The organism is Variovorax sp. PDC80 (assembly GCF_900115375.1).
In the GTDB taxonomy this organism is placed as follows: domain Bacteria; phylum Pseudomonadota; class Gammaproteobacteria; order Burkholderiales; family Burkholderiaceae_C; genus Variovorax.
In genome coordinates this window covers 1-224418 of the sequence record NZ_FOWG01000008.1, presented here as the reverse complement: position 1 = coordinate 224418, position 224418 = coordinate 1, and the positions used below count along the sequence as shown (strand labels likewise).

Genomic DNA, 224418 nt, shown 5'->3' with positions numbered 1-224418 from the left:
ACCTTCGAGATCGCGGCCAAGCGGCTGTCGGCCGACGTCATCAACCTCGACATCGCGCGCTCCTCGGCGAGCAAGGGCGAGTCGCTGCTCGACACCATCGCCAACCTGAGCGCGATGGCGGCCGACCTGTTCGTGGTGCGCCACAGCGAGTCGGGCGCGCCCTACCTGATCGCGCAGCACGTCGCGCCGCACGTGCACGTGGTGAACGCCGGCGACGGCCGCCACGCGCACCCGACGCAGGGGCTGCTCGACATGTACACCATCCGCCACTACAAGAAGGACTTCGCCAACCTCACGGTGGCGATCGTCGGCGACGTGGTGCATTCGCGCGTGGCGCGCTCCGACATCCACGCGCTCACCACGCTGGGCTGCGCCGAGGTGCGCGTGGTCGGCCCCAAGACCCTGGTGCCCGGCGACATGGCCGGCATGGGCGTGCGCGTGTGCCACACGCTCGAGGAGGGCATCAAGGACTGCGACGTGGTCATCATGCTGCGGCTGCAGAACGAGCGCATGAGCGGCGCGATGCTGCCCTCGTCGCAGGAGTTCTTCAAGACCTACGGCCTCACGCCCGAGAAGCTGCAGCTCGCCAAGCCCGACGCCATCGTGATGCACCCGGGCCCGATCAACCGCGGCGTCGAGATCGACTCGGCCGTGGTCGACGGCCGGCAGAGCGTCATCCTCCCGCAGGTCACCTTCGGCATCGCCGTGCGGATGGCGGTAATGAGCATCGTCGCAGGTAACGAAGCATAGACATGTTGCTCGCCCCCAGTCTTCGCGCACTTCGTGTCGCTTCGCCAACCCCCTGCCGGGGGCAACACCAGTGGCCCGGCGAAGCCGGTTCCACGGTGTTTCCCGACCAGGCCATGACCGTCACCGGACGTACAGACGCATGAACATCCACATCACCAACGGCCGCGCGGTCGATCCCGCATCGGGCACCGACGAGAAGGCCGACATCGCCGTCGCCGACGGAAAGATCGCCGGCATCGGCAACAGCATCCCCGCCGGCTTCAAGGCCGAGCGCACCCTCGACGCCACCGGTTGCATCGTTGCGCCCGGCCTGGTCGACCTCGCCGCGCGGCTGCGCGAACCGGGCTACGAGCACGAGGGCATGCTCGAGAGCGAGATGGCCGCGGCCGTGGCCGGCGGCGTCACCAGCCTGGTGTGCCCGCCCGACACCGACCCCGTGCTCGACGAGCCCGGCCTGGTCGAGATGCTGACCTTCCGCGCCGGCAAGCTGCCGGGCGCGCGCCTGTTCCCGCTCGGCGCGCTCACGCGCGGCCTGGCCGGCGGCGTGCTGACCGAGATGGCCGAGCTCACCGAGCGCGGCTGCGTCGGCTTCAGCCAGGCCGACGTGCCGCTGGCCGATACGCAGGTGCTGCAGCGCGCGATGCTCTATGCGAGCACCTTCGGCTACACCGTGTGGCTGCGCCCGCAGGACCGCGACCTCGGCAAGGGCGTGGCCGCCAGCGGCGCGCTCGCCACCCGGCTCGGCCTCGCCGGCGTGCCGGTGGCGGCCGAGACCATCGCCATCTTCACCATCGTCGAGCTGATGCGCAGCACCAAGGCGCGCGTGCACCTGTGCCGGCTCTCGAGCGCCGCGGGACTCGCGCTGGTGCGCGCCGCCAAGGCCGAGGGCCTGCCGCTGAGCTGCGACGTCAGCATCAACTCGCTGCACCTGGCCGACACCGACATCGGCTACTTCGACAGCCGCGCGCGCCTGAGCCCGCCGCTGCGCCAGCAGGGCGACCGCGACGCGCTCTCGGCCGCGCTGGCCGACGGCACCATCGACGCGCTGGTGTCCGACCACACGCCGGTCGAGGCCGATGCCAAGAACCTGCCGTTCGCCGAGAGCGAGCCCGGCGCCACCGGCCTCGAGCTGCTGCTGCCGCTGGCGCTGCAATGGGGCGAGCGCAGCGGCGCGGGCCTCGTGCGCGCGCTCGAGGCGATCACGAGCGCGCCCGCGCGGCTGTTGCCCGCGACCGAAGCCTGCGCCGGCATCGGCCGTCTCGCCGTCGGCGGGCCGGCCGACCTGTGCGTCTTCGATCCGTCCCTCGAATGGCAGGTCACGCCCGAGGCGCTGCGCAGCCAGGGCAAGTACACGCCGTTCGGCGGCTACGCCATGCAGGGCCGCGCGCGCCACACCCTCGTGGCCGGGCGCGTGGTGCACGGCTGAGCCGCGTTCCGGCGCGCGACGACGACAACAACAACAGGAAGAAGGCGGTCGGGCCGATGCTGCATTCACTCAAGGCACTGCGCCGGCTGCTGCATGCGATCGCGCATGCGGTCGCCGGCTGGTGGACCATCCGCTTCACCTTCCCGGGCCTCGACCAGGCCGAGCGCAACGCGCGCGTGCAGGCCTGGGCCGCGCGCATGCTCGAGATCATGGGCATCACCTTGCGCGTGCAGGGCACGCCGCCCGCGCACGGGCCGGTGCTGCTGATCTGCAACCACCTCTCGTGGCTCGACATCACGGTGATCCACGCGGCGCGCCACGTGCGCTTCGTGTCGAAATCCGACGTCAAGCACTGGCCGCTGATCGGCACGCTCTCGAGCGGCGCGGGCACGCTCTACATCGAGCGCGAACGCCGCCGCGACGCGCTGCGCGTGGTGCACCACATGACCGACGCGCTGCGCAACGGCGACATGATCGCGGTGTTCCCCGAGGGCACCACCAGCGACGGCCGCGGCCTGCTGCCGTTCCACGCCAACCTGCTGCAGGCCGCGATCTCCTCGGGCGTGCCCGTGGTGCCGGCCGCGCTGCGCTTCGCCGATGCCGCCACCGGCGAGACCAGCCAGGCACCGCGCTACATCGACGACGACAACCTCGCCACCTCGCTGTGGAACACGCTACGCGCGCCGCCGCTCCTGGCCATCGTGCGCTTCGGCGAGCCGCAGTCCTCGTACAGCCGCGAGCGCCGCACCTGGGCGCAGACGCTGCACGAGGACGTGCAGCAACTGCGTCGCGACACGCACTGAGCGGGTCTTCAGCGAGCCGGCTGCAGCGTCCGCGGCATGACGGCCGACGGGCTGTAGCCGCGCCGATCGGTGGGCACCACCAGCACGTCGCCCGTGGCCCAGCACAGCACGCGCTGCGCGACGCTGCCGAAGAAGAAATCGGCGAGCGGATGGGCGCGCCGCTTGCCCACCACGAGCAGCTCGGCGCGCGCGTGCTGCTGCTGCACCGTGGCCTGCCGCGCCGGGTCGCCGCGGCCGATGGTCGACAGCACGCGGTTGCGCCGCGCGCTCGATGAATCGGTCAGCGAGAACAGCCGCTCGCGCGCCTGCCGCTGGCAGTCGTGGCGGTAGGTCCTGATGGCGTGGTCCGAGACCTCGGCATAGCGCAGCTTGCTTTCGTGCATGGTGTTGAGCGCATGGAACAGCTCGAGCGCGGCGTTGGCGTCGAGGCCATGGGCCAGGCTCACGAGTTCGTGCGATGCGGGCGTGAAGTCCACCGCCACCAGGATGCGGCCATAGCGCGGCCGCGCGGCCAGCCGCGTCACGAGCACCGGGCAGCGCAGCTGCCGCAGCAGGCGCTCCACCGGCTGGCCCGTGAAGAAGGCGCCGGGCGAACGGTCGCGCTCGTGCCGCAGCACCACGAGGTCGGCGTGACGCGCTTCATCCACGATCTGCGCGAGGCCGCCGCTCGAGATCGCGACCTGCTTGACCAGCACATCGAAGCGCGCGGCCATGGCGCGGGCCAGGGCCGCGAGCGCGGTGGCCGCTTCGGCGTGCGCGAGCGGTGCGAGGCTCGAGGGCGCGTACATGAGCTTGAGCAGCGCGCCATGGTCCGCCGCGAGTCGGGCGGCCCGTTCGACCGAGGGCTGGCTGCGTGCCGACAGATCGGTGAGGGCGAGGATGGATTGAAAGCAAGGCGTGCCGGATGCGGCGTTGCCGTCGGGACGCACGTGCTCCCGCTGAACCTGGGGGTGATGCATGACGCACTCCATTCGAACGCGCCCCTGATGACGGGGGCGCAGTCACGCAGGGCGAGGGCCCGGCGGTCGATGGTCTGCGTTGAAGGTGAAGGGAAGGAGGTGGACCGCCGGGCTCAGGAATGTGCGGGCGTTGGCCGAGCCGCCGCCGTCATCCACGCACGCGCCAGCGTGCAGCCGCCGAAGCGGGACGCCAGGGTGTGGAACAGCGAGTGAGCGTGCATGCGGCGGAGTCTAGGCCGGATGCGGCCGGCACCCGCTCAGTACCCGCACGGCCTTTGCCAGATTGGCGGAGGCGGCGTGCACCCTCCCAAAAAAAGCGCGCCCCGAGGGACGCGCATCGGTGCACGAGGCACCGGAGGAGTAGAGGAAGAGCAAACGTAAAGTGACGAGCGCGGGTCAGAGAATCCCGAAGATCTTGAGACCGATGATCACGGTGATCGGCACGCCGCAGGCCCAGAGGATGAGGCTTTTCATGAAGGTTCTCCTGTGTTGTGAGTGGCTTGCAGATTCACACGCGGCGAGGGCCGCGCATTGCAAGAGAACCGAGGCACCGTGCGTGGGCAGGTGCCTACATCTTCAGCCGCGCGCGGCAGGCGCTTCGGGCGGCACGTAGCCGAGCCGGCGCGAGATCTCGAGCGCGCAGGCGCGCAGCGGCACCGCCACGCGGCCTTCCCAGTCGCTGTCGAAGGTGGCCTCGGGGCCCATCGCGGTGATGCCCAGCACGATGTTGTGGGTCGAGTCGAACACCGGCGCGCAGAAGGCGTCGATGCCCGGGATCGGCTGGCCCAAGGTGCGCGACATGCCGTGCATGCGCGTCTCCACCAGCAGCGCCTCGAGCTGCGACTGCGACAGCTCCTCGGTGCCGCGGCCGCCGGCCGGGCCGCGCAGGCGCGCGAGGTCGTCCACCATCATCTTCTCGACCACCTTGGGCGGCAGGTAGGCCGCGAACAACCGGCCCGTGGCCGTGTAGGCCAGCGACATCACGGTGCCGGTGCGCAGGTTCACGTGCAGCGGATGGATCGGTTCCTCGAGCCGCACCACGGTCGGCCCGAAGTTGCCCCAGACCGCGACCGCGATGCTCTGCTCGGTTTCCGAGGCCAGCGCCTCGATCAGCGGCGAGGCCTCCTTGATCGGATCGAGCCGCTGCAGCTTGGCCAGCCCGAGCTGCAGCGCCAGCGGGCCCAGCTCGTAGCGGCCCGCGCTGTCCTGCACCACGAAGCCGACCTTGAGAAAGCTCACCAGGTACGGATGGGCCTTGCCCACCGGCACGCCGGCGGCCTTGCCGAGGTCGCGCAAGGCCATGGGCGCGACATGCCGCCCGAGGGCGACGAGCAGCTGCGTTCCTATTTCGACGGATTGGATGCCACGTCTCGGCTTTTCCATGGGGCGCCCGGCGTGGGGGTTGAGAGTGGGGGCGAGTATAGCCATCAGGGTTTCTACTGATATTGTCGTGTTCAATCGACGATGACTGATCATCTGATAGTAACTAAACGACTTGACCATATCAATGTCGCTGCCTAAACTTCGCGGCAACTTAAGTCCTACAGAAACAAGGCAGACAGGCAGAGATGGAACAGAACACGTTGGAATGCGATGTGCTCGTCGTCGGCAGCGGCGCCTCGGGCATGGCGACCGCGATCACGGCGGCGTCGCAGGGTTTGAAGGTGCTGGTGGTCGAGAAGGAACCGCGCTTCGGCGGCACCACCGCGCGTTCGGGCGGCTGGCTGTGGATCCCGGGCACGCGCCTGGCCACGGAGCAGGGCATCCACGAGCCGGCCGGCGCCGCGCTCGACTACATGAAGCACGAGACCACCACCCACTTCGACGCGGCGCGCGTGAGCGCCTTCCTCGAGATGGGCCCGAAGGCGATCGACTTCTTCACGCGCAACACCTGCGTGCAGTTCGACATGCCGCCGGTGTTCCCCGACTACCACGCCGAGGCGCCCGGTGGCCAGCCCGGCGGGCGCTCGATGGTCACGCGCCCCTTCGACGGCCGCGAGCTCGGTCCGCGCATCAAGCAGCTCGCGCCGCCGCTGCCCGAGCTCACGGTGTTCGGGATGATGTTGGGCTCGGGCCCCGAGATCAAACACTTCATGCGGGCCTTCAAGTCGCCGACCTCGTTCTGGTACGTGACCAAGCGGCTGAGCCGGCACTTCCTCGACGTGCTGCGCCATGGCCGCGGCATGACGCTGACCAACGGCAACGCGCTCGCGGGCCGGCTCGCCAAGGCCGCGATGGACCAGAACATTCCCGTGTGGCTCTCCTCGCCCGTGAAGAAGCTCGTGGTCGAGTACGACGGCGTCTCGGGCGCGGTGGTGCAGCACGAGGGCAAAAGCGTGCGCGTGGTGGCCAAGCGCGGTGTGGTGCTGGCCTGCGGTGGTTTTCCTTATGACGTGGAGCGCCGCAAGCAACTGTTTCCGCATGCGCCCACCGGCAAGGAGCACTACTCGCCATCGCCTTCCACCAACACCGGCGACGGCCTGCGGCTGGCCGAGGCGGTCGGCGGCCGCGTCGACGGCACCATCCCGCATGCCGCGGCCTGGGTGCCGGCCTCGGTCACCACGCGGCCCGATGGCACCAAGGGGGTGATGCCGCACTTCATCGACCGCGCCAAGCCCGGCGTGATCGCGGTCACGCCCAAGGGCCGGCGCTTCGCCAACGAAGGCAACTCGTACCACGACTTCGTGCAGGCCATGGTCAAGGCCTGCGCCGGCGAGCCCGAGGTCACGGCCTGGCTGCTGTGCGACCACAAGGCACTGCGCGACTACGGCCTGGGCTGCGTGGCACCGGCGCCGCTGCCGATCGGCCGGCACCTGAAGAGCGGCTACCTCAAGCAGGGCGCCAGCATCGGCGAGCTCGCGAAGCAGATCGGCATCGCGCCCGCGGTGCTCGAGGCCACGGTGAAGGAGTTCAACGACAGCGCGCGCACCGGAGATGACCCGCTGTTCGGCAAGGGCAGCAAGGCCTACAACCGCTACCAGGGCGACGCCAACGTCACGCCCAACCCCTGCGTCGCGCCGCTGGAGCACGGCCCCTACTACGCGATCAAGCTCGTGGTCGGCGACATCGGCACCTTCGCCGGCCTGGTGGTCGACGAGAAGACCCGCGTGCTCGACGTCAACCGCCAGCCGATCAAGGGCCTCTACGCGGTCGGCAACGACGCGGCCAGCGTGATGGGCGGCAACTACCCGGGCGCCGGCATCACGCTCGGCCCGGCACTGACCTTCGGCTACGTCGCGGGCCTGCAGGTGGCGCAGGGCGCCACGGCGGCCGCCACGCTGCAGGTGGAGCAGCGCGAGGCCGTGCCCGTGCGCCGCACCGCCTGAGACCTCTTCCCTTCAACCACCCACATTCATCAGAAGGAACCTTTCCGATGGCCTTTCCTCCCCACGTCGCGCCGCGCCTGCTCGAAGGCCGCCTCGCGCTGATCACCGGCGCCGGCCAGGGCAACGGCCGTGCGCTCGCGCTGGGCCTGGCGCAGGCCGGCGCGCGCGTCGTTGTCACCGACATGAACGAGGCCACCGTGGGCGAGACCGCGCAGCTGGTGCGCGACGAAGGCGGCCAGGCCTGGTCCTTCGTGCTCGACGTGACCTCGCCCGAGGCCTGCCATGCGCTGGCGGTGCGCGTGGGCGACGAGATCGGCGCCATCGACCTGCTGGTGAACAACGCCGGCATCATCATCCGCGAGGGCACGGCCAGCCCCAATGCCGCGGCCAACTGGAAGAAGACGCTCGACGTCAACGTGCACGGCACCTTCAACGTCACCCACGCCTGGCTCGGCGCGATCAAGGCCACGAAGGGCGCGGTGATCAACATCGCCTCGATCGCCGCCTACGCGGGGCAGGGCGCGAGCCTCGGCTACTCGCCCTCGAAGGGCGCGATCAAGATGTTCACCCAGTCGCTCGCGCAGGAGCTCGCGCCCTTCGGCGTGCGCGTCAACGCGCTCGCGCCCGGCGTGATCGAGACGCCGATGACCGCCGCCACGCGCGAGAACCCGCAGCGCCTCGAATCCTTCATGACGCGCATCCCGATGGGCCGCGTCGGCCAGACCGAGGACCTCGTGGGCCCGGTGATCTTCCTCGCGAGCGACATGTCGCGCTACGTCACCGGCATCACGCTGCCGGTGGACGGCGGCTTCCTCGCGGTCTGAGCCTTCCGCCGCTTTTTCGCTTTCCCGACCGTCAATCCTCCAGGAGACAAAGAATGAAGACCTTCCGTCTGTACAAGACCTTGCTCGCGAGCGCCGCCTTCTGCGCGTTCGCCGCCGGTGCCTCGGCGCAGGACATCAAGCTCGGCTACAACGGCGACCTCTCGGCCTCGCCCTCGGCGCAGAGCGGCCAGGCCGCGGTGCTCGGCATGGAAGCCGCGATCGCCGACCTCAACGCCGCCGGCGGCGTGCTCGGCCGCAAGTTCACGCTGGTCACGCGCGACGACGTGTCGGCGCCACCCAAGTCGATCCAGAACATGAGCGACCTGATCGACAACGAGAAGGTGGTGGCGGTGTTCGGCCCCACCAACTCGGGCAACGCCATGGCCTGGAAGCACATCGCCAACCAGAAGAAGATCCCGGTGCTGGGCAACGTGGGCTCGGGCACCGACATCACCAAGCCGATGAGCGCGGGCGCCGACAACTACATGTTCCGCGTCTCGATGGTCGACCGCGAGCAGGTCGCGGCGCTGATGGCCTACGTGAAGAAGAACACCGCCGCCTCGAAGGTGGTGGGCCTGATGGCCGAGACCACCGGCTACGGCCAGGGCGGCCTCAAGGACATGGAGGAGATCGCCAAGCTGCAGGACATCAAGATCGCGGCCACCGAGCGCTTCGGCGTCGGCGACACCGACATGACCTCGCAGCTCAGCAAGATGAAGGCCGCCAACGTCGACACCGTGGTGGTGTGGGCGCAGGGCACGCCGATCGCGCAGCTGGTGCGCAGCATGGAGAAGATCAACTACTTCCCGCTGACGCTGACCTCCTGGGCCGCCGACAACATCACCTTCTACGACGCGGCCGGCAAGGCGCTGGCCGAGAAACCGATCTTCATGCGCACCGTGAGCGAGACCCGCACGCCCGCGCAGCAGAAGCTCTTCGACCGCATCGGCAGCAAGCTCAAGGCGCCGGGTTCGTTCTCGTTCGCGCTGCACGGCTACGACTCGGTGCTGCTGCTCGCGCAGGCGATGAAGCAGGCCAACGGCACCGACGGCGCCGCCGTGCGCGCCGCGCTGGAAGACCTCAAGACCCCGGTGCAGGGCGTGCTCAAGACCTACGAGAAGCCCTTCAGCAAGACCAACCACGAGGCGCTGACCGCCAAGGACCTGGTCTGGATCCGCTGGAAGGACGGCAAGCTGCTGCCCTACAGCGACGCGCTGATCCAGGGCCTGAACCCGGCCGACTTCAAGCAGTAAGAGCAAAAAGGAAGCGAGGCCGGCGCGCCCGCGCGGTGCCCGGCCTCGCCTCGCAACGGAGATACACACATGGTTGAAGCGCTCCTGCAGGCGCTCATCAGCGGGCTCGCCGTCGGCGGTGCCTATGCGCTGGTGGCACTGGGATTCAGCATCACGTTCACCACCACCAAGACGCTGAACTTCTCGCACGGCGAGTTCGTCTCGGCCGGCGCCTTCATCGGCATGAGCGCCCTGTTCCTGGTCCTGGGCAAGCCGCTGGCCTCCACCACCTTCGGCGATGCCGTGCCCGGTGCCGGCGCGCAGCTGTTCGCGCTGCTGGCGGCGCTCGGCGTGATGGGCCTCTTGGGCTGGCTGCTCTACGTGCTCGGCGTGCGGCCGTTCGCGGGCCGTCCCGGCATGGCCTGGGTGATGAGCACGCTGGGCTTCGGCGTGATCCTGCAGAGCGTGGGGCTCGCGATCTGGGGCCCGAAGCCGGTGGTGGTGCCCGCGCCCGTGGGCGACACCGTGATCCGCATGTTCGGCGTCGGCGTGCGGCCGCAGGAACTGCTGACCCTGGGCGTGGCCGTGGTCGTGATGTTCGGCTTCGACCGCGTGATGAACCGCACCATGGTCGGCAAGGCCATGCGCGCGGTGGCGCAGAACGGCAACGTGGCCAGCCTCATGGGCATCAACACCAACGCCATGATGATCGGCGCCTTCGTCGTCAGCTCGGCGCTGGCGGGCCTGTCGGGCTTCCTGCTCGCGCCGATCGCGCAGGCCTCGCTGTTCATGGGGCTCACCGTCGGCCTCAAGGGCTTCTCGGGCGCGATGATCGGCGGCCTCAGCAACCCGCGCGGCTGCGTCATCGGCGGCTTCCTGCTCGGCGTGCTCGAGTCGATGGTCAATCTCTGGCAGGCGCAGTGGCGCGAGGTGGCGGTGTTCGCGCTCGTGATCCTGGTGCTGGCCTTCCGGCCCACGGGCCTGTTCGGCAGCCGCGCGGTGGAGAAGGTATGAAGCGCCTGGTCCATCCCCTGGCCGTGGTGGCGGTCGCCGCGGCGCTGATCGGCATCGTCTCGCTGCTCGGCAACGACTACTACCTGCGCATCGCCTTCATGATGTGCGTCTACTACCTGTGCGCTGCCGGCATGAACGTGCTGGTCGGCTACGCGGGACAGAAGTCGCTGGGCCAGGCCGGCCTGTTCGCGGCCGGCGCCTACGGCGTCGCGCTGCTGACCTCGCGCACCGACATGGACCCCTGGCTCGCGCTGCTGCTCGCGGCCGTGATCTCGGGCCTGTGCGGCGTGCTGATCGCGCTGCCCTCGCTGCGCGTGAAGGGCCCCTACCTCGCGATGGTCACGCTGGCCTTCGGCATCGTGGTCGAGAAGCTGGTCGGCGAATGGACCGATGTCTTCGGCGGCGCGCAGGGCATCTACGGCATCCGCCCGCTGACCTGGAAGGGCGCGCCGCTCGACACCACGCAATGGGTGGTGCTGGGCATCGTGCTGAGCGCGGCGCTGCACCTGCTCTTGCGCAACCTGCTGCAGGGCCGCTTCGGCCGCGCGCTGCTGTCGCTGCAGGCCGACGAGATCGCGTCGTCGTCGGTGGGCGTGCGTGTCTATCGCGCCAAGGTCATGGCCTTCGTGGTCGCGGCCGTCACCTGCGGCATCGCGGGCGCGCTGGTGGCGCAGCAGAACCAGTACATCAACTCCGACTTCATCACCTTCCACCTGTCGATCTTCATCCTGCTGCTGGTGCTGTTCGGCGGCGCGGGCTCGATGTACGGACCGATCGTGGGCGCGGTGCTGCTCACGCTGACCGACGCGCTGCTCGCGCGCTGGCCCTCGGCGCAGCATTTCCTCTACGGCTTCCTGCTGCTGTTCGCGCTCTACGTGATGCCCGGCGGCGTGGTGGGGCTGGTCGACAAGTGGGTCAGCCGCTCGCGCCACCGCGGCGAGGGCGCCGGCGGCCAGGGCGTGCCGGGGCAGATCGGTCCAGGCGGCGAGGGCGAGCTGCTGGTGGTGCAGGGCGTGACCAAGTCCTACGGCGGCGTGAAGCCCGCGCAGGACGTGTCGTTCAGCCTGCAGCGCGGCCACATCCATGCGCTGATCGGACCCAACGGCGCGGGCAAGAGCACCATGATCAACATGCTCACGGGCGTGATCCAGCCCGATGCCGGCGCGATCCGCTTCCTCGGCGAGAACATCGTGGGCCGGCCCGCGCACACCATCTGCTGCCTCGGCATGGGCCGCACCTTCCAGAACCTGCGGCTGTTCGCCGAACTCTCGGTGCTCGACAACGTGATGCTGGGCCGGCACAGCCGCATGAGCAACGGCTTCCTGTCCTCGCTGCTGGCCTGGCCCACGGCCGGCAAGCAGGAACGCGAGACGCGCGAGCGCGCGCTGCAACTGCTCGACCTGGTCGGCCTCGGTCACCTCGCGCACTGGCCCGCGGGCAGCCTGCCCTACGGCCTGCAGCGGCGCGTGGAGCTGGCGCGCGCGCTGGCCACCGAGCCGCAATTGCTGCTGCTCGACGAACCCGCCGCCGGCCTCAACCCGCAGGAGACCGCCGAGCTCGGCGAGCTGCTGCTGCGCATCGGCAAGTGCGGCGTCTCGATCCTGATGGTCGAGCACCACATGGACCTGGTGATGTCGATCTCGGACCACGTCATCGTGCTCGACTACGGCATCAAGATCGCCGAGGGCCGGCCGGCCGAGGTGCAGGCCAATCCGCGCGTGGTCGAGGCCTACCTGGGCGTCGACGACGAGGCCGATCACGCGCCGCACGGCCTGCAGCCGCAGCCCGCCTGAGCGAAAGGACCCCCACCATCATGTTGAAGATCGAATCGGTGAAGGTCTCGTACGGCGCCATCGAGGCCGTCAAGGGCGTGAGCCTCGAAGTGCGCGCGGGCGAGGTCGTCACCATCATCGGCGCCAACGGCGCCGGCAAGAGCACCCTGCTCAAGAGCATCGTCGGCCTCGAGCCCGTGGCCCAGGGCCGCGTGCTGATCGACGGCAAGGACTGCACGCAGGTGCCGCCGCACCAGCGCGTGGGCCTGGGCGTGGCGCTGTCGCCCGAGGGCCGCGGCGTGTTCCCCGACCAGACCGTGCGCGAGAACCTGATGCTCGGCGCCTACTCGCGCCGCGCCGACAAGGCCTTCGTCGACAACGCCATCGAGCGCGAGTTCGCGCGCTTCCCGCGCCTGAAGGAACGCCAGCACCAGCCCGCGGGCACGCTGTCGGGTGGCGAGCAGCAGATGCTCGCGATCGCGCGCGCGCTCATGAGCGATCCGCGGCTGCTGCTGCTCGACGAGCCCTCGCTGGGCCTCGCGCCGCTGATCATCAAGGACATCTTCGATGCCATCCGCCAGCTGCGCAGCTCGGGCCTCACCATCCTGCTGGTGGAGCAGATGGCCAAGCAGGCGCTCGGCGTGGCCGACCGCGCCTACGTGCTCGAGACCGGCTGCATCACGCTCGAGGGCTCCGGCCGCGAGCTGCTCGACAACCCCAAGGTGAAGTCGGCCTACCTCGGCACGCACTGACCCCAACGCCCAACCCTTCGCAAGGAAACCCAATGACCGCACCCGTTACCAAGAAATTCGCCAGCCAGGCCGACCTCGAGGAGAAGAAGGTCTCGTTCACGCGCCTCTCGGAGAACGCCTACGCCTACACGGCCGAGGGCGACCCGAACACCGGCATCTTCATCGGCGACGAGGCCGTGATGGTGGTCGACACCCAGGCCACGCCCGCGATGGCGCAGGACGTGATCCGCCGCATCCGCGAGGTCACGCCGCTGCCGATCAAGTACGTGCTGCTGTCGCACTACCACGCGGTGCGCGTGCTCGGCGCCTCGGCCTATTTCAAGGAAGGCGCCGAGCAGATCATCGCCAGCCGCGACACCTACGACCTGATCGTCGAGCGCGGCGAGCAGGACAAGGCCAGCGAGATCGGCCGCTTCCCGCGCCTCTTCCGCAACGTCGAGTCGGTGCCGCCGGGCCTGACCTGGCCCACCATGACCTTCGACGGCACCATGAGCGTGTGGCTCGGCAAGAAGCTCGAGGTGAAGATCGCGCAGGTCGGCCGCGGCCACACCAAGGGCGACACCATCGCCTACCTCGAGGACCAGAAGATCTGCTTCGCGGGCGACCTGGTCGAATACCAGAGCACCGCCTACGCGGGCGACTGCTACTTCCGCGACTGGCCCACCACGCTCGACCGCCTGGCCGGCTTCGGCTTCGAGAAGCTGGTGCCGGGCCGCGGCGCCGCGCTCGAGAACGCCGCCGACGTGCGCAAGGCCATCGCCTCCACGCGCGCCTTCATCTCCGACGTCTACACGCTGGTCAACAACGGCGTGGCGCAGGGCAAGACGCTCAACGTGATCTACAAGGAGACTGTGGCCGCGCTGCGCCCGACCTACGGCCACTGGGTGATCTTCGACCACTGCATGCCCTTCGACGTGACGCGCGCCTACGACGAGGCCACCGGCCACGTGCATCCGCGCATCTGGACCGCGGAGCGCGACATCGAGATGTGGAACGCGCTGGAAAGCTGAGGTGAAGCGCAGCGCGGCCGCGCCGGTCGCCACGCCGGCCTCGGTGCAGGGCTGGATGCTGCTGGCCATGGTGCTGTGGGGCGTCAACGTCTCGGCCGTGAAGGCGCTCACCGCCTCCTTCGAGGCGCTGCCGCTGGCGGCGCTGCGCATGGCGGTGGCCTGCGTCGCGCTCAGCGCCGTCGTGCTGTGGCGGCGCGGCGGGCTGCCGTTGCTCGGCGCGCGCCAGCTGGCCGCGATGGCCGGCTGCGCCTTCCTCATGGTGTATGCCAACCAGATCCTGTTCGCGCACGGCCTGCAGCGCTCCACCGCCACCAACGGCGCGCTGATCATGGCGCTGAGCCCGCTGGTGTCGGCGCTGATGGCCGCGCTGGTGTTCCGCGAGCCGCTCACGCCGCGCCGCCTGCTCGGCGTGGCGCTGGGCTTCGCGGGCGTGGCGGCCGTGGTGCTGAGCCATCCGGGCGCCACGCTCTCGCATGCCGGCCTCGGCGACCTGATGCTCGCGCTGTCGGTGATCAGCTTCGCGGTCGGCGGCGTCGGCGTGCAGCGGCTCGCGCGGCAGCTCGATCCGCTGTCGATGAGCTGGGTGATCTACCTGATCGGCACCGCGATGCTGATCGTGCATGCCGCGCTCGGGCCTTCGCCGCTGGGCGCGGCCCAGCTCTTTCCGGGTGCGTGGCCCTGGGTGCTGGTGCTGTTCTCGGGCGTGGCCGCCACCGCGGCCGGCAACCTGATCTGGAACCGGTCGATCTCCGTCATCGGCATCGCGCGCACCGCCGTGTTCCTCTACTGGGTGCCGGTGTTCGGCGTCGGCTTCGCGGCGCTGCTGCTCGGCGAGACGCTGACCGTCTGGCACCTGTTCGGCTTCGCCGCCGTGATGGGCGGCACCTGGCTCGGCACGCGGCCGGCCAGGCCTTCTTCCTGAGTCACCCATGTCCGATCCGCTTCCCCTGCTGTTCCAGCCGCTGCGCCTGCGCGGGCTCGAGCTTTCCAACCGCGTCGTGATCTCGCCCATGTGCCAGCACGCGGCCGAGCGCGGCCATGCCACGCCCTGGCACCTGGTGCACCTGGGCAAGTTCGCGCTCGGCGGCGCCGCGCTGATCCTCACCGAGAGCACCGCGGTCGATCCGCGCGGGCGCATCGGCACCGCCGACCTCGGCCTGTGGAAGGACAGCCAGGTCGCGCCGCTGAAGGCCGTGGTCGATTTCGTGCACGCGCAGGGCGGCGCCATCGGCGTGCAGCTCGCGCACGCCGGCCGCAAGTCGGGCAGCGAGCCGCTGTGGGAAGGTGGCGCGGCATTGAATGCGCAGACCATGGCGGCCGACGAGGAGCCCTGGGAGCGCCTGGGTCCGAGCCCGCTCGCCGCCGGCCCGGGCTGGTCGGCGCCGCGCGCGCTCGGCCTCGACGAGATCGAGGCCGTGGTGCAGCGCTTCGTCGATGCCGCGCGGCGCGCCGACGAAGCGGGCTTCGACGTGGTCGAGCTGCACTTCGGCCATGGCTACCTGGTCGCGAGCTTTCTCTCGCCCAATGCCAACCGGCGCGACGATGCCTACGGCGGCAGCCGCGAGAAGCGCATGGCGCTCGCGCTCGAGATCGCGCGCCGCGTGCGCGCCGCCTGGCCGGAGCACAAGCCGCTGTTCTGCCGGCTGTCGGCGGTCGACGGCACGCTCGACGGCTGGAACCTCGACGACTCGGTGGTGCTCGCACGCGCGCTCGAGGACTGCGGCGTCGACGTCATCGACTGCTCGTCGGGCGGCCTCACCGAGGAGACGCGGGCCTTGCCCGTGCCGCGCGGCCTGGGCTTCCAGGTGCCGTTCTCGGCGCGCATCCGGCGCGAGGCCGGCGTGACCACGCAGGCCGTGGGAATGATCGTCGACGCGCACCAGGCCGAGGCCGTGCTCGCCGCCGGCGATGCCGACCTGATCGCGCTGGGCCGCGAGGCGCTGTTCGATCCCTACTGGGCCCACCACGCCGCCGCCGAGCTCGGCGCCGACCCCGCCTACCGGCGCTGGCCCGTGCGCCACGGCGTGTGGCTCGCCAAGCGCGCGCCGGGCCTCGCACGCGCGCGGGCCGAGGCGGCCGCCGCATCCAACGACAAGGAGACACCCCCACCATGACCGACGCCACGATTCCTTTGCGCATGGGCCTGATCCGCAAGAAGCACGACTGGACCGACGCGGCCTTCCGCCACCACTGGCGCCACAGCCACGGCCCGCTGGTCGCGCAACTGCCCACCCTGCGCGGCTATCGCCAGAACCTCGTGACCGACCGGCTGCAGCGCGGCATCGATTTCGCGCGCGGCCCGTGGGATTTCGACGGCTTCTCGCAACTCGGCTTCGACGCGGCGGCGCAGGCGAATGCCGCCTTCACCGACGGCGAGCTCGCCGCGCGCATCCGCGAGGACGAGCGCCATTTCCTCGGTGGCCTGCACATCGTGGGCGTCGCGCAGAGCACCGTCATCGCGCCGCCGGCCGAACCGCATCGCCTGCTCAAGCGCATCTCCACCCTGCGCCGCCGCACCGACATCTCGGAGGACGACTTCCGCCGCGAGTGGAAGGTGCATGCCGACCACGTGCGCCGGATGCCCGGCGTGGGCGGCTACCGCCAGAACGTCGTGACCGCGCGCGAGTTCGACAAGGGCACGCCCTGCGTCTACGAGACGCTGCCGATCGACGGCATCGTCGAACTGTGGTTCGAGAGCACCGACACGCTGGACGCCGCCTTCGGCTCGGCGCAGGGGCAGCGCACGATGGCGCATGCGAAGAGCTTCCTCGCGGAGATCACGGCGTTCGTGGTGGAGGAGCACCGGGTGGTGTGAGGCCGTCGCGGCCGAGGGCCGACAGGCGCGGATCCGCGGGATCGAAACCCCAGTCGCGCAAGGCCTCGTCACCGCCGCCGCGTGCATCGGCCGGCGCGCGGCCCGCGACGCTCGCGGTGCGCGAGAAGCGCGGCGCCGGCGCGGGTTGCTGCACGCCACCGACCGGCACGAAGCTCTCGCGCGCCACGTGGTGCGCATGGCCCGCCACTTCGCCGAGCGACAGCACGGGCGTCACGCAGGCCTCGGTGCCGTCGAAGACCGCGCACCACGCATCGCGCGTGCGCGTGGCGAAGAGGGCGGCGAACCGGCGCCGCGTTTCGGGCCACGCAGCGCGGTCGTGCTGCGGCGGCAGCGCATCGGGCGCCAGGCCCAGCCCCGCGAGCAGCGCCGCGTAGAACGCAGGCTCGATGGCGCCGACCGCCACGTGCCGGCGGTCGCTCGTCTCGTACACGCCGTAGAACGGGGCGCCGCCGTCGAGCAGGTTGGCCTCGCGCCGGTCCAGCCATTCGCCCGTGGCCACGCGCCCCAGGATCGGCGCCATCAGCAGCAGCGAACCGTCGACCATCGCCGCGTCGACGACCTGTCCCTGGCCGCTGCCGCGCGCCTCCAGCACGGCGGCCATGACACCGAGCGCCAGCAGCATCGCACCGCCGCCGAAGTCGCCGACGAGGTTGAGCGGAGGCACCGGCTTGTCGGCCGTGCCGGTGGCATGCAGCGCACCCGTGAGGCCGATGTAGTTGATGTCGTGACCCACGGCCCGCGCGAGCGGCCCGTGCTGGCCCCAGCCCGTCATGCGTGCGTAGACCAGCGCGGGCGATGCCGCGAGGCAGGCCTCGGGCCCGAGGCCCAGCCGCTCCATCACGCCGGGGCGGTGGCCTTCGAGCAGCACGTGCGCGTTGCGCGCCAGCGCGAGCACGGCATCGCGCGCGGCCGGGTCCTTGAGGTCGGCCGTCACGCCGCGCCGGCCGCGCAGCACCGTCTCGTGCCGCGCGTCGCGCGCGATGCCCATGCCGGCCGGCGCGGGCCGTGCGATGCGCAGCACGTCGGCGCCCATGTCCGCGAGCATCATCGCGGCCCAGGGCACGGGGCCGATGGCGTCGAACTCCAGCACGCGAAGGCCGTGCAGCGGTCCCATGGCCGAAGTCCTTCAGCGCGAGAAATCGACGAGCACGCGGCCCGAGCTCGCGCCATCGAGCTGCCGTGCGCTGTGCTCCATCAACGCGCCCAGCGCGATGTGCTGCACATGCGGCAGCACGGCCGCCATGTCGGGTTTCCATTCGACCGCGAGCTTCGTCCACAGTCGCTTGCGCTGCTCGACCGGCGCATTCGCCACGATGCCGAACAGCTGAGCGCGCCGCATGATGAAGGGCAGCACGCTGCCCTCGTAGCTGTTGCCGGCTGCATTCCCCACCGATGCCACGGCGCCGCCGTCGGCCATCGAGCGCAGCAGCCACGACAGCATCGGCCCGCCGACGTTGTCGATGGCGGCGGCGAAGCGCGGCTTCTCGAGCGGGCGTTGCGCCGCGTCGAGCACGGCGGCATCGATCACCTCGTGGGCGCCGATGGCGCGCAGCCGCTCTTCCTGCGCCATGCGGCGTGTGATGGCCGCCACGCGATAGCCGGCGCGCGCGAGGATGGCCGTGCCCAGCAGGCCGACCGCACCGCCCGCGCCGCTCATCGCCACGCTGCCCGTGCCGGGGGCGATGCCGAGCTCGATGAAGCGCTCGAGCGCCATCGCGGCCGTGAAGCCGGGCACGCCGATGACGGCCGCCTCGTGCGGCGTGAGCCCCTGTGGCACGGCCTGCACGTGCGCGGCGGGCACGCGCACGCAGGCGGAGAAGCCGCCGTCGAACGCGATGCCGGTCTGGAAGCCGTGCACGAGCACGGCCTGGCCGGGCTCGAAGGACGCCACCGATGACGCGAGCACCTCGCCGACCAGCTCGATGCCCGCCACGCGCGGGTACGACGCGATGATCTTCGCGCGGCCGTGCAGCGAGAGGCAGTCCTTGTAGTTCACGCCCGCATAGCGAGTGCGCACCACGACCTCGCCGGCCGACAGGTCGTCGAGCCGCAGGGTCTCCAGCCGGCTCTGGACCTGGCCTTCGGCGGTCTGGTGCGTGCGAAGGGCTTCGAATGTCTGGGGAATGGGCATGGGGCCATCTGACCAGCCCCGGACCGCATCCGCAAGCCGGTGTTTCGCCTGTCGAAACACGGCTCGACCGCGCGTGCCGCGCGGCGCCACCATGCCTGCCCTCAACAGGAGACCCACTCGATGACCACAGGCACCCGCGCCACCCGACTGTTCGGCGACCACTTTCTCGAACGCCTGCAGCCCGACGAGCAGGCCACCGTTCAACAGGTGCGCGACCTGTGCCGCGACACGCTCGGGCCGCAGGCCGACGCCGTCTCGCGCGAGGACCTGTTCGCCTGGGACACCTTCCGAACGCTCGCGCGCGAAGGCGTGATCGCCACCGCGTTCCCGCGCGAGTACGGCGGCACCGATGCGCGCCAGGCCCTGCGCATCCGCCTCATCGAGGAACTGGGCCGCGTGTGCAGCACCTCGGCCTCGATGATCACGGGCACCGACCTGTCGAGCCGCGCCATCGTCGCGGGAGCGAGCGAGGCACTGCGCCGCGAGATCGTGCCGCGGCTGTGCACCGGCGAGCTGCAGGCAGCCTTCGCGCTGACCGAGCCCGGCGCGGGCTCCGACGTGCGTGGCCTCTCGACCACGATCCGCCGCGAGGGCGGGCGCTACCTCGTCACGGGCCGCAAGAAGTTCATCACGCGCGCGAGCACGGCCGACTGGTTCGCGGTGGTGGGCCGCGCCGAGGACGATCCCTCGGTGTTCATCGCGGTGCTGATGCCGCGCGATGCCAAGGGCTTCCACATCGGCGCGGAGGTCGGCAAGCTCGGCTGGTTCGGCGTGCCGATCTCTTCGCTCGAGTTCGACGCGGTCGAGGTGCCCGCCTCGCACCGCCTCGGCGCGGAGGGCGATGGTTTCTCGCTCGCGCAGGACGCGCTGCTGCGCGCGCGCATCGGGCATGCCGCGATGGCGCTGGGCCGTGCCATCGGCGCGGTCGAGATCGCGAGCCGCTATGCGAGCGACCGCACCGTGTTCGGCAAGCGCGAAGGCGAGCACCAGGGCGTGCAGTGGATGCTGGCCGACATGGTCACGCAGATCGAGGCCAGTCGTGCCCTGCTCGCGCTCACGGCCGACAAGTACGACGCCGGCGCGAGCGACGTGTCGATCTTCGCGTCCATGGCCAAGCTGCAGGCCACCGACCTGTGCATGAAGGTCGTGACCGATGCGCTGCAGCTCACGGGCGGGCGCGGCTACCTGCGCGACTTTCCGCTCGAGCGCTTCTTCCGAGATGCCAAGCTCAACCAGATCGGGGAGGGTGCGAGCGAGGTGCACAAGACCGTCATCGGCCGCGACCTGATGCGCCGCGCGCCGCTGGCCGAGCGCAACCCGTGCCTGCGCGACGGACCGCTCACCGACTACTGAAGGCTCAGATCACCTTCTGCGCGCGCAGCGCGGCCAGCGCCGCGGCGTCGAGGCCGAACTCGCCATAGACCTCGGCGTTGTGCTCGCCGGTGTCGGGCCCCGTGCGCGGGATCGGCAGTTCGCGGCCCGGCACGCGCGGCACCACGCAGGGCGCGGGCAAGCTGCCGTAGTCGGGGTCGGGCAGCCGGATGATCGCCTCGCGCGCGCGGTAGTGCGGGTCCTGCTCGATGTCGGCGATGGTGAAGATCTTGCTGAAGGGAATGCCGGCGTCCTCGAGCCGGCGTTCGATGGTGTCGTAGTCGTGCGCGGCGAACCATGCGCCGAGCCCTTCGTCGAGCGCCACGAGGTTCAGCACGCGCGCGGGGTTGCTGGCAAAGCGCGGGTCGCTCGCCCACTCGGGTTTGTCGACGGCCGCGCACAGCCGCTGGAAGATCGGGTCCGACGACGCGACCACCGAGACATAAATGCCGTCGCGGCTGCGGTACATGTTCGAAGGCGCGGTGTAGCTCGCGCAGTTGCCCGCGGGCATGCGGACCGTGCCGAGCTGCTCATGCTCCACGGGCAGCGGGTCGAGCAGGCGGAACAGCGCCTCGGTGGCGGCCAGGTCCACCTCGCAGCCCAGCGCCTGCGGGTCACCGCGCAGCCGCGCCATTTCCGAGGCGATGGAGAAGGCGCAGAACAGCCCCGCCACCGCATCGCCCACCGGGAAATTGCTGTGCAGCGGCGAGCCACCCGCTTCGCCCGTGAGGTTGGTGAAGCCGCTCATGGCCTCGAAGATGCGCGCGAAGCCCGGCCGCGACTTGTAGGGCCCGGTCTGGCCGAAGCCCGTGAGCCGCACCACCACGAGCCGCGGGTTGGCGCGATGCAGCGTGGCCAGGTCCAGTCCCCAGCGGTCGAGCGTGCCGGTGCGGAAGTTCTCCACCAGCACGTCGAACTGCGTCACCAGCCGAAGCAGCAGCGCGCGGCCTGCAGGCTGGCGCACATCGAGCGTGATGCCGCGCTTGCCGCGGTTGGCGATCTTCCACCACAGCGCCTTGCCGTCCTTCACGGGCTGCAGGCCACGCAGTGCGTCGCCGCCGCCGGGCAGCTCGAGCTTCACCACCTCGGCGCCCTGGTCGGCGCACAGCGTGGCGCCCAGGGGCGCGGCCAGCACGGTGGCCATGTCGAGGATGCGCACGCCCGAAAGGGCGCCGCGCGCGGGTCGTCGTGGGGTGTCGTCGGGGGAATGCAAGCGTGGCTCCAAGCCGGGGCGAAGGGCTCCGGGTACGAGCCGGTTTTGCCAGACGGCGCGCGGGCCAACAATCGCTGTTTCGCACAGCGAAACACCCTCCGCGTTTCATTGACGCCCCATTTCGAACGGCCAATCATGCCCACACCACCGCGCTCCTCCTCCCGCATGACAAGCATCGCGCTCCCGGGTCTCGTCGATCCGCACGACCTCACCGCCGACCGCCAGTTCTCGATGAACCTGGCGCGCGGCATGGAAGTGCTGCGCGTGTTCACCAGCGCCGACCCGGTGCTCGGCAACCGCGAGATCTCGGACCGCAGCGGCCTGCCCAAGCCCACGGTCTCGCGCATCACCTACACGCTCACCTTGCTGGGCTACCTGAGCCGCGACGGCGCCACGCAGAAATACAGGCTCGGGCCCGGCGTGCTGTCGCTGGGCTACCCGCTGCTGGCCAGCATGCAGGTGCGCCAGATCGCGCGGCCCATCATGGAAAGGCTGGCGCGCGAGACGGGCTGCTCGGTGAACCTGGGCATGCGCGACCGCTCCGACGTGGTGTACGTCGACACCATCCGCACCGACAACACCAACACCCACATGCCCGACATCGGCAGCACGCGCCCGCTGCTGGCCGCGGCGATCGGCCGCGCGCTGATGCTGGCCTGCACCGCGCCGGAACGCTCGGCCATCCTCAACCGGCTGCGGCTGCAGGACGCGGCCCTGTTCCAGCAATTGCGCCCCGCGTGGGAAGCCGACCAGAAGCTCTTTGCCGCGCGCGGCTTCTGCCACTCGCGCGGCGACTGGAAGAAGGACATCCACGCCGTCGCCGTGCCCGTGCGCGTGCCGCCGCGCGAAACGCCGCTGGCGATGAACTGCACGCTCTCCACCTACCGCTCGCCCGGCGAGCGCATGGAGCGCAAGGTCGCGCCGCTGCTGCTCGATGCCGTGCGCCAGCTCGAAACCGCGCAAGGCCTGCGCTGAACCAGAAACCGGAACCCCGAACCCATGATCCGCAGCCCCGACAAGTTCAACGCCCTGCTCGCCGAAGTCCGCGACTTCATCCGCAACGAATGCATGCCCATCGAGGCCGAGGTCGACCGCGACGACCTCATCCCCGAGCCCGTGGTCGAGCGCATGCGCGCGCTGGGGCTGTTCGGCCACAGCATTCCTGAGCAGTACGGCGGCGCGGGGCTCACGAGCGAAGAGCTGTCGCTGGTGAACATGGAGGTCTCGCAGGCCGCCACCACCTTCCGCGCGCGCTTCGGCGGCAACACGGGCATCGCGTCCGAGTCGCTGGTGGTCGACGGCACGCCCGAGCAGAAGCAGCGCTGGCTGCCCGAGCTGGCCAGCGGCCGCCTCACGGGCTGCTTCGCGCTCACCGAGCCCGAGGCCGGTTCCGACGCCACCGCGCAGCAGACCGTGGCCGTGCGCGACGGCGACCACTACCGCATCACGGGCCGCAAGTGCTTCATCACCAATGCGCCCATTGCCGGCCTGTTCACCGTGTTCGCGCGCACCGACCCGCAGGCCAGGGGCGCGGCCGGCATCACGGCCTTCCTGGTCGAGCGCGACACGCCCGGCCTCTCGGCGCCCGCGGGCTATCGCAAGATGGGCCAGCACGGCTCGCCGGTCGGCGAGGTGATCCTCGAAGGCTGCCGCGTGCACGCATCGGCCATCGTCGGTGGCGTGCCGGGCCTGGGCTTCAAGACGGCGATGAAGGCGCTGAACAAGCAGCGCATCAACCTCGCGGGGCTGTGCATCGGGCCGGCCATCCGGCTGGTCGACGAGATGGTGGCACGCGCCGCATCGCGCCGGCAGTTCGGCCAGGCCATCGGCGAGTTCCAGCTGGTGCAGCAGATGATCGCCGAGAGCAACACCGAAGTGCACGCCGCCCGCGCGCTGCTGCTGGAGACGGCGCGCAAGCGCGACGACGGCGCCGACGTGACCATGGAGGCCTCGATGTGCAAGCTGTTCGCCTCCGAGATGTGCGGCCGCGTGGCCGACCGCGCGGTGCAGGTCTTCGGCGGCGGCGGCTACATCAACGACAACGTGGCCGAGCGCTTCTACCGCGACGTGCGGCTGTTCCGCCTCTACGAAGGCACGAGCCAGATCCACCTCACCAACATCGCGCGCCGCACCATGGCACGAGCCGGGCACCAGACCTGAGCCGGCGGCGCGCGCCAGCCATCATCAACGGAGACAACCCATGACCCTCAAAGGCACCCTGCTGGCCGTGCTCTTCGCCGTCCAGTCCCTCGCAATGACCGCGCCCGCATTCGCGCAGGGCAACTACCCGAGCAAGCCGATCCGCATCATCGTGCCGTTCACCGCCGGGGGCGTGGTCGACTCGATCGCGCGGCTGGTGGGCGAGCGGCTGTCGGCCAAGTACGGCCAGCCCGTCATCGTCGAGAACAGGACCGGTGCCGGCGGCTCGATCGGCACCGACTACGTGGCCAAGGCCGCGCCCGACGGCTACACGCTGCTGTGCGTGAGTCCCGGCCACGCAGTCACGCCGAGCCTGATCAAGGGCGTGGCGTGGAATCCCGTGCGCGACTTCCGCGCCATCGAGGGCTTCGGCGTGATCCCCAACGTGTTCGTGGTGCCGACCGAGGTGCCGGCCAAGACCATGGCGGAGCTGGTCGCGATGGCGAAGAAGGCCAATCCGCCGCTGACCTATGCGACGGCCGGCGTGGGCACCTCGAACCATCTGTCGGGCGAGCTGCTGGCGCAGAGCGCGGAGATCAAGCTCACGCACGTGCCCTATCGCGGCCAGCCCGATGCGCTCGGCGATCTGCTCGCGGGCCGCGTGACGATGATGCCGCTCACCGTCGCGCTGGCCGTGCCGCACATCAAGGCCGGCAAGCTGCGGCCGCTGGCCGTGACCACGAGCAAGCGCTCCAGCGCCTTGCCCGACACGCCCACCGTGGCGGAGGCTGCGGGCCTGAAGGGCTACGACGTGGGCACGTGGTTCGGCTTCGTCGCGCCGGTGAAGACGCCCGATGCCATCGTCGCCAAGCTGTCGGCCGACGTGGCCGAGATCCTGGCCGATCCGGCGATGAAGCCCAAGCTCGACGTGCTCGGGCTCGAGGTGGCGCCGCAGGGCCCCAAGCAGTTCGACGCCTTCATCGCGAGCGAATACGACAAGTGGAGCAAGGTCATCAAGACGGCGGGCATCGAGGCGCAATGAACATCGCAAGCGAATCGCCCGTGCGGCCGCCGTTGTGCGACCGGCTGGGCATCCGTCATCCGATCTTCGGCTTCTCGCACTCGGTGGACGTCTGCGCGGCCATTGCGCGGGCGGGCGGCTTTCCGGTGCTGGGACTCGCGCGCGAGCTGCCGCACGAAATTCCGCACATCCTGGCCGAGGCGAGCGAACGCATGGCGGGCCTGCCGTACGGCATCGACCTGATGCTGCCCTCGCAGGTGCCCGACGAGGCCGCGAGCATCGAGAGCGTGCGCGCGCAACTGCCTGCGCCGCACGTGGCCTTCGTCGACGGCCTGCGCGACCGCTTCCAGGTGAAGCCGCCGCAGCGGCCCAGCTTCTTCACGAGCCAGGTGCGCACCCGGGCGCTGTTCGACGCGCAGATCGAGGCCGTGCTCGACTCCGACGCGCGCGGCGTGGCCACGGCCATCGGCCTGCGCGCCGACCTCATCGAGCGCGCGAAGGCGCGCGGCAAGCTCACCTTCTCGCTGGTCGGCTCCGTGCGGCATGCGCGCAAGGCGCTCGACATGGGCGTGGAGGTGCTGGTGGCGCAGGGCTACGACGCGGGTGGCCACACCGGCACGGTCGGCACGCTCTCGCTGCTGCCGCAGGTCATCGCCGAAGCGGGCGAGGTGCCGGTGTTGGCGGCCGGCGGCATCGCCACCGGCGCGCAGGTGCTGGGCGTGCTGGGCATGGGCGCGCAGGGCGCGTGGCTCGGCACCTTGTGGATGGGCGCGAAGGAGAACCACACGCCGCCCGCGCTGCTGCAACGGCTCATCGCCAGCGGCAGCGAGGACACCCTGATCACGCGGGCCCACAGCGGCAAGCCCTGCCGCGTGGTGCGCAGCGACTGGATCGACGCCTGGAACGAGCCTGGCGCGCCCGCGCCGCTGGGCATGCCGCTGCAGCAGGCGCTCACGGGCGACGTGTTCGCCTCGATGCACGAGTTCGACGACGCGCGGCTGATCTACGAGGCGGCCGGCCAGAGCGTGTTCGGCATCGAGCGGGAGACCACGGTGGGCGAGCAGATGGATGCGCTGGTTGACGGCATGCGGGGGGCGTGGGAGCGCATGCGGGGCTGGGAGGCTCACTAGAGGCGAAGACCCCGATACAGCCACACGACCTCGCGCGGCTGCGGGAAGGCAAGCTATTGACTGAACATGTAGCTGAACATGTCGCCGAAGTCCTCATAGACCGGATTGTTGCCCGTCCCCGATTCGTGGATCACGATCATGTTGTTTGCCTTCAGCATGAAGTCGTTGTACTTCGCATTGGTCGATCCGGTGAGCGAGTAGTAGTGCGGCGTTCCACCCTGCGTGTACGCGAATTGCGAAGTCTTGCCGTGCGTCTTCTTGTTGCGGTGAACTTTGGCGCCAGGCAACGGGCTGTAGTCATCGCCGTCATCGTCGTCGTCCATGACGACAAACTTGACGTTCGATGTGGATGAACTCGATAGATCGAGGCCATGCTGCAGCGCCATCTCATGGATGTCGGTCATGAGCGCGGAACCCAGCTCCGACCACGCGTTGTTGTGGAAGCGGAGGTAGGCCTGATCCATCTTGACGTACGGGGCCGTGACATTGGCGCCCGTATTGATGGTCTGCATGATCTTGGCCATGGGATTGGCGGTGGTCGACCAGACGTTGGTTCCGTAGTACGGATAGAAGTAGGCAGAGATTCCGCTCGAGTCCTCGGCATAGTTCAAGCCGCCCGAGGCGGTGTGCAGGCTCTGCATGGTCGCCCGGAACGCGGCCGGGCTCGTGTCCTGCGCATGGGGCCACAGCGCGCTGTCGAAGTATTTCTTGTAAGCCCCGTAGAGACCATCGTTCTGGCTGACGATCACGCCCGCCTGGTGCCAGTTGTTGCCGCTGACCGGGCCATAGGCGCGCCACTCGTCGAAGTTTGCGGTGGCGGTGTAGACGACGCTGCTTTGATCGCTCGTTCCGCTGCGAATCTTGTTGATCAGCATGAACTTGTTGTGCATCTGTTCGTCGGACCCGGTGCCCCAGCCCACGAAACGGTAGGAGAGGTTGGGGCCGCCGTTGGCATCGAGATAGGCCTTGACCTGCGCGATGGAGGCGTCGCTCGCCAGGTGAATGATCATTTGTACCTTCACCCCGGCCTGTGCCGCCTTGCAGTACGAATAGATCAGTTTCTCGGAATCGCTTCCCGCGAAGTCCGAATCGGAAACGTTGAGGTAGGTCGATGCATTGCCCGGGTTGAATCCGACATAGGCATCGAGCGCCATCTTGTAGGTAGCGGAGCGGATTTCCACCGTTTCCGTGGGATGGGCGGTCTTGTAGGCAATGGCGTTCTGGATCAGGTCGGAAAACTTCGCGACCACATGGCCGGGTCCGCCCACCGTGCTCCCGCTTTCGGCCATGTGGCGTTGCTCGATGACTTGGACCTTGGCGGTCCCCTTGGTGCGGACCGGGTAGATCACTGCATGCGCGACATTGGAAAGAAGGATCGCCGCCAGGCCGATCCATACGCTCCTGCAAAGGAGGGAGGTCGATTTTTTCATCGGTAGAAGCTCGTTGGAATGGGTGAGGGAAACCTCGCCGTTCGATTCGTTCGGCGAGCGGGCTGCTTGTCTCCGGGTACTACAGCGTCATGAAATGCCTGGCGCATCGAAGCGATGTTTTTCTCCCTTCGCTGCTTTCCTCGGTGCGCCGCAAGGTGCATCCCCCGACCGGCGCAGTGTCGAGTTGGCATCGGGTGCCGTCCAATCGCATTTCCGAGGTCGGGGTGGTCGAAAACCGATGGGTCGGCGGTGCGGCAATCCGCGTCTTCCTCGGGTTCCATTCGAGGCATTGATCCGTCATGCGCGCGGCGAACTCGTTCATCGCCCCGCAGCGGGCAGTCTGGCTGGGAACCAATGAATGCAGGCCCATCGGCCAGCCACGGGGGAAAGCGCGCATGCGCGCCCCAGGCCGATGTGAGAGCCTTCGCGGCTCGCTGTCATCGAGCCTTGATGCCTCGTCCCATGTTTCACCAGTATTACAAGTGGATCCGATGCTTTCATGCTGTCGCCAGGACAGGCGGCTTCACCGCGGCGGCGCATTACCTGCGCATCGGCCAGCCCACGGTGACCGATCAGGTCAAGGCACTGGAGATTCGCTTCAATGTCGAACTCTTCCTGCGCGGAAGTCGTACCGTGAGGTTGACCCCGACGGGCGAGCGGCTCTATGGCATCACCCAGGGCCTGTTCGGCCAGGAAGAAGAAGCGATCACTTTTTTGCAGAATGCACAGAAGCTCGGAGCCGGATCGATCCGCATCGGAACGGTCTCTCCTCCCATCGCGCTGGAACTGGTCCGACGGTTCAAGAGCACCCATCCGTCGCTCGAGGTGACGGTCTCCATCGGATCGGAAGAATCGACCTTGCGCGGTTTGCACGATTTCGACATCGACGTCGGCCTGCTGGTGGAGCCGCCGCCCACCGAGGGCTTGCACAGCGCAGCATTTCGTAGCGAGCGAATCGTCGCGGTGGTTCCCGTCGACCACCCCTGGACGCATCGCACGTCGATCGTGACGCGGGATATCGAAGGCGAAGCGGTCATCCTTCGGGAGGCCGGGTCGAAGACGCGACAGCGTGTCGAGCGCGCGTGCCGGCAAAGGAACGTGCGCCTGAACTGCGTCATGGAGATCAACAGCCGTGAAGCCATCCTGCACGCCGTTGCCTGCGGCATGGGAATCGGTTTCGTCGCGCAGGTGGAGTTCATCCCCCTGCAGGGACTGTGCGCCATCGCGATCGAGGACGAGGAGCTGTCGATCAGCTATTCGCTGTGCTGCCTGTCGGTGCGCCGGGATCGCGCGCTCATTGGCGCGTTGTTCGAAGCGACCACGCCCTGAGCAGGGGCCGAACCGCCGACCTGCCCAGTTCCGCGGAATCGCTTGTTCCGCGACGCGGCTTCGGGCGCTGGAGACACGGAACCGTGTCATTGGTGCCTTCGACAGGAATCGAACCTGTATCTGAGTCTTAGGAGGACCCCGTTCTATCCATTGAACTACGAAGACGGTGGGCGGCTGGACTTTACCAGTTCGTCCGGTCTTTCCTGCGACAGCGCGCCCGCGCTCAGCGCAGCCCGACGCGCGAGGCGTGCCAGCGCAGGGCGGCGGCGCGGGCCGGGTCGGTGGCCTCGATGCGGTCGGCGCGGCGTTGCAGGGCGCGCATCTGCTCGACCTCGGCGATGACCTTGTTGGGGCTCAGCAGGGTGCCCAGCAGCATGTCGGCCTCGAAGGCCAGCCTCTTGAGGACGACCGTGGCGCGACGCAGCAGCTTCGCGGGGGCGGACGATCGGTCGAGGCTGGGCATGGCGGGAAGCTCCTGGGCATGGAAAGTGGACGGGGGCGTCGATTTTATAGGGTTAACCCGAATCCCCTGAGGAGGCGGGGTCGGGCCTGCGAAAGCGCCTCTCGCCAGCGCGCCGAACGCATCGCGCGAGCGGTCCGCGATGCGTTGCGCAGGGCCCGCGCGCGCATCGCCGCGACCGATCGCGGGGTGGGCTTACCCCGATACGGAATCTTCAAAAAATTGACCGCGATCAAGCCGGCGCGTTTCGCGCACGCGCACCATCTGCGCTGTTCGGATCCGGCTCAGACTCACGAAAAAAAAGAGCGCACCCTCTACAGCAGGAGACAACAGATGAAGCATTTCATTCCGCGCCTCGGCGCGTGTCGCGCACGAGTCCTGGTCGCCACCGCCGCCGCCGCGGTGATGGCAGCCGCCACCCCCGCATGGGCCTGGGAACCCGCCAAGCCCGTCGAGTTCGTGATCCCCGCCGGCACCGGCGGCGGCGCCGACCAGATGGGCCGGTTGCTGCAAGGCATCGTCATCAAGTACAAGCTGATGAAGGAGCCGCTGATCGTCGTCAACAAGTCGGGCGGCGCGGGTGCCGAAGGCTTTCTCTCGGTGAAGGAAGCCAAGGGCGATCCGCACAAGATCATCATCTCGCTGTCGAACCTCTTCACCACGCCGATGGCCACGGGCGTGCCCTTCAACTGGAAGGACATGACGCCGGTGGCGATGCTGGCGCTCGACCAGTTCGTGCTGTGGACCAACGCCGAGCAGCCGTACAAGACCGCGGGCGAGTACGTGGCCGCGGTGAAGGCGGCGGGCCCGAACAAGTTCAAGATGGCCGGCACCGGCTCGAAGCAGGAAGACCAGATCATCACGGTCGCGCTCGAGAAGGCCACGGGCACCAAGTTCATCTACGTGCCCTTCAAGGGCGGCGGCGAGGTCGCGGTGCAGCTGGTGGGCGGCCACGTGAACTCCACCGTGAACAACCCGATCGAGGCGGTGGCGCAGTGGCGCGCGGGCAAGCTGCGCGCGTTGTGCGTGTTCGACGACGAGCGCATGCCGTTCAAGGCCAAGGTCACCGACACGCAGTCGTGGAACGACGTGCCCACCTGCAAGGAAGCGGGCGTGCCGGCCAAGTACACGATGCTGCGCGGCATCTTCATGGCACCGGGCGTCAAGCCCGAACAGCTGGCCTTCTACAAGGACCTGCTGACCAAGGTGATCGCCACGCCCGAGTGGAAGGAATACATGGAGAAGGGCGCCTTCAACCCGACCTTCATGACCGGCCCCGATTTCGAGAAGTGGCTCGCCAGCGCGGAAATCACGCACAAGACGCTGATGACCGAAGCCGGCTTCCTGGCCGCCAGCAAGTAACAGGCAAGAAGGCTCCGGCGGCCGGGCGCGCCGCCGCGATGCATCGGACGACGTGAGCATGCGCCCGCGCGGGCGCGTGGCGTCGCGCCCGGTTTTCTCTCTCGACAACAACACGATGGGGGCTCCATGGAGCACGACGACAACGTATCCGACCCGGCCGCGCGCACGGGCGTGGCCACGAACAAGGTCGAGGCGGTGGTGGCACTGCTGCTGCTGGCGATCGGCCTGGTGGTGATCTTCGAAAGCCGCCGGCTCGGCGCGGGCTGGACCAGCGACGGCCCGGGCGCGGGCTACTTCCCGTTCTTCATCGGCCTGATCATCACGATCTCGGGCATCGGCATCCTCTACCAGTCGCTGCTGGGCAAGAACCGCAACACCGAGGTCTTCGTCGACCGCGAGCAGCTCAAGCGCGTGCTCTCGGTGCTGCTGCCGGCGGTGGTCTACGTGCTGGGCATCGCGCTGCTCGGCCTGTATGTGGCCTCGGCGGTCTACATCGCGCTGTTCATGGTGATCCTGGGCAAGTACTCCTGGGTCAAGGCCGCGATCGCGGCGCTGGCCGTGAACACGCTGTTCTTCTTCATGTTCGAGGTCTGGTTCAAGGTGCCGCTGTTCAAGGGCGCCCTGGATCCGCTCTCGTTCCTCGGCTACTGACACCTCACGGAGCACAAGCGAAATGGAAGAAATCGGTGCCCTGATGCAGGGCTTTTCGGTGATCCTGACACCGACCAACATCGGCCTGATGTTCGTCGGGATCATCCTGGGCGTGCTGATCGGCGTGCTGCCCGGACTGGGCGGCGCCAACGGCGTCGCGATCCTGCTGCCGCTCACGTTCACGATGTCGCCGACCTCGGCGATCATCATGCTGTCGTGCATCTACTGGGGGGCGCTGTTCGGCGGCGCCATCACCTCGGTGCTGTTCAACATCCCGGGTGAGCCCTGGTCGGTGGCCACCACCTTCGACGGCTACCCGATGGCGCAGCAGGGCCGCGCGGGCGCGGCGCTCACCACGGCCTTCACTTCGTCGTTCGTGGGCGCCTTCCTCGCGGTGGTGATGATCACCTTCCTCGCGCCGCTGGTCGCCAAGTTCGCGCTGAAGTTCGGCTCGCCCGAATTCTTCGCGGTCTACCTGCTGACCTTCTGCAGCTTCGTTGGCATGGGCAAGGGCTCGCCGTTCAAGATCCTGGCCTCGATGGCGCTGGGCTTCGCGCTCGCCAGCGTGGGCATGGACACGGTCACGGGCCAGCTGCGCCTGACCTTCGGCCAGCCCGAGCTGATGCGCGGCTTCGACTTCCTGATCGCGGTGATCGGCCTGTTCGGCATCGGCGAGATCCTGCTGTCGATGGAAGAAGGGCTGAAGTTCTCGGGCAAGAGCGCGAAGATCGATCCGAAGGTGGTGCTGCAGACCTGGAAGCAGCTGCCGCAGTACTGGATGACCTCGCTGCGCAGCTCGCTGATCGGCATCTGGATGGGCATCACCCCGGGCGGCGCCACGCCGGCCTCGTTCATGGCCTACGGCCTGGCCAAGAAGATGTCCAAGCGCGGCTCGAAGTTCGGCACCGGCGAGGCCGAGGGCGTGGTCGCGCCCGAGACCGCGGCGCACGCGGCCGGCACCAGCGCGCTGCTGCCGATGCTGGCGCTCGGCATCCCGGGCTCGCCGACCGCGGCGGTGCTGCTGGGCGGCCTGCTGATCTGGGGCCTGCAGCCCGGGCCGCTGCTGTTCGTCGAGCAGAAGGACTTCGTCTGGGGCCTGATCGCCAGCATGTACCTGGGCAACATCGTCGGCCTGATCGTGGTGCTGAGCACGGTGCCGCTGTTCGCCTCGATCCTGCGCATCCCGTTCTCGATCATCGCGCCGGTGATCATCGTGATCTGCGCCATCGGTGCCTACACCGTGCACAACGCGATGCTCGACATCTGGTTCATGCTGGGCTTCGGCGTCATCGGCTACCTGTTCAAGAAGCTCGACTTCCCGCTCGCGCCGCTGGTGCTGGCGCTGGTGCTCGGCGACAAGGCCGAGGACTCGTTCCGCCAGGCCATGCTGGTGTCGCAGGGCGACGTGATGATCATGTTCTCGAACCCGCTGGTCGGCGGCATCACCACCCTGGCGCTCACGCTGCTGTTCTGGCCGCTGATCTCCAAGCTGCTGGCGCTCTTCAAGCCGAAGAAGCCCGACGAGTTCGCCGTCGAGCGGCCGGTCGATTGAACCCGGAGGTCACGCCATGCCCGTCATCGCACTGACCCAGGAAATGGGATCGCTCGCCAAGGACGTGTCGGTTCAGCTCGCCGAGGAGATGGGGCTGGAATCGATGCGCCACGAGGTCATCGAGCGCGTCGCCGACCGCATGCAGGTCTCGACCAGCCTGATCGGCCGCCTGCGCGGCGGCAAGGCCGGTTTCGTCGAGCGGCTCACGACCGACCGGCGCAGCCTCGCGCTCTACACGGCCGAGGAGCTGTTCGCGCTGGCCGACCGCGGCAACGTGGTGCTGCGCGGCTGGGGCGCCACCTGCCTGCTGCGGCCGGTGCCGCACGTGGTGTGCGTGCGCATCACGCGCTCGCTGAAGAAGCGCATCGACTGGCTGATGACGCACCTGGAGACCGACGACGCCGAGTTCGCCGAGGCCGAGATCCGGCGCAGCGACGAGGCGCATGCGGCGCGCATGCATGCGCAGTTCGGCGTGAGCTGGGGCGACCCGGTGCTCTACGACCTGGTGCTCAACACCGACCGGCTCACGGTCGACAGTTGCGTGGCGCAGATCCGTGCGCTGGCGGCGCGGCCCGAGTTCGCCGAGACCGCGCGCTCGCGCGCGCTGCTGGCCAACATGGCGCTGGCGGCACGCGTGAAGGCGGCGCTCAAGGACGCAGCGGCCACGGCCGACATCCGCGTCACGGTGGAGGCCGACCACGGCCGCGTGAGCTTGCGCGGCATCGTGCTCGACGCGGACGAGCGCGCGCAGACCGAGGCCGTCACGGCCGCGGTGGAAGGCGTGGGCGCGGTGGACAACCAGCTGCGGCTGATGGCGACGACCCGGCGCTTCGCGTCAGCGAAACAGACCTAGGGGGTCTTGGGCGGCCTCAGATCTTCCCGCGCTTGCGCAGCCGACTCAGGGTTTCTGCGGAGAGATTGAGGTAGGACGCGAGCTCCTTGCTCGGGATGCGGTCCACGAGCTCGGGGTGCTTGCGCAGGAAACGGTGCACCCGGCCCGGCGCGTCCAGCAGGTGCAGCGTGATGGTGTGCGCCATGATCTCGCTCATGCCGCGCATCACGAGGAACTCGAACAGTTCCTTGGTCTGGGGATGGCTCGCCAGGAAGGCGGTCCATTCCTTCAGCGGCAGGCTCGCCACGCGGGCCTTGGTGACGCAGACGATGCCGTAGGGCGTGGGCGTGCCCAGGCGCATGGCCGCGTAGCTGGTCTCCATGTCGTTCTCGTCGGCGAAGCGCAGGATCATCTCCTTGCCCTCCGGGTTGCTCACCACCCGCTTGAGGATGCCGTCGAGGATGAAGTACTGCTCCATCTCCCGCACCCCCTGGTGCAGCAGGAAATCGCCCTTGTTGCCGTCGACGATCACCAGGTGAGCCTCGAGCTCGGCGCGCTCGCCCTCGTTCAGGTCCTTGAGCAGGATGTTCTGCCGGAGCTGGGCGCGAATGATGTTCTTCTCCGGGTGGTTTTCCAACAACGTCATGGTCACCGTCTTGCTCGATTTCGTCGCCTGCGGCGCCGCTTCATCGGGGGTCGGCGCCGTTTTCGGGAAAGTTGACCGAGGTCAACGGCCGAAAGGATGGCCCGAATCATAGTCGCGGCTCGGGCCTCGGCCATTCACCCCAGCAGAAGGAGAGACATGTCTTCAGTTAGCACAGCCAAAGAGGCGGCCACGACGCTCGATGAGGCGATCAAGCCCAAGAGTCGGCCAGCCAACGGCGCCGCCGACGATCAGCAACTCGTCGCGCGCGCCCTCCAGCAGATGACGCAGGAAGCGCCGGAAGCGGAAACCACCGATGGTTTCCACCTGGTGATCGATGCGCTGAAGCTGAACGACATCGACACCATCTTCGCGCTGCCGGGCATCCCGATCACCGACCTGACCCGCATGGCGCAGGCCGAGGGCATGCGCGTGATCTCGTTCCGCCACGAGCAGCACGCCGGCAATGCCGCCGCTGCCGCCGGCTTCCTCACGCAGAAGCCCGGCATCTGCCTCACGGTGTCGGCGCCCGGCTTCCTCAACGGCCTGACCGCGCTGGCCAACGCCACCACCAACTGCTTCCCGATGATCCTGATCAGCGGCTCCAGCGAGCGCGAGATCGTCGACCTGCAGCAGGGCGACTACGAGGAGATGGACCAGCTGGCGATCGCCAAGCCGCTGTGCAAGGCCGCGTTCCGCGTGCTGCACGCCGAGGACATCGGCGTGGGTATCGCGCGCGCCATCCGCTCGGCCGTCTCGGGCCGCCCCGGCGGCGTGTACCTCGACCTGCCGGCCAAGCTGTTCGCGCAGACGATGGACGCCATCAAGGGCAAGAACTCGCTGATCAAGGTCATCGACCCCGCGCCGCGCCAGATCCCGGCCGCCGACGCCGTGCAGCGCGCGCTCGACCTGCTCAAGGGCGCGAAGCGCCCGCTGATCCTGCTGGGCAAGGGCGCCGCCTACGCCCAGGCCGATGCCGACATCCGCGCGCTGGTCGAGAAGACCGGCATCCCCTACCTGCCGATGTCGATGGCCAAGGGCCTCTTGCCCGACACGCATGCGCAATCGGCCGCCGCCGCGCGCTCCTACGTGCTGCAGGAAGCCGACGTGGTGCTGCTGGTGGGCGCGCGCCTGAACTGGCTGCTCTCGCACGGCAAGGGCAAGACCTGGGCGCAGGAGAAGGGCGCCAAGCAGTTCATCCAGATCGACATCGCGCCGACCGAGATCGACAGCAACGTGGCGATCGCCGCGCCGGTGATCGGCGACATCGGCTCCTGCGTGGCCGCGCTGCTCGCGGGCATCGACGCCAAGTGGGCCAAGCCGCCGACCGAGTGGACCGGCGCGATCGCCGAGCGCAAGGACAAGAACCTGTCGAAGATGGCCGCCACGCTCGCCGCGCGTCCCTCGCCGATGAACTTCCAGAGCGCGCTCAGCGTGATCCGCGACCAGGTCAAGGCCCGGCCCGATGCGATCGTCGTCAACGAAGGCGCCAACACGCTGGACTTCGCGCGCAGCATCGTCGACATGTACGAGCCGCGCAAGCGCCTCGACGTGGGCACCTGGGGGATCATGGGCATCGGCATGGGCTTCGCGGTGGCCGCGGCCGTGGTCACGGGCAAGCCGGTGATCGCGATCGAGGGCGACAGCGCCTTCGGCTTCAGCGGCATGGAGGTCGAGACCATCTGCCGCTACAACCTGCCGATCTGCGTGATCGTGTTCAACAACAACGGTGTCTACCGCGGCACCGACGTGAACCCCAGCGGCACGCCCGACGTGGCGCCCACCGTGTTCGTGAAGAACGCGCGCTACGACAAGCTGATGGAAGCCTTCGGCGGCGTGGGCGTGCATGCGACCACCGCCGACGAGCTGCAGGCGGCCCTGACCGAGGCCGTCGCCACGGGCCGCCCGACCCTGATCAATGCCGTCATCGACGAGACCGCGGGCACCGAGAGCGGCCGCATCACCAGTCTCAACCCGGCCACGGCGAAGAAGAAGTGATTCCTTTCATTCCAGGAGATTCGACATGAGCAACAAACCTCTCAACGGCATCAAGATCATCGACTTCACGCACGTGCAAGCCGGTCCGGCCTGCACCCAGCTGCTGGCCTGGTTCGGCGCCGACGTGATCAAGGTCGAGCGCCCCGGCGCCGGCGACGTCACGCGTTCGCAGCTGCGCGACATCCCCGACGTGGACGCGCTGTACTTCACCATGCTCAACAGCAACAAGCGTTCGCTGACGCTGGACACCAAGCAGCCCGAGGGCAAGGTGGTGCTCGAGAAGCTGATCAAGGAATCGGACGTGCTGGTCGAGAACTTCGGCCCCGGTGCGCTCGACCGCATGGGCTTCAGCTGGGAACGCATCCAGGAACTGAACCCGAAGATGATCGTCGCCTCGGTCAAGGGCTTCAGCGACGGCCACCACTACGACGACCTGAAGGTCTACGAGAACGTTGCGCAGTGCGCGGGCGGCGCCGCCTCCACCACCGGCTTCTGGGACGGCCCGCCGACCGTGAGCGCCGCGGCGCTGGGCGACAGCAACACCGGCATGCACTTGGCGATCGGTATCCTCACGGCCATCATCGGCCGCGAGCAGACCGGCAAGGGCCAGCGCGTGGCCTGCTCGATGCAGGACGCCGTGCTCAACCTGTGCCGCGTGAAGATGCGCGACCAGCAGCGCCTCGATCGCCTGGGCTACCTCGAGGAATACCCGCAGTACCCGCACGGCACCTTCAGCGACGTGGTGCCGCGCGGCGGCAATGCCGGCGGCGGCGGCCAGCCGGGCTGGGTGCTCAAGTGCAAGGGCTGGGAGACCGACCCGAACGCCTACATCTACTTCACCGTGCAGGGCCATGCCTGGGCACCGATCTGCGACGCCATCGGCAAGCCCGAGTGGAAGACCGATCCCGACTACATGACCGCCAAGGCGCGCCAGCCGCACATCACCGACATCTTCGCGACCATCGAGGGCTGGCTGGCCGACAAGACCAAGTTCGAGGCGGTCGACATCCTGCGCAAGTTCGACATCCCCTGCGCGCCGGTGCTGACGATGAAGGAACTGCTCAACGACGAATCGCTGCGCAAGAGCGGCTCGATCGTGGAAGTGCCGCACAAGGAGCGCGGCACCTACTTCACCGTGGGCAGCCCGATCAAGTTCTCGGACCTCAAGCCCGAGATCACCGGTTCGCCGCTGCTGGGCGAACACACCGACGACGTGCTGGCCGAACTCGGCTACAGCCAACAGCAGATCGCCGCGCTGCACGAAGCGAAGGCAGTCTGACCCAGGCGTTCCCCCGGGGCTTTTCCAGTCCACGAAGCGCCGGGGGGCGCGGTATTTCGGATGCGTCGAGGCGGGAGGCCAGCATGCAAGCTTCAGTGGATTTCAGGCAGCTCGTCGAAGGGGCGGGCGATGCCATCATGGTGTGCGATGCGGCCGGGGCCATCGTGCTGTGGAACCCCGCGGCCGAACGCATCTTCGGCTTCACCGAGGCCGAGGCGCTGGGTCGCTCGCTCGACCTCATCATTCCCGAGCGCCAGCGGCAGCGCCACTGGGACGGCTACCACAAGACCATGGACACCGGCATCACCAAGTACGGTGCCGATCTGCTGCGCGTGCCGGCCCTGCACAAGGACGGCCGCACCTTGTCGATCGCCTTCACGGTGTCGATGCTGTTTTCGCCACAACGCCAGGTCTCGGGCATCGTCGCCATCGTCCGCGACGAGACAGCCCGATTCGCGGAAGAGCGCAAACTGCGCGCTCGTCTGCTAGAAGCGGAAACCACGATCAAAGAAGGAGACAGTCGATGAGTCAAGCGCTGGAGGGTGTCCGCATCCTCGATTTCACCCACGTGCAATCCGGCCCCACCTGCACGCAGCTGCTGGCCTGGTTCGGCGCCGACGTCATCAAGGTCGAGCGCGCCGGCGAAGGCGATGCCACGCGCGGCCAGCTGCGCGACATCCCCGGTGTGGACAGCCTCTACTTCACGATGCTGAACCACAACAAGCGCTCGATCACGCTCGACACCAAGAACCCCAAGGGGCGCCAGGTGCTCGACGAGCTGATCAAGACCTGCGACGTGCTGGTCGAGAACTTCGCGCCCGGCGCGCTCGACCGCATGGGCATCACCTGGGAACACATCCAGAAGCTCAACCCGCGCATGATCGTGGCCTCGGTCAAGGGCTTCGGCCCCGGCAAGTACGCCGACTGCAAGGTCTACGAGAACGTGGCGCAGTGCGCCGGCGGCGCGGCGTCGACCACCGGCTTCGAGGATGGTCCGCCGATGGTGACCGGCGCCCAGATCGGCGACAGCGGCACCGGCCTGCACCTCGCGCTCGGCATCCTGGCGGCGCTGTTCCAGCGCAACAGCACCGGCCGCGGCCAGAAGGTGCTGGCGCCGATGCAGGACGCGGTGCTCAACCTGTGCCGCGTGAAGATGCGCGACCAGCAGCGGCTGGAACGCACGGGCACCATGCACGAATACCCGCAGTACCCCGACGGCAAGTTCGGCGACGCGGTGCCGCGCGCGGGCAATGCCTCGGGCGGCGGCCAGCCCGGCTCGATCCTCAAGTGCAAGGGCTGGGAGACCGACCCCAACGCCTACATCTACTTCATCACGCAGGCGGCCGTGTGGCCGGCGGTGTGCAAGGTGATCGGCGAGGAAGGCTGGATCACCGACGAGGCCTATGCCACGCCGGCCGCGCGCCTGCTGCACCTGAAGCCGATCTTCGCGCGCATCGAGCAATGGACCATGACCAAGGACAAGTTCGAGGCCATGGAGATCCTGAACCAGTACGACATTCCGTGCGGGCCGATCCTCTCGATGAAGGAGATCGCCGCCGACGAATCGCTGCGCGAGACCGGGACCATCGTCGAGGTCGACCATCCCACGCGCGGCAAGTACCTGACGGTGGGCAATCCGATCAAGCTGTCGGACAGCCCCACCGAGGTGAAGCGCTCGCCGCTCCTGGGCGAGCACACCGAGGAAGTGCTGATGCAGCTGGGCTACGGCCTGGAAGACGTCGCGGCGCTGCGCGCCGAACGCGTGATCTGACGACGAAGAACGCGGCGCGGTAATTCCGCGCCAATTCGAACGAATCCGCAATTGATTCGCCAATGGCATGGCCGGCGGCGAAGGGATTCGTTCGTCTTCTTTTCTTGAATTGAATTGGAGTCATGCATAACTCCAAATGAATGCTCTCAATAAAATAGTTTGACTGTTATTTATCGTTCTGCACTTCTACAGTTTGAACATGCCGGCAAGTCATCCAATTCACCGCACGGCAGTCATTCGAAAGGAGCAGACCATGCAGAACCTCACGCCCGTTCAATACTGGCTCGATGAAACCGAACGCAATGCCTACAACGCCGCCTTCTACGAACTGGGACTGCGCTGGCACTGGGACCGTCAAACTTATTGCGACCTGATGGGCACGGCGCAGGAACCCGAAAAGCGCATTGGCCATTATCTCGAGGCGAATCATCCGCATCTGCTGCGCGCCTACGACGCGGCATTCCTGGCCGATGCGATCGAACAGAAGAAGGAAGCCTACAAGCGCCGCGAAGGCGAAGGTTCCGCGCCGCTTTCCAAGCGCCATTTCAATTGGGCCGAATGCCGCGGTGCCGAACTCGGCGCCTGAATTGCAATTGAATAGATCAAACAACGGCTGATTCGATGAACATCCACGAATACCAGGGCAAGGAAGTGCTGCGCCGCCATGGCGTGGCGACGCCGCGCGGTTTCGTCTGCCGCACGAGCGACGAGGCGGCCGATGCCGCCGCCCGGCTCGGCGGGCGTTCGTGGGTGGTGAAGGCGCAGATCCATGCGGGCGGACGCGGCAAGGGCGGCGGGGTGAAGCTGGCCTGGTCGGGCGCGGAGGTGCGCCGCCATGCGCAGGCGCTGCTCGGCATGACGCTGCGCACGCACCAGACGGGACCCGAGGGCCGGGTGGTGCGGCAGCTGCTGGTCGAGGAGGGGGTGGAGATCGACCAGGAGTTCTACCTCGGGATGGTGGTCGACCGCGGTGCGCGGCGCGTGGCGCTGATGGCTTCGAGCGAAGGCGGGATGGACATCGAGGAAGTGGCCGCGCGTTCGCCCGAGAAGATCCACACGCTGTTCATCGACCCCGAGACGGGGATCAAGGCGACCGAGGCCGATGCGCTCGCACGCTCGATCGGCCTCGCGGGCCGCGACGTGGTGCAGGCGCGCGAGTTCATGCAGAAGCTCTACCAGGCCTTCGATGCGAGCGACGCTTCACTGGCCGAGATCAACCCGCTGGTGCGCACGCGCGACGGTCGGTTGATGGCGCTCGACGCCAAGCTCAGCTTCGATCCGAACGCGCTGTTCCGCCAGCCCGAGATCGCCGCGATGCGCGACCTCGACGAGGAGGATCCGACGGAGATCGAAGCCTCGAAGTTCGACCTGTCGTACATCTCGCTCGACGGCGACATCGGCTGCCTGGTCAATGGCGCGGGCCTCGCGATGGCGACGATGGATGCGATCAAGCTCTATGGCGGATCGCCGGCCAACTTCCTCGACGTGGGTGGTGGCGCGAGCGTGGAGAAGGTCACCGCGGCCTTCCAGCTGATGCTGCGCAACCCACGCCTGAAGGCGGTGCTGGTCAACATCTTCGGCGGCATCATGCGCTGCGACGTGATCGCCCACGGCATCGTCGCCGCGGCACGCGAGACGGCCCTCTCGGTGCCGCTGGTGGTGCGCATGAAGGGCACGAACGAGGACCTGGGGCGAACCATCCTCGCGCAGTCGGAGCTTCAGATCATCGGTGCCGAGGATATCGGCGAGGCGGCTCGGCAGGCGGTTGTCGTGGCTCGGGTTCCTAAGGGGCAGCGATGAACTGGCGCTGTTTTTTGGGGCGAGCTTTTTGTCGTTCGTTGCGGGCACGCGCCGACGGGGTACTCCCCTCCGCGAATGTCCCCCGGCCTTCGGCCTCCTCCTTTATTTCGCTGCGGGGAGTACCCCGCCGACGCGCGCCAGACGCGCAGCAGTTGATCGGCCGGCACGACCCGAGCGCCTCCGTGCACAGGGCAGTGGGTGCTTCCCGCAGCGAAATAAAGGAGGAGCCGAAGGCGGGGGACATTCGCGGAGGGAAGTACCCGCTGTCCTGTGCACGCGCCCCGAACAGCAGCTCCAACAAAACAAGAGCGGACCTCACAGAGCGGTAAAGGAAAAAGATGTCGATCCTCATCAACCGCCACACCCGCGTCATCACGCAGGGCATCACCGGCAAGACCGGCCAGTTCCACACCCAGGCCTGCCTCGAGTATGGCCACGGGCGCCACTGCTTCGTCGCCGGCGTCAATCCCATGAAGGCCGGGCAGGCCATGGCCGGCATTCCCATCTACGGCACGGTCAAGGAAGCCAAGGCCCGCACAGGCGCCACCGTCTCGGTCATCTATGTGCCCCCGGCCTTCGCCGCCGCCGCCATCGATGAAGCGGTGGATGCCGAGCTCGACCTCGTGATCTGCATCACCGAGGGCATTCCCGTGCGCGACATGATCCGCACCCGCCGCCGCATGGAAGGGCGCAAGACCCTGCTGCTCGGGCCCAACTGCCCTGGCCTCATCGTGCCCGACGAGATCAAGATCGGCATCATGCCGGGCCACATCCACCAGCGCGGCCGCATCGGCGTGGTCTCGCGCTCGGGCACCCTGACCTACGAGGCCGCGAGCCAGCTCGGGCGCTTCGGCATCGGCCAGTCGACCGTGGTCGGCATCGGCGGCGATCCGGTCGGCGGGCTGCGGCACATCGATGTGCTGAAGATGTTCAACGACGACCCGCGCACCGACGCCGTCATCATGGTCGGCGAGATCGGCGGCGATGCCGAGGAAGAGTGCGCGCGCTGGATCCACGCCCACATGCGCAAGCCCGTGGTCGGCTTCATCGCCGGCGCCAGCGCGCCGCCCGGCAAGCGCATGGGCCATGCGGGCGCCATCATTTCCGGCGGCAAGGGCACGGCGCAGGAGAAGCTCGCCGTCATGAAGGCCTGCGGCATCCACGTGACCGACAACCCGGCCGAGATGGGGAAGCTGCTGGCCTCGCTGGTCGTTCCCGACTACCTGCCGTTCGACTAGGCCCCGCACCCGCAGCGCCTGTCGACCCACCCACATTCACAGCATCAAAAGAAAGCACAACATGCCACAACGTTGGGTCCGTTTCGAACACGCCGGAGAAGCCGCCTTCGGCACCCTGGAGGACGATGCCGTGCGCGAGTATCGCGGCGACATGTACGGCACGCCCGAGCCCACCGGCCGCGTGTTCGCGCTGGCCGGCCTGCGCCTCTTGTCGCCGAGCGAGCCGACCAAGGTCATCGCGCTGTGGAACAACTTCCACGCCCTCGGCGAGAAGCTCAAGCTCGCCGTGCCCGAAGAGCCGCTCTACCTGTTGAAGGCACCGAACTCCTTCTCGGCGCACGAGGCGCCGATCCGCAAGCCGCTGTGCGACGGCAAGGTGGTGTTTGAGGGCGAGCTCGGCATCGTCATCGGCAAGACCGCCACCGCCGTCTCCGAGGAGCGCGCGCTCGATCACGTGTTCGGCTACACCTGCGCCAACGACGTCACCGTGGCCGACATCCTCAACCGCGATGCCTCGTTCGCCCAGTGGGTGCGCGCCAAGGGCTTCGACACCTTCTGCCCCATGGGCCCGGCCATCGCCACCGGCCTCGATCCCGCCACGCTGGTGGTGCGCACCGTGCTCAACGGCGAGGAGCGGCAGAACTATCCGATCAGCGACATGCGGTTTTCCGTGCAGCGCCTGGTCAGCCTCATCTCGCAGGACATGAGCCTGCATCCCGGCGACGTGATCCTGTGCGGCACGTCCGTGGGCGTGGGCTCGATGAAGCCCGGCAGCCTGGTCGAGGTGGAGATCGACGGCATTGGCCGCCTCTCCAACCGCTTCGGCTGACGCGAAGAATTTCAACTCTTGGGGATCGACATGAAGATAGCAATCATCGGCGCGGGGGCCATCGGCGGCCTGGTGGGCGCCAAACTCGCGCTGGCCGGGGAGGACGTGACCTTCATCGTGCGCGGCGCCAACCTCCAGGCCATCGGCGCCAACGGCATCAAGCTGGTGTCGGCCGAGGGCGAGGAGCAGGTGGCGCGCAACGTGCGGGCCACCGACCGCTACGACGAGGCGGGGCCGCAGGACCTCGTGATCCTCGCGATGAAGGCGCACCAGGTCGAGGCCGTGGCCGACGACGTGGCCAAGCTCTTCGGGCCCGAGACCGCGGTCGTGACCATGCAGAACGGCATTCCCTACTGGTACTTCCAGAAGCACGGCGGCGTGCTCGAGGGCACCACCGTGCGCAGCGTCGACCCGCAGGGCGTGCTCAACACCAAGATCCCTTCGCGGCGCGTGATCGGCTGCGTGGTGTATCCGGCCTCCGAGCTGATCGCGCCCGGCGTCATCAAGCACATCGAGGGCGACCGCTTCCCGGTCGGCGAACTCGACGGCACGACCACCGAGCGCGTCGAGCGCATCGCGGCCTGCTTCGCCAACGCGGGCTTCAAGGCGCCGGTGCTCGACAACATCCGTTCCGAGATCTGGCTCAAGCTCTGGGGCAACCTGACCTTCAACCCGATCAGCAGCCTCTCGCACTCGACCCTGGTCGACATCTGCCAGTATCCGCCCTCGCGCGAACTCGCGGCCGCGATGATGCGCGAGGCGCAGGCCGTGGCGCACAAGCTCGGCATCGAGTTCCGCGTGACGCTCGAGAAGCGCATCGCCGGCGCCGAGAAGGTCGGCAAGCACAAGACCTCGATGCTGCAGGACGTGGAGGCCGGCCGCGCGCCCGAGATCGACGCGCTGGTCGGCGCGGTGGTCGAGCTCGCGCGGCTCACCGAGACCTCGACCCCCCACATCGACACCGTGTATTCGCTCGTGAAGCTGCTCGCGCGAACCATGGAAGAACAGCGCGGCCAGGTCCGGCTGCGCGAACTCGCCTGAGGACACTGACACCATGCGACGCCTTCGCAGCGCCAAGATCGTGGCCACGCTCGGTCCCGCCACTTCCGACGAGCCCGCGATCCGCGCGCTGTTCGAGCGTGGCGTGGACGTGTTCCGCCTCAACTTCAGCCACGGCACGCAGCACGACCATGCGCGCCGCCTCGAGACCATCCGCCGGCTCGAGAAGGAATTCGGCCGGCCCATCGGCGTGTTGCTCGACCTGCAGGGGCCGAAGCTGCGGCTGGGCACCTTCGAGGGCGGCCGCGCGCAGCTCGAGGCGGGCGCGCGCTTCCGGCTCGACATGGACCGCACCAGCGGCAACGGCCGCCGCGCGCCGCTGCCGCATCCCGAGATCTTCGCGGCGCTGCAGGAAGGCACCGAGCTGCTGCTCGACGACGGCAAGCTGCGGCTGCGCGTCGACCGCCACGGCGCCGACTTCGCCGAGACCACCGTGCTGGTGGGCGGCCCCATCTCCGACCGCAAGGGCGTCAACGTGCCCAGCGTGCTGCTGCCGATCTCGCCGCTGACGCCGAAGGACCGCGACGACCTCGACGTCGGCCTCGCGATGGGCGTGGACTGGGTGGCGCTCTCGTTCGTGCAGCGGCCCGAGGACATCGACGAGGCGCGCGAGATCATCGGCACGCGCGCGGCCATCATGGCCAAGCTCGAGAAGCCCGCGGCCATCGAGCACCTCGACGCCATCGTCGAGCGCTGCGACGGCATCATGGTCGCGCGCGGCGACCTCGGCGTCGAGCTGCCGCCCGAGCGCGTGCCCGAGTTGCAGCGCCAGATCGTGCGCGCCTGCCGGCTGCGCGGCAAGCCGGTGGTGGTGGCCACGCAGATGCTCGAGTCGATGATCGCCGCGCCGGTGCCCACGCGCGCCGAGGTGTCGGACGTGGCGACCGCGGTCTACGACGGCGTCGACGCGGTGATGCTCTCGGCCGAGTCGGCCTCGGGCAAGTACCCGCTCGAGGCGGTGGCGATGATGGACCGCATCGTCGCGCGCGTGGAGGCCGATCCCTCGTACCGCACCGGCATCGACGCGACGCATGAGAGCGCGCAGTCGACCACCGCCGACGCGGTCTGCGCCTCGATGCGCCAGGTGGCCGCGCTGCTCGCGCCGGCCGCCACCGTGACCTACACCTCCTCGGGCTTCACCAGCCTGCGCGCGGCGCGCGAGCGGCCCGCGGTGCCGATCCTGAGCCTCACGCCCGACATCGCGACCGCGCGCCGCATGGCCATGGTGTGGGGCGTGCATGCGGTGCTGGTGGACGACGTGCACGACGTGGGCGAGATGATCGAGTGCGCCTGCCGCACCGCGCATGCCGAGGGCTTCGCGCAGCCCGGCCAGAAGGTGGTGGTGGTGGCGGGCCTGCCCTTCGGCCAGTCGGGCACCACCAACCTGCTGCACGTCGCGCGTATTCCAAACCATTCCTGATCGCGAATACTTGACCGCGGTCATGCGGCGCGCGCGCCGCCGGCCATAGCATGGGACTTCCGAACGAAGCAGTTCTCCAGGAATCCCCATGAAGCACGCGACCCTGCGCCAGTTGAAGGTCTTCGAGGCGGTGGCGCGGCTCTTGAGTTTTTCGCGCGCGGCCGAGGAGCTGCACCTCACGCAGCCCGCGGTGTCGACCCAGGTGCGCAAGCTCGAGGACCACGCCGGCAACACGCTGTTCGAGCAGTTCGGCAAGAAGGTCTACCTCACGGCCGCGGGCACCGAGCTGCTGCAGCTCAGCCGCGCGATCATCCAGCAGTTCGAGGCGGCCGAGAACGCGATGCTGCAGTTCAAGGGCATCTCGGGCGGCAAGCTCAACGTGGGCGTGATCAGCGCGGGCGACTACTTCTTTCCGCGCCTCTTGGTGGAGTTCGCGGGCCGGCACCGCGGCGTGACGCTGAACTTCACGGTGCACAACCGCGAGGGCCTGCTCACGCACATCGCCGAGAACCTCACCGACCTCGCGATCATGGTGCGGCCGCCCACCGACCTCGACACGCTGAACCAGCCCTTCGCGCCGCACCCCTACGTGATCATCGCGGCGCCCACGCATCCGCTGGTGGGCGTGAAGGGCGTGCCGCTCAAGCGGCTGATCCGCGAGCCCTTCGTGGTGCGCGAGCGCGCGTCCGACACCTGGCATTCGATGGAGGAGGGCTTCGGCGCCGCGCTGTCCGAGATCAACATCGCGATGGAGATCCGCAGCACCGAGACCATCAAGCAGGCGGTGATCGCGGGCATGGGCGTGAGCTTCGTGTCGGCCCACACCATCAGCCAGGAGCTGCGCGCGGGCAGCGTGCGGGTGCTCGACGTGCAGGGCTTTCCGCTGATGCTCAACTGGTACGTGGTGCACCGCCGCGGCAAGCGGCTGCCGCCGGTGGCGCAGGCCTTCAAGGACTTCCTGCTGAACGACGGCACCGCGCTGATCTCGCAGATCGTGCCCTTCGATCCGGCGATCTGAAGGCGAAAAAAAAGAGCGCTCGCGGCGCTCTCTCTTCGGGGGGGAGCCTCGAGGGCTCCGGGCATCAACGCTGTTGCAGCGCGGCGCGCACGGCCTTGGCGAAGATCACGATCGGCAGCGCGGCGATCAGATCGCGCAGCACGCCGTTCGAGGCGAAAGAGGGGGCCTTGAGGGCGGCGGAATTCAGTGCGGTGTTGTTCATGGATGTGCTCCGAATACGGGTGGGTGGGAATGCGAACCTCCGAATTATAGGGTTTACCCTGGATTAGGGCAAACCACGAGTGACATGCCCTTTTCGCGAGCAGGGCGCGCCGAAGCACTCCAGAGTGGGCTGCGATGCGATCGACGCGATCGCGAGGAACCTGCCGAAGACGCCACCGACTTGCATCAAGCCGCGCCTCGCGTCGCGAGACCCGCGCGCCGTCGCGCGCGTTCTCATCGCACGCTAAGACGACCATGCTAGGGAATCCACGGGGGTCCGCGGCCGGGTCCCTTCGAGGGAACTTGACGAGGGTCAAGAGTTTTTGGGTCGCTGCAACCGACAGTCATCCGCACGCAGGAGGCTGCGGGTCGACGGTGTCGCGAAGCGGGGCCGACGGGACCGGAGGATCAGCCGAAGCGTGTCGATTGCGTGATGCGACGCCGTACTTGTTCGCATCTCTGCTTCGGGGACCGGTGACTCGGAACGAAACCGGCGGCGCCTCGATGCGATCCGCCGGACTTCAACTCAAACACAAAGATGAAGGACATTCAATGACTCGGCAAACGACCACGATCGCGGGTGCGAACCCCGCGATCTATTCCCCCTCGGGACACTCTGGCGCCGCGGCGGCGCAGCGCTCGCACAGTTACCGATGGGGGCAGCTCCTGATCGGCATCGTGTGCATGGCGATGATCGCCAACCTCCAATACGGCTGGACCCTGTTCGTCAACCCGATCGCGGAGAAGCACGGCTGGAGCCGCGCCGCGATCCAGGTGGCCTTCACCATCTTCGTGCTCACCGAGACCTGGCTGGTGCCGATCGAGGGCTACCTCGTCGACCGCTTCGGCCCGCGTCCCGTGGTGCTGGTGGGCGGCGTGCTCTGCGGCATCGGCTGGGTGATCAACTCCTTCGCGGCCTCGCTGCCGGTGCTCTACATCGCGGCGGCCATCGGCGGCATCGGCGCGGGCGCGGTCTATGGCACCTGCGTGGGCAATGCGCTCAAGTGGTTCCCCGACCGACGCGGCCTCGCGGCGGGCCTGACCGCGGCCGGCTTCGGCGCGGGCTCGGCGCTCACCATCATCCCGATCTCGGCCATGATCAAGAACAGCGGCTACGAGGCCGCCTTCCTGTATTTCGGGATCGGGCAGGGGCTGATCGTGTTCCTGCTCGCATGGATGCTGACGCGCGCGCCCGAGCATTCGAAGGCCGTGAACACCCGCAACGTGCAGCAGTCGCGGCGCGACTACGCGCCCTCCGAGGTGCTGCGCTCGCCCGTGTTCTGGGTGATGTACGCGATGTTCGTGATGGTGGCCGCCGGCGGCCTGATGGCGACCGCGCAGCTCGCGCCGATCGCCAAGGACTTCAAGATCATCGACGTGCCGGTGAACATCATGGGCCTGGTGCTGCCCGCGCTGACCTTCGCGCTGGCGATCGACCGCGTGCTCAACGGCCTGACGCGCCCGTTCTTCGGCTGGGTGTCGGACAAGATCGGCCGCGAGCAGACCATGTTCATCGCCTTCGCGATCGAGGCGGTCGGCATCCTGATGCTCTACAAGTACGGCCACAACCCGCTGCTGTTCGTGGTGCTGACCGGCATGGTGTTCTTCGCCTGGGGCGAGATCTACAGCCTGTTCCCCTCGACCTGCGCCGACACCTTCGGCGGCAAGTACGCGGCCTCGAACGCGGGCATGCTCTACACCGCCAAGGGCACGGCCTCGCTGCTGGTGCCGCTGTCGAGCGTGCTGGCCGCTAGCACCGGCAGCTGGGAGGCGGTGTTCTTCGTCGCGAGCGGCGTCAATGCCGTTGCCGCGCTGATGGCCTGGTTCGTCTTGCGCCCGATGCGTCGCCGTCACATCGAACGCAGCGAACTCCCGCACTGAGCGCCGACGGGTCGCGAGCCGCTACCATCGACGCCTTTGTCCAGGAGAACGGCGTGACCCTCTACAGACTCGACGAACATGAACCGTCCATCGACGCCAGCGCGCGCGTGGCGGACACGGCGAGCGTGATCGGTCAGGTCGTGCTCGGCGCGCGCAGCAGCATCGGGCCGCGCTGCGTGCTGCGCGGCGACAACGAGCCCATCACGGTGGGCGCGGGCAGCCACCTCGAGGACGGCGTGATGCTGCATGCCGACCCGGGCTTCCCGATGACCATCGGTGCCGACGTGACGGTCGAGCGGCACGTGATGCTGCACGGCTGCACCATCGGCGACGGCTCGGTGGTCGGCGAGGACACCGTGGCGCTCAACGGCGCGGTGGTGGGGCGCGAATGCATCGTCGCCACCGGCGCGCTGCTGACCGAGGGCAAGGTCTTTCCCGACCGCTCGCTGATCTCGGGTCGCCCGGCCAAGGTCACGGGCCAGGTCGACGATGCCGAGGCCGCGCGCCTCGTGCAGCGCGCGCGAGAACTGGCCGCGCGCTGATCCACACGGGGCCTCCGGCGCGAACGGCCCCGCGTTCTTCTCCTTCCGTTCCCGCGCGCCGCGACGGATTCGCGCGCGGAATACCTCGGTGTTGCGAACGGTTCGCACGCGTCCTTGCGAGGCCCCCGGATATTCCGGCCGCGGCCCAGCGAAAGAGTCCTTTTCACAGGGCTCGCTCGCATTGACACCACCCCTGTTTCGATGGAAATTGACCTGCGTCAAGGTCATCCGCGCGCGATTCATCGACAGTGAATCCCGAGGCAGATGACCGCGCGCGGCTTCCGGTCCCCGCACAGGGAGGCGAGCGCGAATTGACGCCACGATGACAACGGATCCGCCGGCAGGCAGACAGCGGCGGACCGGCAACGGCACCAGATCGGACGGGACCATGACAACAGAAGCGCTGAACGCGTACGCAGCACCGCACCTGGCCGCACCCGCGGCCTGCGTGGAGGCCGGCCAATGAGCGAGGCCCCGCGACTTTCCGCGGCCGACGAACTGGCCGAGGTGCGCCGCGTGCTCGACGCGCATGCGGACGAACAGGGCGCGCTGCTGCCGATCCTGCACGAGGTGCAGGACACGCTGGGCTACGTGCCCTCGCATGCGGTGCAGACCATCGCCGACGCGCAGAACCTCTCGCGCGCCGAGGTGCATGGCGTGATCACCTACTACCACCACTTCCGCGCCGAGCCGCCGGGCCGGCACGTGATCCAGATCTGCCGCGCCGAGGCCTGCCAGGCCATGGGCGCCGATGCGCTGCTCGCGCATGCCGAGAAGCACCTGGGTTGCGCGGTGCACGGCACCACCAAGGACGGCGCCTTCACGCTCGAGCCGGCGTTCTGCCTCGGCCTGTGCGCTTCCTCGCCCGCGATGACGCTCGACGACGAGCCGCATGCGCGCGTCACGCCGCACCGTTTCGAAACGCTGGTCGCACAGGCGGGAGATTGCGCATGAATGCCGCCGTGAAGATCTACGTGCCGCGCGATTCCGCGGCGCTCGCGGTCGGCGCCAACGCCGTGGCCCAGCGCATCGCGCAGGAGGCCGCCGCGCGCGGCCTCGCGATCGAGCTGGTGCGCAACGGCTCGCGCGGCATGCTGTGGCTCGAGCCGCTGGTCGAGGTCGAGACGCCCGCGGGCCGCATGGCCTACGGCCCGGTCACGGTCGACGAGGTGCCGGCGCTGTTCGATGCCGGGCTGGGCACGGGCGCGCGCTCGCATCCGCTGTCGCTCGGTCCCACCGACGAGATCCCCTACCTCAAGAAGCAGGAGCGCCTGACCTTCGCGCGCGTCGGCATCACCGACCCCGTGTCGCTGACCGACTACCAGGCGCACGAGGGCTACGCGGGCCTGCGCGCCGCGCTCGCGATGGCGCCGGCCGACATCGTGCAGCAGGTGCTCGACTCGGGCCTGCGCGGCCGCGGCGGCGCGGCCTTCCCGGCCGGTATCAAGTGGAAGACGGTGCTCAACACGCCGTCGGAACAGAAGTACATCGTCTGCAATGCCGACGAGGGCGACTCGGGCACCTTCTCCGACCGCATGACGATGGAGGGCGACCCCTTCGTGCTGATCGAGGGCATGACCATCGCGGGCATCGCCACCGGCGCGACGCAGGGCTACATCTACGTGCGCTCCGAGTACCCGCATGCGATCGCCGCGCTCAACGAGGCGATCCGCCATGCGGAGGCCGCGGGCTTCCTCGGCGACAACGTGCTGCGCTCGGGCAAGCGCTTCCGGCTCGCGGTGCGCAAGGGTGCCGGCTCCTATGTCTGCGGCGAGGAGACGGCATTGCTCGAGAGCCTCGAGGGCAAGCGCGGCATCGTGCGCGCCAAGCCGCCGCTGCCGGCCATCGAGGGCCTGTTCGGCCAGCCCACGCTGATCAACAACGTGATCACGCTGGCCAGCGTGCCGATCATCCTGGCGCGCGGCGCCACCTTCTACCGCGACTACGGTGTGGGCCGCTCGCGCGGCACCTTGCCGATGCAGCTGGCCGGCAACATCAAGCACGGCGGGCTGGTCGAGAAGGCCTTCGGCGTCACCTTGCGCGAACTGCTCTACGACTACGGCGGCGGCTCGGCCTCGGGCCGGCCGATCAAGGCGGTGCAGGTCGGCGGCCCGCTGGGCGCCTACCTGCCCGAGTCGCAGTGGGACCTGCCGCTGGACTACGAGGCCTACGCGGCCGTCGGCGGCACCGTGGGCCACGGCGGCATCGTGGTGCACGACGACACGGCCGACCTCTCGAAGCTGGCGCGCTACGCGATGGAGTTCTGCGCGCTCGAGTCGTGCGGCAAGTGCACGCCCTGCCGCATCGGCTCGACGCGCGGCGTCGAGGTCATCGACAAGATCCGCGGCAACCAGAACCGGCCGCAGCAGGTGATCCTGCTGCGCGACCTGTGCAACACCATGGTCCATGGCTCGCTGTGCGCGATGGGCGGCATGACGCCGTTCCCGGTGCTCTCCGCGCTCGACCACTTCCCGCAGGACTTCGGCATCGAGGCACCCGACCGCAAGGCCGCCTGAGCCCCCAGAGAAAGCAAAGACATGTTGAACCATCTCAAGGAAACCGACTACGGCACGCCCAAGCGCGAATCCGAGCGCGAGGTCACGCTGGAGATCGACGGCACCGAGGTCACGGTACCGGCCGGCACCTCGCTGATGCGCGCGGCCGTCGACGCCGGCATCCAGGTGCCCAAGCTGTGCGCCACCGACAGCCTCGAGCCCTTCGGCTCGTGCCGGCTGTGCCTGGTCGAGATCGAGGGCCGCCGCGGCTTCCCGGCTTCGTGCACCACGCCGGCCGAGGCCGGCATGAAGGTGCGCACCCAGACGCCGAAGCTGCAGGACCTGCGCAAGGGCGTGATGGAGCTCTACATCTCCGACCATCCGCTCGACTGCCTGACCTGCTCGGCCAACGGCAACTGCGAGCTGCAGGACATGGCCGGCGTGACCGGCCTGCGCAACGTGCGCTACGGCTTCGACGGCGCCAACCACATCAAGAGCGAGAAGGACGAGTCGAACCCGTACTTCACCTACGACCCCTCCAAGTGCATCGTGTGCAACCGCTGCGTGCGCGCCTGCGAGGAAACCCAGGGCACCTTCGCGCTGACCATCAGCGGCCGCGGCTTCGAGTCGCGCGTGTCGCCGGGCCAGGACCAGCCCTTCATGGAATCGGAGTGCGTGAGCTGCGGCGCCTGCGTCGAGGCCTGCCCCACCGCCACCCTGCAGGAGAAGTCGGTGATCTGGCTCGGCCAGCCCGAGCACAGCGTGATCACCACCTGCGCCTACTGCGGCGTGGGCTGCGCCTTCAAGGCCGAGATGAAGGGCAACGAGGTGGTGCGCATGGTGCCGTGGAAGGACGGCAAGGCCAACGACGGCCACTCCTGCGTGAAGGGCCGCTTCGCCTGGGGCTATGCCTCGCACCAGGACCGCATGCTCAAGCCCATGATCCGCCAGAAGATCACCGACCCGTGGCAGGAGGTGAGCTGGGACGAGGCCATCAACTATGCGGCCGGCGAGTTCAAGCGCCTGCAGGAGAAGTACGGCCGCAACGCCATCGGCGGCATCACCTCTTCGCGCTGCACCAACGAGGAAACCTACCTGGTGCAGAAGCTGGTGCGCGCGGGCTTCGGCAACAACAACGTCGACACCTGCGCCCGCGTGTGCCATTCGCCCACGGGCTACGGCCTGAAGCAGACGCTGGGCGAATCGGCCGGCACGCAGACCTTCCAGTCGGTCGAGAAGTCCGACGTGATCATGGTCATCGGCGCCAACCCGACCGACGGCCACCCGGTGTTCGCCTCGCGCATGAAGAAGCGGCTGCGCCAGGGCGCGAAGCTGATCGTGGTCGACCCGCGCCGCATCGACATCGTGAAGTCGCCGCACATCCGCGCCGCGCATCACCTGCAATTGCGCCCCGGCACCAACGTGGCGGTGGTCACGGCGCTCGCGCACGTGATCGTCACCGAAGGCCTGATGGCCGACGAGTTCGTGGCCGAGCGCTGCGACACCGCCTCGTTCGCCGAATGGAAGGCCTACGTCGAGCGCCCCGAGCAGTCGCCCGAGGCCACGGAAGCCTTCACCGGCGTGCCGGCCGCCGAGATGCGCGCCGCCGCGCGGCTGTTCGCCACCGCCGGCAACGGCGCCATCTACTACGGCCTGGGCGTGACCGAGCACAGCCAGGGCTCGACCACCGTGATGGGCATCGCCAACCTCGCGATGGTCACCGGCAACGTGGGCCGCGAGGGCGTGGGCGTGAACCCGCTGCGCGGCCAGAACAACGTGCAGGGGTCGTGCGACATGGGCTCGTTCCCGCACGAGCTGCCGGGCTACCGCCATGTGTCGGACAGCACCACGCGCGGTTCCTTCGAGGCCGCCTGGGGCGTGCAGCTCGACCCCGAGCCGGGCCTGCGCATTCCGAACATGTTCGACGCCGCGATCGGCGGCAGCTTCAAGGGCCTGTACTGCGAGGGCGAGGACATCGTGCAGTCCGACCCCAACACCCAGCACGTGGCCGCCGCCATGATGGCGATGGAATGCGTGGTGGTGCAGGACATCTTCCTCAACGAGACCGCCAAGTACGCGCACGTGTTCCTGCCGGGCTCCTCCTTCCTCGAGAAGGACGGCACCTTCACCAATGCCGAGCGCCGCATCTCGCGCGTGCGCAAGGTGATGCCGCCGAAGGCCGGCCTGGCCGACTGGGAAGTCACGGTGAAGCTGGCGAATGCGCTCGGCTACCCGATGAGCTACAAGAACCCCGAGGCGATCATGGACGAGATCGCCGCGCTGACGCCGAGCTTCCACGGCGTGAGCTACAAGCGCATCGACGAGCTCGGCAGCATCCAGTGGCCCTGCAACGACGCGGCGCCCGAGGGCACGCCGACCATGCACATCGACAAGTTCGTGCGCGGCAAGGGACGTTTCATCGTCACGCAGTACGTGCCGACCGACGAGAAGGTCACGCGCCGCTTCCCGCTGCTCCTGACCACCGGGCGCATCCTGTCGCAGTACAACGTGGGCGCGCAGACGCGGCGCACCGACAACAACATGTGGCACGGCGAGGACCGGCTCGAGCTGCATCCGCACGACGCCGAGGAGCGCGGCGTGAAGGACGGCGACTGGGTCGGCATCCAGAGCCGCGCGGGCGAGACGGTGTTGCGCGCGACGGTGTCCGAGCGCATGCAGCCGGGCGTGGTCTACACCACCTTCCACTTCCCCGAGTCGGGCGCCAACGTGATCACCACCGACAACTCCGACTGGGCCACCAACTGCCCCGAGTACAAGGTGACGGCGGTGCAGGTGATGCCGGTGATGCAGCCCTCGGCCTGGCAGCAGGAGTACAGCCGCTTCAACCGGGTGCAGAACGAGCTGCTCAATGCGGCTTCGGCGGCCTCGGCGCCTTCGCCGTCGAACGAGACGGTGCCGGCCAAGTAGGGCACGGGAGCGCAGCGCCATGAACATCGCCACCCTGCCGCTCGCGAGCGCCGACACGGCCGCCTTCTGCGAAGGCGCGCGGCTGCTGCCGGTGCGCGGCGTGCGCGGCGGCCAGCCGTTCGCGGTGCAGGACTGGGTGGCCGAGGAAGTACCGGTGGCGCTCGAATACAACGGCATCTCGCACGCGGTGATGCTGGCCACGCCGCTCGACCTGGAAGACTTCGCGCTCGGCTTCTCGCTGAGCGAGGGCATCCTCGATGCGGCGCACGAGCTCTACGGCAGCGAGATCGAGAGCGCCGAGCGCGGCATCACGGTGCGGCTCGAGGTCTCGGCGGCCGCTTTCGCGCGGCTCAAACAGCGGCGCCGTTCGCTGGCCGGACGAACCGGCTGCGGCCTGTGCGGCACCGAGAGCCTGGCGCAGGTGGCGCGCGAGCTGCCGGTGCTGGCCGCGGGGCCGTCGTTCGAACGCGCCGCGATCGGCCGCGCGATGGCGCAGTTCCAGTCGCTGCAGACATTGCAGGAAGCCACGGGCGCGGTGCATGCCGCGGCCTGGTGCTCGGCCGATGGCGAGGTCGTGTGGCTGCGCGAGGACGTGGGCCGCCATAACGCGCTCGACAAGCTGGTGGGCGCGCTCGCGGCCAACGAGGTCGATGCCGCGGCGGGCTTCATCGCCGTGACCAGCCGCGCGAGTTTCGAGATGGTGCAGAAGGCCGCGATGGCCGGCGTCTCGCTGCTGGCGGCGGTGTCGGCGCCGACCTCCTTCGCGGTCGAGACCGCGCAGCGCGCCGGGCTCACGCTGGTGGGCTTCGCGCGGCGCGAGGACCTGGGGGTCTACAGCCACCCGCAGCGCCTGCCGGCCGACACGGTGCCGGCGGCGGCCGCAGCCAACGGGCGGCGCCCGCATTGATGACGAACAACCTCACGACGACAACGAGCGGAGACACAGCGCATGCATGACCAGTCGGTGCAATTGATCAAGATGGCCAACCAGATCGGCACCTTCTTCGAGGCCCAGACCCCGTCGGATGCCGGGGCGGCCACGCAGGCCATCGCGGCGCACCTCAAGTCCTTCTGGGCGCCGAGCATGCGGCTGGCGCTGGTGGAGAGCTTCGACCAGGGCAAGGCGCAGGCGATGCTGCCGATCGTGGCCACGGCCGTGCGCGACCACCGCGCCAAGCTTCTGCCCGACGGCGGGCACATGGTGGCCGAGGCGAAGCTGCTCTATCCGCAAGGCGGCGGCGACGCAGGGTGAAACCCGGCTACACCGCCGCGTGCGACAAGGCCTTCGCCTCGCGCCGCTCGGCGTTGCGCGCGCGGCGCCGCTCGTGCGCCTGCAGCAGCGATTCGTAGTAGAGGCCCAGCGGCATCGCCACGAACACCATGCCCGCGACGTAGATCACGAGGCTGGTGATGGGGAAGCTGTCGCCGCCCCAATGGGGAACGGAAGCCGCCGCCGCGATGGCGGCGACGATCGCGATCGCGGCGCGGAAAGCGCCGCGCAACCAGGCGATGCGGGTCTCGTCGCCCTGCGGTGCATCGTCTGTTGGACGGTCTGATGCCGTGTTCCTCCCGCCTTTGTCTCCGTGCTCGTTCATCGTCGGCTCCTTGGAAGGCGTCTTCGATGATTCTTATCACGCGCCATCGCGGGGTCAAGATCGAAGTCCCGTACGAAACGCGGCTTCGTGCATGACGCGCGCGCCGCATGCGTACCTCAGTCGTACTTCACGGTGTAGATCAGGTCGAGGCCGCTGGTCTGTCCGGCCTGGCCGCGCAGGGTGAGGCGCTGCGTGAGGTCGTAGAAGATGAACAGCGTGCCGAAGGTGCCGCCGATGCTGCGCTCGTAGGTGACGTAGAAGTCCTTCGACAGCCGCTTGCCGAAGGTGACGGCCGAATCGCGCACGTCGCCGCCGCTGCCCGGGCCCTTGAAGCCCAGTTCGTCGAGGCCGAAGCGGCTGGCCAGGCTGCCGCCGCTGGCGCCCTTGCTGATGCGCCCGAGCAGCGAGAGCGCGGCCTGCTGCAGCAGTGCCGATTCGCCGCCGCTGGTGGCCGAGGCGCGGCCGAGCACCACCCACGACAGCGTCTCGGCATCGGACAGCGCGGGCTCCGAATAGAGCTTCACGCGCGGCGACTGCGCGCTGCCGCTGATCTGCACGCCGGCGCGCTGCGTGATGTTGGGCCGGATCGCGAGGATGTCGAGCTGCGGGTTGTCGTAGGGACCGTTGAAGCGCGCGATGCCGGTCTCCACGTCGAGTTGCTGGCCGTAGGCGCGGTACTGGCCCTTCACGGTCTTCACCTCGCCGGTGATGCGCGGCGGCGCATCGAGCCGCGTGCTGCGGATGTCGAGCTGGCCCTCGAGCCGGGTCGTGATGCCGCGGCCCTGCACCGCGAAGTCGTCGCCGAGGTCGAACTCGACCGCGATGTCGGGCGGCTTCGCGGTCTGCGGCTTCGCGGCCTGGGCCGCCTGCGCATCGCTGCGCGCGGCCTCGCGCTCGCGCGCCTCGGCCGCCTCGCGGTCCTTGGCGGCCGAGCGCACGATCACGTCGCTGCCGAGGCTGGGTGCGGTCTCGTCGGGCAGGATGATCACGGCGCGGTCGGTCTTGAGCTTGCCGCGCACGATGAACTGCCGGTTCTCGAGCCGCGCCTGCAGGTCGCCCGACAGGGTGACCTGGCGGTCGGTGCGCACCAGCACGCGCAGCGCGCGCAGCTCGGCCTGCAGCGCCATGCGGATGCCGGGCGCGCCGGCGGCCGTGCCCGCGCCCGACCAGTTGAGTTCGCCGCGCGCGCTCAGCGTGCCGCCATCGGTGCCGGCCTCGCTGGCCGCGGTGCTGCGGTTGCCGCTCTGGCCCGCGATGCGCGCCGTGCTGCCGGCGCCGCCCTTGAGTGTGAACTCGGCGATCTCGACGCGGTCGCCCGACAGGTTGGCGCGCAGCCGGCCGTCGCGCAGGTCCAGGCCCTCGACCGGCGCGCGCAGCGCCAGCTTGTCGGCGCCCAGCGTGCCGTTCCAGCGCGGCGCCGCGCGGCTGCCCGAGAGCGTGGCATTGGCGTCGAGCGTGCCGGCCACGCGCCAGCCCGGCGGCGCGAGCATCGACCACACGCCGAGGTTCGGCAGCTTGGCGGCGACGCGGCCCGTGAGCGGCGCGTCGGGCGCCCACTGCCAGCCGCCGGCGCGCTGCTGGAAGCGCGTGCCGGCCTCGGCATCGATCTGGCCCGCGCGTTCGCTGTCCCAGGCCAGCGTGGCGCGCACCGCCTCGCCCTGGGCATCGAGCCGCAGCTCGGCGCGGCGCAGCCCGGCCGGCGTGCTGGGGCTCAGGCCGGCTTCGCTGGAATTCATCTTGCGTTCGCTCGCGGTACCGGTGCCGCGGCTCTCGATGCGCGTGATCAGCGCGGCCTCGCCGGCCTGCACGCGGATGTCGCCGCTCTGGCGCGCGAGCCGGGCCTGGGCGCGCAGCGTGTCGCCGGCATCGATGTCCCAGTCGCCGTCGAAGATCAGGTCGCCGCTGATGCCGAGTTCGCCGAAGGTGGTGCTGGCGCCGAAGGCCTCGGCCCAGGACATCGGCAGGCCCTTGAGCTCGCCCTTCGACTGCACGCGGAACACGCGATTGGCGGCGGCGCCGCTCTGGCTGAAGCGCAGCGGCTGCCAGTCGATGCGCACCGTGCCGGGCACCGGGCCGCGCAGGGTGGCGCCGGCGGCCGAGGCCTCGACCTCGAGGCGGTCGCTGCCGGTGCGCACCGTGGCCGTGACCTCGCGGCCGAGTTCGAGCACCCAGGGCGACTTCTGCGTGGCGGGCTGGGTGCTGTCCTGTGCCTGCAGCCGCAGGCTGGCGAGCGCGGCGCGCCATTGGCCGGCGCCCGCGAGGCCGCCGCTGGCGCGCGTGTCGAGCACCAGCTTCTGCGTGCCGGTGGCGGCCTCGCCCTGCAGCGACAGCGTGGCCTGCGCGATGCTGCCCGCGAGCTCGGCGCGCAGCGCGCTCAATTGCACCTGGGTTGCAGCGCCGCCGGCCTGGGCCGCGGGCAGCAGCAGGTCGAGCCTGGGCACCGCGAGGCTGGCCTTCAGGCTGGGTTCGGCGTTGCCGCGCGCGAGCGGCGCGGCGGGGTTCTGCAGCCGGCGCTGGAAGTTCTGCCAGCCACCCTGCCAGCTCGCGTCGAGCCGGGCCGAGCCCTTCGCGCTGCGGCCCGCGAACAGGCCTGCCATCTCGGGCAGGCTCTCGATCCAGCGCTGCACGGCCTCGGTGTCGTCGATGCGCGCCTTGAGTTCGCCCGTGCCCTGCGCGGGCGCCATGCGGGCGTCGAGCTGCGCCTCGGCGCCGGGCAGCGCGAGCTTCAGGTTGCCGCTGCCGGCCTGCTCGGCCACGCGCACCTGCAGCTTGCCCTCGACGCTGGCGCGCTGCGCATCGATGCGCAGCGTGCGCAGGTCCAGCACCTGGTCCTTCCACTGGCCCTGGGCCAGCACGCGGTCGAGCCCGAAGCCCGGCAGCGCCTTGCTGCCGGCGCCGCCCTCGGCGCGCAGCGCGAGGTCGAAGCCGATGCCGCCGTTGTCGTCATCGCGCTGCTGCGCGGTGACGCGGCCGCTGATCGGCGCTCCCGAGAGTTCGCTGTACAGCGCGCCCAGCCGCACGCCCTGCACCTCGGCGCGCGCCTGCCAGGGCGCGGGCGCGGGGCTCCAGCGGCCCGCGGCCTCGATGCGGCCGCCGCCCGCGCGCAGCGTGGCCTGCGGGATGTCCCAGCTGGTGCCGTCGTAGCCGACCTGGGCCTGCAACTGCTCGAGCGGCAGCTTGCCCTGGTCCCACGGGCCGGGCCGCGCGTTGCGCAGGTCGGCCTGGGCCTTCCAGGCGGCGGGGCCGGTGGCGGCATCGGGTTCGAGCGCGACGCTGCCCGTGAGCAGCGTCTGCGGCGCGCCGGGCCACAGGCTCGACGCGTCGACGTTGCGCAGGTCGGCCTTGGCCGCGATCACGGGCTGCGGCTGCCAGGGCGCGATGGTGGCTTCGAGCTTCGCCTCCATCGGGGCGTCGGCATCGGGCTCGGCCGGCGCCAGTTCGGCCTGGACGTTCAGGCGCGCGTCGGCGCCCGCGAGCGTGCCCTGGATGCCGGCCTTGGCCAGCACCTCGAGGCTGCGTTCCTCGGGCAGCGGCGCCTTCACGCGGCCGTCGAGTGTCGCCTCGATCGCCATCGGCGCCGCGCCCTGCAGCTTCACGCGCGCGCTGTAGTGGCCTTCGGCGATGTCGACGCCCTCGACGTCGAGCTTGTGCTCGCCGCCGGTGTAGCGGTAGTGGCCCGCGAGCCGTTGCGCCTGCAGCGCGGGCGGGCCGGCCCAGCGCAGTTCGTCGATGCGGAACGGCAGGTCGACCTCGACCGGCAGCACGATCTTCTCGAGCGGCTCGGCGGGCTTGTCGCTGGGCGCACCGCGCCGCTCGATCAGCAGCTGCGCCGCATGCACCTCGCCGAGCTGCACCTTGCGCTCGAACAGCGGCGCGAGCTGCCAGCCGATCTTGGCCTCGTGCACCTCGACCGCGAGGCTCTCGCTCTGCCAGCGCAGCCAGCCGATGCGCCCGCCGGTGCGCAGCGAGCCCGTGACCTCGCGGCTCTCCAGCGTCTGGCCGGCCGGCAGGTAGGCCGCGGCCTTGGCGAGCGCGAAGGCCAGCGACTGGTTCGAGCCCAGCCACCACCAGGCGACGCCCAGCACCAGCAGCAGCGCGACGAACAGGCCGGCGACGGTCCAGGCCAGCGCGCGCAGGGCGCGGCGGGTGCGCGAGCGCCGGGCCGGCGGCGTGGGCGGGGTGGGAGTCTCGGTCGCTGCGTTCGCCATCGTGCTCAGAAGGTGAAGCCCAGCCGCACGTGCAGCCGGAACTTGCGCGTGTCCACGCCATAGGCCAGGTCGGCCTGCACCGGCCCGACCGGGCTGCGCCAGCGCGTGCCCACGCCCACGCCGACCTTGGGCTTGAGCTCGCTGGGCTTGTCGGCCACCGCGCCGGCATCGACGAACACCACGCTCTCGAAGTCGGTGAGCTTGTCCTTGTAGACGAAGGGGCGCTGCCACTCGAGGCTCAGCACGCCGAGGTAGCGGCCCGCCACCGTCTGGCCGTCGGCGCGCACGGTGCCGATGTCGCGGTAGGCGTAGCCGCGCACCGTGGTGTCGCCGCCGGTCAGGAACATCAGGGTGGACGGGATCTGCGCCGAGTCCTTGCCGACCACCGCGCCGGCCTCGGCACGCAATTGCAGGCGGCTGCGGCGCGCCAGCGTGGCGGCGTCCTTGCCGTCGGCCCAGCCGACCGGCACGATGCCGAGCCAGCGAACGTAGGTGCGCGTGAACGGCAGTTGCTGGCCGGTCAGCGTGTAGCCCGCGGCCAGTTCGAGCGCGAGGCCGTAGCCGCGCCGCGGCGAGCCGTTGTCGTCGAAGTAGCGCCCGGTCCAGCCCCAGTTGGCGGTCACGGCCGAGGCCGAGGGCGGGGCATCGGTGCCGCGGTTGGTCGCGTAGTCGTACTGCAGGAAATAGCTGCGGTCGATGTGGTCGCTGGTCTTGTTGCGCCCGCCGCGCAGCCGGCCGCTGTCGACCACGTAGCTGCCCGACTGCTCGCTCTTGAGCTCGGCGCCCGAGAACCAGCGCCAGCCGTCGTCGCCGGGGATCGCCTTCCACTCGGTGCCCAGCGACTGGATGTCGCGGTCCACCGACAGCCGCGACACCGCGCGCCAGCCCAGCAGCGGCAGCTGGTTGTGGATGTGGTCGATCGACAGGCGCGGCCCGTTGTCGGTGGTGAAGCCCACGCCCAGCACCACCTTCTGCAGCGGCGCCTCGCGCAGCTGCGCGATCACGGGCGCGGCCAGCGGCGTGCCGCTCTCGGTGTCGAGCGTGAGGAACACCGAATCGAAATAGCCGCTGCTGGCCAGGCGCTGCTGGGCATCGAGCAGCTTCTGTTGATCGTAGTCGGCGCCGCTGGGCAGTTGCGCGATGCGGCGGATGCCGTCGGCGCTGTAGCGCTGGTTGCCGCGCAAGAGCAGCGGGCCGAACTTGTAGGCCGGGCCCGACTGGTAGGTGGCGCTCAGGCGGGCCTCGTGGCGGTCGGCGTCGACCTCGGCGCGGCTGATCTCGATGTTGCCGGTGGGGAAGCGCTTGGCCGTGAGGCTGCGCAGCGCGACCGCCTTGGCATCGTCCCAGGCCTGCTGGGTGAAGGGCTGGCCCGCGCGCAGCGCCCAGGCGGTGCGGATGGTGTCGCGCTGCGATTCGGCGCTCGGGTCGTCGGCGATCGGGCCGGCATAGCTGAGCTGCACGTTGCTCACGGTCGTGATCTCGCCGGGCTCGACGGTGACCACGATCTCGCGCGGCGCCTTGTCGCTCGCGGGCGTCTCGTGCAGCGCGAGCGTGAGCGCGGGCGTGAAGTAGCCGAGCGTGGCGAGCAGCTCGCGCGCATTGGCCTCGGCCGCGACCATCAGGCGCGAGATCTCGGTGGCGCCGAGGTCGTCGAGCGTCTTGTAGCGCTGGATCTCGAGGTGCAGCGAGAGGTACTCGCGCACGCTGTCGGGGCCGCGCACGTCGACCGAGAAGGCATCGCGGCGCTTGCCGTCCTTGCCCTCCCTCTCGCCCTCCGTGGACGCGCTGGCCGCGCGGTCGCCGCCGTCGCTCACCAGCGCGGGGGTGGACGCGGCCGAGTCGCCCGCGTCCTTTTTCGGCAGCAGGCTGCAGCCTTGCAAAAGCAGGACGCCGGAAAAAAGCAATGCCGGCCAACACGCCGGCAAAACGACACGAACCACCCTGAACATGGGCGACGATTCTGACAGCATGATCCGGCGCGTCCGTGTCGGACGCGTTCGGATACATGGATGTGCGGGCCGCCAGGCCCGCGCGGCCGGGGCTCGAGGGCCGTCAAGGCCCGGTATGCCGGGAGGTCTTTTCCGTTACTTGGACAGCAGCCGCATCGCCTCTTCGAGGCCGCGCAGGGTCAGCGGATACATGCGGTTGGACATCAGCTGCTGCATCACCGAGATGCTCTGGCGGTACTGCCACACGCCCTGGGGCTCGGGATTGATCCAGGCGAACTTGGGGAAGGCGTGCGTGAGGCGCTGGATCCACTCGGCGCCGGCTTCCTCGTTGTTGTATTCGACGCTGCCGCCGGGCTGCAGGATCTCGTAGGGGCTCATGGTCGCGTCGCCCACGAAGATCAGCTTGTAGTCCTTGTTGTACTTGCGCAGGATGTCCCAGGTCGCGAACTTCTCCGAGAAGCGGCGCCGGTTGTTCTTCCACATGAAGTCGTAGACGCAGTTGTGGAAGTAGTAGAACTCCAGGTGCTTGAACTCGGTCTTCACGGCCGAGAACAGTTCCTCCACGCGCTGGATGTGCTCGTCCATCGTGCCGCCCACGTCCATCAGCAGCAGCACCTTGACGTTGTTGTGGCGCTCGGGCCGCATCTTGATGTCGAGGAAGCCGGCGTTGGCCGCGGTCGAGTGGATGGTGTCGTCGAGGTCCAGCTCTTCCTCGTGGCCCTCGCGCGCGAACTTGCGCAGCCGGCGCAGCGCGACCTTGATGTTGCGCGTGCCCAGTTCCTGCGTGTCGTCGTAGTCCTTGTAGGCGCGCTGGTCCCAGACCTTGACCGCGCTCTTGTTCTTGCCGGCGCCGCCGATGCGGATGCCCTGCGGGTTGTAGCCGCCGTGGCCGAAGGGCGAGGTGCCGCCCGTGCCGATCCATTTGCTGCCGCCCTCGTGGCGCTCCTTCTGCTCCTCGAAGCGCTTCTTGAGCGTCTCCATGAGCTCGTCCCAGCCCATCTTCTCGATCTTGGCCTTTTCCTCGGCCGAGAACTCGCGCTCCAGCGTCTTGCGCAGCCAGTCGAGCGGCACTTCCTTGGTGAAGTCGGTCAGCATCTCCACGCCCTTGAAGTAGGCGGCGAAGGCACGGTCGAACTTGTCGTAGTGCTTCTCGTCCTTCACGAGCGCGGTGCGCGAGAGGTAGTAGAAGTCGTCGAGGCCATAGGCATCGTCGGAATTCGGGCCCACCACGTCGGCCTGCAGCGCCTCGAGCAGGGTCAGGTATTCCTTGACGGAGACCGGCAGCTTGGCCGAGCGCAGGGTGTAGAAGAAATCGATGAGCATGGGACGCTCCTTGGGGTTTCAGTCGCGCGGCTTGTCGAGCAGGTAGAGCAGCTGCGCCCTGACCTCGGGCCACTCGCCCGCGCGCAGGCTGTACATCACGGTGTCGCGGATGGTGCCGTCGCGGCGCATCGCGTGGCCGCGGATCACGCCGTCCTTCTTCGCGCCCAGCCGCTCGATCGCGCGCTGCGAGGCGTGATTGAAGTTGTCGGTGCGCCAGCCCACCACGTTGCAGCCCAGGGTGTCGAAGGCATGCGTGAGCATCAGCAGCTTGCAGGTGGTGTTGACATGGGTGCGCTGGCAGCGCTTGGCGTACCAGGTGTAGCCGATCTCCACGCGCTTCACGGCCGGCAGGATGTCGTGGAAGCTGGTGCTGCCGAGCACGGTGCCGGTGGCTTCCTCGGTCACGGCGAAGGCGAAGCGGTCGGCGGTCTTGAGCGCGGTCTCGATGTAGGCGCGCGTGTCCTGCGGCTCGGGCACCGAGGTCACGCGCAGCTTCCAGAGCTCGCCGTCGGCGGCCGCGGCGCGCAGGCCCTCTTCGTGCGCGAGCGCGAGCGGTACCAGCGCGAGGCCGCGCGATGTCAGGGTGACGGGTTCGACGAAAGCCATGGTTGCGCGGTGTCTCGTGTCGTTCAGGGTGCCGGCTTGCCGTAGCGCCGGTCGTACCAGGCGCGCGCGAGCTGCACGCCCGCGCCGCCGCCGAGGCCGATCAGCAGGATGCCGAAGATCTCGCGGTTGCCGTAGCCGTTGGGGCCGAAGGCATCGAGGCCGAAGTACAGGCCGATCCAGCGGCCGAGCAGTGCGCCGATGACGAACAGCACGGCCTGGGCCACGCCCAGCACCAGCAGCTGGCCGACGGGAGGCGATGGCCGCACAGGCATGAGCGACGCTGCCTCAGCGGTTGTTGCGCTGCATGAAGACCAGCTTCTCGAACAGGGTCACGTCCTGCTCGTTCTTGAGCAGCGCGCCCACCAGCGGCGGCACGGCGACCTTGTCTTCCTTGCTCTGCAGCGCCTCGAGCGGGATGTCCTCGGCCACCAGCAGCTTGAGCCAGTCGAGCAGCTCGGAGGTCGAGGGCTTCTTCTTCAGGCCGGGCAGGTTGCGCACGTCGTAGAAGGTCTTCATGGCCGCGGCCAGCAGTTCCTGCTTGAGGCCGGGGAAGTGCACGTCGACGATGCTGCGCATGGTCTCGGCATCGGGGAACTTGATGTAGTGGAAGAAGCAGCGGCGCAGGAAGGCGTCGGGCAGCTCCTTCTCGTTGTTCGAGGTGATGAAGACCAGCGGACGATGCTTGGCCCGGATCAGCTCGCGCGTCTCGTAGCAGTAGAACTCCATGCGGTCGAGTTCGCGCAGCAGGTCGTTCGGGAATTCGATGTCGGCCTTGTCGATCTCGTCGATCAGCAGCGCCACCGGCTGCTCGGCCGTGAAGGCCTGCCACAGCACGCCCTTGACGATGTAGTTGTGGATGTCGCGCACGCGCTCGCCGCCATCCAGGTCCTTGAGCTGCGAGTCGCGCAGGCGGCTCACCGCGTCATACTCGTAGAGGCCCTGCTGTGCCTTGGTGGTCGACTTGATGTGCCACTGCAGCAGCGGCAGGTTCAGCGCCTGGGCCACTTCCTCGGCCAGCATGGTCTTGCCGGTGCCCGGTTCGCCCTTGACGAGCAGCGGGCGCTTGAGGGTGATGGCGGCATTGACCGCGAGCATCAGGTCCTGTGTCGCGACGTAGTTGTCTGAGCCCTTGAATTTCATGCGTGAACGGGAGGCTGTGGTGGAGAAAAGAACACACTCGATCGGCAACGTGCGTCCTTCGGGTCGGCCCGCACAGGCGCCCGCGGGAGCCTTGCATATAATCGAAAGTTGGTTCGAAAAACGGTATCTCCACGAGATTGTGCGCGCAAAATGAACAAGTTGTTGACCACGATGTTTGCCCTTGCTGTCGCTTGCGGGACGGTGTCGGTACAAGCCCAGCAAGTCACGGGCAAGCCCCAGGACGGCGCCAAGAAGGTCCAGATGTGCGTGGGTTGCCACGGCATCATCGGCTACCAGGCCAGCTTTCCTGAAATCCACAAGGTGCCGATGATCGCGGGCCAGAGCGCCACGTACATCACGGCGGCGCTCACCGCCTACAAGGGCGGCGACCGCAAGCACCCGACCATGCGCGCGATCGCCGACACGCTCACCGAGCAGGACATCGCCGACCTCGCCGCCTACTACAGCCAGCTCGGCGTGAAGGAAGGCGACGCGCCCCCGGCCGCGCTGGCCAAGGCCATGCCCGAGAACATCCAGGCGCTGATCAAGAAGAACGGCGAGGACAACAGCTGCACCAAGTGCCACGGCGCCAACTTCAACACCCCGAACGACGGCACTGTGCCCAAGCTGGCCGGCCAGCATGCCGACTACCTGTTCGTGGCGCTGAAGTCCTACCGCGTGAAGAACAACATCCACCTCGGCCGCTCGAACGCCGTGATGGCCGGCCAGGTCGAGCCGAAGAAGTTCAGCAACGCCGAACTCAAGACCCTCGCGAGCTACATCGCCTCGGTGCCGGGCGAGCTCAAGACGGTGCCCGAGTCGCGCATCCACCACGCCGAGAAGTAACAGCGGGCGAGCCGGCTCGCCGGCCTTGCGCAAAAAGCAAAAGCCCGCGGACGCGGGCTTTTTGCTGTCCGGGAGGCGGGCGTGTTCAGTGCCCGGCCACCGCCCCGGCGCCCCGGTCGGCATCGGCCGCATGCGGGTGCACCACCTGCTTGACCAGCAGCGCCACGGTCGCGATCAGCGCCGGCACCGCCAGCACCGCGAAGATCTGGGCGAAGCCCAGCTGACGGCTGGCCAGCTCGGCCACCAAGAACGAGCCCGCGATGCCGCCGAAGCGGCCCAGGCCCAGCATCCAGGCGATGCCGGTGGCACGGCCCTGCGTCGGGTAGAAGGCCGCGGCCAGCGCCGGCATCGAGGACTGCGCGGTGTTCATCAGCGTGCCGCCCAGCAGCACCGTCAGCACCAGCGCCGCGAGGCTGCCGAGCGACTGGCCGATCAGGTAGACGCTGACGGCGGTCAGCGCATAGCCGGTGGCGATCACCAGGTTGGCGTTGAAGCGGTCCATCAGCCAGCCGAAGAAGATGGCGCCCACGCCGCCGAGCGCGAACAGCGCCGAGATCACGGTCGCGGTCTGCGGCGGCACGTTGGCCTCGCGGAACAGGATCGGCATCCAGTTGATCATGGCGTAGAAGATCACCAGCCCCATGAAGTAGGCGATCCACAGCATGGCCGAGCCTACGAGGTAGCGCGGCGAGAGCACCAGCGCGAGGCCGCCGCCGCTGCCGTCCACGGGCGCCGGGCCGGCCTCGGTGAGGGTGAAGGCGCGCGCCTGCGCCGCGCTCTCGGAGATGCGGCGCAGCACGGCGCGGATGCGCTCGGTGGCGTACTTCTTCGCGACCATGTAGCGCGCCGATTCGGGCAGCAGCGTCGCCATCAGCAGCACCAGCGCCAGCGGCGCGATGCCGCCGAGCACCAGCACGCTGCGCCAGCCCAGGTGCGGGATCATCCAGGCCGCGAGGAAGCCGCCGAGCGCCGCGCCCAGCGGGAAGCCGCAGAACATGGTGTTGGTGATGGTGGCGCGTCGGTGGCTCGGGCAGTATTCGCTCATCAGCGTCACCGCGTTGGGCATGGCCGCGCCCAGGCCGAGCCCGGTGACGAAGCGCAGCCCCACCAGCTGCGGCATGTTCTGCGAGAAGGCCGAGGCCAGGCAGCCCAGGCCGAACACCAGCACCGCCCCCACCAGCACGCGCTTGCGGCCGAGCCGGTCGGCCAGCGGCCCGGCCAGCAGCGCGCCGGCCGCGAGGCCGAACAGTGCCGCGCTGAGCACCGGCGCGAGCGCCATCTTGCTGGCGCCCCATTCGCTCGCGAGCGAGGGCGCGATGTAGCCGATGGCCGAGGTGTCGAAGCCGTCGAGCAGCACCACGAGGAAGCTCAGCGCGAAGATGCGCCACTGGAAGGCCGAGAAGGGATGCCGGTCGAGGAATGACTGGACGTCCAGCGAAGCCGAGGGGGATGACATGCGTTGCTCCGTGTTGGAATGGTTTTGCGATGCGCAGCGGCGAGCGCGCGGCCGCCTTGCGGCTGCCGCGCTGTAAAGAAGAAGTCCGGGTACGAAAAAGCCGGCGCGGTGGCCGGCTTCGGTTTCAGGCGCTCAGACGTCGAAGAAGGCGGTTTCCTCCGCCCCCTGCATGCGGATGTCGAAGCGGTAGCTCACCGCGCCGCCGCGCTCGATGCGCTGCGCGACCAGCGTGTGGCGGCGCTCGGCCGGCACGCTCTGCAGCACCGCGTCCCTGGCGTTGGCCTCGGCCTCGTCGCTGAAGTACACGCGCGTGAAGGCATGCAGCAGCAGGCCGCGCATCAGCACGATCACGTTGATGTGCGGTGCCTCGCCGGGCGACTCGGCGCCGGGCTTCACGGTGTGGAACACGAAGCGGTTCTGCGCGTCGGTGCCGGTGCCCACGCGGCCGAAGGCGCGAAAGCCCAGTTCGCGCGCCTGCGCCGGCGTCTGCGGATAGCGGCCCTCGCCGTCGGGCTGGCTGATCTCGACCAGCGCGTCGTTGATGGCATTGCCGTCGCCGTCGATCACCCGGCCCTCGAGGCGGATGCGTTCGCCGGCGGCGTCGTCCAGCGCCAGCACCGCGTCGAAGGGCTGGTCGAAGTCGTAGCCGTACTGCGTGGCGGTGAGGCCGTAAGCGAAGTAGGGGCCCACGGTCTGGGAGGGCGTCTGGCCGAAGTCGGCTTCCTGGGCGCTCATCAGTTTGCTCATGGCGTGTCTCTTTCCTTCTGCGCTCAGCGGTTCTCGAACGGTGTTTCGTCGGCGCCGCGCAGCACCATGTCGAACTGGTAGCCCAGCGCGTAGCCTTCCTCGGTGATGTCGAGGCTGAAGTCGGCGATCAGCCGGTTGCGGTAGCGCTCGGGCGTGCCGGTGACCATCGGGTCGTACTGCAGCAGCGGGTCGCCCGGGAAGTACATCTGCGTGACCAGGCGGCTCGCGAAGCTCTGGCCGAACAGCGACAGGTGGATGTGCTGCGGACGCCAGGCGTTCGGATGGTTGCCCCAGGGATAGGCGCCGGGCTTGATCGTGAGGAAGCGGTAGCGGCCCTCGCTGTCGGTCAGGCAGCGGCCCGCGCCGAGGAAGTTGGGGTCGAGCGGCGCATCGTGCTGGTCGACCTTGTGCACGTAGCGGCCCGAGGCGTTGGCCTGCCAGAGTTCGACCAGCGTGTTGGCCACCGGGCGGCGGCGCTCGTCGAGCACCTGGCCCGTGAGGATCATGCGTTCGCCCAGCGGCTCGCCGTTGCGACGCGCGTTGCGCGTGAGGTCGTGGTCGAACTCGCCGATGCTCTCGTGGCCGTAGACCGGCTGCTGCAGCTCGCCGAGCGAGGCCTTGAGCGGGATCAGCGGCTTCTGCGGACCGCGCTTCACGGTCGACTTGTAGCCGGGGTAGACGTAGCTGGGATGGGCGTCCCAGTCACGCGGGGTGAGCTGGGGCTGGGTTTTGGTCAACATGCCTGTTGTCTCCTGTCGTGGGACGGACCGGGTCCGGATGGGCGAATTCTGGAATCCCGCTTCGATGATGTAAATTGAAGATTGATTCCGTTTCAATAACCATTGGTAATCCAGAAGACGAGGGCAAGAGGCCGATGACGAGCGACCTGCGGCTGGACTTCGTGCGCAACGTGCAGCTGCGCCACCTGCGCTGCCTGGTGGCGGTGGCGCAGGAGCGCCATTTGGCGCGCGCGGCCGAGCGGCTGGCGCTGAGCCAGCCCGCGGTGTCGAAGACGCTGTCGGAGCTCGAGGGCATCGCCGGCACGCGGCTGGTCGAGCGCAGCAGCGCCGGGCGGCGCGGCGTGCAGGGGCTCACGCCGGCCGGCGAGCAGCTGCTCGCGCATGCACTCAAGGTGCTCGAGGCGCTCGACGCCAGCGCCGAGGCCATCGCGCCCACGGCCGCGGGGCGCGTCGAGCGGCTGCGCATCGGCGCGCTGCCCAGCGTCGCGCCCGCGCTGCTGCCGGCCGCGCTGGCGCGGCTGCGCGGCCTCTGGCCCGCGGTGCAGGTGGTGGTGAAGAGCGCGGCCAACCCGGTGCTGCTCGACGAGCTGCGCGCCGGCGAGCTCGACCTGGTGGTCGGCCGCATGAGCGACCCGCGGCTGATGGGCGGACTGAGCTTCGAGCTGCTGCACACCGAGCCGCTCGTGTTCGCGGTGCGCACCGGCCATGCGCTCGCGCACCGGCCGGTGTCGGTGCAGGCCGTGCTCGACTATCCGCTGATGGTCTACGGCGAGGGCACGATCCCGCGCCACAACACCGAGAGCTTCCTGTCGGCGCGCGGCCTCGCGCTGCCGGCCAACACGCTGCAGACGCTCGACGTCGCGCTGGCGCGCGCTCTGGTCGCGCTGTCGGATGCCGTGTGGATCACGCCGCTGGGCGCGGCGCGCGGCGAACTGGCCGACGGCCGCATGGTACGGCTGCGCATCGACACCGCCGGCACCGAGGAGCCCGTGGGCCTGCTGCAGCGCAGCGATGCCGAGCCCTCGGCACTGCGTACCGCGATGGCGGGGCTGCTGCGCGAGGCCGCGAAGCCGCAGGGCTCGCTGCCGGCGCGGCGGCGCGGGGCGTCGGCGGGATAGCCGGGCTTCAGTCCTTCGTTGCGCGGCGCTGCACGCAGGCCACGTAACCATCGCCGTCGGGTGGGCGCCCCGCGCGCTGGCTCTCCCACATCATCTGCCCCAGGCATTCCATCGCCTCGTGATGCGCATCGAGCAGCGAACCGCGGCGCGCGGCCAGCAGCTCGACCGCCTGGCGGATGCCGCGCGGCTGGTCGATCGAGCACTGCTCGCTGATCGACAGGTGCATCGACAGATGCAGGAACGGGTTCTCGCGACCGTTCGATCCGTCGTAGACCCGCGCCACCGCCGCGTCGGCGTCGAGCAGGTCCTCGTGGTACTCGGGGTGCGCCTCGATCCAGCCGGCGGCGATGGTCTCGAGTGCTTCCATCGGCAGGCCCTGGCGGTGCTTGGCGTACACGTCGCAGAAGAAGCGGCGCACGTCTTCCTGGGAGGGATTGAACATATATAGATAGGCAGAGAAGAAGCGGAGGGGACGCAGGCCGCGAGGCCGTGGGCACGTGCGCGGCGATGACGCGTAACGCAGGTCCGTGGCGCTTGCGCGTGTCGGCCGAAAACCCCTGGGGTCGGGCCGGCGTTCCGGGGCGCACACGTTACATCGTTACGTAACGAATCGAGAAAAGACCTCGGTGAAAGCCCTCGCAAGCCGTCTCGCGAAGGACTGATTTGAAAGAAAAACCCAAGCAGATCAACGAGTTGCGGCGGTCGATGGGCAGTGGGTGCAAGGCCGCGAAAAGGCGGCACGCAAGTTGCCCCTGTAGTTCCATCTTTTGTCACAGAGGCCGCCATGACTGCACCACAAGCATCGACCCCTTCGACCGCGGGAACTGCCGATAACGGCGTTGCTCCAGTGGTCATCGCCCAGGCCACCGCAACGCCGATCGCCCCCATGGGCTCGGCACCGGTGGTCGCACCCTCCGCGCCTGTCGCGACGGGGCCCGCCAGCATCGGATCGCTATCCAATGCTACGCCGGGCACGGTCGTCATGCGCGATGGCGTGTCGATTCCCGTCGACGGCGGCCATTCGCTGATGGCCGGCGATCGCGTGATCGTTCCCGACGGTGGCCAGGCCAACGTCCTGTTCCCCGGCTCGGCCGGCAACAAGGCGCCGCTGGCCGGCGTCTTCACCGGCGGCACCGATGCCACCGTGGGTTCCACCAAGCTGCCTGGCGGCCTCGAGCAGGTGAACGTCGACGTGGCCTCGGGCGACCTGCAGGTCACGCCGCCCGACAGCGATGCGGATGCCGCCGCGCTGGCCGTCACCAAGAAGCTCGCTGCCGGCAGCGGCATCGGCCTGGGCGAGTTCGCCCTCGGCGCGCTGGGCGCTGCCGCACTGGGTGCCGCGCTGAGCGGCGGTGGTGGTGGCGATGGCGGCTTCATTCCTTTCCAGATTCCAGGCGGCGTGGGTGAGTCCGACGCCGATGCCGACGCGGACGCCGATGCGGACGCGGATGCCGATGGCGATGCGGACGCCGATGCCGACGCGGATGCTGATGCCGACGCGGACTCGGATGCCGACGCGGATGCTGACGCGGATGCCGACGCTGATGCTGATGCTGATGCTGATGCGGACGCCGACGCCGATGCGGACGCCGACGCCGATGCGGACGCCGACGCCGATGCGGACGCCGACGCCGATGCGGACGCCGACGCTGACGCCGATGCCGATGCCGATGCCGATGCGGATGCAGACGCTGATGCCGATGCGGACGCTGATGCCGATGCGGACGCTGATGCCGATGCGGACGCTGACGCCGATGCGGACGCTGACGCCGATGCTGACGCCGACGCCGACGCCGACGCCGACGCCGACGCCGATGCAGACGCTGACGCTGACGCCGATGCAGACGCTGATGCTGATGCTGATGCCGATGCCGATGCCGATGCCGATGCCGATGCAGACGCTGATGCCGATGCAGACGCTGATGCCGACGCAGACGCAGACGCAGACGCAGACGCAGACGCAGACGCCGACCACCTCCTCGATCCGGGCGACGGCCTCGTCAACCACGTGATCGATGCCGTGGACGACACCCTCGGCCTGGGCGGCGCGCTCGACCCGGTGAAGCCGGTGGTCGATGGCGTCACCGACCTGCTCGATGACGTGCTCTCGCCGATCGTCGGCGAAGAGTTCACGCCCGACGATCCGAACGAGTTCGATCCGGTAGACACGGCCGTGGACAACCTGACCAACGGCGTGGGCGGCGCGGTCGCTCCGGTCGTCGATGCCCTGCTGGGCAACGGCGTGACCGACGCGCTGATCGGCTCGCTCAACGGCCAGGTCGACTACGTCACCGACGCCCTGGGCAACGCGCTCGAGAACGTGCTGGGCAGCGATGGCCTGCTCGGTGGCGTGACCACCGGCCTGGGCATCGACGGCCTCGTCGACGGCCTGCTGGGCACCGACGGCACCATCGGCCAGGTGGTCGATGGCCTGCTCGGCGAAGGCAGCCTGCTAGGCAGCGCGCTCGGCGAAGACGGCCTCGTGGGCCAGCTGCTCGGCGACGACGGTCTGGTCGGTGGCCTGATCGGCGAAGGCACCGCGGTCGGCAGCCTGCTCGACACCCTGCTGGGTGACGGCGGCCTGCTCGGCGGCGTGGGCGGCGAAGGCGGCCTGCTGAGCGGCCTGCTCGGCCCGGCCCTCGGTTCCGACGGCCTGCTGGGCAGCCTGATCGGTGAAGACAGCGCCCTGGGCGGCCTGCTGGGCGAAGACGGCCTGGTCGGTGGCCTGCTCGGCGACGACGGCCTGCTCGGCGGCCTGCTGGGCAGCGAAGGCCTCGCCGGCGGTCTGCTCGGCGAAGGCGGCATCGTGGACAGCCTGCTGGGCCCCGATGGCCTGGTCGGTGGCCTGCTGGCCGACGGCCCGCTGGGCGGCCTGCTCGGCGGTGAAGACGGTCTGCTCGGCGGCCTGCTGGGCGACGACGGCCTGCTGGGTGGCCTGCTCGGCGACGACGGTCTGCTCGGTGGCGTGCTCGGCGACGACGGCATCCTCGGTGCCGGCGGCCCGCTCGGCGGCCTGCTGGGTGGCGACGGCCTGCTCGGTGGCCTGCTTGGCGACGACGGTCTGCTGGGTGGTCTGCTCGGCGACGACGGCCTGCTCGGCGGCGTGCTGGCCGACGACGGTCTGCTCGGTGGCCTGATCGGCGGCGATGGCCTGCTGGGCGGTCTGCTCGGCGACGACGGCCTGCTCGGTGGCGTGCTCGGTGACGACGGCCTGCTCGGCGGTCTGCTGGGCGACGACGGCATCGTCGGCGGCCTGCTCGGCGAGGACGGCCTGGTGCCGAGCCTGCTGGGTCCGGACGGCCTGGTCGGCGGCCTGCTGGCCGAAGACGGCCTGGTCGGTGGCCTGATCGGCGAAGACGGCCTGCTGGGCGGTCTGCTCGGTGGCCTGCTCGACGGCGGTGGCGGCGGCACGGGTGCCCAACTGCTCGACCCGACCGACAGCATCGTCGGTGGTCTGGTCGACGGTCTCAACGACGGTCTGCTCGGTGAGCTCGGCCTGGGCGACGTGCTCGCCCCGGTGGTCGGCCTGACCGACAGCCTGACCGATACGGTGAGCGGCCTGCTGGGCCCGCTGCTCGGCGACACCTTCACGCCGAACGACCCGAACGTGCTGGATCCGGTGGACGACCTCGTGGGCCAGGTCACCGACGGCCTGGGCGGCCTGCTGAGCCCGCTGACCGACCAGCTGCTGGGCGCCGGTACTACCGACGCACTGCTGGGCGCGGTGGGCACGCAGGTCGACTTCCTGACCGATGGCGTGGCGAATCTGATCGGCGGCGATGGGCTGCTGGGTGGCGTGCTGGGCGACGACGGTCTGCTGGGCGGCTTGCTCGGCGGTGACGGTGGTCTCCTGGGTGGCGTGCTGGGCGACGACGGTCTGCTGGGCGGTTTGCTCGGTGGCGACGGTGGTCTGCTGGGTGGCGTCCTGGGCGACGACGGTCTGCTGGGCGGTTTGCTCGGCGGCGACGGCGGCCTCCTGGGTGGCGTGCTGGGTGACGACGGTCTGCTGGGCGGTTTGCTCGGCGGTGACGGCGGCCTCCTGGGTGGCGTCCTCGGCGACGACGGTCTGCTGGGCGGCTTGCTCGGTGGCGACGGCGGCCTGCTGGGTGGTGTCCTGGGTGACGACGGTCTGCTGGGCGGCCTGCTCGGCGGCGACGGCGGTCTCCTGGGTGGTGTCCTCGGCGACGACGGTCTGCTGGGCGGCTTGCTCGGTGGCGACGGCGGTCTGCTGGGTGGCGTCCTGGGTGACGACGGCCTGCTGGGCGGCCTGCTCGGTGGCGACGGTGGTCTGCTCGGCGGCATCCTGGGTGATGACGGCCTGCTGGGCGGCTTGCTCGGCGGTGACGGTGGCCTGCTGGGTGGCGTGCTAGGCGATGACGGCCTGCTGGGCGGTCTGCTCGGTGGCGACGGTGGCCTGCTGGGTGGCGTACTGGGCGACGACGGCTTGCTGGGCGGTCTGCTCGGCGGTGACGGTGGTCTCCTGGGTGGCGTGCTGGGCGACGACGGTCTGCTGGGCGGCCTGCTCGGTGGCGACGGTGGTCTCCTGGGTGGCGTGCTGGGTGACGACGGTCTGCTGGGCGGCTTGCTCGGCGGTGACGGTGGTCTCCTGGGTGGCGTGCTGGGCGACGACGGCCTGCTGGGCGGTCTGCTCGGCGGTGACGGTGGTCTCCTGGGTGGCGTGCTGGGTGACGACGGCCTGCTGGGCGGTTTGCTCGGCGGCGACGGTGGCCTCCTGGGTGGCGTGCTGGGTGACGACGGTCTGCTGGGCGGCTTGCTCGGCGGTGACGGTGGCCTCCTGGGTGGCGTGCTGGGTGACGACGGTCTGCTGGGCGGCTTGCTCGGCGGTGACGGCGGCCTGCTGGGTGGTGTCCTGGGCGACGACGGTCTGCTGGGCGGTCTGCTCGGTGGTGACGGCGGCCTGCTCGGCGGCATCCTGGGTGACGACGGCCTTCTGGGCGGCGTGCTCGGCGGTGACGGCGGCCTGCTCGGCGGCGTGCTCGGCGGTGACGGCGGCCTGCTCGGCGGCGTCCTCGGCGACGACGGCCTTCTGGGCGGCGTGCTCGGTGGCGACGGTGGTCTGCTCGGCGGTGTGCTGGGCGACGACGGCCTGCTGGGTGGCGTGCTCGGCGGTGGCGAAGGCGGCCTGCTCGGTGGCGTCCTCGGCAACGACGGCCTGCTGGGCGGTGTGCTCGGTGGCGACGGTGGTCTGCTCGGCGGTGTGCTGGGCGACGACGGCCTGCTGGGTGGCGTGCTCGGCGGTGGCGAAGGCGGCCTGCTCGGTGGCGTCCTCGGCAACGACGGCTTGCTGGGCGGTGTGCTCGGCGGCGATGGCGGCCTGTTGGGCGGCGTGCTCGGCGGTGACGGCGGTCTGCTCGGCGGTGTGCTGGGCAACGACGGCCTGCTGGGTGGCGTGCTCGGCGGCGGCGAAGGCGGCCTGCTCGGCGGCGTCCTCGGCGACGACGGTCTGGTCGGTGGCCTGCTCGGCAACGACGGCCTGGTCGGCGGCCTGCTGGGCAACGACGGCCTCGTCGGCAGCCTGCTCGGCTCGCTTGGCGGCGACGGCCCGTTGGCCAACATCCTGCAGCCGGTCACCGACATCCTCGGCGGCCTGACGGGTGGCGCGACGCCGGTGGTCGATTCGCTGACCGGCACCAGCGCCGGCGCACTGGCCCCGGTGACCGACATCCTGGCGGGCGCCTCCGGTGCCGCGGCGCCGGTGGTCGAGACGGTGGCCAACGTGCTGGACGGCGTGGACCACGCCCTGGGTACCAACCTGACCCAGGTCGTGACCCCGATCACCAGCCAGGTCGAGCACACGGTGGGCAATGTGGTGACCCCGGTCGCCAACATCCTGCACGGCCTGCTGGGCTGATCCGGTCACGGACAGTGGACGGAAAAAAAGAGAACGAGCAGCAGAAGAAAGGACGGACCGGCAACGGTCCGTCCTCTGAAAGGAACGGTATGAAGACGAATTTCCGGATACTGGCCATCGCGGCACTGGGCGCCAGCCTGGTCGCCTGCGGCACCGGGCCCAAGCAGGGCCGCGACGACGCGACCTACTACTACTCCAACAAGGGGGCGAGCGCGGTCGCCAAGGTCGAGCCGCCGCCCCCGCCGCCGGTGCAGAACGGCCCGGCCGGCGTGTCGAAGATCGTGTACTTCGACTTCGACAAATACGACATCAAGCCCGAGTACCGCAACATCGTCGAGGCGCACGCCAGCTTCCTGCGCAACCGCCCGACGAGCCGCGTCGTGCTCGAAGGCCACACCGACTCGCGCGGTGGCCGCGAATACAACCTCGCGCTGGGCCAGCGCCGTGCCGAAGCCGTGCAGCGCGCCCTGACGCAGCTGGGCGTGCCCGCCGAACGGCTCGAAGCCATCAGCTGGGGCATGGAAAAACCCGCATCGCTTGCCAACACCGAGGAGGGCTACCAGCTCAATCGCCGCGCCGAATTCAGCTACCGCTGAACCAGGGAACTGCGATGCCTTCGATGGCAGCTCCCGGTCTTCCGAGTCATCGCGGCAACGCATGACGAAGAGGGCCGGTTGCCCGTTTTCGACCGGGGCCGAATGATGTCCTTTTCCGATCAGCTCCACGCCTGCCACGAGCGACTCGTCTCGGTGTGCGCGGCGCTGCCGGCGCCATACCCGGCCTTCACGCTGTTCTTCTCGGTGAGCGACGGCACGCAGCGGGCGCACGTGGTGCACACCCGCGCGGCCGTGCTCGAGACCGCCTGGCGCGAAGGCGCCGAGCAGGTCGAGCGCTGGGTGCACGAGCACGGCATCGTCTCGCCCTGGCTGCGCATCGACTGGGTCGAGGGCGCGAGCCCGATCGACTGGGTCCAGTTCAAGGGACAGCTGGCGTCGGTCAAGCGCAACTACTTCCGCCTCGGCCTGGCCTTCGACAAGGACTTCGAGCTCGCGTTCACCGAGCAGGAGCTCAATGCGAACGCGATGCTCAGCGGCGACTCGACCATCGCGCACGCGGTGGTGAACCCGCGCAACTTCGAGCTCTATGCCGATGCGCGCTTCGGCCGCCGGCTCTCGCTCGACCTGCCGGGCGACCAGCCGGTGTTCCTGCTGGCGACCGTGGGCCTGTTCTGCCAGCCCGACGGCGTGGTGCACAAGCTCGTGGGCACGGGGCTCGATGCCGGCCGGCGCCAGCTGCCCGCGCTCAATCCGCAGTCCACGCTCGACCTGGTGCGCAGCGGCGCCTCGTACCTGGCGCGCCAGGTGCAGGCCGACGGCCTGTTCGTCTACGGCTACTTCCCCTGCTTCGACCGGCGCATCCCGACCTACGACGCGATGCGCCATGCGAGCGCGCTCTACGCCATGATCGAAGCGTGGGAGATCACGCGCGACGAGACGCTGCGCGCGGCCATCGAGCGCGCGCTCGATCGCCTGGTGCATCACCTGATCCGCGACTACAAGCTCGCCGACGGCCGCGACATCTCGTTCCTGGTCGACACCGGCGGCGAGATCCGCCTGGGCGGCAACGCGGCCTGCGTGCTGGCGCTCGTGAAGTACTGCGAAGCGATGGACACGCGGCGCTGGCTGCCGCTGCTCGACAAGCTCGCGCTGGGCATCTCCTCGCTGCAGGACCCGGCGACGGGCCGCTTCAACCACGTCATCCATGCGAACGACCTGACGCTCAAGCAGGCCTCGCGGATCATCTACTACGACGGCCAGGCCTCCTACGGCCTGCTGCGCCTCTACGGCCTCACGCGCGATCCCCAGTGGCTGGCCGTGGTGGAGAAGGCCTTCGACCATTTCATCGCCAGCCAGCACTGGCAGGCGCACGACCACTGGTTGAGCTGCTGCGTCAACGAGCTCGCGCGCTGGAGCCCGCAGGAGCGCTACTTCCGCTTCGGGCTGCAGAACGTCGCGGGCTACCTCGACTTCGTGCTCGACCGCAAGACCACCTTCCCGACGCTGCTCGAGCTGATGCTGGCCGCGCAGCAGATGCTGCAGCGGCTCGAGGGCATGCCCGCGATGCGGCACCTGCTCGACGAGCTCGACGTCGAGAAGTTCTACCGCGCGCTCGACTACCGCGCGCACTACCTGCTCAACGGCTACTTCTGGCCCGAGATGGCGATGTACTTCCGCCGTCCCTCGACCATCGTCGGCTCGTTCTTCATCCGCCACCACGCGTTCCGCGTGCGCATCGACGACGTCGAGCAGTACGTCTCGGGCTTCGTGGCCTTCCACCGCTACCTGGTGGAGCGCCGCACGCTGCATGGCGCGGGCGCCGGCGCGGTGGCCGGTGGCGGCATCTCGGTCGGGCAGGGCGGACCGCGCGACGACGGCGGCACCTGGACCGCGAGCGAGATGGCGCGCGTGACCGGCGGCGAATGGGTGGTGAAGCCCGAGGACGGCTGGCGCGCCAGCGGCGTCGCGCAGCGCTCCTTCCTGCGCAAGGGCCGCGTGGTGTTCGAGAACCAGACGCGCAACGCCAAGGCCCCGCTCGCGGCCGTCGCGCTCAAGGGCGTGCTGCAGCCCGCGGCCGCCGTGCTGTGCGTCGATCCCAAGCCGCATCTCGACAAGCGCGTGCCGGTGCTCAAGGTGGCCGACCTGCCGCAGGCCGTGCTGCAGCTCGGAACCCATGCGCGCGCCGAGTTCAACGGCGGCGTCTGCGCCGTGGTGGGGCAGGGCGTCGCCGGCGCGACCGTGGCGGCCATGATGGCCAGCGCGCTCACCGTGTGGGGCGAGGTCGGCCAGCCCGAAGGCAGCATCAGCCTGCCGTCGGGCATCGCCTGGAATCTCACCTGCCTGCCGCGCCACGCCGCCTACTGGGTGCTCGACATGAGCCAGTCGCAGCTGCCCGCGTCGACGCAGCTCGTGCGCCCGACGCTCGCGGTGATCACCGGCCCCTCGGCCGCGGCGCAGAAGCACCGCGGTCCGGCCGAGGCCGCCGCGCGGCAGGACGCGCGCATCTTCCTCGGCATGACCGCTGGCGACAGCGTGGTGCTGAACCGCGACATGGTCGAGTACCCGGTGTTCGCCGAAGCCGCGGCCGAGCGCCAGCTGCAGGTGGTGAGCTATGGCGAGCACCGCGCGGCCGATGTGCGGCTGGTCTCCTTCGACCATGGCGAGGTGAAGGCGATGGTGGCCGGCGAGCCGCTGCAGCTGCGCCTGAACGCACCCGGCCGCCACATGGGCATGAGCGCCGTCGCCGGCCTGGCCGCGCTGACCGCGCTGCGGCTGCCATTGACCGCGGCGGTCGAACCCTTCGCGCAGTTCGAGCCGCCCGGCGGGCGCGGCGCGCTGCACACCATCCACATCGGCGGCGGCAGCTTCAAGCTGATCGACGAGACCTACGACGCCAACCCGAGCTCGATGCGCGCCGCGCTCGAGCTGCTGGCGCAGGCCCCGTGCGAGCCCGCGCGCCGCGTGGCGATCCTCGGCGACATGCAGGAGCTGGGCCCGGCGGCCCAGCGCCATCACCTCGACCTCGAGCCCGAGCTGCTGGCCACGCAAGCCGACCGCGTGCTGCTGTGCGGACCGCTGATGCGGGCCCTGCATGCGCGCATCAGCTCGAAGGTGCGTTCGCACTGGTTCGTCGACGTCTCCGATTTGTCGACCGCGCTGGGCAGCCTGCTCCAGCCGGGCGACTGGGTGCTCGCGAAAAGCTCCGCGGGCGTGGGTCTGTCCCGGCTGGCCCGGGTTTTGAAAGCACTGCCATGACCAGACTGGATGCACTCCTTCATCTGCCCGCGCAGCAGGAGGCCGCCCCGGCGCGCCGCTGGTGGACCCGCTGGGCCCAACTGCTGTGCGCGTGGGTCGTTTGCATGCTGCTGTGCGTCAATGTCGCGATCCTGCTGGACCGGGGTTTGCCCGGAGACGATGAACCCGCGCAGGCCGCGAATACTCGGAAGACGGTCGCTTGCAGCACCGTCGTCCTGCCCACCGAAATCGTCTCGCATCGAGCCGCGACAGGGTCTGACCGACCCCTGACCAAAGCCTCGAATTGCACTGCTTTCTAGAGTGAAATATTGCCTTGTAACAGTCGGGTAACAGTTGATAATGAAGCCGTTGCGTCATCGCCTGACGGGATCGGCTTTCGCCCATGATCAAGTTTCTCCTGCCCACTCAACTGGTCGCCGAGCGGCCCGTGGAGCCCGGTGCCAGTCCCTATGCGGGCGCCCTCCACACCGCGTTTCGTGATGCCTACCCGCTGATCAAGAGCGCGGCCTGGCGCTCCATTCCGATCAGCCTGTTCGGGCTGCTGCCCTCGATCTTCCTGCTGCAGGTCTACGACCGCGTGCTCTCGCGCAGCGGCGTCTCGACGCTGGCGGCGCTGGTCAGCGGCATCCTGTTCTTCCTGTGCATCGAGTTCTGGCTGCGCACGCGCCGTTCGCGCCTGCTGCGCAACGCGGGCGCGATCATCGACCACGGCGTCTCGGGCGCCTTGATGGGCTCCATGCTCGGCCGCCCGCTGCGCGCGCTCGAAGCGCGGCCGGCCTCGGTGTGGCACCTGTACTTTCGCGACGTCGGCTCGGTGCGCGGCACCGTCACCGGCGGCCTCGCGCAATCGATCTTCGACCTGCCGATGGCGGTGTTCGGGCTGGTGGTGATCGGCATCGTCGCGCTGCCGGTGCTGCCGGTGGTGGTGGCCTTCCTCGCGATCCTCTCGTTCCTCGCCTGGTGGTGGGCCGACGAGGTGCGCGCCGGCCGTGTCGAGGAAGTGCAGCGCGGCCGCGGCCTCGACCGCATGACGGCCGAGATCTGCCATGCGCGCGAGACGCTCAAGTCGCAGGCCAACGACGGCCCCATCATCGAGATGTGGCAGAAGACCTACAACGACTGGCTCACCGAGAGCTTCACCAAGAACGGCCAGATCGAGACCGCGCGCGACGGCACCACGGTGCTGCTGACGGTGTTCTCGGTGATCGTGGTCACGGTGGGCGCGATCTCGGTGATGGAGCAGTGGATGACGGTCGGCGGCCTCGTGGCCTCCAACATGCTCGCGCTGCGCGCGCTGCAGCCGATCGCCGGCCTGGTGTCGAACTGGCGCTCGCTGGCCACCGCCAAGGAAGCCGCCAAGCGCCTCGAGACTGTGCTCGGCGAGCCGGTGGAGAAGCCGCCGGTGGGCATGGCCCTGCCGCAGCCGCTGGGCCGCATCACGCTCAAGGACGTGAGCTTCAGCTTCACCGAGAACGCGCAGAAGGCGGTCATCGAGAACCTCGACCTCGACATCGGCCCGGGCGGCCTGCACGTCATCGTCGGGCGCAACGGCGCGGGCAAGTCCACGCTGGTCAAGCTGCTCTCGGGCCTGTACACGCCCACGCACGGCGTCGTCAGCATCGGCGAGTACGACCTCTCGCAGTTCGGCCGCGAGGAGCTGTCGCGCTGGATCAGCTATCTCTCGCAGGAGGTCTACTGGTTCGGCGGTTCGCTGATCGACGTCATGCGCCGCACCGCGCCGGGCCAGAGCGACGAGCAGATCGTCGCGGCCTGCAAGCTTTCGGGCGCGCACGACTTCATCTCGCGGCTGCCCGACGGCTACCGCTCGATGGTGGGCGAGGGCGGCACCGGCCTGTCGGTGGGCGAGCGCCGCAAGCTCGCGCTGGCCATGAGCTTCCTGCGCAAGCCCTCGGTGCTGGTGCTCGACGAGCCCAGCAACGACCTCGACTTCCAGAGCGAGCGCGCGCTGCTGGCCACGCTGCTGGCGGTGGCCAAGGTGCGCACGGTGGTGGTGGTCACGCACTCGCTGCGCATCGTCTCGGCCGCCAGCCATGTCTACCACGTGACCGGCGAAGGCTCGGTCGAACAGGGCACGGCCGCGGTGATGGTGCCGAAGCTGTTCGGCGTGAAGAAGGCGCTGGTGGCGCTGCCCGAAGGCGGTGGCGAGGATGGCGAAGCCGCCGCCCGCTCGATCGCATGATGCGCTGAATTTGTTTATGGATTGGACCGATCGACCGATGACCGAGTGCGACGACCGAGTGCCCGCAGGGGAGACGAGATCTTGAAAGCCGATCTGCCGCAGGTCCTGCAGACCGAAGACCAGAAGCGCGCCGCCCAGATCACGCCCGAGGGCCGCCGGCGCCAGTGGCTGCTCGGCGGCCTGATCGGCGTGTTCGCGGTGGTCGGCCTGGGCTTCCCGATGGAGACCGTCGTGGTCGCGCCCGGGCGCGTGATTCCCTCCGACCGCGTGAAGTCGATCCAGCACCTGGAAGGCGGCATCGTCAGCGCCGTGCTCGTGAAGGAAGGCGACCACGTCAAGCAGGGCCAGTCGCTGGTCGAGATCGACCTCGGCGGCAGCGGCCTCAACCTCGAGGAACTGACCGCGCGCTATGCCGCCACCCAGGCCACGCGCGTGCGCCTGCTGGCCGAGAGCCGCGGCCAGCCGCTCAAGCGCGACACCTTCGCCAAGGACATCGACGAAGGCGTGTACGCCGGCGAGACCGGTGCCTACGACGCGCGCGCGCTCGAGCAGCGCGGCGTGATGGCCGGCGCGATCTCCGGCCTCGAGGCCGCGCGCAGCCGGCAGCTCGAGCAGCAGGCCAAGGTCAAGGGCCTGAGCGACCGGCTCGACCTGATGCAGAAGGAGCTCGAGGTGTCCGAGCAGCTGCTCAAGGAGAAGCTGGTCGGCCAGGTCGAGGTGCTCGAGAAGCGCCGCCAGGCCGAGGCCGCGCGCAGCGAACTCGCGGTGGCGCGCCAGGGCGTGATCTCGGCCAACGCCGCGATCACCGAGGCGCAGGCCAAGATGGCCGAGGCCGAGGGACGCTTCCGGCGCCGCGCCTCGGACGAGCTCGCCACCGTCGAGCGCCAGTTCGCGAGCCTGAGCGAGGACCTCGCGCGCGCGCGCACGCAGCGTTCGCGCACCGAGGTCAAGGCGCCGTCGGACGGCATCGTCAAGGGCCTGCGCAGCGGCAGCCCCGGCTGGGTGGTGAAGCCCGGCGAGGCCATCCTCGAGGTCGTGCCCGACAAGGACGAGATCATGATCGAGGCGCGGCTCAATCCGAACGACCGCGGCTTCGTCGAGGTCGGCCAGCAGTCCACGGTCAAGATCACCGCCTACGACTACCTGCGCTACGGCGCCGTCGAGGGCAAGGTCACGCTGGTGGCGGCCGATGCCGACCGCGACCCCGCGATCGCCAACGGCGCGCCGTACTACCGGCTCCTGATCAGCACCGACAAGTCCTTCGTCGGCCACAAGGAAAACCGCATCACCGTCGGCATGGAGTCCGAGGTCGACCTCAAGGTCGGCACCGATCCCTTCATCTGGTACATCCTTCGTCCGGTGCTCAAGCTGCGGCGCGAAGCCTTCCGCGAACCATGAAGCGCCGCACGACCAACGGCCGGCGCCCGGCGGGCACCGGCGTGCTGTGCGCGGCGCTGTGCGCCAGCTTCGCGCTGCCGCCCACCGCGATGGCGCAAGAGACGCAGGGGCCCCAGGATCCGCCGCCCTCGCTGATGCTCGCGCGGCGCCTGAGCGCGCCCTCGATCGGCACCGCCGGCTACGTGCAGCGCGTGAAGCAGGCGCTGGTCGTGCTGTCGCAGGAATACCCCGAGGTGCAGACCGCGCAGGCGGCCGCCAACACCAGCGGCTTCCAGATCGACCAGGCCAAGAAGGCGCGCTATCCGCGCTTCAAGGTCGGCACCTCCTCGGGCAACTACAACAGCGGCGCCGCCAACGCGCAGACCCAGAGCTACAACGTGATCACCGCCGAGGCGCGCATGAGCCTGCTCGACGGCGGCGCGATCAGCGCCTCGATCCGTGCCGCCGAGGCCGGCAACGAGGCCGACGGCCAGGCCGTCACCACCACCTCGCAGAAGGTGGTGCTCGATGCCCTGACCGCCTACCTGCAGGTGCAGCGCTTCGACCTCAAGAAGGAGATCGCGCACCGCTCCACCGAGATCGTGGCCGAGCTCTCGAAGGCCGAGGCACGCCGCGTCGCGCTCGGCGCCACCGGCGAGAACGACCTCAACATGGCCAGCGCGCGCCGCGCCAGCGTGGCCGCGCGCGAGGCCGACTTCGAGGCCCAGCGCGACGAGGCCATCGCCAAGTTCCGCAGCTACTTCAAGTTCACGCCCATCACGCGCAACCTGCCGGTGCTGGCCGCGCCGCCGCAGTGGCGCATCGATTCGCAGGCCGAGGCACTGCGCCGCGCCGAGGAGCGCAGCACCGAGATCGCCGAGGCCCAGGGCCGCATCAACAAGGCCAAGGCGCTGGTCGAGCAGCAGGAGGCCAGCATCTGGCCCACCGTCGATGCCGTGATCGTGAAGAGCAAGGACCCGCGCGGCGTGTCGCCGCAGGATCCCACGCGCACCGCGCTCGAGCTGAGCTGGAATTTCGGCAGCGGCTTCGACCGGCAGCTGCGCGTGCGCACCGCCATGGCCGAGGTCGAGAACCAGGAAGCCAAGCTCGAGGGCGTGAAGCTCAACCTGTTCGAGCTCACCAGTGCCTCGTGGTCGCGCACCGTGTCGGGCCGCGAGCGCGAGCGCCAGCTGATGGAGGCCGTGAGCACATCGGGCCAGGCCTTCCGCGGCCGCCGCCGCCTGCTGGAGTTCGGCCGCGACACCCTGCCGCAGGTGCTCGATGCCCAGCTCGAGTACTACAACCTGCTGTTCGACTACGTCGATGCCGTGTTCGACCTGCGCGTCAACGAGCTGCGCCTGGCGCGCACCACCGGCGAGCTGCGCATCGATGCCGAGGGCAGCAACGAATGGGTCGACCGCGTCTTCGGCGCGCCGAGCCGCACCGTGCTGACCGAGGACGGCCTGCTGAGCGGCCCGTGCCTGGCGAGCAATTCGACCTGCGCGACCGAGGCATCGGTGGACCGCTCGCAGAATGCGCAGCCCGTGACCCTGCGGCGCGCCGAGCGCCTGCCGACCACCACCAACTGACGAAGCGGGAAAGGCGGGCGGCCGGCGCGTCAGCGCGCGGCCGCGTTGCCGCTCAGGCGTCTTCCGGAATGCCTGGTTCGCCGTCGAGGATCTGGTACTTGCGCATCTTCTCCCACAGCACCTTGCGGCTGATGCCCAGGTGCTGCGCCGTGTCCTGGCGCTTCCAGTCGTTGATCTCGAGCGCCGCGATGATGCGGTTGCGTTCGCTGCCGTTCCAGCCCTTGCGCTGATCGCCGCCGGCGGCATCGAAGGCGCTGCTGGTGCCCACCGCGTTCGCGCCCAGGCCCATGCCGCCGCCCGGCCCGGTGGCCGCGGGCGTACCGCGGGTCAGCGCGATCGCGCGCTGGATCAGGTGCTGGTCCCAGCTGTGCAGCTGTCGCGCGATCACGCCCACGCGTTCCGCGAGGTTGCGCAGCTGGCGCACGTTGCCGGGGAAGTAGGTCTCGGCCACCGCGTCGCTGAGCCAGTGCGGCGTTTCGCCGAGCACCTCGAGCTGGTCGCCCAGCACGTTGGCCAAGAGCGCCTTGAAGATCGCGATCTTGTCGATCTCGCCGCGCTCCTCGAGGCTGGGCACGTGCAGCTCGATCACCGCGAGGCGGTAGAACAGGTCGGCGCGGAATTCGCCGCTGGCCACCATCTCGCGCAAGTTGCGGTTGGTCGCCGCCACCAGCCGGAAGTCGACCCGGATCGGCGAGGTCGCGCCGAGCCGCGTGACCGCGCCGTCCTCGAGCACGCGCAGCAGCTTCACCTGCTGGTACTTCGGCAGGTCGCCGATCTCGTCGAGGAACAGCGTGCCGCCCGTGGCCTGTTCGAAGTAGCCGCGGTGCGCATGCACCGCGCCCGTGAACGAGCCCTTGGCGTGGCCGAAGAACAGCGACTCGAACAGCCCGTCGGGAATCGCGCCGCAGTTCACCGCCACGAACGCGCCCTTGCTGTAGTTCTGGTGGCCCAGGTGCAGCTGCTGCGCGATGCGTTCCTTGCCCACCCCGGTCTCGCCGCGCACCAGCACGCTGTGGTCGCAATCGGCGAAGGCATTGACCTCGGCCAGCAGCGACTTCATCGCTTCGGAGTGCGCCACCAGCTCGTCGAGCGGCTGCGGCGCCACGTCGCGCGCGCGCAGTTGCCGCACCAGCTTCGCGACCATCGTGCGCAGTTCGGCGCAGGTGAAGTCGTAGGGCAGCACGTGCAGGTATTCGGGCGGATAGGTGCGCGAGTCGCGCTCGCGCGAGGCCGCCGCGACCCAGATCACCGGCATGCCCTGCAGCAGCTCGGTCGCCTGCGGCAGCCCGCCGCCATCGATGACCGTGACGCTGATGATCGCCACCGACGGCCGCATCGCCGCCGTGCGGTCCTGCGAAGGCGGGGGCATGCCGTCGGCCCGGATCACCTCGACATCGAAGCTCGCCATGCAGCGGGCGATGCGGTCGAGGATGTCGGCCTTTCCTTCCCAGACAAAGAGGTCGAGTTCGTCGAAGTTTTGGGGGGAGGACATTAACGTGAGAGAACGAGGCAATGAATGGTCGACATGCTGTCAGTGAACCAGTTTTGTGTTTTTGCAGCTCAGAGACTGCAATTCAACCCGCGAGCGACCGATCTCGAACCCGGCGATGTCAGAGAGGACGGTCTTGGAAATCAGTTTTCCAACCTGATTCAAGAGAGGGCGCAGCAACTCGATCACCGGGGCGAGAATGCCTGCAAGAAGGCTTGGCTTGGGTTCACCCGGAGCTGTGCTATTGGGTTGTCCCAACAGGTTTCCTAAAAGATTGCCGACCGCTCCCAGCAACGTGCCCAGTAGTCCTCCACCCTGCGTGGTTTGTAACTCGTTGACCAAGTTCGTCTTGACGCAAGTGTTATAGCTTGCGGCGTTTCCAGAGCAGCCTGCAATAAGTCCGAGGAATGGAGTGATCTCCTGCTTCCATTTGTCGGGCATTTTGCAAGTGCCTAGGCCGAGAAGGCATGGGCGATCCCACGTGAGGTCATCGCTTTTTAAAAGGTTGTAGACCGTATCTACTTTGTATTTCCCATTCGAGAGCGTGCCCGCACGCGTCAAATAGTCGTTGGCCACAGTAGTGGCCACGGAAGCGGGAAGCGGTGTGACGGCAACATCACTGTTACCTTGAGCAAGGACAAGGTTCAGAAGCTGGCTGACGAGCGTTGCCACGGTATCGCCGATGGCAAGGTCGTTGGGTGGTGTGTCGACATAGCCGCCGACCGGGACCGTCACGGAGTCCGTCTGTGTCAACGCGGGGACATAGGCTTTTCCCGACAATAGTGGAATTCCCAGGATTTGTACGAGATTCATGGGCTGCAGCCCTGTCTCGCAAATTTGAGATTTCGAAAAAACAGTCGCTTCGAATTGCGCCGGGGTCGGATTTGAGTTCCCTGCCACTGGATTTCCAATGCAGGCATTGAGAATCGTCGATGTGACCCCGATGTCCGCAGTATTTGGCGTGGTGCCGCAATCCATCGACTGAAGTTTTCCGTACGCATTGGTCACATCGATCATGATTGGGAGATTGATTTTGGTTCCGAGCAAGTTGAGAAGCCCTGACACAAGTCCCCCAGACGTGGTGTTGACATTCACGTAGAGCCGGACTTGAGAGTTGTAGGCTGTTGTGCCGATGCCGCCAATCCCGATCGAAGGAGGCTCAATGACCCGCAGCTTGGCTTCTGCAGAAACGCCAGTTAATGCCGTGATACCGCCGAGTCCAAGATCGAGGGTAAGGGCATGTTTCTTCGTGCCAACGCCAATGGCCGTGGTCAGAAGAGAAAGTGCGTCGAGATCCACCCCTAGGGCGGACGATGCGGTCGGAGCCTGGATATTTGCGAACAGTCCTCTCGGTGTATTGCTCGCATCGCTGGACGTCCCAAGCTGTATGGAAAGCTCATCGACATCGATACCCAATGCCTCGATGGGTCCAAGCAAGACGCTCGCGTCGATAACACCCTGTTGACCGGCTAGCGTGATGATGACGTTGACGATATTGCTGATCGATACCTGACGTGCTGCCAGCAGTGCGTTCAACTCGCCGACACCGAGGTCTGCGGGGACGTCGATGCCAAGTGCATGAAGAAGTCCTGATGGCGTAATTTTCGCGCCGACGAGGCCGCGGTAGGTCACAAGGTCGATATTGGGATCGACTCCGATCAAGCGCAAAATTCCAATCAATGCTCCTTCAGGATTCGTATTGATGAGATTGGATCCCACCGAAAAAACTGCCATCGGTTCATCTCGAACGGCAATTGCTTCTACACTGATCGTTCTGTTTCCAGCAAAAGAGCTGAAAATCGAAAAAGACGGTGCGGCATTGATCGTGACGCGAACGGCATTGGGTGGGCCACCTGTGGGAGTGATGACCGTTGGGGTCGCGGTGCTCCACAGGCCGCACTCAACCGTCGAAAGCGTGACGCCTGAAAGGTTGGACTGCGCATTTCTTTGTGCTGCCGCGGTTTCGGCAGCGCAATCGGATGGCGTCTGTACTGGTAGATACTGGGCTCCAGCGAGCGCGGCAAGGTCCACCGCCTTCTGAAACTCGCGCTTCATGTAGAACAAGTAGCCCAGTTCTGTGCCCATCAAGAGGATGACGGCAAGGCTCAAGGCGATGGCCGTGTTGACCAGAATGGAGCCATTCTGTTGACCCATGCCCGCAGATGGCCGACTTCGACGCACATAGCGGCGGGCTGTGCTATTGAACTTCATGCTGGAATCCTTGACTAGAGCGCCACGGTAGCTTGTCCCGTCAGCTTGTCTGGCATCCAAAGGCTGATGTCGAAAAATGGGATCGATGGCAGCAACCGGTTTTCGCTGTAACGGTAGACGACCGTCACTACCCCTGTCTTCTCGAGACCCGCTTCCACCACCCTTGGATCGATGTCAACGTGATCGGTGACCCATTGGCGTGGATCGATTTCCGAATTGGGAACAATGAGTGCGGAAGAAAGAGACGATACGACGGTGGCTTTGATCTGAGCGCGATCGGCATCCTGAAACTTTGAGCTCGCAAAAGAATAGGCGATGGCACGTGCACCATCCTCTGCTGCACGCGAGACTACTTGCTGGATGTAGAGGACGGCCCCGAAGGTTGCGATCCCATATATCGCGCAGAAGAGAATGGAAAAGACGAGGGCAAACTCGATGGCAGCAACCCCTCGCTGCAGTGCAGCCCTTGGACCGGACGCTCGCCGACTATGCCGTGTGGTGCTCATAGGGCCCTCCCGTCGAGCAACATACTTGCGCGCCCGACTACTTGATCGGGGAGTGCAAGATTTACCAGAGGAGGAAGAATTCCTCTCATGCCTGTCAACGTGACTGTCACCACAACTTGGCAACGTTGAGTCCAATCCGGTCCACAAGCCTGCCCGCAGTCTGCGCCTTCCAATTGACAAATTTTCGCAACGGCCACAGGCTGAACGGGTGCCCATCCGTTGGAGCGGCTTGTTGCCACTTTCTCTGCTTCTTCTTCGCGTTTTGCAAGAGAGACTTGATATCTCAATGCGGATCGGGCTCCGTCTTCCGCCGCGTTCTGCAAGCCGAAACGCAGTGTGAGAAAAATACCCAACGAGACGAACGCATAGATCAAGGAAAAGAAGATCAGGAAAACAAGTGCGAACTCAACCACATAGGCTCCTCGTTGAGCCTGTGTGGTAACCGTCTTGTTGCGACGTGCTCTCATAAGCAATCAGGTAGTGCGTCGTGTTGTCGTTCTATCGAGCACTACTACCCGTCGATCCACTTCCACTCGCAGGGCCTTTCACAGTCGATCCGAGGCGTTCGGGGATCGGATACTCGAAGCTCTTGAGATAGCGCTCGTAACTCCGACTGGCCACACTGCCTGCGATGGAGCGTGGCGTAGCAGACGAAATCTGACCGCTGCTCTGCCAAGCCAGCAGATTCAAGGTTGCGTCTCCCACCTGGAGTGCAGGCTCGTAGAACTCTTCTTTTTCCGAAGCTATTCCCTGGTCATCCTTTGCTGGCGGCATGACGGGGCCGCGGCTCGACTGCGCGGCTTCGTTTGTCGCAAGTGCGCTATTGATGGCAGTGCCGTCCTGTCCAGGGTTCGCCGAGGCGGACTGTGCGCAAGCTGGTGTCGCTAGGAGCAGAAGCGTTGTGGCCAATGCGCTGGCGGACAGGGCGAACACTCGGTTGACGGACTTGTTGTTGGTCATGGTGTGCCTCGTGAAGTCGGATTCGATGAAAGAGGTGCATCTCCGGCTGCAGCCGGCGGGTTCAATTGACTGGCCGTGCGCACGCCGCCCATTCCGAACCAGCGGGAGGGCTTGAGTGCCAGCGGCAGAGCCGCGTCCTCGCTGGCGACCGATGGCGCACCATTTGGTGTAATAGCCGGTGCTACGGCTATGGCCGCAGTTGAATTCCCAACCACTCGCATCTGCCGCGCCGCTTCGCGCACGGCAGTGCGTGTAGCCTCCGGCATGCGGTTGGCGTCCATCAGAGCCGTGGCCTGTTCGCGCTGGTTAGTTACTTCGAGATAGAGCGCTACATTGGCTTGGGCCTGCTTGTTGTCGGGCTGTAGCTGTAAAGCCTGCATCAGCGGCAACCGCGCTTCTTCGACCTGCCCCGCCCGAAGAACGGCATAGCCCAGGTCACTCAGCAACAATGGATCGGTCGGCGTTCGGCGCTGAGCCTGCCTGAGCAACCGGGAGGCTTCCGCATAGTCGCCGCGTGCCCCTGCCAGCAAGCCCAGGCCTCTATAGCCTGCACCCTCTATCGGAGTACCCAGCAAGCGTTTGTAGGTGGCTTCGGCCAACTCACCCTGCCCGGTCTGGCGCAACGCATCGGCGCGCAAGCGCGTCGAGTCGGGCGTGATGCCCCAGCGCTGCTCCAGCGCATCGATGTGCGCGAGCGAAGCGAACCATAGACCCTGCTGCTGCATCTGATCGACGACCTTGATGTAGGTGGTCTGGGTATCGATGTTGGTGGCGGCCTTCGCTTCGGTGGTCGTTTCGAAGGCTTGCCGCTGCTGGGCATCTTCGCTGGCGGCGTAGCGGTCCTTGGTTGCAGCGCAACCGGTGATTGCCAGGAGCAGTACCGTGGCGATCAAGAGGGACGCGACGCGGTACGCAGTGAACCAGTGCAGAGGGAGAGCCTTGATCGATTTCATCTGGCAATGCTCCCAAGCGCGCGGAAGACAGCGATGACGCCAGGCCCGGCAGTCACGATCATCAGCGCGGGTAAAAGGGTGGTGACCATGACAGCAGTCATCTTGACCGTGATCTTTCCGATGCGCTCCTTCATCTCCGAGCGTCGGTGCTCGCGAAGGCGGTCGCTGAATACGCGCAACGGCTCCTGCACGGCCCCCCCATGGCGGTCCACTTGCACCAGAAGCGTGACAAGGCCGCGCAGGTTTTCGTTCTGATGCAGTGTTGCCAAGCGATGCAAGGAATGCTCGCGAGTACGACCCTGCGAATACTGTCGATTCGCCAAGCTCAGTTCATGCCCGAGCACGTGAAGCACATGCGAGAAGTCGGAAGCCATGACCTGAAGGCTTTGGTCCAAGCTCATTCCAACGCCTTGCAGCAGCTTCAGTAAATCGACAAAGAGCGGTAGTTCCCTGGCAACGCGCTCCCGGCGATCAGCTGCGATACGGCTAAGCAGCCATTTGGGTCCCATGAAGCCGAGGATGAAAAGAGTGGCAAGTACAAGGAAGACGATGTTCGTTCTATGCCCTGCGCTCCAGAAAATGAAAGCCAATGCGGGCAGCAGCAATGCCAACAAGATGCGCGTCACCAGAAAAATCAATTGCGTGCGCTGCGACGGAAACCCGCACTGGTCAATGAGGTTCCGGTCTTCGTCGGCGACCAAAGCGCGGCCAAGCCGCGAATTCAGCCAGTGAAAAGGAAGATCGACCTCCGACTTGTATGGCTGACCGAGGTCAGTGGACGGGTCGATCGAGGCTGTGGGCAGTACCAGGGTGCCTTGTTCGATGGCTTTACCAATGGCTTGCCCGCTACGTGCCCGCCGGCGTTCTACTGCGACCAGTGCTCCTGCCCCGATAAGAAGGGCTACCGCAAGCAGCGCAAGGCTGATGGTCGTGATGGTGTCAGGCGTCAGTGTCATGCGAGCCTCGCGAGCCTGTACAGCAGCACGCCCCCCAGCACCTGGAGGCCGGCTCCAGTAAAGACGAACATGCGCCCCGTGCCGTCGTTCCACATCCCGGCAAAGTAACCTGGATTGGTGGCGATGATGAGGGCTCCCACACCCAGAGGCAGCAGTCCAAGGATCCATGCTGACAGTCGCGTTTCCGTGGACAAGGCGAGTAGTTCTTGTTCTGCCTGTTCACGATCGCGCATGAAATTACTTACGCGCTCGAGTAGCAAGTCGGCGCGCCCGCCGTAGCGCACTCCGAGCCCGAGGATCGACGCCAGCAGGAACATCTCCTCAACGCGCACATGAGCGGCTGTCTGGTGGAGGGCCTTGTCGAGATCCACGCCTGCGCGAACCATGGCGGCCGATCGTTCCAGATGCCCACGCAACGGCTCTTGCGTGCTGGCGATCGCCAGTTGGAAGGCTGCCTGTGTCGAATTGCCAATGGTGATAAGGCGCACCATTCCGTCGATGTAGCTGGGCAGTTGACCGATCAGCCTGCGTCGCATCTTTTGCAGTCGAAGCCAGATGGCGAAAGTTCCGAACAGTGAGAGCAGTAGCAACACGCCGAGTGCCGCGAGCCAGCCGCCGAAAAGGCTCGCGATCACGGACAGCACGACGATGGAGGCGATGCCGAGAATAAACGTGCGACCATCGATCATCCCCTCCAACCAGTCGGGGATTGCCCGTTCCAACCAGGGACTGGGGCGTGTAGCGGCTGTGGCATCGGTCTCCAGCCACGGATCAGTGGTTAGGCCGGAATCGGCAGTCGGATTGACTGCGCGAATGGATGGCCCTGCCAGAAAAGGCGGTGGTGCTGCGCTCGTTCCGGCCAGAATCTGCTGTTCGAGATGACGTCCCACTGCATCTTGTGTCTGGCGCTTCTTTGCCCACTGCCACATGAGCAGCCCGCACGCAGCCAGGAGTAGCGCTACCACGGCGATGCCGAGCAGCACGATCTCACGCACGATGGTCTCCCTGCTGAGCGCGTGCGAACGACTGCCGGAAGCGCGCGATTTTTGGCGAGTGCGGTGCGATGCCGAGCGATACCCAGCGGTCACGCTCTTCACCGTCTGGGGTCACCACCGGCTCGTAACGGTATAGCTCCTGCATTGCGACCACGTTATCGTTCACGCCAGTCACCTCGCTCAATGAGATGATGCGGCGCTTGCCGTTCGACATCCGGCCAATCTGCACGATGAAATCAATTGCGCTCGCGATTTGCCGGCGCAGGCTTACTTCGCTGCCTTGGTAACCTGCGAAACCAGAGAGCATTTCAAGGCGATAGAGGCATTCGCGCGGCGAGCTCGCGTGGATCGTGCCCATCGAGCCTTCGTGGCCGGTGTTCATCGCCTGCAGCATCTCGATCACTTCGGCACCGCGCACTTCGCCCACGATGATGCGGTCGGGCCGCATGCGCAGGCTGTTGCGCAGCAGGTCGCGGATCGACACCACGCCCTGGCCGTCGAAGCCGCCGGGACGGCTCTCGAGCCGCACCACGTGGCTGGTGCTCAGCGAGAGTTCGGCCGTGTCTTCGATGGTGATCACGCGTTCGCGCGCCGGAATGAAGCTGGCCAGCGCATTGAGCAGAGACGTCTTGCCCGAGCTGGTGCCGCCGCTCACGAGCACGTTGCAGCGCGCGCGCACCGCGATCTCGAGCAGTTGCGCCATGCCGGCGTCGAAGGTGCCGAGCTTGACCAGGTCGGCCGGCGTGAGCGGCTCCTTGCGGAACTTGCGGATCGAGACCGACAGGCCGTCGATCGCGAGCGGCTCGATGATCACGTTGATGCGGCCGCCATCGGGCAGGCGCGCGTCGACCATCGGATTGGCTTCGTCGAGCCGGCGTCCCAGCGGTGCCAGGATGCGGCGCACGATGCGCATCACGTGCTCGGAATCGGCGAAGCGCAGCGTTTCGCGCTCCAGCATGCCGTGGCGCGAGACGTAGACGTTCTGATAGCCGTTGATCAGAATGTCTTCGACCGCAGGGTCGTTGAGCAGGTCTTCCAGCGGACCGAAGCCCGCGAGTTCCTTGGTGAGCGCATCCGAGATGAGCTGCATCTCGCGGTCGTTGATCGGCACGCGGCGCAGCCGCACGAAGCTGTCGACCTCGAGCTCGACGAACTGTTGGATCGAGGCGCGCGACCAGCGGCCGAACTCCGCGCCCAGCTCCTCGATGCGGCTGAGCAGGTGATCGTGCGTCCAGCTCTTGATGTCCTGGAACTGCTGGGAGGTGATGAACGCCTGGTCGTCGTCGGCGAATTCGATATCGGTGGACATGGGCTGTTCAACCTTGGGTAGGGCTCTTGCGGAAGCCGGTGACTTTCGACATCAACGCCGTCCAGCGTGGGTCCTTCGCCGGCTGCTGGCTGGAGCCAGAGGTGTATTCCTGATGCAGGCCGCGTGCGAGGCCCGCGATGGCTTGCGAGTACGGGTCGCTGCGCGCGGTGCGCACCAGCATCTCGCCGCGGCTCGAGGCCGCCAGCAGTTGCGTGCTGCGCGCGGGCAGCACGTGGCGCAGTGGTAGTTCGAGCCGCTCGGCGATGTCCTTGGCCGCGAGGCCCACGTGGCTGTCGAACTTGTTGACCACCAGCGACATCTGGTCGGTCTCGAGGCCGCGCGTGCGCAGTTCCTTGAGCATGTTCGCGGTGGAGACGATGGCGCCGATGCTCTGGTCGCAGACAACCCAGCAGCGCTGCGCTTCCTTCGCGGTCTGCGCCACGAAGTCGATGGTCGAGAAACCGCCGAGGTCGGCGATCTGGAAATCGAAGAAGTCGCCGAGCCGCTTGATCAGCGCGACCGAGTCGGCATGAGAGATCTCGCGCACTTGCGCGAGACTCGCAGGCAGCGGCAATACAGCCAAGCCACTGCTGTGATGCGCGAGCGCGGTGTGCAGTAGCGTCTGATCGAGACGACGCAGATTGCGCACCCCATCTACGAAGCTGAAGCCGCTCTGTGTGTCGAGGTACAAAAGGCCATCGCGCGCCGGCAGGCCAAGGTCGAGCAGTGCGACACCATGGCGCGCATTGCGGGCCTGCGGCTGTCCAGAGGCCGGCGCCTGAGGCTGAGTCAGTTGGTCGTTGAGCAACAGCGACAGGCTGGTCGCGAGCGTAGTCACGCCGATCCCGGCGCGCGCGCCTAGAAGCGCGAGAGTGCATCCACGCGTTCCGACCTGCATGCTGCTGCGCCGGTCCAGCAGCTTATGCAATGTATGGATCGCATCGGAAGGCGGCGCTGCCATGTCGACGAAGTCGTCCACACCGGCGCGTAGCGCAGCCAGCATGGAAGCGGGTTCAACCGAGATGCCGGTTGCCAGAACTGCCAGCGCCGACCAGTCGCGTTTCAGGCGCTGATTCAAAGCGGCAGCCGCCTGCGCTTGATCCCCGGAGAAATCGAGGAAGACCGCGGAGGGGCTGAGCAAGGCGATGCGTTCATCGATCGACTTGGCATCGGGCGGTAGAACCACCACTGTGCCTAGCTCGCCGAGCGCGTCTGTCAGCCACGTGATGTGGCTGCCATTGGCCGAGGCGAAGAGATACGTCTCTGCGCCAGTCTCGGGAAGGTGATCGCGAGGAGCGTTCATGGCGTCGGCCACAGGTCGTGCGCAGCCGGTTTCACTCAACGGGAGAAGCCCGGTACCGTCGTACCCGAGGCCGGCCCCAGCAGGTGTGCGCGCCACACAGGGCCGTCGCGTTGCTCCGCACCGCCGGGCAGATAGGGCGCGAGGTCGGTGTCGCGGGCGATCGGCTTCACGAGATGCGGCGTCACGAGGATCACCAGTTCCTTCTCGTTCATCTGGTACTTGTTCTGCTTGAAGAAGGTGCCGAGTACGGGGATGTCGCCGAGCAGTGGCACCTTGTCGGCGTTCGAAGTCGTGGTGCGGCTCACCAAGCCTCCGATGATGAAGCTCTCGCCGTCTCCGAGTTCCACGGTGGTGTCGGCGCGGCGGGTGCTGATCGCAGGGACTGCCACGCCGTTGAGGCTCACCGCGTTGGTGTAGTCGAGATCGCTGGCCTCCGGCGCGACCTTGAGCACAATGCGCTCATTCGATAGCACGGTGGGTGTGAGTGTCAAGCCGATGCCGAAGGGCTTGTACTCGATGCTGGTGGTGCCAAGGCCCTGTGGCACAGGAACCGGCAGTTCGCCGCCAGCCAGAAAGCTCGCGCTCTGGCCGGACAGTGCCACCAGCGTGGGCTCGGCGAGTACGCGCGCCATGCCGTTACCTTCGAGGAAGCCGACATTCAAGCCGATGCCGGCCTTCCCGAAGTTGAAGAGCAGGCTAAAGGCTTGTGCTAGTGGATTGTTGTTTTCGATTGCGATCGAACCGTCGCTTCCGAACGTCGCGGACTTTAACGACGATGGCGTGAAGGATCCGAAGCTGAACCCGTTGGAGTTGGCGCGCGTGCTGAATATGTTGAGGCCAGCCTGCTTGAGCACGCTGCGATTGAACTCAACGACCTTGACCTCGACCTGCACCGTGTTGCTGCGCACGTTCACGACAGAGCGATCGACCAGTACCGACTTTTCACCGCTGGCTGCCATGGCGGTGTCGCGTGCGTCTTGGTGTGCTGTCATGCTGTCGAGCGAACCAGTGAGTGTGGAACCACGACGGCGCACTTCGAGTGCATAGACCGTCGCGGACGACTGCCCCTTTTCCCAGATCATCAGTGTGGTCCGCCCAGCCGCCTTGCCAGTCACGATCAAGCGCGCGGCCACTGAATTCGGTGATTGGCGGGTCAGTGCGACACCGGCCACGGCCTCGTCGGCAATGGCCATGCGTTCGATGCCTTTGGGGATCAACAACTCTTTCTGTGTGCCGGCATCGACCTGCAGTTGCATTGGTGCACGAGAGGTGACTGCCTGAGTGTCGGCCGCCGAGGATGGGACGGGCCAAGCGCTCGGTGCCAATAGGCACAACGCCACGAGTGTCGGACGCAGCGCGTGGACCGGAGTGTTGGTTTTCGCGCGAGGAGGGTGCGTCATGGTGTTTTTTTCCTGCGAGACATGCATAGCGTGGCGCTGTTCAATAACGAATGGTTTCGCTCCGGTCGCCGCGGATGACTTCGACTTGGAGGCCGACCCGGCTACCGCCGGTGTCGCTTGTCGCGGTCCGTCGCATCGCTACAGGAGGCGTACGCGCGATGCCTGGCTTGCCGCCCGTCACGAAATCGGCGGCCGTCACGCCGGCCTGTGCACGGTCCAGCCCTTCGAGCGGCGGCCTACGCGGTTCGCCGGGTTTCGTCGGAGCGGGATGTAAAGCGGTGGGCAGTTCAGCAAACAGCTTGGGGTCCGGCTCCGACATATCGGTTGGATTGCGCAGAGCCAGCAGCAGGCGGCCGCTGTTCTCTGCCAGGGTGAGGCGGTTGACGTCGTCCACTGGCACCGCGAGCACGGCAGTTCGGGCGGCTTCGGTGCGCTGCTGTGCCTGCGCACCCGAGTTCTTGTCGATCTTGGATTGCAAGCCGTCGACCGAGGCGCTGCCGAAGGCCAGCACTCGTTTGCGCGACAGCAATAGGCGCGCCTGGCTGCGATCGATGTCCTTGTTGTCGGACTTGAGCATCAAGAAGACGTCGACGAAATCCCCGGGTTGGACTTTGTTGCCCACGCCCATGACCTCATCGGCCTTCACTGCGACGGCGCGCTCGCCCTCAGCGACACGCAAGGCGAGGCCAGAAACCAACTGACCTGCGAGCAGAGGCGAGCCCTCACCGAGATCGATCACCGGGACCCGCCCAGCGAGGGGAGCCGTTTCCTTAAAGGCTCCTGCCGGATTGATCGTCAGTTGCTCCACGCGCAGCGCGTCCGCCGGGATGGCCTGACCTGCTGGCAGCGCTCTTGTTGCAACGACCACGGGGTAAGTCTGAGTCTGCGCAGACTTTGCTGGTGTCGTACCCGCACTTGCAGTTGCGGGTGGCGGCGGTGGTGGCGCCTTGCGGCTGAGGACCCAGGCGTAGCCTCCAAGCGCAAGGGCGAGCAGCACGAGGATGGCGGCGATGATTTTGGTGACGTTGATCATGGGCGGCGTTTCAAGGGGAGAGCAATCGGGGAGCTATCGATGAACAACTTGTGGTGGCAAAGCGATCACCCGCTTTGTCGCCCCCAAACCATCCACGCTGCGGCTGCCAGTGCGAGATAGGCCGCGTAGGGAATGAAGCGCGTCCGGGTCGGCGATGAGCGACTGTCCACGGACGACGGTGGCCCGAAAAGCATGAGCGAAAACCGCGAGGAAACTGGCCATCGTTGAAGAGCGAGCCAAAGAGCCGCATGCAGACCTGCGAGAAGACTGCCGATGACCCAAATGGGGAGCAGTGCCCATGCCCCTACCCACAGTCCGAGAGCGCCAGCAAATTTCACGTCGCCTGCTCCCATCAGCCCCAAAGCGTAAAAGAGGAGGAGGGCCCCGAAGCCGACTCCTGCACCAAGCAACGCGCCAGCCCAGTCATTTCCACGCGGCCCCGTTCCCCAGGCAAGCGCTGCAAGTGCCATCGCGGCACCTGCGAGCACCAGCCAATTGGGGACGCGGCGTTGTCGGAAGTCATAGGTGGCGATGAGAAGGAGCCAAAACAAACAGGCTGACATCAATGTCATTGTTTGGATCGTTCCCGAGCGCTACGCGGTTTAAACGGCTGCCTTAAGTTTGTCCGAAATCCTCGTGAAAAGATCCGTCAAATCCGTGCCCAGTGCCGTCAGGGCAACTGTAATTCCAATTGCGACTAGGCCGGCGATCAGGCCATATTCAATGGCGGTCGCGCCTTCTTCATCACGAATAAAACGAGTAATAGCGTTGAGCATGATTAACCTTTCAGAAAAAGTCGTTAACAAGGGCTGGCGGTGCGAATGTTATCCGGCGTAACTCTGTGTATCAACAAGGCAAACCCGATGGAAGGGAGTTCCGCTGTGCTAGTCAAGGATTGCTAGCACGATGGCTGCCAACTCCCACGGACATCGGTTGACCGGTCGGTCAGAGACGCTGAGTAACAGTTCGGAAACGATTTTTCCCTCTGTAGGCGTGCACCGACATCCCATGAAGACGGGAGGGAGTGTTACGGAACAGGGGTGCGCGAGAGGGATGCGTTACGGGTACATGCGTGTTACGTGTTACGTGACACGACCCGAAAACGGTCAGATGTAACAGTCCAGAAAGGGTTGGACCGTGCGCAAAAAATCACAGGTTCAGGGCCTCAACCCTGCCTGCGAAGGGGGATCAGCCCAGGATTTCCTCGTGGAAGAGCTTCCACTCGCCGCCTTGGCGCAGCCAGTACTGGCGGCGCATCCGACCGCTGCGTTCCCCCTCGAACACCTCGCCGAAAGTGGCGACCATGGTGTCGTCGCTGTCGCGCCAATGGAGGTAGGAAACATCCTTTAACTGAATACGCCGGCCCTGGGCGTATTCCATTTCATCGCGGACAATTGAAATTCCGTCGGCCGATTTTTTGGCTTGGCGCTGAAAATCCGGCAAATAGAATTTTTTCAATTGCGCTTCATTTCCCTGGGTCCGGGCGTCTTTCCAGGCATTGATCGCGCTGGTAAAGGATTGGGCGTCCTTTTCGGCCTGGGGCTGGGAAATCCATTGCAGGCTGCGCGCGGTGACGACCGGCGTGGCGCCGATCTGCACCTTGCGCAGCAGCTGGCGCAGGTCGGGATTGGCCATGACCACGCAGCCGTCGCTGGCCAGCGGCGCGCGCGCGTACTGCTGCGAGGGCGTGCCGTGCAGCCAGATGCCGCCGCCGGTCTTGCCGCGGCGCTGGTCGTAGGCGTTCGGGTAGTTGATCGGCAGCGCGCCGGCGCCATAGAAGTCCTTGAGCGACTTCGGGTCGAGGCTGCTGGTGATGAAGTACACGCCCAGCGGGGTGCGCGCATCGCCCTCGATCGCCTTGTCGATGCCCGACTTGCCGACCGAGATGTAGTAGTCGGCCACGAGCTTCAGGCCCTTGTCGCCGTTCTCGAGCAGGTACAGGCGCGAGCGCGAGGCATCGATGGCGATCGCATAGCGGCTGCGCGTGGACAGCTCGAGGAACTGCGAGGGCACGGTGTTCGGCGGCGGCCGTTCGCGCAGCGCCTGCAGGCGGCGGCGCGATTCTTCCTGCAGCTCGGCCATGGCCGGATTGCCCTTCAGGCGCGCCACGCTGGCGGCGTCCGAGAGGCTGTGCACGGCCGGCACCTGCGAGGCGAGCAGGTCGCCGTACACGAGCTGCGCGAGCTGGAAATTCGGGTAGTCGCGCACCAGTTCGCGCGCCTTGGCGAGTGCGGGCCGCGGCTGGCCGCGGCCGAAGAGTTCGTAGATCGCGATCAGCCGCGCCTCGGCGTTGCCGGCTTCCTGGATCGCGCCCGCGGGCGGCGTCTTGCGCGCGCTGCGGGCTTCGGAAGAAACGGCGGCGGTGCCGGCCGCCGCGGCGGCCGCGGTCGCCACGGCCCCCTTCTTCAGGCGGGCCTGGGCCTTGCCGCCCTTGGCGTCACGGGCTTCGCGTGCCTCCCGGGCTTCGCGCACGCTGCGCGATTCGCGGGTGCCGCGCGCTTCCTTGGCGCCGGCCTTTTCCTTCTGCGCCGAGCGGCTGCTGCCGGCCGCGCTCTTGCCCGACTTGGCGCCGGCCGTCTTGGCATGCGCGGTCTTGCCCGTGCTGCCGGCGGCGCCGGCAGGCATGGCGAGCACGAGGGCCGACGCGGCCATCAGCGCGGCAAGGAGGCTCCCGCCGCGCCGGAGTTCTGGGATCTGAGGCCGGCCCCGCCGGACGATGTCTGCCACTAGCCGCCGACGCTTTCCTTGCGAATGTGCCACTGACCGCCGGAGCGTTGCAGTTCCAGCGTCTTGCGGCTGGAGATGTTGAGGTTGTCGGCACGGTAGACCTGGCGGAACTTGGCGGTGGCCGACTGGCCGTTGACCTGGATCACGAGGTTCTCGAGGTTCACGCTGATGCTGGACTTGCCGACGATGCGCGCGCGGCGTTCCTCTTCCCAGTTCTTGCGGCTCTGGCCGCCGCCGGGCGTGAAGTCGCTGCCGTAGGCGGCGAGGTAGCGGTCCATGTCCTGGCCGGCCCAGGCGGCCGCCCAGCCGCGCACGGCCGATTCGACCTCCGCATTGGCACTCGACGAAGCGGCGGGCGCGGCCGGTGCGGCGGCCGGCGGCGAAGCCTCGGGAGCCTTGGCGACCACGGCCGGAGCCGGTGCCGGTGCGGGCGCCGGGGCCTTGGCCACCGGTGCGGGCGCCGGCGCCGGCACGGGGGCCGCGACGGGCGCCGGAGCAGGGGCGGGCGCCTTCGCGACCGGGGCGGGAGCCGGGGCCGCCGGTGCCGGGCGCGGTGCCTCGGGCGCCGCCGCCAGCACGGTCGGCTTGGCGCCGGGCACGGCCGGTACGAACAGCGTGCGGATCACCGCCAGCTTGGGCGCGACCGCGGTGTTGTTCTGGTCGAGCTGCAGCGCCTTGCTGTAGGCCTGGCTCGCGAGCCGCGCATAGAGATCGCCGAGGTTTTCCTGGGCGGTGGCATAGCTCGGATTGGTGCGGATCGCGCTCTCGAGGGCGTTGCGCGCCTTGTCGAACTGGTTCTGGCTCGCGTAGATGACCGCGAGGTTGTTGTAGGGCTCGGGCAGCTCGGGGGCGTCCTGCGTGAGCTGGGTGAAGGCGGCGATCGCCTCGGCGCGCTTGCCGGTGTCGAGCTGGATCACGCCCTTGAGAAAGCGCATCTGCGGGTCGCGCGGCTTGTCCTTCAGGAAGGCGTCGGCTTTGGTCGAGGCTTCCTCGAGCTTGCCGGCCTGCATCAGGCGGTCGACTTCCTCGTGCTCGGGCGCCGCCAGCGCGGGCAGGGCCGTGGCGCCGACCGCGGCGGCCAGGAACAGGGCGCGCACGACGGGCGTCAGGCTGAAAGGAGTGCGCAGGGAGCTCTTGGGCATGGCGGCGAGGCCTCGTGAGGGAGAGGAAAGGGGATGCGCCCGGGATTGTAAGTGGGGCGGTTAACCTTCAGACACACCGAGGGCGCCGCTGCGGCGTGCCTGCAACGCCGTTTCATTCCCCGTGGCATCGACCACCGGAAACCGTGGGGCCGAGTCTTTCACGCCGCGCCGCGTTCCTGCCCGCTGTCTGCCGGCGCCAGCCCATGCCCTGGCGCCGGCCGCAGCATCGCCGGAAAGTGCATGTCCCGGTAGGCCACGAAGCGGCTGCCGCGCGCCAGCCGGTAGCCCCACCAGACCGCCACGAACAGCACCAGCCCGATGTAGGTCGAGAAGACGCCGATCCAGTCGATGCGCCCGCCCGTGAAGGCGGCGTAGTTCTGGCCCAGCGTGACCACCAGGCACAGGCCGAAGGCGAACAGCGGCCCGTAGGGGAAGAAGGGCGAGCGGTAGGGCAGCAGCGACAGGTCCAGCCCCTGAGTCATCATTCCCTTGCGGAAGCGGTAGTGGCTCACCGCGATGCCGAGCCAGGCCACGAAGCCGGTCATGCCCGAGAGGTTCAGTAGCCACAGGTACACGCCCTGGCTCTCCGACAGCGAGGTCAAAAAGCACAGCGCGCCGACCGCGGTGGTCGCGAGCAGCGCGTTGAGCGGCACGCCCGCGCGCGTGAGCCGCGCGAAGCAGCGCGGCGCGCGGCCGTCCTTCGCGAGGTTGAACAGCATCCGGGTCGAGGCATACATGCCCGAGTTGCCGGCCGACAGCACGGCCGTGAGGATCACCGCGTTCATCACGCTGGCTGCGAAGGCCAGCCCGGCGTGGCGGAACACCAGCGTGAACGGGCTCACGCCGATGGCGTGGAGGTCGGTCTTGATCAGGTTCGGGTCGGTGTAGGGAATCAGCACGCCGATCACGCCGATCGCCAGCACGTAGAACAGCAGGATGCGCCAGAACACCTGGCGCACGGCGCGCGGGATGTTCTTCGCGGGGTTGGCCGATTCGCCGGCCGCCACGCCGATCAGCTCGGTGCCCTGGAACGAGAAGCCCGCGATCATCGCCACGCCGATCATCGCGGGCAGACCGCCCACGAAGGGCGCGTCGCCGAGCGTGAGGTTGCCGAAGCCCGCGGGCCGGTCGCCGCGCAGGATGCCGAAGATCATCAACACGCCGACCACCACGAAGGCGATCACCGTCACCACCTTGACCAGCGCGAACCAGAACTCGGCCTCGCCGAAGCCGCGCACCGAGATCGCGTTGAGCAGGAACATCAGCCCGAGGAACAGGGCGCTCCACAGCATGGCCGGCGTGCCCGGGAACCAGTACTGCATCACCAGCTGCGCGGCCGCGAGCTCGACCGCGATGGTCACGGCCCAGTTGTACCAATAGTTCCAGCCGAGCGCGAAGCCGAAGCCCTCGTCGACGTAGAGCGCGCCATAGGTCGCGAACGAGCCCGACACCGGCATGCAGGCCGCGAGCTCGCCGAGGCTGGTCATGAGGAAATAGACCATCGCGCCGATCAGCAGGTAGGCCGCGAGCGCGCCGCCCGGGCCGGCCTGCGACACGGTGGCGCCCGAGGCCACGAACAGGCCGGTGCCGATCGAGCCGCCGATGGCGATCATCGTCAGGTGGCGCGTGCCGAGCGCGCGGCGCAGCGTGGGTTCCTCGGCGGCGGTGCGCGAGGCGAGGGTGGGCGCGGTGGAGTCCGTTGCCATGTCGTTGTGTTCTCCCGTATGAGCCCGCGCGGCCCGTGAGGCCCGCGCGAGGTGGCGGCGATCATAAGTGCGGCCCCGCGCGCACCCCCGCGTCGCCCCGGGGTACGGCCGCGGGGCCCGCACAGTACAGTCCCGCCATGGACCGCCTCCAGAGCATCGAAGCCTTCGTGCGCGTCGCGCAGACGCAGAGTTTTGCGGAGGCGGCGCGTCAGCTCCGGGTGGCGAACTCGGTGGTCACCACGCGCGTCAAGCAGCTCGAGGAGTTCCTCGGCGCCCCGCTGTTCCACCGCAGCACGCGCGTGGTGCGGCTCAGCGACGTGGGCCAGGCCTTCCTGCGCGACTGCGTGGAGCTCGTGGGCCGCGCCAACGACATCGTCGACCAGATGCGCGATGCGCGCGGCACTCCCTCGGGCGTGCTGCGCGTGCATGCGCTCACGGGCATGGTGCTCGGACGCTTCGCCTCGCTGCTGCGCGAGTTCCACACCACTTATCCCGACATCCACCTCGAGCTGATCGTGAGCGACGCGGTGGTCGATCCGGTCAAGGCCGGCGTCGATTGCGCGCTGCAGATCTTTCCGGCCGCCTCCGAGGAACTGGTGTCGCGCCCGCTGTTCCCGGTGCGCCGGCTGCTGTGCGCCACGCCCGAGTATCTCGAGCGCCACGGCACGCCCGCGACCCCGCGCGAGCTGCATCGCCACAAGCTGGGCCTGTACTCGGGCTACCCCACGCGCGACCGCTGGACCTTCCACCACCAGGGCGAGCAGACCACCATCTACCTCGCGGCCGCGCTGTTGACCAACAGCGTGCACCTGCTGCGCGAGTACGCGCTCGAGCACGCGGGCATCGTCTGCCTGCCCACGCTGGTGGCGGGCGACGCGATCGCGCGTGGCGAGCTGCGCGTGGTGCTGCCCGAGCACCAGCTCTCGTCGTTCTCGCTGAGCGCGGTCTACGCGGGCACCTCGCGCAACGCGCTCAAGCTGCGGCTGTTCATCGAGCACATCGCGACCCGCTTCACGCGCGTGCCGCCCTGGGACGCCACGCTGATCGAGCGCGGAATGATCCCGGCCGAACTGATCGAGTGAGGGCGCGCGTTCCCGGGTAAACCCCAGCGATTATTCGGAGTCTGCGAATAATCCTCTTCCAATCTGGTCCCTACCGGCCCCCCCGGTTGTTTCCTAGAGTTCGGTCCAAGCCAGAACCAAGGAGACCGCCATGACCCAGACCGCCCAGACCCACCAAGTCCACGAAGGGCCCGCCTACCGCACCCGCTTCGGTTCGCTCGCCCACTACGAGAAAGGCCACGTCGAGCCGATCGCCGACGACGTGCGCCACTACGCCTTCTCCAATTGCTTCGAGATCGCGAACAACAGCCGGCCCTACGAGAAGGTGGTGTTCGGCCAGAACCAGATCTACGTGCTCGAGACCCTGCGTGCCGAGGGCCACTCGCCCTGGTTCACCTGCGCGCACGACGAGTTCGCGCTGGTGATGGACGGCGAGGTCGAGGTGCACCTGGTGCGGCTCGACGCGGCCCAGAAGGTGGCCGACCCCGAGAAGAACGGCGCCGTGCAGGTCGAGGGCGAGCCGCGCGGCAAGAAGATGGGTTGGATGAAGCTCTCGCGCGGCCACCAGGGCCTGCTGCCGAAGAACACCGCCTACCAGTTCCGCAGCGCACGCCCCGGCGTGATCGTGCTGCAGACCTGCAAGGGCGAGCTGTCGGTCGAGAAGTGGGCCGAGATCTGCCAGTCGCACTGAATGAACGAGGAGCACACGCCATGAACGCACCCGCAGAACTCGCCCGAGTCATCGCCTCGCAACCCGACGCCACGCTCGGCTACAAGGACTTCTCGCTCGGCAGCTTCCGCTTCCGCCGCGACGAGTATTTCGTCCACATCGGCTGGCAGACCCGCGACGGCCGCCCGATGAGCCACACCATGGATGCGGGCAACTACCTGCGCGCATTGATGCGCGACGTGGCCTGGGGTTTCTTCTACGGCTGGGTCAACTTCGACAGCGTGTTCGGCACCGTCAACCACTACGACTCGGTCGACCTCTATGCCGGCAGCTTCAACGGCACCATGAAGGACGCGGGCATCGACCTGCTCGAGAACTTCCCGAGCGCCCAGATCCGCGCCACCTTCGAGGCCATGCTCGACGACTGGACCAACGCGAGCTTCGATCCCTTCGCCGCGCCGCAGGAGACCGGCTCGCCCTACGGCCGCAAGAACGGCAACAACACGGCCAAGATCACGCGGGCACGCGAGCTCGCCACGCGCTGCGTGGGCCTCCAGGGCGACCTCGACCTGCGCAGCGACGAGCGCGGCGCGCCGGTCAACCGCGCCTTCGCCGACGTGCCGCAGGACCAGCCCGAGCTGCATCCCGAGCCCGGCTTCGAGAACGAGGTGCATGCCTTCAATCTCTTCGGCTTCCTGAGCCGCTCGCAGGTGACCTGGAACCCGAGCTTCACCTCGGTGGTGAAGCACAGCTACATGTGCCCGACGACCGAGGAGCACATCCTGCCGATCATCCACGGCAACGACCGCGTCGAGTGGTTCTTCCAGATGACCGACGAGATCCACTGGGACTGCGGCGACAAGAACACCGGCAAGCCGATGGCGCGCGTGATCATGAAGGCCGGCGACATGGCCGCCATGCCCGCCTACTGCCGCCACCAGGGCTTCAGCCCCAAGCGCTCGATGCTGCTGGTGTGGGAGAACGGCTCGCCGAGCCTGGTGTACGAGATCCAGAAGGGCGAGTCGCCAGAGATTCCCGTGCAGTTCTGACCTGCCTGTCTCCCTCCCCCGCTGGGGGAGGGCCGGGGTGGGGCTCTACGAGCCCGCGCCCTCTTCGAAGAAGCCCCCACCCCAACCCTCCCCCAAAGGGGGAGGGAGAGGAATGCTCATGCCCATTGCTTCCATCCGCCACCAGCTCTTCATCGACGGCCGCTTCGTCGACGCCGAATCGGGCGAGACCCTCGCCACCCTGAACCCGCACGACAACACGCCGATCGTCGATGTCGCGCTCGCGGGCAAGGCCGACGTCGACAAGGCCGTCGCCGCCGCGAAGCGCGCGTTCCCGGCGTGGAGCCGCATGGCCGCCGCCGACCGCGGCCGCATCCTGCTCAGGCTCGCCGACCTGATCGAGGCCAACGCCGAGGAACTCGCGCGCCTCGAATCGCTGGACACCGGCCACCCGATCCGCGATTCGCGCCGGCTCGACGTGCCGCGCACCGCCGCGTGCTTCCGCTACTTCGGCGGCATGGCCGACAAGTTCCAGGGCGAGACCATCCCGGTGGAGGAGGGCTTCCTCAACTACACGCTGCGCGAGCCCGTGGGCATCGTCGGCCAGGTGGTGCCGTGGAACTTCCCGCTGATGTTCACGAGCTGGAAGATGGCGCCCGCGCTCGCGGCCGGCAACTGCATCGTGATGAAGCCGGCCGAGATCACGCCGCTGAGTTCGCTGCGCATCGCCGAGCTGATGGCCGAGGCGGGCCTGCCGCCCGGCGTGGTCAACATGCTGCCGGGCCTGGGCAGCGTGGCGGGCCAGTACATCGCCGAGCATCCCGAGATCGCGAAGATCGCCTTCACCGGCAGCACGGCGACGGGCCGGCGCATCGTGCAGGCCAGCGCGGGCAACCTCAAGAAGGTGCAGCTCGAGCTCGGCGGCAAGGGGCCCAACATCGTGTTCGAGGACGCGAACCTGCAGGCCGCCGTCAACGGCAGCGCCTGGGCCATCTTCCACAACCAGGGCCAGGCCTGCATCGCGGGTTCGCGGCTGATGCTGCACGAGCGGATCGCCGACGAATTCCTCGCGCAGTTCGTTCCGCTCGCCAAGTCGATCCGCCTCGGCAATCCGCTCGACGAGACCACCGAGATGGGCCCGTTGACCAGCGCCCAGCACCGCGAGCGCGTGCTGAGTTACGTAGAAGTGGCACAAGGCGAGGGCGGCGAGCTGCTCGCGGGCGGCCGGTCGCCGGGCGGCGATCTCGCGAAGGGCTGCTATGTCGAGCCCACCGTGATGCGCGCGAAGTCGTACCGCGACCGCGTCGCGCAGGAAGAGGTCTTCGGTCCCTTCGTCACCGTGCTGACCTTCAAGGACGACGAGGAGGCGATGCGCATCGCCAACGGCACCGACTACGGCCTGGGCTCCGGCCTGTGGACGAAGGACCTGCAGCGCGCCCACAAGGTGGCGCGCGAGCTGCACGCCGGCATGGTCTGGATCAACAGCTACAAGCGCGTGAACCCCGGCTCGCCCTTCGGCGGCGTGGGCCAGAGCGGCTACGGCCGCGAGATGGGCTTCGACGCGATGCGCGAGTACACGCAGGTCAAGAGCGTGTGGGTCAACGTCGACGCGCGGATACCGCCGCATTTCGCGCGCTGAGTTTCGGCAGAGCGGCATCCGCAGACACAAGAACAGGAGACAGGCATGACATTCAATCGCAGGCAATTCACCCAGGCCACCGCGGCCCTCGTCGCCGCGGGCGCGACACCGCTGGCGTTCGCGGCCGATACGCTCAAGATCGGCTACGTGTCGCCGCAGACCGGTCCGCTCGCGCCCTTCGGCGAGGCCGACAAGTGGGTCATCGACCAGATGAAGGCCGCCTTCAAGGACGGCATCGCCATCGGCGGCCGCAAGTACGCGGTGCAGATCGTGCTCAAGGACAGCCAGTCGAACCCGAACCGCGCGGGCGAGGTCGCCAACGACCTGATCCTCAAGGACAAGGTGGCGCTGGTGCTCACGGCCGGCACGCCCGAGACCGCGAACCCGGTCAGCGATGCCTGCGAGCTCAACGAGGTGCCCTGCATCTCGAGCGTGGTGCCGTGGCAGCCCTGGTTCTTCGGCCGCAAGGGCGATCCGGCCAAGGGCTTCGACTGGACCTACCACCTGTTCTGGGGCCTCGAGGACGTCATCGCCAACTTCACCAGCGGCTGGAAGACGCTGGCCACCAACAAGAAGGTGGGCGGGCTGTTCCCGAACGACGGCGACGGCAACGCCTGGGGCGACAAGGAGCTGGGCTTTCCGAAGCCGCTCGCGCAGATGGGCTTCACGCTCACCGACCCGGGCCGCTTCCAGAACGGCACGCAGGACTTCAGCGCGCAGATCGCGGCCTTCAAGAAGGAGGGCGTGGAGATCGTGACCGGCGTGGTGATTCCGCCCGATGCCAAGACCTTCCTCACGCAGGCGCGGCAGCAGGGCTTCAAACCGAAGGTGATCACGCTCGGCAAGGCGCTGCTGTTCCCGGGCGCGATCGAGGCGCTGGGCGAACTCGGCGACGGCCTCTCGACCGAGGTCTGGTGGAGCCCCTCGCATCCCTTCGCGTCGAGCCTCACGAAGCAGAGCGCGAAGGCGCTGGCCGAGGCCTACGAGGCCGGCACGAAGAAGCAGTGGACGCAGCCGATCGGCTTCGCGCATGCGCTGTTCGAGGTGGCGGCCAACGCGCTGGGTCGCGCGAAGTCGCTCAAGGCCGCCGACGTGCGCGATGCCGTGGCCGCGACCTCGATCCAGTCGGTGGTCGGCCCGGTCAAGTGGGGCGGCCAGGGGCCGTTCAGGAACGTCAGCAAGACACCGCTGGTGCTCGGCCAGTGGGGCAAGGGCACGAAGTACAAGGTGGAACTCACCCTCGTGAACAACGAGGCCGCGCCGGGCATTCCCACCGGCGGCAAGCTGCGCGCGCTCTGACCGCCATGGCGCTGCTGGCATTGCATGGCGTGAGCAAGTCCTACGGCGCGCTCAAGGTCACCGACGGCATCACGCTCGCGGTGGCCGAGGGCGAGACGCTGGGCATCCTCGGCCCCAATGGGGCGGGCAAGACCACGCTGTTCAACCTGATCTCGGGCGACGTGCGTGCCGACGCGGGCCGGGTCGACTACGACGGCCGCGACGTGACGCGGCTGCGTCCGCACCAGCGCTGCCGCGCCGGCATCGGCCGCAGCTACCAGGTGCCGCAGCCCTTCGGGAACATGAGCGTGTTCGAGAACCTCGTGACCGCGGCCTGCTTCGGCGGGCAGCAGACCGAGCGCGAGGCCTGGCGCACGGCGCACGAGGTGCTGGCGCAGACCGGGCTGATGGCGCAGGCGAACGCGCCGGCCGGCGGGCTGCGGCTGCTCGACCGCAAGCGACTCGAACTCGCGCGCGCACTCGCGACGAAGCCGCGGCTGCTGCTGCTCGACGAGATCGCGGGCGGGCTCACCGAGCCCGAGGCCGCGGTGCTGGTGGGCGAGCTGCGGCGCATCAAGGCGCGCGGCGTGACCATGATCTGGATCGAGCACGTGGTGCACGCGCTGCTGTCGCTGGCCGACCGGCTGTTCGTCATCAACTTCGGGCAGAAGCTGGCCGAGGGCGAACCTCGCGCGGTGATGAACGATCCGGAGGTGCGGCGCGTGTACATGGGGATGGAAGCATGAGCGCGGCATTGCTCAGCACCCACGGCCTGCAGGCCTTCTACGGCGACGCCCAGGCCCTGTTCGGCATCGACTTCGCGCTCGCCGCCGGCGAGCTCGTCGCGATCATCGGCGCCAACGGCGCGGGCAAGTCGACCTTCCTCAAGAGCCTCACGGGCCTGGTGCGCGCGCCGCGCGAGGCGATCCGTTTCAGGGGCGAGCCCATCGGCGGCCTGCCGCCCGGCGAGATCGTGCGGCGCGGCCTCGCGCTGGTGCCCGAGGGCCGCCGGCTGTTTCCCAGCCTCAGCGTGGAAGAGAACCTGCTGATGGGCGCCACCGCGGGGCGCCCGGGCCCGTGGAACCTGCAGCGGCTCTATGCGCTGTTCCCCATCCTGGCCGAGAAGCGCCGCCAGCCCGGCACCTCGCTCTCGGGCGGCCAGCAGCAGATGGTGGCGCTGGGCCGCGCGCTCATGAGCAATCCCGACGTGCTGCTGTGCGACGAACTCTCGCTGGGCCTCGCGCCGGTCGTCATCCGCGAGATCTACGCGGCCATGCCCGGCATCACGGCCGAGGGCATGACGGTGGTGATCGTCGAGCAGGACGTGACGATGGCGCGCCAGGTCTCGCGGCGCGTCTACTGCTTCCAGGAAGGCCGGGTGTCGCTCGAGGGCCTGTCGGCCGATCTCACGCGTGAGCGGATCGCACAGGCCTATTTCGGCATCGAGGCGGTCCATGCTTGAAACCCTGCTCCAGGGCGTGCTGCTCGGCGGCCTCTACACGCTGTTCGCGCTCGGCCAGTCGCTGATGTTCGGCGTCATGCGGCTCACGAACACGGCGCAGGGCGACTTCATCATCCTCGGCGCCTTCGCGGTGATCGCGGGCGTGTCGCTGGCCGGCGCCGCGGCGCCGTGGCTGGTCGCGCTCGCGGTGCTGCCCGTGGCCTTCGGCTTCGGCTACGCGCTGCAGCGCTGGGTGCTCAATGGCACGCTGGGCAAGGACCCGCTGCCGTCGCTGGTCGTCACCTTCGGCCTGTCGATCGTGATCCAGAACCTGCTGCTCGAGCTGTTCTCGGCCGATCCGCGCGCCATCGAGACCGGTGGCCTCGGCACGCGCGGCCTGGCGCTCGGCGAATCGCTGTCGCTCGGCGTGCTGCCGCTGATCGTGCTGGCCGTGGCGCTTGCCGCCACCGGCGCGCTGCAATGGCTGTTCGCGCACACGGCGCTGGGCCGGTCGTTCCGCGCCGTGTCGGACGACCGCGAGATCGCCGAGCTCATGGGCCTCGATGCGAAGAAGGTCCATGCCTTCGCGACCGCCATCGCCTTCGTGCTGATCGCGGTGGCGGGCGCGCTGCAGGGCATGCGCACCACGGTGTCGCCCTCGGACGGCCCGCTGCTGCTGCTGTTCGCCTTCGAGGCCGTGATCATCGGCGGCATGGGCTCGTTCTGGGGCACGCTGGCCGGCGCCATGATCCTCGGCATCGCGCAGCAGGTCGGCTTCCGCCTCGATCCGGGCTGGGGCATCTGGTTCGGGCACATCGTGTTCCTCGCGGTGCTCGTGTTCCGGCCGCAGGGCCTGTTTCCCAAGACACGCGGATGACGCCGATGACGCCCCCCGCCACCCCTTCCTTCGTCGCGGTCGAACGCGCCACCGCCGCGAGCCGCGGCGCCCTCGTCGTCGGCATCGTGCTGGTGCTCGTCGCCGCCAGCCTGCCCTTCTGGGGCGAGTCGAGCTGGATGCGCGAGTTCGTCGAGATCGCCTGCTACTTCATCTTCGCGATGATGTGGAACCTGCTCGCGGGCTATGGCGGCATGGTCAGCATCGGGCAGCAGGCCTTCTTCGGCTTCGGCGGCTACGCGATGCTGGTGCTCGGCAACTTCGCGGGGCTCAACCCCTTCGTCGCGATCCCGCTCGGCGCGCTGGCCGCGGGGCTGGTCGCGATTCCGGTCTCCTTCATCGCGTTCCGGCTCTCGGGCGGCTACTTCGCGATCGGCACCTGGGTCATCGCCGAGGTGTTCCGCCTGAGCTTCGCCAACGTGTCGGCGGTGGGCGGCGGCTCGGGCACCACGCTGACGGCGCTGCGCGGCATCGACAAGGCCACGCGCGAGAGCGTCACCTACTGGATGGCGCTGGGCTGCGTGGTGGCGGCGGTGGCGCTGGTCTACCTGTTCCTGCGCAGCAAGCGCGGTCTCGCGCTGCTGGCGATCCGCGACAACGAGGTGGCGGCCGAGTCGCAGGGCGTGCCGGTGGCGCGCATGAAGCTCGCGGTGTACGGCGTCGCGGCCTTCGGCGCGGGGCTCGCGGGCGCGCTGTACTTCGTCGGCAACCTGCGCATCAGCCCCGACGCGGCCTTCAGCGTCAACTGGAGTGCGTTCGCGATCTTCATGGTGGTGATCGGCGGCATCGGCCGCATCGAAGGGCCGCTGGTGGGCGCGCTCGTCTTCTGGGCGCTCAACAAGTTCCTCAGCGACTACGGCACCTGGTACCTGCTGGGACTCGGGCTGCTCGCGAGCGTGGCCACGCTGTTCTTCAAGCAGGGGCTGTGGGGCTTCGCGCAGCAGCGCTGGGGCTGGTCGCTGTTTCCCACGCAACGCAGGCTGGTCGCCAGGGAACCGTGATTTCGCGCTGCGCCGCAGCATTCATGTAACTATCTGTTTACAATTGTTGCTCCGCCGCTTACATCCGGAGTTCCTCCCGTGACGATCACCAAACGCCGCCTGCTCGAGGGCGGCGCCGCAGCGCTGGCCGCCTCCCTTCTTCCCCAGGGTGCCTGGGCCCAGGACAAGCCACGCGCCGGCGAAGCCGCCTGGCCCACCAAGCCCGTGAAACTGCTGGTCGGCTTCCCGACCGGCGCCTCGCCCGACCTGCTGGCGCGCGCCATCGCCGAGCCGCTCGCGAAGCTGCTGCGCCAGCCGGTGCTGGTCGAGAACAAGCCCGGCGAGAGCGGCAACATCGTGGCCGACCAGGTCGCCAAGGCCACCGACGACCACACCATCGGCGCGCTGATCAACGGCAACCTCACGATCGCGAAGCTGCTCAATCCCAAGCTCCCCTTCGATCCCGAGAAGGACTTCGCGCCGGTCGGCATGGTCGGCACCGCGCCGCTGGTGCTGGCCGTGTCGGGCAATGCCACCGGCAAGACCGCGGCCGACCACCTGCTGTGGGTGCGCAACCTCGGCAGCGGCGGCAAGTACGGCACGCCGGGCGTGGGCACGGTGGGCCACCTGGGCATGGAACTGCTCAAGAGCCGCTCGGCCATCACCGCGCAGCACAAGCCCTACACCGGCAATCCGCAGGTGATCGCGGGCCTGCTCGCGGGCGAGATCCAGCTCGCGCTGCTGCCGCCCGCGCTCGCGATGCCGCACGTGCGTTCGGGCAAGCTCAAGGCCATCGGCGTGACCTCGCCCGAGCGCAGCCCGCTGGTGCCCGAGCTGCCGACCATCCGCGATGCCGACGTGCGCGGCGCCGACCTCGAGATCTGGACCGCGCTGGCCGCGCCCGCGGGCATGAACAAGACCGCGCTGGCCAGGCTCAACGCCGCGCTGGTCGAGGTGATCAGCATGGACGAGGTGCGCGAGGCGCTGCTCAAGACCGGCTGGCAGGCCCAGCCCGGTTCGCCCGACGCGCTGGCGCGCCGCATGCGCGCCGACACCGCGCGGCTGGGCGGCGTGATCCTGATGAAGGGCATCCACGCCGAGGGTTGAGCCGCGCCTGTGGCATGCTGGCCGGTCCTTTCCCGGACCGACCCGGCATGAGCGAGCGCCTTTTCCTCCACCTCGACGACGGCCCCCTGCTCGGGCCGCCGATGGACGCGCCCGGCGGCACGGTGCGCTCCTTCGCCGCCAGCGCGCCGCTGCGCCCGCATGTCGCCCACATCCTCGTGTACCGCGAGCGCTTCGCCGAGGGCGAGGAGGTGCTCGAGCGCGTGCTGCCCGACGGTGCCGCGCGGCTGGTCTTCAACCTCGGCGACGCGCCTTCGGCCAACGGCGCCGAGGGGCTGGCCGTCGAGGCCATCGGCGCCTCGGCCGAGGCCGTGCTGGTGCGGCTGCGCAAGCGCATGGAAGGCCTGTCGATCACCCTGCGGCCCGGTGCCGCGGCCCTGCTGCTCGGCCTGCCCGCGGGCGAGCTCGCGGGTCGCGTGCTGCACCTCGACGAACTCTGGCGCGGCGCCGGTGCGCAACTGCTCGAACGCATGGCCGAAGCCCCCAGCGATGCCGCGCGCGTCGCGCTGCTCGATGCCGCGCTGTGCCGCCGCCTCGCCGAGGCCGACGGCCGCGCGCAGGCGAGGCTGGGCCTGCATCCGGGCGCGCTGCAGGCCGCGCAGCTGATCGCGGCCTCGGCCGGCCGGCGTCCGCTGCGCGAGGTGGCCGCGGCGGTGGGCCTGGGCGAGCGCCGGCTGCAGCAGCTGTTCCATGCGCAGGTCGGCCTCTCGCCGCGCGCCTGGCGCCGGCTCGCGCGCATGCATGGCTGCCTGCGCGCGCTGCGTGCCACGCCGATGCCGGCCTGGGCCGAGGTGGCGGTCGACAGCGGCTTCTACGACCAGTCGCACATGGCCAACGAGTTCCGCGCGCTGTGCGGCGTCACGCCCACCGAGTTCCTGGGCCGCGCGATTGCGGGTTCTTCCAAGACGCCGGCCTGAGGCGGCGCTACCTTCGGCGCTTCTTTCCTTTTCAGCGAGCCGACCGATGACCGACCAGCCCACGGGTGCGAATGCACTGCCCTCCCTGCAAGGCCGCGTGGCCGTGGTCACGGGCGCGAGCCGTGGCGCGGGGCGTGGCATCGCGCTCGAACTCGGCGCGGCCGGCGCCACCGTCTACGTCACGGGCCGCAGCACGCGCGCGCAGCCCGCGGACAGCTACGGCCAGATCCTCGCGCTGTCCGGCATGCAGCGCGTGCCCGGCAGCATCGAGGACACGGCCGAGGAGGTCACGCGCCTGGGCGGGCGGGGCGTGGCCGTGCGCTGCGACCACACCGACGAAGCGCAGGTGCAGGCGCTGTTCGCGCGCGTCGAGCGAGAGGCCGGCCGGCTCGACCTGCTGGTCAACAACGCCTGGGGCGGCCACGAGAGCTTCAACGGCGTGTTCGAGGCGCCGTTCTGGGAGCATCCGCTGTCGAACTGGGAGGCCATGTTCGACCGCGGCGTGCGCAACCATCTCGTGGCCAGCCGTTGCGCCGCGCCGCTGCTGGTGCGCCAGGGCCATGGCCTGATCGCCACCACCACCTTCTGGGACCGCGACCGCTACCTGCGCGGCAGCCTGTTCTACGACCTCGCCAAGGCCTCGATGACGCGGCTGGCCTTCGGCATGGCGCAGGACCTGCGCGCGCACGGCGTGGCCTCGGTGGCGGTGTCGCCGGGCTGGATGCGCACCGAGTTCGTGCTGGCCGGCCACCAGACCGACGAGGCGCACTGGCACGAGCGGCCCGCGCTCGCGCGCACCGAATCGCCGCGCTACATCGGGCGTGCCATCGTGGCGCTGGCCGGCGACGCGAACGTGATGCACAAGACCGGCCGCGCGCTGCGCGTGGGCGACCTCGCGCGCGAGTACGGTTTCACCGACATCGACGGCCGCCAGGTCGCGCCCTTCGAGATGGAGGACGGCGGCGCCTGAGACGCCGCCGTCCCTCGGCTCACTTCGCGGCGCGGTCGAACAGCGCCTGGTCGAAGCGGATCGTGATCACCTCGGTGTCGTCGGGGTTGCCCGGCAGGCGTCCGTCCTCGGTCGGGAAGTTCGAATCGATCGCCACCGCGAGCGTGTGCGCGTCCACCACCTCCACGCTCTCGATCGAGTCGAAGGGCATGCTGAAGCGGCCGGCCGCCACGTTGGGCAGCGGGCCGCCGATGCCCTTCGGGTCGGCGATGTCGAGCAGGTCCACCAGCAGCGTCTTCTTGAGCGCGCCGTCGGCGTCCTTCACGTTGAGGTCGACGAGGTAGAGACGCTTGACCACCGCCTTGGTGCCGAACAGGCTGTCGCGCTCGATCAGCACGAAGCGGCTGCCGCCGACGTTCGTCATGTCGCCGATCACGATCTGGTTGTCCTTGGCCGGCCCGTCCTTCTTGTAGACCAGGGTCTTGCCGGTGTAGAGCATCGCGGCCGGATCGAACTCGAAGAAGTTCAGGTAGCGCTCGTCGTCGGCCACCGGGCGCAGCGACGCCAGCGAGGGCGCGGCCTCGGGCACGGCGTAGAGCCGGCTGCGGTCGGCGTTGAAGGCCAGGCTCTCGAAGCCGCGGCTCGACAGCGAGGTGGCGCTGACGGTGCCGGCCATCACCTCGGGGTGCGAGGGGCTGCGCAGGAAGGGATGCGGCACCGGGTCGGCCATCAGCGTGCCGTCCTTGTCGAAATGCAGGATGTAGGGGCCGAACTCCTCGCCGACGAAGTAGCTGCCGTCGGGTGCGCGCGCGATCGATTCCACGTCGAGGTCGAAGCCCGTGAGCAGCCGGCCGCCGCGGATGCGCGCATCGACTGCGATGCCGCTGTCGACCAGGGTGTTGCCCGACAGCGTCTGGTAGTTCGCGAAGTCGGCCGTGATCTTCAGGTCCACGCCCTTGCCGTCCTTGAGGAAGCCTTTGGCATCGTTGAAGGCCACGTGGCGGTTGACCGTGATCGCGCCCGGGCGGCTGCTGCCGTCGGCCGTGGTGCGCAACGCGATGCTCACGTTGTAGAAGCCGATCACGAAGTCGGCCGAGTTGCCCTTGCTGCCATAGCCGTTGTCGGGCAGGGCGGTCCAGCTGCCGTCGTCGTTCTTCAGCAGTGCCGAGAAGCCCGGGATCGGCTGGCCGTTGACGAAGGGCGGCGCCACGCCGAGCGCGGCGGTGATGAACTGGCCCGAGGTCGGGCCGCTCCAGCGCGCCGTGTCGGACAGCGAGGCCCAGCCCGTGAGCTGGTGCGGCAGGCCCTTGCCTTCGGCCGCGGGCGGCGGGGCCGGCGGCGCGGGGGCCGGTGCCGGCGCGGGCGGCAGCACCGGGAAGGCGATGCCGCCGCCATCGCCGCCACCGCAGGCGGCGAGCAAAGCGATCGTGGAGAGGGCCGCGGCGAGATGGCGCGACAGGACGGACCGCGCGAAGCGGCCGGACGTGATGGACATGGATGATCCCCCGGTTGTTGTGCCGCGGGAATCTAGAGAGCGGCGATGACAGTCCGGTGAAGGCCTTGCGCACCGGGCGCGCTCGCTCAGAGCAGGCTCGAGATCCGCTGCGCCGCCTCGCGCAGCGCGGGCAGCATGCTGTCCTGCATCACCTTCGCGCTGGTGCGGTTGGCCTGGCCGCTGATGTTGAGCGCGGCCACCATGCGGCCCGCGCGGTCGACGATCGGCGCGGCCACCGAGATCAGGCCCTCCTCGAGCTCCTGGTTCACCAGGCACCACTGCTGGCGCCGCGCTTGCGCCACCTTGGCCAGCAGCGCGTCGATGTCGGTCACCGTGTGCTTGGTCAGCGGTTCGATCGCCGAGGCCTCGAGCCGCGCGCGCACCTCCTCGTCGGGCAGGTCGGCCAGCAGCAGCCGGCCCAGCGAGGTGCAATAGGCCGGCAGCCGCGAGCCCACGCCGAGGCTGATGCGCATGATCTTCTGCGTCGGCACGCGCAGCACGTAGACGATGTCGGTGGCGTCGAGCACCGCGGCCGAGCACGACTCCTGCACCTGCTGCACCAGCGCCTCCATCACGGGCTCGGCGCGGTTCCAGATCGGCATCGACGACAGGTAGGCGAAGCCCAGGTCGAGGATGCGCGGCGTGAGCGTGAACAGCTTGCCGTCGCTGACCACGTAGCCGAGCGTCTGCAGCGTGAGCAGGATGCGGCGTGCGCCCGCGCGCGTGAGGCCGCTGGCGGCGGCCACCTCGCTGAGCGTCTGGTGCGGCGCGCTCGCGCTGAACGAGCGGATCACCTGCAGGCCGCGCGCGAAGGACTGCACGTAGCTGTCGCCGGGGGCGGGCGTCTCGGTGGGCGCAAGGGGGCGGGTTGCCATGGGTGTGGATCCTCTCTAGAATTCATTATACGAACAGATGTTCGATATGCGAACAAAATAGACTCCCCAGGACGCGCAGCGACAACCCGTCTTCCCGCCTCTCCACCATCCTTCTTCGGAGACAGATCCATGATCGACAAGATCGCGCCCTCCATCGCCGACGCCCTCGCGGGCCTGGCCGACGGCGCCACCGTTCTCATCGGCGGCTTCGGCACCGCCGGCATTCCCGGCGAACTCATCGACGGCCTCATCGAACAGGGCGCGCGCGACCTGACGGTGGTCAACAACAACGCCGGCAACGGCGACACCGGCCTCGCCGCGCTGCTCAAGGCCGGCCGCGTGCGCAAGATCATCTGCAGCTTCCCGCGCCAGGCCGACAGCCACGTCTTCGACGCGCTCTACCGCAGCGGCCAGCTCGAGCTCGAGCTGGTGCCGCAGGGCAACCTGGCCGAGCGCATCCGCGCGGCCGGTGCCGGCATCGGCGCCTTCTTCTGCCCCACGGGCTACGGCACCGAGCTCGCGGGCAACCGCGAAACCCGCGAGATCAATGGCAAGCAGTACGTGCTCGAGTACCCGATCCACGGCGACGTGGCGCTGATCAAGGCCGAGCGCGGCGACCGCTGGGGCAACCTGGTCTACCGCAAGGCCGCGCGCAACTTCGGCCCGGTGATGGCCATGGCCGCGAAGAAGACCATCGCCACGGTGCACGACATCGCCGAGCTCGGCACCATGGACCCCGAAACCATCGTCACCCCCGGCATCTTCGTGCACAAGGTGGTGCGCATCGAGCGCGTCGCCACGCAGGCCGGCGGCTTCAAGAAGGAGGCATGACCATGAGCTACACCCGTCGCACCAAGGACCAGCTGGCCGCCCGCGTGGCGCAGGACATCTTCGACGGCGCCGTCGTCAACCTCGGCATCGGCCAGCCCACGCTGGTGGCCAACCACCTGCCGGCCGGCCGCGAGGTCATCCTGCACAGCGAGAACGGCATCCTCGGCATGGGCCCCGCGCCCGAGGCCGGCGAGGAGGACTACGACCTGATCAACGCCGGCAAGCAGCCGGTGACGCTGCTGCCCGGCGGCGCCTTCTTCCACCATGCCGACAGCTTCGCGATGATGCGCGGCGGCCACCTCGACATCTGCGTGCTCGGCGCCTTCCAGGTCTCGGCCACCGGCGACCTCGCGAACTGGAGCACCGGCGAGGCCGGCGCGATTCCGGCGGTGGGCGGCGCGATGGACCTCGCGATCGGCGCCAAGCAGACCTGGGTCATGATGGACCTGCTGACCAAGAAGGGCGAGAGCAAGATCGTCGCGCAGTGCAGCTACCCGCTGACCGGCATCGGCTGCGTGAAGCGCGTGTACTCCGACCTCGCCACGCTCGAATGCACGCCGCAGGGCCTGAAGCTGGTCGACAAGGTCGACGGGCTCGAGCATGCGGAGCTCGAGAAGCTGCTGGGCCTGCCGATCGCCGCCTGACGCGGACAGCCACATCCGTTCTTCACTTTCCGAGAGACAACACCATGACCAACCAAGCCTTCATCTGCGACGCCGTGCGCACCCCCTTCGGCCGCTACGGCGGCGCGCTCTCGAGCGTGCGCACCGACGACCTCGGCGCGGTGCCGCTCAAGGCGCTGATCGAGCGCAACAAGAACGTCGACTGGCAGGCCGTGACCGACGTGCTGTACGGCTGCGCCAACCAGGCCGGCGAGGACAACCGCAACGTGGCGCGCATGGCCTCGCTGCTGGCCGGCCTGCCGATCGAGGTGCCGGGCGCCACCATCAACCGCCTGTGCGGCTCGGGCCTCGATGCCGTGGGCAGCGCGGCGCGCGCCATCCGCGCCGGCGAGGCCGGCCTGATGATCGCGGGCGGCGTCGAGAGCATGAGCCGCGCGCCCTTCGTGATGCCGAAGGCCGAGAGTGCCTTCAGCCGCAACAACGCGGTCTACGACACCACCATCGGCTGGCGCTTCGTCAACAAGCTCATGAAGGCGCAGTATGGCGTCGACTCGATGCCCGAGACGGCCGAGAACGTGGCCACCGACTACAAGATCGAGCGCGAGGCGCAGGACCGGATGGCGCTGAACTCGCAGCTGCGCGCCGTGGCCGCGCAGAAGGCCGGCTTCTTCGACGCCGAGATCGTGCCGGTGAGCGTGCCGCAGAAGAAGGGCGATGCGATCGTCGTGAACAAGGACGAGCATCCGCGCGAGACCAGCCTCGAAGCGCTGGCCAAGCTCAAGGGCGTGGTGCGGCCCGACGGCACCGTCACCGCCGGCAATGCCAGCGGCGTGAACGACGGCGCCTGCGCGCTGCTGCTGGCCGATGAGGCCAGCGCCGCCAAGCACGGCCTCACGCCGCGCGCGCGCATCGTGGGCATGGCCACCGCCGGCGTCGCGCCGCGCATCATGGGCATCGGCCCGGCGCCCGCCACGCAGAAGGTGCTGGCGCTCACCGGCCTCAGGCTCGACCAGATCGACGTGATCGAGCTCAACGAGGCCTTCGCCGCGCAGGGCCTCGCGGTGCTGCGCCTGCTGGGCCTTTCGGACGACGACGCGCGCGTCAACGTCAACGGCGGCGCGATCGCGCTGGGCCATCCGCTCGGTGCCAGCGGCGCGCGCCTCGCGACCACCGCGGTCAACCAGCTGCACAAGAGTGGCGGCCGCTATGCGCTGTGCACCATGTGCATCGGCGTGGGCCAAGGGATTGCGCTGATTCTCGAGCGCGTTTGATCCCGCGTCCCACCTGAACCGTACCCCCGTCGATCGATCAGCCACACCCGACAACAACAACCGCGCGATCGATCGACTTGAAGCCATCGGCTGCCGCACCCGCGGCCCGATGGCATTTTTTTCAATCAAAAAAGGAGAAAGAGGATCATGGTTTCCACATCGAACAAGGCGCGCCGCGCCCTCGGCCTGGCCGCCTTCGCGCTGGCCGCGGCCGGCCTGCTGCCGTCCCTGGCCGCCGCGCAGGCGGCCTTCCCGAGCAAGCCGGTGCGCATCATCACGCCGTTCCCGGTCGGCGGCGGTCCCGACGGCGTGGCGCGGCTGGTGGCCGACAAGCTGTCGCGCGCCTGGGGCCAGCCGGTGGTGGTCGAGAACCGGCCCGGCGGCAACGGCTTCATCGCGATCGATGCCTTCAAGCGCGGCGCGAAGGACGGCCACGACATCATCGTGCTCGACAACGTGCACCTGGCCGCCTACCCGGCGCTGTTCAAGAAGCTGCCCTACGACACGGCCAAGGACTTCGACGCGCTGCTGCCGCTGTTCAAGACCTACTTCTTCTTCACCGTCGCCACCAACAGCAAGTACAAGACCGTGGGCGACCTGATCGCCGACGCCAAGGCCAACCCCGGCAAGCTCGACTACGGCTCGTGGTCGGTCGGCAACCCGGTGCACCTGGGCTCGGAGCTGTTCGAGTCGGCCACCGGCACGCAGATGGAGCACGTGATCTACAAGGAAACGACCCAGCTCTACACCTCGGTCGCCACCGGCGAGCTGGCCTTCGCGCTGGGCAGCAGCGCCACCGCCGGCCCGCTGCAGCGCGCCGGCAAGCTGCGCTTCCTGGCGGCCGCGGCGCCGCAGCGCGTGGCGGCCTTCCCCGACGTGCCCACCGTGAGCGAGTCGGGCGGCCCCAAGGGCTTCGAGGTGATCGGCTGGAACGCGATCGCCGTGCCCAAGGGCCTGCCGGCCGCGGTCACCGACAAGATCAAGCGCGACATCGAGAAGGGCCTGGCCGAACCCGACGTGCTCGAGAAGTTCAAGAGCTTCGGCTACGAGCCCTTCCCGACCACGCGCGAGCAGTTCAATGGCTTCGTCGCGGCCGAAACCACCCGTTTCACGGATGTCATTCGGAAAGCGAACGTATCGCTCGACTGAGCCTGCGTGACGCTGCGTACGCCCCTGGCGTACGCAGCGTGGGAGCGATTGGATTCACCGGATGAAGGCTTTACGGTCTCTTACCGAACAACGAAGTCTTTTGACTATTTCCTGAGCGCGTCCTACAGCGTGGTTCCGGGGGCGGGCGATATGGTTGCGGCCAATAACCAATCGCTCCTTTTTCCTCGATCTTGAGAAAAAACCACCACCACCACGCTGTCACACACTCCGCACGCTCCAACCCTCCCGCCACCTTCTTCCCCTCCACCTTCAGGTTCTCCGCCGCGGCGTTTCTCGTCGCCGTGGCGTGGGCGGGTGCGAGCACGCAGGTCAGGGCGCAGGTCGAGCGGCCCGGCGCCTTGGCACCCGCCGCCCTCTCCGGGGCCGACAGGCCGGCCGGCTATGACGCCGCCGCGCACGACGCGCTCGTCGAACGCATCCGCGCCCGCAAGGCGACGCCGCGCGAGGCACTCGATGCGCTGCAGGCCTGGTTCCCGCGCGCCGCGACCGCGGCCCAGCGCGAGCGCATCGCGTCCGACGGCGTGGTGTGGGCGCTGCAGGCCGACAACCCACGGGAATCCGTGGGCTGGGCGCGCGCCGTGCCGCTGGAGCGGCTCGCGAACTACGCCTTCGAGTCCGCGTTCATCGCCGCGCGCCGCGTCGACGACCGCATCCTGCAACTGCAGCTCACCGCGTTGCAGCCCACGCAGCGCATCGTGCGGCGCGAGAACGCCTTCGCGCTCGAGGACCAGGGCTCGCTGACCGAGGCCCTGGCGCAGGCCGAGGCCGCCGAGCGCGCCACGCCCGGCAGCTTCAATGCCTTCGAGCTCGCGAGCCTGCGCCAGCAGGCACTGGGCCAGCGGCTGCGCTGGGCCATCGCGGAGCGCGACCAGCGCGGCGGCGAGGGCCCCGAGCGCTTCGAGGCCATCGATGCGCTGCTGCCGCTCTATCCGAACGAGCTGCAGGGCGCTTCCGATGCCGTGCAGCGCGCCACGCAGGCCGGTGAGGCCGACGGCCTCGAACGCTGGAAGGCGCTGCATCTGCGCCTCTATGCCGACCATCTGCTCGCCGTCTCCGCGCGCGGCCGCTTCCCCGAAGTGACCGCGGCCTACGAGCGCTGGCAGGCCGAGCATCCGCAGCAACCGCTGCCCTACTACGCGCTGTCCGACGTGGCCGGCGCCTACCAGCAGCAGCGCCGCTCCGACCTCGCCGTGCCGATCTACGAGGAGGCGCTGCGCCGCGGCGGCGACGCCATCCCCGTGCCCAGCGACACCCACACCGGCCTGGTCTATGCCTACCTCGACACCGCGCGCTTCGAGGACGCCGAGGCCCTGCTGCAGAAGCTCGAGCAGGCCACGCCGCCGATGCTGCGGCTCACGCCCGAGCAGGGCCGTCCCAATCCCGAGTACGCCGAGGTGCGCAACCTGCGCGCGCTCTACCAGCTCTACACCGAGCGGCCCTGGCAGGCCGAGACCAGCTTCCGCGGCCTGACCTCGCTCGCGCCGCTCAACGCGGGCTTCCGCTCGGGCCTGGCCGAGACCATGAAGCTGCGCGACAAGCCCGACGAGGCATTGGGCCGCTACCGCGAGACGCTGGTCGACCATCCGTGGGACGTGGCCGCGCGTGCCGGCTACGCGGGCGCGCTGTTCGATGCCGGCGAGATGCGCGCCGGCCGCGAACTGACCGAGAGCCTGCAGGCCGAGGCGCCCGAATCGATCGCCGTGCGCAATGCCGTCACGCAGCGCGACACGCTCTATGCGACGCGGCTCGACGTCGAGGCCGACTACGGCCAGGGCCACGGCAGCAGCGTGCTGGCCGACCGCGACTGGCGCGTGGATTCGAAGCTCTCGTCGCCGCTGTGGGACGACCGCTGGCGCCTGTTCTTCCGCCAGGTGTTCGCGCGCGGCGATACCTCGCTGGGCAACATCGACCTGTCGCGCACCGGCGTCGGCGTCGAATACCTGCAGGGCCGCTGGCGCGCCAGCGCCGAGCTGCACCAGGCCGACAAGGGCCGCTACCGCACCGGCCTCGCGCTCGGCGTGGACTGGCGTGCCAGCGACAGCTGGCGCTTCTCGGCGCGCTTCGACTCGAACAGCCTCGACACGCCATGGAAGGCGCGGCTGGCGAACGTCGGCGCGCGCTCGGCCGAGCTCGGCGCCACCTACGTGGTCAACGAGTCGCGCGCCTTCGAGGCCCGCTACCAGCGCATGGACTTCAGCGACGGCAACGCGCGCGACGGCTTCGGCCTGAGCTGGCGCGAGCGCCTCGTGAGCGGCCCGCGCTTTCAGCTCGAAGGCACGCTGAGCGGCGAGACCGGGCGCTATGACCGCCAGGACGTCGACTACTTCGCGCCGCGCAGCGAAAGCGCGCTGCAGGTCGGCCTGACCGGCAAGTACCTGGGCTGGAAGCGCGACGACCGCCGCTTCTCGCATGTGTTCGGCCTCGAGGCCGGCAGCTATCGCCAGCAGGGCTTTGGCGGCGGCGCGCTGTGGTCGCTGCGCTACGGCCACGAATGGGTGTTCGGCCGCTCGGCCACGCTGGCCTACGGCCTGGGCATCGCGAGCCATCCCTACGACGGCGTGCGCGAGCGCCGCCGCTTCGTCTATCTCAATCTGTCGGTGCCGTTCCAATGAAGAAGATGTTCATGACGACCAGCCTGGTCCCGCGGATGGCCGCGCTGCTGCTCGCCACGCTGCTCGCCGGTGCCGCGCTGGCCCAGGGCCTGCCGCGCGCCACCGCGCTGCCGGCGCCCGATGCCGACGACGGCAAGAGCTTCCGCGCCATCGCGCTGCACGACGTGCGCCACAACGTGCGCGAGAGCTTCGTCGACGAGCCCGAACCCACCGCGCTCGACGAGCGCACCGTGGCCGACTTCTTCGCCTGGCTGCGCAGCTCGGGCCACCACCCGGTGAGCCTGCAGCAGATCGTCGACGCGCGCGCCGGCGGCCGGCCGCTGCCCTCGAAGGCCGTGCTGCTGACCTTCGACGACGGCTACGAAAGCTTCTATACCAAGGTCTATCCGCTGCTGAAGCAGTTCGGCTATCCGGCCGTGATGGCGCTCGTCACGGGCTGGCTCGAGGTGCCGCCGGGCCAGGTGGTCGCGGGCTACGGCGCGCGCAACCCGTTGAAGCGCGAGGCCTTCATCACCTGGAGCCAGGCGCGCGAGATGGGCGCCTCGGGCCTGGTCGAGTTCGCGAGCCATGGCGATGCGATCCACACCGGCGTGCCCGGCAATCCGCAGGGCAACCTGCAGCCCGCGGCCGTCACGCACCGCTACGACAGCGCCACCGGCCGCTACGAGGACGACGCGGCCTGGATCGCGCGCGTCGAGGCCGACCTGCGCCGCAGTCGCGGCCTGATCGAGGCGCAGACCGGCACCCGCGTGCGCGCCATGGTGTGGCCCTACGGCGCCTACAACAAGCAGACGCTGCGCGCGGCCGACCGCGCCGGCATGCCGATCACCCTGACGCTCAACGAGGGCGCGAACACGCCCGAGGTGCCGCTGCAGACCATCCGCCGCGGCCTCGCCACCTACGACATGTCCGTGCCCGACTTCAGCCTGCTGCGCGCGCCCGCGCGGCCCGATCCGCGCGCGCTGCACCGCGCCATGCACATCGACCTCGATCACATCTACGACCCCGACCCGGCGCAGCAGGAGGCCAACCTCTCGCGCCTGCTCGACCGGGTGCAGGCCGTCGGCCCCTCGGCCGTCTACCTGCAGGCCTTCGCCGATCCCGATGGCGACGGCGCGGCCGATGCGCTGTACTTCCCGAACCGCCACCTGCCGATGCGCGCCGACCTGTTCAACCGCGTCGCCTGGCAGCTGCGCACGCGCACCGGGGTTGAGGTCTATGCCTGGATGCCGGTGCTCGCGTTCCAGCTGCCCGCCAACCACCCGCTGGCCGGTGTGCGCGTGACGCACCTCGAACCCGCCTCGGCCGCGGCGCGCGACCAGACGCGCTACCACCGGCTCTCGCCGGCCGATGCGCGCGTGCGCGCGCTGATCGGCGACATCTACGAGGACCTCGCGAAGAACACGCCGATCGCGGGCCTGCTGTTCCACGACGACGCCACCTACAGCGACGACGAGGACGCCAGCCCCGCGGCATTGCGCGAACTCGCCGCACAGGGTCTGCCGGCCGACCTCTCCGCGGTGCGCGCCGATCCCGCGCTGCGCGCGCGCTGGACCGCGTGGAAGACGCGCCAGCTCACCGACTTCACGCTCGAGCTCGCGCAGCGCGCCCGCGACTGGCAGCCGCGCCTGCTCACCGCGCGCAACCTCTATGCGCGCCCGGTGCTCGAACCGGCCGCGCAGGAGTGGTTCGCGCAGGACCTCGCGCAATCGCTGCAGGCCTACGACTACACCGCCGTGATGGCGATGCCCTTCATGGAGCAGGCGACCGATCCGCAGGCCTGGCTGGCGGCGCTGTTCCGCCAGGTGGCGGCGCAGCCGCAGGGCCTGGCGCGCACCGTGTTCGAGCTGCAGGCGCGCGACTGGCGCAGCGGCCGCATGGTCGACAAGGACACGCTGGCCGCGCAGTGGACCCTGCTGCACCGGCTGGGCGCGCGCCATGTCGCGCTCTATCCCGACGACTTCCTCGCGGGCGAGCCGCCGCTGGTGACGGTGCGCGACATCCTCTCGGTGCGCGCCAACCTCGCGGGCGGCAAGGTCGACGGCCTCGAGACGCCGCCGGCGCTCGCGCCCGCCAAGCCGGCCGCGGCCTCCGCGCCGACCGCACCGGGAGCCGCGCGATGAACCCCGACTTCTTCGGCGCCGACGTGGTGCGGGCCCTGCTCAACTACGTCTTCTACTACCCCTTCCTCGCGGCTTACGTTTGGATGGCCGGCGGCATCGCGCATGCGCTGGTGTTCGAGCGCGGCCGCCACCGGCGGATCGATCCGCTGCCGCTGCTGCCCGAGCGGCCGCTGGTCAGCGTGATCGTGCCCTGCTTCAACGAGGGCGAGCGCGTGCAGGAGGTGATCGAGCAGCTGATGCGCAGCCACTATCCGAACTACGAGGTCATCGCCGTCAACGACGGCAGCAGCGACGACACCGGCGCCATCCTCGATGCGCTGGCCGCGCGCTACGGCCAGCTGCGCGTGGTGCACCACGCCACCAACCAGGGCAAGGCGGTCGCGCTCAACACCGCGGCGGTGCTGGCCAACGGCGAGTACATCCTCGGCGTGGACGGCGATGCGCTGGTCGACCCCGATGCCATCGCCTGGATGCTGACCCACATGCTGCATTCGGAGCGCGTGGGCGCCGTCACCGGCAACCCGCGCATCCGCGGCCGCACCACCCTGCTCGGGCGCATGCAGGTGGGCGAGTTCTCCTCCAACATCGGCCTCATCAAGCGCACCCAGCAGCTGGCCGGGCGGCTGTTCACGGTCTCGGGCGTGCTCTCGATGTTCCGCCGCAACGCGCTGCTCGACGTCGACTTCTGGAGCCCCGACGTCATGACCGAGGACATCGACATCAGCTGGAAGCTGCAGCTCAAGGACTGGCGCGTGCGCTACGAGCCGCGCGCGCTGTGCTGGATCCTGATGCCCGAGACCGTGCGCGGCCTCTACCGCCAGCGCCAGCGCTGGGCCACCGGCGGCATCCAGACCCTGCTGCGCTACACGGGCCAGGTGCTCAAGCCGCGCAACTTCATGATGTGGCCGGTGTTCCTCGAGTACCTGGCCAGCGTGGTCTGGGCCTATGCGATGTTCGCGGTGCTGATCCTCGCGCTGGTGCGGCGCTTCCTGCCGCCCGAGTGGCAGTACGTGGGCTTCTGGCCCGAGTGGCACGGGATGCTGCTGGGCATCACCTGCATGCTGCAGATGGGCGTGAGCCTGTGGATCGACCGCCACTACGACCGCGACATCCTGCGTTACCTGGTCTGGACCATCTGGTATCCGCTTGCCTTCTGGATGATCAACATGTTCACCACGGTCGTGGCCCTGCCGGCCACGATCCTGCGGCGCAAGGGCAAGCGCGCCCGGTGGACCAGCCCCGACAGAGGAGTGATAGCGAATGAACGATCGACTGCATCCGTCCGTGCCATCGAGCATGAATGAAGACCTGGGCGCGGTGCCGCCCCGGCCCAACGGCAAGGCGCCGCCGCGCGAGCGCGAATGGGCCGAGCCGCAGGGCGAGGTGCCGGTGCTCGATGCCGCGCGCATGCCGCTGAGCGCCTTCATGCGCCACAAGACGCCGCAGGGCGCGCTGTTCATGTTCGTGTGGCTGCGCATCGCGCGGCCGCTGCTGCTGGCCGCGTTCTGGGTCGGCGTGGCGTTCTACGCCTGGCGCCACTTCTTCCAGGTCTGGCGGCCGGTGGAGGGCGCGAACCTGCTCACGCTCTATGCCCTGTCGGTGCTCGGCATCTTCGCGCTGATGCTGCTGCTCGCGCCGGTGCGCCGGCGCGCCATCGCCGACGAGGAGACGCGCGGCCGCTCGCCCGACAGCACCGTGGCCCAGCTGGCCGAATACACTTCGCTGGCGCCGCAGCGCCTCACGCTGTGGCAGCGCGCGCGGCGCCTGCTGGTGCAGCACGACCGCGACGGCCGGGTGACCGACGCGGCCGACCTCGACACCGAACCCGCGATGCTCACGCCCTCGGGCACGGCGGTGCGAAAGCGCCGCGCCTGATGCCGCATCGACCCACCCCGGGACACGGACCTTTCGAATCCGGCCACCCGGCCGCTGCGTACGCATGCCCATGAAAAAGACAGAAGTGATGGCGACGGCGATGGAGATGGCGAGAAAGGGGCTGGGCTTCGCGCCGGCGCTCGCGATCGAGCAGATCGCCGAATTGATCGCGCAGGAGGACCCGGCGGACGAGCTCTACGACAGCAAGGTCGAGCGGCTGCTCAAGCTGGCGGCCTGCATCTGGAGCCTGCGGCGGGACGTGGTGACGCCGCCGGGCGAGAGCGGGCGCGTGTTCTAGCAACCCTTCTCAGGATGCACGCGCCTGCGCCGTGCGCCACCGCGCGGGCGTGGTCCCCTCCCAGCCGCGGAACGCGCGCGTGAACGAATTCAGCTCCTCGAAGCCCAGCACGAAGGCGATCTCGCCGGCTTCGAGCTGCGTGTCCTCGAGCAGTTGCCGCGCGGCCTGGTGGCGCACCTCGTCGAGCAGCCGCTGGTAGCTGGTGCCGGCCTCCTCGAGCCGGCGCTGCAGCGTGCGCGTGCTCACGCAGAGTTCGGCCGCCACGGTCTGGATGCTCGGGCGCTCGCCGCGCAGGGTGCGGCCCAGCACGGCGCGCGCCTGGTCGAGCAGCGAGCCGGCCGGGGTCTGCGCGGCCAGCGCGGCCTCCAGGCCGGGCAGCAGCACCGCGAGCAGGTCCTGGTTGTGGGTGACGAAGGGCTGCGCGAGCAGCGCCTCGTCGAACACGATGACGTCGGCCGCGGCGCCGAAGCGCGGCGCGCAGCCGAAATGCGCGCTCAGCATCGCGGCCTGCGCGCTCGTGTGCGCGCGCGCCAGCTCGACCCGGCGCGGCACCACCCGGGTGCCGGTGCCGCGCCGCGCGAGCTCGAGCACCGACGCGAAGGTGCCGTCGGTCAGCAGCTGCGGCGAATGGCCCTCGACGAGGAACCAGTGGAAGCGCACGCGAACCTCGCCGTCGCCGCGCTCGATGCGGATCACCTCGGGGCAGGTCAGCCGCTTGAAGCGCGACAGCCGCTGCAGCGCCTCGCCGAAGTTCGGCGAGTGCAGCGCCGCGATCGAGGCGATGTCGTAGTGCTCGGTCGCGCCCTCGGCGCCGATGCGCAGGCCCAGCGCGGGATCGGGATTCATCGCGGCCAGTGCGTCCCACACGGCGAACATCTGCCGCGTCGTGATGCGCGCCTTGCCGCTCGCGAACAGGTCGGCCGGCAGGCCCGCGCGGCGCAGCATCGACTGCGTGTCGAAGCCCAGCAGCCGCAGCCGCTGCTGCATCACGGCGGGCACGACGATCAGGTCGGGCGGGCGCTGGGTCATCGCCGGTCGTCGCCCGCCGCGAGGTGGATCGCCGCGCGGATGCGCGGATAGGTGCCGCAGCGGCAGATGTTGCCGCTCATCGCGGCGTCGATGTCGGCGTCGCTGGGCTTCGGCGTGTGGCGCAGCAGCGCGCAGGCCGACATCAGCTGGCCGCTCTGGCAGTAGCCGCACTGCACCACGTCGAGTTCGGTCCAGGCGCGGCGCAGCGCGTCGATCTCGGGGCCCTTCACGCCCTCGATGGTCGACACCGCGCGGCCCTGCACGGCCGACAGCGGCGTGGCGCACGAGCGCACCGCCTCGCCGTCGAGCATCACGGTGCAGGCGCCGCACAGCGCCTTGCCGCAGCCGAACTTGGTGCCGTTCATGTGCAACTCGCCGCGCAGCACCCACAGGAGGGGCGTGTCGTCCTCGGCCGTCACGGCGACGGGGCGGCCGTTGATCTGGAGCGTGGTGGTCATGGGGTTCCTTCCTTTTTTTCTCGTGCCGTGCGTTCAGGCCAGGCGCAGCGGCAGCGAACGCAGCCGCTGGCCGGTGAGCGCGAACACCGCGTTGGCCACGGCCGGCGCCACGGGCGGCGTGCCCGGCTCGCCCACGCCCGTGGGCGGCGCGCTGCTCGGCACGATCGCGATCTCGATCTGCGGGCATTCGTTCATGCGCAGCGGCGCGTAGTCGTGGAAGTTGCTCTGCTGCACCTGGCCGCGCTCGATGGTGATCTCGCCGTGCAGCGCGGCCGAGAGGCCGAACACGATCGCGCTCTCCATCTGCTGGCGCACCAGGTTCGGGTTCACGGCCAGCCCGCAGTCGACCGCGCAGTACATGCGCCGCACGCGGATCTGCCGCTCGGGCGTCAGCGAGACCTCGGCCACCTGCGCCACCACGCTGCCGAAGCTGCGGTGCAGTGCGAGGCCGCGCGCGCGGCGCGTGCCGTCGGCCTCGGGCGCCAGCGGCGTGCCCCAGCCCGACATCGCCGCCACCCGTTGCAGCACCCCCAGGTGCCGCGCCTCGGCCGGGCTGCCCGCCAGCAGCGCGCGGCGAAACGCCACCGGGTCCTGGCCCGCGGCATGCGCGCATTCGTCGATGAAGCTCTCGGTGAAGAAGCCGTTCTGCGAATGGTTGACCGAGCGCCAGATGCCGACCGTGACCGCCGACTCCATCGTGCGGTGCGCCACGCGCGCATTGGCGAAGCGGTAGGCGGTGGTGGCCGTGCCCTCGGCCGCCGCGCTCAGGAAGGCCGGCGAGCCCAGGCTCGAGCCCGCGGTGTCGACGCGCCAGGCCACCAGCCGGCCCTGCGCATCGAAGCCGGCCTTGCTGCGCGCCACGTAGGCCGGGCGGTAGTAGTCGTGCGCCATGTCCTGCTCGCGCGACCACATCAGCTGCACCGGCATGCCGTCCGTTTCGCGCGCCAGCGCCGCCGCCTGCATCACGAAGTCGCCGAGGTAGCGGCGCCCGAAGCCGCCGCCGAGGTAGGCCAGCCGGATGTCGACCTTCGCGGCCTCGATGCCCAGCACCTTGGCGATGCCGCCGCGCAGCATGCCCGGCCCCTGCACGCCGACCCAGACGGTGGCCGCGCCGTCCTTGAACTGCACGGTGCAGTTCATCGGCTCCATGGTGGCGTGCGCGATGAAGGGCACGCGATACTCGGCCTCGATGGTGCGCTCGGCGCTCTTCATCGCCGCGTCGGCGTCGCCGGTCTCGAGGTGCACGTCGGCCTGGTCCGGCGCATCGAGGCTCTGCGCGAGCTGGTCGATCAGCGCGCGGCTCGACAGGCTGGCGGCCGCGCCGTGGTCCCAGTCGATCATGACCTTGTCGAGCGCGCGCATCGCATGCCAGGGCGTGTCGGCGATCACCGCCACCGCGCCCGAGGTCATGCCGCCCGAGCCCAGGCCGCCGCCCACCGGCGCGAGCGCCACCACCTTGCGCACGCCGGGCATCGCGCGCGCGGCCGTGTCGTCGAAGCGCGCCACGCGGCCGCCCAGCGTGGGGCACATCGCGAGCGTGGCGTAGAGCAAGCCGTCGGGCGGCAGCGCATCGAGCCCGTAGCGCGCCGAGCCGTCGAGCTTGGGTGCGCTGTCGAGGCGGTGCACCGGCCGGCCGATCAGCGTGTAGCGCGAGGGATCCTTGAGCGTCGGCTGCGCGGGCAATGGCAGCGTCGCCGCGCGCGCCGCCAGCTCTCCGAAGCTCGCGCTGCGTTGCGAGGCCGGGTGCGACACCCGGCCGGCCGCCACCTCGCATTCGGCCGCCGGCACGCCCCAGGCGGCCGCCGCGGCGCCCACCAGCATCGCGCGTGCCGAGGCGCCGGCCTCGCGCAGCGGCGTCCACTGGTCGACGATGCCCGACGATCCGCCGCTGCCCCAGAGCCCGGGCACCTCGCGCAGCAGCTTGCTGACCACGTGGCGGGTGCCGCGCTTGAGCGCGCCGTCGTCGTCGGGCTTGAACATCGGCAGGTTGTCGAGCAGTGCCGCCTGGTTGTTGTAGATCGGGTCGTAGCCGGCCTGCTCGAGCCGCAACTGGGCGAGGTCGGCATCCATCTCCTCGGCCAGCAGCATCGCCAGCCCGGTGTGGATGCCCTGGCCCATCTCGGCCGCGGCCATCATCAGCGTGACCGTGTCGTCGGGCGAGACCTTGACCCAGCCGTTCAGAGCCACTTGGCCGCTGGCCATGGCAGGCAGCGGCTCGGCGGTGGTCAGCCGCTGGCGCGTGGGCGAGGCGGACCAGCCGACGACCAGCGCACCGAGGGTGGCGGCCGTGCCGAGCAGGAAATGGCGACGTTTGAGGGCGGGCATGGGGCGGACTCCGTGCGGCTTCGAGCGGCCGCGATGGGCGGGAGTGTGCGCGGCGCACCGCGGCCTTGCCAATCCGATTGCGCCAATCGAACGGCGGATCGCGCCAGCCGGCGAGCCCGGCCGGGCCGGGTCCGTGCGTCGACCCGGTGTTTTCGGCCGGCCGGCGGTTTTTTTGAGCCCCCGCTCCGTGGCGCCTGTGAGCTAGGACACATTTGTCACCAGAAAGTTAATGCGGGTTGCTACCGGGATCCGTAGTATTCATTTCGGTTTAAGCATCTCATGCGCAATCCGCATAACGGCCCGTTTTCGAACGTGCAACGGCCGACTTTGCGTCGGCAGTGGAACCACCCCAGCGTGTTGCGGTTCGGCGAACTTACCTAGCGGAGGAAACCAGATGGCCGTACGTGATCGCGTCACCAGCCCCGTGGCGCTTGCCTTGCCGACGCCAAGGCCCGGTCATGTCGTGCGGTCCATCGTCGCGCCCATGGTCGCTCGCCTGCGGGCGGGCTTCGACGGGATCCGGCGCCCGAACCTGGCCGCGCCGCGCCATGCGCCGCCGTTCGCGCCGCGTGGCGGGCCGCGCGAAGGGCCCGTGGCGCAGTTCCCCGTTCCGTCGGCGCCCCTGCCGTCCGGCACCGGCGCGCCGGTGCGGGCCTGCGCTTTCGTCTTCATCGCGAACCTGCCGCAGCTCATGGAGGTCTACGGCGCCGAGTTCGCGCTGCACGCCAGCATCGAGATCAAGTACCGCCTGCTGACGAGCTTCGTGAGCGTGGCCGACGCCGACCTCGCCATGCTGCGGCACGACTGCTTCCTGCTGTGGAGCAACCCGGCGTTTCCGGTCGAGGACGCTCAGGCGCGGCAGGGTGCCTCGGCCCGGCTCGAGAGCCTGCTCACGGGCCTCGGCGGCATGCCGGTGCAACTGCGCGACACGCGCGCGCTGGTGCAACTGCACGTGGGCTGGAGCGACGCGCCCAGCCCCGGGCGCATGAGCCAGGCCGAGGTCGAGCTGCGGCTGTGGGCCGCGCAGCCGGCGCCCGACTTCCAGCTCGCGCAGACCGAGGGCTGGCAGCGGCTCTACCGCGAAGACATGGAAGTCGCGCTGCAGGTCAGCGACGCGCTGCATGCGCGGCGCCTCGCGATCGAATGGCATCCCGTGGTGGGGGCGCCGGCACAGGCCGCCGCCTTCGCGGCGCCGCTCTATCACGAGGCACGCTTCCACACCGAGGGCGAGCCGCATGCCGCCGCCGCGCTGCGTTCCGAACTCTTCATGCCCTGCCTGCAGCGGCTGGGCCTGGTGCGCACCTTCGACCACCTCGCGGCCGGCCGCGTGGTGCGGCAGCTGCGCCTGGGTGGCACCGTGCGTTTGGGCCTGAGCATCTCGGCGCAGAGCGCGCGGCGCGACCACTGGTGGGCCTCGCTGATGGTGCTGCTGCGGCGCGAGCCCGAGCTGGCGGCGCGCCTCGTGGTCGAGATCGCTGGCGAGCCCACGCTGCCCGATCTCGAATCGGTGCGCGATTTCTGCCTGCAGCTCCAGCTCTGCGGCTGCCGCGTCGCCATCAAGCACTTCGGCGGCGACTCCGGCAACCTCGCCGCGGCCAAGGTCTGCCGGCCCGACATCATCAAGCTCGACCCGGTCTTCATCCGGCGCGCGCGCGAGGACCGCTTCGGCCGCGAGCTGCTCGAGGAGATGCTCGCGCTGTGCGGCAGCTTCGCGCCCTCCATCGTGGTCGACGGCATCGAGCGCGAGGAGGACATCCGCATGGCGCTCGAGGCCGGCGCCGAGTGGCTGCAGGGCTGCGGCATTCCCGCCGGCGCGCCGTTGCACGAAGGCACGCTCGCGCGCGGCCCGGGGGGGCGCGCGTGAATCCTCCCTCGCCCGACTTCCATCTGCAGCTCGCGCGGCTGGGCGCGCAGATCGACGTTTTGCAGCACACGCTGCAGGAGGTCATGCGTCACGGCGTCCTGCTGCATGGCGAGCGTGCGCGCGAGAAGCTGCTGGCGCGCGACCAGTACCTGGCGCTCGAGGCCGCGATCCGCGAGCAGGAGCTGCGCGATTCGCCCGCGCTGCGCGCCGTGCGTTCGGTGTGCGCGGCGTGCGCGACGGGTGCGCGGGCGCAGGCCGATGGCGCGCTGCCCGATGGCGCGAGAAGCACGGAGGACGCGGAGGGCTCCGATGACTCGGATGACGCCGACCGCGCGCGAGCTCGTGGCGTGCCGGACTCCTTCGCCTAGCGCCGCCATCCGTCCGTGGCGCGGTGCGCCCCTTCCGTCGCCCGCGCACACGGCCGCCATTTCGGCCGCGCCATTCCCCCTGCCTCCCGCTCGGGCCACCCTGCATGTCCCGCCCCGGGGAAGCGAATCGGATGGAGCCTGTTTCCGACCATGTATCTGCATTCCCTTTTTCGAAACGTCCCGGCGGCGGAGCGCGTGGCGCTGGTCGCGCGCAGCGAATTGCGGTCCTTCCGGCGCAACGAGACCGTGCTGCGGATGGACGAGTGGACCGACAAGGTCTACTTCGTCGCCTCGGGACTGCTGCGCGTGGTGGTCGGCGGCAACGGCGGCAGCGCGGCCGTGACCACCGACTTCGTGCGCCCGCGCGACCTGTTCCTGAGTCCCACGCTCGACGAGGCGCGCTACCAGTCGATGGCCAACCTCGTGGCCGCGCTGCCGAGTTCGGTCTACCTCATTCCCGCCTCGGCCCTGCACGACATCTGCGCCCGGCATCCGTCGGTGGCGCTCGAGCTGCTCGAGCTCACCGTCAAGCGCATGACCATCATCCGCAGCCAGCTGCGCCGCATCTCCTCGCTCACCTCCGAGACCCTGGTCGCGCGCGTGCTCTACGAACTGACCCAGCTCGCGCCGGCCGACACCGGCGGCTTCGACAAGCGCATCTCGCAGGCCGTGATCGCGTCGTATGCGGGGCTGTCGCGCGAGGTCGTCAACAAGACCATGCGCGAGATGGAGAACCGCGGCCTGCTGTGGAAGGACGAGCACGGCATCCACGTGGTGGCCGATTTCGCATCGACCGACCATGGCAGTTTCGAGTCGCTCGAGCCGCACTCGGCGGCCGACGAGCGCGAGGGCGACACGCCTTTCATCGCGCCCGACGAACTCGATCTGCTGCGGACCGCAGGCGAGCGCGGACCGGGTGCGAAGTGAGGCGATGCGCGCACCGTGCATGGCCGTTGTTTTCCGCCCGCCTGTTTGGGGCGAGCTGTGAACCGCCACACAGTTGCGATGCGATCGCGCGTGCGTCGCGAGGGCCCGATTCCTAGCATCGAAACCATGCGGCGATCCGTGCGATTCGAGCCCTCGCCGCGATCACGGATTGCGCACCTCTCGAGGCTTTCATGAGTTCCATCTTCTCCGCTTGCAACTGCAGCATCCACTACCTCGGCCGCGTCCAGCGTTCGGGCTGGATGCGGTTCTTTCCCTGGATGCGGCTGTACCAGTGCGCGAACTGCAAGAAATTGCAGTTGCTGCCGCAGAAGGAGGTGGATCGGGCGAAGGCGGCGTATGGGAGCCGGGTGACGTACAGAAAGGGTGAGCGGGAGGCAGCGGGCTAGGGCCCGATGGGACGAGCCTGCGTCTCAGAGGCTGTATTCGATGGTGCCCATGTAGTGCAGCGTTCCATCGCGAGTTTCCACTGAGCGCGGTGCCTCGATCTGCGCCTCGTCGATGAACACGAAGAAGTTGATGCCGCGCAGGCCCGCGGCTTCGGCGCGGCGGGACAGTTCCGCGGCCCATTGCTCGCTGTACGAATAGCCGGCAACCAGTTCCGCGAGCGTCGGCGCGATGCCCCAGCCGTATTCGAGGAAGTCGTGGTCGTACCAGGTCTCGCCCTGGTCGCGCGCGAATGGCGACACCGGGTCGTCGTCGCCACGCTCATCGCTGTAGTCCTCGGCAAAGTAGGAGGCTGCGAAATCCTCGGGGATGGTGCCCACCCAAAAATGGCAGGTCTGAGTCTGGTGCATGGCGTGCGCTTTCCTTGCGAGGCGGATGGATGTTTCGATGCGAAGCGAACGATCGATTTTCCGCTTTCACCGTCGGCCGACCTCCCACTAGCAGAACCGGCGCCACTCGGCTGGCGCGCTCCCCGGCAACCTGCGCGCGTCCGGGGGATGTCATCGATTCGCCTTACAGGAGGACTACCGTGATTCAGGGTTTCCCCTAGAAGAAAACCCTGTCCAAACAACTCCTCTGACATCCAACCGACATGAAGACCTCTTACCAACTCGCCCTCGCGGCCGCTTTTGCCGTGATGGCCGTGGCCTCCGTCCAGGCCCAGACCACGGGCGGCCGCAGCCGCGAAGCCGTCGAAGCCGAAGCCATTGCCACGGCCCACGCGCCCGACCAGAACGTGACCCGCGGCTCGCGCGGCCCCGAAACGGTGAAGCCGATGGCCGATCCCGATGCGATGTACCAGCAGGCCGTGGCCACCGCCCACGCGGCCGACCAGAACGTGACCCGTGGCTCGCGCGGCCCGGAAACGGTGAAGCCGATGGCCGATCCCGCGAAGGTCTACAACGAAGCCGTGGCAGCCGCCTCGGCGCCCGACCAGAACGTGGTGAGCGGTTCGCGCGTGAACAGCAAGGTGATCTCGACGATGCAGAACCCGGCGCTGACCGCGGCGCAGGGCAAGTAAGAAACAGGGGACGCCCGGGCCGAGGGCCCGGCGTTTCCTCAGGCGAAGGAGGCGCGCGGCGGCGAACCCGAGGCCATGCGGCGCAGCATGGCGTTCTGCCGCGCCTCTTCGGCGTCGCGCAGGCTCTTGGCGGCGCGCGCCGCGACGTAGCTCACGTACAGCGTCTCGATGGCGCGGCCCCAGTCGTGGGCCTTCTGCGAAACCCCCTCGGCCTTCACCGGCGAGCCCGTGACCACTTGGGTCGACAGGTCATCCTCGGGGCGCGCGGGCACGTCGATGCCGGCCTTGCCGAGGATGGCGGCTTTCTGAACGATGGTGAGCATGCGTGGGTCTCCCTGTGTGCAATGCCAGATTAACGGCCGTTCGCGCGGCGCGCCATCCGTCGCTTGACGTATGCGCGCGCCATCGCGAGGCGCCGACTGGCCATAAGCACTAGGCGTGCCATGCAGTCATAGGTCTACAGCGAGCCTGCGGCCGACGACGGCTGCCACACCAGCGTGGCGGCGGTCAGGTCCTCGAGCGCGCTGCCGACGGCCTTGAAGACCGTGCGCTCGTCGCTGTCGGGTCGCGTGCGTCCGCTGCATTCGCCGCGGCACAGCGCGGCCAGCGTGCCCTGCACCGCCTCGGCGCGCAGCGTGCCGGCCGCGATCGCGTCGAGCAGGTCGCCGGCCTTCGTCAGCGCCTCGGGCGTGTCGATGAAGGTGCGCGCGTGCGCGAAGCACTGCGCGTCGGCCTCGCGCATGGCGGGCGTGAAGCTGCCGATCAGGTCGAGGTGCGAGCCCGGCGCGAGCCATTCGCCGCGCACCAGCGGCGCGGTGGCCAGCGTGGCGCAACTGACGATGTCGGCCTGCCGCACGGCGGCCTCGAGGCCCTCGGGGCCCGGCGCGGCCGCGCGCGCACCGGCCCAGCCCTGCGCGCGCCATTGCGCGGCCAGCGCCTCGGCGCCCTCGGCGCGGTGGTTCCACACCGTCACCTCCTCGATGGGGCGCACGCTCGCATGGGCCGCGGGCAGCATGCGCGCGATGCGGCCGGTGCCCAGCACCAGCAGCCGCCGCGCATCGCCGCGCGCGAGGAAGGAGGCGCCGAGGGCAGAGGCGGCGGCCGTGCGGTGGGCCGTGAGCTCGTCGCCATCCATCAGCGCGAGCGGCACGCCGGTGCGCGCGTCGTACAGCACGTAGGTGGCATGCAGGCCGGGCAGGCCGCGCGCGCCGTTGCCCGGAAAGATGTTGATGGTCTTGATGCCGAGAAAGCCGGCCTCGCTCCAGGCCGGCATGATCAGCACGGTGCCCTTGTCGCCGCTCGCGTTCTCGATGGCGTGCACGTGGCGCGGCGGCACCTGGGCCTCGGCCGCGAAGGCGGCGCGCAGCGCGGGCACGAGGCGCTCGAAGCCCAGTGGGGCGCGGGTGGCGGCGGCGTCGAAGTGCTTCATCGGGCGGGTGGAGTGGGTGCGATAGGGGCGGTCGCCAGCGCGGCTTCGAAGAACTCGGCGAGCGCGCGCTGGTAGGTGGTGCCGAAGCGGGCCTCGCTCATCGGCTCGAGATGACCGGCGCCGGGCACCTCGATCAGCCGCTTGGGCTCGCGCGCATCGGCCAGCAGGCGCCGCGAGTGGTCGACGGGGATCACGGCATCGGCCGTGCCGTGGATCAGCAGCAGCGGGATCGGCGAGAGGGCGGCCACGTACTTCGAGGCGGCGTAGCGATCACCCACGAGCAGGCCGGCGCCCGAGACCTTGTCGTTGGCGATCGACGAGTACGAATAGAAGGTCGACTCGATCGCCACCGCGCGCACGCCGGCGCGGTTGCCCGCGCCCACGGCCGCGATCGCATTGGTGCCGCCGAGGCTCTGGCCGAACACCAGCAAGCGCGCGGGATCGACATCGGCGCGCGAGCGCACGTGGTCGATGGCGCTGCTCGAGTCCTCGAACACGCCGCGGGGCTCGGGCTTGCCTTCGGAGTCGCCGTAGCCGCGGTAGTCGAACACGAACACGTTGAAGTCCTGCTTCGGCAGCCAGGCGACGAAGCGCCAGTGCGAGGACATGTTCTGCGCGTTGCCGTGGAAATGGATCACCGTGCCCTTGGCCTCGCGCGGATCGGCGCGGCCCGCCGCCGGAATGAACCAGCCGCTGAGCGCGGTGCCGTCGGTGCTCTGGAAGCGCACGCGCTCGTAGCGCAGGCCCAGCGCGTCGGGCGTTTCGTAGCGCACGCGGTCGGGGTAATAGAACATCGACTCGACGCAGCCGCCGAGCAGCAGCAGGGGCAGCGCGAGCAGCGCGCGGCCGGCCAGGCGCGCGAGACGGCGTGGAACGCTCATGGCGTGGCGGCGCGGCTTTCCGCCAGCATGTTGCAGAACAGCGCGCCCTGCTCGATCGCGTCGTCGAGCGCCACGTGGGTGTGTGGCAGGCCGGGGTCGAACCAGCGCCGCGGCATCGCGCGCTTGGTGCTGTCGCGGTAGTCGGTCTTCAGCAAGGCCATGGCGAAGGACTTGACGTCGAGCGCCGAGTGGCTGAACGGGCTCTCGCCCGCGAAGCGCATCAGGTACCAGTAGACGAACAGGAAGTCGAAGCCCGCCGGGTAGGCCACGAAGACCGGCCGCGCCTTCAGGCCCTGGAGCCAGGCCACGTAGTTCTTCATCGCATGCGCGGGCTCCTGCAGGTCGCTGCGGCAGGCGGCCCAGGCTTCGGGCTGCGTCCGCCACCACGCGGCAGTCTTCGGGTCGGCCTCGGCGCCGGGCAGGGTGTGCAGGTTGGCGCTGAAGGTGGACACCAGCTTCTTGTCGGCCGTGTAGGCGGCCGAGCCGAAGCTCAGCATCGAATGCGGGCCGGGGATGGGGCCGTCGGATTCGACGTCGGTGCTGATGTAGATCTCGGTCATGGGATTCGATCGGTATGAGGCGCGGTTTGCGCGAGGCCGGGCAGACGGAAGACATGCAGGTCCTTCCAGTGTCCCGTCGAGTTCTCGATCAGCGCGACCTGCGTGCATTCCGCGCGAATGGCGCCCGAAGTCAGCAGCCGCGCCTGCAGTTCGCCAGCGACGGCATCCGCATCGCTCGCGCTCCCGTGGGCCACTGTGAGATGAGGCACCATGCCCTGATGCTCGCCGCCGTAGGGCCGAAAGTCCGGAAAGGCCTCGACCAGCGCCAATGTCATCGAGATGAAGGGCGCCGCGGGTTCGGGCGCGAGGTAGGCCGTCGTCGGAAAGCGCCCGACCTTGCCGAGCACGAACGAGAACGCGCGGGTGCCGTCGAGCACCTGCCGTGCGCGTGCCAGGACCTGCGCCGTGATCAGCGCGGGGTCCATGAAGGGCACGAGCAGCGTGATGTGCGCCGGCACGCCGAGCGCGACCGTTGCGTCGTAGTGACGCCGCAGGTCCTCGACCATCGGCTCGGCGGCGGGGACCTTGACGGCGAATGCGGAGATGGGCATCGGGCGGAGGATAGCCGCTCAGGTGCCGGCAACGAGGCCCCATTCGAGCCCGAACTTCGCGAGGTACTTGCGCAACCGATCCGCATCGTTCACCACGCTGCGCTGCGCCCGCGAGGCCTGGAACAGCTGCCTCCCCGCTTCCGACAGGCTGCGCGACTTCCGGCACACGCGCAGCACGGCCTCGAGCTGCAGCCGATCGAACAGGTCGAGCGAAGCGGCACGCGCCTCGCCGAGCAGCGCGTCGAGGTCGGCGGCCTGCGACTCGCCTGTAAACAGCGCCGGCTGCGCGCGCTTCCACAGCCAGCGCAGCCGCGCGATCTCGGCCTCGACCAGCGCGACCGGGATGCGTCCGCCGTCGGCCAGCGTGGCCAGCCGCGTGACGCTGGCCGAGAGGTCGCGGAAGTTGCCGCTCCACAGCGCCTCGGGGCTCTGGGCGAAACGCAGGTAGGCGGCGCGCGCCTCGGCGTTGAAGCGCACCACGCGGTGGTTCTCGGCCGCATGCAGCGCCAGCAGGTGGTCGACGTTGGGTTCGATGTCCTCGGGGCGTTGCGCGAGGCCCGGCAGGTCGTAGGTCCAGAGGTTGATGCGCGCGAACAGGTCTTCGCGAAAGCGCCCCTCGGCCACGTCGCTGCGCAGGTCGCGGTTGGTGCCGGCGATGAGCTGGAAATCGCTCTCGACCTCCTTGTCGGCGCCGACGGGGAAGAAGCGCTTCTCCTCGATCGCCTTGAGCAGCATGGCCTGCTCGTCGAGGCCCAGCTCGCCGATCTCGTCGAGGAAGAGCACGCCCTGGTGCGCCGTGCGCAGCAGGCCGGCGCGCTCGCTCGCGGCGCCGGTGAACGAGCCCTTCTTGTGGCCGAACAGCGTGGAGGCGGCGCCGTCGCCGCGCAGGGTGGCGCAGTTGACCTCGACGAAGGCGCCCGTGGCCTGGTGGCGCGACTGCTTGAGCTCGAACATGCGCCGCGCGAGGAAGGACTTGCCCGCGCCCGTGGGCCCCACCAGCAAGATCGGCGCGCGCGAGCGCACCGCCACGCGCTCGATCTCGTCGATCAGCGCGTTGAAGCGCGCATTGCGCGTGGCGATGCCGCTCTTGAGGAAGGCGACCGCGTCGCGCTGCTCGGCATCGAAGCGGCGCGCGATCACGTCGTAGCGCGAGAGGTCGAGGTCGATCAGCACGCACTTGCCGGCTTCGCCCTCGCGCTGGCGCCGCGGTGGCGAGGTCTGGGCCAGCACGCCGGGGATGGTGCGCGACTCGGACAGCAGGAACATGCAGATCTGCGCGACGTGGGTGCCGGTGGTGATGTGCGACCAGTACTGCTCGCGCTCGGTGTCGAAGGGGTAGGCGCGTGCCCAGTCGTACAGGCGCGAGTAGACCTCGCCGAAGTCCCACGGGTCGGCCAGGTCCATCGGCACCAGGTTGCCCGTGGTCTCGGGCGAGACGGCCGCGATGTCGGCCTTGACGAGTTCGGCCAGCGCCTTGTGCTTGAGCGTGTAGAGCAACTCCATGCGCGCCACCACCATGTCCTCGTGCTGCGCGAGCGAGACGGTGGGGCGCCACTTGCTCCAGCGGCCGGCGCCCTGGCCGGCGTCGAGCTGGGTGCCGAGGAAGCCGATGACGACGATGGGTTTCTTCATTGTTGGATAAATGGCTAGCCAAAATTATAAGAAACCGCAGAAATCTGTCATGTGCTTGCAGGCTGAAACCAGGGAAGAAAGAGAAAATATCCAATGAAATCAATGGGTTGAAACTTCATCGAGTCTGCGCAGGCAAGGCTGGCACACGCGTTGCAATAAGAAGCTCACTCAAGAAGACAAACGATCCAGAAGACAACGAACACAAGGAGAAGTCAGCATGGCCAACCTTCAACTCTTTCAAACGCTGCGCGGCGCGCTGTTGCCGCAGGCCACGGCCCGCAACGAAGCGGGCGGTGCCGCCTACGAACTGTCGCCCAAGCATCGGCTGGCGCAGCTGGCGGCCACCGGTTGCCTGAACAACACCTTCTATGCCCAGGCGCAGGACCAACTCGATGCGGTACTGGCGCTGGCCGCGCAGGTCGACCCGGTGTTCGTGGCCAAGACGGCGGTGTATGCGCGCCGTGCCGGCCACATGAAGGACATGCCGGCGCTGCTGGCCGCGACGCTGGCGGTGCGCGACGTGTCGCTGCTGGCCAAGGTGTTCCCGCAGGTGATCGACAACGGCAAGATGCTGCGCAACTTCGTGCAGATGCTGCGTTCGGGCGCGGTGGGCCGCAAGTCGCTCGGTACGCGTCCGAAGAAGCTGGTGCAGCAATGGCTGCTGTCGGCGACCGAGGCGCAGCTGCTGAATGCTGCGGTGGGCAATGCGCCTTCGCTGGCCGACGTGGTGAAGATGGTGCATCCGAAGCCCACCGAGGCCTGGCGCGCGGCATGGTTCGCATGGCTGATCGATCGTCCGTATGCGCTGGAGGCACTGCCTGCGGCCACGCAGGCCTTCGAACGCTTCAAGCGCGACCGTACGCAGGACGTGCCCGACGTGCCGTTCCAGATGCTGACCGCGCTGGAGCTGGACGCGCAGGCCTGGGCTCGCATTGCCGAGCGTGGTTCGTGGCAGATGGTGCGTCAGAACCTGAACACCTTCGCCCGCCATGGCGTGTTTGCGTTGCCTGGCCTCGCGGAAGCGGTGGCCGCCAAGCTGCGTGACCCGCAGGCGGTGGCCAAGGCGCGTGTGCTGCCGTACCAACTGATGGCGGCCTACACCGCAACCGGTGCCGAGGTGCCGCACGTGGTGAAGGACGCGCTGCAGGACGCGATGGAACTCGCGCTGGCCAACGTGCCGCAGTTCGAGGGCCGCGTGGTGGTGTGCCCCGACGTGTCGGGCTCGATGAGCTCGGCGGTGACGGGTTACCGCGGTTCGGCGACCTCGGCGGTGCGCTGCATCGACGTGGCCGCGCTGGTGGCTGCCGCCGTGCTGCGCCGCAATGCGGATGCACGTGTGCTGCCCTTCGAGACGAAGGTGGTTTCGCTGCAGCTGAATCCGCGCGATTCGGTGATGACCAACGCGGCCAGGCTGGCGGCGGTGGGTGGCGGCGGTACCTCTTGCAGCGCGCCGCTGGCATTGCTGAACCGCGAGAAGGCGCAGGCCGATCTGGTGGTGCTGGTGTCGGACAACGAATCGTGGGCCGACCGTGCGCGGGGTCGCGGCACCGCGACGATGCAGGAGTGGGAGGCGTTCAAGCAGCGCAACCCGAAGGCGCGGCTGGTGTGCATCGACATCCAGCCTTATGCGACCACCCAGGCGCAGGAGCGCGACGATGTGCTGAACATCGGCGGCTTCAGCGACGAGGTGTTCAAGCTGCTGGCGGTGTATGCCGCGGGTGGCCTGGGCGCCGACCACTGGGTGGGTGTGATCGAAGAGACTTCGATCTGAAGACGTGGAGGTGACGCGGGCGCGGCTCGCGGCACCCCCGAGTCATGGATGAATGTCGTCGTCCGACGAATGCAGATGTGAGTACATCCAACCCCCTCACATCGATCGTTGGTCGCCGGACGGGGACATGGAGTTGAAGTGCGAATGCAGGCAGGACTACATCTGGACGCCCGGGGGTCGAGCCCCGACACCAGTTCGCTGGTGGGCATGTCTTGCCATCCTCGTCGCACTCTTTTTTTGCAGCGAATGCTGACGGAACTACAGACTCTTAATCTCGTGGTCGCGGGTTCGAATCCCGCCGGTCGCAAGACCGTAGCTCAGTGGTCAGAGCACGCCGTTTCGTCGATTCCTTTGTCGCTGCTTTTTGTTTTGAGGTGAATGCAGGCAGGTCTACAGGTAAGAGCGTCATGGTCTTGGCCATGAAGGTCCCGGGTCCGACTCCCGGTCTGTTTCGGCAGATAGCTCAGTCAACGACCTGCCGCTCCTCGTTACCTCTTTTTTTTGACGACGCGCGCCATGAGTGCCCGTCGAAGAATCGTTGAAAAATAGACAGAGACTCAGAGAGAAAAAAATGAAAGAACAGAACTACAACCTGCACGAAGTGACCGACGGCGTGCCCGTGAAGATGTGGACCCGCGGCGTGCCCGTGGAAGACGAGGCGCAGAAGCAACTCGAGAACGCGGCCCGCCTGCCGATCGTGTTCAAGCACATCGCGGCCATGCCCGACGTGCACTACGGCATCGGCGCGACCGTGGGTTCGGTGATTCCGACCTTCAAGGCCATCATCCCGGCCGCGGTGGGCGTGGACATCGGCTGCGGGATGATGGCGTGCAAGACCACGCTGCATGCCAACGACCTGCCCGACAACCTGGGCCCGCTGCGTTCGGCGATCGAGAAGGCCGTGCCGCACGGCTCGAATCCCAAGCGCATGGGCCGCGACAAGGGCTCGTGGGAAACGCCGCCCGACGAAACCGACGCTGCCTGGGCCAAGCTGGTGGATGAGTTCGATGCGATCTGCGAGGACTACCCGCGCATCAAGAACACGAACAACCACAAGCACCTGGGAACGCTGGGGACCGGCAACCACTTCATCGAGGTCTGCCTCGATGAGGCGGGCGCCGTGTGGTTCATGCTGCACTCGGGTTCGCGTGGCGTGGGCAACGCGATCGGCACGCACTTCATCGAACTCGCGAAGAAGGACGCCGAGCTGCACCAGCGCAACCTGCCCGACCAGGACCTGGCGTACTTCGAGGAAGGCGCCCAGTACTTCGGCGACTACGTGCGCGCGGTGGGCTGGGCCCAGAAGTTCGCGCGTGCGAACCGCGAGGTGATGATGCAACGCGTGGTCGCGGCCGCGCGCAAGGTCATCACGAAGCCTTTCGAGGCGCACGTGGAAGCGGTGAACTGCCACCACAACTACGTGAGCCGCGAAACGCACTTCGGCGAGGACGTGCTCGTGACCCGCAAGGGCGCGGTGAGCGCGAAGGCCGGCGAGCTCGGGATCATTCCCGGCAGCATGGGTGCCAAGAGCTACATCGTGCGCGGCAAGGGCAATCCCGAGAGCTTCATGAGCTGCAGCCACGGCGCCGGTCGAAAGATGAGCCGTACCAAGGCGAAGAAGCTGTTCACGATCGCCGACCAGATCGCCGCGACCGAGGGCGTGGAATGCCGCAAGGACGCCGACGTGATCGACGAGATCCCGATGGCCTACAAGGACATCGACGCGGTGATGGACGCGCAGAAGGACCTGGTGGAGGTGGTCTACACGCTCAAGCAGGTGGTGTGCGTGAAGGGTTAGTGCAAGGAGGTCGTCCCGATCGGCCTCCCTTTTTCAGAGAGACCGGACGAGGACGACGAGATGAAGAGCAACAAGCAACGCCGCGCCGAGATCCGCGGCCGCCGCCTCGAGCGCGCGGCGCGCATCGAGGCGCAGCTGCGGCTGCCCGACCAACGGCACCTGCTGTCGCGGCGCGCGCCCGGCCTCGAGCCTGCCGACGTGGCGGTGCTGGCACGCCACAACAACACCTATGGCGCGCTGCCCACCTATTACGTCGACCGCGCCTTCACCTGCCGCGACTGCGGCGCCGAGCAGGTGTGGACGGCGAAGCAGCAGAAGTGGTGGTACGAGACGATGCACGCCAGCATCGAAAGCCGCGCGGTGCGCTGCCTGCCATGCCGGCGGGCGTTGCGCGCGGCGCGGTCCGCCTCGCGCGACGGCGAGGGCGCGAACCTGCTGGGCGAGATGTCGCAACGGCTGCGTGCGTTCGCCGACGCACCCGCAACGCCCGCGGCGCGCGCCGAGGTCGATGCCGCGCTCGAAAGCAAGTGGTGGGGCCTGCGCACGCTGGCGGTCGAGGCACTGGGCCATTGGGGTTCGGCGGCCGATCTCGCACGCCTGCGCGCGCTCGTCGATGCCTGGCAACCGTCATGGAACAGCTGGGAGCGACAGGGCGCGCAGGTGGCGGCCGAGGCCTTGGCCGCGAAGCTGCGCCATCCCGCCGACGAGGACTGGGCGCTCGAAGCCTGCCTGCGCGGCCGTGCGAGCCCGTGGAACTGGCGTGCCTTCCTGGCCGCCATTCCATCGGCGCGCCTCGCGGCATGCGGCGAAGCGGAGTTCGCGCGGCGCGGCGAAGGGCATCATCGGCTGCTGCGGTGGCTGGCGGTGGCGCATTGCCTGGGTCTCGCTCCCGGGCCGGCGCAGGTCGCGGCATTGAACGCCCATGCGGACAAGGAGGTCCGCCAGTGGGCCCAACGATTCGGGAGAAAGCCGGAATGAGCGCATCGAAGGACGAGGTCGTGCCGATGGCATCGGGGGAGGCGGCGGCGCACGACGCGCTGCGCGCCACGCTGCAGCGCGTGGGCGTGGTGTTCGAGTTCAGCGTCTGCCGCGTGGCCGGCGAGGCACCGGTGGTGGGCGAAGCGCATCACCGCGAGGTGCTGCGGCGGCTGGGCGAGGAAACGATGGCGCGGGCCGAACGCCACTGGCGCGAGGCCATGGAAAAGAACCCGTCCCTGCAGCCGGCCAGCTTCGATGCGCAACGGGCCTTCGACGTGGCGAGCGCGCGCGCGACGCGGCTCGACGCGGCGGCGGTGGTCGCGGCCGACAGCTATCCACCGAACCATCGCATCGCGCACACTCGCGACCTCGACGAGGTGGACTGGTTCGAATGGCTCTGCCAGGCCTTCGGCGATCCGCCCTATCCATTGGTCGTGGCCGACGAGACCGAACGGGCCTCGCTGTTCCCGCGCTTCTGCGAGGCCATCGGGCTGCTGCCGGACGAAGGCCTCGTGCTGCTCGACTGGGTCGGCGATCCGGAGCGCGAGCCCGAGCGCAGCCTGTGGAGCGCGTATTTCGAGGACGGCAAGGAGTGGTGGGGCATCTGGTGCTTCACCGTATGGAATCCGCGGCGTGGCACGCTGGCCGCGGTGATGGCGAGCACGACGGATTGAATGACGAACGACAGGGAAAGGACAACGATGAAACCGCAACGACATGAAGAAGAACGCATCCGCTCGGCCCACCCGGTCGAGCCCGCCATGCGCGCGCAGATCATGGAGGAACTCGCCGCCATCGAGGCCCGGCACGAGGTCACGGTGCTGTTCGCCTGCGAATCGGGCAGCCGCGGCTGGGGCTTTGCCTCGCCCGACAGCGATTACGACGTGCGCTTCATCTACGTGAACCGCCTGCCGTGGTACCTCACGGTGACGCCGCGGCGCGACGTGATCGAGCTGCCGATCAGCGGCGAGCTCGACATCAACGGCTGGGACCTGCGCAAGGCGCTGGGACTGATGCGCGAATCGAACCCGACGCTGCTCGAGTGGCTGCGCTCACCGATCGTCTACCGCGAGGATGCGCAGGCGATGCCGCGTTTCCGCGCGCTGTCGGAGGCGGTGTTCTCCAACGCGCGCGGCTGGCATCACTACGCCTCGATGGCGAAGAAGAACTTCCGCGAGCACCTGCAGGCCGAGACGGTGCGCTACAAGAAGTACCTCTACGTGCTGCGCCCGCTGCTGGCCGCGCGCTGGATCCGCATGCGGCCCGGCGTGCCGCCGATGCGTTTCGCCGATCTCGCGCAGCACACGCTCGATGCGGTGCGCGACGCCGCGCTGATCGACGAGATCAACGCGCTGCTCGAGGTGAAGATGCGCGCGGGCGAGGCCGCGACCAGCCCGCGCTGGCCGGGCATCCATGCCTTCATCGAGGCGGAGCTGGCCGCGCATGCGGCCGAGCCCGTGACGGCGCTGCCGCCGGCCGATGCGTCGGGGCTCGATGCCTTCCTGAGCGACACGGTGCTGCGTTTCGGGGGCGGCGATGCGAAGAGCGCGGTGCGCCACGAGTCGCAGGGTTGCGGCTGAAGACGTCGCAAGGACAACGGGGAACAGGGGCGTGTGATGACCGCGCCCACGACAAGAAGAACAGCCATGAAAGAAGAAATCCAACGAGAACAGGCGCACGCGGCGCCGTTGCAGACCGTCGTGCTCGACGGCTCCCAAGGCGAGGGCGGCGGCCAGATCCTGCGCACCAGCCTCGCGCTGTCGATGGTCACGGGCCGGCCCATGGCCATCGAGAAGATTCGCGCCGGCCGTGCCAAGCCGGGCCTGATGCGCCAGCACCTCGCGTGCGTGAACGCGGCCGCCGCGATCAGCGGCGCGGCCGTCGAGGGCGCCGAACTCGGTTCGCAGTCGCTGCGCTTCACGCCGGGCCCGGTGCGCGCGGGCGAGTACCGCTTCGCGATCTCGGGCGCGGGCAGCTGCATGCTGGTACTGCAGACCGTGCTGCCGCCGCTGCTGCTGGCGGGTGCTGCGAGCCGGCTGCACCTGAGCGGCGGCACGCACAACCCGATGGCGCCGCCGTTCCATTTCCTCGAGCGCGCCTTCGCGCCGCTGGTGCGCCGGCTCGGCGCCGACCTGCGACTGCAGCTGCGCCGCCATGGCTTCTATCCGGCCGGCGGCGGCGAGGTCGAGGCGGACATCGTGCCGGCGGCCGGCGCGCTGCAGCCCTTCGACCTGCTCTCGCGCGGCGAGGCGCTGGAACGCCATGCCGAGTGCCTGGCGCCGGGCATCGCGCGCCATGTGATGACGCGCGAACTCGAGACCCTGGGCGCGGCGATGGGCTGGACCGGCGAGCAGCTGCGCTACGGCGCCACGCGGCAGAACGAGGGCCCGGGCAATGCGCTGATCGCGACGCTGGCGCATGCCGAGGTGACCGAGGTGTTCACGGCCTTCGGCGAGAAGACGCTGAGCGCCGAGCAGGTGGCGCATGCGCTGGTGAAGGAGCTGCGCGGCTTCCTCAAGAGCGAGGCGGCGGTCGGGCCGCACCTGGCCGACCAGCTCGCGCTGCTGCTGGCGCTGGCGACCTGGCAGGGCGGCCGCGGCGCGGCGTTCACCTGCAGCGAGGTGACCGAGCACACGCGCACCAACTGCGCGGTGATCGAGCGCTTCCTGCCGGTGCGCTTCGCGATCGCGCAGGCGCGCGCGGCCTCGACGGTGCGCGTCGAACCGGCCTGAGCCAACCCCTCAGGCCAGCGGCGTCGCGTTCGCGTACAGCCGCAGCAGCATCGCGCGCAGGGTCTTCACCTCGGCCGGGCTGAAGTCGGAGATCGCGACCGCCTCGTAGTGCTGCGCGAGCGGGATCAGCTCGAGCGTGAGCGCGAGCCCGCGCTCGGTCAGCGCGATGCGCACCGCGCGCTTGTCGGTGTCGCACTTCTCCCGCATCACCAGCTCGTTGGCCGCCAGGCGGTCGACGATGCGCGACAGCGCCGACAGGTCGGTCGAGGCGTGCGTCGCGAGCTCCGAGAGCGTCTGGCGCGGCGTGTGCTGCAGCGAGGCGCACACGCGCCACTCGCTGAGGCTCAGTCCATAGGGCTTGAGGGCCTTGGCGAAGGCATTGCCCATGCGCGCGCCGGCGCGTGCCAGCAGGAAGGGAATGGCCTTTTCGAGGTCGTGTTCTGACGTTGGGGTTTTCATCTAGACATGCTTGATTGTTCAAGTATATAGTCCGCCCACTTATTTGAATAATCAAGTAAATGGAGACAAGAAGATGAGCCTCGGACACTCTCGCAGGCACGCCGTCGCGGCCCTGCTGGCCCTTGCCTCGGCGCTGCCGGCGGCGCAGGCGCAGACGGCCACGAAATGGCCGGCCCAGGCCGTGCGCTTCATCGTGCCGTTCCCGGCCGGCTCGGCGCCCGACGTGCTGATCCGCCTCGTGGGCGCGAAGCTCGGCGAGAAGTGGGGGCAGGGCGTGATCGTCGACAACAGGCCCGGCGGCAGCGGCGTGATCGGCATGAACAGCATCCTCGCCGCGCCCGCCGACGGCTACAGCTTCGGCTTCGTCCAGGGCTCGGCGATCTCGGTGGCGCCGAGCACGATCAAGGGCGTGAGCTACGACTTCAACCGCGACTTCGTGCCGGTCACGCTCGCGGCGGTGGCGCCCTTCATGCTCGCGGTGCCCGGCAACTCGCCGCACAAGACGCTGGCCGACTTCATCGCGGCCGCGCGCGCCAGGCCGCAGGGCGTCGAGGTGGCCGACAACGGCCGCGGCACGGCGCCCCACCTGGCCTCGGCGCTGCTCGGGCTGCAGTCGGGCGCGCAGTTCCTCGAGGTGCACTACCCGGGCGGCGCGCAGGCGATGCAGGCCACGCTCGGCGGCCAGACCCAGATGATGGTCGAGACCTACAACGTGGTCGCGGGCAACGTGCAGGGCGGGCGCATGCGCATCCTGGCCAGCATGGGCGACCGCGTGGAGCCCGGCCTCGAGGCCTTCCCGCTCGCGAGCAAGACCGTGCCCGGCGCGGTGGCGCACGGCTGGTTCGCGGTGATCGCGAAGAAGGGCGTCGACGCGCAGGTGCTCGCGAAGCTCAACAAGGACATGAACGAGGCGCTGCTGCTGCCCGAGGTGGTCGCCAAGTCGCGCGAGCTCGGCACCTATCCGCGCCCCGGCACGCCCGAACAACTGGCGCGCTACATCGCCGAGGACCGCAAGACCTGGCAGGACGTGCTCGACAAGCTGAACATCAAACCGGAGTGAACACCCCATGAAAGACAAGATTGCGCTCGAAGAGCATTTCGCGATCGACCTGACGATCGCCGACTCGCAGGTCTATGCACGGCCCGAGGTGTGGCAGACCCTCAGGAGCAACCTGCTCGACTTCGAACAGCAGCGCCTCGAGCAGATGGACCAGTGGGGCACGGCCTTCTCGATCCTCTCGCTGAACTCGCCCGCGGTGCAGGGCATTCCCGACGCGAGGCGTGCGGTGGAGGTCGCGAAGCGCGCCAACGACGTGCTGGCCGAGCAGGTGCGCCGCCATCCCGCGCGCTTCGGCGGCTTCGCGGCGTTGCCGCTGCAGGACCCCGAGGCCGCGGCGCGCGAACTCGAGCGCTGCGTGAAGGAACTGGGCTTCCACGGCTTCCTGGTCAACGGCTTCTCGCAGGTCGGTGACGAGCAGACGGTCGTCTACTACGACGACCCGCGCTTCGCCGATTTCTGGCGCGCCGCCGCGGCGCTGGGCAAGCCCTTCTACATGCATCCGCGCGATCCGCTGCTGCCGCGCGAGCCGATCTACGAAGGCGCGCACTGGCTCACCGGCCCGACCTGGGCCTTCGCGGTGGAGACCGGCATCCATGCGCTGCGCCTGCTGTCGAGCGGCCTGTTCGACCGCCATCCCGAGCTGCAGATGATCCTCGGCCACTTCGGCGAGGGCATCCCGTTCAACATCTGGCGCGTCGACCACATCCTGCGCAAGGGCCGCCGCGGCATGCCCTGCGACAAGGAGATCGGCGACTACCTGCGCAGCAACGTGCACATCACGACCAGCGGCAACTTCCGCACGCCCACGCTGCTGTCGACCCTGCTCGAGGTGGGATCGGACCGCATCATGTATTCGGTCGACTATCCGTTCGAGAAGCACGAGGACGCGGCGCGCTGGTTCGACCGCTGCGAGATCAGCGAGAACGACCGGCGCAAGATCGGCCGCGACAACGCGCGCCGGCTGTTCGGGCTGAACTGAGATGGTCGCGGCAAGAGACACACGGCCGGTGCTGGTGGCCGGCGGCGGCATCGGCGGGCTGGCGGCGGCGCTCGCGCTGGTGCGCGAGGGTTATCGCGTCAAGGTGATCGAGCAGGCGGGCCGGATCGGCGAGATCGGTGCCGGCATCCAGCTGAGCCCGAATGCCTTCGCGGCCTGCGATGCGCTCGGCGTGGGCGCGCAGCTGCGCGCCAAGGCGGTCTACACCGATGAGATGGTGATGTTCGACGCGCTCGATGCGCGGCGCGTGGCGGGTATCTCGCTGGCCGACGCTTTCCGCGAACGCTTCGGCAATCCCTATGCGGTGATCCATCGTGCCGACATCCATGGCGCGCTGCTCGACGGCGTGCAGTCGGCGCGCGACGGGCAGATCGAGTTCCTGACCTCGACCAAAGGCGTGAAGATCGAGCAGGACGCGGAGGGCGTGACGCTGATCGACGCGCAGGGCGGGCGCCACGAAGGCCAGGCGCTGATCGGCTGCGACGGCGTGCGCTCGGTGGTGCGCCAGCAGTACGTGGGCGACGGCATCCGCGTGTCGGGCCATGTGGTGTTCCGCGCGGTGGTCGACACGGTCGAGTTCCCCGAGGCGCTGCGCTTCACCGCGCCGTGCATCTGGGTCGGCCCCAACTGCCACCTGGTGCACTACCCGCTCAAGGGCGGCGACAAGTTCAACCTGGCCGCCACCTTCCACAGCGACCGGCCCGAGGAATGGGGCTCGATGGACGGCGACCCGGCCGAGCTGCTGCGCTTCTTCGCCGGCACCTGCGAGCGGGTGCAGCAGATCCTGCGCGTGCCCAGGGCCTGGAAGCGCTACTCGACCGCCGACCGCAACCCGATCGAGCAATGGACCTTCGGCCGCGCCACCCTGCTGGGCGATGCCGCGCATCCCATGGTGCAGTACCTTGCGCAGGGCGCCTGCACGGCCTGCGAGGACGCGGTCACGCTCGGCCTCGCGCTGCGCCGCACGCAGGGCGACTGGCCGCGCGCGCTCGCGCTGTACGAGCGTTCGCGCGTGGCGCGCACCGCGCGCGTGGTGCTGTCGGCGCGCGAGATGGGGCGCATCTATCACGCCAAGGGCGTGGAGCGGCAGGTGCGCAACAGCATGTGGAAGGGCCGGCCGCAGGAGCGTTTCTACGACGCGCTCGAATGGCTCTACGGCTGGAGCGCCGAGCACTGCCTGGATCTCGACGAGGCGGCCGCGTGAGGGCCATCGCCGAATCCGCGGGCGCGGGCGGTGCCGCCGAGCTGCGCGCGCCGATCGACATCCCCGCGCTGATCGACAGCCATCCGGTCAGCAGCTTCCAGCGCTGGATCCTGGTGCTGGTGGGCTGCGCGGTGGTGATGGACGGCTTCGACGTGCAGGCGATGGGCTTCGTGGCGCCCGCGATCGTGCACGAATGGGGCATCGAGAAGGCCGCGCTGGGCCCGGTGTTCGGCGCCGGCCTGCTGGGCATGCTGGTCGGCTCGCTGGTGCTGAGCATCTGCGCCGACCGCTTCGGCCGCCGGCCGGTGCTGATCGCAGCCACGGTGTTCTTCGCGCTGTGCATGCTCGCGACCACCGGGGTCCACACGCTGGGCCAGCTGCTCGCGATGCGCTTCGTCACCGGCATCGGGCTGGGCGGCATCATGGCCAACGCCAGCGCGCTGGCCAGCGAGTACAGCCCGCACCGGCGGCGCGTGACGCTGATGATGTGGGTCTCGTGCGGCTTCACCGGCGGCGCGGTGCTCGGCGGCGCGATCAGCGCGCTGCTGCTGCCGCTGGGCGGCTGGCGCGCGGTGTTCGTGTTCGGCGGCGTGGTGCCGCTGGTGATCGCGGCGCTGATGCTGCGCTACATGCCCGAGTCGATGCAGTTCCTGGTGCTGCGCGGGCGCCGGCTCGACCGGGTGCAGCAATGGCTGCGCCACATCGCGCCCGGCGTGCCGGTGGATGCCGCCAGCCGCTACGTGGTGCACGAGGCGAAGCAGGACGGCGCGCCCGTGGCCGAGCTGTTCCGAGGCGGCCGCGCGCGCGCCACGCTGCTGCTGTGGGGCATCAACTTCCTCAACCTGCTGAACCTGTTCTTCCTCGCCAACTGGCTGCCCACGCTGGCGGTCGACGCGGGCTACAGCGCGAACGTGGCGGTGGCCGCCGGCACGCTGCTGCAGGTGGGCGGCGTGGTGGGCACGGTGGCGATGGGGCCGCTGATAGACCGCGTGGGCTTCTACCGCGTGCTGGTGCCGGTGTTCGCGCTCGCGGTACTGACCATCGCGCTGATCGGCCAGCCCGCGCTGCCGCTCGCGGCCATGCTGGCGGCGGTGGTGGTCAGCGGCTTCTGCATCGTCGGCGCGCAGCCGGCGCTGATCGCGCTGGCCTCGAGCGTCTACCCGACCACGGTGCGCGCCACCGGCATGGGCTGGAGCCTCGGCATCGGCCGCGCGGGCTCGATCGCGGGGCCGCTGGTGGCGGGCTGGCTGATCGGGATGCACTGGTCGAACGGCGCGCTGTTCGTGGCGGCGGCGCTGCCCGCGCTGCTGTCGTGCGCGATGGTGTTCTGCATGGGGCGCACGGGATTCGGAAAAAGCAACAAAGGCAACAACGGCGCGGCGACGCGCGAAGGAGAGAAGACATGACGACGGCAACGGTGGGCGCGCGCGAGGGCGGCGCGGCGGTGGTGGCGGCCCGCGTGCTGATGGCCGCGATCTTCCTGATCGCGGGCACGCGCAAGCTCATGACCTATGGCGCCACGCTCGGCTATTTCGCCAAGCTCGGCATCCCGCTGCCCGAGGTGGTGCTGCCGCTGACCATCGCGCTCGAGATCGGCGGCGGCCTGCTGCTGGTCGCGGGCTGGCGCGTGAAGTGGGTAGCGGGTGCGCTCGCGCTCTTCACCCTCGCCACCGCCTTCGCGGCCCATGCCTTCTGGGCGGCCGACGCGGCGCAGTTCAATGCGCAGCTCAACAACTTCCTCAAGAACGTGGCGATGGTGGGCGGCTTCCTGGTGCTGATCGTGCAGGCCCGCACCAGGGAGACCAGGGAGATCGGGGAGACTGTGCGCTGAGCGGAAAACTGCTTTCCGTTCGCGGCATGGAAACACGCGCGGGCGCGCGGGAGACTCGCGGCGGGCGCCTCGCGCCCTGAAAAAGAAAGCCCGACCCATGACCATTTCTTCCTTCGTCTACAACAGCGCGCCCCAGCGCGTGGTCTTCGGTGCCGGCGCGCTGCAGCACCTGGCGCGCGAGATCGAGGCGCTCGGCGCGCGCCGAGCGCTGGTGCTGTCCACGCCCGAGCAGCGGCCGCAGGCCGAGCGCATCGCCGCCCTGCTCGGCGACCATGCGGCCGGCGTGTTCGACCGCGCCGTGATGCACGTGCCGATCGAGACCGCGCGCGAGGCGCGCGAGGTGGCGCGGCGGCTCGATGCCGACTGCGCCGTGGCCATCGGCGGCGGCTCGACCACCGGCCTGGGCAAGGCGATCGCGCTCGATTCGGGGCTGCCGATCCTCGCCATTCCCACCACCTACGCGGGCTCCGAGATGACGCCGATCTACGGCATCACCGAGGCCGGCCTCAAGAAGACCGGCAAGGACGCGCGCGTGCTGCCGCGCACCGTGATCTACGACCCCGAGCTCACGCTGAGCCTGCCGGTGGCGATGAGCGTGACCAGCGGCATCAACGCGATCGCGCACGCGGCCGAGGGCCTGTACGCGGTCGATGCCAATCCGATCATGGACCTGATGGCGGTGGAGGGCATCGCCGCGCTGGGCCGTGCGCTGCCCGTGCTGCGTGCCTCGGCCCAGGACCTGGCGGCGCGCGGCGATGCGCTGTACGGCGCATGGCTGTGCGGCACCGTGCTCGGCAACGTCGGCATGGCGCTGCACCACAAGCTCTGCCACACGCTCGGCGGCAGCTTCAACCTGCCGCATGCCGAGACCCACACCATCGTGCTGCCGCATGCGCTGGCCTACAACGCCGCGGCGGCGCCGCGCGCCATGGAGCGCATCGCCGGCGCGCTTGGCGGCAGCAGCGCGGCGCAGGCCGTGTACGAGCTCGCGCGCGACAACGGCGCGCCGGTGGCGCTGCGCGACATCGGCATGAAGGAAGCCGACCTCGACGTGGCCTGCGCGCAGGCGCTGCAGAACCAGTATCCGAATCCGCGTCCGCTGGAGCGCAATGCGATCCGCGCGCTGCTGCAGAACGCCTGGGAAGGCGCGCGGCCCTGAGCGGCCGCTTTTCTCCTCTACCCAAAAAGAAGAAGGGCGCGAAGGGCCTGCCGTGCTGGCGGGACCTTCGCGCCCTTCGCGCGAGGCCCGGGTGCGGCGCTCAGTTCGCGGCCGCTTCGCCGCCCGCGGGCTGCGTGCTGGCCACCGAGGGCACGCCCTGCAGCTGCTTCACTTCGGCCAGGTAGGCCGGGCTGTTGCGCAGGCGCTCGTAGGCGGCCGTGCGTTGGCGGAAATCGGGGTTGGTGCTGTCGATGCCGTCGATGCGCGCGTACTGGTTGAGGCCGGCGCGGGTCCACAGCGCGAGGTCGGCCTTCACTTCGGCGCGGCTCAGGGCGCCGGCGGCCACGTTCTCGCCGGCGGTGCTGCCGACCCAGGCTTCCTGCGGTGCCTGGGCCACGGTCTTCGAACGGTCCAGGTCGGCGCGCACGTCGGTGCGGCTCAGCGCGCTGCCGGTGGTGGCGATCGGCGCGCCCACCCAGGCTTCGGCCGGCACGGTCTGGGCCGAGGCGGCGCCGGCTGCGAGTGCGAAAGCGGAGAGGGCGATGAGTTGCTTGGTGTTCATGATGGGAGTCCCTTCGGATGTCTGTGTGGGCGGCGGACATTCGTCGTTGCCACGGGATGCAGTGTGAAACCGCATCGTGGTTCGCGCTGTGCGTTTGCGCACCGCTTTCGATCGATCGCGCGGGGCCGTGAACCCCACTGGCAGTGGGGAGAAACGAGGGCGAAGGCTCAGGCCGTTCGCACCGCGTACAGCACCGCCAGCGGCTCGGTGCGCCCGCGCACAACGAGCATCTCGGGCTCGCCGAGCGTCTCGGCCGCGCCGGCCTGCTGCGCCGCGAACAGCGAGAGCACCAGCCGCGCCGAGGCCTTCTTCGAATGGTCCTGCAACCGGCTCGCGGTGTTGACCACCTCGCCGATCGCGGTGAAGGTGGTGGTCTCGAGGTAGCCGACCTCGCCGACCGCGGCGCGGCCCGCGTGCAGGCCCATGCCGAAGTCCAGCCGCTGGCCGAACTGGGCCTCGAAGCCCTCGCTCCAGGCGTCCATGCGCTCGCCGATCAGCGCGGTGGCGCGCAGCGCCTGGCGGCAGGCGGTGGCGAGGTCGGTCTCGAGGCCGAAGATCGCCATCACGCTGTCGCCGATGAACTGGTTGGGCACGCCGCCGGCCTCGCGCACGGCGGCGCCGACGGTGGCGAAGTAGCGGTCGAGCACGTAGGCGAGGTCGAAGGGCCACTGGCGTTCCGACAGCCCCGACCAGCGCCGCAGGTCGACGAACAGGATCGCCACGTCGCGCTCGTGGCCGAAGCTGCCCACGGGCGCGGGCCGGCCCTCGTTGGGGCGCGGCGCGAACAGCGGCGTGACCTCGATGTCGCCGCGCGGGCGCAGCTGGCAGGCCAGGCGCACGTCGGCCGGCGCGCGCACGCGTTCGAGCGTGCGCTGCTCGTCGCGGCCCGGCGGGTCGACGTGGCCGGCCGGCCCGTTCACGCGCACGCGGCAGGTCGAGCAGCGCGCGCGGCCGCCGCAGGCCGACAGGTGGGCGATGCCGTGCGAGCGGCTGGCCTCGAGCACGCTCCAGCCGCGTGGCACGTGCACCGTGCGCTCGGGGTAGCGCAGCGCGATCGAGGGCCGGCCCGACCAGCGGTAGAAGGCCGTGCGGCCCCAGCGCGCGAGCAGCAGCGCGGCCAGCGCCAGCGCATAGAAGAGCTTGATGTTGCGCTCGATCGCGCCGAGCGCGCGTGACTGCTCGGCCGTGGGCATGGCCGTCGGCGGCACGCCGGTCCACTGGAACTCGCGCCCCATCGAGACGAAGCCCACGGCGGCCATCAGCGGCAGCACGACGGCGATGGCCAGCAGCAGGTGCGAGAAGCGGCGGTACCAGGGCTGCACGCGCAGCGCGAAGTGCAGGCCCAGGCAGCCGTGCGCCCAGGCCGCGAGCATCAGCGCGAACTGCGCGCTCGCGCCGGGCAGGTCCCACAGGCCCCAGACCACGCGCGCGTACGAGCCCTCGATGCCGTAGACGGTGTAGGCACCGCGCATCGCCGTCAGGTGCGTGGCCAGCAGCAGCGGCAGCGAGAAGCCCAGCAGCACGCGCAGGCCCTCGAGCGGCGGCATGCGCAGCGTGCGCCGCTCCCACAGCGCGACCACGGCCAGCGCCAGGTGCGCCAGCGCGGCGCCATACAGCAGCAGGGTGCCGGGCAGGCTGTGCCAGAAGGCGCGCAACTGGTCGAGCACCGCCTCGGCCCGGGCGAAGGAGGCGATGCCCAGCGCATGGTTGAGCAGGTGCAGCGTGACGTAGGCCATCAGCACGATCCCGCTGGCCCAGCGCAGGTTGCGCCGCGTGGGCGTTCTCAGGGCGGATGGGGAACGTCTGTGCATGCGGCGGGTCGGAAGGGCACCCGAGCATAATGCGCGGCGCCCACCGACCCGGCATGGCCTCCACCACACCTTCCTCGCCTTCCTCCCCGGCTCCGGCCGCCCCGCGCTCCAGCCTCGCGCTGCGCCAGATCGCGCTGCTCGCGGGGCTGTCCGAGCAGCGGCTCGACCAGCTCGCGCAGCAGTGCCTATGGCACAGCGTGGCGGCCGGCAAGCCGCTGCTGCTGCGCGCCGAGCAGCAGGGCGAGGTGTTCCTGCTGGTCTCGGGTCGCGTGCGCGTGACCACCTATTCGGCCAATGGCCGCCAGGTGACCTTCCGCGACTCCGAGGCCGGCGAGCATTTCGGCGACATCGCCGCCATCGACGGCGGGCCGCGTTCGGCCGACGTGGTCACGCTCGAACCCTGCGTGGTCGCCAGCCTCGAGCGCGCCGCCTTCCTGGCTCTGCTGCGCGACGAGCCGCTGGTGGCCGAGCGCGTGATGCAGCGGCTGGCCGCGCTGGTGCGTCAGCTCAGCGAACGCGTGATCGACCTCAGCACCCTGGGCGTGCAGAACCGGCTGCATGCCGAGCTGCTGCGGCTGGCACGCGGCGCCGGCTTCGACGGCAACCAGGCGCGGCTCGAACCCGCGCCGCGCCATGCGGCCCTGGCCAGCCAGATCAGCACCAACCGCGAGCAGGTCACGCGCGAGCTCAATGCGCTGGTGCGCAGCGGCGTGCTGCGCAAGGACGGCCGCGCGCTGGTGCTGGAAGATGCCGGCCGATTGGAGCGGATGGTGGCCCAGGTGCGCGGCGACGCGTCCTGAACCACCGCGCGCTCAGTTCCAGCGGCCGCTCGTGCCGCCCACGCTGAAGCGGCCCGCGCCCAGCAGCACCACGGCGAGCGCGCCGAACAGGTACAGGCCCTGCAGCTCGAGTGCCCAGCCGCCCTGCTTGGTCAGCGCGAAGAAGTCGCCCATGTGCACCAGGCCGAAGGCGAACAGCATGTTGACCACGATCACCGCGGCCGCGGCGCGGGTCCAGAAGCCGGCGATCAGCAGCAGCGGCGCGACGATCTCGCCGACGTAGACCAGGTAGGCCAGACCACCGGGCAGGCCGGCCTTGGCCAGCATGCCGCCGATGAAGCCGACGCCGGCCGAGAGCTTGAAGATGCCGTGCAGCAGCACGAGCACGCCGATGGCGACGCGCAGCAGCAGCTTGCCGGCGTCGTCGTTGGCAAGGGCGGGGGCGGCGAACGACGAAGCGATCGGCGCACGCGGGGTGGCGGCGGTGGCGGCCTGGGTGTTCATGGCGGTTCCTCGAGCGGTCAGGATGGAAGAAGACAGTGCCCGCCCGCGGGATGCGGGCAGGTCCGTTTCCAGTGTGCGCAGGAGGCGGCGGACCGGTCGGTGCGTTTACGCACCTTTTTTCGAGAAAACCGCTCGGGCGGGCGGATCAGCGGCCCAGGAAATGCCCGGTCCACTTGCGCTCGTAGTCCATCTTGTGGAAGTGCGCGGCCATGAAGTCGATGAAGCTGCGCACCTTGGCCGACAGGTGCTTGCGGCTCGGGTAGGCCAGGTTGATGCGCAGGTGCGGCAGGTCCCAGTCGTCGAGCGTGGGCACCAGCCGGCCGGCCACGATGTCGTCGTAGACGATGTAGGTGGGCTGCACCAGGATCCCCATGCCGTCGAGCGCCGCGGCGCGCAGCACCTGGCCGTCGTTCGATTCGAGCAGCCCCTGCACCGACACCGTGCGGACCTCGCCGTCGCGGCCGGTGAAGCGCAGCTCGTTGGGGTTGTTGGCGTAGGTGTAGATCAAGAGCTTGTGCTGCTGCAGCTCCTCGAGCGTCTTCGGGAAGCCGTGCTGCGCGAAGTAGCGCGGCGAGGCCGCGAGGATGCGCCGCGTCTCGCCGAGGCGGCGGATCGTCACGTTGGAATCGGGCTCGTACTCGCGCGTGCGGATCGCCACGTCGATGTTGTTGTCGATCAGGTCGAAGTAGCGGTTGGCGGCTTCCACATGCACCTTCACGCCGGGGTAGCGCTGGGTGTACTCGCGCAGCAGCGGCGCGATGTGGTGGATCGAGAACGACAGCGAGGCCGTGATGCGCAGCGTGCCCGTGGGCTGCAGCGCGGTGGCGTTGACGGCCGTCTCGGCATCGTCGAGGTCCGACAGGATGGTGCGCGCGCGGCCGCAGAACTCGCGGCCGGTGTCGGTCAGGTAGAGCCGGCGCGTGTTGCGCTCGACCAGCCGGGCGCCCAGCCGCGCCTCGAGCGCGCTCAGGTGGCGGCTGGCGGCTGCGTTCGACAGCCCCAGCGCCTCGGCGGCGCGGCTCAGGCTGCCGGCGTCGGCAATCTGCACGAGCAGGGCGATTTCGGTCCAGCGGTCCATGGGGCGTGTCTCCGGCGAGCGTCTTTTTCGGGCTGGGCGATTTTGTCCCAGGGGGTGGGTCGACCGTTCCGCTGGGCGGAAAAATCATTTGCGCCGAGGTGCTTTGCGCCCGCCGGTGTGCCGCCTAGAGTCGGGCGAACCCCTCGAACGAATGGAGACAGCCGCCATGCGCAATCTCAACCAGGACAACATCACCCAGGCCGTGCTCGCGCGCTTCGCCGACACCCCGAACCCGCGGCTGCACGAGATCGTGACCAGCCTGGTGCAGCACCTGCATGCCTTCGCGCGCGAGGTGAAGCTGACCGAGGCGGAGTGGAAGCAGGGCATCGACTACCTGACGGCCACGGGCCAGATGTGCGACGACACGCGCCAGGAATTCATCCTGCTGTCGGACGTGCTGGGGCTGTCGATGCTCACGATCGCGATGAACAACGACAAGCCCGCGGGCTGCACCGAAGCGACGGTGTTCGGCCCCTTCTACGTCGAGGGCGCGCCCGAGTACGCGCACGGCGACGACGTGGCCAACGGCGCGGCCGGCGAGCCCTGCGACGTCAGCGTGACGGTGCGCGGCCTCGACGGCGTGCCGGTGGCCGGCGCCGTGGTCGACGTGTGGCAGGCCGACGCGGGCGGGCACTACGACGTGCAGCATCCCGAGCTCGGCCATGCCGAGAACCGCGGCCGCCTGCGCACCGGGCCCGACGGCGCGCTGCATTTCCGCAGCGTGCTGGCCGAGGCCTACCCGATCCCGACCGACGGTCCGGTGGGCCAGTTGCTGGACGCCACGAAGCGCCATCCGTGGCGGCCCGCGCACCTGCACTTCATGATCCAGGCGCCGGGCTACGAGCGGCTCATCACCCACGTGTTCCGCGAGGGCGACCAGTGGCTCGATTCCGATGCGGTGTTCGCGGTGCGCGAATCGCTGGTGGCGCCCTGGACGCGGCAGGCCGACGGCCGCTGGCGGCTCGATTTCGACTTCGTGCTGAACCCGCTGGCGGCGGCGCCGGCGCGATCCGCACCGCAGGCCGCGGCACAGCCGGCCTGAACACCGACGACGACACACACCGGAACCAGGAGACAGAGGAATGAACGACGCGCTGCAGCAGGAGCTGCTGATCCGCCGCATGATCGAACGCTGGGCCGTCTGGCGCGATGCCGGCGACTGGGAGCGCTTCGCCACCGTGTGGCATCCCGAGGGCGTGATGATGGCGACCTGGTTCCAGGGGCCGTTCGCCGAGTTCATCCGCGTCACGCGGGAAGGCTGGTCCAAGGGCGTGAGCATCCTGCACTTCCTCGGCGGCTCGGCGGTCGAGCTGGCGGGCGAGCGCGCCATCGTGCAGACCAAGATGACGATCTCGCAGCGCGGCCTGGTCGAGGGCGTGCCCTGCGACGTGGTGTGCACCGGCCGCTTCTACGACTTCGTGGTGCTGCACGAGGGGCAGTGGAAGCTGCTGCACCGCCAGCCGATCTACGAGAAGGACCGCATCGACCCGATCGATCCGGCCGCCACCGTGACGCTCGATGCCGCGAAGCTGGCCGAGCTGCCCGAGGGCTACCGCCACCTGGCCTACATCCAGCAGCGCATCGGCTACACGGTGAAGCTCGACATGCCGATGCTCAAGGGGCCGGCGGTCGAGGCGCTGTACCAGCGCGGCGCGCGCTGGCTCGCGGGCGGCGCGCTCGAGCGCTGAGCCGGATCGGATCGGGGCCGCAGCGGCCCGCGCGCCTTCCTGCTACGCTCGCCGGGGCCCGCCGCGACGACGGGCTTTTTTTCGCGCGCCGTCCCTGCCCATGGTCTTCCCCCTCATCACCGACCCGCACTTCTACGCGGTCGCCATTCCCGCCGTGCTGCTGCTCGGCATCAGCAAGAGCGGCTTCGGCGCGGGCTTCGGCTCGCTCGCGGTGCCGCTGATGGCGCTGGCGGTCACGGTGCCGCAGGCCGCGGCGATCCTGATGCCGTTGCTGCTGTTGATGGACCTGCTGGGGCTCGCGGCCTTCCGGCGCGACTTCGACCGCTCGCTGCTGAAGTTCCTGATCCCCTTCGGCCTGCTGGGCACGTTGATCGGCACGCTGCTGTTCCGCGCGCTGTCGGCGCACACGGTGGCGGGCATCGTGGGCGTGTTCACGCTGCTGTTCCTGGCGCAGCGCCTGCTGTTCCCGCCCAAGCCAAACGATCCGCTGCCCTCGCGCGGCATCGGTGCCGCGCTGACCACGGTGTCGGGCTTCACGAGCTTCATCGCGCATGCGGGCGGGCCGCCGATCAATGCCTACGTGATCCCGCTGCGGCTGTCGCCGGTGGTGTTCACGGCCACCATGGCCTACTTCTTCTTCGTGGTGAACCTCAGCAAGTGGATCCCCTACGCATGGCTGGGCCTGATCGACCTGCGCACGCTGGCCACCTCGCTGGCGCTGATGCCCTTCGCGCCGCTGGGCGTGTGGGTCGGCATCCGCATCGCGCGGCGCATCGACGCCACCTGGTTCTACCGCTTCGTCTACCTGGGCATGCTGCTGACGGGGCTCAAGCTCGTCTACGACGGCTTCGTGGCGGCCTGAGTCCCCGCCGCCGCGGCGCTCAGAATTCGACGATCGACTTGAAGCCGCCGAAGATCATGCGCTTGGCGTCGAAGGGCATGGTCTTCGGGTCCATCGCCGCGATGCGCGGGTCGGCCATCACCTTGGCGTTGACCGTGTCGCGGTGCTTGCGCGACTTGTAGACGATCCACGAGAACGCGACCACCTCGTCGGCCTTGAGCTTCACGCTCTGCGGGAACGAGGTCAGCTTGCCGGGCTTGACGTCGTCCGCGACGCACTCCACGTATTCGAGCGCGCCGTACTCCATCCAGACCTTGCCGGCCTTGCGCGCCACCTTGCGGTAGGCCTCCACGTTCTTGGCGGGAATCGGCACGATGAAACCGTCGACATAGCGAGCCATGGGAACACTCCTTGAAAAGAAGGGAAAGAGAAACAGAAACGGCGGCCGGCCCAGCAGCAGCCCGTCAGGACGTTGCCGCGCCATTCGCCGCGCTCCCGGGGCCCGCCGCCTCCTCGTTGTCGTGCATCTGCCCCGGCATGGCGGAGCGAAGCAGCAGGGCGCCCAACAAACCCGCCACCGCCGCGAACACGGCGCCGACGAGAAATGCCATCTGGTAGCCGCCGGTGAGCGCGAGCGGCGTGCTCGCGCCGGCTGCGAGCATCGAGCCGGTCTGCGCGGCCGCGATGCTCGCGAGCACCGCGAGGCCCAGCGCGCCGCCCATCATGAAGGCGGTGTTGACCACGCCCGAGGCCAGGCCCGATTCGCTAGGGCTCACCTCGCTCATCGCGGCCAGCAGCAGCGGATTGAAGGCCATGCCGGCGCCCAGGCCCAGCAGCAGCATGCCGGGCAGCACGTCGATCGCGAAGTGGCCGTCGACCGGGGCGCGCGCGAACAGCGCCAGCCCGATGGCCGCGAGCCACAGGCCCGCCGCGAGCGGGCGGCGGATGCCGAAGCGCATCACGATCTTTGCCGACAGCCCCAGCGAGAACACGGCCATGATGACGTTGGCCGGCAGGAAGGCCAGGCCGATCTGCATCGGCGTGTAGGCGAGCACCAGCTGCATGTAGAGCGCCGAGATGAAGAACCAGGCGAACATCGCCGCGGCCCACAGCACGCCCACCACGTTCGAGACCGAGACGCTGCGCAGCCGGAACAGGCCCAGCGGCATCAGCGGATGCTTCACCCTGGCCTCGATGGCGATGAAGATCGCGAGCAGCGCGACCGCGGTGCCGAGCAGGCCCAGCGTCTGCGCCGAGCGCCAGCCGGCCTCGTTGCCGTTGACCACGCCGTAGACCGCGAGCATCAGCGAGAGCGTGACCGTGACCGCGCCGGCCACGTCGAGCTTCTCGCCATGGGCCTGGCCGCGCGCGCTCGGCAAGAGCGCGATGCACAGCGCGTACACGGCCACGCCGATCGGCAGGTTGACCAGGAAGATCCAGTGCCAGCTCAGCGAACTGGTCAGCAGGCCGCCGAGCAGCACGCCGATGCTGCCGCCGCCGGCGCAGACGAAGCCGTAGACGCCCATCGCCTTGGCGCGGTCGGCCGGCTCGGTGAAGAGGTTCATGATCAGCGACAGCGAGACGGCCGACACGATCGCGCCGCCCAGGCCCTGCACCGCGCGCGCGGCGATCAGGAGGCCCTGCGTGGTCGAGATGCCGCAGGCCAGCGAGGCCAGCGTGAACAGCACCAGCCCGGCGAGGAAGACGCGGCGGTGGCCGTAGAGGTCGCCGAGCCGTCCGCCCAACAGCAGGAAGCCTCCGAAGGTCAGCATGTAGGCGTTGACGACCCACACCAGCGAGGTCTCGGTGAAGCCGAGGTCGGTGCGGATCGAGGGCAGCGCGACGTTCACGATGGTGGTGTCGAGCACGATCATCAGCACGCCCAGGCACAGCACCATCAGGGCGAGCCAGCGCTTGCGGTTGTCGAGGGATTCGGTCATGGAAAGGATTCCTCAGGGGCCGGGCGGCGCGCCGCCCGGCGGATGGTTGTGGCGTTCTTCGTCAGACGAGGGAGGCGCCGCCGTTGATCAGCCAGGGCGTGCCGTAGCGGTCGGTCACCATGCCGAAGCCCTCGACCCAGAAGGTCTTCTCGAACGGCATGCCGACCTGGCCGCCGTCGGCGAGGGCGTCGAACACGCGCTTCGCCTCGGCGACCGTCGGGTAGTTGAGCGCGACGCCGAAGCCCTTCATGCCTTCGTACGGCATGCCCGGCATGCTGTCGGAGGCCATGAGCATGCTGTCGCCGACGACGAGGCTGGCGTGCATCAGGCGGTTGGCGGCCTCGGGCGGCATGTTGGCGGCTTCGGGGCTTTCGCCCACGGTCATGAGCATTTCCATTTTTCCGCCGAGCGTCTTCTCGTAGAAGCGCATGGCCTCGGCCGCGTTGCCGTCGAAGGTGAGATAGGCATTGAGGAGCGACATGTGAGTTCCTTGGGTGAGTGGAGGGTGAGTGGGGAGGGACAGGCTCAGGATCCCGCCGGCTTCTCGGCCGCGGTCTTGAGGTTGGCGAGGCCGGCTTCGAAGTCCTTGCCGATCAGGGTGTCCATGTCGAAGAACAGGCCCATGAGCTTGGAGACGTAGGGCGCCGGGCCGTGCATGGCCCAGGTGACCTGGGTGGCGTCGCCCTGCGGCTGGAAGCTGAAGTCGGCGGTGTTGTGGGCCTCGAAGGGCTGGAGGAAGTCGAGCTTGATCGAGACCTTCGTGGGCGAGGCCTCGAGGATCTCCATGCGGCCGGCGCCGGCCTTGTCGTTGCCCTCCCAGGCATAGGTCGCGCCCGGGCCGCTGGCGGCGCCGCCGAAGCTGCGCTTCATGGCCGGATCGAGCTTCTCGTAGGGCGACCATTCGCTCCAGCGGTGGAAGTCGGCGACCAGCGGCGCGATCCGCGCGGGCGGGGCCTGGATGCGCGCGCTGCGCTCGACGCGGAAGCTGTCGGGGCGGGTGGCCGCGAACAGCAGGACGCCGGCGATCAGCACGACGAGGAGGAGGGCGATTTTCTTGAACATGGAGCGCTCTGCAACGACGAATGGAAAAGGGGGAAAGGGGGCTTCGCGCGGCGCGGCTTCAGTCGCCGACCACCACCATCCAGCCCACGCCGAAGCGGTCGCCGACCATGCCGAAGCCCGGCGAGAAGAAGGTGGGGATCAGCGGCTGCATCACCTGGCCGCCGTCGGCCAGCGCGTCGAACCACTTGCGCGCATCGGCCTCGGTGGGCGCGGTGATCGCCAGCATGATTCCCTTGAACTCGGCCTGGCCCGAGCAGCGGCCGTCGGAGGCCATGAGCTCGGTCTCGCCGATGCGCAGCACTGCATGCATGACCTTGTCGGGACCGGGCATGGCACCGGCGCAGCCGTCCGCGTCGGGCGGCATGTCGGCGGGGGCGTCGCTGTAGCGCATGAGCTGCACGACTTCGGCGCCGAGCGCCTTCCCGTAGAACGCGATGGCCTCGTCGCAGCGGCCTTCGAACGAGAGATAGGACTGGACTTTCATGGCAATTCCTCTTTGCAAGAGCGGTTATTCCGGGGGCGCCGCTGGGCAGCAGGGCCCGGGGCGAATACGATGGCACTACTTTGTGTACACCGTCCACAAAGAATAGCAAAGATAATGGACACTGTCCACATCGAAAAATCGTAGTCCGAGAAAGAAGGAAATGGTCCGCAACGCCGCCATCGCCGCCGAATCTGCGCCGCCCTCGCGCTCCACCTACCGCCATGGCGACCTGCGCCGGGCCTTGCTGGACGCGGGCATCGAACTGGCGCGCGACGGCGGCCCCGACGCCGTGGTGCTGCGCGAGGCCACGCGCCGCGTGGGCGTGGTGCCCAACGCGGCCTACCGCCACTTCGCGAGCCGGCACGAGCTGCTGCTGGCGGTGCGCGGCGCGGCGCTGTCGGCCGCGGCGCGCTCGATGGAGAAGGAGCTCGGCGCGATCTCGCACGACCAGCCGCCGGCCGACTACGCGCGCGCCTGGGTGCGGGCGATCGGCTCGGGCTACCTGCGTTTCGCGCAGGACCAGCCGGGGCTGTTCCGCACCGCCTTCGTGATCTCTTCCGACGAGGCGCGCGGCACCATCGGCCCCTCGAGCGCCGGCGCGAGCGGCATGGACCCGTTCCAGCTGCTGGGCTCGGGCCTGGACCGGCTGGTGGAGGCCGGCGCGCTCGATCCGGCGCGGCGCCCGAATGCCGAGTACCTGGCCTGGTCGGCGGTGCACGGGCTCGCGCTGCTGATCATCGAGGGCCCGCTCAAGGAGGCCGACCCGTCGGTGCTGGAGCCGCTGACGCTGCGGCTGCTGGAGATGGTGGAGCTGGGCCTGCAGTAGGCGCGGCTCGCCTGTTCAGGCGCTCAAAGGCTCAAAGGTAGACCTTCTGCAGCAGCTTGATCAGCGTCTCGCGCTCGCGCGCATTGAGCCGCGCGCTGGCATCGAGCTCGAGCTGGATCACGGCCTGCTCGGCCTCGCGCACCAGCGCCTCGCCGGCCGGCGTGAGATGCAGGCCGACCGCGCGGCCGTCGTGCGGATGCGGCTTGCGCTCGATCAGCGCGCGCGCGTCGAGCTCGGCCACCAGGCTCACGAGGTTGGGCGGCAGGATGTCGAGCGTGCTGCAGATCTGGCGCGAGGTGGCGCCCGGGTTGTGCGCCAGCAGCGAGAGCACCGAGAAGTCGATCTGCTTGAGCTTGAAGGCCGCCATGCGCTTGGCGAACAGCGCGCTCACCACCAGCCAGGCGCGGCGCGCGTTGTAGCCGACCAGGGTCTCGAGCACGCGCGCGTCGAGGCGGTCCGTCCGGCCGAGCGGCGCGGCGGCCATGTCGCTCTTCGCGCTCTTCGGAGCGGCGGATTTCGGGGAGGTGGGCATGGCGCAAGCGTAACCGCGAGCGGGGCCCCGAAGCGCCGGGCCGGTGGCGACTTGGCGACAGCCCGGCGCGGGCTCAGGACTCCGCGGTGAAGCCGATCTTCTTCACCAGCGGGCCCCAGCGCTCGTACTCCGACTGCAGCGACCGGCGCATCTCCTCGGGCGTGGAGCCCTGCGCGATCAGGCCCACCGACAGCAGGCCGTCGGCCACGGCCTTGTCCTTGAGCGCGGCCTGGATCGCGCCGCTCGCGGCGGCGATCACCGGCGCGGGCGTCTTCGCGGGCGCGAAGAAACCGAACCACTCGTCGGCCACCAGCTCGGGGAAGCCCTGCTCGGCGAAGGTCGGCACCTCGGGCAGGTAGGCGGCGCGCTGGGCGCCCGAGGTGGCGAGCACGCGCAGCTTGTTGGCCTTGACGAAGGGCAGGTAGTCGCCGCTGGGCGTGAGGCTCGAGGCGATCTGGCCGCCCACCACGTCGTTGACCGCCGGCAGCGAGCCGCGGTAGGGCACGTGGCGCAGGTCGGCGCCGCTGTTGAGGCCCAGCAGCGCGCCCAGGAAGTGCGGCGTGGAGCCCGCGCCCGGCGAGCCGTAGCTGGCCTGGCCCGGATTGGCCTTGGCCCAGGCCACGTAGTCCTTCAGCGTCTTCACGCTGGCCGGCACCATCGGGCCGACCGCCAGGCCGTGCGTCATCACCGCGCCGATCGAGACCGGGGCGAAGTCGGCCAGGCCGTAGCTCAGCTTGCTGTAGATGTAGGGATAGGTCGACAGCGCCGAGGCCTGCGAGAGCGCGAGCACCGAGCCGTCGGCCGGCGCGCTCTTGAGCGAATCGAGCGCGATGCGCCCGCCCGCGCCGGGCTTGTTCTCGACCACGGGATTGAGCTTGGTGAAGTCGGTGCCGCCGAGCTTGTCGGCCACGCGGCGGGCCACGCTGTCGCCCGCGCTGCCGGCCGGGAAGCCGTAGTAGATCTTCACCTGCTGGGCGACGATCTCGGCCAGCGCGGCCAGGGGATGCTGCAGGGCGCCGAGCGCGGCTGCGCCGCCGAGCGCCGTCACGAACTGACGTCGGTTGGTCATGGTCTTGTCTCCGGTTGGTGGTGCTGGATCTATCGCGGCGCCATGCGCAGCGCGCCGTCGAGGCGGATCACCTCGCCGTTGAGGTGGCCGTTGGTCACGACGTGGCAGGCCAGCTCGGCGAATTCCGAGGGCTGGCCCAGCCGCGGCGGGAACGGGATCGAGGCCGCGAGCGACTGCTGCACCGGCTCGGGCAGCTCGAGCAGCAGCGGCGTGGCGAACAGCCCGGGCGCGACGGTGCAGACGCGGATCGCGTGCTGCGCGAGGTCGCGCGCCATCGGCAGCGTCATGCCGACCAGGCCGCCCTTCGAGGCGCTGTAGGCCTGCTGGCCGACCTGGCCGTCGAAGGCCGCGACCGAGGCGGTGAACAGCATCACGCCCTTCTCGCCGTTGGCGAGCGCCGCTAGCTTCGCGCAGCGCGCGGCGAACAGGCGCGCCATGTTGTAGCTGCCGATCAGGTTGACGTTGACCACGCGCACGAAGTCCTCGAGCGGCGCCGGGTTGCCGTCCTTGCCGACGATGCGCTTCGCGCTGCCGATGCCGGCCACGTTCATCAGGATGCGCGCCGGGCCGTGCGCGGCCTCGGCCCGGTCGAGCGCGGCGCTCACGCTCGCGGCATCGGTGATGTCGCAGCCGCAGGCGATGCCGCCGATCTCGGCGGCGACCTTGGCGGCCAGCTCGGCATTGCGGTCGAGCAGCGCCACCTTCGCGCCCAGGCGCGCGAGTTCGCGCGCGGTGGCCTCGCCGAGGCCCGATGCGCCGCCGGTCACGAGTGCGGCCTGTCCTTCGATCTTCATGGGTTCGTCTCCAAAGAGGGAAAAAAAGGCGTCAGCGCGGCCGCAAGGTGAAGGGCAGCGTGCCGTCGTGCAGCGCCTCGACCAGCGTGGCGCGGTGCTTGAGCACGGCGCGCTGGTTGATCGAGCCCTTGTCGGTGACCTCGCCCTTGTCGATCGAGGGCGGCTCGCTCATCAGGTGCAGCCGCGCGATGCGGTTGGCGCTGCCGGTGCTCGCGGCCGCGAGCTGGTCCAGCACCTGCTGGAAGTGCGCCTGCACCGGCGCGCTCTCGAGCACCTGCCGCATGCTCGCGCCGGCATCGAGGCCCGCGAGCTGGCGCACCTTCTGCGTAGTGAAGACCAGCGCGCCGACCTCCTTGAGGTTGATGCCGGTCAGCACCGCGTCCTGCACGTAGGGCGAGCCGGCCGTGGCGATCTTCGCGCGCAGCGGGCCCACGCTCACGAAGGTGCCGGTGGCGAGCTTGAAGTCCTCGGCGATACGGCCGTCGAAGCGCAGGCCGCGGTGGATGTCGGCGTCGTCGATCCACTTCACCGCGTCGCCGGTCGAGAAGAAGCCTTCCTCGTCGAAGGCCTCGGCCGTGGCCTCGGGCGCGCGCCAGTAGCCGGGCGTGATGTTGGGGCCGCGATAGCGCACCTCGGTCTTGCCGTCGACCTCGATCAGCTTGAGCTCGATGCCCGCCGCGGGCAGGCCGACGTCGCCCGACTTCACGTCGGGGCCGGTCACGTAGAGCGCGAACGGGCCCGATTCGGTCATGCCCAGGCCGGTGCCCATCACGATGCGCTCGCCGACCTCGGCCTCCTGCGTGCGGTGCAGGCTGTCCCAGACCGGCTGCGACAGCGCCGCGCCCGAGTAGAAGAACATCTTCACGCGCGACAGCAGGTTGCGCCGCAGCACCGGGTCGGTCTCCATCGCCTGCGCGATCGCCTCGAAGCCGGTCGGCACGTTGAAGTAGATGGTGGGCGCGATCTCGCGCAGGTTGCGCAGTGTCTCGGCCATGCCGGTGGCCGTGGGCTTGCCCTCGTCGATGTAGAGCGTGCCGCCGTTGTCGAGCACGATGCCCACGTTGTGGTTGCCGCCGAAGGTGTGGTTCCACGGCAGCCAGTCGACCAGCACCGGCGGCTCGTCGCCCAGCGCCGGGATCGACTGGCGCAGCTGCTGCTGGTTGGCGCACCACATGCGGTGCGTGTTGACCACCGCCTTGGGCATCTTGGTCGAGCCCGAGGTGAACAGGAACTTGGTGATGGTGTCGGGGCCGGTGGCCTGCATCGCGGCGTCGATGGCGGGCGTGGGCAGCGTCGCCGCGAGCGCGTCGAAGGAGGTGGTGGCGCGGCCGGGCAGCTCGCCTTCGGCCAGCACGATCTCGACGCCGGCGTCGGCCGGCAGCGTGGCCTCGATGGCGCGGGCATAGCGCGCGGCGTCGGCCGCGAACACCAGGCCCGGCGTGAGCGTGGCCAGCACGTGGCGCAGCTTGTCGAAGTCCTGGCTCACGAGCGAGTAGGGCGGCGAGACCGGGCAGTAGGGCACGCCCGCGTAGAGGCAGCCGAGCGCGAGCAGCGCATGCTCGATGCCGTTCTCGCTGAGGATCGCCACCGGGCGCTCGGCGTCCAGGCCGCGCGCGAGCAGGGCCTGGCCGATCGCGCGTGCCTTCTGCAGCGCCTCGGCGTAGCTCACGCGCAGCCAGTCGCCGGTGCCGCCGTCGGCCAGCCGCGCGCGGCGCGCGATGAAGGTGCGTTCGGGCGTGGCTTCGGCCCAGTGGTGCAGCCGGTCGGTCATGCGTTCGCGGTAGGGGCGAAGCGGCGTTTCCGCGCTCAGGTACTGCGTGCCCGGCGCGCCGTCGCGCAGCAGCGCGCGCGTGACGCCGAAGGCGAGCGGTCGGTATTTGATGGCCGTCATCGGGGCGCCCGTGCGTGAGTGGATGAGTGAGTGAATGAAGAGAGGGCTTCAGCCCTTGCGGACCTTGGCGCCGCGGCCTTCGAGGAAGTCGCGCACGCGTTGCTTGGCCTCGGGCGCGGCCTGCACGATGCCGGACATCAGCGCCTCGGTGAAGAAGCCGTGGTCGGCCGGCTGCTCGGCGATGCGCGGCAGCGCGTGCATCAGCGCGTAGTTGGTGAGCGGCGCGTTGGTGGCCACGCGCTTGGCGAGCTCGAAGGCCTTGTCGAAGGCCGTGCCCTCGTCGACCAGGTACTGCGCGAAGTTGGCGCGCTCGCCTTCCTCGGCGTTGTAGACGCGGCCGGTCATCATCATGTCGGTCATGCGCGCCACGCCGATCAGCTTGGGGATGCGCACCGAGCCGCCGCCGCCCACGAAGATGCCGCGCGAGCCCTCGGGCAGCGCATAGAAGGTGCTGCGGTCGGCCACGCGGATGTGGCAGGCGCTCGCGAGCTCGAGCCCGCCGCCGACCACCGCGCCATGCAGCGCGGCGATCACCGGCACCGGGCCCTTCTCGATGCACTCCAGCGCCGCGTGCCACAGGCGCGAATGGGCGAGGCCCTGGCCCGCGTCGCGCTCCTTGAGCTCGCTCAAGTCGAGGCCGGCGCAGAAGTGCGGGCCCTCGCCGTCGATCACGGCCGCGCCCACGCTGGCGGGCAGGTTCTGGAAGGCATCGCGCAGCGCGAGGATCAGGCTGTCCGACAGCGCGTTGCGCTTGGCGCCGCGCGTCAGGCGAATGATGGCGACGTCGTCGCGGAGGTCGATGTGGAGGTCGGAAGAGGTCATGTTGCGTTCTGGATTGAAGCGGATTATGGTTATGTGAAATAATCAATTCAAGGCATTCGACGATGCCGCGGACTAGGGACTTTCCCGTAAAGGAGACGATGAAGTGGACCACCAGAACCTGATCGCGATCGATATCCACACCCATGCCGAGGTGAGCTGCTGGAACCCGTTCGACAACTACGGCGAGGAGTACGACCGCGCGGCCGACAAGTACTTCGGCTCGAACCGCCGCCCGACGATCGAGGAGACGGTGGCCTACTACCGCGAGCGCAAGCTGGGGCTGGTGATGTTCATGGTCGACGCCGAGTCGAACATGGGTCGGCGGCGCATCCCGAACGAGGAGATCGCCGAGGCCGCGCAGAAGAACGCCGACATGATGATCGCCTTCGCGAGTATCGATCCGCACAAGGGAAAGATGGGCGCGCGCGAGGCGCGGCGGCTGATCGAGGAGCACGGCGTCAAGGGCTTCAAGTTCCACCCGACGGTGCAGGCCTTCCATCCCTACGACCGCATGGCCTGGCCGATCTACGAGGTGGTGGCCGAGTACGGCATGCCCGCGATCTTCCACACCGGCCACAGCGGCATCGGCTCGGGCATGCGCTGCGGCGGCGGCCTGCGGCTCGAGTACAGCAACCCGATGCACCTGGACGACGTGGCGATAGCCTTCCCCGACATGCAGATCGTGATGGCCCACCCCAGCTTCCCCTGGCAGGACGAGGCGCTGAGCGTGGCCACGCACAAGCCCAACGTCTGGATCGATCTCTCGGGCTGGAGCCCCAAGTACTTTCCGAAGCAGCTGGTGCAGTACGCCAACACGCTGCTGAAAGACCGCGTGCTGTTCGGCAGCGACTACCCGCTGATCACGCCCGAGCGCTGGATGAAGGACTTCGAGGTCGCGGGCTTCAAGCCCGAGGTGATGCCGGGCATCTTGAAGGGCAACGCGGTGCGGCTGCTGCGGCTCGACGCCGCCACGGCGACCTGATCAGTCCGCCTTGCGCGCACGGCCCGCCGGCGCGGCGGCGTCGTTCCAGTGCTGCTCCCACAGGGCGTCGCCGCGTTCGAGCGCGGCGCCCAGCTCCTTCTTGCGCCGCTGCACGACCGCGGTGACCAGCGCATTGCACAGCGAGAAGGCGGCCGTGTAGGAATCGAAGGGCGAGGCGCTCGAGGTGCGCACCAGCATCAGGTGGTCGGCCGAGGCCGCCGCGGCCGCCGAGGGGCTGTCGGTGATCACGATCACCTTCGCGCCGCGTTCGCGGAAGTAGGCCGCCGCGCGCGCGGTGGCCAGCGAGTGGCGCCTGAAGGTGACGGCCAGCAGCACGTCGTTCTCGCCGATCCACAGCAGTTGGTCCTCGAGCGGCAGCGCGGCCGTGCCGGCCAGCGGCCGCACCTCGGGCAGGCACAGGTTCAGGTGCAGCGCCAGGTGGCCCGCGATGGCGGCCGCATGCCGGTGGCCCAGCACATGCACGCGCGCCTTGCGCTGCACCAGCAGCCGCACGGCGGCCTCGAAGGCCACGGGATCGATGGCCGCGAAGGTCGAGCTCAGGTTGTGCTGGTCGTGCAGCAGCGCGTTGGCCAGGCAGGTGCGCACCGAGGCGTCGTCGACGATCACGGCATCGGCGCGCGTGGCGGGCGAGGCCAGCCGCGCCGTGACCTCGGAGCGGGCCTCGAGCTGCGCTTCCGCGTAGCTGGGATAGCCGAGCTTGGCGAGCAGCCGCACCACGGTCGAGGCGCTGGTGCCCACCTTCTTTGCAAGGCTCGTTGCAGATTCGAGCAGGCCCTGGGGATAGCGCGTCTGCAGTTCCTCGATCAGGCGCTGCTCGCTGCGCGTGAGCTTGCGGCCGTAGCCCGAGATGCGTTGGTTGAGGTTCATGGTCGCCGGGCATTCTGCCCGCGCAGGGGTCGCGATGGGCTTCGATTTTGCAATGGTTATTGCAAAACTGTGACGACCTTGCAAGAATGCGCGCACATTCAGGCCCCATCCCTTCCCGATTCCAGGACGCTTCCATGACCTTCCCCCTTTCCGCCTCCGCACTGCGCCGCCGCACCTTCCTGGGCGCGGGCCTCGCGGCCGCGCTGCCGCTGGCGGCGCATGCGCAGGCCTATCCGTCGCGGCCGGTCACGCTGGTGGTGCCGTTCCCGGCCGGTGGCTCGGTGGACCTGATCGCGCGGCTCTATGCCGATCCGCTCGCGAAGGCGCTGGGCGCGCCGGTGGTGATCGACAACCGCGGCGGCGCGGGCGGCTCGATCGCCAGCGCGCAGGTGGCGCGCGCCAAGCCCGACGGCTATACGCTGGTGGTCTCGTCGCAGAGCTCGCACCTCGCGAATCCGCTCACGCAGGCCAACCCCGGCTACGACCCGATCAAGGACTTCGCCTCCATCAGCCAGCTCGCGCGCTCGATCAACGTGCTGCTGGTGAACCCGGCCGTGCCCGCGAAGAACTTCAAGGAATTCGTCGCGCTCGTGAAGGCGCGCCCGGGCGAGCTCAATTTCTGCAGCGCCGGGCCCGGCAGCATGGGCCAGCTCAACGTCGAGCTGATGAAGTCGCAGCTGCAGCTCAATGCCACGCACGTGCCGTACCGCGGCGGCGGCCCGCTGGTCACGGCGCTGATCTCGAACGAGGTGCAGTTCGGCCTCGACAACCTCGCGCCCTTCCTGCCGCACATCCAGGCCGGCAAGCTGCGCGCGCTCGCGGTGGCCGCACCGGCGCGCGTCGCGGCGCTGCCCGACGTGCCGACCTTCGCGGAGCTCGGCTATCCGGTGCTCAACACCACCTCGTGGATCGGCCTGGCCGCGCCCGCGAAGACGCCGGGCGACGTGATCGCCACCCTGCACAAGGCCGTGCGCTCGGTGGCCGACCAGCCCGCCATGGTCGAGGCGCTGGAGTCGCGCGGCGCGCTCACGCCCGAGCAGCAGTCGCCCGCGCAGTTCACGGCCATGATGTCGGAGCGCCTCGCGCTGTACGGCGAGATGGTGAAGCGCGCGGGGATCCGCGGCGAATGACCACGTCCTCGTTCACTCCCGACACCGCGCCGCTCGAGGTGCTGCCGCGCGACCTCTCGGCCTACCGCGAGGGCAACACCGGCATCGACTACGTGCATCGTTTCGAATCGGGCCGACCCGGGCCGCACGTGCTGGTCAATGCGCTGACGCACGGCAACGAGATCTGCGGCATGGTGGCGGCCACCGACCTGCTCGACCGCGGCGTGCATCCGAAGATCGGCACGCTGACCGTGAGCTTCGCGAACGTCGAGGCCTACGAGGCCTTCGACATCGAGCGGCCCTACGAGAACCGCCAACTGGTGCACAACCTCAACCGCATCTGGACGCCGGCGCTGCTCGATGGCAACGAGGACAGCCCCGAGCTGCGACGCGCGCGCGAACTGCGGCCGGTGCTCGATGCGGCCGACTACGTGCTCGACATCCATTCGACGCGCGCGCCGGTGCAGCCCTTCTGGGTCTATCCGGAGCTCGAGCGCAATGCGCGGCTGGCGCTGGCCGTGGGCGCGCCGCTGGTGCACCTGGTGATGCCCGCGGGCGCGGCGCCGGGCACCGGCGTGATCGGCTACGGCCACCACGGCGCGGCCGAGGGCCAGGGCGCGGCGGTCGTGGTGGAGTGCGGCCAGCACTTCAGCCGGTCGGCGGCCGAGCTCGCGGTCGACGTGACGCAGCGCTTCCTCGCGCATCTCGGGCTGGTCGATGCGGTGACACCGCGGGCACCCGCCGCACCCGCCGCATCCGCGCGCCGCTTCCGCCTGCTCGAGGTGCACATGGTGAAGACCGAGAGCTTCGCCTTCGTGCGGCCGCTGCTGGGCTTCGAGACCTTCGACCGTGGCGAGCTGATCGCGGTCGACGCGGGGCAGGAGATCCGTTCGCCCTGCGACGGCTGCACGGTGTTCATGCCCACGCGCGCGGCGCTGGTGGGGCGCGAGGGCGTCTACCTCACGGTGCCGGTCTAAGGCACCCGCTCCTCGTCCTCTTCCTGCCGGTCCCAGTCGCGCCCGGCGCGCCGCTTGCGCTCCTCGCGCTCGCGCGCCATCTGTTCCTCGAACTGCTGGCGGCCCGCCTTGTTGACCGCGATCAGCTTGGCGCGGTCCTTGTAGTGCGGATAGATGTCGTCGGTGAGCTTGAGGTTGCGCTCGCGGAAGCGCATGCTCGATTCGCGCGCCTCGTGCGCGGGCCAGCCGAGCACCTCGAGCACCGAGCGCGCGCTGCGCAGCGACGACTCGAAGACCTCGCGCTCGACCAGCGTCACGCCGCGGTCGCGCAGCTGGAACAGGTGGCTCACGTTGCGCGCCCGCGCGATGATCTGCGCCTGCGGGAAGTTCTCGCGGAACAGGTCGACGATCTCGAGCGACTGCTCGATGTCGTCGACCGCCACCACCACCGCCTTGGCCGTGCCGGCACCGGCGGTGCGCAGCAGGTCGAGGCGCGTGGCATCGCCGTAGAACACCCGGAAGCCGAATTCGCGCAGGCCCTCGACGTTGTCGGCATCGTGGTCGAGCACCGTCACGCGCAGCCCCTGCGACATCAGCATGCGGCCCACGATCTGGCCGTAGCGGCCGAAGCCGCAGATCAGCACCTTGGCGTCCTGCTGCTCCGAGATCTCCTCGAGCTGCGGCCCGCCGATGTTGCTGTAGCGCGGCAGCAGGTAGCGGTCGATCAGCACCAGCAGCAGCGGCGACAGCAGCATCGACAGCGCGACCGCGCCGATCAAGAGCGAGGTGATCTGCGGCGGCAGCACGTCGGGCCCGGCCGACTGGAACACCACGAAGGCGAACTCGCCGCCCTGCGCCAGCAGCAGGGTGAACACCGGGCGCTCCTGGTAGGCCAGCCCCATCGCCTTGGCCAGCGCATAGATCACCGCCAGCTTGATGGCCATGAAGCCGACCACCAGCATCGCCATGATCCAGGGGCTCGCGAACAGCACGCCGAAGTCGATCGTCATGCCCACGGCGATGAAGAACAGGCCGAGCAACAGGCCCTTGAAGGGCTCGATGTCGGTCTCGAGCTCGCGCCGGTATTCGCTCTCGGCCAGCAGCACGCCCGCGAGGAAGGCGCCCAGCGCCATCGACAGGCCGACGAACTGCATCAGCGCTGCGATCGCCACCACCAGCAGCAGCGCGGCGGCGGTGAAGATCTCGGGCGTGTCGCTGCGCGCGATCCAGCGCAGGATCGGGCGCAGCGCGAGCCGGCCGCCGAGCACGATGCCGCCGATCACGCCGAAGATCTTCAGGCCTTCGAGCAGGCGGTCGAGGCCGCTCATCGACTGCTCGGCCGCGGTGGCGCCGGCCAGCAGCGGCAGGATGGCGAGGATCGGGATCGCGGCCACGTCCTGGAACAGCAGGATCGAGAAGCCGGCCTGGCCGCTCGGCGTGCGCAGCAGGTTGCGTTCGCCGAACACCTGCAGCGCGATCGCGGTCGACGACAGCGCCAGCCCCAGCGCCGCCACCAGCGACACGCGCCAGGGCGCGCCGACCGCGCAGCCGATGGCGAACAGCACGGCGGCGCAACTGAGCACCTGGGCCGTGCCCCAGCCGAAGATCGGCCGGCGCAGGTTCCACAGTCGCTTGGGCTCGAGCTCGAGGCCGACCAGGAACAGCATCAGCACCACGCCGAATTCGGCGAAATGCAGCACGTCCTCCACGCGCGACACCAACCCCAGGCCCCAGGGGCCGATGGCGATGCCGGCCACCAGGTAGCCGATGATGGAACCGAGGCCCAGGGCCTTGGACAGCGGCACCACCAGCACGGCGGCGCTCAGGTAGATCAGGCTGTTGGTCAGCCAGGCGGGCGCGTGCTCCATTCAGGCGCTCCCGTCGGTCGTCGCGGCCAGCCCGCGGCGCATGGTGGTCTGGAACACCCGCTCGACCACCTTGCCGATGTCGTCCGATTCGGCCGGCCGGTCGCTCTCGGGCACCGGGCAGGCCACGCAGGCGTCGATCTCGTCCATCTCGGGCCAGTTGGGGTAGCTGCCCAGGCGCTGGGCGAAGACCTCCACGTGCGCGGCCACTTCGGCCTCGGGGGCGCTGCGCGCGCCGTGGAAGATCAGCGGCGGCAGGAAGCGCATGCCGCACAGCGCGGCGGTCTGCTCGTAGGGCGGCAGGAAGGCGTCGAAGAAATAGCGGTGGTAGCCCTGCGGGTGGTAGCTGCTCTCGGGGCTGCCGGTGGTGGCGACCAGCCACAGGTCCTTGCCCTGCAGCGCGATGCCTTCCGGGCCATAGGCCCAGCCGTAGGCCAGCACCTCGTCGACCCAGAGCTTCTGCAGCGCCGGCATCGAGTACCACTGGATCGGATGCAGCAGCACCACCAGCTGGGCGCGTTCGAGGCGCCGCTGCTCGGCCTCGACGTCGATCGCGTAGTCGGGATAGGTGCCGTAGAGGTCGTTGACATCGACGCCCGGCACCGCGCGCGCCGCGGCCAGCAGCCGGCGGTTCACGCGCGAATCGCGCCAGTGCGGATGGGCGGCGAGCACGTAGGTGCCTCCGCCTTCAGGGGTTCCCGTGGATGTTGTTGTCGTCATCCCGCGAACATAGCGCAGTCCCGGGATTTTGGGCGCCAGCCACTACCATGGCGGACTGTCCCTTCTGGAGGAGATTTCCATGCCGGTGGTTCTGGTCGCCAATCCCAAGGGTGGCGTTGGCAAATCCACGCTCGCGACGAACATCGCGGGCTACTTTGCAAGCCGCGGCCACGCCGTGATGCTCGGCGACGTGGATCGCCAGCAGTCCTCCCGGCTCTGGCTCGGCCTGCGCCCGCCGCAGGCGCGGCCGATCTCGACCTGGGAGGCCACCGAGGACAACAGCGTGGTGCGCCCGCCGCGCGGCACCACCCATGCGGTGCTCGACACCCCGGCCGGCCTGCACGGCTGGCGCTTCAAGGACGTGATCGGGCTGGCCGACAAGCTCATCGTGCCGCTGCAGCCGAGCATCTTCGACATCTACGCCACGCGCGAATTCATCGACCGCCTGCTCGAGCAGCGCCGCGCCGAGAAGACGCAGATCGGCCTGGTCGGCATGCGCGTCAACGCCCGCACCCTGGCGGCCGACCGGCTCAACGAATTCATCGCGGGGCTGGGCGTGCCGGTGGTCGGCGAGCTGCGCGACACGCAGAACTACGTGCAGCTCGCGGCGCGCGGGCTCACCCTGTTCGACATCGCACCGGGCCGGGTGCAGCGCGACCTCGAGCAGTGGCAGCCGATCTGCGAATGGCTCGAGAGCTGAGCCGCCGCATGCCGCTGCGCCCCAGGTATTCCCTGAGCCCGCTTGTCGCCGTGCCGACACCCGCGGCCGCGGCCTTGCCGCTAGAGTGCGGCGCATGACCAAGAAGACCTTCCAGACCCTTCAGGATCTGGCCGCCTGTGTCGGCCAGGAAGTCGCGGTGAGCGACTGGATCACCATCACCCAGGAGCAGGTCAACCAGTTCGCCGAGGCGACCGGCGACCACCAGTGGATCCACGTCGACCTCGAGCGCGCGAAGGCCGGTCCGTTCGGCGGGCCGATCGCCCACGGTTTTCTCACGCTGTCGCTGCTGCCGCGCTTCTACGAGACAGCGCTCGACGTGGTGGAGTCGCGCATGGGCGTGAACTACGGCCTGAACCGGGTGCGCTTCATGTCGCCCGTTCCGGTGGGCAAGCGGCTGCGCGCGCGCATGAAGCTGCTGACCTCCGAACCCATTGCCGACGACGGCATCCAGATGACCTGGGAAACCACCATCGAGCTCGAAGGCGCGGCCAAGCCCGCCTGCGTGGCCGAGTCGGTGGTGCGCCGCTACCGCTGAGGCGGCGCGCCTTCTCTCTTCTTACATGCGGCGGTCGCTGATCTCGCCATAGGCGGCCGCGCCCTGGCGCGTGATGCCCACCGCGCTGGCGCGCACCGCGGCGCGGTCGGTCATGCCGTCGGTGGGGCGGGCCACGCCGGTGCCGCCATTGGTGATGCGCAACGGCTGCCGGGCCTGGGCCTGCACGTCGGCGCGCGACAGCGTCGACTGGAACGGCGCCGCGGGCAGCGGATTCTGTTCACCCTGGAAGGCCTGGGCACCGTGGCTCAGGACCAGGGTGGCGAGGGCGGCGAAGGCGATGGACTTGGCTTGCATGGTGGAACTCCTCGTGCCCCGTGTGGAGCGTGGGTGGATCGGCATGCCGGAATGCATCGAGCCGGCATGCTTTCCATACGGGGGATTCCGCCGTTCGGATGCGACCCCATCGCGCGAGGGGTCGCGATGCCTCATTTGAATCCGTTTTGCCGCCAGGCCTCGAACACCGTCACCGCCACCGCGTTCGACAGGTTCAGGCTGCGCTGGCGTTCGCGCATCGGCAGCCGCAGCCATTGCGCGGAATCGAAGCTCTCGCGGATCGCGGGGGGCAGGCCGCTGGTCTCGGAGCCGAACACCAGCCAGTCGCCGGGCGCGAAGCGGATGTCGTGCACGGCGCGGGTGCCGCGCGTGGTGAGCGCGAACAGGCGATCGGGCGCCGGCCGTTCGCTGTCGAGCAGCGCCTGCCAGCTCGCATGGCGGCGCACCTCGGCGTACTCGTGGTAGTCGAGGCCGGCGCGGCGCAGCAGCTTGTCGTCCATCGAGAAGCCCAGCGGCTCCACCAGGTGCAGGGTGCAGCCGGTGTTGGCGGCGAGGCGGATCACGTTGCCGGTGTTCGGCGGAATCTCGGGGTGGACCAGGACGATATGGAACATGGGCCCGATTGTCGCCACGCTCAGTGCGGCCTGTCGGTGCGCGCCAGCACGATGCCCGCGACATGCGCCGCGCCCGCGCGCCGCAGCACCTGGGCCGCGCTGAACAGCGAGGCGCCGGTGGTCATCACGTCGTCGACCAGCACCACGCGCCGCGCGGCCAGCGCATCGGCGCGCAGCGGCTCGACCGCGAAGGCACCCTGGAGGTTGCGCATGCGCTCGGCGCGCGAGAGGCCGCGCTGGGCCGGCGTTTCGCGCGTGCGCAGCAGCAGCGCGGCATCGGTCTTGGCGGGCGCGAGCCGGCGCGCCAGTTCCAGCGCCTGGTTGAAGCCGCGCTCGCGCAGCCGGCCCGGCGCGAGCGGCATCGGCAGCACGCAGTCGCAGGCATCGAGCAGCGCCGCCGCCGAGGGGATGGCGCGCAGCAACTGCGCCAGCAGGCCGGCCCAGCCGGTGTCGCCGCGGAACTTGAAGTCCGCGACACAGTCCGGCCACGGCCAGGCGTAGTCGCAGGCCGCGAGGCAGGCATCGAGCGGCGGCGGGTGCACGACGCAGTCGCCGCAGCGCGCCACGCCCGCGGGCAGCGGCAGCGCGCAGGTCTGGCAGCGCGGCGCGCTGGCGGCGAAGCGCGCGGCGCAGGCCTCGCACACCGGGCGCGACGGCCAGTCGCGGCACAGCGCGCACTGGCTGGGCAGCCGTGCCAACAGCGAGGTCAAAGGGCGCGCGGTCCAACGGCTGAGCATGGGCTCAATATACTCACGCCCCCATGGCCACCGACCCCCAACGACGACCGCCGACCATCGATGCCGCGGCGGCCGCCCGCTGGCGCCGGCTGGCGCCAGCCGACGGCTCGCCCTGGCTGCACGAGGAGATCGGGCGGCGCATGGAAGACCGGCTGCAATGGATCAAGGCCAAGCCGCGCCACTGGGCCGACTGGGCGCCGTTGCGCGGCGGCCTCGAGGCGCACGAGCTGCTGGCGCGCCGCTACCGCGAGGCCGAGGCCTTCGTGATCGAGCCCGAGCCGGCGCTGGCCGCCGCGACCTCGGCCGCGCTGGCCGCGCCCTGGTGGAGCGCGCGCCGCTGGCAGGGCGGCAAGCTGCGCTTCGACGGGCTGCCCGAGGAGGGCGTCGACCTGCTCTGGGCCAACATGGCGCTGCACATGGCGGCCGACCCCGAGGCGCTGATCGCGCACTGGCACCGGCAGGTCGCCACCGACGGCTTCCTGATGTTCTCGTGCTTCGGCCCCGACACCCTGCGCGAACTGCGCGCTTTGCATGCGCGCCTCGGCTGGCCGGCCGCGAGCCACGAGTTCACCGACATGCACGACTGGGGCGACATGCTGGTCCATGCCGGCTTCGCCGAGCCCGTGATGGACATGGAGCGCATCGTGTTGACCTGGGCCACGCCCGATGCCGCGCTGGCCGAGCTGCGCACGCTCGGGCGCAACCTGCATCCGGCGCGTTTTCCGGCCCTGCGCGGCCGGGCCTGGCAGGCGGCCCTGCACAAGGCACTGCCCGAACTCGCGCCGGCCGAAGGTGGCGAAGGCCGGATCGCGCTGACCTTCGAGATCATCTACGGCCATGCCTTCAAGCCGACCCCGCGGGTCTCGCTGTCGGCCGAGAGCGCGGTCTCGCTGCGCGAGATGCGCGAGATGCTGCAGCGCGGGCGCCCGTCCGCCCACTGAAGACCGTTGTAGCGCGGCCCGCGCGTGCCGCATTCGGTACACGGCCGCTGGTATCTACCCGCTACAATCCGCCGTTGCGTGAAACTCGTGGGTACATGCCCGCGATCGAGGTCCGTCGGAACCCGTGGAAGACAAGGGATCTGGCGGGCGCCGACTTACCGATTTGCTGAACTCGCCCGTGTCGAATTCCGTGTTTCGATTTGCCACTGTTTCAGGCCAGAACATCCACTGGTTTCTGAAGCGGAACTGCTCGGTGACGCCGAGCCAGCTCGGCTGGCTCTACGCTTCACTGTGCGTGGTATCGCTCGGTATCGGAACGGTCTTCTGGATGCACGGCGCGCCGCTCGTGTTGCCGTTCGCCTGGCTCGAACTGGCTGCCGTGGGGTTCGCGTTCATGGCCTACGCCCGGCATGCGACCGATGGCGAGAGGATCATGCTGCAGGCGGGCCGGCTCGTGGTCGAACTCGAGAACGGCGGGAGCTACGAGCGCACGGAATTTCTCCCGCACCGGGTGCGGATCGAGCCGCAGACCGGCGACCGATCGTTGATCGAGTTGTCGGGCCAGGGTCGATCGGTCAGGGTGGGGCGCTATGTGCGGCCGGAGTTGAGGGCCGCACTGGCGCGCGAGATTCGGATGGCGTTGCGCGGCGCCTGAGGGGGCTCGCGCGGTGCTGCACGGTTGGGTTTGTTGAAAATTTGAAGAAACGTGAACACGATGAAGAGCATTTGGCGCAATAAGTTCATGCCGGCAATGCTGGCGGCCGGCGCGGCTTTCAGCGGCGCGGCGCACGCAGTCAACGATCTGCCCGGCGGCCCCTCGGTGCGCCAGTTGAATCTTCCGGTCGGTGTGACCAAGATTGCGCAGGAGCAGCACTTCCTGCACACGGTGATGATGATCATCTGCACGGTGATCTTCGTGGCCGTGTTCGCGGTCATGTTCTATTCGATCTGGAAGCACCGCAAGTCGGTGGGCCACAAGGCCGCCAACTTCCATGAATCGGTGGTGGTCGAAGTCATCTGGACCATCGTTCCCTTCCTGATCGTGATCGTGATGGCGCTGCCCGCCACCAAGGTGCTGGTGGCCCAGAAGGACACCACCAACGCCGACCTCACGATCAAGACCACGGGCTACCAGTGGAAGTGGGGCTACGACTACCTGAACGGCGAAGGCGAGGGCCTGGCCTTCATCTCCACGCTCGACAGCTCGCAGCGCGCGATGTCGGATGCCGGCGCCAAGGGCGCGATCCCCGACGACTACCTGTTCAAGGTCGACAACCCGCTGGTCGTGCCGGTGCAGAAGAAGGTTCGCATCATCACCACGGCCAACGACGTGATCCACGCCTTCGCGGTGCCGCAGCTCGGCATCAAGCAGGACGCGATCCCCGGCTTCGTGCGCGACACCTGGTTCCGTGCCGAGACCGTCGGCGACTACTACGGCCAGTGCCAGGAACTGTGCGGCAAGGAACACGCCTACATGCCGATCCACGTGAAGGTGGTCTCGGCCGCCGACTACACGACCTGGGTCGCCGCCAAGCGCAAGGAAGCCGCCGCCAAGCTCGACGACCCGACCAAGGTCTGGACCCTGCCCGACATGATGGCGCGCGGCGAGAAGGTCTACGCCGCCAACTGCGCGGCCTGCCACCAGGCCAACGGCAAGGGCGCGGGTCCGATCAAGGCGCTCGATGGCGACCCGAAGGTGCTCGACGCCGACCACAAGGTGCAGCTGATGGTGCTGCTCAACGGCCAGAACAACGGCGCGATGCCGTCCTGGAAGCAACTGAGCGACACCGACCTCGCGGCCGTCGCCACCTACACCAAGAACAGCTGGTCGAACAAGACGGGCCAGATCGTGCAGCCGGCCGAAGTCCTTGCCCTGCGCGGCAAGTGATCGGTTGACCGGAACAACACAGCGAACAGCGCCCAGCGACGAGATATTCAAGGAACGATGAAATGAGTGCAGTCCTCGACCCCCACGGTCACGCCCACGGCGACCACGCGCACGACGACCACCATGACCACCACGCGCCCACCGGCTGGCGCCGCTGGGTGTTCGCGACCAACCACAAGGACATCGGCACGCTCTACCTGCTGTTCAGCTTCACGATGCTGATGGTGGGCGGCGTGCTCGCGCTGCTGATCCGCGCCGAGCTGTTCCAGCCGGGCCTGCAGCTCGTGAACCCCGAGCTGTTCAACCAGTTCACCACCATGCACGGCCTGATCATGGTGTTCGGCGCGATCATGCCGGCCTTCGTGGGCTTCGCGAACTGGATGATCCCGCTGCAGATCGGCGCCTCGGACATGGCGTTCGCGCGCATGAACAACTTCAGCTTCTGGCTGCTGATTCCCGCGGCGCTGATGCTGGTCGGTTCGTTCTTCATGCCCGGCGGCGCACCGGCCGCGGGCTGGACGCTCTACGCGCCGCTCACGCTGCAGATGGGCCCCTCGATGGACGCCGGCATCTTCGCGATGCACATCATGGGCGCCTCGTCGATCATGGGCTCGATCAACATCATCGTGACCATCCTCAACATGCGCGCCCCCGGCATGACGCTGATGAAGATGCCGATGTTCTGCTGGACCTGGCTCATCACCGCCTACCTGCTGATCGCCGTGATGCCGGTGCTCGCCGGCGCCATCACGATGACGCTGACCGACCGCCACTTCGGCACCAGCTTCTTCAACCCCGCCGGCGGCGGCGACCCGGTGATGTACCAGCACATCTTCTGGTTCTTCGGCCACCCCGAGGTCTACATCATGATCTTGCCGGCCTTCGGCATCATCAGCCAGATCGTGCCGGCCTTCGCGCGCAAGAAGCTGTTCGGCTACGCCTCGATGGTGTACGCCACCTCGTCGATCGCGATCCTGTCGTTCATCGTCTGGGCGCACCACATGTTCACGACCGGCATGCCGGTCACGGGCCAGCTGTTCTTCATGTACGCGACCATGCTGATCGCGGTGCCGACGGCCGTGAAGATCTTCAACTGGATCGCGACCATGTGGCAGGGCTCGATGACCTTCGAGACGCCGATGCTGTTCGCGGTGGGCTTCATCTTCGTGTTCACGATGGGCGGCTTCACCGGCCTGATCCTCGCGATCGCGCCGATCGACATCCAGCTGCAGGACACCTACTACGTGGTGGCCCACTTCCACTACGTGCTGGTGGCCGGCTCCCTGTACGCCATGTTCGCGGGCTACTACTACTGGGCGCCCAAGTGGACCGGCGTGATGTACAACGAAACGCGCGGCAAGATCCACTTCTGGTGGTCGCTGATCTCGTTCAACGTCACCTTCTTCCCGATGCACTTCCTGGGCCTGGCGGGCATGCCGCGCCGCTATGCCGACTACCCGATGCAGTTCGCCGACTTCAACGCGGTGGCATCGGTCGGCGCCTTCGCCTTCGGCCTGGCCCAGGTGTATTTCTTCTTCTTCGTCGTGCTGCCGACCATGCTCGGCAAGGGCGAGAAGGCACCGCAGAAGCCGTGGGAAGCCGCCGAAGGCCTCGAGTGGGAAGTGCCGTCGCCGGCGCCGTTCCACACCTTCGAGACGCCGCCCAAGCTCGACGCGACCGCCACCAAGGTGATCGGCTGAGCGCCGGATCGCCCCACGCATCCCCGACGATCGAGACCGCCACGCGATGACGCCCGAACAGAGAAGAAACAACCGCCGCATGGGGCTCACGCTGGCCTCGATCGCGCTGATCTTCTTCGTCGGCTTCGTCGTGCGCATGGTCTGGTTCAGCGGCCGCTGACGCGGTCTTTGCAAGCCTCAAGGCACAGGAGCACACGCACATGAGCCTCGGTCAACGCATCCGGCGCGCCAATGTCCAGATGGTCGGCAAGCTGGCCGTGGTCGCCTGCGGCATGTTCGCCTTCGGCTATGCGCTGGTGCCGCTGTACCGCGCCATCTGCGAGATGACCGGCATCAACATCCTCGCGCTCTCCGAGCTCGAGGTGCCGGGCGGCGCGAGCGGCGGCAAGAACGTGCGCGTGCCCGACAACACGCAGGTCGACATGACCCGCACCATCAAGGTCGAGTTCGACTCCAACGTGCGCGGCGGCCTCTGGGACTTCAAGCCGGCCGAGCGCACGATGGAAGTGCACCCGGGCGAGCTCAACACGGTGATGTACGAGTTCCAGAACGTGCAGAACCGCCGCATGGCCGCGCAGGCCATCCCGAGCTACGCGCCGCAGCAGGCCGCGCCCTATTTCAACAAGCTCGAGTGCTTCTGCTTCAACCAGTACACGCTCGACGCGGGCGAGAAGAAGCAGTGGCCGGTCGCATTCGTGATCGATCCCAAGATCTCGAAGGACGTGAAGACGATCACCTTGTCGTACACCTTCTTCGAGGTCGGCGGCAAGACGCCCGCGGCGCCGGTCGCCGTCGCGCCCGTCACCGCAGCCGAGCCGCGTTCGTGATGGTCGATTCGCCACCCACCCCCACCCCTGCCACGCAGCGCAAGGGCTCGCTGCTCGCGACCCTCAAGGCGGTAGCCTGGTCGTTCTTCGGCATTCGCAAGAAGAGCGCCTACCAGGACGACCTGGCCAAGCTGAACCCGCTGCACATCATCGCGGTCGCCTTCGTCATGGTGATCGCGTTCATCGTCGGCCTCGTGCTGGTGGTGCGCTTCGTGGTCGCGCCCTGAGCCCCGAGCGAACGAACCCACGCTACCCAGAACCCATCGAATCGAGAGAAGAAAGAAAGCCAGGAGCTGATATGAGTTCAACCACCCACGGCACCACGCCTTACTACTTCGTGCCAGGACCCTCGGCCTACCCGGTCGTGTCCGCCATCGGCCTGTTCTTCGTGATCCTCGGCGCGGGGCAGTGGATCAACGGCCACCAGTGGGGTGCGTGGTCGCTGCTGCTGGGCATGCTGATCTGGCTCGGCACGCTGTTCGTGTGGTTCCGCGCCGCCATCGGCGAGAGCGAGAGCGGCCAGTACGGCCACAAGATCGACCTCTCGTACCGCTGGAGCATGAGCTGGTTCATCTTCTCCGAGGTGATGTTCTTCGGCGCCTTCTTCACCGCGCTGTGGTGGGCCCGCACCCATGCGCTGCCGAACCTCGGCAGCCTGGACAACGCCCTGCTGTGGCCCGACTTCAAGGCCGTGTGGCCCAGCGTCGCGGCCGGCGTGACCGGTTCTCCGGCCGGCATCGTCGAGCCGTTCCAGACCGTCGGCCCGTTCTGGCTGCCCACGATCAACACCGCGCTGCTGCTGAGCTCGGGCGTGACCCTGACCATCGCCCACCACGCGCTGCGTGCCGGCCATCGTGCGCAGACCATCCGCTTCATGTGGCTCACCGTGCTGCTCGGCGTGATCTTCCTGGGCGTGCAGGGCTACGAGTACTACCACCTGTACACCGAACTGAACCTCAAGCTCAGCTCGGGCACCTACGGTTCGACCTTCTTCATGCTGACCGGCTTCCACGGCCTGCACGTGTTCATCGGCATGCTGATGCTGCTGTTCATCACGCTGCGCCTGCAGAAGGGCCACTTCACGCCCGAGCGCCACTTCGGCTTCGAGGGTGCCGCCTGGTACTGGCACTTCGTCGACGTGGTGTGGCTCGGCCTCTACATGCTGGTCTATTGGCTTTGAGCGAAGCACCTCGCGGCATTCCACAAAAAAGGCGCCGTCAGGCGCCTTTTTCATGGTTCTCGTGGAACGAGCACCACCTACTTGCCGAGAGGGAGCCCGGTGGGCTGGATGTAGCCCAGTTTCCAGGCCAGCAGCATGCAGAGGAACAAAAGGACCGAGAGGCCGATCCGAAAGGTGAGCGCGCGCGCCATGCCGCCGCTCTTGGCGCGCCCGTTGCGACCGTCCTTCAACATGTAGAAGAGCGCGAAAGCCAGGCTCGCGAAGATGCCCACGAACAACAGGGCAACGAAGTATTTCATGACCCGCATTATCGGCCGCCTGCCACCCGCGTTCCAGTGACTCCCGACCCCCTGAACCCGCCTCCCGGCCGCGCGCCGGACACCGCCTCCTCCCGCCAGCGCAGCGACCGCGGCTGGACCTGGGCCCGCTTCTGGCTGATGACCATCGCCGCGCTGGTCACCGTCTCGTCGACCATCTCGCTGGGCCGCTGGCAGCTCTCGCGCGCGGCGCAGAAGGAGGCGCTGCAGGCCGAGATCGACGGCCAGAAGCTCAAGCCGCCGCTCGAGCAGGCCGACTTCCTCGCGCTCGAGCGTCCGGCCGAGATGCTGCACCGCCCCGTGCACCTGCGTGGGCTGTGGCTCTCAGCGCAGTCGGTCTACCTCGACAACCGCCAGATGCACGGCGTGCCCGGCTTCTACGTGCTGACGCCGCTCGCGCTCGAGGGCAGCAACCAGACGGTGATGGTGCAGCGCGGCTGGATCCAGCGCAATTTCAACGACCGCACGCAGCTCAGCGCGGTCGAGACGCCGGCCGGCCTCGTCGACGTGACCGGCCTGATCGAGCCGCCGCCGGGCCACCTGCTCGAGCTCGGCAAGCCCGCCGCGCCGGCCTCGGCACCGGCTGGCGAGGGGTCTTCGCCCATCCGGCAGAATCTCGACCTCGAAGGCTTCCGTGCCGAAACGCAACTGCCGCTGCGCACCGACGTGTCGCTGCAGCAGACCGGGCCTGCTTCCGAGGGCCTGCAGCGCGATTGGCCGGCGCCCGCGCTGGGCCTGGAGAAACACTATGGCTATGCATTCCAGTGGTTCGGCCTGTCGGCCCTCGTGGTGATCCTCTATGTCTGGTTCCAATTCATTGCCCCCCTCCGGCGCTCGCGCCGCGCACGCCGCGATGCAGTCCGCTGACGAGCCGCTGGGGCTGACCGTGCACTCGATGCCGTCGCCGACCCAGGCGCTCGACGGCGCGGAGGGCCGCCGCACGGTCGTCGGGCGCTGGAAGATGATCGCCGTGATGCTGATGTGCGCGGCGCCCGTGATCGCTTCGTACTTCACCTACTACGTGATCCGGCCCGAGGGCCGCAGCGTCTACGGCCAGCTGATCGACCCGCAGCACGAGATGCCCGCGCTGACCGCGGCCGACCGCGCGGGCGCGCCGGTCAGCCTGCAGACGCTCAAGGGCCAGTGGCTGCTGGTGGCGGTGGGCGATGCCGCCTGCGACGCGTTGTGCGAGCAGCAGCTCTACCTGCAGCGCCAGCTGCGCGAGGTGCTGGGCCGCGAGAAGGACCGGCTCGACCGCGTCTGGCTGGTCAGCGATGCCGCGCCCGTGCCCGAGCGCCTCGAGAACGGCCTGCGCGGCGCCACCGTGCTGCGCCTGCCGCCCGAGCAGCTCGCCAGGTGGTTCACGCCCGAAGCCGGCCACACGCTGGCCGAGCACCTGTTCGTGGTCGACCCGATGGGCAACTTCATGATGCGTTTCCCCGCGCGCATGGATGCCAAGGGCGCGGGCCGCGCCAAGCGCGACCTCGACCGCCTGCTGCGCGCCTCCGCCTCGTGGGACGAGCCGGGCCGCTGAGCACGACGACGAAGACGCACGACGCTTTCAATCAAGATGGACTCCAGCTCGCTCTACGACCTCACGCCGATCGCCTGGCTGCTGGCGGCCGGCGCGCTGATCGCGCTCGGGCCGCTGGTCTGGGTGTGGCGGCGCAACGCGGGAGCCGGCCCGGCGCGGCGGCTGCATGCGCTGACCGTGCTCACCCTGTTCCTGACCTTCGACCTCACGCTGTTCGGCGCCTTCACGCGCCTCACCGATTCGGGCCTGGGCTGCCCCGACTGGCCCGGCTGCTACGGCAACGCGAGCCCGGTGGGCGCGCGCCACGAGATCGCGATGGCGCAGGCCGCGCAGCCCACCGGCCCGGTCACGCACAGCAAGGCCTGGGTCGAGATGGTCCACCGTTATCTCGCCACCGGCGTCGGCGCGCTGATCACGGTGCTCGCGGTCGCCACCTGGGTGGTGCGCGCGCGGCAGAGCCAGCAGGCGAGGGCGGCGCCTTCGTCGGCGCGGCAAGGCGCCGACCATGCCGCGCTCAGCGCCTGGTGGCCCGCGGCCACGCTGGTCTGGGTCTGCCTGCAGGGGGCCTTCGGCGCGCTCACCGTCACCTGGAAGCTCTTTCCCGCCATCGTCACGCTGCACCTGCTGGGTGCCGTGGTGCTGCTCGCGCTGTTGTGCATCCAGGCCGTGCGCTACCGCCAGGTGGCCGCGCAGCGCCTGCCCACGCCGGTGTCGCCGGCGCTGCGCAACGGGCTGATCGCGACCTCGGTGCTGCTGGTGCTGCAGATCGCGCTCGGCGGCTGGGTCAGCACCAACTACGCGGTGCTGGCCTGCACGCAGTTCCCGACCTGCCAGGATAGCTGGTGGCCGCCGATGAATTTCGCGCAGGGCTTCGAGATCTGGCGCCACCTCGGCGTGACCGGCGAGGGCGTGCCGCTCGATTTCGCGGCGCTCACCGCCATCCACTACGCGCACCGGCTGCTGGCGTATCTCGTGTTCGTCGCGCTCGGCCTGCTGGCCTGGCGCATGCGCCGCATCGACAGCCTGCGGCCGCAGGCCGGCTGGCTCGCCGGCCTCGCGCTGCTGCAGCTCGCCACCGGCCTGGGCAATGTGCTGCTCGGCTGGCCGCTCGCGGCCGCCGTGCTGCACACGGGCGGCGCCGCGGCGCTGGCGGTGGTGCTGGTCTGGGCGCTGTGCGAAAGCCGGCGCGAGCAGGCGGCCGGCGCCCGCCTGTCGCGCGCGAACCCTGCCGTTCCACCCGGCGCCCCCTTGCGCGGCGCGGAGGTCCCCCGATGAGCACCCCGATTCCCCTGCAGCAGGCGCATGGCGCGAGCGTGCTGCGCCAGTTCTACGCGCTCACCAAGCCGCGCGTGGTGCAGCTGATCGTCTTCTGCGCGCTGATCGGCATGGTGCTCGCCGTGCCCGGCGCGCCCTCGTGGCTCGACGTGCAGCGCGCCGTGCTGGCCTGCATCGGCATCTGGCTGGTGGCGGGCGCGGCGGCGGCCTTCAACTGCCTGGTCGAGAAGGGCATCGACGCCAAGATGAAGCGCACCGCCTGGCGCCCGACCGCGCGCGGCGAGCTCAGCGACCGCCAGGCGCTGCTGTTCTCGGCGGCGCTGTGCATCGCCGGCTCGGTGCTGCTGTGGTTCACCGTCAATCCGCTCACCATGTGGCTGACCTTCGCCACCTTCGTCGGCTATGCGGTGATCTACACCGTGATCCTGAAGCCGCTGACGCCGCAGAACATCGTGATCGGCGGCGCCTCGGGCGCGATGCCGCCGGTGCTTGGCTGGGCCGCGATGACCGGCGAAGTGGGGCCCGAGGCGCTGATCCTGTTCCTCATCATCTTCCTGTGGACCCCGCCGCATTTCTGGGCGCTCGCGCTCTATCGCGTCGAGGACTACCGCAAGGCCGGCCTGCCGATGCTGCCGGTCACGCACGGCAACGAGTTCACGCGGCTGCAGGTGCTGCTCTACACCTTCATCCTGTTCGCGGGCTGCCTGATGCCTTTCATCTACGGCATGAGCGGCTGGCTCTACCTCGCGGTGGCGGTGGCCGTGAGCGTGGGCTTTACGGGCTACGCCTTCGCGCTGTGGCGCAACTACTCCGACACCCTGGCGCGCAAGACCTTCCGGTTCTCGCTGATCCACCTGAGCGTGCTGTTCGCGGCCTTGCTCGTCGACCATTACCTCCGCTGACCCATGAACAAGCGCAATGCCCTGAAGTTGATCGCCGCCGGCGCGGGCTGGACGGCCGTGTCCGCCACCGTGGGGCTGGGGCTCGCGGGCTGCAACGAGACCAAGCAGAGCTTCAATGCGGTCGACATCACGGGCGCCGACTACGCGCGCGACTTCTCGCTCAAGGATGCCGACGGCAAGCTGCGCACCATGGCCGACTTCAAGGGCAAGGTGGTCGTGCTGTTCTTCGGCTACGCGCAGTGCCCCGACGTCTGCCCGACCACCATGACCGAGATGGCGCAGGTCAAGCAGCAGCTCGGCGCCGACGGCGACAAGCTGCAGGTGGTGTTCGTCACGGTCGACCCGGCACGCGATACGCCCGAGGTGATGAAGGCCTACATGGGCGCCTTCGACCCCAGCTTCGTCGCGCTGATCCCGACGGCCGACGAGCTGGTCGCCACGACCAAGGACTTCAAGGTCTACTACAAGAAGGTCGACGGCAAGACGCCCACCAGCTACTCGATGGACCACTCGGCCGCGAGCTTCGTCTACGACCCGCAGGGCCGGCTGCGGCTGTACGCGCGCTACGGGGCCGGCGTGCCGCCGATGGTGGCCGACATCAAGACCCTGCTGGCGGCCTGAGTCGATGGCGCCCGGAGCGGACGCCGAGAGCCTCGCCACGGCCATCGCGGCGGTGGCGCACCTGAAGGCACGCAAGGGCGCGTTCCGCATCGCGCTGATCCCGCCCGAGGTGCTGCATGCGCTCAACGACGGGCTGATCGAGACCGTCAACCTCAACGAATTCCTCGCGCTCGAACTGCCGCAGCTGGCGCGCAGCGTGGCGGGCCACATCGGCCTCGACGCGGCGAGCGAGCGGCTGGTCGACACGTTGGCGATGCTGAGTGCCTTCAAGCCGATGCAGCGGCACGGCCACATCGCGCGGGCGCTGTACGACCTCGCCGCGCTGCACGACGAACGCGATGCGGTCGCGCACCGGCTTGCCACGCATGCCAGCGACGTCGCGCGCTGCTGGGCGGCACAGTGGGTCACGCTCTCGCAATTGCCGCTGGCCGGCCAGCTCGAGGCGGTGCGGCGCTTTGCGGCCGATCCGCATTTCGGCGTGCGCGAGATCGCCTGGATGGCGGTGCGCGACGCGGTCGTCGGCTCGCTCGACGAGGCGCTCGCGCTGCTGCAGCCGTGGGTGCGCGACGACGATCCGAACATCCGCCGCTTCGCGAGCGAACTCACGCGCCCGCGCGGCGTGTGGTGCGCGCAGATCGAGGCGCTGAAGGCCGAGCCCTGGCGCGCGCTGCCGCTGCTCGAACCGCTGCGCGCCGACGGCAGCCGCTACGTGCAGAACTCGGTCGCCAACTGGCTCAACGACGCGAGCAAGACGCAGGCGGAGTGGGTCGACGGCGTGTGCGCGCGCTGGGTGAAGGAATCGAACACGCCCGAGACGCGCTACATCGCCAAGCGCGCGCTGCGCACCCTCGCCAAGACCTCGGGCTGAACGAAGCGCGCCCATGAAAAAGCCCGGCGCGGGGCCGGGCTCGTTCGAAGGGGCGGAAGAAGCCGATCAGGCGTAATCGGCCAGCGCCTTCTTCATCTTCTTCATCGCGGCCACCTCGATCTGGCGAATGCGCTCGGCGCTCACGCCATAGACCGCGGCCAGGTCGTGCAAGGTCATGCCGCCCGAGCCGTCGTCGTTGACCTTGAGCCAGCGCTCTTCCACGATGCGGCGGCTGCGCGCGTCGAGGGCCTCGAGCGCGGTCGCGATGCCATCGCTCGACAGGCGGTCGCGCTGCTGCGATTCGAGCAGCGCGGTCGGTTCCTGCGTCGCGTCGGCCAGGTAGGCGATCGGGCCGAAGGCTTCCTCGCCGTCGTCGTTCGGGCTCGGGTCGAGCAGCACGTCGCCGCCCGAGAGCCGGGTTTCCATCTCGAGCACTTCCTCGGGCTTCACGTTCAGGCGCGCGGCCATCTGCGTCACCTCGTCGGCGCTCAGCGTTTCGCGGTGCGTGCCGGTGTCGGCCGCGGCCGAGTCGGCCTTGAAGCCCTGCTTCATCGAGCGCAGGTTGAAGAACAGCTTGCGCTGGGCCTTGGTCGTCGCGACCTTGACCATGCGCCAGTTCTTCAGGATGTACTCGTGGATCTCGGCCTTGATCCAGTGCATGGCGTAGCTCACCAGCCGCACGCCCTGGTCGGGGTCGAAACGCTTCACGGCCTTCATCAGGCCGACGTTGCCTTCCTGGATCAGGTCGCCGTGCGGCAGCCCGTAGCCCAGGTACTGGCGGGAGATGGACACCACGAGGCGCAGGTGCGAAAGGATCAGCGCACCGGCCGCTTCGAGGTCGTTGTGGTCGCGCAAACGGCGGGCGAAGCCCTGCTCTTCCTCGAGGGTGAGCAGCGGCAGGCGGTTGGCGGCCGAAATGTAAGCATCCAGGTTACCCAGCGGGGGCACCATCGACCAGGGGTTGGCGACGGCGAGCTGGTTGGCAGAGGCTCCAGACAGGGATGTCATCAGGGGAAACTCCTTCGTATTGGCCATATTAGCACTCGGTTAGAGGGAGTGCTAAGGCAAGGGTTCCCCTAAAGTCTCTATCGGGCCGATAGGCAAGGGCTGTCGGCCGGCGGCCCCGAAGGACCTCGGTCTTGTCCGACTTGCAGCCGGCAAAGCCCCGTAAGCGGGTACTTACCAGCGAATGCCCAGTTTCAGCAGCAGCTTGGACACCACGAACAGCGGCCCGACCCAGAGGTATTGGATGTCTTCGAAGAACGAAGGTTTCCGTCCCTCGATCTTGTGGCCGATGAACTGGAAGATCCAGGCCACCACGAAGATGGCGGCGGAAATCGGCAACACAAGGCTGCCCATGGCATGGACCAGCGCCAGCAGGATGGCGGTCTGGATGCCCATCGCGAGCAGGAAGACCGGCGAGCGCAGCGTCAGGTAGTAGACGAGGCTGGCCAGCAGGAAGGCGTAGGCGGCCCAGGGGTGGATCGCGAAGATCAGCCCGACCAGGCTGACCATGATCGCGGGGATCGCGACGAAGTGGATCAGCTCGTTGGTCGGGTGCCGGTGGCTCTGTTCGTAGTGGGCCAGCAGGCGGTCGACCTTGCGGTCGCTGGCGGCCTCGGGCGCGTGGGCGGTGGCGGTGTGCGGCATGGCATGTCTCCGTGGCTCGTGCGGGCCGTTCGTTGCGGCCCGCGATGGAATCCGCCGATGGTGCCCCGCGCCGGCTTCGCTGGCAAGTGCTATATAAACAATAGCATTACACCGAGCGGCCATCGCGGGGATCGCCATGACTTCCGGCACTGTCGCGCCCTGGGTGCACCGCTAAGATGCGGCGCGTGGCTCCGCTCGATCCCTCTTCCTCCTCCACTCCCCCGTCCTCGGCGGCGCAGGCCGGCATCGCGCCGCGCGGCCGCACCGCGATCCTGGTGGTCGACGACCACGACCTGCTGCGGCTCGGCGTCTGCGCGCTGGTCCAGGCCCAGGCGACCTCCTCGGGCGCCGCGATCGAGGTCTACGAGGCCGGCAACGTTGCCGACGCGCTCAAGCTCTACGAGGCGCACCAGGACGCGATCGGCCTGGTGCTGCTCGACCTCGCGCTGCCCGACACCCATGGCCTGAGCGGCCTGGCCGAGTTCCGCCTGCGCTATCCCGAGGCCCGCATCGTGGTGCTCTCGGGCACCGGCAACAGCACCCTGGCGCAGGGCGTGCTGGCGCTGGGCGCGAGCGCTTTCCTGCCCAAGTCGGCCGACCTCAAGGAAGTGGTGAGCTTCATCCGCGCCTGCGGCCTGCTCGACCCCGATGCCGCGCAGTCGCCGCCGCCGGCCGTGCCGAAGGCGCTCACGGGCTATGCCGAGTTCGCCCACGCCAGCGCCTGGCAGGAACTCACGCCGCGCCAGATGCAGGTGCTGCAGTGGGTGCTCGAGGGCAAGGCGAACAAGGAGATCGCCCAGCTCGCCAACCTGAGCGAAGGCACGGTGAAGAACCACGTGTCGACCATCCTGCTGCTGTTCGGCATGCGCTCGCGGGCCCAGTTGATCAGCACCCTGCATTGAACGGCGCGCGGTGCTGAACGACCCGGCCGCCGACGTCGTTCTCGGCCAGCGCGTGCTGCGCGAACACGTCGCCTCGGTCTACGACACCTACAGCGCCTCGACGCTGACCCACCTGTGCTTCGTGGCGGTGTTCGGCGCCATCCTCTACGCGCAGCTGCACGACCCGCGGCTGCTGTTCTGGATGGCCGGCATGGTGCTGGCCGACATCTACGTCTTCTTCACGCCGCGCTGGTATCCGGCGCGGCCGGCCGTCGAGAGCCCGTACTGGGCGCGCAAGATCTCGCGCCTGGTCACGCTGGTCAGCATGGTCACGGCCGTCGTGCCCTGGCTGGTCGTGCCGGCCGGCAACCTGCCGATGACCTCGCTGCTGATGGCGGTCATCGTCGGCAGCTGCGCGCGTGCCTCGCAGTCGCTGTGGCCGCTGAAGCCGGCGCTGTTCGGCTACACGCTGCCGATGTCGCTGGGCATGATCACCGCGCTGGCCTGGCAGGGCGACGGGCTGCACCTGTTCCTGGCCGCGGCCGGCGCGGCCTACCTGATGCTGACCCTGCATGCGGGCATCCGCCAGCACCGGCTCCTGACCGACTCGCTCATGCTGCGCTTCGAGAACGAGGCGCTGGCCGCGCGCCTGGGCGAGCAGATCGCGGCCACCGAGCGCGCCAGCCTCGAGAAGACCCGCTTCCTCGGCACCGCGAGCCACGACCTGCGCCAGCCGCTGCACGCCATCGCGCTGTTCGGCGCGGCGCTCGAGAACGAACTGCGCAACCGACCCGAAGGCCGCAATGCCGAACGGCTGATGCGCGCCGTGAACGCGCTCGGCGCCTCGCTCGACACCATGCTCGACGTCTCGCGGCTCGACGCCGGCGTGGTCGTGCCCGAGGTGCAGGCGGTGCAGCTCGACGCGCTGTTCCTGCCGCTCAACCACACCTTCTCGGCGCGCGCCGAGCAGAAGTCGCTGCAGCTGCGCGTGCGCGCCAGCGGGCTGTGGGTGCGCAGCGATCCGCAACTGCTGCACCGCATGCTGTCGAACCTGATGGACAACGCGCTCAAGTACACCGCCAGCGGCGGCGTGACGGTGATCGCGCGCGACCGCGGCGAGACCGTCTGGATCGAGGTGCGCGACACCGGCATCGGCATCGCGCCCGAGCAGTCGGGCCGGATCTTCGAGGAGTTCTACCAGGTCGACAACCCGGGCCGCGACCGCTCGCACGGGCTGGGCATCGGGCTGTCGATCGTGCAGCGTCTCTCGCGCCTGCTCGGCCATCCGGTGCAGATGCATTCGCGCCTGGGCCGCGGCACGCATTTCCGGCTGGTGGTGCAGGCCGCGAACGCGCAGGCCAGCGCGCTGGCCGGGCCGTTTCCGCCGCAGGCCGCGGCGGCCGATGCCGAGGAACAGCGCCGCCGCGGCGCGGCGCGGCTGCCCGCGCGCGTGCTGCTGCTCGACGACGAGCAGGAGATCCGCGAGGCCATGACCGGCCTGCTGCGCTCGCATGCGGTCGAGGCGCAGGCCGTGGGCGACGAGGCGTCGGCCGCGCGGGCGCTGGCGCAGGCGCGCGGCGAGGGCCGTCCCTTCGAGCTGCTGCTGTGCGACTACCGGCTGGCCGATGGTGCCGACGGCCTCGATGCCGGCCTGCGCCTGAGCCGGGCCGGCGACGGTGCCACGCCGCTGCTGCTGATCACCGGCGAGACCTCGCCCGACCGGCTGCTGCGCGTGCGCGAGTCGCGCGTGCCGGTGCTGTTCAAGCCGGTGGTGGCGAACCGGCTGCTCGAGGCGATGAGCGAGGCGGTGCTCGCTCGTTGAGGGAGCGGGCGCCCCTCAGTTGCCCAGCAGCGCCTGCGCGAACTCGCGCGCGTCGAAGGTCTCGAGGTCCTCGAGCTTCTCGCCCACGCCGATAAAGTAGACCGGGATCGGCCGCTCGCGCGCGATCGCGCACAGCACGCCGCCCTTGGCCGTGCCGTCGAGCTTGGTCACGACCAGCCCGGTCAGGCCCAGCGTCTCGTCGAAGGCCTTGACCTGCGCCAGCGCGTTCTGGCCGGTGTTGCCGTCGATCACCAGCAGCACTTCGTGCGGCGCGGTGGCGTCGGCCTTGTTGACCACGCGCTTGATCTTCTTGAGCTCGTCCATCAGGTGCAGCTGGGTCGGCAGCCGGCCCGCGGTGTCGACCAGCACCACGTCCTTGCCGCGCGCCTTGCCGGCGTTCACCGCGTCGAAGCTCACGGCCGAGGGGTCGCCGCCTTCCTGGCTCACGATCTCCACCGTGTTGCGGTCGGCCCAGACCAGCAGCTGCTCGCGCGCCGCGGCACGGAAGGTGTCGGCCGCGGCCAGCAGCACCGAGGCCCCTTCGTTGGCCAGGTGCTTGGTGAGCTTGCCGATGGAGGTGGTCTTGCCCGCGCCGTTCACGCCCGCGACCATGATCACGGTGGGCGTGTGGCGGCCGATCTCCAGCGGCTTCTCGAGCGGGCGCAGCAGGTCGGCGATGGCCTCGGCCAGCAGGCGCTTGACCTGCGATGCGTCGGTCGCCATCTGGCTCTTCACGCGGCGACGCAGGTCGTCGAGCAGGTATTCGGTGGCCTTCACGCCGGCATCGGCCATCAGCAGCGCGGATTCGAGCTCTTCGTAGAGCGCCTCGTCGATCTGGGCATTGACGAACACCGCCTGGATGCCGGTGCCGGTCTTGCGCAGGCCGGTCTTGAGCTTGTCGAGCCAGCCCCGGCGCTCGGGCGCGGGCGGCGGAGCGACCTCGAGCACCGGTGCCGGCACGGGCGCGGGGGCTGGCGCGAGGATCGGGAGGTCGACGGCGGGCGGCGGCGGTGCGACAGGTGGCGGTGCGACGGGCGTCGGCGCCACGGGCTGGACCGTGGGCACTGCGGGCGCAACGACCGGTGCCGGCGTCGGCGTCGCCGCAGGCGGTGTCACCGGTGCCGCGGCCGGCACTTCCTTTGCCGCCGGTTTCGCGCCGAACCAGCTCGAGGGCGAGAACACCGAGCGCGAGGGCGCGCTCTCCGCGGCGGGGGCAGGTTCGGCCGGCGGGATCGCTGGCGCCTGCGGGGCCGGTGCTTCGGGCGTTTCCGCGGGTGGTTTTTTCTTGAAGAAACTGAACATCGGGCGCTTTTTAGAATCGGAGCCATTCTATGAAACACCCCTCGCCACGCCGCGCTGCGTCTGGTGCGGTGCTGGCCCTGGCGTTCGCGGCGCCCTGGGGCTTGCCCGCGCAGGCGCAACAGCCATCGCCCCCGGCCACCGCAGCCACTGCCTCCGCCCCCGGTCCCCAGCAATTCACCCTCTCCAACGGCATGACCCTGATCGTGCAGCCCGACCGGCGTTCGCCGACCGCGGTGCAGATGGTCTGGGTGCGCGTGGGCTCGATCGACGAAGTCGACGGCACCTCGGGCGTGGCCCATGCGCTCGAGCACATGATGTTCAAGGGCACGAAGTCGATCAAGCCCGGCGAGTTCTCGCGCCGCGTGGCGGCGCTGGGCGGGCAGGAAAACGCCTTCACCACGCGCGACTACACCGGCTACTACCAGCAGATCCCGGTCGGCAGCCTCGAGCAGGTGATGAAGCTCGAATCCGACCGCTTCGCCAACAACCAGTGGCCCGACGACGAGTTCAAGCGCGAGATCGAGGTGGTCAAGGAAGAGCGCCGCATGCGCACCGAGGACCAGCCGCGCGCCCTGCTCGGCGAGCAGCAGAGCGCGGCCGTCTTCATCGCCTCGCCCTACCACCGGCCGGTGGTGGGCTGGATGAGCGACCTCGACGCGATGACGCCCGAGGACGTGCGCGAGTTCCACCGCCGCTGGTACGTGCCCGCCAATGCCGCGATCGTGATCGCCGGCGATGTCGACGTCGACAAGGTGCGCGCGCTGGCCGAGAAGTACTACGGCGGCATCCCCGCGCGCGCGGTGCCGGTGCGCAAGCCGCGCATCGAGCCGCCGCAGCGCGGCATCCGCCGCATCGAGTTCAAGGCGCCGGCCGAGCAGGCCTACGTCTCGCTGGCCTTCCGCATCCCGCAGCTCGAGAGCATCGATGCCGAGAGCGACGCCTGGGCGCTCGAGGTGCTGTCGGCCGTGCTCGACGGCTACACCGGCTCGCGGCTCGATCGCGCGCTCACGCAGGGACCCGAGCGCGTGGCCGATTCGGCCGGTGCCTATTCGGGGCTGATGGGGCGCGGTCCGCAGCTGTTCGGCCTGGCGGGCGTGCCCGCGGCCGGCAAGACCGCCGCGCAGGTCGAGGCCGCGCTGCGCGCGCAGGTCGCGCGCATTGCCAAGGAAGGCGTGGGCGAGGCCGAGCTCGCGCGCGTCAAGACGCAGTGGGTGGCGAGCGAGACCTACAAGCGCGATTCGGTGATGGCGCAGGCGCGCGAACTCGGCAGCAACTGGGTGCAGGGCCTGCCGCTCGATGCCGATCCGCGCATGATCGCGAAGCTGCAGGCCGTGACCGCCGCGCAGGTGCAGGCGGTGGCCGCCAAGTACTTCGGCGATGACCAGCTCACCGTGGCCACCTTGGTCCCGCTGCCGCCCGATGCGCGGCCCCGTGCCCGCGGCTTCGCCGCTCCCGCGGGAGAACTGCGTTGAACGCCGCCGCATCGCTCGAAGGTCAGATCTCCATGTCCCTCTCTCATTCCAAGCCGGCCATCGCCGGCCGCCTGCTGCGCACCGGCGTGCTGGCCATGCTCGGCTTCGCCGGCCTGGCCGCGCAGGCCGCGCTGCCGATCGAACACTGGACGCTGGCCAACGGCGCCAAGATCTACCTCGTGTCCTCGCAGGCGCTGCCGATCGTCGACGTCGAGGTCGACTTCGATGCCGGCAGCCGGCGAGATCCCGCCGACCAGGCCGGCCTCGCGAGCGTGAGCTCGACCATGGTCGAGAAGGGTGTGCGCGCCGGCCGCGACGGCGAGCCCGCGCTCGACCAGAACGCGCTGGGCGAGGCCTGGGCCGATCTGGGCGCCGAGTTCGACGTCAGCGCCAGCAACGACCGCACCAGCTACACGCTGCGCAGCCTCGCCGACTCCAAGCTACTCGACAAGGCGGTGGCGCTGGCCGCGCGCGTGATCGGCGAACCTACCTTCCCCGACGACATCTGGCAGCGCGAACGCGAGCGCCTCTCGGCATCCATCCGCGAGGGCAACACCAAGCCCGCGACGGTCGCGGCGCGTGCCTTCGCGACCGCGGTCTACAGCGGCCATCCCTATGGCCAGCAGACCACCGAGGCCACGCTCGCGCGCATCGACACCGCGGCCATGCGCCAGCGCTACCAGCAACTGATCGTGCCGTGCCGCGCCAAGCTCAGCATCGTGGGCGCGGTGACGCGCGCGCAGGCCGAGGGCATCGCCAACGCGATGCTGTCGCGGCTGCCCGGCCCCGAGGCCTGCACGCCGCTGCCCGCGATCGCGCCGGTGCCGGCGCTGGCCGAATCGAAGGAGGTGCGCATTCCCTTCGAGTCGGCGCAGACCCATGTCTATATCGGCCAACCCGGCTATCCGCGCAAGGACCCCGACCACTTCGCGCTCAACCTCGGCAACTACATCCTCGGCGGCGGCGGCTTCGTGTCGCGCCTGACCGACGAGGTGCGCGAGAAGCGCGGCCTGACCTACAGCGTCTACAGCGGCTTCGCGCCGGGGCTCGACGCGGGCGCGTTCCGCGTCGGCTTCCAGACCCGGCCCGACCAGGCGGCCGAGGCGGTGAAGGTGGCGCGCGAGGTGCTCGCGAAGTTCGTCGCCGAGGGGCCCACGCAGAACGAGCTCAAGGCCGCGAAGGACAACCTGATCGGCGGCTTTCCGCTCCTGCTCGACAGCAACCGCAAGCTGATCGGCAACGTCGCCAACATCGCCTGGAACGACCTGCCGCTCGATTACCTCGACACCTGGACCGCGCGCATGAATGCCGTGACCGCCGCCGACATCAAGGCCGCGTTCGCACGCAAGCTGCAGCCCGATCGCATGGTGACGGTGGTGGTGGGCAGCGACCCGCAGGCCAAGCCGCAGGGCAGCAAGTAGGCCGCTTCAGGCCAGCGCGTGCGGCCCCGTGCGCGAGGCGGCGCGCACGCAATCGCCGAGCCGCCCGAGCAGCCGCGGCGCCGCGCGCGCCTGCTGCCAGTACAGCGGCACCGGCAGCCGCGAGCCCGGCACCAGCTCCACCAGCGAGCCGTCGCGCAAGGCCTGCGCCACCATGCTCAGCGGATGCATGCCCCAGCCCATGCCCGCGCGCGCGGCCTCGACGAAGGCCTGCGGCGAGGGCAGCCAGTGGCGCGGCGTCTCGACCTCGCGATGGCAGATGCGCCGCACCCAGCGCGCCTGCAGCGCGTCCTTGCGGTCGAACACCAGGCTCGGCGCCTGTGCCAGCGTGCGTGCGCCCACGCCCTTGGCGAAATGCGACTGCACGAACGCCGGGCTGGCGGCCGCCACGTAGTGCATGGTGCCCAGCGCCTCGCTGTTGCAGCCGGCCACTGGCTGCGCCAGCGCGGTGACCGCTGCCAGCACCGCGCCGCTGCGCAGGCGCTCGGCCGTGTGGTCCTGGTCGTCGACCGTGAGGTCGAGCAACGCGCCGTGCTGCTGCGAGAAGGCAGCGGCCGCGCCGACGAACCAGGTCGCGAGGCTGTCGGCATTGACCGCCACCCGCACCGTGACCCGCTCGCCGGCCTCGCCGGCGCCCAGCACCGGCAGCGCATCGCGCAGCTCGTGCTCGAGCATGCCCACGCGCTCGACGTGCCGGCACAGCTGCAGCCCGGCCTCGGTCGCCACGCAGGGCTGGCCGCGCACCAGCAGCGCGCCGCCGATGCGTTCCTCGAGCAGCTTCACGCGCTGCGACACCGCCGAGGGCGTGACGTTGAGCGCGCGGGCCGCGCGCTCGAAGCTGCCTTCGCGCACCACGGTGGCCAGGGCGTTGAGGGCGGCGTAGTCGAGCATGTGGATGAAGGAAAACTGAATTGACTTAAGGAAGTTTAGTTTGAGTTAATTCGCGAACGGCGGCAAGCTCGCACCATGTCTGCCGAACTCGTCACCACCGCCTTCCTCAACGGGCTCTTCATGAGCCTGGTGCTCATCGTCGCCATCGGCGCGCAGAACGCCTACGTGCTGCGCCAGGGCTTGCGCCGCGAGCACGTGAGCGCGGTCGTGCTGTTCTGCGCCGTCAGCGACGCGGTGCTGATCTCGGCCGGCGTGGCCGGCATGGCACAGGCGCTCCAGGGCCGGCCGATGCTGGCCACCGCGCTCGCCGGCTTCGGCGCGCTGTTCCTCGCCGGCTACGGGCTGCGCGCGCTGTGGCGCTCGCGCGCGGCCGGTGCGCTGCGCACGGTCACGCAGGGCAGTTCGCTGTCGCGCACCGCGGTGCTGGCCCAGGCCGCGGGCTTCACGCTGCTCAACCCGCACGTCTACCTCGACACCGTGCTGCTCGTGGGCAGCACCGGCGCGCAGTACGCGGGCTCGCTCAAGGGATGGTTCGTGGCCGGCTCGGCGCTCGCGAGCGCGCTGTGGTTCTCGGCCCTCGGCTATGGCGCGCGGCTGCTGGCGCCGGTGTTCGCGCGGCCGCGCGCCTGGCAGATGCTCGACGCGCTGATCGGCGGCACGATGCTGGTGCTGGCGGCGCTGCTCGCGCGACGCGCCATCGCGGGCTTCTGAGCCCCGGCGGGCGCGTTAAGCTCGCCGCATGCCCCGCAAGCCTGCCGCCGCGCCCTCGCGCACCCCAACGACTTCTTCCCCCGCGCGTTCGGCGCGCGCGCACGAGGTGCGCATCATCGGCGGCCAGTGGAAACGCACACGCCTCGCCGTCGCCGACAAGCCCGGCCTGCGCCCCACGCCCGACCGCGTGCGCGAGACGCTGTTCAACTGGCTCGCGAGCCTGGCCGGCGCCGGTGGCGGCGAGCTGCCGGGCTGGCAGTGCATCGATGCTTTCGCGGGCACCGGCGCGCTCGGCCTCGAGGCCGCGTCGCGCGGCGCGGCCGGCGTGCTGCTGTGCGAGCAGGACGCCGCGCTGGTCGCGCAGATCCAGGCCGCCAAGACCAAACTCGCTGCCGAGGCGGTGCGCGTGGAGCGCGGCAACGGCGTCACGGCGCTCGAGCGCACGCCGGCCGCGAGCCTCGACGTGGTCTTCCTCGACCCGCCCTTCGACAGCACCACGCTCTACGAACCCGCGCTGCGCGCCGCCGTGCGCGCGGTCCGCGCGGGCGGCGCCATCTACCTCGAGGCACCGCGCCGCTGGAGCGACGAGGAGGCGGCCGCGCTCGGCCTCGTCGTGTTCCGCCACTTGAAGGCCGGCGCGGTGCATGCACACCTTTTGATGCATGCCGCACACGGCACTGCATAATCCGCCGACCCAAGCCGCATCGGCTGCATGAGGAGGTAGCAACCATGGCCAGCAACGTGATCGCGGTTTATCCCGGCACTTTCGACCCCATCACCCTCGGGCACGAGGACGTGGTGCGGCGTGCGACCCAACTGTTCTCGAAGGTGATCGTCGCCGTGGCGGCCGGTCACCACAAGAAGGCGCTCTTCACGCTGCAGGAACGCATCGAGATGGCGCGCGAAGCCGTCAAGCCCTACAGCGACCAGGTCTCGGTCGAGAGCTTCTCGGGCCTGCTGCGCGACTTCGTCGTGGCGCGCGGCGGCAAGGCCATGGTGCGTGGCCTGCGCGCCGTCACCGACTTCGACTACGAGTTCCAGCTCGCGGGCATGAACCGCTCGCTGATGCCCGACGTCGAGACCGTGTTCCTCACGCCCAGCGACAAGTACCAGTTCATTTCCAGCACCTTCGTGCGCGAGATCGCGATGCTCGGCGGCGAGGTGCACAAGTTCGTCTCGCCCAACGTCGAACAGCAGCTCGCGGCCAAGGTCCGAAGCCTCGGCAGAGAGTAGGCGCCGCCGATGAGCGGCGCGCTGGCGCCCCGTTTGCACCTGTTGGGCGACGCGGCGCTGCTGTGCGACCTGCCCGGTCCCGCCACGTTCGTCCAGCAACAGAAGATCTGGGCGCTGGCGCGCGAGGCCGGTCGCTGGAGCGGCGTCGGCGAAGTGCTGCCGGGCATGAACAACCTCACGCTGACCTTCGATCCGACCGCGGTCGATCTCGAGGCGCTGAGCGCGCGCGTGCTCGAGGCCTGGCCGCGGCTCGAGGCCGGCGGCATCGAGGGCCGCGACATCGAGATTCCCGTCGCCTACGGCGGTGAGCACGGCCCCGACCTCGCGGACGTGGCGGCCCACACCGGCCTGTCGACCACCGAGGTGGTGCGCCGCCATGCCGCGGCCGAGTACGTGGTCTACCTGCTGGGTTTCCTGCCGGGCTTCGCCTTCCTCGGCGGACTGCCGGCCGCGCTCGCCACGCCGCGTCGCGCCGAACCGCGCACGGCCGTGCCTCCGGGCTCGGTCGGCATCGGCGGCGAGCAGACCGGCATCTATCCGCTGCGCTCGCCGGGCGGCTGGCAACTGATCGGGCGCACCGAGGTCGCGCTCTTCGATCCGCTGGCCGCGTCGCCGACCCTGCTGCGGCCCGGCGACCGCGTGCGCTTCGTCGTCGAAAGCCTGCGGCCATGACGCTCCTGATCGAGAAGCCCGGCCCGCTGGCGTCGGTGCAGGACCTCGGGCGCCACGGCCATCGCCAGCTAGGCATCTGCCCGGGCGGCGCGCTCGACACGCTGGCGCTGGCGATTGCCAACCGGCTGGTGGGCAACGCCACCGGTGCGGCCGGGCTCGAGCTGACGCTGGGCGGCAGCGTGCTGCGCTTCGAGACCGACACGCGCATCGCGCTGGTGGGCGACGACTTCGGCGCCACGCTCGACGGCCAGCCGCTGTGGCCGTGCTGGAGCGTGCCGGTCGCGGCCGGGCAGACGCTGCGGCTTGCTAGCGCCAACGCGAGCATCAACGCGGGCGGCGGCAAGGCCGGCCTGCGCAGCTGGCTCGCGGTGGCGGGCGGCATCGACGTGGCGCCCGTGCTCGGCTCGCGCAGCACCGATCTCAAGGCCGGCTTCGGCGGCCACGAGGGCCGTGCGCTGCGCAAGGGCGACCGGCTGCCGCTGGGCGCGTCGGCGCTGGCCGAGGCGCAGCGCGCGCGGCGCGCCTTCGGGGTGCGCGGTCCCGACTGGGAGCCCGATGCCGCGGCCGACGGCGCCATCGCTCTGCGCGTGCTGCCCGGCCCCGAGTTCGAGCAGTTCACCGTCGCCTCGCGCGACCAGCTCTGGGGCGAGCGCTGGCGCATCACGCCGCAGAGCAACCGCATGGGCAGCCGGCTCGCGAGCGCGAGCGGCGCCGAACTGCGGCGCAAGCGCGCCACCGACATGCTGTCCTCGGGCGTGATTCCCGGCACGATCCAGGTGCCGCCCTCGGGCCAGCCGATCATCCTGATGGGCGACGCCCAGACCACCGGCGGCTATCCGCGCATCGGCGTCGTGATCCGCGCCGACCTCTGGAAGCTCGCGCAGGCGCCGCTCGACGGCAGCCTGCGGCTGGTGCCGGTCGATGCCGCCACCGCGCTCGAGGCCTGGGCCGCGCAGCAGCGCTATGTCGCGCAGGTGGTGCAAGGCCTCGCGGCGGCAGGCTGGCCGACCCCGGCATAGACTGCGGTCTTTCCATCCGCCGCATCGCTCCAGGAGTCCTCCCATGCACATCGACCTCAACGCGGACCTCGGCGAAGGCGCCGGCAGCGACGAAGCGCTGCTCGGGCTCGTGAGCTCGGCCAACATCGCCTGCGGCTGGCATGCGGGCGACCCGAAGACCATGCACCAGTGCGTGCGCTGGGCCGTCGCGCACGGCGTGGCGATCGGCGCGCATCCCAGCTTTCCCGACCGCGAGAACTTCGGCCGCAGCACCATGCACCTGCCGCCCGACGAGATCGTCTCCAACGTGCTCTACCAGGTCGGCGCGCTCGCGGCCATCGTCAAGGCCGAGGGCGGCCGGCTCGCGCACGTGAAGGCGCACGGCCAGCTCTACAACCAGGCGGTGAAGGAGCCCGAACTCGCCGATGCGCTGTGCGAGGCCGTGCGCCGCTTCGATCCTTCGCTGAAGTTCTTCGGCCTCGCGGGCAGCGGCATGATCGACGCCGCGCGCCGCGCCGGCCTCGTGCCGGTGGAGGAAGTGTTCGCCGACCGCGGCTACATGCCCGACGGCAGCCTGGTGCCGCGCAGCCAGCCCGGCGCGCTGATCGAGGACGACGCGCAGGCCATCGTCCAGACCCTGGCCTTCGTGCGCGAACGCCAGGTCAAGGCCATCGACGGCAGCATCGTGCCGGTCAATGCGCAGACCGTCTGCCTGCATGGCGACGGCGCGCATGCGCTGGCCTTCGCGCGCCGCATCCGCGAGCGGCTGCTGTCCGAAGGCATCGAGGTGCGCGCGGACTGACGAAGCCGCGCGACGGCGCATCCGCCGCTCAGGCGGGCAGTGCTTCCTCGCAGGCCAGCGCACTCACCCAGCGCGGCCCGATCTCCTCGCAGTAGTCGGCCACCACGGTGCGCGTGAGCCGCGCCACCGCCTGGACCGCGGGCGCCGTGCCTTCGGCATGCGCGAGGCTGATCGCCATCGGCGGCAGCGCGGGGCCGTCGCGCACCTCGAGCTCGCCGGCCGCCAGTTCCTGGCGCACGAACACCGGCGGGATCGCGGCCACGCCGAAGCCGCCCTTGGTCAGCTGGATGATCGACTGCACCGACGGAAAGCTGCACACGCGCGGCTCCGCGGCGCGCCCCGCGAACAGCGCCTTCACGTGCGCGCGCGGGCCCGAGGTGCGCGAGAAGGTCAGAAGCGGCACCCGCTCGAGGTCCTCGAGCCGCAAGGTGCGCGCATGCGGCAACAGCGTCGGGCGCGCCACCCAGCGCATCGGGAAGCTGCACAGCGGCAGCAGCACCGACTCGCCGCTGCGCGCGAGCTCGGAGACGTCGTCGTTCTGGATCAGCAGGTCGAACTTGCGCTGCCGGAACTGCTCGCGCAGGTTGTGCGCCGTGTCGACCGTGATGTCGGGCTCGACCGCGGGCAGCCGCGCGCTCAGCAGGTGGATCAGCGGCGTGAGCCAGGTGTGGACCACCGTCTCGATCACGCCGATGCGCACGCGCCCCGAGGGCGGCGCGTCGGGCTGCACCGAGCGCTTGAGCTGCTTCTCGAGCGCGAGGATCTGCTCGGCCTGCGCCACCACCTGCTCGCCGATGCGCGTGAGCCGCAGCGAGCGCTGCGAGCGGTCGACCAGCTGCACGCCGAGCTCTTCTTCCAGCGCCTCGATGCGTTTGGACACCGCGGCCTGGGTGGCGCAGAGCATCTGCGCCGTCTCTCGGAAGCTCTTGAGCCGGTCGAGCATGACCAGCGTTTCGAGGAAACGGGTGTTCATCTTCTGCCTCTCCCTGGTCCGAGCATCGTTGAACTTTTGTTATCGGGTTGTTTAACAAAAACTCGTTCGACTCGATCAATTGCTCATGTTTTCATCAACTTGTCGCACACGTAAGCGGTGCAACCCGCCCCCCGGCGGCAGCTTCGGTCTCTGACCGAACGCTGCAGGAGCCGTGCCAGCGGGTTGCTGTTTTGTTTTTCGTTGCTGTCAGGTACTGGATCAGGGAGAGATCGAATGAAGAAAGCGAAGGCAAGGCGCGCCAGGATCGGTGCCGCCCTGGGGATTTGCGCGCTCGCGGTCGCCGGCTGCGGAGGCGGAGGTGGGGGCGGCGGCGTCGACCCGGCCGTGCTGGCGGCGATTGCTGCCGCCGGTGGCACGCAGCCGCCCGCCCCGCCGGCACCACCGCCGCCCGCGCCGCCACCACCACCGGCCGTGCGCGCCAAGTGCGCGATGGACAGCGCCGTGGAGGCCTCCTACGAGGAGCGGCGCCTGCCCAACAAGATCGCCGCCAGCGATGCACTGAGCTATTCGCAGCAACTGCTGCGGGCCAGCGGATTCGATCGCTTCGGCCCCGACTTCGCCGCGAAGCTCTGCAGCGACGGGCTGGCGGGCGCCTCGAGCTACGACGAGGCGGTGGCGCTGCTGCACGCCGAGGGCCGCAAGCTCTGGCAGGCGGCGCTCGACCGCGTGCAGGGCCGGTCGGTCCAGGGCACGCTGGCCAAGAGCGATGACCGCATGCTCTATTGGGCACGGCTGACGATGACGCTCGCGCTGCGCCAGTGGAAGCCCGAGTTCGCGCTGACGGACGCGCAGCGCGCCGCGCTGCAGAACGAGTTCGAGCGTGCATCGCGCGGGCAGCTATCGATCGATTTTCCCGAAGGCGCGGGTCACAGGCGGATCCTGGTGAGCGGCTTCGATCCGTTCTCGCTCGGCGACCCGAGTTCGGATGCCGGGATCAAGTCCGGCGACATCGGACTGCTCAGAGGCAACCCCTCGGGCGCGACCATCCTCTCGCTCGATGGCCAGACCGTGGCGCTGGCCGACGGCACGACCGCGGTGATCCGCACCTTCATCCTGCCCGTCAACTACGGTCCGTTCCTCGCCGGCATGCAGGAGGACACGCTGGGGCCCTGGTTCAAGCCCGGCGGCAAGCGCGTCGATGCGTCGATCACCATGAGCCAGGGGCGCAACAGCTTCGACCTGGAGCACTACAACGGGCGCTATCACTTCTCCGCCGCCGGCAACGACAACCTGAGGCCTCCGTGCACCGGCCTTCCCTCGAACCAGGATTGCGAGATCAACCCGCCGGAACGCTGGTTGGGGTATTCGCCCACGCCATGGTCGAAGGATGCGCCGTCGCAGTTCACCGTCGCAAGCCTGCCGTTCCAGAGAATGATCGATGCGGCCACGGGCGACTGGAAAGTGGCTCGGAACGACGATTACGATGTCATCGAGTGCACCCTCGACGCTCTTTTTCCGCCCGAGGGAACGAAGCCGAATCCGCAAGAGCTGAACTGCGCGCTGCAGGGCGGGGGCGGCAACTACCTGTCCAACGCCAGCGCGTATCGCAACACCTTGCTGCGCGACGTCTTCCGGCTCGATATCCCGGCAGGCCACATCCACACGCCGACCCTGAAGATTCCTAGAGGCCTCACCGATCGGGAGTTCGAGACCGAGCGTGACAAGATCGTCGAGCAATCTCGCAACCTGGTCATCGAGGTGGCCCGGAGCCTGGCTTCGCCGCCTGCCCTGTGATTTCCCGGGAGAACGACCATGAAACTCATCGCAGCCTTCGCATTCGCGCTCGGCACCGCCCTGATCTGCGGTCCGGCGCTGTCCCAACCCACCGGCGGGTTCTATCTGTTCAAGCACAAGGACAACGGCAAGATCGTGTGCTTCCAGCAGGTCATCAACTCCGATTGGGACCGGCTGTCGGGCCCGTTCCGGGACGCCGAATGCAAGATCGAGCAGAAGCCCAAGCCCGCGCGCGGTGACCTGCCCGCCAATCCGCTCGACCTCGCGCCCAGGAAGTAGCGACGCCAGGGGGCGCTTGCGGTAACGTCGGTCCCATGAGCTCGCCGAAGACGCCCCGAACCTCTCCACCATCGCGCGTGCTGCTGACCGGCTTCGAGCCCTTCGGCGGCGAGGCCATCAATCCTTCATGGGAAGCGGTGCGCACGCTCGACGGCTGGAAGCATGCCGGCGCGGTGGTGCATGCGCGCCAGATGCCCTGCGTCTTCGGCGCGGCCATCGAGTCGCTGGCCGAGGCGATGGACGAACTCAAGCCGCGGCTGGTGCTGTGCATCGGCCAGGCGGGCGGCCGCGCCGAGGTCACGCCCGAGCGCGTGGCGATCAACGTCGACGACGGCCGCGTCGCCGACAACGCCGGGCAGCAGCCGGTCGACGTGCCGGTGGCGCCCGAGGGCCCCGCGGCCTATTTCTCGACGCTGCCGATCAAGGCCATGGTGCGCGACCTGCGCGCCGCGGGCGTGCCGGCCTCGGTGTCGAACACGGCCGGCACCTTCGTCTGCAACCACATCTTCTATGGCCTGATGCACCAGCTCGCGCAGCGCGCGCAGCCAGGCGTGCAGGGCGTACGCGGTGGCTTCATCCACATCCCCTACCTGCCCGAGCAGGCGGCGAACTTTCCGGGCGCGCCGAGCATGGCGCTCGCGACCCTGGTCGAGGCGCTGCGCATCGCGGTGCGCACCGCGCTCGAGGTCGAGCGCGACATCGCCGAAACCGGCGGCCTGCTGCACTGACCCCAACGCTCAGGCGGCGAAGAGTTTCGCCAGCCAGCCGTTGAGCGCGTCGTTGACCAGCGCCGGCTTCTCCATCGTCAGCATGTGGCCGCACTGCGGCACCCATGCCAATTCCGCCTGCGGCAGCAGCGCCGCCAGTTCGCGCGTGCATTCGGGCGGCGCGAGGCGGTCGTCGTCGCCGCACATCAGCAGCACGGGCGCGCGCAGCGACGCGAGGTGCGTGCGCGCATCGGGCCGGGCCATCACGGCGCGGTTCTGGCGCGTGAGCTGCTCGGCGCCAGCGCCCAGCACCATGTCGAGATAGCGCTGCACCAGCACCGGGTCGGCGGCCTGGGCCGGATGGAAGGCGAAGAACACGTTGGGCTCGATCACCTCGCGCAGCTCGCCGCGCGCGAAGTACTCGATCGCGCCTTCGCGCAGCGCGCGCATGTCGGGCGTCTCGGGCCGTGCGCTGGTGCCCAGCAGGGCCAGGCCCGCGATGCGGCCGGGCGCCTGGCGCGCGGCCTCCATCGCGACCATGCCGCCCATCGAGGCGCCGCACAGCACCAGCGGGCCGGGGTTCTCGGCCAGCACGGCCGCGGCCATGCCCTCGATGGTGGCGTGGCGCAGCTGGACGTCGCTCACGCGCGGCGAGAGCGAGGAGGGGAGGGCGGGGAGCTGGGCGTCCCACAGGCGCGCGTCGCACGCAAGGCCGGGAAGAAGTACGAGGGTGGCAGGCATGCCGGGATTCTGCGCGAGGAGGGCATCCCGGCGCATCGGCATAGGCTTCCTGGCCAGCAGCCAGACGCGCCGCGGCTCGACATACTCGCGCCGCCACCCCTTCTCCTTTCCCTTCGACTTCCATGAACCTGGTTCAACGCGTGCAGGACATCCTGCTCAAGCCCAAGGCCACCTGGGCCCTGATCGATGCCGAGCCCGAGGACGCCGCCTCGCTCTACAAGAACTACCTGATGATCCTCGCGCTGATCCCGGCCGTGGCCGGCTTCATCGGCCTGTCGGTGATCGGCATGGGCGCCTTCGGCGTCAGCTTCCGCGTGCCGGTGCTCGCGGGGCTGGTCAACATGGTGGTCGGCTACGTGCTGTCGCTCGTGGTGGTGTTCGTGATCGGCCTCATCGTCGATGCGCTCGCGCCCACCTTCGACGGCGTGCAGAGCCCGGTCGCCGCGCTCAAGCTCGCGGTCTATGCCTCCACTGCCTCGCTGGTCGGCAGCATCTTCAGCCTGCTGCCCTCGCTGTCGGTGCTGGGCGCGCTGTGCGGGCTCTACGGCATCTACCTGATCTACCTCGGCCTGCCGGTGCTGATGAAGTGTCCGGCCGACCGCGCGCTGCCCTACACCGCGGTGGTGGTGGTCTGCGCCATCGTCGGCGGCTTCACGATCGCGTGGGTGCTCTCGCTGCTCACGCCTTCGCCGGCGCTGCGACTGGGCGCACTGCCGCTGGCCTTGGCCTGAAAGCGCACCCTGCGCGGGTGCCGGTGGTGGGACAATGGCGGTCGATGCCCACGCCCAAACCCGACACCACCACCGACATCATCCTCATCCGCCACGGCGAGACCGCGTGGAACCGCGAACTGCGCTTCCAGGGCCACGCCGACGTGCCGCTCAACGACATGGGCCACGAGCAGGCGCGCCGCATCGGGCTGCGGCTGGCGCAGGAAACCGCGGTGCAGCACGTGATCAGCAGCGACCTGCTGCGGGCCCAGCAGACGGCGGCGCCCGGTGCCTCGCAGCTCTCGCTGCCGATCGCCACCACGGCCTCGCTGCGCGAGCAGTTCTTCGGCATCGTCGAGGGCATGCGCTCCGACGAGATCCAGGCCCTGCATCCGCGCGCCTGGGAAGAGTGGCTCGAGTTTCGCGAGGACCATGCCATGCCCGAGGGCGAGACGCCGCGCGAGTTCCATGCGCGCATCGTCGCGGCGCTCGGCACCATCGCCAGCGCGCATCGCGGGCAGCACCTGATCGTGGTCACGCACGGCGGCGTGCTCGACATGGTGTGGCGCACCGCGCACGGCCTGAGCCTCAGCGGTCCGCGCCGCAGCGAGATTCCCAACGCCGGCTTCAACCGCATCCGCATCGCCGATCCCGCTGCGCCCGAGGCGATCGAGATCGTCGAGTGGGCCGACACGCGGCACCTGGCCGACCTGCCGCCGCAGCCGACCTACGACCAGACGCGCCACCTCCAGCGCAAGGACTGAAGCGGCTCAGCCGCAGCTGCCGGCCTTCGGCGTGCGCAGCAGCGGCCTGCCCGCGCCGACGCCCGTCGGCTGGCCCTGGTCCACCGCGAGCTGGCCGTTCACCAGCACCGTGCGCACGCCCTCGGACAGCAGCGTCGGCTGCGTGTAGGTGGCACGCGCGGCGAAGCGCGCGGGATCGAACACCACCACGTCGGCGTAGTAGCCGGGCCGCAGATGGCCGCGTTGCACCAGCCCCAGCGTGTCGGCCGTGAGCGAGGAACTGCCGCGGACGAACTGCGCGAGCGAGATCGCGTGCTCCTTCACCACGTACTGCTCGTACTTGCGCGCGAAGGTGCCGTAGGCGCGCGGATGGCCCTGCGAGGAATCCGACGAGGTCATCACCCAGGGCCGCTTCATGAAGGCGCGCACGTCGTCGTCGCTCTGGTTGAACGAGGCGATCATCAGGTCGCCGTCGCGCAGCACCGCGATGGCGGCGTCGACCGGGTCGGCGTTCTGGTCCTTCGCGACCTGCGCGAGCGTCTTGCCCACGTACTTCGTGCTGCCGGCCGAGAACAGGATCGCGTCGGGCCCGCCACGCAGCCGCAGGTTCTCGCGCATGCCGCCGCGCAGCCGCTCCTGCACCGCGGCATCGTCGAAGCGCTGCAGCAGCGCGGCGCGGCCGCCATCGATGGCCCAAGGCGGGATCAGCGCGGCCGAGAAGCGGGTGCTCGAGGCGGTCCACGGGTAGTGGTCGGCCGTGATGTCCAGGCCCTTGGCGCGCTCGCGTTCGATGCGCTCGATGATGTCGCCGCTCTGGCCCTGCACGTCGACACCGAGCGCCTTGATGTGCGCCACGTGCACCGGCAGCTTCGCCTCGTGGCCGATGCGGATCACCTCGTCGATCGAGCCCTTGAGCCCGATGTTGTACATGGACTCGTCGCGGATGTGGCTGTCGTAGAGCCCGCCGTGGCGCGCCGCCACCTTCGCGAGCGCGATCACCTCCTCGGTCTTCGAGAAATTCTGCGGCGGATAGAACAGCCCGGTCGACAGGCCCAGCGCGCCCTCGCACATGGCCTGGCTCACGTGGCGGCCCATGGCCTCGAGCTGCTCGGGCGTGGGCTGGCGGTTGGCCTCGCCGAGCTGGCTGGTGCGCACCGGCCCGAAGCCGACGTACATCGCGACGTTGGTGCCCACCGGCACGGCGCGCAGCCGCTGCGCCTGGGCGGCGATGTCCCAGCCGCCGAAGCCGTCGTTGCCGATCACGGCGGTGGTCACGCCCTGGGTCAGGAACGGGATGTTGAGGCGCTTGCGCGCGTCGTTCGAATGCAGGTCGGTGTCGGCATGCGTGTGGGCGTCGATGAAGCCCGGCGCCACCACCATGCCGGTGGCGTCGATGGTGCGCTTCGCCTTGAACTGCGCGGGCATCGCGCGGCCCGCGAACACGATGCGGTCGCCCGCGATGCCGACGTCGCCGACCACGGGCCGGTCGTCGTCGCCGGTGTAGACGGTGCCGCCGCGCAGCAGCAGGTCGAGTTCGACCGGTGCGTCGGCCGGCTGGGCGTGAAGCGAGGGTGCGAGGAAGGCGAGCGCGGCCAGGGCAATGAGCGTGGTCTGCATGGGGCGATGTGGGCACGGGTGGAAACGCCGGCCAGTGTGGAGTCGCCTCGCGCGTGCCGCCAATTCCTTTTGCGGCACGCCCCATGTCCTGAACTCATGAGCGCGCGGCGATCTCCGGCAGGCCCAGTTGGCGGTAGACCTCGGCCGCCTGCCGGCGCAGCCGCAGCGATTCGGGCTGGGCGTTGACCTGCTGCTGCAGGATGCCCTGCGCGCCGGTCAGCGTGGCCTCGGTGCCGCTGCGCACCAGCGCGTCGAGGTAGACCTGCTCGAACAGGTCGCGCTGTGCATGGCTGCCGCCGATCTCGATCATGCGCGGCAGCGCGGTGCCGAGCCCGTCGATCGCCGCGGCCAGGTCGCCGCGCGCATGGGCGCGCAGGCCGTGCGCGGCCGGCACGCACACGCGCTGCCAGGCCGCGCGCGTCGAGGCCGGCGCATGCGGCGCGAAGGCCTCGATGTTGGCCAGCAGCGTGTCGGCCTCGGGCCGGCCCGCGCGCGCCAGGCCGTAGAGGTACTGCAGGTCGAGAAAGGGCAGCACGTGGTCGGCCTGGCGCTGCAGCAGGTGCTTTGCCACGTCGTCCCAGCGATCGCCGACGTCGACGCCCGCGAGCTCGAGCCGCGCGAGCAGCGAGACGGCGCCGATCTGGTCCTGCGAATATTCCTTGACCACGCCCCAGGCATGGCGGTCGTAGACCGCGAGCGCCTCGTCGCCGCGGCCCAGGTCGATGAGGAACAGCGCCACGTGCCACCAGTTGTGCGTGACCATGAAGGAGTTGAGGCCGACCCAGGTGTCGCTCACGCTCTCCATGAAGGCCAGGCCCTCGGCGAGCCGGCCTTCGGTGAGCATCACGTGCGCGAGCGCATGGTGGGCCCAGGGCTCCTTGCGGCACAGGGCGATCGCGCGACGCGCGCTGGCCTCGGCCTCGCGCATCAGGTGGCATTGCTCGTAGCCGAAGGCGGCCATGCCGTGCACGTAGGGCACCTCGGCCGCATGCGGCAGCACCGCGAGCGCGAGCCGCAGCATGCCGGGGCAGTCGCCGGTGTTGAAGCAGTGGTACTGGCCGAGCTTGAGCGACACCAGGTCGCGCGGATGCTCGCGCGCCTGTTCGGCATGCAGCGCGATGGCGCGCGCGATGTCGCCGTCGGCCCAGGCCTCGATGGCGGCGATGTAGCGCTGCTCGCGCGGCGTGGCGCGCGCGGCCTGCTGGCGTGCCTTGTCGAGGAAGGGGCGTGCATTGGCCACGGCCTCGCGCGATTCGGCGAACAGGTGCAGCGTGGCGCCGTAGGCCTGCACGATGGGGCTCGCGTCGTGTTCGGTGGCGGTGAGCAGGTTGACGGCGCGGGCCTCGCTCGAGATGAAGCCCATGACGAAGTCGTCGACCAGCGGCAGGCTGGCGGCATCGTCGAGCGTGAGGGGGTTGCCGAGGCTGTCGGCGTGGCGGACGGTGTTCGACGTGGGGCTGGCGGAGGGCATGGCGCATCGTGCCATGCCCCCGCGGCGGCTTCAACGCGCCGTCTTCAGACGCCGGCCTGTTGATGCCGGTACTCCTGGGTCTTGCCGCCGTAGCCGTAGGCCGCGCCGCGCGCGTCGATCACGTGGATGTACGAGACCTCGTGCAGGCTGGGCCGCAGCCTGGCCATGGCCGCATGGACCTCGCGCAGGTAGCGCGCCTTCTCGGCCTTGGTGTTGGTCTCGTCGGTGATGCTGATGTCGAGGTGGAAGGCCGACTTTCCGAGCGCGGCCAGCGACTGGCCGCCAATGAACCAGGTCTCGGCGGCGATGTACTGCACGGTGATGGCGATCACCGGCAACTGCTTGCCGAGCACGCTCTGGGTGAGCTCGGCGACGGCGTCGACGGTCTGGCGCGTGAGGTCGGCATCGGGTTGGCCGGAGAGGTGGACGACGATGTGGGGCATGGCGGACTCCTTGATGGATGGGTGGTCGATGGGGTGATTGTGGGCAGCACCTCGTCATCGGAAAAGCGGGAAGATATGATAGAAACCATCGGAATATCGGATGGATGAGCCATGCAGGGATTCGATCTGGAACAGCTGCGCACGCTGGTGGCGGTGGTCGACGCGGGCAGCCTCACGGCTGCGGCGCCGCGGGTCTTCCTCTCGCAGTCCTCGGTCAGCGAGCAGATGCGCAAGCTCGAGGAGCGCGCGGGCCAGTCGCTGCTGACGCGCAGCAAGGCCGGGGTGTCGCCGACCGAGGCCGGCGCGCGGCTGCTGGTGCATGCGCGGCGCATCCTGGCGCTCAGCGACGAGGCCTTCCGCGACCTGCATGGCGAGACGCTGGCGGGCGAGCTGCGGCTCGCGGTCACCGACTACTTCCGTCCGGGCGACCTGACGCAGCTGCTGGCACGGCTCGCGCAGGGCCATCCGCGCGTGCGGCTGCACGTGAGCATCCTCAAGAGCGACGAGCTGCGCGCGGCCTACGCGCGCGGCGATTTCGACGTGGCGCTGGCGATGCACATCGCGGGCGTGTCGACGCCGCCGCCGGGCAGCCCGGCGGTGCTGCGGCGCGAGTCGCTGGCCTGGCTGGGCGCGGCCGGGATGCGGGTGGTGCGCGGCGAGCCGGTGCGGCTGCTGGTGCTGCCCGACACCTGCTCGCTGCATCAGTTCACTGTGGCGTTGCTGCGGCGCCGGCATGTGCCCTATGTGCTCGCGCACGTGGCCTCGGGGGTGGCGGGGCTGCAGTCGGCATTGGCGGCGGGGCTCGGGGTGGCCTGCCTCAACGACTCGGCGATCGGCGAGGGGGTGGCGCGGCTCGCGGCGCCGCATGGGTTGCCGGCGTTGCCGCGCGTGGCTTTCCAGTTCCTGCCGGGGCGCAGGGGGGAGACGGAATTCGTGGCTCGGGCGCGGGAGATGCTGGCTGTGCAGCTGGGGTGAGTTCTTTGTTGGCGTCGGGGGCGCGTGCACGGGACGCCGGGTACTCCCCTCCGCGAATGTCCCCCGGCCTTCGGCCTCCTCCTTGATTTCGCTGCGGGGAGTACCCGACGCCCCGTGCACGAGGGGCGTTGCGTTGCGCGGCGGGTGCTACCGCCGCGCTCGGATGAGGCTCGTTCCTTAACCCCAGGACAGGGCCGACAGGTCGTTCACGAAGATCGGGTTTTCCTTCCAGATGCCCTTGACGTTCTTCTTCGCCACGGTCGGGAACTGCGGCTGGTAGAGGAAGCCGTTGGCCGCGTCGGTGGCCAGCATCTTCTGCGCGTCGCCCAGCAGCTTGTTGCGCTCGGCGGTGTTGGCGGTGGTCTTGATCTTGTCGAACAGCGTGTCGAAGGCCTTCGACTGGTAGCCCCAGTAGTAGTCCGACTTGGCGTAGTTGCCGAGGTCGAAGGGCTCGACGTGCGAGACGATCGACAGGTCGTAGTCCTTGTTGCCGTAGGTGCCGCTGAGCCATTGCGCCCACTCGACGTTCTGCACCTTCGCCACGATGCCGATCTTGGCGAGCTGGGCCACGATCACCTCGCCGCCCTGGCGCGCGTACGGCGGCGGGGGCAGGGTCAGCTTGAGCTCGAGCGGCGTCTTCACGCCGGCCTCGGCCAGCAGCTTCTTGGCCTTCTCGATGTCGAAGGGGTTGATGCCGGTGGTGTCGACAAAGCCGGCCGCGCCGGGCACGTAGTGGCTGCCGATCGGCACGCCGAAGCCGTCGGCCGCGCCCTCGATGACGGCCTTGCGGTCGATGGCCGCGAGGATCGCGCGGCGCACGCGCACGTCGTCGAGCGGCTTCTTGCGGTTGTTGATCGACAGGATGGTCTTGGCGCGCGAGCCGGCCAGGATGGTCTGGAACTGCCCGTTGGCCTTGAACTGCGGCACCACGCGCGTGCCGATGCGCGGGAACATGTCGACGTCGCCCGAGAGCATGGCCGCGGCCTGGGCCGCGGTGTCGGAGATGAAGCGGAAGGTCGCCTTGTTGATCTTCGCGTTGCCGGGGTTGCGGAAGCCGTCCCACTTGCTCAGCGTGATCGAGGAGCCCTTGACCCAGTTGTCGAGCTTGTAGGGGCCGGTGCCCACCGGCTTGGTGGCGTTGCCGTCGGCGCTCTTGGGCTCGACGATCACCGCGGTGGCCTGGCCCAGCACGAAGGGCAGGTCGGGGTCGATCTCCTTGTTGATCACGACCACCGTGTAGTCGTCGGTCGCCTGCGTGCTGAGGTTGGCGAAGGTGCGCTTGTCCTTGTTCGTGCTCTTGTCCGAACCGGCGCGGTCGAACGAGAACTTGACCGTGGCGGCGTTGAAGGGCTCGCCGTTCTGGAACTTCACGCCGCGGCGCAGCTTGAAGGTGTAGGTCTTGAGGTCGGGCGAGACTTCCCAGCTCTCGGCCAAGAGCGGCGTGACGCTGCCGTCGGCATTGATCTTGGTCAGCGTCTCGAGGATGTTGTACTGCACCACCTCGGCGATCGCGGCCGCGGCGCCCGCAGTCGGATCGAGGCCCGGCGGCTCGAGCGCCATGCCGATCACGATGGCGTCCTTCCGTCCCTGGGCCAGGCCGGCCAGCGGTGTGGCCAGGGCCACGGTGGCGCCAGCGGTGGTGAGGAGGGTGCGACGGTTCAACATACGTGGTGATCTCCGGAAAAACGTCTGGAAAGGCAAAGGGCTGCCTCGGAAGGGCGAGGGGACGGCGCGCCCCGAATCAAGGCGCGGGCCGCGAGAGACCCTCGGCGCAGCAGGAAAGATGCCACGCCGTGCAGCCAAAAGCATTCTCGCGCAGCGCGCTCGCCGCCGATGCCGCGGCGCGGCGCTTTTTCCTCGGGAGGTTCCCGGATGCGCGGCGCCGCGAAAGGTCAGCGGCCACTCACGCCCAGGACATCGCGGCGATGTCGTTGGCGAAGATCGGCGCGTCCTTCCACAGGCCGCGCAGCCCGCGCGCGGCGATGGTGATGAGCTGCGGCTGGTAGAGGAACACGTTGGCCGAGTCCTCGGCCAGGATGCGCTGCGCCTCGCCCAGCAGGCGCAGGCGGTCGGCCTCGCGCGGTGCGTTGCGCGACTTCTCGAACACCTCGTTGAACTTCGCCGACTGGTAGCCCCAGTAGTAGTCGGGGCGCGTGTAGTTCACGAGGTCGAAGGGCTCGACATGCAGGATCACCGACAGGTCGTAGTTCTTGTTGCCGTAGGTGCCGCTGATCCACTGCGCCCACTCCACGTTCTGGATCTTCGCGACGATGCCGACCTGCGCGAGCTGCGCGGCGATCAGCTCGCCGCCCTGGCGCGCGTAGGGCGGGGGCGGCAGCACCAGGTCGAGCTGCAGCGGCAGCTTCACGCCGGCCTCGGCCAGCAGGCGCTTGGCCTTCGCGGGGTCGAAGGGGTTGATGCCGGTGGTGTCGACATAGCCCGGTGCGGTCGGCACGTAGTGGCTGCCGATCGGGATGCCGCGGCCGTCGACGGCCGCGTCGATCACCGCCTTGCGGTCGATCGCGGCCGCGATCGCGCGGCGCACGCGCACGTCGTCGAGCGGCTTGCGCCTGTTGTTGATCGCGAGGATCGACTTGCCGCGCGAGGCGTTGAAGAGGATCTGGAAGCGCTTGTCGTTCTGGAACTGAGAGAGGCTGCGCGAGACCGAGGCATGCGGGAACAGGTCGATGTCGTTCGACAGCAGCGCGGTGGTCTGCGCGGCCGGTTCCGAGACGAAGCGGAAGCTCGCGCGGCGGATCTGCACCGCGTCGGCATGGCGGTAGCCGTCCCACTTCGTGAGCACGATCGACGAGCCCTTGGCCCAGTTCTCGAGCCGGTAGGGACCGGTGCCCACGGGCTTGGTGGCATTACCCTCGGCCGACTTGGGCTCGACCACGATCGCCGAGGCCTGGCCGAGCTGGAACAGCAGGTCGGGCTCGATCTCCTTGGCGATCAGCACCACCGTGTTCGCATCGAGCGCCTGGGTCGTGAAGTTGGCGAAGAAGCGCTTGTCCTTGTTGGTGCTGTTGGCGGCCGAGGCGCGGTCGAACGAGAACTTGACCGTGTTCGCGTCGAAGGTCTCGCCGTTCTGGAACTTGACGCCGCGCCTGAGCTTGAAGGTGTAGGTGCGCAGGTCGGGCGAGACCTCCCAGCTCTCGGCCAGGAGCGGCGTGACGCTGCCGTCGGAGTTGATTTTGGTCAGCGTCTCGAAGACGTTGTAGAGCACCACCTCGGCGATCTCGGCGCCGGCCTTGGCCGTGGGATCGAGGCCCGTGGGTTCGAGCGTGAGGCCGAGCACCAGCGTGTCCTTGCGGCGTGCCTGCGCGAGGGCGCCGGCCGGCAGCACGAGGGGCGCGAGCGCGGCGGCGCCGGTGGCGAGGAGGGTGCGTCTGTGAAGCATGGGCGGGCGGTCCTTTGAGCGGTGGCGGGGGCATGCGCCCTCCGGGCGCGCCGCATCATCCGCGAGGAGAGGCCCGGTGCGCAACCAGATGCTTATGCCCTGGTTGCATGACGGGCGCGCTCAGTGCCCCGGTGCCTGCAGCACCGCGCCGAGCAGCGTGCGCGTGTAGGGGTGCTGGGCGTTGGCGAAGAGCTCCTGCGGCGTCCCGCGCTCGACGATCTGCCCCTTGAAGACCACGCAGACTTCGTCGCACAGGTGGTTGACGACGGCGAGGTCATGGCTGATGAGCAGGTAGCTGATGCCGAACTGCTGCTGCAGGTCCTGCATGAGGTTGAGCACCTGGGCCTGCACGGAGACGTCCAGGGCGCTCACGGGCTCGTCGGCGACGATGAGCTTGGGGCGGGTGATGAGGGCGCGCGCGATCGCGATGCGCTGGCGCTGGCCGCCCGAGAACTCGTGCGGGTACTTGTCGAGGTCGGTGGGGCGCAGGCCCACGGCCGCGAGGGATTCGGCGGCGCGCTCGCGTTGTTCCTTCCTCGAGACCTGGGCCAGCGCTTCGAGCGGCTCGGCCACGATGCGCGCGACCGTCTGGCGCGGGTCGAGGGATCCGTAGGGGTCCTGGAACACCATCTGGAAGTCGCGTCGGGCGGTGCGAAGTTCGTCTCTTGAGAGGGCATGCAGCTCGCGCCCTTCGAGCTTCACGCTGCCCGAGGTGGGCTTGTCGAGCGCCATGACGAGTCGAGCGATGGTCGACTTGCCCGAACCCGATTCCCCGACGATCCCCACGCTGCGCCCAGCCTGCACCTCGAAGCTCACGCCATTGAGGGCCTTGACGGTGGGCGGCGGGCCCAGCAGCTTCTCGCGCGGCAGCGCGTAGTGGCGAACCAGGTCGGTGACCTGCAGCAGCGGTGTCTTCGTTTGCGTCATGCCGCGGCCTCCGCTTCGATCTCTGCAATCTCTCCAAGCCGGATGCATCGCACCGCATGGTCGTCAGGCAGCATCACCGCAGGCGGGCGCGTCGACTGGCAGGCATCGACCGTGTAGCTGCAGCGCCCCGCGAACGGACAGCCCGCGGGCAGGTCCACCAGCTCGGGCACGCTGCCCCGAATCGTCGCCAGTCGCTGCCCCTTCGGCGCCCCGATCACCGGCCGCGCCGCGAACAGCCCCTTGGTGTACGGATGCGCGCGGTTCGCGAAGAGCGCGCGCGTGGGCCCGCTCTCCACCACGCTGCCGCCATACATCACGAGCATGCGCTGCACGCTGTTGGCGATCACGCCCAGGTCGTGCGAGATCAGGATCAGCGCCATGCCCATCTCGGCCACCAGGTTCTGGATCAGGTCGAGCACCTGCTTCTGGATCGTCACGTCCAGTGCGGTGGTGGGCTCGTCGGCGATCAGCAGGTCGGGCCCGCAGGCCAGCGCCATGGCGATGCCGATGCGCTGCCTCTGGCCGCCCGAGAACTGGTGCGGATAGGCATCCAGGCGCGAGGCCGCGTCGGGAATGCCCACGCGCTGCAGCAGGTTCAGCGCCTCGGCGCGGGCCTGCTTGGCGGTGAGGCCTCGGTGCAGCCGCAGCGGCTCGCCGACCTGGCGCGCGATGGTGTGGACCGGGTTCAGGGCCGTCATCGGCTCCTGGAAGATCATGCCGATGCGGTTGCCGCGGATCTGGCACATGGCCGACTCGGGCTGCCCGATGAGTTCCTGGCCGTCCAGGCGGATGCTGCCGGTGACCTTGGCGGTGGCCGGCAGCAGGCCCATGAGGGACATGACCGTGATGGACTTGCCGCAGCCCGACTCGCCCACGATGCCGAGGGTCTGGCCGCGTTCGAGCGAGAAGGAGACGCCGCGCACGGCCTGGGCGGGGCCGCGCTGGGTCTGCAGGCCGATGTGGAGGTTGTCGACTTCAAGGAGGGGCATGGGGTTGGCCACGGTGCTGGTGGTTGCCATGTCGCTCACCTCGCGCGCGCCAGGCGCGGATCGAGCAGGTCGCGCAGGCCGTCGCCCAAGAGGTTCAGGCCCAGCACCGCCAGCGCGATGGCCATGCCCGGGAAGACAGCCAGCAGGGGCTGCTGGAACATCAGGGTCTGCGCCTCGCTGAGCATGCGGCCCCAGGAGGGCTGCGGCGGCTGGGTGCCCAGGCCGAGGTAGGAGAGGGCGGCCTCGGCCAGGATCGCGATGGCGAAGCGGATGGTGATCTGCACGATCAGCACCGCCGAGATGTTGGGCAGCACGTGCTGCATGGTGAT

The 224418-nt window shown here is 69.2% G+C and carries 214 protein-coding genes and 1 tRNA gene (1 of these 215 only partly in view); 128 read left to right on the top strand and 87 right to left on the bottom strand.

Annotated elements, in window-relative coordinates; all coding sequences use genetic code 11:
• The 3 genes from BM109_RS23360 to BM109_RS23350 form a co-directional block, all read left to right on the top strand.
• A protein-coding gene (locus tag BM109_RS23360; protein ID WP_093347895.1) for an aspartate carbamoyltransferase catalytic subunit crosses the window boundary here: on the top strand, window positions 1-750 show its 3' portion. Its footprint begins 213 nt before the window's first position; 750 of the gene's 963 nt are visible here — the last part of the coding sequence; its start codon lies beyond the left edge, outside the window; its stop codon occupies window positions 748-750.
• 139 nt (window positions 751-889) lie between these two features.
• Window positions 890-2176 (top strand): dihydroorotase, encoded by a 1287-nt coding sequence (locus tag BM109_RS23355; protein ID WP_093347893.1) that lies wholly within the window; start codon window positions 890-892, stop codon window positions 2174-2176.
• Between the two features lie 56 nt (window positions 2177-2232).
• On the top strand, window positions 2233-2979 hold the full coding sequence (locus BM109_RS23350) for a lysophospholipid acyltransferase family protein (RefSeq protein ID WP_093347890.1): 747 nt from the start codon (window positions 2233-2235) through the stop codon (window positions 2977-2979).
• Between the two features lie 8 nt (window positions 2980-2987).
• On the opposite strand, the gene BM109_RS23345 is transcribed toward BM109_RS23350, so the two are convergent.
• Together BM109_RS23345 and BM109_RS23340 are read right to left on the bottom strand one after the other, a co-directional pair.
• Window positions 2988-3938 (bottom strand): universal stress protein, encoded by a 951-nt coding sequence (locus BM109_RS23345; RefSeq protein ID WP_177239441.1) that lies wholly within the window; start codon window positions 3936-3938, stop codon window positions 2988-2990.
• Between the two features lie 576 nt (window positions 3939-4514).
• Complete coding sequence (locus BM109_RS23340; protein ID WP_093347885.1) at window positions 4515-5321, bottom strand: IclR family transcriptional regulator; 807 nt, start codon at window positions 5319-5321, stop codon at window positions 4515-4517.
• A gap of 185 nt (window positions 5322-5506) precedes the next feature.
• Between BM109_RS23340 and BM109_RS23335 the strand changes: the two genes are divergently transcribed.
• The 10 genes from BM109_RS23335 (at window position 5507) to BM109_RS23290 (ending at window position 16683) form a co-directional block, all read left to right on the top strand.
• Window positions 5507-7264, top strand: a complete 1758-nt coding sequence (locus BM109_RS23335; protein ID WP_093347882.1) for an FAD-dependent oxidoreductase — start codon at window positions 5507-5509, stop codon at window positions 7262-7264.
• Window positions 7265-7311: 47 nt separating this feature from the next.
• Entirely contained in the window at window positions 7312-8088 is a 777-nt protein-coding gene (locus BM109_RS23330; protein WP_093347879.1) for an SDR family NAD(P)-dependent oxidoreductase, read from the top strand.
• 53 nt (window positions 8089-8141) lie between these two features.
• Complete coding sequence (locus tag BM109_RS23325; protein ID WP_093347876.1) at window positions 8142-9341, top strand: ABC transporter substrate-binding protein; 1200 nt, start codon at window positions 8142-8144, stop codon at window positions 9339-9341.
• A gap of 69 nt (window positions 9342-9410) precedes the next feature.
• A complete protein-coding gene (locus BM109_RS23320; RefSeq protein WP_057590834.1) occupies window positions 9411-10334 on the top strand; it encodes a branched-chain amino acid ABC transporter permease in 924 nt (307 codons plus the stop codon).
• Entirely contained in the window at window positions 10331-12127 is a 1797-nt protein-coding gene (locus BM109_RS23315; protein WP_093347873.1) for a branched-chain amino acid ABC transporter ATP-binding protein/permease, read from the top strand. Before BM109_RS23320 ends, BM109_RS23315 begins: the two co-directional genes overlap by 4 nt.
• A 20-nt stretch (window positions 12128-12147) precedes the next feature.
• Window positions 12148-12858 carry an ABC transporter ATP-binding protein gene (locus BM109_RS23310; RefSeq protein ID WP_093347870.1) on the top strand — a complete coding sequence of 237 codons (711 nt, stop codon included), beginning with the start codon at window positions 12148-12150 and terminating at the stop codon, window positions 12856-12858.
• Between the two features lie 32 nt (window positions 12859-12890).
• Complete coding sequence (locus BM109_RS23305; RefSeq protein WP_093347867.1) at window positions 12891-13868, top strand: MBL fold metallo-hydrolase; 978 nt, start codon at window positions 12891-12893, stop codon at window positions 13866-13868.
• A 1-nt stretch (window position 13869) separates the two neighbouring features.
• Window positions 13870-14790, top strand: a complete 921-nt coding sequence (locus BM109_RS23300; RefSeq protein WP_256222733.1) for a DMT family transporter — start codon at window positions 13870-13872, stop codon at window positions 14788-14790.
• 7 nt (window positions 14791-14797) lie between these two features.
• Window positions 14798-15982 (top strand): NADH:flavin oxidoreductase/NADH oxidase, encoded by a 1185-nt coding sequence (locus BM109_RS23295; protein WP_093347864.1) that lies wholly within the window; start codon window positions 14798-14800, stop codon window positions 15980-15982.
• Entirely contained in the window at window positions 15979-16683 is a 705-nt protein-coding gene (locus BM109_RS23290) for an EthD domain-containing protein (protein WP_093347861.1), read from the top strand. Before BM109_RS23295 ends, BM109_RS23290 begins: the two co-directional genes overlap by 4 nt.
• Here BM109_RS23290 and BM109_RS23285 read toward each other — a convergent pair.
• On the bottom strand, window positions 16646-17818 hold the full coding sequence (locus BM109_RS23285) for a CaiB/BaiF CoA transferase family protein (RefSeq protein WP_093347858.1): 1173 nt from the start codon (window positions 17816-17818) through the stop codon (window positions 16646-16648). The genes BM109_RS23290 and BM109_RS23285 overlap by 38 nt on opposite strands.
• Window positions 17819-17830: 12 nt before the next feature.
• Window positions 17831-18835, bottom strand: a complete 1005-nt coding sequence (locus BM109_RS23280) for a YhdH/YhfP family quinone oxidoreductase (protein WP_093347855.1) — start codon at window positions 18833-18835, stop codon at window positions 17831-17833.
• Between the two features lie 120 nt (window positions 18836-18955).
• Here BM109_RS23280 and BM109_RS23275 point away from each other — a divergent pair, with 120 nt between their 5' ends.
• Window positions 18956-20188, top strand: coding sequence for an acyl-CoA dehydrogenase family protein (locus tag BM109_RS23275; protein ID WP_093347852.1), 1233 nt, complete (start codon window positions 18956-18958; stop codon window positions 20186-20188).
• Window positions 20189-20192: 4 nt separating this feature from the next.
• Here BM109_RS23275 and BM109_RS23270 read toward each other — a convergent pair whose 3' ends face one another.
• Window positions 20193-21350: a CaiB/BaiF CoA transferase family protein gene (locus BM109_RS23270; RefSeq protein WP_093348361.1), complete on the bottom strand. Its 1158-nt coding sequence runs from the start codon at window positions 21348-21350 to the stop codon at window positions 20193-20195.
• A 234-nt stretch (window positions 21351-21584) separates the two neighbouring features.
• On the opposite strand from BM109_RS23270, the gene BM109_RS23265 reads away from it, so the two are divergent.
• Genes BM109_RS23265 through BM109_RS23250 form a run of 4 tightly spaced genes read left to right on the top strand, consistent with a single transcriptional unit; the run spans window position 21585 to window position 25709 of the window.
• Entirely contained in the window at window positions 21585-22394 is an 810-nt protein-coding gene (locus tag BM109_RS23265) for an IclR family transcriptional regulator (RefSeq protein WP_093347849.1), read from the top strand.
• A 24-nt stretch (window positions 22395-22418) separates the two neighbouring features.
• Window positions 22419-23579, top strand: coding sequence for an acyl-CoA dehydrogenase family protein (locus BM109_RS23260; RefSeq protein ID WP_093347846.1), 1161 nt, complete (start codon window positions 22419-22421; stop codon window positions 23577-23579).
• Window positions 23580-23619: 40 nt separating this feature from the next.
• Entirely contained in the window at window positions 23620-24600 is a 981-nt protein-coding gene (locus BM109_RS23255) for a tripartite tricarboxylate transporter substrate binding protein (protein ID WP_093347843.1), read from the top strand.
• Entirely contained in the window at window positions 24597-25709 is a 1113-nt protein-coding gene (locus tag BM109_RS23250; RefSeq protein WP_093347840.1) for an NAD(P)H-dependent flavin oxidoreductase, read from the top strand. Before BM109_RS23255 ends, BM109_RS23250 begins: the two co-directional genes overlap by 4 nt.
• A 53-nt stretch (window positions 25710-25762) precedes the next feature.
• On the opposite strand, the gene BM109_RS23245 is transcribed toward BM109_RS23250, so the two are convergent.
• Window positions 25763-27139 (bottom strand): phospholipase D-like domain-containing protein, encoded by a 1377-nt coding sequence (locus BM109_RS23245; RefSeq protein ID WP_143129250.1) that lies wholly within the window; start codon window positions 27137-27139, stop codon window positions 25763-25765.
• Between the two features lie 79 nt (window positions 27140-27218).
• Window positions 27219-27461, bottom strand: coding sequence for a hypothetical protein (locus BM109_RS41290; protein ID WP_177239440.1), 243 nt, complete (start codon window positions 27459-27461; stop codon window positions 27219-27221).
• 140 nt (window positions 27462-27601) lie between these two features.
• Here BM109_RS41290 and BM109_RS23240 point away from each other — a divergent pair, with 140 nt between their 5' ends.
• Window positions 27602-28468 (top strand): LysR substrate-binding domain-containing protein, encoded by an 867-nt coding sequence (locus tag BM109_RS23240; protein WP_093347835.1) that lies wholly within the window; start codon window positions 27602-27604, stop codon window positions 28466-28468.
• A gap of 90 nt (window positions 28469-28558) precedes the next feature.
• Here the strand turns inward: BM109_RS23240 and BM109_RS23235 are convergent.
• A tRNA-Arg gene (locus tag BM109_RS23235) sits at window positions 28559-28633 on the bottom strand.
• 58 nt (window positions 28634-28691) lie between these two features.
• Window positions 28692-28931 (bottom strand): hypothetical protein, encoded by a 240-nt coding sequence (locus tag BM109_RS23230; protein WP_093347832.1) that lies wholly within the window; start codon window positions 28929-28931, stop codon window positions 28692-28694.
• A gap of 330 nt (window positions 28932-29261) precedes the next feature.
• On the opposite strand from BM109_RS23230, the gene BM109_RS23225 reads away from it, so the two are divergent.
• From BM109_RS23225 to BM109_RS23210, 4 genes are all read left to right on the top strand, one after another.
• A complete protein-coding gene (locus BM109_RS23225; RefSeq protein ID WP_093347829.1) occupies window positions 29262-30290 on the top strand; it encodes a Bug family tripartite tricarboxylate transporter substrate binding protein in 1029 nt (342 codons plus the stop codon).
• A gap of 126 nt (window positions 30291-30416) precedes the next feature.
• The gene (locus tag BM109_RS23220; RefSeq protein WP_093347826.1) at window positions 30417-30941 is read left to right on the top strand and encodes a tripartite tricarboxylate transporter TctB family protein; all 525 of its coding nucleotides are present in this window, start codon (window positions 30417-30419) and stop codon (window positions 30939-30941) included.
• A gap of 22 nt (window positions 30942-30963) precedes the next feature.
• Window positions 30964-32493 (top strand): tripartite tricarboxylate transporter permease, encoded by a 1530-nt coding sequence (locus BM109_RS23215; protein WP_093347823.1) that lies wholly within the window; start codon window positions 30964-30966, stop codon window positions 32491-32493.
• A gap of 16 nt (window positions 32494-32509) precedes the next feature.
• Entirely contained in the window at window positions 32510-33346 is an 837-nt protein-coding gene (locus tag BM109_RS23210) for a cytidylate kinase family protein (RefSeq protein WP_093347820.1), read from the top strand.
• A gap of 16 nt (window positions 33347-33362) precedes the next feature.
• Here the strand turns inward: BM109_RS23210 and BM109_RS23205 are convergent, their stop codons facing one another.
• Window positions 33363-33971 carry a Crp/Fnr family transcriptional regulator gene (locus BM109_RS23205; RefSeq protein WP_093347817.1) on the bottom strand — a complete coding sequence of 203 codons (609 nt, stop codon included), beginning with the start codon at window positions 33969-33971 and terminating at the stop codon, window positions 33363-33365.
• A 156-nt stretch (window positions 33972-34127) separates the two neighbouring features.
• Between BM109_RS23205 and oxc the strand changes: the two genes are divergently transcribed.
• From oxc to BM109_RS23150, 11 genes are all read left to right on the top strand, one after another.
• Window positions 34128-35966, top strand: coding sequence for an oxalyl-CoA decarboxylase (gene oxc / locus BM109_RS23200; RefSeq protein ID WP_093347815.1), 1839 nt, complete (start codon window positions 34128-34130; stop codon window positions 35964-35966).
• Window positions 35967-35991: 25 nt separating this feature from the next.
• Entirely contained in the window at window positions 35992-37245 is a 1254-nt protein-coding gene (gene frc / locus BM109_RS23195) for a formyl-CoA transferase (RefSeq protein ID WP_057590855.1), read from the top strand.
• 83 nt (window positions 37246-37328) lie between these two features.
• The gene (locus BM109_RS23190; RefSeq protein ID WP_057590856.1) at window positions 37329-37772 is read left to right on the top strand and encodes a PAS domain-containing protein; all 444 of its coding nucleotides are present in this window, start codon (window positions 37329-37331) and stop codon (window positions 37770-37772) included.
• On the top strand, window positions 37769-39016 hold the full coding sequence (gene frc, locus BM109_RS23185; protein ID WP_093347812.1) for a formyl-CoA transferase: 1248 nt from the start codon (window positions 37769-37771) through the stop codon (window positions 39014-39016). Before BM109_RS23190 ends, frc (BM109_RS23185) begins: the two co-directional genes overlap by 4 nt.
• 253 nt (window positions 39017-39269) lie before the next feature.
• Window positions 39270-39602, top strand: a complete 333-nt coding sequence (locus BM109_RS23180; RefSeq protein ID WP_057590858.1) for an HAD family hydrolase — start codon at window positions 39270-39272, stop codon at window positions 39600-39602.
• 35 nt (window positions 39603-39637) lie between these two features.
• Entirely contained in the window at window positions 39638-40816 is a 1179-nt protein-coding gene (sucC, locus tag BM109_RS23175) for an ADP-forming succinate--CoA ligase subunit beta (RefSeq protein WP_093347809.1), read from the top strand.
• Window positions 40817-41154: 338 nt separating this feature from the next.
• A complete protein-coding gene (gene sucD / locus BM109_RS23170) occupies window positions 41155-42054 on the top strand; it encodes a succinate--CoA ligase subunit alpha (RefSeq protein ID WP_093347806.1) in 900 nt (299 codons plus the stop codon).
• A gap of 61 nt (window positions 42055-42115) precedes the next feature.
• Window positions 42116-42883, top strand: coding sequence for a fumarylacetoacetate hydrolase family protein (locus BM109_RS23165; RefSeq protein ID WP_093347803.1), 768 nt, complete (start codon window positions 42116-42118; stop codon window positions 42881-42883).
• A 30-nt stretch (window positions 42884-42913) separates the two neighbouring features.
• Window positions 42914-43924, top strand: a complete 1011-nt coding sequence (locus BM109_RS23160; protein ID WP_093347800.1) for a 2-dehydropantoate 2-reductase — start codon at window positions 42914-42916, stop codon at window positions 43922-43924.
• 13 nt (window positions 43925-43937) lie between these two features.
• Window positions 43938-45362, top strand: a complete 1425-nt coding sequence (gene pyk / locus BM109_RS23155) for a pyruvate kinase (protein ID WP_093347797.1) — start codon at window positions 43938-43940, stop codon at window positions 45360-45362.
• An 88-nt stretch (window positions 45363-45450) separates the two neighbouring features.
• The gene (locus BM109_RS23150) at window positions 45451-46380 is read left to right on the top strand and encodes a LysR family transcriptional regulator (RefSeq protein WP_093347794.1); all 930 of its coding nucleotides are present in this window, start codon (window positions 45451-45453) and stop codon (window positions 46378-46380) included.
• Between the two features lie 64 nt (window positions 46381-46444).
• Here the strand turns inward: BM109_RS23150 and BM109_RS41285 are convergent, their stop codons facing one another.
• Window positions 46445-46582 carry a hypothetical protein gene (locus BM109_RS41285; protein WP_177239439.1) on the bottom strand — a complete coding sequence of 46 codons (138 nt, stop codon included), beginning with the start codon at window positions 46580-46582 and terminating at the stop codon, window positions 46445-46447.
• 551 nt (window positions 46583-47133) lie between these two features.
• Between BM109_RS41285 and oxlT the strand changes: the two genes are divergently transcribed.
• The 7 genes from oxlT (at window position 47134) to BM109_RS23115 (ending at window position 55679) form a co-directional block, all read left to right on the top strand.
• On the top strand, window positions 47134-48462 hold the full coding sequence (oxlT, locus tag BM109_RS23145; RefSeq protein WP_093347791.1) for an oxalate/formate MFS antiporter: 1329 nt from the start codon (window positions 47134-47136) through the stop codon (window positions 48460-48462).
• Between the two features lie 53 nt (window positions 48463-48515).
• The gene (locus tag BM109_RS23140; RefSeq protein WP_093347789.1) at window positions 48516-49004 is read left to right on the top strand and encodes a gamma carbonic anhydrase family protein; all 489 of its coding nucleotides are present in this window, start codon (window positions 48516-48518) and stop codon (window positions 49002-49004) included.
• 462 nt (window positions 49005-49466) lie between these two features.
• Window positions 49467-49958, top strand: coding sequence for a formate dehydrogenase subunit gamma (locus tag BM109_RS23135; RefSeq protein ID WP_093347786.1), 492 nt, complete (start codon window positions 49467-49469; stop codon window positions 49956-49958).
• Window positions 49955-51520 carry a formate dehydrogenase beta subunit gene (locus tag BM109_RS23130; protein ID WP_093347783.1) on the top strand — a complete coding sequence of 522 codons (1566 nt, stop codon included), beginning with the start codon at window positions 49955-49957 and terminating at the stop codon, window positions 51518-51520. The genes BM109_RS23135 and BM109_RS23130 overlap by 4 nt, the downstream gene beginning before the upstream one ends.
• Before the next feature lie 21 nt (window positions 51521-51541).
• A complete protein-coding gene (gene fdhF / locus BM109_RS23125) occupies window positions 51542-54427 on the top strand; it encodes a formate dehydrogenase subunit alpha (protein ID WP_093347779.1) in 2886 nt (961 codons plus the stop codon).
• 19 nt (window positions 54428-54446) lie between these two features.
• The gene (gene fdhD / locus BM109_RS23120) at window positions 54447-55334 is read left to right on the top strand and encodes a formate dehydrogenase accessory sulfurtransferase FdhD (protein WP_093347776.1); all 888 of its coding nucleotides are present in this window, start codon (window positions 54447-54449) and stop codon (window positions 55332-55334) included.
• Between the two features lie 42 nt (window positions 55335-55376).
• Window positions 55377-55679 carry a formate dehydrogenase subunit delta gene (locus tag BM109_RS23115; protein ID WP_093347774.1) on the top strand — a complete coding sequence of 101 codons (303 nt, stop codon included), beginning with the start codon at window positions 55377-55379 and terminating at the stop codon, window positions 55677-55679.
• Window positions 55680-55686: 7 nt separating this feature from the next.
• Here the strand turns inward: BM109_RS23115 and BM109_RS23110 are convergent, their stop codons facing one another.
• The 7 genes from BM109_RS23110 to BM109_RS23080 all read right to left on the bottom strand — a co-directional run bounded on the left by BM109_RS23110 (window position 55687) and on the right by BM109_RS23080 (window position 65248).
• Window positions 55687-56022 carry a hypothetical protein gene (locus BM109_RS23110; RefSeq protein ID WP_093347772.1) on the bottom strand — a complete coding sequence of 112 codons (336 nt, stop codon included), beginning with the start codon at window positions 56020-56022 and terminating at the stop codon, window positions 55687-55689.
• 116 nt (window positions 56023-56138) lie between these two features.
• Entirely contained in the window at window positions 56139-60230 is a 4092-nt protein-coding gene (locus tag BM109_RS23105; protein WP_093347771.1) for a translocation/assembly module TamB domain-containing protein, read from the bottom strand.
• Between the two features lie 5 nt (window positions 60231-60235).
• A complete protein-coding gene (locus BM109_RS23100) occupies window positions 60236-62179 on the bottom strand; it encodes an autotransporter assembly complex protein TamA (protein WP_093347767.1) in 1944 nt (647 codons plus the stop codon).
• Between the two features lie 135 nt (window positions 62180-62314).
• The gene (locus BM109_RS23095; protein WP_057590875.1) at window positions 62315-63502 is read right to left on the bottom strand and encodes a vWA domain-containing protein; all 1188 of its coding nucleotides are present in this window, start codon (window positions 63500-63502) and stop codon (window positions 62315-62317) included.
• Between the two features lie 18 nt (window positions 63503-63520).
• Window positions 63521-64108, bottom strand: a complete 588-nt coding sequence (locus BM109_RS23090; protein WP_093347763.1) for a GNAT family N-acetyltransferase — start codon at window positions 64106-64108, stop codon at window positions 63521-63523.
• Window positions 64109-64131: 23 nt separating this feature from the next.
• A complete protein-coding gene (locus BM109_RS23085) occupies window positions 64132-64380 on the bottom strand; it encodes a hypothetical protein (protein ID WP_093347754.1) in 249 nt (82 codons plus the stop codon).
• Between the two features lie 13 nt (window positions 64381-64393).
• A complete protein-coding gene (locus tag BM109_RS23080; protein ID WP_093347752.1) occupies window positions 64394-65248 on the bottom strand; it encodes an AAA family ATPase in 855 nt (284 codons plus the stop codon).
• 150 nt (window positions 65249-65398) lie between these two features.
• Here BM109_RS23080 and BM109_RS23075 point away from each other — a divergent pair, with 150 nt between their 5' ends.
• On the top strand, window positions 65399-66094 hold the full coding sequence (locus BM109_RS23075) for a c-type cytochrome (RefSeq protein ID WP_093347749.1): 696 nt from the start codon (window positions 65399-65401) through the stop codon (window positions 66092-66094).
• An 85-nt stretch (window positions 66095-66179) separates the two neighbouring features.
• Here BM109_RS23075 and BM109_RS23070 read toward each other — a convergent pair whose 3' ends face one another.
• From BM109_RS23070 to pcaH, 3 genes are all read right to left on the bottom strand, one after another.
• The gene (locus BM109_RS23070) at window positions 66180-67550 is read right to left on the bottom strand and encodes an MFS transporter (protein ID WP_093347741.1); all 1371 of its coding nucleotides are present in this window, start codon (window positions 67548-67550) and stop codon (window positions 66180-66182) included.
• A 132-nt stretch (window positions 67551-67682) separates the two neighbouring features.
• Window positions 67683-68297 (bottom strand): protocatechuate 3,4-dioxygenase subunit alpha, encoded by a 615-nt coding sequence (gene pcaG, locus BM109_RS23065; RefSeq protein ID WP_057590881.1) that lies wholly within the window; start codon window positions 68295-68297, stop codon window positions 67683-67685.
• A gap of 23 nt (window positions 68298-68320) precedes the next feature.
• Window positions 68321-69037: a protocatechuate 3,4-dioxygenase subunit beta gene (gene pcaH / locus BM109_RS23060; protein ID WP_057590882.1), complete on the bottom strand. Its 717-nt coding sequence runs from the start codon at window positions 69035-69037 to the stop codon at window positions 68321-68323.
• 134 nt (window positions 69038-69171) lie between these two features.
• On the opposite strand from pcaH, the gene BM109_RS23055 reads away from it, so the two are divergent.
• Window positions 69172-70155 (top strand): LysR substrate-binding domain-containing protein, encoded by a 984-nt coding sequence (locus BM109_RS23055; RefSeq protein WP_093347739.1) that lies wholly within the window; start codon window positions 69172-69174, stop codon window positions 70153-70155.
• A gap of 7 nt (window positions 70156-70162) precedes the next feature.
• On the opposite strand, the gene BM109_RS23050 is transcribed toward BM109_RS23055, so the two are convergent.
• Window positions 70163-70597 (bottom strand): DUF1841 family protein, encoded by a 435-nt coding sequence (locus tag BM109_RS23050; RefSeq protein WP_093347737.1) that lies wholly within the window; start codon window positions 70595-70597, stop codon window positions 70163-70165.
• 342 nt (window positions 70598-70939) lie between these two features.
• Here BM109_RS23050 and BM109_RS23045 point away from each other — a divergent pair, with 342 nt between their 5' ends.
• From BM109_RS23045 to BM109_RS23020, 7 genes are all read left to right on the top strand, one after another.
• Window positions 70940-76027: a RodZ family helix-turn-helix domain-containing protein gene (locus tag BM109_RS23045; RefSeq protein WP_256222730.1), complete on the top strand. Its 5088-nt coding sequence runs from the start codon at window positions 70940-70942 to the stop codon at window positions 76025-76027.
• Between the two features lie 89 nt (window positions 76028-76116).
• Window positions 76117-76623 carry a peptidoglycan-associated lipoprotein Pal gene (gene pal / locus BM109_RS23040; protein WP_093347731.1) on the top strand — a complete coding sequence of 169 codons (507 nt, stop codon included), beginning with the start codon at window positions 76117-76119 and terminating at the stop codon, window positions 76621-76623.
• Between the two features lie 105 nt (window positions 76624-76728).
• Entirely contained in the window at window positions 76729-79839 is a 3111-nt protein-coding gene (locus BM109_RS23035; protein ID WP_256222729.1) for a glutamate ligase domain-containing protein, read from the top strand.
• On the top strand, window positions 79836-80138 hold the full coding sequence (locus tag BM109_RS40885; protein ID WP_143129249.1) for a hypothetical protein: 303 nt from the start codon (window positions 79836-79838) through the stop codon (window positions 80136-80138). The genes BM109_RS23035 and BM109_RS40885 overlap by 4 nt, the downstream gene beginning before the upstream one ends.
• Window positions 80139-80221: 83 nt before the next feature.
• Window positions 80222-82039 (top strand): peptidase domain-containing ABC transporter, encoded by a 1818-nt coding sequence (locus BM109_RS23030; RefSeq protein WP_093347726.1) that lies wholly within the window; start codon window positions 80222-80224, stop codon window positions 82037-82039.
• A gap of 81 nt (window positions 82040-82120) precedes the next feature.
• Window positions 82121-83437 (top strand): HlyD family type I secretion periplasmic adaptor subunit, encoded by a 1317-nt coding sequence (locus tag BM109_RS23025; RefSeq protein WP_093347724.1) that lies wholly within the window; start codon window positions 82121-82123, stop codon window positions 83435-83437.
• The gene (locus tag BM109_RS23020) at window positions 83434-85005 is read left to right on the top strand and encodes a TolC family protein (protein WP_093347722.1); all 1572 of its coding nucleotides are present in this window, start codon (window positions 83434-83436) and stop codon (window positions 85003-85005) included. The genes BM109_RS23025 and BM109_RS23020 overlap by 4 nt, the downstream gene beginning before the upstream one ends.
• Before the next feature lie 52 nt (window positions 85006-85057).
• Here BM109_RS23020 and BM109_RS23015 read toward each other — a convergent pair whose 3' ends face one another.
• From BM109_RS23015 to BM109_RS22935, 17 genes are all read right to left on the bottom strand, one after another.
• Window positions 85058-86497: a sigma 54-interacting transcriptional regulator gene (locus BM109_RS23015; protein ID WP_093347719.1), complete on the bottom strand. Its 1440-nt coding sequence runs from the start codon at window positions 86495-86497 to the stop codon at window positions 85058-85060.
• 39 nt (window positions 86498-86536) lie between these two features.
• Window positions 86537-88705 (bottom strand): TadG family pilus assembly protein, encoded by a 2169-nt coding sequence (locus BM109_RS23010; RefSeq protein WP_093347707.1) that lies wholly within the window; start codon window positions 88703-88705, stop codon window positions 86537-86539.
• Between the two features lie 14 nt (window positions 88706-88719).
• Window positions 88720-89211, bottom strand: coding sequence for a TadE/TadG family type IV pilus assembly protein (locus tag BM109_RS23005; protein ID WP_093347704.1), 492 nt, complete (start codon window positions 89209-89211; stop codon window positions 88720-88722).
• Window positions 89208-89624: a TadE/TadG family type IV pilus assembly protein gene (locus BM109_RS23000; RefSeq protein WP_256222725.1), complete on the bottom strand. Its 417-nt coding sequence runs from the start codon at window positions 89622-89624 to the stop codon at window positions 89208-89210. The genes BM109_RS23005 and BM109_RS23000 overlap by 4 nt, the downstream gene beginning before the upstream one ends.
• Window positions 89625-89709: 85 nt before the next feature.
• A complete protein-coding gene (locus tag BM109_RS22995; RefSeq protein WP_093347679.1) occupies window positions 89710-90171 on the bottom strand; it encodes a DUF3613 domain-containing protein in 462 nt (153 codons plus the stop codon).
• Window positions 90168-91124, bottom strand: coding sequence for a tetratricopeptide repeat protein (locus tag BM109_RS22990; protein WP_093347677.1), 957 nt, complete (start codon window positions 91122-91124; stop codon window positions 90168-90170). Before BM109_RS22990 ends, BM109_RS22995 begins: the two co-directional genes overlap by 4 nt.
• Window positions 91121-92080, bottom strand: coding sequence for a type II secretion system F family protein (locus BM109_RS22985; protein ID WP_093347675.1), 960 nt, complete (start codon window positions 92078-92080; stop codon window positions 91121-91123). Before BM109_RS22985 ends, BM109_RS22990 begins: the two co-directional genes overlap by 4 nt.
• Window positions 92077-93075 carry a type II secretion system F family protein gene (locus tag BM109_RS22980; RefSeq protein ID WP_256222724.1) on the bottom strand — a complete coding sequence of 333 codons (999 nt, stop codon included), beginning with the start codon at window positions 93073-93075 and terminating at the stop codon, window positions 92077-92079. The genes BM109_RS22985 and BM109_RS22980 overlap by 4 nt, the downstream gene beginning before the upstream one ends.
• The gene (locus BM109_RS22975; protein ID WP_093347672.1) at window positions 93068-94384 is read right to left on the bottom strand and encodes a TadA family conjugal transfer-associated ATPase; all 1317 of its coding nucleotides are present in this window, start codon (window positions 94382-94384) and stop codon (window positions 93068-93070) included. Before BM109_RS22975 ends, BM109_RS22980 begins: the two co-directional genes overlap by 8 nt.
• Before the next feature lie 7 nt (window positions 94385-94391).
• Window positions 94392-95687 (bottom strand): CpaE/TadZ family protein, encoded by a 1296-nt coding sequence (locus BM109_RS22970; protein ID WP_093348356.1) that lies wholly within the window; start codon window positions 95685-95687, stop codon window positions 94392-94394.
• Window positions 95688-95722: 35 nt separating this feature from the next.
• Complete coding sequence (locus BM109_RS22965) at window positions 95723-96943, bottom strand: type II and III secretion system protein family protein (RefSeq protein ID WP_371268831.1); 1221 nt, start codon at window positions 96941-96943, stop codon at window positions 95723-95725.
• A 184-nt stretch (window positions 96944-97127) separates the two neighbouring features.
• Window positions 97128-98120 carry a Flp pilus assembly protein CpaB gene (cpaB, locus tag BM109_RS22960; protein ID WP_093347670.1) on the bottom strand — a complete coding sequence of 331 codons (993 nt, stop codon included), beginning with the start codon at window positions 98118-98120 and terminating at the stop codon, window positions 97128-97130.
• A gap of 65 nt (window positions 98121-98185) precedes the next feature.
• The gene (locus BM109_RS22955; RefSeq protein ID WP_256222751.1) at window positions 98186-98683 is read right to left on the bottom strand and encodes an A24 family peptidase; all 498 of its coding nucleotides are present in this window, start codon (window positions 98681-98683) and stop codon (window positions 98186-98188) included.
• A 39-nt stretch (window positions 98684-98722) separates the two neighbouring features.
• Window positions 98723-98896 (bottom strand): Flp family type IVb pilin, encoded by a 174-nt coding sequence (locus BM109_RS22950; RefSeq protein WP_093347656.1) that lies wholly within the window; start codon window positions 98894-98896, stop codon window positions 98723-98725.
• A 412-nt stretch (window positions 98897-99308) separates the two neighbouring features.
• Window positions 99309-100772, bottom strand: a complete 1464-nt coding sequence (locus BM109_RS22945) for a L,D-transpeptidase family protein (RefSeq protein ID WP_256222723.1) — start codon at window positions 100770-100772, stop codon at window positions 99309-99311.
• Between the two features lie 74 nt (window positions 100773-100846).
• Window positions 100847-101989, bottom strand: coding sequence for a nuclear transport factor 2 family protein (locus tag BM109_RS22940; protein ID WP_093347651.1), 1143 nt, complete (start codon window positions 101987-101989; stop codon window positions 100847-100849).
• 158 nt (window positions 101990-102147) lie between these two features.
• Window positions 102148-103695, bottom strand: a complete 1548-nt coding sequence (locus BM109_RS22935) for an amino acid permease (RefSeq protein ID WP_093347650.1) — start codon at window positions 103693-103695, stop codon at window positions 102148-102150.
• A gap of 137 nt (window positions 103696-103832) precedes the next feature.
• Between BM109_RS22935 and BM109_RS22930 the strand changes: the two genes are divergently transcribed.
• The 12 genes from BM109_RS22930 to BM109_RS22875 all read left to right on the top strand — a co-directional run bounded on the left by BM109_RS22930 (window position 103833) and on the right by BM109_RS22875 (window position 115678).
• Window positions 103833-104777 (top strand): LysR family transcriptional regulator, encoded by a 945-nt coding sequence (locus BM109_RS22930; RefSeq protein ID WP_093347648.1) that lies wholly within the window; start codon window positions 103833-103835, stop codon window positions 104775-104777.
• A gap of 130 nt (window positions 104778-104907) precedes the next feature.
• Window positions 104908-105447, top strand: a complete 540-nt coding sequence (locus BM109_RS22925) for a cupin domain-containing protein (RefSeq protein WP_093347647.1) — start codon at window positions 104908-104910, stop codon at window positions 105445-105447.
• Window positions 105448-105467: 20 nt separating this feature from the next.
• Window positions 105468-106475, top strand: a complete 1008-nt coding sequence (locus BM109_RS22920; RefSeq protein ID WP_093347646.1) for a hydroxyquinol 1,2-dioxygenase — start codon at window positions 105468-105470, stop codon at window positions 106473-106475.
• A gap of 133 nt (window positions 106476-106608) precedes the next feature.
• A complete protein-coding gene (locus BM109_RS22915; protein WP_093348348.1) occupies window positions 106609-108072 on the top strand; it encodes an aldehyde dehydrogenase family protein in 1464 nt (487 codons plus the stop codon).
• Window positions 108073-108117: 45 nt separating this feature from the next.
• On the top strand, window positions 108118-109371 hold the full coding sequence (locus tag BM109_RS22910; protein WP_093347645.1) for an ABC transporter substrate-binding protein: 1254 nt from the start codon (window positions 108118-108120) through the stop codon (window positions 109369-109371).
• Window positions 109372-109376: 5 nt separating this feature from the next.
• Window positions 109377-110096, top strand: a complete 720-nt coding sequence (locus BM109_RS22905) for an ABC transporter ATP-binding protein (protein WP_093347644.1) — start codon at window positions 109377-109379, stop codon at window positions 110094-110096.
• Entirely contained in the window at window positions 110093-110812 is a 720-nt protein-coding gene (locus BM109_RS22900) for an ABC transporter ATP-binding protein (protein ID WP_093347638.1), read from the top strand. The genes BM109_RS22905 and BM109_RS22900 overlap by 4 nt, the downstream gene beginning before the upstream one ends.
• On the top strand, window positions 110805-111668 hold the full coding sequence (locus tag BM109_RS22895; protein WP_093347625.1) for a branched-chain amino acid ABC transporter permease: 864 nt from the start codon (window positions 110805-110807) through the stop codon (window positions 111666-111668). The genes BM109_RS22900 and BM109_RS22895 overlap by 8 nt, the downstream gene beginning before the upstream one ends.
• A 5-nt stretch (window positions 111669-111673) precedes the next feature.
• A complete protein-coding gene (locus BM109_RS22890) occupies window positions 111674-112687 on the top strand; it encodes a branched-chain amino acid ABC transporter permease (RefSeq protein WP_256222721.1) in 1014 nt (337 codons plus the stop codon).
• A gap of 78 nt (window positions 112688-112765) precedes the next feature.
• The gene (locus BM109_RS22885) at window positions 112766-113773 is read left to right on the top strand and encodes a Bug family tripartite tricarboxylate transporter substrate binding protein (protein ID WP_093347620.1); all 1008 of its coding nucleotides are present in this window, start codon (window positions 112766-112768) and stop codon (window positions 113771-113773) included.
• A gap of 47 nt (window positions 113774-113820) precedes the next feature.
• Window positions 113821-114708 (top strand): helix-turn-helix transcriptional regulator, encoded by an 888-nt coding sequence (locus BM109_RS22880; RefSeq protein ID WP_093347619.1) that lies wholly within the window; start codon window positions 113821-113823, stop codon window positions 114706-114708.
• Window positions 114709-114754: 46 nt separating this feature from the next.
• Window positions 114755-115678, top strand: a complete 924-nt coding sequence (locus BM109_RS22875; RefSeq protein ID WP_093347618.1) for an SDR family oxidoreductase — start codon at window positions 114755-114757, stop codon at window positions 115676-115678.
• A 19-nt stretch (window positions 115679-115697) separates the two neighbouring features.
• Here BM109_RS22875 and BM109_RS22870 read toward each other — a convergent pair whose 3' ends face one another.
• Together BM109_RS22870 and BM109_RS22865 are read right to left on the bottom strand one after the other, a co-directional pair.
• Window positions 115698-117152 carry an esterase-like activity of phytase family protein gene (locus BM109_RS22870; protein ID WP_093347617.1) on the bottom strand — a complete coding sequence of 485 codons (1455 nt, stop codon included), beginning with the start codon at window positions 117150-117152 and terminating at the stop codon, window positions 115698-115700.
• Between the two features lie 86 nt (window positions 117153-117238).
• Complete coding sequence (locus tag BM109_RS22865) at window positions 117239-118027, bottom strand: IclR family transcriptional regulator domain-containing protein (protein WP_093347615.1); 789 nt, start codon at window positions 118025-118027, stop codon at window positions 117239-117241.
• Window positions 118028-118156: 129 nt separating this feature from the next.
• Between BM109_RS22865 and BM109_RS22860 the strand changes: the two genes are divergently transcribed.
• The 9 genes from BM109_RS22860 to BM109_RS22820 all read left to right on the top strand — a co-directional run bounded on the left by BM109_RS22860 (window position 118157) and on the right by BM109_RS22820 (window position 128830).
• Window positions 118157-118858: a 3-oxoacid CoA-transferase subunit A gene (locus tag BM109_RS22860; protein ID WP_093347614.1), complete on the top strand. Its 702-nt coding sequence runs from the start codon at window positions 118157-118159 to the stop codon at window positions 118856-118858.
• The gene (locus BM109_RS22855; protein ID WP_093347613.1) at window positions 118855-119502 is read left to right on the top strand and encodes a 3-oxoacid CoA-transferase subunit B; all 648 of its coding nucleotides are present in this window, start codon (window positions 118855-118857) and stop codon (window positions 119500-119502) included. Before BM109_RS22860 ends, BM109_RS22855 begins: the two co-directional genes overlap by 4 nt.
• A gap of 44 nt (window positions 119503-119546) precedes the next feature.
• On the top strand, window positions 119547-120752 hold the full coding sequence (gene pcaF / locus BM109_RS22850; protein ID WP_093347612.1) for a 3-oxoadipyl-CoA thiolase: 1206 nt from the start codon (window positions 119547-119549) through the stop codon (window positions 120750-120752).
• Between the two features lie 147 nt (window positions 120753-120899).
• On the top strand, window positions 120900-121901 hold the full coding sequence (locus BM109_RS22845; RefSeq protein ID WP_093347611.1) for a Bug family tripartite tricarboxylate transporter substrate binding protein: 1002 nt from the start codon (window positions 120900-120902) through the stop codon (window positions 121899-121901).
• A 359-nt stretch (window positions 121902-122260) separates the two neighbouring features.
• Window positions 122261-124534, top strand: coding sequence for a poly-beta-1,6 N-acetyl-D-glucosamine export porin PgaA (gene pgaA / locus BM109_RS22840; RefSeq protein WP_177239438.1), 2274 nt, complete (start codon window positions 122261-122263; stop codon window positions 124532-124534).
• Window positions 124535-124545: 11 nt separating this feature from the next.
• Complete coding sequence (pgaB, locus tag BM109_RS22835) at window positions 124546-126657, top strand: poly-beta-1,6-N-acetyl-D-glucosamine N-deacetylase PgaB (protein ID WP_256222720.1); 2112 nt, start codon at window positions 124546-124548, stop codon at window positions 126655-126657.
• The gene (pgaC, locus tag BM109_RS22830; protein WP_093347609.1) at window positions 126654-127961 is read left to right on the top strand and encodes a poly-beta-1,6-N-acetyl-D-glucosamine synthase; all 1308 of its coding nucleotides are present in this window, start codon (window positions 126654-126656) and stop codon (window positions 127959-127961) included. Before pgaB ends, pgaC begins: the two co-directional genes overlap by 4 nt.
• Complete coding sequence (pgaD, locus tag BM109_RS22825; RefSeq protein WP_093347591.1) at window positions 127918-128532, top strand: poly-beta-1,6-N-acetyl-D-glucosamine biosynthesis protein PgaD; 615 nt, start codon at window positions 127918-127920, stop codon at window positions 128530-128532. Before pgaC ends, pgaD begins: the two co-directional genes overlap by 44 nt.
• Before the next feature lie 70 nt (window positions 128533-128602).
• Window positions 128603-128830: a hypothetical protein gene (locus BM109_RS22820; protein WP_093348343.1), complete on the top strand. Its 228-nt coding sequence runs from the start codon at window positions 128603-128605 to the stop codon at window positions 128828-128830.
• A 9-nt stretch (window positions 128831-128839) separates the two neighbouring features.
• On the opposite strand, the gene BM109_RS22815 is transcribed toward BM109_RS22820, so the two are convergent.
• The 3 genes from BM109_RS22815 to BM109_RS22805 are packed head-to-tail and all read right to left on the bottom strand — an operon-like array spanning window position 128840 to window position 132642.
• Window positions 128840-129859 (bottom strand): AraC family transcriptional regulator, encoded by a 1020-nt coding sequence (locus BM109_RS22815; RefSeq protein ID WP_093347588.1) that lies wholly within the window; start codon window positions 129857-129859, stop codon window positions 128840-128842.
• Window positions 129856-130317: a (2Fe-2S)-binding protein gene (locus BM109_RS22810; protein WP_093347584.1), complete on the bottom strand. Its 462-nt coding sequence runs from the start codon at window positions 130315-130317 to the stop codon at window positions 129856-129858. Before BM109_RS22810 ends, BM109_RS22815 begins: the two co-directional genes overlap by 4 nt.
• A 33-nt stretch (window positions 130318-130350) precedes the next feature.
• Entirely contained in the window at window positions 130351-132642 is a 2292-nt protein-coding gene (locus BM109_RS22805; protein WP_093347580.1) for a xanthine dehydrogenase family protein molybdopterin-binding subunit, read from the bottom strand.
• 484 nt (window positions 132643-133126) lie between these two features.
• Here BM109_RS22805 and BM109_RS22800 point away from each other — a divergent pair, with 484 nt between their 5' ends.
• From BM109_RS22800 to BM109_RS22785, 4 genes are all read left to right on the top strand, one after another.
• Complete coding sequence (locus BM109_RS22800) at window positions 133127-134506, top strand: EAL domain-containing protein (RefSeq protein ID WP_256222719.1); 1380 nt, start codon at window positions 133127-133129, stop codon at window positions 134504-134506.
• Window positions 134503-134874: a hypothetical protein gene (locus tag BM109_RS22795; protein ID WP_093347577.1), complete on the top strand. Its 372-nt coding sequence runs from the start codon at window positions 134503-134505 to the stop codon at window positions 134872-134874. Before BM109_RS22800 ends, BM109_RS22795 begins: the two co-directional genes overlap by 4 nt.
• Window positions 134875-135069: 195 nt before the next feature.
• Window positions 135070-135801: a Crp/Fnr family transcriptional regulator gene (locus BM109_RS22790; protein ID WP_256222718.1), complete on the top strand. Its 732-nt coding sequence runs from the start codon at window positions 135070-135072 to the stop codon at window positions 135799-135801.
• Window positions 135802-135992: 191 nt separating this feature from the next.
• A complete protein-coding gene (locus BM109_RS22785) occupies window positions 135993-136208 on the top strand; it encodes a hypothetical protein (RefSeq protein ID WP_093347572.1) in 216 nt (71 codons plus the stop codon).
• A gap of 24 nt (window positions 136209-136232) precedes the next feature.
• Here the strand turns inward: BM109_RS22785 and BM109_RS22780 are convergent, their stop codons facing one another.
• Window positions 136233-136616 carry an immunity 22 family protein gene (locus BM109_RS22780; RefSeq protein ID WP_093347569.1) on the bottom strand — a complete coding sequence of 128 codons (384 nt, stop codon included), beginning with the start codon at window positions 136614-136616 and terminating at the stop codon, window positions 136233-136235.
• Window positions 136617-136858: 242 nt separating this feature from the next.
• Here BM109_RS22780 and BM109_RS22775 point away from each other — a divergent pair, with 242 nt between their 5' ends.
• Window positions 136859-137287, top strand: a complete 429-nt coding sequence (locus tag BM109_RS22775) for a hypothetical protein (RefSeq protein WP_093347567.1) — start codon at window positions 136859-136861, stop codon at window positions 137285-137287.
• A 38-nt stretch (window positions 137288-137325) separates the two neighbouring features.
• Here BM109_RS22775 and BM109_RS22770 read toward each other — a convergent pair whose 3' ends face one another.
• The 6 genes from BM109_RS22770 to rtcR form a co-directional block, all read right to left on the bottom strand.
• Window positions 137326-137610 carry a hypothetical protein gene (locus BM109_RS22770; protein ID WP_093347564.1) on the bottom strand — a complete coding sequence of 95 codons (285 nt, stop codon included), beginning with the start codon at window positions 137608-137610 and terminating at the stop codon, window positions 137326-137328.
• A gap of 134 nt (window positions 137611-137744) precedes the next feature.
• The gene (locus BM109_RS22765) at window positions 137745-138716 is read right to left on the bottom strand and encodes a bifunctional Delta(1)-pyrroline-2-carboxylate/Delta(1)-piperideine-2-carboxylate reductase (RefSeq protein WP_093347560.1); all 972 of its coding nucleotides are present in this window, start codon (window positions 138714-138716) and stop codon (window positions 137745-137747) included.
• Window positions 138713-139597: an alpha/beta hydrolase gene (locus tag BM109_RS22760; RefSeq protein WP_093347557.1), complete on the bottom strand. Its 885-nt coding sequence runs from the start codon at window positions 139595-139597 to the stop codon at window positions 138713-138715. The genes BM109_RS22765 and BM109_RS22760 overlap by 4 nt, the downstream gene beginning before the upstream one ends.
• Window positions 139594-140157 (bottom strand): 3'-5' exonuclease family protein, encoded by a 564-nt coding sequence (locus BM109_RS22755; RefSeq protein WP_093347555.1) that lies wholly within the window; start codon window positions 140155-140157, stop codon window positions 139594-139596. Before BM109_RS22755 ends, BM109_RS22760 begins: the two co-directional genes overlap by 4 nt.
• Complete coding sequence (locus BM109_RS22750; protein ID WP_093347552.1) at window positions 140154-140708, bottom strand: 2'-5' RNA ligase family protein; 555 nt, start codon at window positions 140706-140708, stop codon at window positions 140154-140156. The genes BM109_RS22755 and BM109_RS22750 overlap by 4 nt, the downstream gene beginning before the upstream one ends.
• 18 nt (window positions 140709-140726) lie before the next feature.
• Window positions 140727-142340, bottom strand: a complete 1614-nt coding sequence (gene rtcR, locus BM109_RS22745; protein ID WP_093347549.1) for an RNA repair transcriptional activator RtcR — start codon at window positions 142338-142340, stop codon at window positions 140727-140729.
• A gap of 217 nt (window positions 142341-142557) precedes the next feature.
• Here rtcR and BM109_RS22740 point away from each other — a divergent pair, with 217 nt between their 5' ends.
• The 6 genes from BM109_RS22740 (at window position 142558) to rtcA (ending at window position 149619) form a co-directional block, all read left to right on the top strand.
• Complete coding sequence (locus BM109_RS22740) at window positions 142558-144111, top strand: vWA domain-containing protein (RefSeq protein WP_093347546.1); 1554 nt, start codon at window positions 142558-142560, stop codon at window positions 144109-144111.
• 571 nt (window positions 144112-144682) lie between these two features.
• The gene (locus BM109_RS22735; protein WP_093347544.1) at window positions 144683-145909 is read left to right on the top strand and encodes an RtcB family protein; all 1227 of its coding nucleotides are present in this window, start codon (window positions 144683-144685) and stop codon (window positions 145907-145909) included.
• A 60-nt stretch (window positions 145910-145969) separates the two neighbouring features.
• Window positions 145970-146887 carry a zinc-ribbon domain containing protein gene (locus BM109_RS22730; RefSeq protein ID WP_093347541.1) on the top strand — a complete coding sequence of 306 codons (918 nt, stop codon included), beginning with the start codon at window positions 145970-145972 and terminating at the stop codon, window positions 146885-146887.
• Window positions 146884-147561: a hypothetical protein gene (locus BM109_RS22725; RefSeq protein WP_093347539.1), complete on the top strand. Its 678-nt coding sequence runs from the start codon at window positions 146884-146886 to the stop codon at window positions 147559-147561. The genes BM109_RS22730 and BM109_RS22725 overlap by 4 nt, the downstream gene beginning before the upstream one ends.
• A gap of 27 nt (window positions 147562-147588) precedes the next feature.
• Complete coding sequence (locus BM109_RS22720) at window positions 147589-148467, top strand: nucleotidyltransferase domain-containing protein (RefSeq protein WP_093347536.1); 879 nt, start codon at window positions 147589-147591, stop codon at window positions 148465-148467.
• A gap of 66 nt (window positions 148468-148533) precedes the next feature.
• Entirely contained in the window at window positions 148534-149619 is a 1086-nt protein-coding gene (gene rtcA / locus BM109_RS22715; RefSeq protein ID WP_093347534.1) for an RNA 3'-terminal phosphate cyclase, read from the top strand.
• 9 nt (window positions 149620-149628) lie between these two features.
• On the opposite strand, the gene BM109_RS22710 is transcribed toward rtcA, so the two are convergent.
• Window positions 149629-150078, bottom strand: a complete 450-nt coding sequence (locus tag BM109_RS22710; RefSeq protein ID WP_093347531.1) for a MarR family winged helix-turn-helix transcriptional regulator — start codon at window positions 150076-150078, stop codon at window positions 149629-149631.
• 73 nt (window positions 150079-150151) lie between these two features.
• On the opposite strand from BM109_RS22710, the gene BM109_RS22705 reads away from it, so the two are divergent.
• The 6 genes from BM109_RS22705 to BM109_RS22680 all read left to right on the top strand — a co-directional run bounded on the left by BM109_RS22705 (window position 150152) and on the right by BM109_RS22680 (window position 156329).
• Window positions 150152-151138: a Bug family tripartite tricarboxylate transporter substrate binding protein gene (locus BM109_RS22705; RefSeq protein ID WP_057596601.1), complete on the top strand. Its 987-nt coding sequence runs from the start codon at window positions 150152-150154 to the stop codon at window positions 151136-151138.
• A 7-nt stretch (window positions 151139-151145) separates the two neighbouring features.
• On the top strand, window positions 151146-152117 hold the full coding sequence (locus BM109_RS22700) for an amidohydrolase family protein (RefSeq protein ID WP_093347529.1): 972 nt from the start codon (window positions 151146-151148) through the stop codon (window positions 152115-152117).
• A gap of 1 nt (window position 152118) precedes the next feature.
• The gene (locus tag BM109_RS22695; RefSeq protein ID WP_093347526.1) at window positions 152119-153339 is read left to right on the top strand and encodes a 3-hydroxybenzoate 6-monooxygenase; all 1221 of its coding nucleotides are present in this window, start codon (window positions 152119-152121) and stop codon (window positions 153337-153339) included.
• Window positions 153336-154745, top strand: coding sequence for an MFS transporter (locus BM109_RS22690; RefSeq protein ID WP_256222717.1), 1410 nt, complete (start codon window positions 153336-153338; stop codon window positions 154743-154745). The genes BM109_RS22695 and BM109_RS22690 overlap by 4 nt, the downstream gene beginning before the upstream one ends.
• Window positions 154742-155170 (top strand): DoxX family protein, encoded by a 429-nt coding sequence (locus BM109_RS22685; protein ID WP_093347521.1) that lies wholly within the window; start codon window positions 154742-154744, stop codon window positions 155168-155170. The genes BM109_RS22690 and BM109_RS22685 overlap by 4 nt, the downstream gene beginning before the upstream one ends.
• A 97-nt stretch (window positions 155171-155267) precedes the next feature.
• Complete coding sequence (locus BM109_RS22680) at window positions 155268-156329, top strand: maleylacetate reductase (RefSeq protein ID WP_093347518.1); 1062 nt, start codon at window positions 155268-155270, stop codon at window positions 156327-156329.
• A 100-nt stretch (window positions 156330-156429) separates the two neighbouring features.
• Here BM109_RS22680 and BM109_RS41280 read toward each other — a convergent pair whose 3' ends face one another.
• Both BM109_RS41280 and BM109_RS22670 read right to left on the bottom strand, forming a co-directional pair.
• On the bottom strand, window positions 156430-156891 hold the full coding sequence (locus BM109_RS41280; protein WP_177239437.1) for a hypothetical protein: 462 nt from the start codon (window positions 156889-156891) through the stop codon (window positions 156430-156432).
• A 167-nt stretch (window positions 156892-157058) separates the two neighbouring features.
• Window positions 157059-158702, bottom strand: coding sequence for an adenylate/guanylate cyclase domain-containing protein (locus BM109_RS22670; RefSeq protein WP_093347516.1), 1644 nt, complete (start codon window positions 158700-158702; stop codon window positions 157059-157061).
• Window positions 158703-158755: 53 nt separating this feature from the next.
• Here BM109_RS22670 and BM109_RS22665 point away from each other — a divergent pair, with 53 nt between their 5' ends.
• Window positions 158756-159502, top strand: a complete 747-nt coding sequence (locus BM109_RS22665; RefSeq protein ID WP_093347513.1) for a Crp/Fnr family transcriptional regulator — start codon at window positions 158756-158758, stop codon at window positions 159500-159502.
• A 12-nt stretch (window positions 159503-159514) separates the two neighbouring features.
• Here BM109_RS22665 and BM109_RS22660 read toward each other — a convergent pair whose 3' ends face one another.
• Both BM109_RS22660 and BM109_RS22655 read right to left on the bottom strand, forming a co-directional pair.
• A complete protein-coding gene (locus tag BM109_RS22660) occupies window positions 159515-159985 on the bottom strand; it encodes a DoxX family protein (RefSeq protein ID WP_093347510.1) in 471 nt (156 codons plus the stop codon).
• Window positions 159986-160130: 145 nt separating this feature from the next.
• Window positions 160131-161063, bottom strand: coding sequence for a LysR family transcriptional regulator (locus BM109_RS22655; protein WP_093347507.1), 933 nt, complete (start codon window positions 161061-161063; stop codon window positions 160131-160133).
• 166 nt (window positions 161064-161229) lie between these two features.
• Between BM109_RS22655 and BM109_RS22650 the strand changes: the two genes are divergently transcribed.
• The 3 genes from BM109_RS22650 (at window position 161230) to BM109_RS22640 (ending at window position 163613) form a co-directional block, all read left to right on the top strand.
• Window positions 161230-162105, top strand: coding sequence for an intradiol ring-cleavage dioxygenase (locus BM109_RS22650; protein ID WP_093347504.1), 876 nt, complete (start codon window positions 161230-161232; stop codon window positions 162103-162105).
• A gap of 40 nt (window positions 162106-162145) precedes the next feature.
• The gene (locus tag BM109_RS22645) at window positions 162146-162751 is read left to right on the top strand and encodes a nuclear transport factor 2 family protein (protein ID WP_093347501.1); all 606 of its coding nucleotides are present in this window, start codon (window positions 162146-162148) and stop codon (window positions 162749-162751) included.
• 100 nt (window positions 162752-162851) lie between these two features.
• Window positions 162852-163613 carry a sulfite exporter TauE/SafE family protein gene (locus BM109_RS22640; protein WP_093347498.1) on the top strand — a complete coding sequence of 254 codons (762 nt, stop codon included), beginning with the start codon at window positions 162852-162854 and terminating at the stop codon, window positions 163611-163613.
• Window positions 163614-163632: 19 nt separating this feature from the next.
• On the opposite strand, the gene BM109_RS22635 is transcribed toward BM109_RS22640, so the two are convergent.
• The 5 genes from BM109_RS22635 to BM109_RS22615 form a co-directional block, all read right to left on the bottom strand.
• Entirely contained in the window at window positions 163633-163992 is a 360-nt protein-coding gene (locus tag BM109_RS22635) for a DUF1428 domain-containing protein (protein ID WP_093347496.1), read from the bottom strand.
• Window positions 163993-164056: 64 nt separating this feature from the next.
• Entirely contained in the window at window positions 164057-165532 is a 1476-nt protein-coding gene (locus BM109_RS22630) for a DHA2 family efflux MFS transporter permease subunit (protein WP_093347493.1), read from the bottom strand.
• 61 nt (window positions 165533-165593) lie between these two features.
• On the bottom strand, window positions 165594-166013 hold the full coding sequence (locus BM109_RS22625; RefSeq protein ID WP_093347491.1) for a VOC family protein: 420 nt from the start codon (window positions 166011-166013) through the stop codon (window positions 165594-165596).
• Between the two features lie 44 nt (window positions 166014-166057).
• A complete protein-coding gene (locus BM109_RS22620) occupies window positions 166058-166594 on the bottom strand; it encodes an SRPBCC family protein (protein WP_093347488.1) in 537 nt (178 codons plus the stop codon).
• A 58-nt stretch (window positions 166595-166652) separates the two neighbouring features.
• Window positions 166653-167078, bottom strand: a complete 426-nt coding sequence (locus BM109_RS22615; protein ID WP_093347485.1) for a VOC family protein — start codon at window positions 167076-167078, stop codon at window positions 166653-166655.
• Window positions 167079-167238: 160 nt separating this feature from the next.
• On the opposite strand from BM109_RS22615, the gene BM109_RS22610 reads away from it, so the two are divergent.
• Window positions 167239-167904, top strand: coding sequence for a TetR/AcrR family transcriptional regulator (locus BM109_RS22610; RefSeq protein WP_093347483.1), 666 nt, complete (start codon window positions 167239-167241; stop codon window positions 167902-167904).
• A gap of 31 nt (window positions 167905-167935) precedes the next feature.
• On the opposite strand, the gene BM109_RS22605 is transcribed toward BM109_RS22610, so the two are convergent.
• The 5 genes from BM109_RS22605 to BM109_RS22585 form a co-directional block, all read right to left on the bottom strand.
• On the bottom strand, window positions 167936-168436 hold the full coding sequence (locus BM109_RS22605; RefSeq protein ID WP_093347480.1) for a MarR family winged helix-turn-helix transcriptional regulator: 501 nt from the start codon (window positions 168434-168436) through the stop codon (window positions 167936-167938).
• 73 nt (window positions 168437-168509) lie between these two features.
• Window positions 168510-169505: a Bug family tripartite tricarboxylate transporter substrate binding protein gene (locus tag BM109_RS22600; RefSeq protein ID WP_093347478.1), complete on the bottom strand. Its 996-nt coding sequence runs from the start codon at window positions 169503-169505 to the stop codon at window positions 168510-168512.
• A 29-nt stretch (window positions 169506-169534) separates the two neighbouring features.
• Complete coding sequence (locus BM109_RS22595) at window positions 169535-170299, bottom strand: SDR family NAD(P)-dependent oxidoreductase (protein WP_093347475.1); 765 nt, start codon at window positions 170297-170299, stop codon at window positions 169535-169537.
• A 31-nt stretch (window positions 170300-170330) separates the two neighbouring features.
• On the bottom strand, window positions 170331-172190 hold the full coding sequence (locus tag BM109_RS22590; RefSeq protein WP_093347472.1) for a feruloyl-CoA synthase: 1860 nt from the start codon (window positions 172188-172190) through the stop codon (window positions 170331-170333).
• A gap of 48 nt (window positions 172191-172238) precedes the next feature.
• Window positions 172239-173012, bottom strand: coding sequence for a crotonase/enoyl-CoA hydratase family protein (locus tag BM109_RS22585; RefSeq protein WP_093347469.1), 774 nt, complete (start codon window positions 173010-173012; stop codon window positions 172239-172241).
• A gap of 103 nt (window positions 173013-173115) precedes the next feature.
• Here BM109_RS22585 and BM109_RS22580 point away from each other — a divergent pair, with 103 nt between their 5' ends.
• On the top strand, window positions 173116-173994 hold the full coding sequence (locus tag BM109_RS22580) for an amidohydrolase family protein (protein ID WP_093347466.1): 879 nt from the start codon (window positions 173116-173118) through the stop codon (window positions 173992-173994).
• Here the strand turns inward: BM109_RS22580 and BM109_RS22575 are convergent, their stop codons facing one another.
• Window positions 173995-174882 (bottom strand): MurR/RpiR family transcriptional regulator, encoded by an 888-nt coding sequence (locus tag BM109_RS22575; protein WP_093347463.1) that lies wholly within the window; start codon window positions 174880-174882, stop codon window positions 173995-173997.
• A gap of 134 nt (window positions 174883-175016) precedes the next feature.
• Between BM109_RS22575 and BM109_RS22570 the strand changes: the two genes are divergently transcribed.
• On the top strand, window positions 175017-176012 hold the full coding sequence (locus tag BM109_RS22570; RefSeq protein ID WP_093347460.1) for a Bug family tripartite tricarboxylate transporter substrate binding protein: 996 nt from the start codon (window positions 175017-175019) through the stop codon (window positions 176010-176012).
• The gene (locus BM109_RS22565; protein WP_093347457.1) at window positions 176009-176968 is read left to right on the top strand and encodes a M14 family metallopeptidase; all 960 of its coding nucleotides are present in this window, start codon (window positions 176009-176011) and stop codon (window positions 176966-176968) included. The genes BM109_RS22570 and BM109_RS22565 overlap by 4 nt, the downstream gene beginning before the upstream one ends.
• On the opposite strand, the gene kefC is transcribed toward BM109_RS22565, so the two are convergent.
• Both kefC and BM109_RS22555 read right to left on the bottom strand, forming a co-directional pair.
• The gene (kefC, locus tag BM109_RS22560; protein ID WP_093347454.1) at window positions 176965-178815 is read right to left on the bottom strand and encodes a glutathione-regulated potassium-efflux system protein KefC; all 1851 of its coding nucleotides are present in this window, start codon (window positions 178813-178815) and stop codon (window positions 176965-176967) included. The two genes, BM109_RS22565 and kefC, sit on opposite strands and share 4 nt — an antisense overlap.
• Window positions 178816-179532, bottom strand: coding sequence for a glutathione-regulated potassium-efflux system oxidoreductase KefF (locus tag BM109_RS22555; RefSeq protein ID WP_093347451.1), 717 nt, complete (start codon window positions 179530-179532; stop codon window positions 178816-178818).
• Window positions 179533-179611: 79 nt separating this feature from the next.
• Here BM109_RS22555 and BM109_RS22550 point away from each other — a divergent pair, with 79 nt between their 5' ends.
• Window positions 179612-180232 (top strand): ParA family protein, encoded by a 621-nt coding sequence (locus tag BM109_RS22550; RefSeq protein ID WP_093347448.1) that lies wholly within the window; start codon window positions 179612-179614, stop codon window positions 180230-180232.
• 94 nt (window positions 180233-180326) lie between these two features.
• Complete coding sequence (locus tag BM109_RS22545) at window positions 180327-180788, top strand: MaoC family dehydratase (protein ID WP_177239436.1); 462 nt, start codon at window positions 180327-180329, stop codon at window positions 180786-180788.
• A 21-nt stretch (window positions 180789-180809) separates the two neighbouring features.
• Here BM109_RS22545 and BM109_RS22540 read toward each other — a convergent pair whose 3' ends face one another.
• The 3 genes from BM109_RS22540 to BM109_RS22530 form a co-directional block, all read right to left on the bottom strand.
• On the bottom strand, window positions 180810-181103 hold the full coding sequence (locus tag BM109_RS22540) for a DUF4148 domain-containing protein (RefSeq protein ID WP_093347443.1): 294 nt from the start codon (window positions 181101-181103) through the stop codon (window positions 180810-180812).
• 131 nt (window positions 181104-181234) lie between these two features.
• Complete coding sequence (gene trmL / locus BM109_RS22535) at window positions 181235-181696, bottom strand: tRNA (uridine(34)/cytosine(34)/5-carboxymethylaminomethyluridine(34)-2'-O)-methyltransferase TrmL (protein ID WP_093347440.1); 462 nt, start codon at window positions 181694-181696, stop codon at window positions 181235-181237.
• Between the two features lie 20 nt (window positions 181697-181716).
• Window positions 181717-182433, bottom strand: a complete 717-nt coding sequence (locus BM109_RS22530) for a ComF family protein (protein WP_093347438.1) — start codon at window positions 182431-182433, stop codon at window positions 181717-181719.
• 23 nt (window positions 182434-182456) lie between these two features.
• Here BM109_RS22530 and BM109_RS22525 point away from each other — a divergent pair, with 23 nt between their 5' ends.
• The 8 genes from BM109_RS22525 to BM109_RS22495 all read left to right on the top strand — a co-directional run bounded on the left by BM109_RS22525 (window position 182457) and on the right by BM109_RS22495 (window position 188969).
• On the top strand, window positions 182457-183374 hold the full coding sequence (locus tag BM109_RS22525; protein ID WP_093347435.1) for a methyltransferase domain-containing protein: 918 nt from the start codon (window positions 182457-182459) through the stop codon (window positions 183372-183374).
• A 178-nt stretch (window positions 183375-183552) separates the two neighbouring features.
• On the top strand, window positions 183553-184029 hold the full coding sequence (locus BM109_RS22520) for a DUF2244 domain-containing protein (RefSeq protein ID WP_093348338.1): 477 nt from the start codon (window positions 183553-183555) through the stop codon (window positions 184027-184029).
• 60 nt (window positions 184030-184089) lie between these two features.
• On the top strand, window positions 184090-185262 hold the full coding sequence (coxB, locus tag BM109_RS22515) for a cytochrome c oxidase subunit II (protein WP_093347433.1): 1173 nt from the start codon (window positions 184090-184092) through the stop codon (window positions 185260-185262).
• A gap of 62 nt (window positions 185263-185324) precedes the next feature.
• Complete coding sequence (gene ctaD / locus BM109_RS22510; protein ID WP_093347430.1) at window positions 185325-186962, top strand: cytochrome c oxidase subunit I; 1638 nt, start codon at window positions 185325-185327, stop codon at window positions 186960-186962.
• A 46-nt stretch (window positions 186963-187008) separates the two neighbouring features.
• The gene (locus BM109_RS41505; RefSeq protein ID WP_218159410.1) at window positions 187009-187122 is read left to right on the top strand and encodes a cytochrome oxidase small assembly protein; all 114 of its coding nucleotides are present in this window, start codon (window positions 187009-187011) and stop codon (window positions 187120-187122) included.
• 40 nt (window positions 187123-187162) lie between these two features.
• Complete coding sequence (locus tag BM109_RS22505; RefSeq protein WP_093347427.1) at window positions 187163-187789, top strand: cytochrome c oxidase assembly protein; 627 nt, start codon at window positions 187163-187165, stop codon at window positions 187787-187789.
• On the top strand, window positions 187789-188016 hold the full coding sequence (locus BM109_RS22500) for a DUF2970 domain-containing protein (protein ID WP_057596469.1): 228 nt from the start codon (window positions 187789-187791) through the stop codon (window positions 188014-188016). Before BM109_RS22505 ends, BM109_RS22500 begins: the two co-directional genes overlap by 1 nt.
• A 71-nt stretch (window positions 188017-188087) precedes the next feature.
• A complete protein-coding gene (locus tag BM109_RS22495; RefSeq protein WP_093347424.1) occupies window positions 188088-188969 on the top strand; it encodes a cytochrome c oxidase subunit 3 in 882 nt (293 codons plus the stop codon).
• 77 nt (window positions 188970-189046) lie between these two features.
• Here the strand turns inward: BM109_RS22495 and BM109_RS22490 are convergent, their stop codons facing one another.
• Entirely contained in the window at window positions 189047-189277 is a 231-nt protein-coding gene (locus tag BM109_RS22490) for a twin transmembrane helix small protein (RefSeq protein WP_093347422.1), read from the bottom strand.
• Between the two features lie 27 nt (window positions 189278-189304).
• On the opposite strand from BM109_RS22490, the gene BM109_RS22485 reads away from it, so the two are divergent.
• From BM109_RS22485 to BM109_RS22460, 6 genes are read left to right on the top strand one after another with little or no spacing between them, the layout of a single operon-like run.
• Window positions 189305-190153, top strand: coding sequence for an SURF1 family protein (locus BM109_RS22485; protein ID WP_371268830.1), 849 nt, complete (start codon window positions 189305-189307; stop codon window positions 190151-190153).
• Window positions 190140-190820 (top strand): thioredoxin domain-containing protein, encoded by a 681-nt coding sequence (locus BM109_RS22480; protein ID WP_093347419.1) that lies wholly within the window; start codon window positions 190140-190142, stop codon window positions 190818-190820. The genes BM109_RS22485 and BM109_RS22480 overlap by 14 nt, the downstream gene beginning before the upstream one ends.
• Before the next feature lie 36 nt (window positions 190821-190856).
• Complete coding sequence (locus BM109_RS22475) at window positions 190857-192095, top strand: COX15/CtaA family protein (protein ID WP_256222716.1); 1239 nt, start codon at window positions 190857-190859, stop codon at window positions 192093-192095.
• The gene (gene cyoE / locus BM109_RS22470) at window positions 192092-192997 is read left to right on the top strand and encodes a heme o synthase (protein ID WP_093347416.1); all 906 of its coding nucleotides are present in this window, start codon (window positions 192092-192094) and stop codon (window positions 192995-192997) included. The genes BM109_RS22475 and cyoE overlap by 4 nt, the downstream gene beginning before the upstream one ends.
• A gap of 3 nt (window positions 192998-193000) precedes the next feature.
• The gene (locus tag BM109_RS22465; protein WP_093347413.1) at window positions 193001-193618 is read left to right on the top strand and encodes an SCO family protein; all 618 of its coding nucleotides are present in this window, start codon (window positions 193001-193003) and stop codon (window positions 193616-193618) included.
• Between the two features lie 4 nt (window positions 193619-193622).
• Window positions 193623-194486 carry a DNA alkylation repair protein gene (locus tag BM109_RS22460; RefSeq protein WP_093347410.1) on the top strand — a complete coding sequence of 288 codons (864 nt, stop codon included), beginning with the start codon at window positions 193623-193625 and terminating at the stop codon, window positions 194484-194486.
• Window positions 194487-194552: 66 nt separating this feature from the next.
• Here BM109_RS22460 and rpoH read toward each other — a convergent pair whose 3' ends face one another.
• Both rpoH and BM109_RS22450 read right to left on the bottom strand, forming a co-directional pair.
• Window positions 194553-195494: an RNA polymerase sigma factor RpoH gene (gene rpoH / locus BM109_RS22455; protein ID WP_057597535.1), complete on the bottom strand. Its 942-nt coding sequence runs from the start codon at window positions 195492-195494 to the stop codon at window positions 194553-194555.
• A 171-nt stretch (window positions 195495-195665) separates the two neighbouring features.
• A complete protein-coding gene (locus BM109_RS22450; protein WP_093347407.1) occupies window positions 195666-196136 on the bottom strand; it encodes an Mpo1 family 2-hydroxy fatty acid dioxygenase in 471 nt (156 codons plus the stop codon).
• 176 nt (window positions 196137-196312) lie between these two features.
• Between BM109_RS22450 and BM109_RS22445 the strand changes: the two genes are divergently transcribed.
• Together BM109_RS22445 and BM109_RS22440 are read left to right on the top strand one after the other, a co-directional pair.
• On the top strand, window positions 196313-197038 hold the full coding sequence (locus tag BM109_RS22445) for a response regulator transcription factor (protein ID WP_057597537.1): 726 nt from the start codon (window positions 196313-196315) through the stop codon (window positions 197036-197038).
• A gap of 10 nt (window positions 197039-197048) precedes the next feature.
• Window positions 197049-198839, top strand: a complete 1791-nt coding sequence (locus tag BM109_RS22440) for an ATP-binding response regulator (RefSeq protein WP_093347405.1) — start codon at window positions 197049-197051, stop codon at window positions 198837-198839.
• Window positions 198840-198854: 15 nt separating this feature from the next.
• Here the strand turns inward: BM109_RS22440 and ftsY are convergent, their stop codons facing one another.
• Window positions 198855-200141, bottom strand: a complete 1287-nt coding sequence (gene ftsY, locus BM109_RS22435) for a signal recognition particle-docking protein FtsY (protein ID WP_177239435.1) — start codon at window positions 200139-200141, stop codon at window positions 198855-198857.
• 29 nt (window positions 200142-200170) lie between these two features.
• Between ftsY and BM109_RS22430 the strand changes: the two genes are divergently transcribed.
• The gene (locus BM109_RS22430; RefSeq protein ID WP_093347400.1) at window positions 200171-201613 is read left to right on the top strand and encodes a M16 family metallopeptidase; all 1443 of its coding nucleotides are present in this window, start codon (window positions 200171-200173) and stop codon (window positions 201611-201613) included.
• A 95-nt stretch (window positions 201614-201708) separates the two neighbouring features.
• Complete coding sequence (locus tag BM109_RS22425; RefSeq protein WP_093348333.1) at window positions 201709-203034, top strand: M16 family metallopeptidase; 1326 nt, start codon at window positions 201709-201711, stop codon at window positions 203032-203034.
• Between the two features lie 6 nt (window positions 203035-203040).
• Here the strand turns inward: BM109_RS22425 and BM109_RS22420 are convergent, their stop codons facing one another.
• Window positions 203041-203943 (bottom strand): LysR family transcriptional regulator ArgP, encoded by a 903-nt coding sequence (locus BM109_RS22420; RefSeq protein ID WP_093347397.1) that lies wholly within the window; start codon window positions 203941-203943, stop codon window positions 203041-203043.
• Between the two features lie 75 nt (window positions 203944-204018).
• On the opposite strand from BM109_RS22420, the gene BM109_RS22415 reads away from it, so the two are divergent.
• Genes BM109_RS22415 through pxpA form a run of 6 tightly spaced genes read left to right on the top strand, consistent with a single transcriptional unit; the run spans window position 204019 to window position 208359 of the window.
• Window positions 204019-204654: a LysE/ArgO family amino acid transporter gene (locus tag BM109_RS22415; protein ID WP_093347394.1), complete on the top strand. Its 636-nt coding sequence runs from the start codon at window positions 204019-204021 to the stop codon at window positions 204652-204654.
• A gap of 28 nt (window positions 204655-204682) precedes the next feature.
• A complete protein-coding gene (locus BM109_RS22410) occupies window positions 204683-205339 on the top strand; it encodes an RsmD family RNA methyltransferase (RefSeq protein ID WP_093347392.1) in 657 nt (218 codons plus the stop codon).
• A gap of 44 nt (window positions 205340-205383) precedes the next feature.
• Window positions 205384-205887: a pantetheine-phosphate adenylyltransferase gene (coaD, locus tag BM109_RS22405; RefSeq protein ID WP_057596071.1), complete on the top strand. Its 504-nt coding sequence runs from the start codon at window positions 205384-205386 to the stop codon at window positions 205885-205887.
• Between the two features lie 9 nt (window positions 205888-205896).
• Window positions 205897-206559, top strand: coding sequence for a 5-oxoprolinase subunit PxpB (gene pxpB / locus BM109_RS22400; RefSeq protein ID WP_093347389.1), 663 nt, complete (start codon window positions 205897-205899; stop codon window positions 206557-206559).
• Entirely contained in the window at window positions 206556-207578 is a 1023-nt protein-coding gene (locus tag BM109_RS22395) for a 5-oxoprolinase subunit C family protein (RefSeq protein ID WP_093347386.1), read from the top strand. The genes pxpB and BM109_RS22395 overlap by 4 nt, the downstream gene beginning before the upstream one ends.
• Window positions 207579-207621: 43 nt before the next feature.
• Entirely contained in the window at window positions 207622-208359 is a 738-nt protein-coding gene (gene pxpA / locus BM109_RS22390; RefSeq protein WP_093347384.1) for a 5-oxoprolinase subunit PxpA, read from the top strand.
• A gap of 28 nt (window positions 208360-208387) precedes the next feature.
• On the opposite strand, the gene BM109_RS22385 is transcribed toward pxpA, so the two are convergent.
• On the bottom strand, window positions 208388-209332 hold the full coding sequence (locus BM109_RS22385) for a LysR family transcriptional regulator (RefSeq protein ID WP_093347381.1): 945 nt from the start codon (window positions 209330-209332) through the stop codon (window positions 208388-208390).
• Window positions 209333-209566: 234 nt separating this feature from the next.
• Here BM109_RS22385 and BM109_RS22380 point away from each other — a divergent pair, with 234 nt between their 5' ends.
• The 3 genes from BM109_RS22380 to pcp are packed head-to-tail and all read left to right on the top strand — an operon-like array spanning window position 209567 to window position 212094.
• Window positions 209567-211087, top strand: coding sequence for a hypothetical protein (locus tag BM109_RS22380; RefSeq protein WP_256222714.1), 1521 nt, complete (start codon window positions 209567-209569; stop codon window positions 211085-211087).
• Between the two features lie 18 nt (window positions 211088-211105).
• On the top strand, window positions 211106-211366 hold the full coding sequence (locus BM109_RS22375; protein ID WP_093347376.1) for a hypothetical protein: 261 nt from the start codon (window positions 211106-211108) through the stop codon (window positions 211364-211366).
• A gap of 35 nt (window positions 211367-211401) precedes the next feature.
• Window positions 211402-212094, top strand: a complete 693-nt coding sequence (pcp, locus tag BM109_RS22370) for a pyroglutamyl-peptidase I (protein ID WP_093347373.1) — start codon at window positions 211402-211404, stop codon at window positions 212092-212094.
• 9 nt (window positions 212095-212103) lie between these two features.
• Here the strand turns inward: pcp and BM109_RS22365 are convergent, their stop codons facing one another.
• Window positions 212104-212814 (bottom strand): alpha/beta fold hydrolase, encoded by a 711-nt coding sequence (locus tag BM109_RS22365; protein ID WP_093347371.1) that lies wholly within the window; start codon window positions 212812-212814, stop codon window positions 212104-212106.
• Between the two features lie 122 nt (window positions 212815-212936).
• On the opposite strand from BM109_RS22365, the gene BM109_RS22360 reads away from it, so the two are divergent.
• Window positions 212937-213545, top strand: a complete 609-nt coding sequence (locus BM109_RS22360; protein ID WP_093347369.1) for a Yip1 family protein — start codon at window positions 212937-212939, stop codon at window positions 213543-213545.
• 44 nt (window positions 213546-213589) lie between these two features.
• Window positions 213590-214288 (top strand): histidine phosphatase family protein, encoded by a 699-nt coding sequence (locus BM109_RS22355; protein ID WP_093347366.1) that lies wholly within the window; start codon window positions 213590-213592, stop codon window positions 214286-214288.
• A 6-nt stretch (window positions 214289-214294) separates the two neighbouring features.
• Here BM109_RS22355 and BM109_RS22350 read toward each other — a convergent pair whose 3' ends face one another.
• The 3 genes from BM109_RS22350 to BM109_RS22340 all read right to left on the bottom strand — a co-directional run bounded on the left by BM109_RS22350 (window position 214295) and on the right by BM109_RS22340 (window position 217798).
• Entirely contained in the window at window positions 214295-215884 is a 1590-nt protein-coding gene (locus BM109_RS22350) for an N-acyl-D-amino-acid deacylase family protein (RefSeq protein WP_093347364.1), read from the bottom strand.
• Window positions 215885-215978: 94 nt separating this feature from the next.
• Window positions 215979-217355: a tetratricopeptide repeat protein gene (locus BM109_RS22345; protein ID WP_093347362.1), complete on the bottom strand. Its 1377-nt coding sequence runs from the start codon at window positions 217353-217355 to the stop codon at window positions 215979-215981.
• Window positions 217356-217399: 44 nt separating this feature from the next.
• Window positions 217400-217798 (bottom strand): tautomerase family protein, encoded by a 399-nt coding sequence (locus BM109_RS22340; protein ID WP_093347330.1) that lies wholly within the window; start codon window positions 217796-217798, stop codon window positions 217400-217402.
• Between the two features lie 111 nt (window positions 217799-217909).
• Here BM109_RS22340 and BM109_RS22335 point away from each other — a divergent pair, with 111 nt between their 5' ends.
• Window positions 217910-218773, top strand: a complete 864-nt coding sequence (locus tag BM109_RS22335; protein WP_093347327.1) for a LysR substrate-binding domain-containing protein — start codon at window positions 217910-217912, stop codon at window positions 218771-218773.
• Between the two features lie 177 nt (window positions 218774-218950).
• Here BM109_RS22335 and BM109_RS22330 read toward each other — a convergent pair whose 3' ends face one another.
• The 5 genes from BM109_RS22330 to BM109_RS22310 all read right to left on the bottom strand — a co-directional run.
• Window positions 218951-220438 (bottom strand): ABC transporter substrate-binding protein, encoded by a 1488-nt coding sequence (locus BM109_RS22330; protein ID WP_093347324.1) that lies wholly within the window; start codon window positions 220436-220438, stop codon window positions 218951-218953.
• 238 nt (window positions 220439-220676) lie between these two features.
• On the bottom strand, window positions 220677-222173 hold the full coding sequence (locus BM109_RS22325) for an ABC transporter substrate-binding protein (RefSeq protein ID WP_093347322.1): 1497 nt from the start codon (window positions 222171-222173) through the stop codon (window positions 220677-220679).
• A 120-nt stretch (window positions 222174-222293) separates the two neighbouring features.
• Entirely contained in the window at window positions 222294-223100 is an 807-nt protein-coding gene (locus tag BM109_RS22320) for an ATP-binding cassette domain-containing protein (protein WP_093347319.1), read from the bottom strand.
• Window positions 223097-224089, bottom strand: coding sequence for an ABC transporter ATP-binding protein (locus BM109_RS22315; RefSeq protein ID WP_093348331.1), 993 nt, complete (start codon window positions 224087-224089; stop codon window positions 223097-223099). Before BM109_RS22315 ends, BM109_RS22320 begins: the two co-directional genes overlap by 4 nt.
• A 35-nt stretch (window positions 224090-224124) precedes the next feature.
• Window positions 224125-224418 (bottom strand): ABC transporter permease subunit (locus BM109_RS22310; RefSeq protein ID WP_143129248.1); only part of this gene is annotated, 294 nt, incomplete at its 5' end.

Coding starts and splice junctions, on each gene's coding strand:
- BM109_RS23355 (WP_093347893.1), top strand. CDS start 890: ATGAACATCCACATCACCAACGGCCGCGCGGTCGATCCCGCATCGGGC.
- BM109_RS23350 (WP_093347890.1), top strand. CDS start 2,233: ATGCTGCATTCACTCAAGGCACTGCGCCGGCTGCTGCATGCGATCGCG.
- BM109_RS23345 (WP_177239441.1), bottom strand. CDS start 3,938: ATGCATCACCCCCAGGTTCAGCGGGAGCACGTGCGTCCCGACGGCAAC.
- BM109_RS23340 (WP_093347885.1), bottom strand. CDS start 5,321: ATGGAAAAGCCGAGACGTGGCATCCAATCCGTCGAAATAGGAACGCAG.
- BM109_RS23335 (WP_093347882.1), top strand. CDS start 5,507: ATGGAACAGAACACGTTGGAATGCGATGTGCTCGTCGTCGGCAGCGGC.
- BM109_RS23330 (WP_093347879.1), top strand. CDS start 7,312: ATGGCCTTTCCTCCCCACGTCGCGCCGCGCCTGCTCGAAGGCCGCCTC.
- BM109_RS23325 (WP_093347876.1), top strand. CDS start 8,142: ATGAAGACCTTCCGTCTGTACAAGACCTTGCTCGCGAGCGCCGCCTTC.
- BM109_RS23320 (WP_057590834.1), top strand. CDS start 9,411: ATGGTTGAAGCGCTCCTGCAGGCGCTCATCAGCGGGCTCGCCGTCGGC.
- BM109_RS23315 (WP_093347873.1), top strand. CDS start 10,331: ATGAAGCGCCTGGTCCATCCCCTGGCCGTGGTGGCGGTCGCCGCGGCG.
- BM109_RS23310 (WP_093347870.1), top strand. CDS start 12,148: ATGTTGAAGATCGAATCGGTGAAGGTCTCGTACGGCGCCATCGAGGCC.
- BM109_RS23305 (WP_093347867.1), top strand. CDS start 12,891: ATGACCGCACCCGTTACCAAGAAATTCGCCAGCCAGGCCGACCTCGAG.
- BM109_RS23295 (WP_093347864.1), top strand. CDS start 14,798: ATGTCCGATCCGCTTCCCCTGCTGTTCCAGCCGCTGCGCCTGCGCGGG.
- BM109_RS23290 (WP_093347861.1), top strand. CDS start 15,979: ATGACCGACGCCACGATTCCTTTGCGCATGGGCCTGATCCGCAAGAAG.
- BM109_RS23285 (WP_093347858.1), bottom strand. CDS start 17,818: ATGGGACCGCTGCACGGCCTTCGCGTGCTGGAGTTCGACGCCATCGGC.
- BM109_RS23280 (WP_093347855.1), bottom strand. CDS start 18,835: ATGCCCATTCCCCAGACATTCGAAGCCCTTCGCACGCACCAGACCGCC.
- BM109_RS23275 (WP_093347852.1), top strand. CDS start 18,956: ATGACCACAGGCACCCGCGCCACCCGACTGTTCGGCGACCACTTTCTC.
- BM109_RS23270 (WP_093348361.1), bottom strand. CDS start 21,350: ATGGCCACCGTGCTGGCCGCGCCCCTGGGCGCCACGCTGTGCGCCGAC.
- BM109_RS23265 (WP_093347849.1), top strand. CDS start 21,585: ATGACAAGCATCGCGCTCCCGGGTCTCGTCGATCCGCACGACCTCACC.
- BM109_RS23260 (WP_093347846.1), top strand. CDS start 22,419: ATGATCCGCAGCCCCGACAAGTTCAACGCCCTGCTCGCCGAAGTCCGC.
- BM109_RS23255 (WP_093347843.1), top strand. CDS start 23,620: ATGACCCTCAAAGGCACCCTGCTGGCCGTGCTCTTCGCCGTCCAGTCC.
- BM109_RS23250 (WP_093347840.1), top strand. CDS start 24,597: ATGAACATCGCAAGCGAATCGCCCGTGCGGCCGCCGTTGTGCGACCGG.
- BM109_RS23245 (WP_143129250.1), bottom strand. CDS start 27,139: ATGAAAAAATCGACCTCCCTCCTTTGCAGGAGCGTATGGATCGGCCTG.
- BM109_RS41290 (WP_177239440.1), bottom strand. CDS start 27,461: ATGAACGAGTTCGCCGCGCGCATGACGGATCAATGCCTCGAATGGAAC.
- BM109_RS23240 (WP_093347835.1), top strand. CDS start 27,602: ATGTTTCACCAGTATTACAAGTGGATCCGATGCTTTCATGCTGTCGCC.
- BM109_RS23230 (WP_093347832.1), bottom strand. CDS start 28,931: ATGCCCAGCCTCGACCGATCGTCCGCCCCCGCGAAGCTGCTGCGTCGC.
- BM109_RS23225 (WP_093347829.1), top strand. CDS start 29,262: ATGAAGCATTTCATTCCGCGCCTCGGCGCGTGTCGCGCACGAGTCCTG.
- BM109_RS23220 (WP_093347826.1), top strand. CDS start 30,417: ATGGAGCACGACGACAACGTATCCGACCCGGCCGCGCGCACGGGCGTG.
- BM109_RS23215 (WP_093347823.1), top strand. CDS start 30,964: ATGGAAGAAATCGGTGCCCTGATGCAGGGCTTTTCGGTGATCCTGACA.
- BM109_RS23210 (WP_093347820.1), top strand. CDS start 32,510: ATGCCCGTCATCGCACTGACCCAGGAAATGGGATCGCTCGCCAAGGAC.
- BM109_RS23205 (WP_093347817.1), bottom strand. CDS start 33,971: ATGACGTTGTTGGAAAACCACCCGGAGAAGAACATCATTCGCGCCCAG.
- oxc (WP_093347815.1), top strand. CDS start 34,128: ATGTCTTCAGTTAGCACAGCCAAAGAGGCGGCCACGACGCTCGATGAG.
- frc (WP_057590855.1), top strand. CDS start 35,992: ATGAGCAACAAACCTCTCAACGGCATCAAGATCATCGACTTCACGCAC.
- BM109_RS23190 (WP_057590856.1), top strand. CDS start 37,329: ATGCAAGCTTCAGTGGATTTCAGGCAGCTCGTCGAAGGGGCGGGCGAT.
- frc (WP_093347812.1), top strand. CDS start 37,769: ATGAGTCAAGCGCTGGAGGGTGTCCGCATCCTCGATTTCACCCACGTG.
- BM109_RS23180 (WP_057590858.1), top strand. CDS start 39,270: ATGCAGAACCTCACGCCCGTTCAATACTGGCTCGATGAAACCGAACGC.
- sucC (WP_093347809.1), top strand. CDS start 39,638: ATGAACATCCACGAATACCAGGGCAAGGAAGTGCTGCGCCGCCATGGC.
- sucD (WP_093347806.1), top strand. CDS start 41,155: ATGTCGATCCTCATCAACCGCCACACCCGCGTCATCACGCAGGGCATC.
- BM109_RS23165 (WP_093347803.1), top strand. CDS start 42,116: ATGCCACAACGTTGGGTCCGTTTCGAACACGCCGGAGAAGCCGCCTTC.
- BM109_RS23160 (WP_093347800.1), top strand. CDS start 42,914: ATGAAGATAGCAATCATCGGCGCGGGGGCCATCGGCGGCCTGGTGGGC.
- pyk (WP_093347797.1), top strand. CDS start 43,938: ATGCGACGCCTTCGCAGCGCCAAGATCGTGGCCACGCTCGGTCCCGCC.
- BM109_RS23150 (WP_093347794.1), top strand. CDS start 45,451: ATGAAGCACGCGACCCTGCGCCAGTTGAAGGTCTTCGAGGCGGTGGCG.
- BM109_RS41285 (WP_177239439.1), bottom strand. CDS start 46,582: ATGAACAACACCGCACTGAATTCCGCCGCCCTCAAGGCCCCCTCTTTC.
- oxlT (WP_093347791.1), top strand. CDS start 47,134: ATGACTCGGCAAACGACCACGATCGCGGGTGCGAACCCCGCGATCTAT.
- BM109_RS23135 (WP_093347786.1), top strand. CDS start 49,467: ATGAGCGAGGCCCCGCGACTTTCCGCGGCCGACGAACTGGCCGAGGTG.
- BM109_RS23130 (WP_093347783.1), top strand. CDS start 49,955: ATGAATGCCGCCGTGAAGATCTACGTGCCGCGCGATTCCGCGGCGCTC.
- fdhF (WP_093347779.1), top strand. CDS start 51,542: ATGTTGAACCATCTCAAGGAAACCGACTACGGCACGCCCAAGCGCGAA.
- fdhD (WP_093347776.1), top strand. CDS start 54,447: ATGAACATCGCCACCCTGCCGCTCGCGAGCGCCGACACGGCCGCCTTC.
- BM109_RS23115 (WP_093347774.1), top strand. CDS start 55,377: ATGCATGACCAGTCGGTGCAATTGATCAAGATGGCCAACCAGATCGGC.
- BM109_RS23110 (WP_093347772.1), bottom strand. CDS start 56,022: ATGAACGAGCACGGAGACAAAGGCGGGAGGAACACGGCATCAGACCGT.
- BM109_RS23105 (WP_093347771.1), bottom strand. CDS start 60,230: ATGGCGAACGCAGCGACCGAGACTCCCACCCCGCCCACGCCGCCGGCC.
- BM109_RS23100 (WP_093347767.1), bottom strand. CDS start 62,179: ATGTTCAGGGTGGTTCGTGTCGTTTTGCCGGCGTGTTGGCCGGCATTG.
- BM109_RS23095 (WP_057590875.1), bottom strand. CDS start 63,502: ATGCTCATCGATTTCTTCTACACCCTGCGCTCGGCCAAGCTGCCGGTC.
- BM109_RS23090 (WP_093347763.1), bottom strand. CDS start 64,108: ATGGCTTTCGTCGAACCCGTCACCCTGACATCGCGCGGCCTCGCGCTG.
- BM109_RS23085 (WP_093347754.1), bottom strand. CDS start 64,380: ATGCCTGTGCGGCCATCGCCTCCCGTCGGCCAGCTGCTGGTGCTGGGC.
- BM109_RS23080 (WP_093347752.1), bottom strand. CDS start 65,248: ATGAAATTCAAGGGCTCAGACAACTACGTCGCGACACAGGACCTGATG.
- BM109_RS23075 (WP_093347749.1), top strand. CDS start 65,399: ATGAACAAGTTGTTGACCACGATGTTTGCCCTTGCTGTCGCTTGCGGG.
- BM109_RS23070 (WP_093347741.1), bottom strand. CDS start 67,550: ATGTCATCCCCCTCGGCTTCGCTGGACGTCCAGTCATTCCTCGACCGG.
- pcaG (WP_057590881.1), bottom strand. CDS start 68,297: ATGAGCAAACTGATGAGCGCCCAGGAAGCCGACTTCGGCCAGACGCCC.
- pcaH (WP_057590882.1), bottom strand. CDS start 69,037: ATGTTGACCAAAACCCAGCCCCAGCTCACCCCGCGTGACTGGGACGCC.
- BM109_RS23055 (WP_093347739.1), top strand. CDS start 69,172: ATGACGAGCGACCTGCGGCTGGACTTCGTGCGCAACGTGCAGCTGCGC.
- BM109_RS23050 (WP_093347737.1), bottom strand. CDS start 70,597: ATGTTCAATCCCTCCCAGGAAGACGTGCGCCGCTTCTTCTGCGACGTG.
- BM109_RS23045 (WP_256222730.1), top strand. CDS start 70,940: ATGACTGCACCACAAGCATCGACCCCTTCGACCGCGGGAACTGCCGAT.
- pal (WP_093347731.1), top strand. CDS start 76,117: ATGAAGACGAATTTCCGGATACTGGCCATCGCGGCACTGGGCGCCAGC.
- BM109_RS23035 (WP_256222729.1), top strand. CDS start 76,729: ATGTCCTTTTCCGATCAGCTCCACGCCTGCCACGAGCGACTCGTCTCG.
- BM109_RS40885 (WP_143129249.1), top strand. CDS start 79,836: ATGACCAGACTGGATGCACTCCTTCATCTGCCCGCGCAGCAGGAGGCC.
- BM109_RS23030 (WP_093347726.1), top strand. CDS start 80,222: ATGATCAAGTTTCTCCTGCCCACTCAACTGGTCGCCGAGCGGCCCGTG.
- BM109_RS23020 (WP_093347722.1), top strand. CDS start 83,434: ATGAAGCGCCGCACGACCAACGGCCGGCGCCCGGCGGGCACCGGCGTG.
- BM109_RS23015 (WP_093347719.1), bottom strand. CDS start 86,497: ATGTCCTCCCCCCAAAACTTCGACGAACTCGACCTCTTTGTCTGGGAA.
- BM109_RS23010 (WP_093347707.1), bottom strand. CDS start 88,705: ATGAAGTTCAATAGCACAGCCCGCCGCTATGTGCGTCGAAGTCGGCCA.
- BM109_RS23005 (WP_093347704.1), bottom strand. CDS start 89,211: ATGAGCACCACACGGCATAGTCGGCGAGCGTCCGGTCCAAGGGCTGCA.
- BM109_RS22995 (WP_093347679.1), bottom strand. CDS start 90,171: ATGACCAACAACAAGTCCGTCAACCGAGTGTTCGCCCTGTCCGCCAGC.
- BM109_RS22990 (WP_093347677.1), bottom strand. CDS start 91,124: ATGAAATCGATCAAGGCTCTCCCTCTGCACTGGTTCACTGCGTACCGC.
- BM109_RS22985 (WP_093347675.1), bottom strand. CDS start 92,080: ATGACACTGACGCCTGACACCATCACGACCATCAGCCTTGCGCTGCTT.
- BM109_RS22975 (WP_093347672.1), bottom strand. CDS start 94,384: ATGTCCACCGATATCGAATTCGCCGACGACGACCAGGCGTTCATCACC.
- BM109_RS22970 (WP_093348356.1), bottom strand. CDS start 95,687: ATGAACGCTCCTCGCGATCACCTTCCCGAGACTGGCGCAGAGACGTAT.
- BM109_RS22965 (WP_371268831.1), bottom strand. CDS start 96,943: ATGCAACTGCAGGTCGATGCCGGCACACAGAAAGAGTTGTTGATCCCC.
- cpaB (WP_093347670.1), bottom strand. CDS start 98,120: ATGATCAACGTCACCAAAATCATCGCCGCCATCCTCGTGCTGCTCGCC.
- BM109_RS22955 (WP_256222751.1), bottom strand. CDS start 98,683: ATGTCAGCCTGTTTGTTTTGGCTCCTTCTCATCGCCACCTATGACTTC.
- BM109_RS22950 (WP_093347656.1), bottom strand. CDS start 98,896: ATGCTCAACGCTATTACTCGTTTTATTCGTGATGAAGAAGGCGCGACC.
- BM109_RS22945 (WP_256222723.1), bottom strand. CDS start 100,772: ATGGCCGCGTCGGCCCTCGTGCTCGCCATGCCTGCCGGCGCCGCCGGC.
- BM109_RS22940 (WP_093347651.1), bottom strand. CDS start 101,989: ATGCCCAAGAGCTCCCTGCGCACTCCTTTCAGCCTGACGCCCGTCGTG.
- BM109_RS22935 (WP_093347650.1), bottom strand. CDS start 103,695: ATGGCAACGGACTCCACCGCGCCCACCCTCGCCTCGCGCACCGCCGCC.
- BM109_RS22930 (WP_093347648.1), top strand. CDS start 103,833: ATGGACCGCCTCCAGAGCATCGAAGCCTTCGTGCGCGTCGCGCAGACG.
- BM109_RS22925 (WP_093347647.1), top strand. CDS start 104,908: ATGACCCAGACCGCCCAGACCCACCAAGTCCACGAAGGGCCCGCCTAC.
- BM109_RS22920 (WP_093347646.1), top strand. CDS start 105,468: ATGAACGCACCCGCAGAACTCGCCCGAGTCATCGCCTCGCAACCCGAC.
- BM109_RS22910 (WP_093347645.1), top strand. CDS start 108,118: ATGACATTCAATCGCAGGCAATTCACCCAGGCCACCGCGGCCCTCGTC.
- BM109_RS22905 (WP_093347644.1), top strand. CDS start 109,377: ATGGCGCTGCTGGCATTGCATGGCGTGAGCAAGTCCTACGGCGCGCTC.
- BM109_RS22900 (WP_093347638.1), top strand. CDS start 110,093: ATGAGCGCGGCATTGCTCAGCACCCACGGCCTGCAGGCCTTCTACGGC.
- BM109_RS22895 (WP_093347625.1), top strand. CDS start 110,805: ATGCTTGAAACCCTGCTCCAGGGCGTGCTGCTCGGCGGCCTCTACACG.
- BM109_RS22890 (WP_256222721.1), top strand. CDS start 111,674: ATGACGCCCCCCGCCACCCCTTCCTTCGTCGCGGTCGAACGCGCCACC.
- BM109_RS22880 (WP_093347619.1), top strand. CDS start 113,821: ATGAGCGAGCGCCTTTTCCTCCACCTCGACGACGGCCCCCTGCTCGGG.
- BM109_RS22875 (WP_093347618.1), top strand. CDS start 114,755: ATGACCGACCAGCCCACGGGTGCGAATGCACTGCCCTCCCTGCAAGGC.
- BM109_RS22870 (WP_093347617.1), bottom strand. CDS start 117,152: ATGTCCATCACGTCCGGCCGCTTCGCGCGGTCCGTCCTGTCGCGCCAT.
- BM109_RS22865 (WP_093347615.1), bottom strand. CDS start 118,027: ATGGCAACCCGCCCCCTTGCGCCCACCGAGACGCCCGCCCCCGGCGAC.
- BM109_RS22860 (WP_093347614.1), top strand. CDS start 118,157: ATGATCGACAAGATCGCGCCCTCCATCGCCGACGCCCTCGCGGGCCTG.
- BM109_RS22855 (WP_093347613.1), top strand. CDS start 118,855: ATGACCATGAGCTACACCCGTCGCACCAAGGACCAGCTGGCCGCCCGC.
- pcaF (WP_093347612.1), top strand. CDS start 119,547: ATGACCAACCAAGCCTTCATCTGCGACGCCGTGCGCACCCCCTTCGGC.
- BM109_RS22845 (WP_093347611.1), top strand. CDS start 120,900: ATGGTTTCCACATCGAACAAGGCGCGCCGCGCCCTCGGCCTGGCCGCC.
- pgaB (WP_256222720.1), top strand. CDS start 124,546: ATGACGACCAGCCTGGTCCCGCGGATGGCCGCGCTGCTGCTCGCCACG.
- pgaC (WP_093347609.1), top strand. CDS start 126,654: ATGAACCCCGACTTCTTCGGCGCCGACGTGGTGCGGGCCCTGCTCAAC.
- pgaD (WP_093347591.1), top strand. CDS start 127,918: ATGAACGATCGACTGCATCCGTCCGTGCCATCGAGCATGAATGAAGAC.
- BM109_RS22820 (WP_093348343.1), top strand. CDS start 128,603: ATGAAAAAGACAGAAGTGATGGCGACGGCGATGGAGATGGCGAGAAAG.
- BM109_RS22815 (WP_093347588.1), bottom strand. CDS start 129,859: ATGACCCAGCGCCCGCCCGACCTGATCGTCGTGCCCGCCGTGATGCAG.
- BM109_RS22810 (WP_093347584.1), bottom strand. CDS start 130,317: ATGACCACCACGCTCCAGATCAACGGCCGCCCCGTCGCCGTGACGGCC.
- BM109_RS22805 (WP_093347580.1), bottom strand. CDS start 132,642: ATGCCCGCCCTCAAACGTCGCCATTTCCTGCTCGGCACGGCCGCCACC.
- BM109_RS22800 (WP_256222719.1), top strand. CDS start 133,127: ATGGTCGCTCGCCTGCGGGCGGGCTTCGACGGGATCCGGCGCCCGAAC.
- BM109_RS22785 (WP_093347572.1), top strand. CDS start 135,993: ATGAGTTCCATCTTCTCCGCTTGCAACTGCAGCATCCACTACCTCGGC.
- BM109_RS22780 (WP_093347569.1), bottom strand. CDS start 136,616: ATGCACCAGACTCAGACCTGCCATTTTTGGGTGGGCACCATCCCCGAG.
- BM109_RS22775 (WP_093347567.1), top strand. CDS start 136,859: ATGAAGACCTCTTACCAACTCGCCCTCGCGGCCGCTTTTGCCGTGATG.
- BM109_RS22770 (WP_093347564.1), bottom strand. CDS start 137,610: ATGCTCACCATCGTTCAGAAAGCCGCCATCCTCGGCAAGGCCGGCATC.
- BM109_RS22765 (WP_093347560.1), bottom strand. CDS start 138,716: ATGAAGCACTTCGACGCCGCCGCCACCCGCGCCCCACTGGGCTTCGAG.
- BM109_RS22760 (WP_093347557.1), bottom strand. CDS start 139,597: ATGAGCGTTCCACGCCGTCTCGCGCGCCTGGCCGGCCGCGCGCTGCTC.
- BM109_RS22755 (WP_093347555.1), bottom strand. CDS start 140,157: ATGACCGAGATCTACATCAGCACCGACGTCGAATCCGACGGCCCCATC.
- BM109_RS22750 (WP_093347552.1), bottom strand. CDS start 140,708: ATGCCCATCTCCGCATTCGCCGTCAAGGTCCCCGCCGCCGAGCCGATG.
- rtcR (WP_093347549.1), bottom strand. CDS start 142,340: ATGAAGAAACCCATCGTCGTCATCGGCTTCCTCGGCACCCAGCTCGAC.
- BM109_RS22740 (WP_093347546.1), top strand. CDS start 142,558: ATGGCCAACCTTCAACTCTTTCAAACGCTGCGCGGCGCGCTGTTGCCG.
- BM109_RS22735 (WP_093347544.1), top strand. CDS start 144,683: ATGAAAGAACAGAACTACAACCTGCACGAAGTGACCGACGGCGTGCCC.
- BM109_RS22730 (WP_093347541.1), top strand. CDS start 145,970: ATGAAGAGCAACAAGCAACGCCGCGCCGAGATCCGCGGCCGCCGCCTC.
- BM109_RS22725 (WP_093347539.1), top strand. CDS start 146,884: ATGAGCGCATCGAAGGACGAGGTCGTGCCGATGGCATCGGGGGAGGCG.
- BM109_RS22720 (WP_093347536.1), top strand. CDS start 147,589: ATGAAACCGCAACGACATGAAGAAGAACGCATCCGCTCGGCCCACCCG.
- rtcA (WP_093347534.1), top strand. CDS start 148,534: ATGAAAGAAGAAATCCAACGAGAACAGGCGCACGCGGCGCCGTTGCAG.
- BM109_RS22710 (WP_093347531.1), bottom strand. CDS start 150,078: ATGAAAACCCCAACGTCAGAACACGACCTCGAAAAGGCCATTCCCTTC.
- BM109_RS22705 (WP_057596601.1), top strand. CDS start 150,152: ATGAGCCTCGGACACTCTCGCAGGCACGCCGTCGCGGCCCTGCTGGCC.
- BM109_RS22700 (WP_093347529.1), top strand. CDS start 151,146: ATGAAAGACAAGATTGCGCTCGAAGAGCATTTCGCGATCGACCTGACG.
- BM109_RS22695 (WP_093347526.1), top strand. CDS start 152,119: ATGGTCGCGGCAAGAGACACACGGCCGGTGCTGGTGGCCGGCGGCGGC.
- BM109_RS22685 (WP_093347521.1), top strand. CDS start 154,742: ATGACGACGGCAACGGTGGGCGCGCGCGAGGGCGGCGCGGCGGTGGTG.
- BM109_RS22680 (WP_093347518.1), top strand. CDS start 155,268: ATGACCATTTCTTCCTTCGTCTACAACAGCGCGCCCCAGCGCGTGGTC.
- BM109_RS41280 (WP_177239437.1), bottom strand. CDS start 156,891: ATGAACACCAAGCAACTCATCGCCCTCTCCGCTTTCGCACTCGCAGCC.
- BM109_RS22670 (WP_093347516.1), bottom strand. CDS start 158,702: ATGCACAGACGTTCCCCATCCGCCCTGAGAACGCCCACGCGGCGCAAC.
- BM109_RS22665 (WP_093347513.1), top strand. CDS start 158,756: ATGGCCTCCACCACACCTTCCTCGCCTTCCTCCCCGGCTCCGGCCGCC.
- BM109_RS22660 (WP_093347510.1), bottom strand. CDS start 159,985: ATGAACACCCAGGCCGCCACCGCCGCCACCCCGCGTGCGCCGATCGCT.
- BM109_RS22655 (WP_093347507.1), bottom strand. CDS start 161,063: ATGGACCGCTGGACCGAAATCGCCCTGCTCGTGCAGATTGCCGACGCC.
- BM109_RS22650 (WP_093347504.1), top strand. CDS start 161,230: ATGCGCAATCTCAACCAGGACAACATCACCCAGGCCGTGCTCGCGCGC.
- BM109_RS22645 (WP_093347501.1), top strand. CDS start 162,146: ATGAACGACGCGCTGCAGCAGGAGCTGCTGATCCGCCGCATGATCGAA.
- BM109_RS22640 (WP_093347498.1), top strand. CDS start 162,852: ATGGTCTTCCCCCTCATCACCGACCCGCACTTCTACGCGGTCGCCATT.
- BM109_RS22635 (WP_093347496.1), bottom strand. CDS start 163,992: ATGGCTCGCTATGTCGACGGTTTCATCGTGCCGATTCCCGCCAAGAAC.
- BM109_RS22630 (WP_093347493.1), bottom strand. CDS start 165,532: ATGACCGAATCCCTCGACAACCGCAAGCGCTGGCTCGCCCTGATGGTG.
- BM109_RS22625 (WP_093347491.1), bottom strand. CDS start 166,013: ATGTCGCTCCTCAATGCCTATCTCACCTTCGACGGCAACGCGGCCGAG.
- BM109_RS22620 (WP_093347488.1), bottom strand. CDS start 166,594: ATGTTCAAGAAAATCGCCCTCCTCCTCGTCGTGCTGATCGCCGGCGTC.
- BM109_RS22615 (WP_093347485.1), bottom strand. CDS start 167,078: ATGAAAGTCCAGTCCTATCTCTCGTTCGAAGGCCGCTGCGACGAGGCC.
- BM109_RS22610 (WP_093347483.1), top strand. CDS start 167,239: ATGGTCCGCAACGCCGCCATCGCCGCCGAATCTGCGCCGCCCTCGCGC.
- BM109_RS22605 (WP_093347480.1), bottom strand. CDS start 168,436: ATGCCCACCTCCCCGAAATCCGCCGCTCCGAAGAGCGCGAAGAGCGAC.
- BM109_RS22600 (WP_093347478.1), bottom strand. CDS start 169,505: ATGACCAACCGACGTCAGTTCGTGACGGCGCTCGGCGGCGCAGCCGCG.
- BM109_RS22595 (WP_093347475.1), bottom strand. CDS start 170,299: ATGAAGATCGAAGGACAGGCCGCACTCGTGACCGGCGGCGCATCGGGC.
- BM109_RS22590 (WP_093347472.1), bottom strand. CDS start 172,190: ATGACGGCCATCAAATACCGACCGCTCGCCTTCGGCGTCACGCGCGCG.
- BM109_RS22585 (WP_093347469.1), bottom strand. CDS start 173,012: ATGACCTCTTCCGACCTCCACATCGACCTCCGCGACGACGTCGCCATC.
- BM109_RS22575 (WP_093347463.1), bottom strand. CDS start 174,882: ATGAACCTCAACCAACGCATCTCGGGCTACGGCCGCAAGCTCACGCGC.
- BM109_RS22570 (WP_093347460.1), top strand. CDS start 175,017: ATGACCTTCCCCCTTTCCGCCTCCGCACTGCGCCGCCGCACCTTCCTG.
- BM109_RS22565 (WP_093347457.1), top strand. CDS start 176,009: ATGACCACGTCCTCGTTCACTCCCGACACCGCGCCGCTCGAGGTGCTG.
- kefC (WP_093347454.1), bottom strand. CDS start 178,815: ATGGAGCACGCGCCCGCCTGGCTGACCAACAGCCTGATCTACCTGAGC.
- BM109_RS22555 (WP_093347451.1), bottom strand. CDS start 179,532: ATGACGACAACAACATCCACGGGAACCCCTGAAGGCGGAGGCACCTAC.
- BM109_RS22550 (WP_093347448.1), top strand. CDS start 179,612: ATGCCGGTGGTTCTGGTCGCCAATCCCAAGGGTGGCGTTGGCAAATCC.
- BM109_RS22545 (WP_177239436.1), top strand. CDS start 180,327: ATGACCAAGAAGACCTTCCAGACCCTTCAGGATCTGGCCGCCTGTGTC.
- BM109_RS22540 (WP_093347443.1), bottom strand. CDS start 181,103: ATGCAAGCCAAGTCCATCGCCTTCGCCGCCCTCGCCACCCTGGTCCTG.
- trmL (WP_093347440.1), bottom strand. CDS start 181,696: ATGTTCCATATCGTCCTGGTCCACCCCGAGATTCCGCCGAACACCGGC.
- BM109_RS22530 (WP_093347438.1), bottom strand. CDS start 182,433: ATGCTCAGCCGTTGGACCGCGCGCCCTTTGACCTCGCTGTTGGCACGG.
- BM109_RS22525 (WP_093347435.1), top strand. CDS start 182,457: ATGGCCACCGACCCCCAACGACGACCGCCGACCATCGATGCCGCGGCG.
- coxB (WP_093347433.1), top strand. CDS start 184,090: ATGAAGAGCATTTGGCGCAATAAGTTCATGCCGGCAATGCTGGCGGCC.
- ctaD (WP_093347430.1), top strand. CDS start 185,325: ATGAGTGCAGTCCTCGACCCCCACGGTCACGCCCACGGCGACCACGCG.
- BM109_RS41505 (WP_218159410.1), top strand. CDS start 187,009: ATGACGCCCGAACAGAGAAGAAACAACCGCCGCATGGGGCTCACGCTG.
- BM109_RS22505 (WP_093347427.1), top strand. CDS start 187,163: ATGAGCCTCGGTCAACGCATCCGGCGCGCCAATGTCCAGATGGTCGGC.
- BM109_RS22500 (WP_057596469.1), top strand. CDS start 187,789: ATGGTCGATTCGCCACCCACCCCCACCCCTGCCACGCAGCGCAAGGGC.
- BM109_RS22495 (WP_093347424.1), top strand. CDS start 188,088: ATGAGTTCAACCACCCACGGCACCACGCCTTACTACTTCGTGCCAGGA.
- BM109_RS22490 (WP_093347422.1), bottom strand. CDS start 189,277: ATGCGGGTCATGAAATACTTCGTTGCCCTGTTGTTCGTGGGCATCTTC.
- BM109_RS22480 (WP_093347419.1), top strand. CDS start 190,140: ATGCAGTCCGCTGACGAGCCGCTGGGGCTGACCGTGCACTCGATGCCG.
- BM109_RS22475 (WP_256222716.1), top strand. CDS start 190,857: ATGGACTCCAGCTCGCTCTACGACCTCACGCCGATCGCCTGGCTGCTG.
- cyoE (WP_093347416.1), top strand. CDS start 192,092: ATGAGCACCCCGATTCCCCTGCAGCAGGCGCATGGCGCGAGCGTGCTG.
- BM109_RS22465 (WP_093347413.1), top strand. CDS start 193,001: ATGAACAAGCGCAATGCCCTGAAGTTGATCGCCGCCGGCGCGGGCTGG.
- BM109_RS22460 (WP_093347410.1), top strand. CDS start 193,623: ATGGCGCCCGGAGCGGACGCCGAGAGCCTCGCCACGGCCATCGCGGCG.
- rpoH (WP_057597535.1), bottom strand. CDS start 195,494: ATGACATCCCTGTCTGGAGCCTCTGCCAACCAGCTCGCCGTCGCCAAC.
- BM109_RS22450 (WP_093347407.1), bottom strand. CDS start 196,136: ATGCCGCACACCGCCACCGCCCACGCGCCCGAGGCCGCCAGCGACCGC.
- BM109_RS22445 (WP_057597537.1), top strand. CDS start 196,313: ATGCGGCGCGTGGCTCCGCTCGATCCCTCTTCCTCCTCCACTCCCCCG.
- ftsY (WP_177239435.1), bottom strand. CDS start 200,141: ATGTTCAGTTTCTTCAAGAAAAAACCACCCGCGGAAACGCCCGAAGCA.
- BM109_RS22430 (WP_093347400.1), top strand. CDS start 200,171: ATGAAACACCCCTCGCCACGCCGCGCTGCGTCTGGTGCGGTGCTGGCC.
- BM109_RS22425 (WP_093348333.1), top strand. CDS start 201,709: ATGCTCGGCTTCGCCGGCCTGGCCGCGCAGGCCGCGCTGCCGATCGAA.
- BM109_RS22420 (WP_093347397.1), bottom strand. CDS start 203,943: ATGCTCGACTACGCCGCCCTCAACGCCCTGGCCACCGTGGTGCGCGAA.
- BM109_RS22415 (WP_093347394.1), top strand. CDS start 204,019: ATGTCTGCCGAACTCGTCACCACCGCCTTCCTCAACGGGCTCTTCATG.
- BM109_RS22410 (WP_093347392.1), top strand. CDS start 204,683: ATGCCCCGCAAGCCTGCCGCCGCGCCCTCGCGCACCCCAACGACTTCT.
- coaD (WP_057596071.1), top strand. CDS start 205,384: ATGGCCAGCAACGTGATCGCGGTTTATCCCGGCACTTTCGACCCCATC.
- pxpB (WP_093347389.1), top strand. CDS start 205,897: ATGAGCGGCGCGCTGGCGCCCCGTTTGCACCTGTTGGGCGACGCGGCG.
- BM109_RS22395 (WP_093347386.1), top strand. CDS start 206,556: ATGACGCTCCTGATCGAGAAGCCCGGCCCGCTGGCGTCGGTGCAGGAC.
- pxpA (WP_093347384.1), top strand. CDS start 207,622: ATGCACATCGACCTCAACGCGGACCTCGGCGAAGGCGCCGGCAGCGAC.
- BM109_RS22385 (WP_093347381.1), bottom strand. CDS start 209,332: ATGAACACCCGTTTCCTCGAAACGCTGGTCATGCTCGACCGGCTCAAG.
- BM109_RS22380 (WP_256222714.1), top strand. CDS start 209,567: ATGAAGAAAGCGAAGGCAAGGCGCGCCAGGATCGGTGCCGCCCTGGGG.
- BM109_RS22375 (WP_093347376.1), top strand. CDS start 211,106: ATGAAACTCATCGCAGCCTTCGCATTCGCGCTCGGCACCGCCCTGATC.
- pcp (WP_093347373.1), top strand. CDS start 211,402: ATGAGCTCGCCGAAGACGCCCCGAACCTCTCCACCATCGCGCGTGCTG.
- BM109_RS22365 (WP_093347371.1), bottom strand. CDS start 212,814: ATGCCTGCCACCCTCGTACTTCTTCCCGGCCTTGCGTGCGACGCGCGC.
- BM109_RS22360 (WP_093347369.1), top strand. CDS start 212,937: ATGAACCTGGTTCAACGCGTGCAGGACATCCTGCTCAAGCCCAAGGCC.
- BM109_RS22355 (WP_093347366.1), top strand. CDS start 213,590: ATGCCCACGCCCAAACCCGACACCACCACCGACATCATCCTCATCCGC.
- BM109_RS22350 (WP_093347364.1), bottom strand. CDS start 215,884: ATGCAGACCACGCTCATTGCCCTGGCCGCGCTCGCCTTCCTCGCACCC.
- BM109_RS22345 (WP_093347362.1), bottom strand. CDS start 217,355: ATGCCCTCCGCCAGCCCCACGTCGAACACCGTCCGCCACGCCGACAGC.
- BM109_RS22340 (WP_093347330.1), bottom strand. CDS start 217,798: ATGCCCCACATCGTCGTCCACCTCTCCGGCCAACCCGATGCCGACCTC.
- BM109_RS22335 (WP_093347327.1), top strand. CDS start 217,910: ATGCAGGGATTCGATCTGGAACAGCTGCGCACGCTGGTGGCGGTGGTC.
- BM109_RS22330 (WP_093347324.1), bottom strand. CDS start 220,438: ATGTTGAACCGTCGCACCCTCCTCACCACCGCTGGCGCCACCGTGGCC.
- BM109_RS22325 (WP_093347322.1), bottom strand. CDS start 222,173: ATGCTTCACAGACGCACCCTCCTCGCCACCGGCGCCGCCGCGCTCGCG.
- BM109_RS22320 (WP_093347319.1), bottom strand. CDS start 223,100: ATGACGCAAACGAAGACACCGCTGCTGCAGGTCACCGACCTGGTTCGC.
- BM109_RS22315 (WP_093348331.1), bottom strand. CDS start 224,089: ATGCCCCTCCTTGAAGTCGACAACCTCCACATCGGCCTGCAGACCCAG.